This window comes from Paenibacillus sp. PvP094 (genome assembly GCF_040546835.1).
Taxonomy (GTDB): domain Bacteria; phylum Bacillota; class Bacilli; order Paenibacillales; family Paenibacillaceae; genus Paenibacillus; species Paenibacillus illinoisensis.
In genome coordinates, this window is sequence record NZ_JBEPOM010000001.1 from 519,044 (window position 1) to 749,729 (window position 230,686).

A 230,686-nucleotide genomic window follows, 5' to 3' on the forward strand; every position below is an offset into this window, starting at 1 on the left:
TATAGGAAGACCACCCCGTATCATTGGAACGGAAAACAAGGCTGGCATCTGCATTCATATCCTGGATTAACAGATCCGCTTCATATATAAAATCATCGGCCCGCGTGTCCGATAATACGGTCACATTCTCCTTCTCTTCGGAAATCAAATGAAGTCCTTCATTTGTATCTTCCAAATCGCCTTTACCATGCAATGTCCAACCGGACAAATTCGTTGCTGCCCTGGACACGTCCATTTTCATCGGAACCGCCTCCGTATGTTGAGTTTGAGATTCTGGACTCTTGGATGATGCCGCACCCTGCTGAATCGTAACCTTATCCCTATGGGAAGGTGTTGAATATGCTTCTACAGAAGTGGAACCAAGGACACAGGATAACAGGACGCAGCCAATGGACCTTAAAATGAATCTCATGAACATCCCTCATTTCTCTGCGTGATATAGAAAAAAAGAAAGGACAGTGCATTCCCTTAAACAACTGAATCAGTCTTTTAAGCGATTTGCTCCGTCCTTTCCCGAACGATTACAATGATACCGATGAATCAGTCTTGACTTGGTTAAGTGCTTCAATGCCTAAGGCAAGTGCACCGTATAAACCCGCGTGTTGTCCCAATCCTGGTGCAACAATATATTGGTCGATGTGCTGCAGCAATTCAGGCATGTTCACATAACCATGGAGATTGTGTACAACCTGTTTCCGAATCATGGGAAACAGATGCATTTGCTGCATGACTCCACCGCCCAAAATGATCTTCTGTGGTGAATGCAGCAGGATGGACGTCGTAATCGATTCGGCAATATAAAAGGATTCGATCTCCCATGCCAGGTGGTCCGTCGGTAGCTCGCTGCCGGGTCTCTGCCAGCGGGCTTCGATGGCTGGCCCTGCAGCCAGTCCCTCCAGGCAATCCCCATGATACTTGCATAAGCCGGCAAAGTGATCCTGCGGATGCCGCCTCGTTCGGATGTGTCCACCCTCTGGATGCAGCAATCCGTGTATTCTTTTTCCTCCAGCAATAAGTCCAACGCCAACACCTGTGCCAATCGTATAATACACACAGTTGTCCAAGCCCTGCGCAGCTCCCCATGTGACTTCCCCCAGAGCAGCAGCATTCACATCCGTATCCCACCCGAAGGGAACAGGGAATTCACGCTTCAAGATTCCCACCACATTGCAGTTTTCCCATTCGGACTTCGGAGTTGTGGTAATGTAACCATAAGTAGGGCTATCCGGCTTCAGATCGATCGGACCAAAGGAACCAATGCCGATAGCCACTACCCCTTTATCTCTGAAATAGTCACTCACCTTGGCGAGTGTAGTCTCGGGATGTTCCGTCGGAAAACTGCACCATTCCTCCATTTGTCCTTGTTCGTTGCCTATTCCGCATACAAACTTCGTTCCGCCCGCTTCAATGGCACCTATACGCATCTACCTGCCCTCCTTCTCTTTATTTCTCATGGGCTTCCACCTTAACGGGAGACAATTCGTAGATATGAAGAGCAGAGAAGACCATGTCTTCCTGATCGGCATCAACCGTAATTCGCGCAGCATCTACATCCGGATAGATCAGGTCAGTAATAACGGCCTGACCGTTACTCGCAAATACCTCAACCGAAGAAGAATCCACATAGATACGCAAATGTTGAACCCCGCCCTGAACACTTGCTGTGTGACGTCCCAGGAAATGTTCATGGAAATCAACGATGCCTGATCGACTGCGATCAACGTACACCTCACGCTGATTCGCGTCTACACCAACGAGCGTTTGATGACTGGCGCTGCTTCTCAAGGTAAATTGAACGGATTGCTCCGATTCCCATTGCGCATCGACTTCATAGCTCACCAGCTGCAGCGTGCTAAGATGTTTCCTCGCCTCTTGGACAGAAACGTTGTGCAGGGTCAATATCGGTTTCCGGGCTTGCTCCATCTCACGGGCCGGACGCTGAACCAATGTGACTTTACCGTCTATCGTTTCCAAAGTAAGCTCCCGAGCAATCGTCATCGCGCCACGATAACCTTCGGTTGGCGTTTGGTTGGCATACATCCAGTTGCTCATCCAGCCCATAAACAGGCGTCTGCCGTCTTCAGCCGGAATGTCGGACCAACTGACTCCTGCGTAGTTGTCCCGGCCATGGTCAAGCCAGCGAACGGTGCGGGAAGCTTCATCCGGAACAAACGTCGACCCATCAAAATCTCCGATAAAGTACTGCGTTCGCGAGCCTTCCTTGAACGCAGGATCTGCACCGATACTGACAAGCATGACCCATTTTTCATGCCCATGGTCCCCATCCACCGTCAGCGGGAAGAGATCAGGACATTCCCACACGCCGTCATGTGAACCGATGCCTGTGCCGAATTCACTGCCGAGTGTCCAATCTTTCAGATTGGGAGAACGGTACAAGCATACCGTCTGACCACAGGCAATGATCATCACCCATTCCTTGCTCTGCTCATGCCAGAACACCTTGGGATCACGGAAATCGACATAAGACTCATGCTCCAATACCGGATTCCCCTCATATTTGTTCCACGTGCGGCCATTGTCCTTGCTGTACGCAATGCTCTGCCGCTGAATTGGTTGATCGTTCGGCACTTCCAGATGATGCGTGAATATCGCCACCAGTCCTGGTTCCTCATCAAAGAAGCCGGAAGTATTATTCCAATCCACTACAGCACTTCCTGAAAAGATCATGCCGTGTTCATCCGGCGCCATAGCCACAGGAAGCTCTTCCCAGGTGAACAGATCCTTCGTCACGGCGTGCCCCCAATGCATCGGTCCCCATGTTGTGCCAAACGGATGATGCTGATAGAACAAGTGATACTCCCCTTTGAAAAATACCATGCCATTGGGATCATTCATCCACTTCTCGTTCGGCGAGAAATGATAAGCACCTCGGTAATCGGTTGTTGAAATCGTAGACATGTAGGTTCTCTCCTTTGAAATACATAGTTTTTTTATTTCGTATTGCGGTCATATCCCGCTTGTTTAATTTGAAGCCATTCCTGCAGTCCAAGACGATCCAGCTCTTTCAGATAGGCATCCCATTCCTGCTCGATTTTCCCGTTTTGATACCATTCCGTGCGCATGCGCAGTACATAAGCGAACAGGTCGGTTTCAATGGTGGACAGTCGGTCGAGCTCATCAATGGAGAAAAATACGCTTGGATAGACGTTTTCCGCTTTCATATGTGGAACCATGACCCGATCCAGAAGCTCCATGCGCCATGCAGCATCTTCTGGTTTAGTCGTGTATTTGTCGTAGTAACTGTCGAGAATCGCCAGGGGTCCGGCAATGCTCGTTTTTTGTCTAAGTTCGACAGGCGCAGCCCCTTCTAATGGCAGATGCTTCAGCATACCCTTGGCTTCATCAAATTCAAAAATATTTTGCTGCGTTTCATCCCCGTACGTTCCCCAGTTGTTTTGGATCGATTGGAGCGGATCGTACAGCTGGTCTACCCACTTCGCTGTGGATTCCAGATTTTTATTGCTGCTCGTGATAACCATACGTCCTCTGTCGAGTCCGATCCCATTGGTTCTCGTAACATTTCTCTCTCCATCCGGACCGGCAAGCGGAGGCAAAACATCATATGTGTCATTCATTCCCGTAATGTTGGCCTTATCCCAAGTGAAATACATGCCGTACTTATGGTCCTTGCCTTTGGCCAGATACGTATTCCAGTCCTGCTGATAGGCTTCCACATCCACAAGACCTTCCTGGACAAGCTCATGAATATATTTCACTGCTTCCTTATAACCTTCATCCGCTGCCGTAAAGACGACCTTACCCTCGTTTGTTACCACGGTATGGTCCCAGTTCTCCCCAAGTCCGAATGCGGCAAAGAGAAAAGTCAGATCTTCTCCGCCCGGCTTGTTAATGAACGACAACGGAATTTCATCCGCTTTTCCATTTCCATTGGGATCTTGCGTTTTGAAGGCGATTAGCACTTCCTTCAATTCCTCGGTCGTCGTCGGCATTTTCAGTCCGAGTTTATTCAGCCATTCCACATTGATCCAAGGCAGATTATCCACCGCTTGTATCCGCTGCTTGCCGCTTCCCAGTTCCTCGATCCATGGGAAAGAGTAAATATGTCCATCCGGTGCCGTGATCATGCTCTTGTATTCCGGAGCTTCCTCCAGCACCTTTTGTAGATTGGGCATGTATTGTTCGATCAAGTCTTCGAGCGGAATGATGGCCCCGTCCTTGGCCAGTTTCAGGAGATCATAATCTCCGTAACCTGCGTCAAAAATGGCATCGGGTAAATCCCCGCTGGCTACCGCCAGATTTCTTTTTTCGGCAAACACATCACTCGTGTAGTTCTTCCAGTTGATATGCACATTGGTCTTTTCCTCAAGTCGCTTGTTAATCAGTTTCTCGTTCGGATCGGCCGGAGCCAGCGGCGAGCTCTGTGTGATAAAATTCAGTGTCACTTTCCCGTCGGGAGACTGGGCTTCACTGGCTGCGCCGCCGCCCCCTCCTCCACCACAGGCTGTGAGCAGAAGTACAGCAGACAACATGGAAAGGGATACCGATGTAATGCCTCTTTTGGACTTTTTCACTTTTTTCATGACGTGACCTCCACTTTATATTGTTGGATCTGGCTTAAGATATCTCAGGCTGTTCACTATTTGAGTGAACCTACCATGACACCCTTTTCGAAGTACTTTTGAAAGAACGGATACATGATAATCAGCGGTAGACTTGAAATGACGATGGCAGAATACTTAATCATCTCGGATAACCGTTTGAGCTCCGCCATGGCAAGCTGATCACTGATCATGCCCGGTGCAGCCTGGTTCTGGATCAGAATGGAACGCAGAACGAGCTGTAAGGGATGAAGATTGGGATTATCCAAATAAATCATGGCATCAAAATAAGAATTCCACTGCCCAACGAACGCGTACAACGCAAGGACAAAAATGATCGGTTTGGATAGCGGAATGACAATCTGAAAGAAAATCTTCATATCGGAAGCACCGTCCACGTTCGCAGCTTCTTTCAGTTCCCTCGGTACACCTTTGAAAAAAGTTCTGGAGAGAATGATGTTCCACACGTTAACCGCTCCGGGAATGATGATCGCCCATATGGTATCCAGCATGCCGAGATTACGCACAAGCAGATAAGTCGGAATGAGGCCGCCACCGAAGAACATCGTAATGATAAACAGAACCATGAAAAATCCTCTTCCCGCCAGCCTTTCCTCAGACAAGGCATAACCTGCACAGATGGAAACCGCCACGGTCACAAAGGCAAACGAAACCGAGTATAGCACTGCATTCGCGAAGCCTCGAATCATGGCCGGATTGGACAGAATCATCTGATAACCATCCAGACTCCAGTCGGATACATTGAAGGACAGTCCCTGATTAAGCAGTACGGTTGGATCCATAAAGGAAGCGATAACAATATAAATGAGAGGAACGACCACAACCAGTACAGCACAGGTGAGAAAGATGGCGTTCAGTGCGAGGATCAGACGATCCAGCCCCGTCGGTTTGATAGTCATGAGTGATACTCCTTTCTAATAAAGGCCTTCGCCTTCGTTTAATTTCTTCACAATCAGATTCACGGTAACGAGCAGGATGACGTTAATGACAGAGTTAAACAATCCTACGGCCGCAGAATAGGCGTAATCGCCGGACTGCAATCCGACCTTGTAAACATAGGTGGCAATAATCTCGGATGACGGCAAGTTCATGGATGTTTGCATCAGGTATGCCTTTTCGAATCCGATGGACATAATTCCCCCAGCTGCAAGGATAAACACAATGGCCATAATCGGACGAATGGTCGGAAGGTCGATGTGGCGAATACGCTGAAGGAGGTTTGCTCCGTCCAGATTGGCTGCATTGTGAAGCTCAGGATCAACATTGGCTAGAGCTGCAACGTAAATGATCGAGGCCCAGCCTGCTCCGGTCCAAATATCGGACAAGATGTAGATCCAGCGGAAATATTCAGGTTCGGACATAAACATGATCGGCTGTCCAGTAATCCATGTGGCCAATTGGTTCACTGGCCCTGTTGGGGATAAGAAAATGAACAGCATGCCCACAACAACGACAACCGATATGAAATTGGGTGCATACAGAAACAATTGAATATTCTTTTTCACTCCAGCTTTGCGTACCTGATTCAGCATGAGTGCCAGCAAAATCGGCACCGGGAAACTGAATATCAATCCAAAAAAGCTGAGCTTAAGCGTATTCATGAATATGATGTCGAAATTGGGAGAAGCCAAAAACTTCTCGAAATGTTTCAATCCTACCCAATCGCTGCCCATAATCCCCTTGATCGGACTGAAATCTTTGAATGCGATGATGGCTCCATACATCGGAATGTATTTGAAGATCAGTGTCAGGATTAGAGCTGGCGCAAGCAATACATACAGGAAATAATTCTTTTTGAGCTGCTGTAACGGATGAAAAATGGAACTCCTCTCTTTGAGGCCTTTCCCCATCCTCTTATTGGTGTTTACTGTGTTATCCAACACACGACCCCCGTTCATTATTAAAGTTTACAATTGCTCATAGTAAGGGCTTTCAATATTTACAATTGCTTATTTGATATTTTACAATTTATCAGGATGAGTATCATTTAGTCAATACAAAATGTGAAAAATAGTTGTGCATTTGCTTCAATTTTTTATGCATAACTCTTTTCTAATTGTACGTTTAACGGAATAAATATCCAAAAAATCCCGTAATATAACGTATTTCATCCTATAACAAAAGATTCTGCATTGGCTATGTACGGTGTAAACTTAAATGACGAATAAATTAAGAATGCGAAGTTCGAAATTGACAAAATAAATTATTAATTGTGCATTTGTAAATTTACAATTGCTATTTACTTCGATATATTATACATTTGACTTAGAAAACACTTGGGACGATCAATTGACCAATAGAGGTGAGGCACGACATGGCAAAAGAGAAAGTTACGATACAGGATATCGCAGATGCTTTGGGTATCTCCCGAAATACGGCTTCCAAAGCTCTAAATGATAGCGGAAACATTCCGGAAGAAACACGGAGTCGGGTAATTAAGAAAGCCATCGAGTTAAGATATAAACAATTTGCTTATATGGAAAGTGAGCATGTTCTTAGCAGAACGCCGGGCAATATCGCCCTGTTAACAGAGAACCTGCCTAATACGTCTCATTTTGGATCGCTGCTAATTAGCGGTTTGGAGAAAAGAATTAGTGCCGAGGGCTATAATCTGTCCATTCATATCGTTCGTGAAGTTGATGAAGAAGCCCTTACCCTACCTAACAATTTTGATATTTCCAAAGTGGACGGCATCATCTGCATCGAGTTATTCAACCTGGAATATACCCGCCTCATCACAGAGCTCGGAATTCCTACGGTCTTTATCGATTGTGCAGCCAACATCTGTTATCCGGATTTTCATGCTGATCTGCTTCTTATGGAGAATGAACATAGCACTTATCAGTTAACCAAAAAATTAATTGATAGCGGCTACAAAAGTATCGGATTCGCAGGAGATTACAATCACTGTAAAAGCTTCAACGAACGATGGACCGGATATCACCGGGCGATGTTGGAATCGGGATTGCAGGTCGATCTATCCCACTGCATTACAGAAAATGATAAGCTGTTCTTCTCCAAACCTGGTTGGATAAGGGAGCGAGTAGCTGCACTGGAGTCGTTCCCCTCCGCATATGTGTGTGCCAATGACTTCATTGCGGTGGATCTAATCAGAGCTTTTAAATTAAGAGAGGTAACGGTTCCACAGGATATTGTGGTATGTGGATTCGATAACGCACCTGAATCAAAGATTATTGAACCTCCGTTAACGACGGTTCATATTTACAGCAGCGAGATGGGAATTAAGGCTGCCGAAATGCTGTTATCCCGAATCGACAACCCCGAACAGCCTTATCAGGTCTCGCATATTATGACTGCACCCATTATCAGGGAGTCGACACCTGGAATCATGCCAGCCGAGCCGACTCTTGTAAAAAAATAAAATGGAGAAATATACCCTAGTCGAGTTGAAATGCGCCTGATGGTGTTCTCTGAGCAAGTCGTTGAATACAAAAAAAGAAGTGGATACCCTACAGATGGGTGATCCACTTCTTTATATGTTCTAACTTACTTCGCTATTAAACTACATGCCAAATCGCTGCAAATGATGGTCCAAGGCGTTTATAGATTCCTTTCCTCATACGATGGATTTCTATGAATTCAATATCTTCCTTATTCAAATGCAAAAATATCCTTTGCAATGATTCTCACACTTCTGTTGAGCATTCATTCAAATTTATCTTGTTCCATTGATATGCTGGGAAAAGACTCCTTTAAATAACATGCGAGTTGCATTTGCAGAAGATGTTCATGATTGGCAAACGATATATTCAATATCTCCTCTATTTTGCTTAAACGCTGATACATCGTATTAATATGAATGTGAAGCTTGTTCGCAGCACGACTCGCCGACATTCCGGATTTCATGTAAACAGCCAGCGTTTCCTCCAGGTTAGAAGCTTGTCCGCGTAACACTTTCAGGGGCCTGAATACCTCTGATATAAAATCTTCAAGCTCATTAATGGGCTGTTGAATGAATAGTCGGTTGACTCCAATATCCGTATAACTAATGATGCTGGCTTCGCTTCGATTCTTTTGGTAAATTAGTGCTTTTTCCGCCTCCTGATAGCTTAGGTTAATAGCATCTATGCCGGTTCTCGCAGAACCCATCCCCCCAAACAGTTCGGTTTTACTTGCCAAACACCATCTGTTAATACGTTCTCTTAGTTTTCCTTGGATTTCAACTACATCACCCTGTCGGGGCACATTCATCAATAAAGTGACTCTATTGTCGTCCCCAAAAGCAAGAAGGAGAATACTTGAGGTTAGTGCATCACGCAGTAAGGAAACCAGCTGCACGGTTAATATGTTAACTGCGTAAAGATTCTTAGATGCTGTAAATTCCAAAAGGGCGACCATTAACGATGTATCGAAACTCAAGCCCATTTGTTGGAGTTTGCTCCTGTAGGTGTTCGTATTAAATTCATGCTTGAGCTCGTTGAAGAACTGAAGTGATTTATTAAAATTGGATTCTACCATGGATTGCTTACGCATCAGCTCTAAGGCCAAAACGGAAACACCCTGCTCCAGCGCAACCAACTGGATAGGGGCGAGCCCTTTCGTTCCAGGCACAATTAGATAACCCAAACATTGGTGCGACGATACAACAGGATACAGATACTGAATATGATCATTGTGACTCTTCTCTCTACGCGTTATATAATCCGTTGTACCGCAGGAATGAAACAATTCCTGGAGCTGCTCAATAGTCCAGCCTACCTTCTCCTTTCCATCCTTAGGGGTCCACTGATTATCAATAAAATCAACTAAAATAACACCCTCACCCGTAATGCGCGACAGTTCCCGCACGATAACGGATATACCTTTGTTCTGTAGAAAGTGATGCATCAGTGCTGCATGAATTTCGTCACGTTTCTTCAACAGTTCGTACTGATGTCTCAAATCCTCATAGAGTTTGACATTGCTCATTACGATGGATACCTGGTTAGCGAAACTCTGCAGGAGCTTCAGATCGAAGTCTGTGAAAAGAGGAATCTGACCCTTTTGGTAAACGATTAGGACACATTCTACTTGCCCGTTAATTAAGATGGGAACGGAGATGATTGAACGAATATCACTGAAATTAAATGACTCATGTAGGTATTGCTTGTTCATGGGTGTCATTGTACTCGTATCACTAAGAACGATGGACCACGAATTATATAATCTAGAGGTCCCCCTCAAGAACGTATTGCCGACAATGCCTTCACCGGGCTTGATTCTCATTTTGACAATTTCTTTACCCATCTCGCCAGTCCTGGCTTCGGATACCAGTTGCCCAAGATACCGATCATATCTCCACAAAACGCCTACACAATCATAAGGGATAACAGATAGTGCGCTTTGCAAGATGCGGCCAATCAATACGTTCCAGTTCAGTTGCTGCGTCACATCCTGAATACTATTCATCATTTGGTCCATAGCCCGCTTATATTTGGAAGCAATATATTCTGTATAACAAGGGTAGCACATAGAGACTAACTGCAGCATTTCCTGCCGAGAAACGATTAATGGCTTATAGATTCGCAAGGCCACACACACATCTTCCTCATATGGAAGAAATACTAACACAGACTTCTTTGATTCTTGAATACACATCGGTTCAGTTAGCCTAACATTGTTATTATAAATCGGAGCCAAACCATGTGTATTCCCCCTTGAATCTATTAGCTCCCATTTCGACCAATTCCCACTTATCCATACCTCACACTCACAACCCTCTAGGATAGCACTGGAGGACGCATTCAATACACTGAACAAATTCAGTACCCCCTTAGTCAATGTAGCTTTTAACACTATTTCAATAAAACAAACACAAAAATCCACATTGAGGTAGAAATATCACTCTTGTATCATAAATTTATTAACAGTGTCATTACACTATATGAGAAAGAAGGTAACACGTTGAACAAGCTGATGCAAGAGAAAAAGTACAGGTATGTCATTTTAGCATTATTGTTTGTTGGCTGGTGTCTGGGTAACTTGGACCGATTCGCAATTAACTATGCCATTGTTGCCATAGGGCAAGATATGGGGTTCAGTGCTTCCAGTCAAGGGATTATTCTCAGCAGCTTTTTTCTGGGATATGCGCTTATGCAGATCCCTGGAGGAAAATTGGCTGACCGGTTCGGCTACCGCAAAGTAATTTTGATCGCAGTATTCTCATGGTCAGTATTCACCTTTTTTACCGGCAGTGCCTGGTCCCTACTCTCTCTAGTTGTATTCCGGTTTTTATTCGGAATTGGTGAAGGGAGCTTTTACCCTTCGGGTTCAAAAGCTATTGCTGTAAACTTTCCTGTCACTCAAAGAGCCCGGGCAATGTCTATCATGTTGTCTGCAGCCAAATTCATGGGCATCATTACGCCTGTACTTGCCGGAATTGCCCTTGTGACGATTGGTTGGCGCAGCTTCTTTTACATCACTGGTGCAGTTGGAATCCTCGTAACCGTCCTGATGTTTTTCTTCTTGAAAGAGCCTGGCCAGACCCCCTCTCACAATGCCCCAGGTGCTGCTGCTGCCCCTAAACCCAAAGCTTCATTAAAGACGATTATTCGCATGCCTATGATTTGGAATCTGTTCATCTGCAACTTTTGTATTTATGCCATCAACTGGGGATTAAAGTCGTGGATGCCAACGTATATGGTTCAAGTCAGAGGATTAGAGATCGTAGAGATGGGAATGATCGCCACAATTCCAGCGATTGTCGGTATCGTCTCAATGCTTGTGAGTGGATATATCATTGATCGCATTCCTGCAGGAAAAGACCGGTTATTTGCATTCGTATTTGCTATCCTCGTTGCTATATTCCTGTATTTCATGAGCACAGCAAGCAGTGTTGCCTTATTTATTACGCATGTGTCCATCGTAACCGTCCTCGCAGGTTACATTGCTATGTTAGTCATGACCAAACCTCTTAAAACGTTACCCACCTCCATCATTGCTACCGCAAACGGATTTATCAATACAGGAGCTCAGCTGGCAGGATTTATTACCCCCATGCTCATCGGATTTATCGTTGACGCTAGCGGAGGCTCGTTTACTATAGCCTTTGGTACGCTTGTCATTTTTGCAGTTATCTGTGCAATTACTCTTTTGTTTACCAAGACGAATACTTCATCAAAATTGGAAGAAGCCAACATACCAACACCAACAACAACAATGTGAACATCGACATTAAACAAAAACTAATATAAAGGTGTGATTCGTAATGGATATTAATTTATTTGTATCAAATTCCGTGGAAGAAAAAAGTGAACTTTACACATCTCTTAGCGACCAGATCTGGTCTTTCGCTGAAATCGGCTTTAATGAAAATCAATCTTCGGCGGTCCTTATGAACGCTCTAAAGTCTGAAGGGTTCTCTATTCAAAGCGGAATCGCAGGACTCACTACAGGATTTATGGCATCCTTCGGTTCAGGTAACCCGGTTATCGCCTTCCTTGGCGAATTTGACGCCTTGGCCGAACTGAGCCAAGAAGCTGGGGTTTTTGGACACAGTCCTGTTATTGAGGGGGAGAATGGACATGGCTGTGGTCATAACCTTCTCGGTGTTGGCTCTTTGGCGGCAGCCGTAGCAGTGAAAGAGTATCTTCAAAGTCATCCTGAAGTGAAAGGAACTGTTCATTATTTTGGCTGTCCAGCGGAGGAAAGCGGTTATGGAAAAGCTTTTTTGGTTCGGGAGGGATATTTCAGAGATGTCGATGCCGCACTATCCTGGCACCCACATATCTTAAATGTGGTTCCACACGGAAGCACGAATGCAGTCGTACACGCAACGTTTAATTTTAAAGGAATCAGTGCACATGCTGGTGCATTCCCCCATCTGGGACGAAGCGCGCTGGATGCGGTAGAACTCATGAACGTTGGAGCTAACTACATGCGCGAGCACATGGTAGACCAGGCCAGGCTTCATTATGCCATTACCAACGCCGGAGGGATTTCACCCAATGTCGTACAGGCAGAAGCTGAGGTCACCTATCTGGTTCGAGCACCTCAAATCACACAGGTACAAGAACTTTTTAATAGACTGGTCCGCATTGCTGAAGGTGCTGCGCTAATGACAGGGACACAAATGGAATACGTATTTGAAGGCGCATGCGCCAATATCATTCCCAATAATACACTTGAATCTCTAATGCATCAAAATTTATCCGCATTGGGAGTACCCAAATATAACGAAGAGGAAATTAGCATGGCCAAGTCGTTTTATCAATGTATACCGGAACAAACCAAAAAAGAATCCACTTACCTGGTCGGCCCACAACTCGGAAGCATATTGGCTGAACGGCCACTTGCAGGGTTCATTGTCCCCTATTCCGGCGAAAACTTGAGATTCACCACTTCATCAACGGATGTTGGGGATGTAAGCTGGAATGTTCCTACTGCACAATGTCTGATCTCCACTTTGGCTTTCGGAACTCCAAAGCATACGTGGCTAACCGTCGCACAAGGCAAAACAAGTTATGCACATAAAGGAATGCTGCTTGCCGCAAAAACAATGGCATCCACCGCCATTGAAGCCATGCTAAATCCCTCAATCATTGAAAAGGCAAAAAGTGAGCTCAAGGAAAGACTCCGTGGAGAAAAATACATCTGTCTCGTTCCAACTGATGTACACCCTCCTGCGAAGTAAATACTCACCAATACACCATATCAGATCAATTCCACAGTCGTTTAGCCAACCTGCCCGTCAGTTTAATAAAAGCAGCCAATCATATGGATTGGCTGCTTTCTTGTTCTTATTGCTAACATTATCACGTTCGTTTAATCCTACTGAATATTCATCTTCTGTTTTTCCGTTGGAATTTTAGCCTTACTACTGCTTCGTTCTTTATTAAACAGTACGATGGCCAAAAGTAAAGCTGTGCCGACAGCGGCAAACCCCAACCAGTTCAGATACAGGACAGACGTACTTCGAATGACGAGACCACCTACAGCAGATCCCAGTGCAAAACCGAATTGAATGAAAGACGTATTTACGCTAAGAGCAATGTCCGGATTTCGAGGCGCTAGAGTAACTAAGTATAGCTGCTGGGCTGAGGAGATACTCCATGTTGATAGCATAAAGCTTCTTGGTAATATTGAGTTCAGAATCTATTCGACATATTTAAGAATAAGCTGGTATATTGCTATCGAAAACCCCAAAATGCTTGCTTTCATTTTAGCTGGATGATTTCTTTTACTGCCAAATAAATAAAGGAACATCATTATAAATCCTATTGGAATCCATAGCTGAAAGGAACCTTTTGCTGTATAACTAGAGTAAATTGGAGTAATGGTAGTACTGAATAAAAAGTAAAAGAATACCGTAAAACGTCTTGTTTCTAATTGTTTGCTCCACCTTACTAATAAGAAAATAATAACTACTACGATAATCGTGATGTGTACAGGGGGAATAAGTATCGTAACGTTTCCAAATGTTAAATCCATTTTTGCGTTGCCCTCCTTTTTTCACCTACTCATGCTCATCTTTCATTGCTTTCAGCATCTAAATCATGAAGCATCCATTATATCAGAATTAGAACCATTTATTGTATAATATTAGGAAGAAAATATTCATATCACCATTAAATTATAATTAAAGCATACATGGTAAAAATGACAAAAGCAGCCGATCGTGATGATCTGCTGCTTTTGTCGTATAAAAGGCGCTATCCTTTTTTAGCGATCACTATTATTGTGCTTTTCAATAACTCTATTTTACACAATGAAAAATAAAAGATCGACTTTCAGAATTTGCGTATTTAAATTCCCAATCCCCATATGTTTCAATTTTAGAAAAACTGGCTTGTTTCAGTGACTCATCCAATTCTTCTTGCTTTCGGAATCGTATCTGCATTTTTTCATGAACGAGGACTTCATTTGTTTTTGTATTTTTCACAGTTTCATAGAACGTATAAACATCTTGCTCAAACCCCTCATATTCTGTATAGATTTCAAGAGGGTCTCCACTTAGCCTGTCTTTAGCTACATCAGGACTCATATCCTTCTCCCACTCTTCCCACACTTTTACCAGAGGATTTCTTGTATCAAAAATAAAGTGACCGCCAACTTTAAGGGATCGGAATACGTCTGAGATCACTTGTTTCCAACTATCATCTGTAAGAAATACCTGTGCAACATTGGCTGTCATAATAACCGCGTCATACGTATTGGTTTGTAAGTTGGAGCTGTCTCCTACAATCCAATTCACATGTCCTGAATCATCCTTACTTCTCGCCAGTTTAATCGCTTCTTCATGGGGATCAATAGCTGTGATTGTATATCCGTTTTGAGCAAGATGTGTAGTCCACCTTCCTGTTCCACAGCCTAAGTCAGCTATAGACTCCACTTTCAATCTCTTTAGCAATGCAAGGAAAAATTCATCATCTTTTCCCCAAAGGTTAATCTGGTCATATACTAATGGAATCATAAATGTTGTTTCCCACTTTCTATATCGTTTTGTGCGATGAATCTGGATATTACATAAGTATAAACGGATATTCCTGAAAGGGTTCATTTTATCTGCCCGTTAGACGAATGAAAGCAACCCATCACCACGAATACACCCAAACATTAGTAGAATCGTCACGTTGACTTATCTATATTTCCTCATTATAATTCGGACATCGAGAGCCATGCCAAAAATTGCTGGCCACGGTTGCCAATACCATGTCGGTTCAGAATGTTCGCTTTCGAAGTATGAATCTTGTCTATAAACAAACTCAAAAGTGAAAGATGTGAATGAACGATGAGTAAACAGAAGTTGTACTACGGGAAAGATATCGAAGTCATGTTTGATTCTGAGGTATGCATTCATTCCGGTATTTGCGTAAAGGGCCTCCCTGCTGTGTTTGATTTGAGCAAACGTCCTTGGGTTAATCCCGATGGCGATACTTCAGAGGCCATTGCCCGGCATATTGACACATGTCCAAGCGGAGCACTCACGTATAAACGTCTGGACGATGAATATTCAACAAGGAAAGAGGGATGAACATGCATCATGTAGAACATGAACCTGCTAATAAAAGATTTACTATTCAAGATAATGGCGACATTGCTGCGGTAATGACGTATGTAATCTCAAGTCCGGAGCTGTACATTATTGATCACACGTTGGTTGAAAATGCTTACCGGGGACAAGGGCTTGGCGACAAGCTGCTCAAAGCTATGGTGGAATACGCGCGGGAAAACGGTATTAAGATTTTACCTTTGTGCCCGTTTGCCAAGGGACGTTTCGACCGCATCCCTGATTACGCGGATGTTCTCAATTCATAACCATTGAATGATGACCATATTAAGAGAAAAGAGCCTGAGAGTACGAGACCTCTTCGTCCCTCTCAGGTTCTTTTGCATGAACTGCTCCTGTCATTTTGGTGGGCATCTTCATGAAAGTAATGTTCAAATTGACTTAGATATTTTCCTTTATCCAAGAACGCAACTTGTCAGCATAGAAAGAGCGCTCTTCTGGATCGGACTGTGAACCCTTCGACAGATAAAGTTGATCATTCATATATCTAGGGTAAACATGGAGATGATAATGCCACACGTCTTGATTGCCGGCTGGTTCATTATGCTGCCTTGTAGATATCCCATCACATCCATATGTACTTTTCATCGCAATTGCTGTAATCTGAGCCGCGCGGTGAATCTCAACGGCATAGTACCCCAAATGCAGCAAAATGGACATTCGTATCCTTCGGGCTTGTGTGAAAATACTGCTGTCATCTCTATTTCCCAACCCTTCTCCTATTTTTCCAATCAACTATTTTAACATATCAATAACAATAAACCTTCGTCACCAGAACCCGTTTAGACAGGATGTACATTTTGGATTTTACAAGATGCTACTTGGGCCTTTTACTGCCTCATGCTATGGTTCCTGTGATCACTGAGCTCTTCACGATCAGCCTCTTCCATCTTACGAATATATCGCTTCAATTCCTCTTTGTGTGCCTCTAACTCTGCTAGACGGATGGATGCCCCGTTAAGAAATGATTGCATTTTATACCCCAATGTAGTCGCAGCATTACCGCTCCAATCTTGCTGCAAGCGGTCATGAATAGAATTCATTTTCTGCTCCTGTTGCCTCAAGCGCTCCTGTAGCTGCTCGCACTGTGCAACAGCTCTTTGTAGATCCGCCAAGGATACGGATATTCTCCCCATGGTGCCTTCCTCCTGTTATTTAAACTCGTCTGCCTGCAGAAAATCCTCACGTTTGCGTTCGATGTATTCGGCGATCTCACCAATTGACTCTTGGTACCAGCGGTTGATCCTTTGGAGTGTTGCCGTCGCGTTATACGCAATCGGCGTGAATGATTGACTCTCACTTGTGGAGATATGTGTCTGGAACATCTGGATAGAAGCCTGGGCATCATTCGTGAATCCGCTCAGGCTGAGGCGCATTTCCCTTGCTGCTTGTGCCAACTCTTCTGGTGTTAATTGAATTTTCACTCCATCTGCTTGTGTGTTGACCGCAACTGCAACTAATGGTGCTACGACACCGTTGACAATGCTCGATAAGGATGCAAGTGCTTCTTGATGAGCCGTCCAGCGCGGCGATATGCTGATCTCATCGCCTGTCGCACGATTAATCAGTGGGCCGACGAGATTTCCATTTTTATCGAACTGATATTGATTCATCGAATGGTATCCTTTGCCTTCATCTTTGGAAAAGGAATCGAAAAACCGATAGATATTGCCTACCTGAAACTTGTCCAGATTAATTGTAAACGGGAAATCAAATAATTTAACCGGCGCGTTTGCTCCTAGAGAGCGAATAGGTACCGTTAGTTGATATTGATACTTCCAGTTCTGATACATAGCATTAGCCGAATCGAAATCCTGACCTCTGTAAAAGGTGCTACCTACGTGCCTGTCATACTCAACAATTCCACCCGCACCAACAGAGTCGTTGGGATCGACGACATTCACCACTTTACCATCGTAATGCCCCTCATTAACTTTTGCCAAACTCACGTCATCTAGAAGGTTAGTCACGCTCGGTGCGCTGTATGTCATGGCCGACAGGTCCTGACGTGCGGGCACATATTGCGCCAATCCGCCACCAAGCGAATGTCCTGTCAATGAAATGCTAGCATCAGGGTACATCTGACTCACTTTCTCGTACAGTACTTCCGCTTGGTGAAACTGGTTGTTCTCCCACTCAATGTCGTCCTTAATCGCTTCAATAAAGCTTTTTTTGAATATGTTGTGATGGTCTGGATCCGTTACCGCATCCTCTAACCGGCGTGTTCGGCCGCCAAGAACGTCAAATACGTCTGTCTCGTAATCAACTCCAATATCAAACCAATGTCCATCCGGCTCAGTTCCTCGGTAACCGATGACGATTTGATCGGTTTGTTCGTTTTGAAACACCAAGGCGTCAAACCCTGAAACTTTGTTATGTAACTCGGCACCGTCAGGCTCAACCACTTTCCAATGATCCAATTCCGGGAGGACGTATCCCTCCGAAATGTCTTGATATGCAAGCTTGGAAAACTTCATGTACATCTCATCTGAAATGTAGGTTTTCAAAAAAATATACCCCCTATATTTACTCTCAAACTTAAAATATAGTAATATACCCATATCATGATAGATATAAGGAGTGGACACTATACTAAAAAGTAAGTCTCTGAACATATTTATTATTGTTTGTTTTGTCCTAATCATGGGAGGTTGTAGCTTCATGTCTGATTCTCGAGAAGATACTCAAGCCATTAACAAGGCTATGAATGCAGGAAAAACGTATTTTAAAGAAAAATATGACCTCAACGTTGAATTTACACGCCACAAGTTTAATCCGCCCGATCTCGGTACGGACGTTGGGCTTTATGGACATTTGACAGAAGATCCAGATACCGAGGTGTTCCTCCTTATTAATTATGATACGCTCGAAGTCGTTACTGTGGGTGTCCCCGAAGAACTGATTAAAAAATAGGAGATAACTGAGCCTTTTTCTGAGGCTCTTTTCTTATATTTAGCCAATTTTTATTTTTCGGGACGCCACCTTGCTACCTTTTCCGTAATGAGGAACTACACTCCAAAAAGACCTCCTTCTTTTTTCCAAAGAAGTAGAATTTATTATAGTCCATACATTTCTACCAAAGAAGTTAAACATCCAAAAACAGGAATATAGTCACCCTTCTCATCCCAAATAAATACGACTCAATGAATGGATATAGGCTGTTGTTACCAGAAGAGGATAGTTGAATTTTCATCATTATACTGGAGTGGATTTGGCGTTTAACACACGTTTACCGTTAATCTAGCTACTATATTTTCTCTTTAGTACATTTACATACTTCAGTCAATTCCATTCCAATAATTTTTGCAACTGTCCATCTATTTTCCTCTTTTGTGGCAATACGGGTTATTTTCAAATCATGTTTTATCTTAGTCTTTGCAACAAATGTTTCATTGTATTATTTTACTTTCCCACTCAAGCAAATTTTTTTATCCATATGTTCACTCCATTTAAAATTAATATGTAATATTTTATCACGCTGAGCTACGTTACCCGTTACTTTTATGACTTTTCACTACTCAGCATGGCTTCAAGTATTTTTATACCTGTAAAGTCTATCATCGTTCTCTATCTTCACCCCAGCCAAAATAACGGTTTGAATCTCCAATCCACATCGGTAGATGACTTTTTTGCAGGGTAGAGGCTATCGGATTATTATCATTTAGATTAGCCCGGACAAATAAACTCAAATCGCTAACAGATGACTTAATCCCCCCGGCTCCTTCATGTATAGAAAGATCCCAATGAGGGAATCTTTTCCCTGTTGAAGCATGTCCATTTAAAAACCTGCCATCCTGTTCCGAATTAAGTATAACGGCTGTCTCATTCATCTGTAATGGACTTGTTATGTATTTTTTTAACAGCTCATCATACTTGCTTCCTGACACCTTACATAGAATGTTTCCCATTATAGCCACACCGATATTGGAGTATCCAAACGAATCAATGCTATCCGTGTAATCAGCAGTAGATAAAAAAGCAGCTAAATCTTGCTCGGTATACATGGAATAAGGATTCGATCTATTTTTAGCCAGATTGTGGTTTGCTGCCAATGCAGGTAATCCAGAGGTATGGGTAGCAAGGTTTTTCAAGCTAATCTTATACAAATAATCGTTTTTAACGTTTGGCACAAACTTACCAACCATGTCATCCGGGGAAAGCAGTTTTTCCCTTTCCATTTCTAATAAGAGTATGGATGTAAAAACTTCGTTATGGAGCCGATTTCAAACAACATGTGCTCAGGAGGGACCACACTTTTCTTTCTATTATTACTAATCGATAAGTATTCAATATCACCCTCTCTAACAATACCGATCGCAAGCTGTAAATGTTTCTTATCTTTCGTATACTCTGAAACCAAGTTATGTAAATCCTTCATGTAAAAGTTACTCCTTTTAGGTTGTATACTTACATAAATACTCAGTTGTTGAAACCACGCTAATCAACCTCCTTTGGAGGCTGAATTATGTATTCGTTTCCATTAGCATTATATTCCTGCCCATGAAATGAATAAAAGCAGACGAGCATATTGGTCGGCTGCTTTCTTAGTTTTATAGAACTAACGTTTCCGTTAGGTTAACAAAGTAACTATGTCGAAGTTTGAAAAAATTTCAATCCTTCAAGGTCTGATTAGCTTGACTAAAAATAAAATGATCATTAGGATTCCAAACGTGTAGATGATCAGCGCAGTATCCACGTAACCACAATACGCCGTTAATCCGTCTAAGATAAAACCCTTTTGGAAAATCTTCGTCTTCAGCTAGTATCTCCGATGCTATTGTGATCGAGCCTATTGGAGCTCTATGTTGCTGTGTAGGATTTCCCGTGTTACCTTCAGGCTGATCTAGGTACGCTAGTCTTAGGTGAGGTCCCAGCTCTAGCGGGCACAATTCCAAATCTAATTCACTTGCCCTTTCAAAGATCTGACTCGTAGTGGCTCCATCTGGAAAACCAAGTTTTCCAACGGTTAGTTCTACGGTCTGCAGACTGTACTTCGTATCAGAAGTTGTAAATTTATCATCGGTTATTAGCTTTTCTCCCAATTCATTCATCAAAATAGAATTTTGTTGCAGCTTCTGGATAAGTTGTGTTTTCGTAAGCCCGCCTACCTCTACTATCCTCATATTCACCTCACAATTGGGATATATCTCATTTTCAATACACACTCGTAATCACTCCTAACAATTTGGTTAGGCTTAAACCGATTTATTAGACTGAATTTTATATTCTAGAAAACAACATACATTTCCTTGTTCAACTAAATTCCGTTTGTTAAACGACTCTTATAGTTCTTTTGAAATTGAAAATTGTAAATTTAGGTAATCGGAATATATTTATCTCCCCGACTCGGACATGAATTTGTACCGATACGACAAGAAAGCCGCTAAATTAGCGACTTTGTATGGTACTATAAGTCCTCTTCTGTCAACAAAAAAAACCGTTACATCATCATTTCATAGAGTAACGATTTTTAGGTTGGTCTACGATAATGAACTGCATTGTTGCCCTTATGAATTTCTCTGAGAGTTTCATCAATGAGACTTCTCTTTCTATCACAAGCGTTCATTAATTTTGATCAGCATTTCCTTTAAGGTTTGCTTTTCCTCCTCGGTAAGAACTTGAACGATATCTTCCTCCACTCTTTGGAACGAATCTTGAAAGTCTTCAATCAGTTCAATTGACTTGGGCAAGACATATATATTTTTTTGTCGTTCATTATTGGCGGGAATTCTGCGCTCGATATACCCTTTTTGCTCTAGACCCTGAAGCATGCTAGTAATGCTAGCCCCACGTAAATGGAACCGATCTGCAAGGTCCTTTTGAATAATATGATTATCTTGGTTCTGATAAATATAGTCGATTACTTTCCCTTGTTGAGCGTTTAATCCCAGCTCTTTTATACTTTCGTCTGCTCTCTTCTTTAACTTAAGACCAATAATCTGGAACAAATCCAGATAAGGTGTATCCTTTGGGGATTTCATAATTGTCCTCCCTACCATTGTTAGGAATCTAATTGTAAGTAATCAAACTATACTGTGATCCCATATTCTTGTCAAATTAAAATTAGTTTGTTGACAGTTAGAAAACTAACAGTTAACATTCTAATTGTTAAACAACAAACATTTGGAGGGACTCACATGGAGAAGGTCATTCAAGATAATGTGTTAGAACAATTTATAGCGATTATAAATGTACGTATCTTTGATGGAGATCAATTGATAACACCTAGACATATTGTCATTAAGGGAGAGTCCATTATATCAGTGGGAGGAGACATTCCTTCCGATGCAACGATTATTGATGGAGAGAATGCCACTCTGATGCCTGGTCTTATTGATGCACATGTGCACACCTCAATCGGCGGACTAAGAGATGCCATAAAATTCGGCGTGACAACAGAACTTGAAATGAACGGCGATTTTACCCAAAGAGGGCGCGAAATTCAGTTAAAAAATCTGAATGACATCGCAGACGTCCGCTCTGCTGGTACAGCGATCACTGCTCCTGGTGGACACCCAGATGAATTGCTGCCAGGTGGAGATGAAATTCCAGAATTCATATTAAAAGAATTAGAGAAGTTATCGGAGGAAGACCGAGAAGCAATGTTGGCCGCATATGCTCACGATCATGAAGAGATACCGCAGGTTACAACGTTGAATGAAGCGATTAGACATGTGCACACCCAAGTAGAGAATGGTGCTGACTATATTAAGATCATGATTGAAGAAGGAACCGTCATGGGTGCACCTGGCCTGCCTGTACTAAGCGATGAGATTCTAAGAACAGCTGTAAAAGAAGCCCACAAGTTTGATAAGTTGGTCATCGCCCACGTTTTGACGGCTCATTCATCGCAAGAAGCCATCAATTTAGGAGTCGACGGTTTAGGTCACTTGTTTATCGACAGACCCGAGAATACGTCCGAGTTAGTGAAATCCATAGCAGATGCAAACGCTTTTGTAACGCCGTGCTTGGTGTTGAACTCATCGATCCTCGGAAATCCGGCTTCGGAATTGGCAAATGATCCGCGTGTTCATTCTAAATTAAGTCCGGATTGGATCGATATTTTAAACTCCAGTTTTAATACGTTCCCGCAAGGCAATATGGAGAATAGCTTCAAGAATGTGATGGATCTTCACCATGCCGGTGTTGATATTCTTGTAGGGACAGATGTCGCCCCGGTTCCCGTTCCCAACCTTGGTGGTCTTGCACATGGAGCCAGTGTCCATCATGAAATGCAATTGCTGGTAAAGGCGGGGTTCAGTCCGGTGGAAGCCCTTCAGTCAGCTACTGCAAAACCAGCCCGCTGCTTTGGTCTTCACGATCGTGGCCGTATTATTGAAGGTGCGCGAGCTGATATTATTCTCGTAGACGGTGATCCTACCACTAATATTTCAGATACCCTGTCAATCAAATTTGTGTGGGTTAAAGGTATTCAACAACTATGTGAATGAGTCTTGGCATCTCCACATATTGTCGTCAAAACGATTGCATACTCCATTAACGAACCACACAATACCTCTGTAAACGTTCATATATACCATGACCTCCTTCGACAAATAAGTGAATGAAGAGGATGGTTTTCCGTTTTCTATTGTTTACTATGCTTTGTATCAACAGTAATTGCGATCGGATTCCAGAGAATGATTTAAGATACTCTGCCCTTTAGCTTAACGTAAAGGCAGCCGGCGAATTAGCCGGCTGCCTACTTAAATTATAGCTCTATGTTTTAATCTAGAATTACGATAATATATGTTCCACGTTTTAATCGAGATGAACCCCTTCCACCTCTCCGACTAACAAATACACCCATTTATTCAGGAAGGCCCTGGAACGTGTTCCCACGTGTCAGTACCTGGCTCTGATCTGCCCAGCGGATCTGAATCGAACGGGAAGTGAACAGATCAGGTCCGTCTGAGACTTGAAAATGCAGATGCGCCTCACTGGAGTTACCGGAATTACCAAGCTGCCCGATGAGATCTCCCTGCTTGACTTTATCCCCCGTTTTTACGGCTGCACTCCCTTCCTTGAGATGTGCAGTGACGCTGTATTCCCCATTTCCATGATCGATGACGACAACATTCCCTGCCGGCTCTTCAGCATTCATCACGCCTGGCGTGTTATCCGGAATATCATTTTTGACTTCAACAACCGTCCCATCTGCTGCTGCATAGAGCGGCTCACCAAAAGCATAATAGTTTTCATTCACAGCGGCCTCCCCTTGATAACTTGAATCTTCCTTCGTGCGAATTATGTCCACTGCGTAACGCTGCGATTCATGCGCATAATGATAATTGGACATCACATCATTTCCTCCCCAGAACACGAACCATTCCCCCTTCATAGGAAACTGAAATTCGGTCTTGGTAAATGCCTTGTCCGTCTCCTCATACGTTTCAAGTGGCTGGATCAACAGCCCGTCAATCTGATGATCCTCGGCAAAATAGGCTTGTATTCCTCTGGTCCCCGTCTGATCCTTCCAGGAATGCTCCATCAGGTTGTTCATTTTGACTTTCGTAACCTGTTCCCAGGAAGTGACCCCCTCCGTGAAGCTGTCCACAGACGTCTTAAACTCTTCCAGCGATATCGTGTCCTGAAGTTCCGGGCTCATTTGATTGTAAATGTCCTCCTTCGAACCGTTCATCAATGTATCTATGAAATGTTCAGGCGTAATCATCGCGTCCTCCGTTGCTGAGTTCGTCTCTTCCTTATTGGTGTTTTCTGCTGCCGGTGCATCACTAGATGCCTGTTCTGCTGATGGCCGTTCCCTCTGGTCAGATGATTCTGTAGTGCCGCAGGCTGACAAGAGCACACACGCACCAAGTGCTGCGGCAAGCAGCTTCCAGCTCTTATGACTTCTCCGTAAGTCTTTTTGCACATCATAACCTGCTTTCATCCGTTCCTTTTGAATGAACATTTTGGCCCGCCGCTTGCTTCCCATATGAATTCTATTCACTTCCCTACACCCCTTCTGTAGAACAATATCTTCCCAATCCAGTGTACAAAACCAATCTTATCCTCCGTCTAACCTCCTCTTACGTCTATCATAACTTTGAGGCAGGCTGCTGCTTCATAATTAAGATTCTGTTAAGGTTACAAACACGCTCCACGGCCCTTATGAATGGTATGATAGATTAGATAGACCAACGCAGATGAACATAAGGAACCACTAATATATACATAAAAATCAGGAGGATCTCTTACGTCATGGATAACGTTTCAATCCTGCTTGTTGATGATGAACAGGCGATTTTACATATGTTAAAAACGGTTCTGCTCAAGGAGCAATTCGTGGATATTGACACGGTAACCACAGGTGAAGATGCTATTGCTGCATGTGAGAACAAGACCTATCACTGTATCGTGCTGGACGTCATGCTGCCAGGCAGAAGCGGGCTGGAAATTTGTCCTTTTCTGCGCCAATTGACCGATGCACCGATTCTCTTTTTAACCGCCAAAACAACCGATTATGACAAGTTGACCGGCTTCGCGGTTGGGGGAGACGATTATGTTGTTAAACCATTTAATCCACTTGAAGTGGTCGCACGGATGAAATCACTGCTGAAGCGGTATTTGCCCAGACAGACAGAATCAGGCAGGCTGCTTCCGAATTATGACGCAAATCCGTCACCCCCTTCCCCGCAGAAAGGGATATATGATTACGGACGCTTTCAGTTGAACGAGCACGCCGGTGAACTCAGGGTCGAAGGTCAGCTCGTAGGGTGTCCGGCTCTGGTGTATCAGCTGCTGCTCTTTTTCTGCAAACATCCCAATCGAATCTTCACCAAATCCGAATTGTATGAGCGGGTATGGGATTCGGAGGCCATCCGTGATGACAACACCGTCATGGTTCATATTCACCGAATTCGTGAGCGTATTGAAGCCGATCCCTCCAGCCCTGAACTGCTGGTGAATGTCCGTGGTTTGGGATATAAGCTCGTTCAGCCCGAGGCGGAGCTCCGAAGATGAGCATACGCCGCAGATTGATGACACGATTCATTGGCCTGCTTGCGGGTGCTGTAATTCTGATCCTGGTTCTCGGTGGAAGTATCGCATATTGGGTCATCCAACAGTTGAATGAAGCCAGCCTTGTTGACGATTTTGCCTCTGTCGGGCTCGAACAGCTGATCAGTACCGCAGAGATTTTGCCGGACGGTACCGTTCAATATGATCCCGCGCTGCTAAAGCGTGTGGAGGAGAACAACGGCTGGCTTCAGGTTCTCGATGAGCAAGGCCGTGTGGTGGATGCCTTTCACACCCCTTCCGATGTCCCGAATCACTATAAACCCGGACAACTTCTATCCTATTGGGAGGGGAAAAAGCCCTTTCCCTACCAGCTCTATCTGCTCATTCGGGAAAGAAAGGGGATCAACTTCACCCTGCTGTACGGGGAGAGCAATCAGGCGGTAACGATTTTGGATCAAATCTACACCGATGGAAGTTATGCCAACGGCAAGCTTGTACTGCCCTCCGAGCAGCAGGACATCCTTCGCTCGGCGGACGCCTATCTTGAGATTTTGGATGAGCAGGGACATATCCTTACTTCTTTCAACAAACCTGCACTTGGCACACCTGACAGCTACAGCATTCAGGACCTGATTCTGCGCACACGATACCCCACCAGGTACGGAATAACCACGGTAACTATCTATGATGAACAGGATCAATTAACCTGGATGCTGAGTGTTCCTCTTGCGAGCAGTCCGGCTGGCATGAACGAGAATCCCTTCGGTTTTATTTTTGGTCCTGCCCTGGCTGCACTTCTGGTATCCATCATCATCCTGCTTGTGCTGCTTGCATTCTGGTATGCCAATCGCTTCGGTTATCCCATGCTGCATATGCTTCAATGGCTGCAGCGGCTTGAACGTGGACACTACGAAGAGCCGGCTGGCACCCGGGGCAAGCCACGCAGCCAGAAGCGTAACGGGAAATGGCGTCAAAAATATCGGGTATATGCGGAAGTGCTGCACTCTATCCAGTCGTTGTCGAGCACACTTAAACGTGATGAAGAACTCCGCAGACAGACCGACTCTCTGCGCGAGGAGTGGATTGCTGGGATAACTCATGATCTGAAGACACCCCTGTCCTCCATCCAGGGATATGCGCACATGCTGGAAGCTGAGAAATACAACTGGACCTCCGAAGAAATACGGGAATTTGCAGGCATCATGCTGGATAAATCCATGTACATGGACCGGTTGGTGAACGACCTGTCCATGACATACCGGCTGCGCAGCGGTGGATACCAACCCCCTATTGAACAAACAGACGTAAATGCGCTACTTCAGGATCTTGTACATCGTGCCGAGCGTAACCCGGCTTATGGAGAAGGCCGTATTACATTCCAACCTGCCACAGTCGCGGTGCAGGGTTATGTACATATCCCGTCCTTCGAACGAATTGTCGATAATCTCACCGCCAATGCCCTGCTGCACAATCCACCACAGACGAAGCTGACCGTTCGTGTTGAGCCAGGTGAGCAGGCCGGCGACTTCCTCATTCAATTTGCCGATGATGGCCGCGGAATGGATCAGGAGACGGTATGGAGGCTGTTCGAACGATACTATCGCGGCACGGATACGGCGACATCCGATGTCGGATCAGGCCTCGGCATGGCGGTAACCAAAGGGCTGATTGAGGCCATGAAAGGCCGAATCGAGGTTCAATCCCATCCGGACCAGGGAACCACCATACGTTTGATATGGGATCGTCATTCGAATGAAGCGAAATAAAACTCCGCTTGACCTTTTGATTTTCAGTCTATATAATCGACACTCAATAACACCTGTTCCAATATATTGATATGGATCTCAAGTTCATTTCAATCCAAATGAACTGACAATAACTTTGCATATTGGCGATGACCAGAGACATGATTTCGTTTGCGTGCTGCCCAGAGAGAGAAGGGATTGGTGAAACCTTCTTCAGCGAACGGAGCGGAATTACCCCTCTGCAGCCGTGGCCTCGAACCTCAGCTTGGCGGACTTTCGATGAAAGTTTCGTCCGGTTGTCAGTAGTGTTCACCGCCTGATCCCCGATAACGGATCCCAATGAGGGTTATGATCTTTCCTGTTTTGCGGCGGCTGGCCGATGCAGGGGATATTCATAACCAAATTAGGGTGGAACCACGAGCTGAGCGCACTCGTCCCTTTTCCGGGACGGGTGTTTTTTTGCGCTTCCATTTCAAACATTGGAGAGTGGTTTGCATGAGTAATCAACAAGGTAACCCTATTGAGATTCGCCTTCAAGGTGGAGCAGTTCGTTCGTACGAGGCAGGCATAAGTGTCGGAGAAGTCGCTTCGTCCATCAGTACTAGCTTGGGTAAACAGGCCATCGGAGGCATTGTGGACGGTGTTAACGTTGATCTGAACATGAAGCTTGAACAGGACTGTGAACTCGTCATTGTTACACTGGACAGCGAGGAAGGACTGTATCGTTATCGTCATACTACTGCGCATGTCCTCGCCCAGGCACTCAAGCGTATCTACGGTGCGGAACAAGTCAAACTGGGGATTGGCCCCGTCATTGAAGATGGCTTTTATTACGATGTGGATCTGGAACATGCCTTGTCCATCAGTGATCTGGTTGCCATTGAGCGGGAAATGAACAAGATTGTACAGGAGAATGAGAAGATCAGCCGGCGGGTGGTTAGCCGTGAGGAAGCCCTTCTGTTGTTCGAAGAGATTCAGGATCCGTATAAACTTGAACTGATCCATGATTTGCCGCAGGATGCGGAGCTTTCAATCTATGATCAAGGGGAATTTTTTGATCTGTGCCGGGGCCCACATCTTCCGTCCACTGGCCGGATCAAAGCCTTCAAGCTGCTGAATGTGGCAGGGGCTTACTGGCGGGGCGATTCGAACAACAAAATGCTGCAGCGTATCTACGGCACTGCCTTTCCAAGCAAAGCCCAGCTGGACGATCACCTGCACATGCTGGAGGAAGCCAAGAAGCGGGATCATCGCAAGCTGGGCAAAGAGCTGGGGCTGTTCATGTTCTCGGAGGAAGCGCCAGGGATGCCCTTCTATCTCCCGAAAGGCATGACAATCCGTACAGAGCTGGAGCAATTCTCACGCGAGCTGCAGCTGCAGGAAGGGTATCAGGAGGTTCGAACTCCGCTGATGATGAACAATCGTCTGTGGGAGCAATCAGGGCATTGGGAGCACTATAAGGACAATATGTATTTCTCAGAAGTGGATGACGCTACGTTTGCACTGAAGCCGATGAACTGCCCTGGGCATATGCTGATTTTCAAAAATAGTCTTCATTCCTATCGCGAGCTTCCCATTCGCATGATGGAATTCGGCCAGGTTCACCGTCATGAATTCTCGGGTGCACTGAACGGCATGATGCGGGTACGGACATTTTGTCAGGATGATGCCCATCTCTATGTCATGCCGGAACAGATTGAGGAAGAGATCAACCAGGCGATATCCCTGATCGGACGCATGTACGATATTTTTGGTTTTGAATACACAATTGAGCTATCCACTCGTCCCGAAGACTCCATGGGGTCGGAAGAGCTATGGGATCAGGCGGAACGCGCACTGCAAAATGTACTGGATCGGCGCGGCGTGAAATACCGCATCAATGAAGGAGACGGAGCCTTTTATGGGCCGAAGATTGACTTCCATATTCTCGATGCGCTGAAGCGCAGCTGGCAGTGCGGAACAATTCAGCTTGATTTTCAAATGCCGGAGAAATTCGACCTCACTTATGTTGGCGAGGACAGCCTGAAACACCGTCCGGTCGTGATCCATCGTGCCATTTATGGCTCCATTGATCGCTTCATTGGTATTCTGACTGAGCATTATGCGGGTGCGTTTCCACTATGGCTCGCTCCGGTTCAGGTGAAGCTGCTCCCGGTATCCGATCACTATGCGGATTATGCGCTGCAGGTACAGAGTCAATTGCGAGCAGCAGGCATTCGGGTTGAAACGGATCTGCGCAGCGAGAAGCTAGGGTACAAAATTCGTGAAGCTCAGATGGAAAAAGTGCCTTACTCGCTCGTACTCGGGGAAAATGAGAAAAACGCCCTGTCTGCCTCTGTCCGCGCATACGGTCAGGGAGATCAAGGCGTTCAGAGCATTGAAGCATTCATCCAGGAAGTACAGCAAGCTGTGCAAGCAAAAGCCTAAAATGTCTATCTTAGCGAGTTAACGCAGATGATATAAACAGATGAGTGTACTATGATCACCTTTGATCATTTACTGAGGTGAAGACTGGTCCTGCACCTCAGCCTAGGCTCATCACAATTTTTCATCAGGCTTCAGCCCAACCTGCTGTTCGCTCCATGTCCAGAAACGTTCAGTTACCGCATCATCGACGGCATGTGCTTTGAGCTTCTGCTCTTTCTTTTGATAAAAGTAGCGTCCTGTTATTTCTGCTACTTCCGGGCTGGTGGCCAAATAAATCGCCGTTTGTGCCCCCTCCTCGGGAGACAGGAAAAAGGGAAGCTTGCCGATAAAGGCCATGATACGTGTACCAAAACCGGTATTACGATCCACGCCGATGCTTGTTCCAACTGCACCCGGATGCAGACAATTCACCGTGACTCGGCTATTTGCCACTTTGCGGGACAGCGCACGGGTGAACAGTACGTTGGCCAGCTTGGACTGGGCATAGCTCTTAATCGGGTTATAGCCCTTCAGCAGATGCGGATCGTCGAAGTGAATCTTGCCTGCTTTGTACGCACCGGAAGAAACATTCACGACTCGTCCCTGCTCTGCAGCCTGCAAAGGCTGGATCAGGAGCAATGTGAGCAGAAAATGTCCCAGATGGTTAATGCCGATGCTCTGCTCAAAACCATCCGAGGTCTCCTGTCTTTTCAGCATAACCACGCCGGCATTATTCACCAGCACGTCAAGCGTACTGTAGCGTTCGCGGAAGGAGCGGGCAAAATGGCGGATGCTCTGGGTGGAACCCAGATCACACAGCATTAGCTCAATCGCAGTAGAGCCTGACTCACGCAGGGCCTCTTGCAGAGCCTGCTGTCCGCGCTTCTCGCTGCGGCAGGCCATAATCACCCTATAGCCTTGCCTTGCAAGTTGAATGGCGGTTGCGAGCCCCATGCCGGAATTAGCTCCGGTTACAATGGCTGTTTTCATGGACATCGGATACTTCCCTTCTGAACCTAGGTTCAATTATTGGATGAACGGAACAGCATCCTGTCTCCCACGGAAAAGAGGCACTCCGAGTAACAATATGAGATAATGAAGTTATCACATCTTGGTTTCCATGGGAGGACAGGTATGCTGACCAAAGACGATTTTAAAAAAATCAAAAAAGAAGCAAAGCTTGAAATCGAGGTACTGGAACAAGAGTATCATCATATGGGACAGGCACTCGATTCACCGCAATGGGATCAACGCAAACATCGAAGATATGCATCCCTTGTCATTGAATGCTGCTCCATTCTTGAACACATGTTAAAACAGCTATATCAGAGCATCTATCAAAAAAAGTTTAATTCGACCGAGCTGATGAAAACTCCTGCTTACCGTGCACGGTCCAATATGGAGATCATACAGGCTGAATTAAATAAACAACAGATCGCCCTGAAACCTGGGAAAGAAAACATGGAACAGGCTCTTAGTCAGGTCTTCCAGGCGAGGAACAAGCTCATTCATGAGAACTTCTCCTTTGACTCCATCGTCAAAGAAGGCATGCAGGCTGAACAAACCTTTGAAGCGATGCTGGATACGATCCAGAAGTACAGAAAACACTTAAAATATCTTCGTCCAGAATAAACGCAAACTATAACATCCAAAAAGGAGGTGGACCGGACTCGATCCGGAAACCTATGAATAATCAGACAACAGATTTAACTGTGCTGCATCTCCATATTCCCACGCCTTCGGGAGACAACCCGATATACCCCGTCATGCTGCGCGATGAGGACGGCATCACCCTCGTGGACACCGGCATGATCGGCCAATTCGAGGGTTTGGAGTCTGCACTGGAGCAGGAAGGCGTACAGCTGGCTGATATCAAACGCATCATATTGACACATCAGGACATTGACCATATCGGTAACCTAGGTGCCCTTTTGGATGCGATACCTGGACTTGAGGTCTGGGCACATGCGGATGAGATTCCCTATATTAAAGGTGAAAAGCCATTGATCAAGTTCACGCCTGAACGAAGAGCCATGCTTCCCGCACCTGTGCTTACCCAGGCCGATCAGCTTCTCTCCCAGCTGCCTGAGATCGAGATCAGCAGAGTATTGGAAGATGGGGACATGCTGCCGCTTCAAGGCGGAATTCAGGTCATCCATACACCTGGACATACCCCGGGGCATATCTGCCTGTACTTCCGTGAATCGGAATTCCTGCTGGCTGCCGACGAACTGCGTGTCGTGGATGATGAACTGGTCGGACCTGCACCGCCTGCAACACCGGACATGCCTGAAGCGCTGAGAAGTTTGAAAAGACTGACCGGCCTGAAACTGAACAAAGTGCTCTGTTACCATGGCGGCGAATACACAAATGAACCAAGCGCGCATATCGCCAAACTTGCAGAAAGCACGGATTAATTGGCAGTATCCATCTGCTATGTGCTTCCCTATATAAAGCAATCAAGGGGCTGTCCCAAAGTCATGAACTTGGCGGGACGCCCCTTTTTCTATTTTAACGAACAGGAACCGGGTTCTATTAGAAGCATGCTTGAGCTCCGATACTAGTAATGGAACCCGGATGCAGGAGCTCAATTCTCCGGTGTTAGCACAATGATGTGGTCGTCCCCATCCCTCGGAGTTCCTCTTCCGTCCCGATTGTTCGTCAGAATGTACAACTTCCCGTCTTCTCCGGCAGTCACGTTACGAATGCGTCCCCACTCATCTTCAAAAATGGGCTCCACCTTCTCCACTTGTGTACCATCCTCGGACAGGGTAATATGCAGCAATTGCTCGCCTCTCAGGTTAGCCGCAAGCAGTGAACCCGCCCACGGTCCTTCCTCTATAAAAGCAATACCCGATGGTGCCCATGTATCGTCACCACTATGAGTGAGCGGAGCCCGGTAGGTACCATTGTCATCCTCATCGCCTTCAACTTCAGGCCAGCCATAGTTCTCCCCTGCTTCAATCCGGTTAATCTCATCGTAGTTACGCTGACCGTGCTCGGTAGCATAGAGGTACTTATTATCCGGATTCCATGCAAGACCCTGGGCATTCCGGTGTCCCATGCTGTATACAGGGGAATTCGGCCCCGGGTTATCTGCAGGGATCGATCCATCGAGACCAATCCGCAATATTTTGCCACCCAAGCTGTTCTGGTCCTGTGCGAGTTCCGGTTCATAACGCTCACCGGTTGTAATGTAGAGCATGTTGTCCGGACCAATCTTGATGCGGCCACCATTATGATTCGTCCCGCCAGGGATGTTACCAAGCAACTCCTTGTCGATCACGGCTTGAACTCCATTCACCTTCAAGCGCAATACCCGATTTGCGATCTCGTCCCCTTCAAGGTAGGAATGGTAGGCGTAGAGATAACCGTTATTCTCAAAGTCCGGATCTGCAGCCAGACCGAGCAAGCCCCCTTCTCCCTCTTCATTGAACGGAGCCTCAAACGCAATAAGTGGTTCGGTTTGCAATTCTCCATCCTTAATGACCCGTATCGTTCCAGGACGCTCCGTAACAAACATTCGTCCGTCTGGCACGCTTACCAATTCCCATGGTGCGTTCAGTCCAGTGGCCAGGACCGAAGCCTGATACGGGATAACCGCATTCTCCTGTGTTCCTTCTTCCCCGGTACTCGCCTTGTCATTGCCTCCATTTGCTCTCTCTCCCTGACCTGTGCCTTGACCTTGAGACACCTGCTGCGATTCTGTGGAAGGATCGCTTGAAGCACAGGCCGTCAGCAGTGCCATACTTAACAGCGAAGCGTATAGTGGAACACTTACTCGGTTATTCATCATCTCATCTCCTTCTATTGAATTGAGTGTAGTTGAATCTGCCAAATGCCGCTGCGATATGTTCAAGGATAATTATTCTCCGTATCTGTCCTCTATCTCTGTCCTCAATCGGTATCTCTACCGGTATCTGTATTTGTAGCGTTATTTGTACCGTTAGCGGTCAACCATCCTCATGGTCGTTTCGCCCTGTATTTACCCCTCTCTCCGTTCGCCTAAACGGGAATTTAACCACAATAAATGAAGCTTCTCCATCACTTCCCTTTGGCATTTTTCAATATTCTTCTATAATAGAAGGATAGAAAGAACTGAAAGGTGGAGCTATACACATATGAACCAAAGCCCTTTATCCCGTCTGGAAGCTGATCTGTCTGCACAAGGATTGGACGCCATGCTGATTACAGATCCGAAACATATCTACTATTTAACTGGTTTTGCAAGCAACCCGCATGAACGTTTTCTCGGTCTTGTTCTCGCTCGTGGCGAGGAACCTTTACTGATTGTGCCTGCCCTGGACGCTGAAGCTGCTGCAGCTGCCTCCTCGGTAACCCATATCGCAACTCATACCGATACCGATAATCCCTATGCATTATTCGAACGTTATCAGGGACGCCTCGGCCGGATGGGCCTTGAAAAAGAATACGTCACCGTTGCGCGTTACGAGCAGCTGACCGCTGCCCTTGGTGCAGTCAACTTCGAGGATGTCGGTCCTCTGCTCCGTACACTGCGCGTCAAGAAGACACCGGACGAAGTAGCCCGCATCCGCCATGCCATTCATCTTATTGAAGAAACCCTGCGCCTGGGACTGTCCCATGTACGCACAGGCGTAACTGAGATTGAATTGGTCGCTGAAATGGAATATCAGATGAAGAAACTGGGTGCAGATGGTCCCTCCTTCGATACCATGGTGCTTACCGGACCCAAGACAGGCCTGCCGCATGGTACAACCGGGTGAACGCAAGCTGCAGCATGGCGACTTGCTGATGTTTGATATGGGCGTATACGCTGCAGGGTATGCATCTGATATTACGCGTACATTTGCTTTTGGTGACATTTCTCCTGAACTGAAAACAATCTACAATACCGTGCTTGCCGCAAACGAAGCTGCCATTCTTGCAGTTAAGCCAGGCGTAGCCTGTGCCGATATCGACCGTGCAGCACGTCAGGTGACGGAAGATGCCGGATACGGCGAACGATTTATGCACCGTGTTGGACACGGTCTGGGAATTGATGTGCACGAGTATCCTTCCCTGCATGGACAGAATATGGATCTTCTGCAGGAAGGCACCGTATTCACGATTGAACCAGGCATCTATACCCCTGCAGGCGGAGTACGAATTGAGGACGATGTTCTTGTCACAGATACCGGAGTTGAAGTGCTGACTTCCTATCCAAAAGAACTGCAGATCCTGACAGACTAACCTTTAAGATTTACAATTAAAAATAACCCGCGAAACCATATCCATATGGCTTGCGGGTTATTCTCATTATAAGACTTGTTACGTTGCTAACAACCATACTCGAATGAATATGGATGTAGACGAGATCGGATTAGACTTCATCCTTGATTTTAAAATTACGCGCTGCGTATATAAACGGCGTACCCACCGCGGTCAACACGAATTTGATAATGTACGTTGTCAGGAAGATTTCGAGCCAGACGTCCCATGGATAGATAAATGCAAATGCAATCGTACAGAACACCAACGTATCCACAAAGGAACTGACGATCGAGCTGCCGTTGGTACGAATCCACAACTGATTGCGCCCAGGTGCAACCTTGCGCAGCATACTGAACAATCGCACATCCAGGAACTGGCTAATGAAGTACGCTGTCAAACTTCCGAGTGCCAGACGCGGCAGCAGTCCGAACAAGGTTTCCATCGACTCTTGCGCAAAGTCCGTCGGTGCCGGTTCGAAGAAGATGACCATCTGCATCAGTACTGTCGTCATGATTAGCGTGAAGAATCCGAACCATACGGCCTTCCGCGCTTCACCCGATCCATACTTCTCATTGAGAAGGTCACTGGTCAGGTACATGCTGACATACATCGTATTGCCAAGCGTCAGTACAATTCCCATAATATCTATCGTTTTAGTCACCTGAATGTTGGCTATAACCGTAGCGACACCAATCCAGGCATACAGACCCTTTTTACCGAACAGACGGTAACACAACAGGAAAAAACCATACGTTACGAGAACAAAAAGTGCTCCCCAACCCAAATTAAACATAAATACATACACTGCCTTCCTAGTTTTGATTACGCGGGATGGTTACGAACCGCGGTCTGGCCTGGGGCCAAAACATGAATACTCTATCACATTTCCTATCCATTGAACAGCACTAAATAAAGACAATCTGCGATAATGTAAAAAAAGCCGCCCTACGGGTAACCCGTAGAACGGCTGATTTTGGCTTACTGCTGCGCATAAGCCATCCAAGTTATGGAGGCCGGATTATACTTGAACAGCGGAATCCAGATCACGGCTTTGATCATTGAATGTATCCTGATCATTCTCTTTCAGGATTTTACTGGATACGAGACCAGCGGTCATCGAATCGTTCACGTTCAGTGCCGTACGACCCATGTCGATCAGCGGCTCAACCGAGATCAGCAAGCCTGCGAGTGCAACTGGCAGATTCATCGTGGACAATACGATCAGGGAAGCGAAGGTTGCCCCGCCGCCTACACCGGCTACGCCGAATGAACTGATCACGACAACCAGGATCAGCGTAATGATGAAGTCCCAGCTCATCGGGTCGATACCGACCGTAGGAGCAATCATCACCGCCAGCATGGCCGGATAGATCCCGGCGCAGCCGTTTTGACCAATGGTAGCCCCGAAGCTTGCCGAGAGATTCGCAATACCTTCGGATACGCCCAATTTCTTCGTCTGTGTCTCCACGTTAAGCGGGATTGCAGCTGCACTTGAACGGGATGTGAAGGCAAATACCAGGGTTGGCAGAACCTTTTTCACATACGTCAACGGATTGAAGCCGAACAGCGCGATAATAATCAGGTGGATGATAAACATCACAATCAAGGCAACGTAGGAAGCAATGACGAATTTGATGAGTTTCAGGATTTCATCCGGATTCGTGGTGGCCGTTACTTTCGTAATGAGCGCTAGAATCCCGTATGGAGTCAGCCTGAGCACCAGCGTTACGATCCGCATGACTACTGCATATACCGCATTCACCATGCCTCGGAACGTTTCCGCCTGCTGTGGTTTCTTGCGATCCAGTCCAAGTACTGCCACACCGATAAATGCCGAGAAGATAACAACAGCAAGAGTAGATGTGCGGCGTTCACCGGTCATATCTGCAAATGGATTGGAAGGAATGAATTCCAGAACCTGCTGCGGAATCGTTTGATCCTGTACATCAACAAGACGTTCCTCCATCTTCTGCCCCTGCGCGAGCTCTCTGTCCCCGCCTTCAATTTCAATGGAAGTAAGGTTGAAGCTCAGACTTGTTACGATACTTACACTTGCCGCAATAGCCGTCGTAATGAGCAGAATCGCAATGATCGAGAAGCTCATTTTACCGAGGTTTTGCTTGCCTTTCAAATTCATGATGGCCGAAATAATGGAAACCATGATGAGAGGAATCACGACCATCTGCAGCAATTTAACATATCCTGAACCGACAAGATTAAACCAGTCAACAGACTTGGTAACAATGTCAGAATTAGACGAGTATATCAGTTGAAGAATGACGCCATACACAACCCCGATTCCCAAACCCGCGAATACACGCTTGGTAAAGGAAATATGTTTCTTTTGCATCCAATACAGGACGCCTAGAAGAACGAGCATAATCACTACGTTCAGAATGACTAGAAAAGTATCCATCTTGTAAATCCTCCTCAGAATGTGCATACCGATTGAACGGTTTTTTTCTATTCGCTTTATGCGACATTGAACAATATATCATATATCAAACTATTCTGGTAGGTATTAATTGATATTATGTAATATGCATGTAATACATTCAAGAATTTCTGAAAAAAATTCACCGTTTAATGAAAATTCTTCTATTCAACCCCCGGTTAATTTTGTAATATAGGTATATCCGCTTATTCCCAAGTTTTCTCAACGTGAAAATTAGGCCTTTTTTCGTTGGTATATAGTCTTACGATACGGAAAAGCGACAAATGTTAATGAACATGACGTGAAAGGATGATCCTATGTTTCGTAATCGTACGGTTGCCGGCAAAATTAGAGGCACGCTGTTCCTCGTTCTACTGGTCGCTTCCCTGTTGTTTAGTATCAGTTTCTATGCTGTATCCATGAATATTATGCAGAGCTATGTGCTTCCACAGTTCGACAAGGTCCTGAACACGTCCATCCAGGATATATATAAGAACGTCTCCTCCTCCAAGATTTTGCAGGTGCAGAGTGGCGGTGCGGGTTCTGAAGGTGCCGCTCTGACGGTTGAATCCTATCTAGCTGAAAAAGCAAAAGAACATAACTTGGATGCATCCTACGTTGTATCCATCCAGGAAGGCAAAGCAACGGTTGTCATTGCTAACGCAGCCTCAGAAATGAAAGCCGGAGATGAAATCAGCGTGCAATCCGCGATGAATACGGCAGTAGAAAGCAAAGAAATGGTTATCAGTGACGTTTATTCCGATTCCTTCGGCGTACATAAAGCAGCCTTTATTCCGATTGCGGGCAGCAATATGATCATGGCAGTAAGTATGGATGCCCAGTTCATTCAGGATAAAAACGTTCAGATCTTCTGGTTATGCCTGGGTATCACAGCACTCGTCTTCGTGCTCGGTTGGCTGATCTCAGCCAGCATGATCAAAAGAGTAACCAAACCAATCATCCAGCTCGTACAACACAGCAAACAGATTTCTCAAGGTGACCTGACCGCCCAGCTGCAAATCAAGGGCAAAGATGAAATTGCTCAGCTCGCCGCAAGCTTCCAAACGATGACCCACAATTTGAAGGAAATGATCAGCCGTGCACTGTCTACCTCCAATGAAGTGGTTCAAGGCTCCGATGATCTGTTAAGACGGGTGGAGTCCATGTCCGGTATGGTCAAAAACTCCAGCCGCTCTGCGGAAGACGCGGAGAAAGGCAGTGTGACCATTGCTTCAAGCGCTGCCGAGAATGCGAGAGCCATGGAAGAAATTACGCAGGGCATCATGCATATTGCCTCTTCTGCTGCTGAAGTATCGGAGCAGATTGGTGAAGCTGCAAATGAAGCCGTCAACGGTAACCGTCTCGCACAGGATGCTGTGCAGCAAATGGAACGTGTCGGCCAGACGGCAAACGAGTCACTGCGTTACGTGGAGACGATGAATGAACGTTCCGTAGCGATCGGCACGATTGTTACATCCATTTTTGAAATTACGAAACAGATCAACATGTTATCCCTTAATGCTTCCATTGAAGCAGCACGTGCCGGAGAGCATGGCCGGGGATTCGCTGTCGTAGCAGGTGAAGTCCGCAAGCTGGCGGAACAGTCCAAAACAGCCACGGAGGAAATCGCCGATTATCTCGGAACCATTCGGGAGGATGCGGAACGTTCGGTGAGTGCCATGAACCGGGTAACCCAGGAAATCGGGTCTGGTACCCATGTCGTTCAACAAGCGGGAACGGCCTTCCAGCAGCTGAACGAACTGATCCAGAACGTCAACCTGACCATCCAGAACGTCTCTGCTTCCACAGAGGAAGTCTCCGCAGGCGCAGAGGAAGTTAGTGCATCTGTTGAAGAGACAGCACAGATTACATCCAGATCACGCGAGAGCATGCAGCAGATTGCTTCTACCGCCGAGCATCAGCTCAGTGAGATGGATTCCCACTCGGGTACGGTTCGTCATCTGCATGAACAGGCCATGGAACTTCAGTCTGCGATGAAGAAATTCAAAATTAACTAAAATAACAATCCAGGTATAACATTAAACCATCATTCCCTTACGTGAACCACAATTAAACCACAGACATGCAAATACCCCCATGTGTAACAGCAGCCCGTTTCCGGGTACTTCCAATACACATGGGGGTGTTTTTTATTAATAGAAGGTTATAAATGGCTGATCATACACCAGCTTGCTATTCAATCATTAACGTTTGAAGCGGGATCTCGGTACTGGATTCCCATAATTTCGTATACACGTTTCATGTCCAGGGCTGAGCGCAGAGATTCCGCTACCCGGTCGAACTCCATCTCCTTGCGTTCATGAGCACTATAGGTTTCCTGAAGCGGAGCGAGTCCTTTCCCTTGCCGAAGGCCGTTAAGCCAGGAGCGGCGGAACTGGTCACTTTCAAACAAACCATGCAAGTACGTTCCCCATACTTTGCCATCCGGGCTTCCCCAGCCTTCCTGAAAAGACTGACCACCTGGATGAACAATCTCAAACAGCCCACTCACTTGCTTCGCATCATGGCACTCGGTCACGCCCATATGAATCTCGTACCCATTCACAGGCATGGAATCAACTGAATCTTGATCCCCATATAGACGAATCGGATGCCGCTGCAGTACACGCCCTGAAGCTCTAACGGTCTGTTTATGTTCCAGAAAAGTGGTCGACAGCGGTAGCCATCCCAGACCCCGTGCCTCCTGGATCTGATTAGCTTCCACTGCAAACGGATCTTTTAAATGCTGGCCCAGCATCTGATATCCACCGCATATGCCCACAAGCTGTACATGATCACGTTCAGTCCGACTCGCGATAGCTTGCTCGAGACCCGATTCTCTCAGGAATGCCAGATCACCAATCGTATCCTTCGTACCGGGAAGCAAAATGGCATCCGGCTGGCCCAGTTCTTCCGGGGAAGTCACATACCGTACATTAACATCCGGTTCACGGGACAGCGAGTCAAAGTCCGTAAAGTTGGAAATGCGCGGGTAACGAATAACGGCAAGATCCAGCTCCCGTTCCCCTGATTTGCCATGACGCATGGAGTCCAGCACCACGGAATCCTCAGCTTCAATCTTTATATCTCTTATGTAAGGCAGTACGCCCAATACCGGAATGCCCGTCCGCTCTTCGAGCCAGTCGAGTCCGGGCTGCAGCAGGGACAGATCCCCCCGGAATTTGTTAATGATAAATCCTTTTACACGCTGGACCTCATGCGGCTCCAACAGCTCAAGTGTACCTACAATGGAAGCAAACACGCCTCCGCGATCAATGTCCGAGATCAGAATGACTGGCGAATCCGCCCAGCCTGCCAGATTCATATTGACAATGTCCCGATCCTTCAAGTTAATCTCGGCCGGACTGCCTGCGCCTTCCATCAGTACAATATCATAGGTTTCGCGCAGCCGATTCAGCGCATCCATGACTGTCTGCTTCGCTTCCGGCAGGAAATGCTGACGATAATCCGAAGCACTCATCTGGGCAAAAGGTACACCGTGCACCACGATCTGCGAGTGCATATCCCGCACGGGCTTGATCAATATCGGGTTCATATCCGTTGTTGCTTCAATACCGCAAGCTTCTGCCTGCGCTCCCTGGGCTCTGCCAATCTCCTTGCCATCTTCGGTTACATAGGAGTTGAGCGCCATGTTTTGTGATTTAAACGGGGCAGGTCTGAAGCCATCCTGCTTGAATATCCGGCATAATGCCGTTGTAATAACACTCTTCCCCACATCCGATGCCGTACCTTGCAGCATCAATACCGCCGCTTGTCCTACAGGGGTATTCTGCACGTTCCAATCACCTCAGCTCTCCGCGTTATGCTCCACATTACTCATTTCCGTTCGTTCCCTATATCAAAAATAATCCCTGCAGCAGACTTAACACCGTCAACAGAGCGGCTTCCAGCAGCTCATTCATCGCACCATATGTATCTCCAGTAAGTCCGCCTAACCTCTCACTGATGCGTCCGGCAACGAACTTGCCGATAAGATATGCCGCCAGTGGTACCAAAATGGCAGCTGCAATAGGATATAGCCACCAAGGTAATGTCCCAAGGCCCCTATCCATCGCCAGCATTTCTACCATGCTGCTGCCAGGCTGAAAGATCCACACCGCGGCAAGTGTAATGACAGCCGCCAGGATGGTTAGTCCAACCGTAGCGCTTCGTGCCCTCTGGACTTCCTTCCGTTCCCCAAGGCCCTTGAACAGGACAGCAAGTCCATCGTCTCCCCTGGCATTCGGCCAAGCCGAAATGGCATACACCATGAACCAGCGGCTCCAGATCATGGGCAGAATCAGCAGCGCTCCATACAGCCAGTTTCCATGTGCGATAAAATCAGCAATTAAGGCTGCTTTCATCATGAGCAGCAGTACGCAGGCAATCACGCCCATGGCTCCAACGCGGCTGTCTTTCATAATTTCCAGCATTCGCTCACGGGTACGATAGCTGAGCAGGCCATCCGCTGTGTCCATCCAGCCATCCAGATGGAGTCCCCCCGTAAGCCATACCCAAAGGGTCAGGGTCAATACAGCCGCTGGGAACGATGGCAGCAGTGCACCTGTAAGCGCGCCACCAATCCAGACACTTAAACCAATGGCCGCACCGACCAGCGGATAATACACTACGCTTTCCCGCAGCAGTGGCGGAACGAAGTCAATCTGCATTTTCACGGGGAAACGGGACAAAAATTGAAAAGCGGCCGCAGCCGCATGTTTTTGATCCAGTCTGTTTACATACTCCGCACCCTGAGCCGGCCCCTCGTTTACCTGATTCAGGTGGTCTTCACTGGTCATTTCCTCACGATTATGCTGGATGTTGTTACCGTCATGGCTCATAAGCGATACTCCTTGCTCTTCAGCTCCATAGCAATCCCTACCGTTACCAGAAATACTTCGCGGCAGATGGCAGCGACCCGCTGATTTAATATGCCCGCCAAATCCCGATATCTTCTGCCAAGCGCATACTCCGGTACGATGCCGTCCCCCACTTCATTCGTAACCAGGACTAGCAGCCCGGGATAGGACTCGATAGCGGTTACCAGCGCATTCATATGATCCAGAACAACCTGCTCAGGCTCTTGCTCATGGGTAAGCAGGACGTTGGTCAACCAGAGCGTCAGGCAATCCACCAAAATGGTCGGAGCTGACGTTCCTGTATGCGATTCTCCCATTTTTGTGATGAGTTCTGGCAATGCCAAGGGTTCCTCCACGGTATGCCACAGGTACCCCACTTCATCCCGCTGATTCTGATGCAGACGTATCCGTTCACGCATCTCGTCATCATACGCCTGTGCGGTTGCGACATACCAGGCCTCGGAGGAACGCTGCATGCAGAGACGCTCGGCGAAGGAGCTTTTGCCGCTCCTTGCCCCGCCCGTTACAAGTACGCTCATGGAGATACCTCTCCCCGAACTGGCGAAGCAGCTGTCGATGACTCATCCGCGCGCTCATTCTCATTCGAGCTTCCCGATACACCAGCGCTTGCAAATGTGGCCATCTCATTCAGAATACGGCAAGCCGCATCGATTAGATGAAGACTGAGCACACCACCTGTTCCCTCACCCAGCCGCATGTCCAGATCCAGCATCGGTTTGAGGGCAAGTTCGTGCAGAAGCGCAGCATGTCCACTTTCATGCGATGTATGCGAAGCAATCATATATTCCACACTGACCGGGGCAAGCTGTCTCGCAATCAGTGCCGCTGCAGTGGAGATAAACCCATCCACCACAACAGGACAGCCATGAGCTGCCGCTGCGAGGATGACACCTGTCAGTCCGGCAATTTCCAATCCGCCCACTTTGCCAAGCACATCCAGGGCATCGTCTGCATCCGGTGCATTCACACTAAGCGCCCGGCTGACTACAGCAGCTTTGCGCTGTAAACCTGCGTCATCCATCCCTGTTCCCCGACCAACCGCAGATGCGGGTGCTGTTCCGGTTAAAGCACACATGACTGCGGCACTCGCTGTAGTATTTCCGATACCCATTTCACCGGTGACAAATAATTGAGTTCCCTTGGCGACTTCAGCAGCCACAACCTCGGCTCCGGCAAGAATCGCCTGGATCGCTTCATCACGGCTCATGGCTGGACCCTGCGCCATGTTGGCTGTACCTTTGCGTACTTTGCGGGAGACCAGGTCCGGGTGTTCCAGATCGGCATTCACGCCAATGTCCACACAGATGACATCTGCCCCTGCATGGCGCGCCAGAACGTTGACGGCCGCTCCTCCTGCCAAAAAATTATGAACCATCTGCGGCGTTACCTCTGCCGGGAACGCACTGATTCCTTCGGCAACGACGCCGTGATCGGCAGCCATAACAATGACGGCCCTGCGATCCAGACAAGGCCGAGCCTCGCCGGTTATCCCCGCAAGTCGAATAACCAGCTGTTCCAGTTTGCCCAGACTGCCGGGCGGTTTCGTTAATGAATCCACATGTGCCGAGGCTTCTGCCGCCACTTCTTCATTAGGACCCACGATCCGATCGATTAACTGTTCCAACGTCTGTTCATTATTCATACCGCCAGCACTTCCTTCATCAAAATATAGGGTCGCCCCGCTTTTCGTTCACTCGTGTTCTCGCCGCAGCAACAATTGCGGCAATCCAGTATCGGGATGATTCACCATGGCCGGGTTCACCCGGAAGATATCCCGAATGTTCTCTTCCGTCATCAGCGAATGTGGTGTTCCACTGCTTACGCACATGCCCTCGCGCAGAGCGAGAATCTGATCGCAGAATTGCGCAGCGAGGTTCAGATCGTGCAGCACAGCGACAATGGTAATCTTGTTTTTTTGCCGCCAGGAAGATAATAGCTCCATGAATTGCAATTGATATCGGATATCAAGAAATGTGGTTGGCTCATCCAGCAATAACAATTTGGGCTCCTGGGCCATGACTTTGGCGAGCGCCACCCGCTGCCTCTGCCCTCCACTGAGTGCATCGAGCGGCCTGTCGGCCATTTCGGTTAGACCCAGTTCTTCCAATACCCGGTCCACCACGGCCGCTCCATCCGCCGATTCCCTGCCTAACCAATTCTGATAAGGATAACGTCCCATCTCCACCACATCTCGGACAGGATACGAGATGGCAGGCAGGCCATCTTGCTGCAGCACCGCAATCATGCGTGACAGGTCTTTGCGAGTGTATGAGGTAATCTCCCGCCCTGCAATCTGAATGCTGCCTGCACCAGGCTGTTCGGTTCCTGCAATGAGCTGGAGCAGCGTTGATTTTCCGCTTCCGTTTGGACCAACGACACCCCACCATTCGCCTTCTGTGACACGCCAGTCCACGTTATGCAGTGCCCGGTGCTCTCCATACATTTTGCCTGCCCTCGCAACTTCAATCAGCGGATCGTTTGGGGTAACGCTTGTACCCATGTTTGTACTCATGCTTGTACTCATGGCATCACCCCTTTTCGCAGCTTTTTATTCCGATGCAGCAGATACGCGAAGAAAGGAGCTCCGACAAAGGCCGTCACCACACCAAGCGGAATTTCGGTCGGTGCCAGCAGGGAGCGTGCAATCGTATCGGCCCATACCATGAAGATGGCTCCGCCAATCGCGGACAAGGGAACCAGCAAACGATAGTCAGGCCCAACAATCAGCCGAAGAATATGCGGGATAACAAGACCTACGAATCCAATGACACCCGAAACCGAGACAGCCCCGGCGGTAAGCAGTGTTCCTACGGCAAGGACGGATAGCTTCAACCCATCCACCTGGACACCGATATGTGCAGCCTGCCGTTCCCCCAGTGCAAGCACATTCAAGGAACGGGCACGGCTCCAGAGGAAAATCAGACCCAGTATAAAATACGGGAAAAGGATGGCCGTATACGACCACCCACGCAGAGCCAGACTTCCCATCGTCCAGTATATAATTTCGTTAATCGTCTGTTTCGACATGGTCGACAGGAAGGAGACCACCGCTCCCAGAAAACTTTGCATCACCACGCCAGCCAGAATCAGGCTGTGTGTCGGTATTTTGCGCCCTTCACGAGCCAGGGCGAGTACAAACCATAATGTGAGCACGCCCGTCAGAAACGCAACGAGCGGCAAGGTCCAGATTCCGATCAGTGCATACTGCAATCCGAAGAAGATCAGAAAAGCAGCGCCCACCGATGCGCCAGACGATACGCCAAGCGTAAACGGATCTGCCAGCGGGTTACGAAGAACCCCCTGGAAGCCCGCTCCGGCGATGGCCAGCGATGCACCCACGAGTACAGCAAGCAGCACCCGCGGGAACCTGACCTTCCATATAATTTGCTCAGCTGCCGTACTCCAGTCGGGCGTGATCCAGTCTCCGATCCATGGCATGTGATGAAGCAGAATGCCTGCAATGTCACGGACAGGCAGAGCCACTGAACCGATGCCCGTACAGATCAGCACAGTCAGCACAAGCAGCAGAATTCCGGCTGTTCCGTACACTGCCAGCTTTTTACTCATTGGAACAGGTCAGGATAGATCGCTTTGGCAACAGCTTTCAAACCTTCCGTTACACGTGGGCCCGGACGGCTCAGCAGGTTGGCATCCAGGCCAATGACTGCATCGTTTTTCACCGCCGTAATTTGATCCCAGCCGCTGCGCTCTTTGATGATCTGATCCAGTGTTTTGGAGTTCTCATCAATAACATCATTGGCGTACAGAATGACATCCGGATTGGAAGCAATAATGTTCTCTTCGTTAATTTCATTCCAGCCCACGAGGTCGGAAGCAACGTTGATTCCACCGGCTACCGTGATCAGTTCATCCATGAATTCACCTTTACCCACAGTCCAGCCCGGGGAGAATTCAACATATACCTTTTTCTGATCTTCCGACTTCACAGCCTTAACCGCTTCGGTTACGTCCGCCACGTCCTGTTTCATTTTCGTGATGAGCTCCTGTGCCTGCTCCTGATGATCCGTGATTTTCCCGAACGTTTCGATGTTGTTCATGACATCGTCTATCGATTTCGGATCCGTTTTGAAAATGGTGATACCCAGTTCGCGCAGCTTGGTCACAGCTTCTTCGCTCATGGAGATCCCTGTAAATACGATGTCTGCTTCAGCTGCGATGATTGATTCTTCATTGGGCTTCGACACACCACCCATTTTCGGTTTGGTTGTTGCAGCTTCCGGATAATCGTCATAGTCGGATACCCCTACGATCTGCTCATCCAATCCAAGGGCGAACAATGACTCGGTTTCTGCCGGAGACACGGATACAATTTTGGCTGGCGCTTTCTCAAACGTGAAGGATTCACCTGTCGCATCAGTTACCGTAAGTGGATATTGTGTTTTGAGATCCGTCTGCTCCTGGCCTTGGGATTGCTCCTGTGCCGGCTGCTGCGTAGACGTACCTGTTCCCTCGCTCGTTGTTGCGTTTCCACATCCGGCCAAAGCCAGTGTAAGCATCGCTGCTGTCAGCAGGGACGCCATGCCTTTCCAATTCTTGATGTTCATTCTGTTCATTCTCCCCTTCTCAATGTTCTCTCTTAAGTAGTGCTCCTGACCATTCCCCCTGAATTTGTGTTCCTAAATAAAATGACCCTAGAAAACCACACTAGGCCACTACGATTGCAGTACCATCTTCCGATCGCTGTTATCCCCAGATTTTTTTGATTCTCTCTTATAAACGTGAAAATCCGGGGATAAAGGCGAGCGCTACGCTTCTTCAGATTGGTTCTGCACTCTTCGTTACGTGTGAATATTTCAGTTCATCCTATATGAACAAAAAAATCCCCGATCCTTACGTCAGGATCAGGGATGACGTCTCGCATATGGCGATCTGCACATCTACAGCGTACCCGCTGTTCATGCACATAGAATTGCCCGAAACGCTGTCCTTTCCTCGAAGGAACACCGGTTTGTACGTCCAGGGCAGGTAACCTGACTTACAGGACTGCTCGTCCTGATTTACAGTGGCGGGACCGTGCCGGATTCACACCGGCTTCCCTATTTCACCCATTGTGCCGTTCATCGTTTGCATTAACTCGATGAGTTCTTCTTGCTCACACAAGGGACCCGTGGTCGCTGATATTGTAACCATTCAAGTGAGCATGCCCTATCCATCAGCGCTTAAGCGCATAACGAGATATGTATTCATGCTGAAGTCACACTTCTGTTGTGATTATAGGTTATATTGCACATCCTTACAACCCGATTCACGGAAAAGACACCCTGCTTGAAACCCAGCTATTTCCGCTTTTTTCAAGCCGAACCTTAATTGCTTGCCCCGGAATGACCTGTGTATCCCAGAATCCCAGTTCCGGTATGAGACGTGACATGGCATACCGAATGACACCGCCATGGGTAACTATGGCAATCGCAGGAACATGATTTTCTTCGGAATGTTCCTCTGACGAACCGGACACAAGGCACTCCTTTACGAAGGAGTCGATCCTCGCAGCAAATGCCTGCCAAGGCTCGCCGCCCGGTGGCGTCACATCCTGCGGTGCATCAATCCAATTCCGGTAGAGCGGATTGTCCTTGAGCTCATTGTAAGTCATCCCTTCCCATTGCCCAAAATCAATCTCACGCAAACGCGGATCATACTGTACTTGTCCTGCTTGTACCGGAGCAATTCGTTCCACGGTCTGCCGGCAGCGCAGCAGATCACTGCAATACAGCGCATCCCATGTGATCCCGCGAATGGACTGGAGAAGCGGCGCCAGTTCCCGCTCTGCATCCGGCAGGAGACCGATATCGGTATGTCCGAGGTATCTCTTTTCCACATTCCAAGAAGTTGTCCCATGACGGATAAACACGATCTCCCGCGTTCCAGTTCCACGCTTCCCGGATTCTACTTCCATAACAGCGCACCTCCTGCTGTCCAGATACTGAAACTTACCAACCAGCATAACAGCACAAAAGCTCCCGCCGACCAGAACATCAAACGCGTGGTCCGCACGATATCCTCTGCTTCCATCAGCCGTGTCTGATCGCCCATATAGGCTCGAAAAGAAGCCACGCCATGGTAGACGTTATGCCCGCCAAGCCTGATACCCAGCGCTCCTGCAACGGCCGACTCCGGGAATCCGCTGTTCGGGCTGGGGTGCAATCTGGCATCCCGGCGAACCATGCGTGCAGCACCTTTTGCGCTCAATCTCATGAACCATGCACCCGTAATGAGCAGCAAGGCGGTAAGCCGCGCCGGAATCCAGTTCGCCCAATCATCGAGACGAGCAGAGGCCCAGCCGAGATGCAAATATTTTTCATTTTTATAACCAACCATGGAATCCAGCGTATTGACGGCCCGATAGGCCATCGCAAGCGGAGCACCGCCAATCAGGGCATAGAACAGCGGTGAAACGATGGCATCGACGATGTTTTCCGCTACAGTCTCCACGGTTCCCCGTACCACTTCCGATTCATCCAGATGCGCTGTATCCCGCCCCACGATCATGCCAAGTGAACGTCTAGCCGCAGGCCAATCCCTTTCTCTCAGATGACGATACACTTCCATGCCTGCATCCTTCAGTCCTTTGGAAGCAATGGTGGTGGCAATCAGTATCACTTCAGCGATAACGGCAATCACCGGGTGAACAAGTCCAAGGATGTATAACACTCCCCAAGTAAGCACCAATGAACCACCCGCAATGACTATCGGAAAAAGCAGCCCTGCCCGCTTAAGCCCCTGATCGCTGCTCACTCGTTTTCTGATGGTCCGCTCCAGTGCAGAAATTCCTTTCCCCATGCCGATCACCGGGTGGGGGATCCAGCGTGGATCTCCAATGAGGCGATCCAGTATGTATGCTGCTAAAATAATCCATGCCCCTGTCATTCCTGCCCATATGGGCCAGTCCGCCCACTTACTCAGAGATATCATCGCTTGCTATTCCTCTCTTTCCACGCCTGTCCAGCTTGCAAACTTTCGGTAACGGCATCATAGACGACACGCCCAATTCCTGCCCCAATTACTGTGGCTGTACCTGCGTAAGAGATCAGTGGTTTTCCCTCCATCTGACTCGTGGCCAGCACAATGGCATCCGTCGTCGTTCCCGTTGCAATCAGTCCATTTTCCGCATCCATTACACCGCAATCCGAGAGCGCTGCCGTTTTGGCTTCCACTGCTGTCTGAATGGCATTGACCATGGCTCCGGGCGTCATGCGGCCGTTGATCCATAACATGATATTAATTGTACCGGGAGTGTAGGGTGACTCTGCTGCTTTTCCCTCTGGGCTAGTTATGTTCCCTGCAGCATCAAACACGGTTCTTGCGGAGCCTGCCCTGGCAGCATTGGATACACCTGCTGTCGTACAGCACAAGATCCCTGCTTCATCGCCTACAACTTCCTGAACCGATGTGTGAGCAAGCTTAACCGCTGTCAGCAATCCGGCACATGCTGTTGTGCGTTCCTCCCAGCCTCTCAGGAAGTCTGCAATATCGCGCGGTGGGTCGTCACAACGATAATGCTTGTCTACATAAATATTGAATATGCGATCCAGCTCGATCATCCCCCCGCCGTACACGGCACTCGAAATGGCGTTTACCCGGTTAGGGATCGATGCTCGAATATGGCGTTCATGTGCGCTGATGGTTAACCCGGGCCATGCAGAAGAAGTATATTCATTTTGCTCTGCATTTGCATGGGTAAAGTACTGCAAGAATGGCAATGCCATTACTCCGCCCCCCCGACCGTTGGCACCGGATTCGTTTGTCCGCTCACACTTCTCATTTCGTTCACCAGACGAAGATTCGACTTCGCGTCCTTCACTGCCAGTCGGATATGTCTTTCCCCAAGTCCAGGGTACATGGCACAGCTTCGGATCAGAATTCCCCGTTCCCCCAGAGCCGCTTGTATGGTTGTCGCTGTCCATGGCCGCGGCACACGTGCCAGCAAGAAGTTCGCTTCCCCGCGTGTCACTTCGCATCCACAGGCTTCCAGGCCGGATGCCAGTTTCTCTCGTTCAAGCGCCACCTGTTTCAACGTCTCCCGTTCAAAAGCTTCCCCGCTGCTTAGACAGGCTTCTCCCGCAATCAGTGCCAGTCCGTTGACACTCCAGGTTACCTGTTTCTCCGTCATGGCACGAATCAGATCCGGGTGTGCAATCGCATAGCCAAGCCGAAGACCCGGAATGGCATAAAATTTGGTCATCGAGCGAATGATGATCACCTGTGGGTAATCCTGTAATCGGGAAGCCAGGGATTGTCGCTGCGTTTCAGGAATGAAATCCATAAATGCCTCATCAATCACCAGGACAGTATCTGTCTTCTCGGCATGACGGGCCAGCCGCTGCAATACTTCAACCGGATACTGTACTCCATTGGGATTGTTCGGCTGTCCAAGAAACAGCAAGTCCACCTGTTCCATCAGCCTCTCGATATCTTCGGGAGCTGCTCGCCATTCGAGCTCCTCCTGCCCCAGAACATAATGCATTTCTGCCCCAAATTGCTTGGATAATGAACGATACTCCGAGAACCCCGGTTCCACTGTGCCCACCTTCCGGGGAGAGAGTCCGAGCAGGATCAGAGCCATGCTTTCCGCAGCTCCATTCCCTATAGATATATATTCCTCTGACAGGCCAAGGCGCTCACCAAGCAAGGATTTGAATGTCCGATGTGCAGGATCAGGATAACGAAGTATCGCCCGCATCCCTTGCTCCAACGCCTTCAGAACATCCTTGGGCGGACCCAGAGGGTTAATGTTTGCACTAAAATCAAGGAAATCCTCAGGACTCCCGCCAAATCTTGACGCAGCTGTCTCCACGTCACCACCATGTCCAAAAACTTCAATGATACCGCTCATTTTTGTCCGTCATCCTTTCTGCATGTCATTTTTATTATGGATGGCGTAACTGTCACGGGTCAATCCTGATTTGCCTAAACCATCCATTCCCTGCTTCAATTCCTTTGTGTCCAATCGACAATTCGATTACAATAGAAGAGGAATTTTGATTCGCAGGCGCAACACTACATAAGGGATCATCGTCCCTCACATACATTAATGGAGGAATGACCATGCTGTTTGTTGATAACCAGGGCATTACAGATCCTTCTGTAAACCTCGCGATTGAGGAGTACATTTTGAAGCATCTGCCGATGGATGACAGCTATCTGCTGTTTTACATTAACCGCCCTTCCATCATTATTGGAAAACACCAGAATACCATCGAAGAGATCAACATCGAATATGTTCAGGATAACGGTGTACAGGTTGTACGTCGTCTCTCCGGAGGCGGCGCAGTCTACCATGATTTGGGCAACCTCAATTTCAGTTTTATTACCAAGGATGACGGACAATCCTTCCACAACTTCCGCAAGTTCACCCAGCCTGTCGTGGAAGCTCTGCAGGAGCTTGGTGTGAATGCCGAGCTGACCGGACGCAACGATCTGCAAGTCGGGGAAAAGAAAATCTCGGGTAATGCCCAGTTCTCCACCCGCGGACGCATGTTCAGTCACGGAACGCTCATGTTTGACCTTAATCTGGATCATGTTCAGGCATCCCTGAATGTTAATCCCGAGAAATTCAAATCCAAGAGCACCAAATCCGTACGCAGCCGGGTCGCCAACATTCGGGATCTGATTGACAGCAACCTGACCATCGAACAATTCCGGGACGAGCTGTTACGCCACATCTTCCGTATGGAGCCGCAGGATGTTCCCCAATATGAACTCACGGAGAAGGATTGGGACAAGATCAAGGAAATCTCTGCTGAGCGTTACAGCAACTGGGACTGGAACTATGGATTGTCTCCGGAGAGCAATGTGAAGCATACCCGCAAATTCCCTGTCGGCATTATCGATCTGCGCATGAACATCAAGGATGGACGAATCGAGGATATCAAAATCTTCGGTGACTTCTTCGGTGTAGGCGATGTGGCGGATATCGAAGATATGCTGCGCGGCAAGCGTTATGAGGAATCCGAGGTACGTACGGAACTTGAGGGCCTTGATGTGAAACATTACTTCGGTAACCTGGAGCTGGAGGACTTTATTGGCCTCGTTTTCCTTGAAGAATAGATTTAGATGTAAGTATAGTTTTAGAACGAATTCCTTTATTACACTTTAACGGAAAAAGCAGAATCAATCTGGAGAAGCAAAGCGTTCGCCTTTATCCCTGGATTTTCCCCTTTACATAAGGGACTCAAAGAAATCTAGGGATAACAGTGATCGAAAGATGATTCTGCGTTTGGAGTGATCTGGTGTAATTATGGATCCATTCGTTCGTGATTATAGATACAGATAAAAGGAGAGAAACTCAAATGGCTTACAAACTGATGGCAATTGACATCGATGATACCCTCATCAACGACAACAAGGAAGTAACCCCTGCAACACAAACGGCATTGGAGCAAGCGGTTGCTCATGGTGTGGTCGTTACCCTGGCAACAGGACGTGCCTATGCTTCTGCACAAGCACTTGCTCGCCAAACGGGATTAAACGTGCCAATCATTACGTATCAAGGCGCTTTGGTCAAAAACCTGCTGGACGAGAAAGTACTCTATGAGCGCTATGTACCGCAAGACGCTTCCCGCAAATTGTACGACTACTGCCTGGAGAACAATCTCCATCTTCAAACGTACATTGATGACAAGCTGTATGCTCGCGAAGAGAACGACAAACTGCGTGATTATGCGAAGCTGAATGGTACCCAGTACCATATCGAGCCGGACTTCATCAAAGTTATTGAACAACAAACACCAAAATTGCTTATCATCGATGAGCCAGACTATCTGGATAAAGTGGCCGTTGACCTGCGTGAATTGCTTGGACCAGAAGTCCATATCACCAAGTCCAAACCATACTTCCTCGAGATCATGCATCGCGAAGGTACCAAAGGCCATGCCCTTACATTCCTGGCGGATCACTTTGGTCACCAATTGAGTGAATGCATTGCGATCGGTGATTCCTGGAATGACCATGAAATGCTGGAGGTTGCCGGCCTTGGCGTGGCTATGGGCAATGCGATCCCTGCTCTCAAAGAGCTGGCAGATTACATTACGGCAAGCAACAACGAAGACGGCGTGAAGCAGGTCATTGAGAAATTTGTTTTGAACGCGGAGTAATACGATAACGCTAAGCATACGGTAAAATAAAACAGCCCTGGGCAGCGAATAAACTCGCTGAACCAGAGGCTGTTTTTGTTTTGGTTGTATCACCGGATTGGATAGCGATCCACCCAGGCAGCAAGGAGCGAGAGAGTAAATGCCGAACAGATCGTTGCGTAAAATTTGATCATGCTACGCTCCCCTTTGACCTGCTTTTATCGATCTTGGCCGTCATATGAACCTCGTATGTTGCTTCCGTACTGCTCATCAAACTCACGGTCACGTTCCCTGATCTCCTGCATCATTTTCCCTTTGGAAAAGTAACCCATGAGAACCGTCAGCAGGAGTACGAGCCCTGTAACAAACAAAAGCAGAGCCATAACGAATCCAACCCAACCACCCGTTTCGGACAAAGCTTCAAAATAATGCCCCCACGTGCTGGTCCAGACCGTTACGGATGGAAAATGCATAATGGTCGCAATATGAATAATGCCATAAAGGATAATTCCCGCGAACAGAAATATTGCACCGAGTCTTTGTTTGTTCAACATAATTCCTCACCTCATTCCTTGTAAAAAAGGCAATACCTATTTTACCACAGGTTTGGAAGTTTGCACCAAGGAATTGGCTCGTTTACCTCTCTTCAGCCAGCTCATCACGTTCTCATTCATTGCCAGCAAGCCGCATACAACAAGCACCACACCAATCCAGGTGATCCAGCTTACATGTTCACCGTAGACAACCGCTCCAAGACCGACCGCAATCGGAGGAGAAATGTACAGCCAAGTTGCCGGGAACAGCGGGTTGGTACGTGACATGATCCAGTAGAACAGGCTATGCCCTACCATTGAACCAATCACCGTCAAGTAGATCAGGGACAGGATCGCCGGAGCCCCGTCAAGTCCAGACGTGCTCCACGATTCCGTCACCGCCGAGAGCCCGGATAACAGCAAGCCTCCATACATCATCTGCACGGCGTTAATCGCTACGGGACTTGCTTCCTTGAACTGGTTGATCACCTTCTTGGAGTACAGTGCGCCTGCCGAATAGCATACTTCTCCCACAAGTACGGCGATACACCCCCATAACCACAGTGAACTCCCGCCAATGGATACACCGGGTAAAACGACAAGCACAACGCCCCCAAAACCGATCAGGCAGCCTGCAATCATGCGCGCAGAGGTTTTCTGCCGCAGCAAAGCAGTCTGCATTACCATAATCATCAACGGCCCGGTAGCTGATAAAATAGCCCCAACCCCTGAGCTGACATATTGCTCTGCCCAATATAAAGTGGCAAACGTACCAAAAGTCAGCCCTGCTCCGGTCAGTAGCATTTCTTTTCTCCACAGCAGGGACAGACTTACCTTCCCTTTCATCCACATCCATGTAAACATCAATGCACCTGCAATGATAAAACGTAATCCGGCCGATAGAAAAGGCGGCATGCCTGCCTCGACCCCAATTTTAATCGCCAGGAACGTTGTTCCAAAAATAAGACACATTACTGTAAATGCTGCTGCAACCATGCTAGCCCCTCCTTTATCTGTTCTCCATCATATAGCACTGTCTACAGAACAGAATGACGAAAACAGAACAGAATCCGCTCATTTCCTGTTACAATAGAGTCCAAAAGGAGCGTGAGTCGGGTGGGCAAAGCCATGTTGATGACAGATAACAGCCTTAAACTATATGAACAGGTGGTTCATTATCTCGTGGTGCGTATTGAGGCGGGAGAGTGGGCCGAACATGAAAAGCTCCCTTCGGTGCGAAGCCTGTCCGAGCAGCTCGGTGTACATCGGCTTACGGTGTTCAAAGCCTATCAGGAACTGAAGGAACGCGGAAATGTGTACGTTAAGGACAAGTCCGGTTATTATGTCAGCCCTGCTGATCCTTCGCCTGTAGCGGACCAGGCAGATGACCCTGCTGTATCTGCCTGGCTACACTGGGACTCACTCGCGCGCGTGCAATCTCTTGAAGCGGAATATCAATTTTCCAAGTCACTGATTGATCCCGCCCTGCTGCCCAACCGTTACTGGGGGGAACTCATGCGGGATTTGCTGGATCAGTATCCCCGGCTGCTCGGCACATATTCAACCATTCAGGGTGATGTGGAGCTGCGTAGTGCGCTGGCAAGCCATCTGACACTGAAAGAACGATTTTATATCTCAACAGAAGAAGTACTTATTACCACAGGAGCGCAGCAGGCCATTGATCTGATCTCCCGAAGTCTGGTCAGACCGGGGGACCGTGTCCTGATGGAAAGGCCGACCTACGGCCCTGCCATGGAAATTTTCCGCAAACAGGGTGCACGCCTGATCTTCACGGATATACACCCGGCGGGTTATGATCTGGAACAGATTGAGCATCTGATGAAGACGGAGAAGCCCCGCGTATTTTACATGACGCCAACCTTTCAGAATCCGACCGGCATGAATATCCCAACCGAACAGCGGAAACAGCTTCCCGAACTTGCCGAACAATATGGATGTTTTCTCGTTGAAGATGACAGCACGTACGATATTTATTTTAAGGAGAAGCCTCCTGTGCCAATTTTTACGTACGATACGACAGGACATACGCTCTACATTCGCAGCTACAGCAAATATGTCGCGCCGGGTCTGCGTATTGCGGCAATAATGTGCCGTCCCCGGTTTATGCCAGGACTGCAGGCGGTGAAAGCATTGGCTGATAACGGAACTCCCCTTCTGAACCAGAAGCTGTTTCTCCGTTACTTTCAATCTCCGCGCATGCATCAGCACCTGTCGAAGCTGCGCACTGCCATACAATTACGGATGGAAGTCATGGAAAAATGTCTGCAAGAAACAGATTGGAATTGGACCCGGCCTGAGGGCGGACTCAACATCTGGGCGGAGCTTCCGGAAGGCATCGATACAGGACGGTTGCTTCACCAGTGCATGGAACATTCCGTCGCCTTTGTCCCCGGAACAGTATTTGATCCTTCTGATGCTTCTGCCAGTCGCAAGCTGCGTTTGTCCTTCTCCTATACACACGAACAGCAGATTCGCGAAGGGATGAACCGACTCATGGAACTTGTTAAAAGGATGAATTAGCTCCCGTATGTTTCCACTGATTAACTGACATCCACAATGGAATTACAGTGGAATTACAGAAAATGAATCAAAGAGAAGAGCCCGGAAGATCATATGACCTTCCAGGCTCTTTAGATATTTTAAGGTGTAAATTGTACGGCTACTTGCTTAATCCGTTCTGGATATTACTTTATCCACCAGGCCATATTCCACCGCTTCCGCTGCGGTCAGGAAATAATCGCGATCCGAATCTTTCTCAATGCGCTCCAGCGGTTGCCCTGTATGGTTCGCTAACAGCTCGTTGAGCCGCTGACGGTGCTGAATGATCCGATTGGCATGAATCAGCATATCCGATGCCTGCCCGCGCGTACCCCCATGGGGTTGATGGATCATAATCTCACTGTTCGGCAGAGCGAGCCGTTTTCCTTTGGTTCCCCCTACCAGCAGAATCGTACCGAAACTCGCGGCCATGCCAGTGCAGATCGTTGAAATATCCGGCTTCACAAATTGCATCGTGTCATAGATTGAAAATCCGGCTGTAACAGATCCACCCGGACTGTTGATGTACATCTGGATATCCTTTTCGGGGTCCTCTGCGGTCAGAAACAGAAGCTGGGCCACAATGGCATTTGCCATCTGATCCTCAATCTCCCCGGACACCATAATGATTCGATCTTTCAGCAAACGTGAATAAATATCATAGCTCCGCTCACCGCGGGTTGTCTGTTCAACTACATAAGGTACATGGTTCATGCCTGTCGCCTCCCGGTTTACGCAACCATAAGCCCGGTGTATCCTCCTCCATACATCATTGAAGTCATGCCGGAATTGGAATACCCACACATCATTGGCTGCGTTGATGAAGACGGCAAAGACTGCTGCAGAATCGTTCCTGCCACGGCCACCGGATCATCCGTACGGTTCAGGCACAGATCAATCAGACGCGCCGCATCTCCACTGCGAAAAGCCATCAAATAGCTTCGCAGCTGCTCTGCGCTCACTGAATCTTCATCTGCGCCACTCGCTTCTTCGCCTTCTGTTTCCAGGCGGCTTCGTCTGACGCGTTCCAGAGCAGATCTGGCGCGATTCAGCGCGGCTTTGACCGCTCCTTCCGATGTATCCAGCATCTCCGCAGTCTCTGCCGTCGTGTAACCCATTAAGTCACGTAATACATATATCGCTCGCTGCCATGGCGGCAGCTCATGGACAAGGATCTGAACAGCAGACTCGATCTCTTCGAATCGCTCCTCTTCCGCACATTCTTGCATAAATGGTTTTAGGCTATCCAATTTACAAGCGAGCTTCTCTCGCTTCCGTATGACGTCAATCCATGTGTTGCGCGCAATCCGGATCAGATAGGCTTCCCAGTTCATCTCTTGCTTTGTACCACAGGACTGCATAGCCGAAGAAGCCAGCATTTTCACGCAGGTATCCTGAACCAGATCCTCGGCCTCCCAGGTTGAACCAGTCAGAGACAGACAATATGCGTAGAGACTGCTCATCAGATCTGGCAGCATACTTTCCATCATCTGTCCCACGCTGTATTCAGCTTGATGACCAGTCTGGGTATATGGTTTGAATGGGTTACGATGATCATGTGGTCTGTTGATTCTGCAATCCACGGACTTCACAAAGGCCATGTTTGGGGCCCCCCTTTGTTGGTTCCTGATTGATCTTGCTTCATGTCATGCTTTTCGATGACTTGCTCTTATGGTCTTACACTATGTAAACGAAGAACCTCCGGTAAAGGATACGCTCTTCTGTATTTATTTTTTTATATGCCAACTAGGTTCTAACTTAAACGCTGCCCAAAGGTACCTTCATGCCTGTAGCTGCCAGCGTAATACCTGGATTCAAACCGTAGTTTTGCTGTACATCCACGTCATGAGACATATGGGTAAAATAGGTGCGCCCCGGTTTCAGTTCCCGCAGCAGTTCCTGCGCCTCACGCATATCGTATACGGAACGTGTGGAGAATTCCGCAAGCTCATGGACAAAGCTCGTTCCGAGCACCAGCAGATCCAGCCCGTGCAGCGGCTTCTTCTCTGCTTCCTTCAGATCGATGGCATCCGAACAATACGCCCAGCTGTACCCTTCCCGCTCAAGCCGATACGCGTAGGAATAACCGTTTTTACCATGGCAGACCTTCCAAGAGTGCACGTTCCAACCGCCAAGCTGGATATCATCATCCGTTTCCAGAAAGTTCATGTGCCGGCTTAGCCAAGGAAATTGCCCCTGAATGGTTGTGATTACTTCGCGCGGTGCGTACAAGCTGCCCTTAACCCCCAGCCAGCGGCAGGCATCCGCCCATTCCGGCAAACCTCCAATATGGTCAAAATGCGCATGTGTCACCAATAATGTATGAACCATACGCAATCCCTGATCCTCCATCTGTGATCTCCAGTCTGGTCCGCAGTCAATCATAAACGGTTCGGCTGCGCCATCTGAATGGATCAGAACAGAAGAACGTTTACGCTGGTTGATCCCGGTCAGGCGGGCCTCCGTGCAGACTGCGCAATCACAGTATACACGCGGTACGCCCATGGCATCCCCGGTTCCCAGAAATGTTAGCTGATTCAATACCGTGATCCCCTCTCTAACCGATGCTGTACTTTATAAGAAGTTCTGTTTCCTAAATTGTATATCCTTGCCCCCTGCTTTTGCAAAAAAAAAGCTCTCCCTATGCAGTTCTAATCCTGCACTAGGGAAAGCCAGTTCTCTGACTACATGTAGTCAGCGTATGTAACTTCTACTTGTCCCCTTGTCGCCTAGACCAAGGCACGCAATTTCAAGGTCAATTCCTGACCCTCGGGCACATCTCTCGAATCCGTAATGACCCAATTTGATGCAAGGCGCTTCGCCATCACTTCTGCCTGCTCCGGCTTCAACTTCAGACCGGTTACTACGCCCTCACCAACCGTGAAATCACGCTCCGGCTGCAAACCAAATGCCTTCTCGATCCAGATACCCAGACCGCCCCGGGTATTAAATGTCATCCGGTAGCCCTCTTGAACGGCTGCCACCAAATTTTCACCATGCTCATCTGCATACGAGATAAAGTCATCATACCTGTAGTGCTCTTCGGAAACCGCATCAAAAGCAGCCACGTCCTTGGCCTTGATAGCCTGTAGTATTTGGTCCTCAGGCATGCCTTTGCCACGGGCCTGTTCCAGGCGAATGGCCGTACTTTGGGATAATTTGATCTCTGTACTCATCATCTCTCACCTTCCTGTTTATCCATTCGGATGCTAGAATTATAACCCAATTATATCCTGTCCCGATATCCGGATACAAAGTGTCCCGGCGACACTTCCATCCATTCTGGTTCTTCATCCCCGCGACGTGCTGATGGGTCCGTGTCCCCGCTATAGATGGGTGGCATCTCGTTGCGAACGCTTGGATCCGGAACGGGTATTGCGGCCAACAAGGCTTGGGTATACGGATGTACCGGATTGCGGTACAATTCTTCGGTTGGAGCCACCTCAACCAATTTCCCTCGGTACATTACCCCGATCCGGTTGGAGATGTGACGTACCATCGACAAGTCATGCGCAATGAACAAATAGGTCAGACCCATCTCTGCCTGCAGGTCTTCAAGCATGTTGACCACCTGTGCCTGAACGGATACATCCAGCGCAGACAACGGCTCATCACACAGTATAAACTCCGGATTGACCGACAGAGCCCGAGCAATGCTGATCCGCTGACGTTGTCCACCGCTGAACTCATGCGGATAACGTTCGGCATGTTCCGGCTTCAAGCCTACGCGGTTCATCAGGTCATACGCTCTCCCCTTCATTTCTGCTTTCGAACCATAGTTATGAATCTCCATTGGTTCACTGATGATCTGCAAGACATTCATGCCTGGATTCAGGGAAGAATACGGGTCCTGAAAAATCGTCTGCATCCGCTTGCGAAACGGCTTCAGCTGTCTCTCATTCATCTTGGCAACGTCCTGTCCGCCAAACAGAATACTTCCATCCGTCACATCGTAGAGTCTTACGATGCTGCGTCCAGTTGTTGATTTGCCGCAGCCGGACTCACCCACGAGTCCGAACGTCTCCCCCTTATGAATATGGAAGCTAACGTTATCGACAGCCTTAACGACTTCCTGGCCCTTGTTTCTTCCACGCACGGGGAAATATTTTTTCAGTCCACGCACGTCCAGCAGCACTTCACGCTGATCTGTTATTGCACTCATTTCTCCACCTCCTCTGTACGTGTTCCGAGTTGTGCCTGGTGTTGGTCTCGAGCTTCGTCATTCAGCAGCCAACATAATGCGCGATGGCCCGGTGCTGTTTCAGTATACTCAGGCATCTGCTTGCAGACTTCCATCGCATGTGGACAACGTTCCATAAACGGACATCCCGTTGGCGGGTGCAGCAGGTTCGGCGGTGTGCCTTCAATCGTGGCGAGCCGTTGTCGCCCCCCTTCTTCACCCGGCTTCGGAATGGAACGTAGCAGTCCCTGCGTATAGGGGTGCTGGGGATGGGCAAATATGCGTTCCACCGGCCCTTCTTCCATAATCAATCCACCATACATCACGATCACTCGTGTACAGACCTGCGCGACGACACCAAGGTCATGCGTAATCATTAAAATAGATGTCTGTGTGGATTCCTTCAGCTCCTGCATCAGCTGCAAAATTTGCGCCTGGATCGTCACATCAAGTGCCGTCGTTGGTTCATCGGCAATGAGCAGCTCGGGCTTGCAGGATAAAGCCATGGCAATCATCACACGTTGGCGCATCCCGCCGCTGAATTCATGCGGATATTGGTCGATGCGTTCCTCTGGTGAAGGAATACCTACCTGGCGCAGCAGCTCGATGGCTTCCTTGCGAGCCGCGGACTTGTCCATTTTCCGGTGACGGCGAATAACTTCAATCATCTGTTTGCCCACACGGACTACAGGATTAAGCGAGGTCATCGGATCCTGAAATATCATGGAGATCCGGTTGCCCCGAATTTTGCGCATCTCACTGTCCGATTTGTTCAGCAGATCTTCTCCTCGAAACAAAATCTGTCCATCCGTAATCCGCCCCGGCGACTGGATGAGCCTGATCAGTGAACGGGCTGTTACACTTTTGCCGCTGCCCGATTCACCAACGAGTCCAACTACTTCGCCCTCATTTAGGGTAAAGCTTACCCCCCGTACGGATTGCACCTCTCCTTCACGGGTGGCAAAGGACGTTTTCAGTTCTTTGACCGATAATAAATCTGTCATTGTTGTATTCACCCCGCTGTGTAAGTTCAACCAAAGAATATTACACTAACCACTCCTAAGACAGAACAACCTTCCGATCGCTGTTATCCCCAGATTTTTTTGGTCCCCTTCTCGAAAAGGGAAAATCCAGTGATAGCGTATGCTTCCGGTGTAGCTTTCCTTCGGAAAGCTTCTAGGCGAACACTTCGTTTCTTCAGGTTATTTCTGTCTTCTCCGTTCTCGTGTAAAATGCTTAGTTAACCTATATTTTGTTAATATTATCTATTTTTTGTTTGCTTTAGGTTCAAAGGCTACACGGAATACATCACCCAGAAAGTTGAAGGATAGTACTGTCAGCAAAATGAATAATCCAGGGAAAATGGCCATATACGGCGCTTCACTGATGAAGCCCTGTGCATCATTCAGCATGCTGCCCCAGGAGGAATTCGGCTGTTTGACTCCCAAGCCGAGAAAGCTCAGGGACGATTCCATAAGAATAGCTCCAGCAATATTAATGGTTGCGGCTACGATAATGGTCGGCATAATGTTGGGGATGATGTGTTTCATAATGATGCGGAAGGGCTTCTGCCCCGATACCCGCGCATACAGAACATACTCCCGCTGCTTCACCGACATGGCTTCCGCCCTCACAATCCGGGCAATGTTCATCCAGCTTAACACCCCAATAATGACGATAATCGTGCCAATTCCCGGTTTGAGGTATGCGTTCAGGATCAACATTAGGAAGAATGACGGAATGGACATCAGTACGTCCACAATACGCATCAACGTGTTATCCACCCAGCCTCCAAAATAACCACTCACCGTGCCGACGAGTGTACCGACAATAACTGCGATGGCCATAGACAAGAAACCTACCGCAAGAGAAACACGGCCTCCGTACAGCGCACGAGCCAAATAATCTCGTCCATAATCATCCGTCCCGAACCAGTGATCCGCACTCGGCTGCTGCAATCGCTCCATGACCACGATCTCATTGGGATCATGCGGGGATAAAAACGCAAACAGGGATGCGAGCACAAATATGCCCAATATAATGACAGCCGCAATGCCCAGTTTCTGATGCCTGAACTGCGTCCGTAAGTTACGCCAGCGCATTGAATTCATGTTGTCTCACCCCGTTGTCTTAATTCGTGGATCTACCACGCCATATAGAATATCGGCTACCAGGTTACCGACCACCAGCAGCACAGAGGAAATCATCGTAATGCCCATAATAATCGGATAATCCAGACCATGCACGGCTGAGATTCCCAGTGAACCCATCCCTGGCCACGAGAATACAGATTCCGTAATAAACGCTCCGGCAATCAGCTCCGGCAAAGACATCCCGAGAATGGTAATGACCGGAAGCAGTACATTTTTGAGCACATGGCGAAGCAGTACCGTCCCTCGGGTAGCTCCATAAGCATACTGAATCTGAACGTAGTCCTCTTCCAGCTGACTGATCGTATTTGAGCGAATATAACGCATGTACACCGACACATTCATAAAGGTCAGTACGGTACATGGCAGAATACCGTGTTTGATAATATCCCACGCCGAATCGACTCCGACGGTCCGCATGCCCATGCTGGGCAGCCAGTGAAGCTGTACGGCGAAGAAATAAATCAGCATCATGCCGAACCAGAAGCTCGGAATGGAAATTCCAATGTAGGAAAGAAGACTGAGACCACGATCAAACAAACTGTTCTGGCGCGAACCCGCAATCATGCTCAGCGGAATCGAAATAAGTAATGATAATAATAGCGACGCTCCCATCAATCCAAACGTAGCGGGAAGACGTTCAACAATTAATTCGGCAACCGGGCGGTGATTGACCAGTGAATAGCCGAGGTCACCTGTCAGAACATTTTTGAGCCACACCACGTATTGCACATACATGGGCTGGTCCAGTCCAAGATTTTGCCGAATACGTTCCACATCCTCTGCTCCCATATTGGGAGTAACAAAGGAAAGCACCGGATCGCCCGGCGCCAGCTTGATCAAGGTAAAGGAAACGATGGAGATAACAAACAAAAGCGGGATCGCCTGTACGATCCTTCGGACAATATAGTTATTCACACGGGCACCTCCGAATCAACGCCGGCCTCGCGGCCGGCGTTATTGGCTTGTTACTTATTTTTTATAGATTTTGGACAGGTCTTCCAGCATAACTACCGGTTTCGGATTGGCATCCTCAACACCGCCGTACGTATTGTCCACTGCTACCACAGCTTTTGTGTATGCAATTGGATACACGGTCATTTCGTTTGCTACGGTTTGTTGAATTTGTTTGTACAGCTCTCCACGTTTTGCTTCATCAATCTCAACCGCTGCATCACTCCACAGCTTGTCGAAATCAGCGTTTTTGTAGTGGGAGTAGTTATATGCTGCATCGCTCAGGAAGAGGGATTTGTAAGCATCCGGCTCATAACCCATGATGTATCCGCCAAAGGACAGTTCAAAGTCTGTATTGTTCATATCCAACGTACGGTTACCGTAAGCTGTTCCGTCCATCGGCAGCAATTCCACTTCAATACCCACATCTTTCAGCTTTTGCTGAATGTACAAGGCTTGGCTTGTTTGTGGTTTGTTTGTATTTGTGTAAGCCAGGCGCAATTTCAGATTGCTTACGCCTGCATCGGCCAGCAGCTGCTTGGCTTTCTCGAGGTTGTAGTCATACTTCTCCACATCGTCGGTTTGATACAGCGTGTCCGGTGTCAAAATTGACGCAGCCGGTTCAGCAAAATCAGCCGAGGAATACGAAGCTGTGATCAATTCATTTTTATCCAAAGCATAAGCAATCGCTTGACGCACTTCTTTCTTTTGCATGGAAGGTACGTTCAGGTTGAACACCATGTACTGCAGGCGGCCTTCCGGATAAGTCAGCATGTTGAATTTGCCTGTATCATTCAATTTGTTGTAATCCTGTGTATCGACCATACGCATTTGAATCTCGCCATTTTGCAGAGCCAGGTTCGCTGCATTCGGGTCTTTGGCTACACGGTAAGTCACGCTATCCAAGTGAGCTTTGCCTGCAAAGTAATCGTCAAAACGTTCCAGTGTCACATATTCACCTGGGCGGTATTCCTTGAATTTGAACGGACCGGAACCAATCGGGTTGTTGTTTTTGTCGCTTTTCTCAATATCCGCTTCGCCTTCAAAAATGTGTTTCGGGATTGGGGAGAAGGAAACCAGTGCGCCTTCAAAAGCTGCTGATACTTCCGGCAGTTGGAATTCCACGGTGAGATCGTCCACTTTCGTTACTTTCACCGGTTTGCCATCAAAAACATATTGGCTGCGAGACGAGCTATGCTGCTTCTCATCGAGAATGCTGTCCATGGTAAACACGATATCATCCGCCGTCAGCGGCTGTCCGTCATGCCATTTCAGTCCATCCTTAAGCTTCAATGTATACGTCAGGTGATCATCCGAGAAGCTGTCGCTTTCGGCGAGCACATATGTCTTTTTGCCATCATTCACGTTAAATAGTGGAGCATATAAGGACTGGTCAATCGTCAACGTTACACGGTCTCCCGCGTAGATCGGATTCATCACTTTGGGATCATCCTGTACTGCAATAATAATGCTTCCGCCATCCTTCGGCTGTCCATTATCCGTCGAAGCAGTACTTCCCTCGTTATTAGAAGAAGTATTTGCTCCATCACCACTGCTGCCGCATGCACTCATGATTGCAACAACCAGAACCAGCATCAATGACAGCCACATTTTTTTAGATTTCATTATGATATTTCCCCTCGCTGTAATTTATCTTCTGTTAGCTAGTATAGCAAGGATTCGACAAAAAGCAATGACTTTTTCCAACTTAACCTATCGGATTTTATTTAAATCGCTTTATTGTCCAACAATGCAAAAAACCTCCAATTCGCTGACTCCAGCAAATCGAAGGTCTTTGTTTGTAGTTCTTTTATAGTCCTGCCAGTACCTGATACCAGACTCCGCGTTTGGAATATAGCGTACTGCGTACTTCGTCCCAGCCACCAAGGTAATGGATATCAAACAGACCTTCAGGTGTTGGAAACGAGGATTCAGTCTCGGCAAATACATTCGGATCTACCGAACGAAAACCATGCTTGGCAAATATCCGCTGAGCCTCCGGAGTTCGCAGGTAGTCCACAAAGGCCTCTGCCAACTCCCGATTCCCATGTTTATCCGCATATTTATCCACCACTACCGCCGGATTTTCAATCAGAATGGTATTTTTCGGTACAACGATATCGTATTTAACACCCTGGGCTATTCGGGCAAGCAATTCATTCTCATAAGTCACGATGACATCGCCGACGCCATATTCAAAGGCTGCCATGGAAGATCGGCCGCTCTTATCCAGCGACTCGACATTTTCATGCACCTTCTCCAGAAACGCTTTGGCAGCGGCAGGGTCCTTCTGGCCCTTTTCTTCCGACATCTTCAGCCCAGCCCCGTAGATAGCATTGATATCCCACTGGGCTCCGCCTGACGTTTTGGGATTGGGGTACAGCACCTTCACTCCCGGCTTGGTCAAATCCTCAAAATCACGAATTCCAAGTGGATTGCCATCCCTTGTTCCAAGAACAACAATCGAACGTGTAATCATGCCATCATTCGGCGTTTGTTTCCAATCGGAGGTCACGAGGTCGGCTTTGACCAGTTTATCGATGTCACTTTCCATGGCGAGCAGTGCCACATCGGCCTCGAATCCGCCAACAATGGCCCTTGCTTGGGTACCTGAGGCTTCATAGGACTCCTGGAAATTGACCGTCTGTCCGGTTTTTGCTTTCCATTCCTCCTTGAACTTGGGCAGCAGCTCTCCGACAGCATCCTTGGCTACACTGTATGCACCAATGACAAGCGTATTGGATTGTTCAGCTGCAGAGGGTTCGTTCTGTTCGCCTTCCGCTTCCTGATTGCTGCAGCCTACGGTCATGCAGACGAGCAGAAGCATAAGGGCAGCGTATAAGGGGGTTCTTTTCTTCTTCATCGTCTGCATGGGGCAGCCTCTCTTTCGAGTGCATTTTAGATCATGACCGGCATTGGATCTTCCTTCAAACGATTCTCGACAACCCAGCTATCCGTATCATTAAACAGATAAGCCCGGTGTACAAGCACACGAATCTGTTGACCAATCTCCAGTGTCGTTTTCTCAAGTGAACGATAGGTGATCAGCTTGTGGCCCTGTACCTCGACTTCCACCATCCACTCACTACCGCGGAAGTGAAGATGCTTCACCGTGCCCTTTTCTGTAGCTGACAGCATGGAGAATTCGTTTTTCAGACCAATCTCGATATACTCAGGTCTGATTAAGGCACGCGTATGATCTCCTTCTACCGCATGTTCGAAGCCTTTAAGCTGCGAGGCATCCTCCACAACGGTAGATTCACCAATAAAGGTTGCCACAAATGGAGTCTGCGGATTTTTGTAGATATCCCACGGTGTGCCTTTTTGCTCTAAACGGCCTTGGCTGATAATCATGATCTCATCTGCAACTTCGATCGCTTCATCCTGGTCATGTGTTACAAATATCGAGGTAATGCCGACACGCTCAATCAGCTCTCTCAACCATGAACGCAGCTCTTGGCGAATCTTGGCATCGATGGCGGCAAAAGGCTCATCCAGCAGCAGCAGCTGCGGCTCAGGAGCCAAAGCTCTGGCAAATGCGACACGCTGACGCTGTCCACCGGACAGTTGATGCGGATAACGCTGTTCAAAACCTTTTAGCCCGGTCAGCTCAACAAGTTCCATGACCCGATCGCGAATCTGTGCTTTGGGTGTCTTTTTGACCTTAAGTCCAAAAGCGATATTATCAAAAACCGTCATGTGTTTAAACAAGGCATAGTTCTGAAAAACGAACCCGATTCCCCGCTCCTGCGGAGGCAGATGATTCACAACCTTGCCGTGAAAGCGAATCTCTCCGGAGTCCGGGTTTTCCAGACCGGCGAGCATGCGCAGAATAGACGTTTTGCCTCCTCCACTGGGCCCTAGCAGACCGATCAGATGGCCTTTGGCAATATCGAACGAGACATCTTTTACCGCATGAAATTGACCGAAATGTTTGTTCAGATCACGGACTTCCACATGCATATCAATGCACTTCCTTTCGCTTCTTGGCCCATTCCATCATGAGCAGCAGCCCAACGGAGAAGGTAACCAGTACCAATGCCACACCATTTGCGGCAGAGACATTAAAATTCTCAACATCCTGATAAACAAGCGTTGTTGCCGTCTGCGTTTTGTTCATAATATTGCCCGACACCACCAGCACTGCACCGAACTCTCCAAGCGATCGTGCAACGGTAAGTACAAGCCCGTATACGACAGCCCAGCGGATGGAAGGCCAGGTGACACTCCAGAACGTTCTCCACCCATACGCGCCAAGCGTTGAAGCCGCCTCTTCCTGCTGCGAACCGAGTTCCTGCAGGACCGGCATGACCTCCCTGACCATCAGCGGGAATGTGACAAACAGCGTTGCAATGACCATACCCGGGAAGGCGTAGACTACATTGAAGCCGATTCCTTCAAAAAAGCCACCCATAATGCTGTTCGGCCCGAGCAGCAATACAATCATCAATCCGCCAATGACGGGGGACACCGCATAAGGCAGGTCTACAATGCTGTTCAGCAATCCTTTGATGCGATCACTAAGCCATCCGGCGCGAACGAGGTAAATGGCCATCATAATGCCAAACAATGTATTTAACAGCGTGACGACCAGAACCACAAGTCCGGTCATCATCAAGGCATGCAGCGCCTCAGGGCGCATCAGCCCATCCAGGAAGCCTCCTGCACCGTCTTCAAATGCTCCTAGCAAAATGCGTCCCAAAGGAATTATCAGAAGCACAATAAATACCGCAAATGTCAGTCCGATTAATAGCCGTCTCATCGTCTTCTCCCCCGCATCTGCACCAGATTAATCAGCCAGAGGATCAGGAAAGAGAGCGTGAGGAGCAGCACGGATACAGCAGCTGCACCCGTAGGATTGTCACTTTCAATCTCGCCGTAAATAAATACGGAAGCCGTCAGTGTTCTGCCCGGGATGTTACCCGCCACCAGCACAACTGCTCCAAACTCTGCAAGTGCTCTGGAGAAAGCAAGCATACCACCGCTAATCATGCCTGGAGCCATAGAAGGCAGAATGACCTGCCTGAACGTACGCGCTTTCGATGCACCCATGGTATAGGAGGCCTCTTCCTCCGAAGGGTCGATCTCCTCCAGCAGCGGCTGCACCGCACGAATCACGAATGGAAACGTAACAAAGGTCATCGCAATGACGATCGCAGGCTGATGAAACACGATTTCAATTCCCATGGTTTCAGCCAGCTTGCCTACAGCACTGACCGGTCCAAGCAGCAGCATAATCATTAATCCACCAACTGCAGTAGGAAGTGCAAAGGGCAGATCTACGAGACTGTTGAGAAACGATCTCCCAAAGAAACGATAACGCGTGAGTACCCAGGCAATCATGGTACCCAGTACCACGTTAATTAGTGTGGCGACAACAGCCAGTCGAACGGTCAGCAATACGGCTTTCCACGCGATTGGATCCATGATGCTCTCGGCGAAATTGCTCCATCCTTCAGAGAAGGAATTGACGTACACACCAATAATCGGAAGCACGATGAGTACAATAAAATATAGCAATACAGTACTGCGGAATCCCCAAGTCCATCCCTTGTGACGAAGAACGGTGTTCATTGCTGCATTCCCTCCCAGCCTCCGGCTCCATATCCGGTCGGCAGTCTCCCTGCTTTGGTACATTCATTTTTCTAAGTTGGATTATATCACTTTAACATTATTCCCATTAGTCTACTTGGTTTTTTTGCTTATCTGATACTTTACCAGTTTGCAGTGCTAACCGTCAATGTTTTTATTGTATATCATTTGGGCGATTAGCAGATGATTTGTTAACCATTTTGCCCGTGAATTGTGGTTTGTTTGAATTGGAGTGGTTAAGGTACAATCTAGAAGAGAATTTACGAGGATAAGGAGTGCTGCCAGATGTTATATACGAAAAAAATATCGACTTCCAGACGGGATGAAATCAAGGATATTACAAGAGAAGTAGAGCAGGTTGTCCGTAATAGCGGTGTACAAAACGGAACTGTACTTGTCTATTGTCCCCATACCACAGCAGGTATTGCCATTAATGAAAATGCCGACCCGGATGTTAAACATGATGTGCTGCTTCGTCTGGACGAGGTGTATCCTTGGGAACATCCCCAATATCGACATGCTGAGGGGAATACCGCTTCCCACCTGAAATCAATCACAACCGGTCCATCTCAAACGGTAATTATTCATGAAGGCCGATTATTACTCGGCAGATGGCAGGGGATTTATTTCAGCGAATTCGACGGCCCTCGTGAGCGGGAATATTTTATCAAGATCATGGAAGGCTAATTCAGCCAAACGCAAACAGGCGGACAACCCTGATTTAGGGCTACGATCCGCCTGTCTTGGTCTTTCGCGCTAGAAAACTTTCGCGAGACAACGTTATAAAGAATTAATGTTATGACAATTCACCGCCCTGAAGTATAGGAGTGCGACAATAGCGCCTTTTATAGGACGCCAGGCTGGTGTTATAGATTGCGGCACAGTACTTTGACATGAGATAATGCCGATGATTCAATCTCAGCAAACGTTACACGATCCTGAATATAATACGATATAAATCCGTGCATGGACAAAAACAGTGTGCGCGGCACACATTGGATATCCTCATCCGTACAGCCTTCCTCGTTCATGTACTGCCTGACAATGGAAGCAAACAATTCGAAGCATCTTCCCTGCTCCGTACGACAATAGGATAACAGCTCCTCATCCCGAATCATGAACATAATCTCGTATTGATACGGATTCTCCAGACCAAAACGAATGAATTCGAGCATGATATGCTCTACCTTGCTCATACCGCCCACGACTGGCCTGACCATGGCTTGCAGCAGCAAATGTCCCAGATGATTGAAATCTTCTACCACAATGGCATAGAACAATTCTGCCTTTTCCTTGAAATGATAATACAGCGACCCATGACTATAGCCCAGATGCTGGCCGATGCTTCGCATCGAAATGGCGCGGTATCCTTTGGTAATAAAAAGATGTCTCGCCGCCTCCAGGATCCGCTCCCTCGACAACTCTTGTTCGACTGCTCTTCTAGCCATATATTTTATTCCCCTTCAATAAAATAAAGCCGCTGTCCCTCCGTGATCCGGGATTGCCCTTGCGTCAAATCCGTGATCCAGGCGATAAATGCCTCGGTTTCACTATCCGGCGGAAGACAAGTCAACGTAACCTTATCGGTGAATCCAGTTTCACCCGTACGGACTTCCCGGCTTCTTAATTCATTTTCCACTTTTCCCAGCCACGTATAATCCAGTTCCACAAACACTTCACGATGAAGCACTTTGGTTATGGCCTCTCCAGCTTCAATAGCTGCTACAGCGCCATCCGTATATGCACGGATTAAACCGCCAGCCCCAAGCATGATTCCCCCAAAATACCGTGTAACCACAATAGCCACATTTTTCAGTTGCTGATTTTTGATGACTTCAAGAATGGGTTTCCCAGCAGTTCCGCTTGGTTCCCCGTCATCGGATTGCTTCTGGATCTCATCTCTTTCCCCTATCATGTAAGCGGAACAGTTATGAGTGGCATTCCAGTGTTTCTTCTTGATTTCATCAATAAAAGCAACTGCCTCTTCTTCCGTTGTAACTGGCATAATATGACCGATGAAACGCGACTTCTTGATGACAATTTCCAGATTGCCCGGTCCTCGGACCGTGCGATAACGTTCAAGCATTTCAATCCAACTTTCTGATTTAATCCATTTTACAAGAAAGCAGTTCCCCGCGCGGACGCGGATGAACTGCCTTGGTTTAAACATCCGGGATCACTGCATTTTACCTCACAATGAAACCCGGGTGTCATTACACATGCCTTATTTAACTATATGAGTCAAACCATGAATTATTCAGAAAGTCTCGCTTCAAGCGCTGCTTTCTCTTCTTCAAAGCCTGGTTTGCCCAGCAATGCGAACATATTTTTCTTGTAAGCTTCTACTCCTGGTTGGTCAAACGGGTTGACGCCCAGCAGATATCCGCTGATGCCGCATGCTTTTTCAAAGAAGTATACCAGATATCCGAAAGAATATGGAGACATATCCGGAATATTCACAATCAGGTTTGGAACTTGGCCATCTGTATGTGCAAGCAGCGTGCCTTGGAACGCTTTTTTGTTGACGAAGTCCATTGTTTTGCCTTCAAGGAAGTTCAGACCATCGAGATCATCCGGATCGGCTTCGATCGAAATATGCTCGGATACTTCAGCTACCTGAATGACGGTTTCGAAAATGTTCCGGCTTCCTTCCTGGATGAATTGACCCATGGAGTGCAAGTCCGTGGAGAAATCAACAGATGCAGGATAGATTCCTTTGTAATCTTTACCTTCACTCTCTCCGTAAAGCTGTTTCCACCACTCGGATACAAAGTGCAGGGATGGCTCGTAGTTTACGAGGATTTCTGTTCCTTTACCTTTGCGGTACAGTGCGTTACGAACAGCAGCATATTGATATGCTTCATTCTCAGCTACATTCGGGTTGCTGTATTCTTTGGATGCGTCAGCTGCACCTTGCATCATTTCTTCGATGTTAATGCCAGCTGTAGCAATTGGCAGCAAGCCTACTGCTGTCAGTACCGAGTAACGTCCACCTACATCATCCGGAATAACGAAAGACTCGTAATCTTCTTCGTTCGCCAGTTTTTTCAGTGCGCCGCGCTCTTTATCTGTTGTAGCATAGATACGTTTGCGTGCTTCTTCTTTACCGTATTTTTTCTCCAGTGCTGCACGGAAGATACGGAAAGCAATGGCTGGCTCGGTTGTCGTACCGGATTTGGAGATAACGTTCACGGAGAAGTCTTTGCCTTCAACCAGATCCAGCAAATGAGTTACATAGGTGGAGCTGATATTGTTTCCTGCGAAATAGATTTCAGGCGTTTTGCGTTTATCTTTTGGCAGGTTGTTATAGAAAGAGTGTGTCAGCATCTCAATCGCTGCGCGTGCACCCAGGTATGAACCACCGATACCGATAACAATCAGTACTTCGGAATCACTTTGGATTTTGGCAGCCGCTTTTTGAATGCGGGAGAATTCTTCCTTGTCATAAGCGGTTGGCAGGTCAATCCAGCCCAGGTAATCGGATCCGGTTCCTGTTCCGTTGTGGAGCTGCTCGTGAGCCAGACGAATCGGTTCAGCGAAATAGTCGACTTCATGCTGGTTTACAAATTGCAAGGCAGTGCTGTAATCAAACTTCACTTTTTTTGCCATGATCTAAAAACCTCCTGATATCGGTAGCTTATTTTTCCGTTTTCCATTCAAACAACTTAGCATAAGGATACTTCAAATCCACGGGGCTGACAAGCTTGCAGCTTGAACTTTGTCACTTCAAATTCAAGAAGCAAAAAGGGTAAACCAAACCCGCTGATTGCGGGTTTTGGCTACCCTTCTTGTATTATTCCGCCGGGTACGAGCAGCAGTAGTCGGTAACGCTGCGTATCTCCAGTTTGAATTTGGATTCGGCAGGCACGTGGAACGTAGCTTGACCTTGAATCTCTTGCCAATCTTCTTCTCCGGGAAGCAGTACTCTCAGATCGCCGGACAGAATCTCCATGATTTCACGGGAATCTGTACCGAACTCATAGCTGCCTGGGAGCATGATGCCCAGAGTCACTTTGCTGCCATCCCCCAAAATAACCGTTCTGCTGGTTACCTGGCCATCATAATAAATGTTGGCCTCTTTTACTACACTGACTTGATCAAACTGTGACATGCGTACCCGCTCCCCCTGAAGTTAATGAAAACAAAAGGCAAAACAGATCAGGATGAATTCTCATCCTTACTCTGCCGGAAATAACTTTGCTGCTACGAACCGAACAAATGAGTTTGTTCGATTCGTAGCAGCATTTATCAAGCTATTACAGCAATGCTTTTACGCGGCTAACCACGTTATCAACTGTGAAGCCATACTCTTCGATAACACGGTCGCCAGGCGCGGAAGCACCGAATGTGCTGATTCCGAGAATGTCGCCTTGATCTCCAACATATTTCTCCCAGCCCATTGGATAAGCCATTTCAATGGCCAAACGAGCTTTTACATCTGGAAGCAAGACGGATTCTTTGTAAGCTTTGTCCTGTTTCTCGAACAGATCCCAGCTCGGCATGCTGATTACACGAACTTGGATACCTTGTTCAGCCAGTGCAGCTTGAGCTTTGACAGCCAGTTGCACTTCGGAACCTGTAGCGATGATTTGTGCTACAGCTTTGCCGTCTTTTGCATCGGAAACAACATAAGCGCCGCGTTTAACGTTCTCACGGGAACCTTCTACTGTTCCTTCCAGGATCGGCAGGTTTTGACGAGTGAGTACGAGTGCAACCGGGTTGCTCTTGTTCTCAAGCGCATAAGCCCATGCAGCAGATGTCTCATTACCGTCAGCCGGACGAATAACCGTCAGGTTAGGAATGATACGCAGGGACGCGAGTTGCTCAATTGGTTCGTGTGTAGGACCATCTTCACCAACAGCGATACTGTCGTGAGTCAGGACGTATGTCACAGGCAGACCCATCAGGGAAGCCAGACGAACAGCCGGACGCAGGTAGTCAGTGAACACGAAGAATGTACCACCGAATACTTTCACACCACTGTGCAGTGCCATACCGTTCATTGCACCAGCCATACCGAATTCACGGATACCGAAGTAGATATTGCGGCCAGAGTAATCTTCTGGAGCAAAGTTTGCAATGTTGTTCAGGTGTGTCATTGTGGAGCTTTCCAAGTCAGCAGATCCACCAGTCAGATGAGGCACGTTATGCGCCAAACCGTTCAGTGCGTTACCGGAAGCAACACGAGTGGAAAGAGCTTTGTCTGTTGCAGCATATTTAGGCAGATCGCGGTCCCAACCTTCTGGAAGGTCACCGTTGATTGCTGTTTCGAACTGAGCTGCCAGCTCAGGGAATGCTTTTTTGTACTCGGCGAATTTCTCGTCCCAAGCTTTGTTTGCGGAGATACCACGATCTTTGACTTGAGCAAAGTGATCGCGAACTTCAGCTGGTACGTGGAAATCTTCCTCGTAAACCCATTTGTAAAATTCTTTGGTCAGTTTCGCTTCGTCAGCACCCAGTGGGGAACCGTGAGTACCGCCGTGGCCGCCTTTACCTTGTTTGTTCGGGCTACCATAACCGATAACAGTTTTCACTTCGATCAGTGTAGGACGCAGTGTATCTGCTTGTCCTTCCTGAATTGCTTTTTCGATTGCAGGCAGATCGTTACCATCTTCTACGCGCAGCACTTGCCAGCCATAAGCTTCGAAGCGTTTTGCGATGCTTTCGGAAGAAGACAGGTTCAACTCACCATCAAGCGTGATGTCGTTGGAGTCGAACAACATGATCAGTTTACCCAGGTGCAGACGTCCGGCAAGGGAAGCTGCTTCGTGGGATACGCCTTCCATGAGGTCACCGTCACCACAGATTGCGTAAGTGTAGTGGTCGATAACGTTGAATTTATCCTTGTTGTATGTCGCGCCCAGTTGTGCTTCAGCCATAGCCATACCTACAGCCATTGCAATACCTTGACCCAGTGGGCCAGTCGTAGCGTCAACACCTGCAGTATGTCCGAATTCCGGGTGACCCGGAGTTTTGCTTCCCCATTGGCGGAATTGTTTCAATTCTTCCATAGGAAGATCGTAGCCGCTCAGGTGCAGCAAGCTGTACAGCAACATGGAACCATGTCCTGCAGACAGCACAAAACGGTCCCGGTTAACCCAAGTTGGGTGGTCCGGGTTATGTGTCATCGTTTTTGCAAAAAGTTGGTACCCCATTGGAGCGGAGCCCATAGGCATTCCCGGGTGTCCCGATTTTGCTTTCTCGATTGCATCAATTGCCAGAGTACGTACAGTTGTAATCGACAGGTTGTCGATTGTGTTGTTCTCATCCTTTTGAATCGCTTCGTTCTTGTCAGTCATGGTTTGTCCTCCTCATGTCTTTAGATAAGTCGGGTGCGCAAGCGAATCCCTCTCATCATACAAGCAAACCGTATATAACAATAAGTGAATCCGCTTGAATGTTTCATTTTGACTTATTCACTTTTGTATTGTATCACTTGGCGTGAAGCTTTTCCATAACCTTCTTTTAGAAGTTCCGGAAAATTCGGTTGTTTGTGGGTGAGGCGGGTTTATTCCGGCGCAGAATAAAAGGTGTTGGGTAGAGCATCTAAGCCCATGTCCGGCTTGGCAAGCCTCGCTAATCCATCGGATGAAGTATAACCTTTAACCGGAAAACCATACACTTTTTACAGTCCTAAGTTTTTTTCATAGGGTATCATTCATGTTTCTGATTCGAAATCCCTAGGGCTGTGTTACTCTCAGAAAGAAAGGAGGCTTGCCGCATGCCAGGACCACATATACAGCCAAAGTCGTCAAATTATCCATTACCCTGGATTGCAGGGACGTTAACAGGCATCATCACCGGTTTATTTCTTGGTTTTTTCCTTAAAGTGGTTCAGGCTTACACGGGTGAAAAGGTGTATACCCTGCTGCTGAATGTTGATTTTGTGCCCTGGCTTCCGCCCATTTTGCCTGAATGGTTCGAATTTACGCTTCATCTTCTTGTTTCTGTAATCATCGGCCTCTTCTACTTCTGGTGGATTCAACGTTCCGATTTCCCCTTGGTTAAAGGCGTTTTGCTCGGTGCATTCTCTTCCCTGCTGTACATTCCGCTCTCTCTGTTATCTGTACGAGTTCCAGGCTTAACGGATTTCAAGGCCATATCGCTTTGGATCATCGGACACCTTCTATTTGGTATTTTCCTTGGCGTCTGCGGACGGATATGGAAACGACAAAAAGGCGATTCCCATTCAGCTCACAAATAGGAAGTCGCCTTTCTTATCAAGGCCGATTCATATGGTCCCGAATCAACCTTGCACAGTATTAAAGCATCAAGCTAAAATACAACGGTTTTGTTTTCGTGAACCAGAATCCGGTCTTCAACATGCCATTTCACCGCACGTGCAAGTACAACGCGCTCAATGGTACGTCCGATCCGTTTCAATTCGGTCACGTCATCTCCATGGCTTACACGCTGAACGTCCTGCTCGATAATCGGCCCGCCGTCCAGTTCTTCGGTCACATAATGTGCTGTTGCTCCGATAATTTTAACACCACGATTGTACGCCTGTGCATACGGTTTGCCACCCACAAATGCCGGAAGGAAGGAATGGTGGATATTAATAATCCGGTTGCGGTAATGTTCGATGAACATTGGAGAGATAATCTGCATATAACGCGCAAGAATAATGACATCAATATCGTTACCGATGACGTCCAGCTGGCGCTGCTCTGCTTCTTTTTTCGTATCAGCCGTTACCGGTATATGATGATAAGGAATGCCGAATGATTCCACATAATCCTTCATATCCAAATGATTGCTTACCACGAGAGCAATATCAGCATCAAGGTCTCCGGCCTGCCATTGCCACAGCAATTCAACCAGACAGTGATCTTCCTTGGATACAAAGATAGCGAGTTTCTTCTTGCGGCTTACCGCAGAGAGAGACCATTCCATCTTGAAGCGCTCCGCCACTTCCGCAAAATCAGCTTCCAGCTTGGCGAGACTCGCTGTCAGTTCCGGAAGATCGAATTCAATACGCATGAAAAACATGCCGCCAGCCGGGTCCATGGTGTACTGGTCAGACTGAACGATGTTTGCACCATGCTGGTGCAGGAAATGTGATACGGCAGCTACAATTCCTGGACCATCCGGACAGGAAATAAGCATCCGCGCCCGATCGGCGCGGTTTTTGGAATCAGGACGTGCTTGTTTTGCATGAATCTCCATCGGGCTATTCTTCCTCCTTCAATTAAGCCGTGACCAGCAGTTCTTTTCCTGCAAGCCAGGCGATCAAACGATGATTCAGTTGCTCTTCATTCAAATGCGGGAACAACGCTGCTTCCGCTACCAGATCATACAATCGCTCCAGCGGTTCACGCGGATCAGCCTTTTTGGCTTTTGCATCATTCTTGAGCAGCGTCCAAACGTCAAGAATATAGGAACGCGAGTCAATCTCTTTCCCTTGGAAGAAGTGCTGCAGCTGCTCCACCTCTGTCAGGAATTCCGGACCAAACCGGCCACTCACATCTCCACGAAGCAATGCAATTTCCACCTCGTACATTGGGCGTTGTGTCTTGGCTTCCTTCCCGATCCAAGGTGTCTCCAGAATAAATGGACGTCCTTGAAGCGCCTCGTGATGAACGATACGGTTAATCGCTTCAAAACCAATCCAGCCGGAACCAATCGGTGTATGACGGTCCTTACGTGCACCTACAGCATTCTTACTATCATTAATATGCATTACGGTAATGCGGTCAAGCCCTACCGTGCGATCAAACTGCTCAAGCACACCATCCAGATCATTCACGATATCATAGCCTGCATCATGAATATGGCATGTATCCATACATACAGCAAGACGTTCGTTGTGCGTAACCTTCTCCATGATCTGTGCGATCTCTTCGAAGCTTCGACCCATTTCGGTCCCTTTTCCAGCCATTGTTTCTAGAGCAATCTTTACATCGGTCTCTTTGACACCGTCGAGCACTTCATTAAGCCCCTCGGCAATTCGTCCAATACCATAATGAGCATCCTTATCCGTAAAGGCGCCGGGATGCAGCACAATATTTTTGACACCAATGGCATGCGTGCGGCGAATTTCTTCCTGAAGGAAGCTTACAGCCAGTTCATACGTGTTTTCTTTGTAGGAACCAAGGTTAATAATGTATGGCGCATGGACAACAATATCTTCCATCCCGCCCTCTTGCATGGCAAGCTTGCCTTCCTCGATATACATGGACTCAATAGGCTTGCGGCGCGTATTCTGCGGTGCACCCGTATATATCATAAACGAACTGGAACCGTACGAGGACGCTTCCTTCGTTGCACTCAATAATCCCTTGTCCGAAAAGGACACGTGGGAGCCGATTTTCAGCATCATTGATCCCCCTTTTTCTGAATTATCCCTTATTCTAACGCGATTATCGAAATAAATCTAGAAATGCGCTATAATTCGGGTTACAGGCTATTTTTTACAGCTAATTTGGAACATGGTGGGCGGAATCCGTCTTTCCGTGAAAATCAATGAACCGAGGTGACTCCGCAATGATTTTCGGCTCCTACGCTATGACGTTAGTCAGCAGTTCCCCCAGCAATTGGTTTATGAATACGATCGCATTCTGGACATTTCTTTTGCTTGGCAGCATGTGTATCGGTGGATTTTTTATGATGCGCAAGTTTTTGAAAGTGCTCCCAAAAGCGGACGGCAAATCCAAACTGGATTGGCAAAATTATTGGGTCGAAACAAGCCGCCACTTGTGGACGGATGAGGCCAAGGCTTTTCTGGATCAACTCGTAGAGCCTGTGCCCGGTCCGTTTCGCGATATAGCCAAACATTCAATTGCAGCAGAGATTGGTAAAATTGCTGTTGAAAACAAGGCAACCGAGGTGTCTCGAGATCACTGCATCAAAGGATACATTATAGCCACACCGAAGCGTGATAATAAGTTTTTAGTCAAATTTTTGGAGAAAAACCAAATTGATTACTCGCCTTATAAACATCTGATGAATAAATAAAAGAAGTTTCCATTGTGGACGGAATCGCATACTCATCTCCAACACACAAGCTCCATCAGGTAAGTCATTCGCAGACAGGCATTGCTTACCGCCGGGGCTGTTTGTTGATCCGCCATATATGAAATTCACAATACAGGAGGGCTGAAGCATGAAAATTGCCATATGTGGAGGAACAGGATTTGTGGGAAGTGCACTCGTAGATTACTGGCTGCAAGCAGGTCATCAGGTTCAGATTATCACGCGCAGACTGCCTGATCTTCATGATCCCGGTGAACGCCTTACATATATATCATGGGAACAGCTTGAAGAAAGACCTCATCTACTGGAAGGTTTGGATGCCCTGGTGAACCTTGCCGGGGAAACGCTGAATCAGCGCTGGACGACCAAGGCCAAGCTGGAAATTGTGGAATCGAGAGTAACGACAGTATCCAAGGTAGCCCGGCTGCTGTCTAAACTTGAACATAAACCGGAAGTTGTCGTGCAGGCATCCGCCATGGCTATTTACGGAACCTCTCTGTCGGAGACATTTGATGAAAGTTCCCCGCAAAAATCAATGAACTTTCCGTCCCGGGTTGCCGAACAATGGGAGATTGCTGCAGATGCAATCCAAGATGTGAGACTTGTCAAAATTCGTGTCAGCCTCGTACTTGGTCATAAAAGAGGAGCCTTTCCGTTAATGAAGCTGCCATATATGCTTGGCGTAGGCGGCAAAATTGGCAGTGGCAAACAGTGGACGACCTGGATACACATATTGGATATTGTAAGGCTTATTGATTTTACGATACATAATAAGGAAATCTCGGGTCCGGTGAACGCATCCGCTCCGAACCCCGTGACCAATGACGAGTTTGGACGCACAGTTAGCAAGGTCTATCATCGTCCTCACTGGTTCCCGGTCCCCGGTTTCCTGATTAAAGCAGTGGTCGGAGAACTCTCTGTTGTATTGCTCCAGGGGCAGCGTGTCATTCCGCAGAAGGCTCTGGATTACGGGTTCCAATTCACATTCCCAACCTTAACCGATGCGCTGGAAGATTTGAAGCATCGCGGATTATCCGACTGAACGGTAGGTATAGACGGATTCTGCCAGCATAAAGGTATCCCCGTCTTCCAGTGGATATTCTTTATAGGGTGCAAGAGGCTTACCCTGCAGTAAGGTGCCATTCACAGAACCCAGATCCTTAATGACATAGCCCGATTTGTTCCTGCTCAATTCCACATGAGCACGGGACACACCGGTTGTTGAATCCACCCATTGAACCATCTCTGCCGATCGGCCGATAACAAAAGAGGCTCCCTGCACATCCATCCGCTCATTCCGGTTACTTGCCCCTAATCGGCGTTCCAGATAAAAGGATGGCGTTACTGGATCGGCGCCCTTTGCTGCTTCCCCAGTCATACTTTGCAGATTTACTGTTGCCTCCGTTCCAGATTCAGTCCGAATCAGCTCAGACGTTGGAGCAGTAATATGATCGAACTGCTGTTGGATCATGATTGATGATTCTGGTTCTGATTCTGGTTCGGTATGTAATCGTTGAAAGCGCGAATTCAGAGTTGTACTGGCAATACTGGCATACCCCGGTGCAGGTGGGTCATTGTTAGTCTTCCACTCTGATTGGTTCCAGCGCCAGCTCTCTTGATATAATTCCTCTGCTTCCTCTTCATTTTTAGTTCGCTTATGACCTAAATTAAGAAATGAAGCTTGATCAATCCTTCTGAGACCTGCCGCTTTGGTTATGCCGAATTTCCCTTTGCTAATCCAGGCCCAGCCTGCAACCGCAAGTAAGGCGACACTTAGAACGATGGATATTATCATAGGTGTCTGCCCGGGCTGCTCCATATAAGCGAATCTCCATACCAGGGCTATACCGACCATGCAAATAAGAATAATATACGTCACTTTCGACGTTCCAGTCTTTTGCTCCATTTCCATGTTCTCATCAAATGTAATTTCGTTAGATTTGTTCACCACTGGATCGGTCCTGTCTGCAAAAGGAGATGAGCCTTCTCTAGAAGGACGTGTGCTCAGGAAGTTTGGACTTAACTTGTTACTGTTCGACCCTTCCTGTTCCAATACTTGATCCAGCTGTTGACGAGAATTGGAGTACGTATCAGGCCGCATTTTGTCTTGGTCATGCTTCGATCGGGCATGTTGTCTATGTAAACGTGGCAATTGTGCAAACTCAGGTTCAGATTCAACATAAGCAGAACGTTCGTTCACAGTCCCATTCTCCCTAGGTTCGTTGACACGGGAAGACAAAAATGTTGAGCTACCGTGCCCTGCTTGTTCATCCGCGTAGAGTTCCAGTAACAATTCCCGCAGCTGTCCAACATCCCACCGTTCGTTATCACATAGCTGCAGAACCCGCTGAATGCCTTCACCTTGCAACTCCTGCACATGAGCCATCAGCCGGATGACCAGTTCACGGAATTGCGCCGGAGTCGGATCCACAACCACAGAATCCTGAATCGGTACATAAACCATGCCCAGCTCACCTTGTTCCAGTGAACCTTTTACAAATATGCTCTCTTCCTGCAGCATCAGCTTACGGGGTTCGAGCATGTATTGACGGCATTCCGTGAACGTGTCTGCGAGTTGAAACAATAGACCGTACAGCACACGCAGTTTAATTTTGCCTGCCTTTAGGAACTGGGATAACATTTTATACCCGGAAATATCATATTGAAGAGTAACGTTGCGATCCATCTCACGAATGTGGAGCGGAAGCAGGCGTGGAATATCATTGGCGGACATCATCCCCGTCTGTACACGGCTTAATTCGTCCATCCGTAATCCTTCGGCTTTTTCCAGAACCATAAATGCTCCGCCGTTCCGTATAAAATCTTTCGTTAATCCATACATGCCAATCCTCTCTTTCCGGTGTAAATTCAACTTCTACTTTCTTTTCTTGTATCAATCTATGAAATCATATAAACATAGGCACTGATAAAGCCTGGCAATACAGCCAGCATGAACGGGAACTTGAGCGTTTTCTCCTTGCTGACCAGTTTGAGTGAACCGAGCATGAAAAAGCCTGCAAGCCCACCGGCCATGTTACGAATCCGTTTGGCTGAATCCCTTCGGAACAACAGAATAATTAAGCCAATTGCCCCGGCATATAGAACGGAATACACAACAACGTGAATTCCAAAAGAAATACCCGTCCATGCTCCAATCCCGCCAAACAGTTTTACATCTCCAGCTCCTACTGCTCCGATCGCGTACATCACCAACAAAATGCCAAAACAGGCTGCGAACCCCGCGGCAGAGAAGATCAAGCCTTCCCATCCATCCCATATCCCATGGGCCAGCACACCTAGAACGGTTACAGGCAAGGTCAGCAGATTCGGAATTTTCATGGACCGCACATCGGTTACAAAGGCAGTCACCACGTATAGGCCACAGGCTGCAATGAACCATTCCACCCCCATCACTCCTCTATCCATATCACTATTTTCTCGATGCTACATTAAACTCAGTTGTTGTCTTACTGCCATCCGCTGTTTCCACTACAAATGTCCAGGTCCCTTCCGTCGTTCGAGTACCTACAAACCAGTTCCACTCAATCACGCCATTCTCATCCGCTGTAGCCCAGCCAATATGTTTCGCTGTACTTTCTCCCGACTTATAAAATATCGTCAGGTTTGCAGTGGCCCCTGGTTCCACCTGAACCTTGATTGTTGCATTATTCCCTATGTAAGCAGGCTCTGGCTTGGATAACACGGTTATTGAACCTGCAGCGTCTCCATCGCCCTCATTACTATTAGAACCTTCTCCCGTATCTCCAATCCATACGCGCTCAGCGGCAGCAGCCTGAATCCGTAATGGTTTGCCGAGGAAAGGCACTTTAATCGGCAGTTCGTAACTGAGCTCCAGCCTGAAATACGGATTTGTTTTGTTCTTGAGATCCGGCACAGATATCCCGTTAACATGTATACGCTCCATATCCAGCAATTCCGGATCTATAAAAGGTTGGAGCAAGGGTTTTACAGCTGGATCAAGTACAGTCTCCATAACCGAAGTCTTAATCTCCTGCAAAGGTTGATCCCCACTGGCTGCAGCCGCACGCACCCAATTGCTTAGCGGATCCGGCAGAGCCGAGGCATACTCTTCAGCCCATTCCGTTAAAGACAACTCTGGTATGCCCCAGCCGCTTCCCTTCTCTCCACCACCAGCGGAATCCGATGGAGTGAAGACAAGCGAAACTGGATAGATCTTGGTGGAGAGCTGCTTTACGGCTTCACCCGCTGTACTTTGCAGGGCTGTCGAGATCAGTGTCATTTGTACGATGTAGACAAGGAACATGACAAAGAACAGAAACACAGGCAGAACGAGCGAAGCTTCCAATACGATGCTTCCCTGTTCCTTTTTTGAGGAGCTTGCCTGCTCCGGCAGAGATTTCAATTGTTCCATTTTGCGCAACCGTGATAATCGAAGCAGCCATCGCGCATATTCTTTTTGGTCTAGCTCCTGCTTCTCCATAATCCCTCCACCTGAAAAGGTACGGCTTGATTCAATAGGAATAATCCGTCCTCCGGTCTATGAATAATCGCCCATCTTCAACCTGGTCTGCATTCCCCATAACTGCACCTATACTTTTGATCACCCCTGGCAAAAACCATAACTTTACACTGCTGCGTATGTTCCCTGATGCATACGTTTGTTTTTCATCGGGATTAACGCCCGTATTCAGCCGAATCAATGCCAGCATTCTGGACATTTTACGTTCATTGTTACTGTGCATTAAAAGGAATAGTCTTAGATGGTCCCTGTATGTAAGCTTAACCTTGATATATTTGGACAACTCCACACTGCCCTCTTTGGAGAGCTTCACCATATCCGCTATGGCGTGAGTAATACCGTATAAAATTGCAGCCGATAACACCAGAAGGGGATTACCTAGTTTACTGTTCTCAATTAATCCTTCTGCGGTTCGAATCGCCAAACGCATACCAAATATTTCCGCATATGCAGCCGCAATGTTGCCTGAAGAATTGTGAAACCCGTAAATGATATATTCCAGCTCCTGATTCTCCAGTTTGAAGACCTCACTCGAATCCCCGCTCCCCTCAGTCCAATCGAGCAGCTGTCCAAAATCCATCGAATTGAAATAAGCGAGTGCATATTCATTCTGGAATAATTCATCCCCTAGACTATCCAGCAGGCCAGACATCCCGCCAAATAAACTGTCCATTCCATTCATGGCCTCACCGCCTGAATCGTAAGGATCGCCTGCAATTTCCGCCTTTTTGGCCTCCTCCCGGCTAGCCTGGTTAAATGCAATGTTGGCATTATAATATTGCTCCAACTGCTTGAATGCTTCCGTTGATCCGGAATGTCCATTTTCGATCTGTGACAATATGCGCTTTATGTCCTTTAATTTTGCCTTGGACTCCTTGTCGTTGGCCTTGCGCTGCGCATCAGATCCCCGACCTTCCTCAAGCAGCTGTTTGCTCTGAAGAATGACATTGGAGGCACCACTTCGTACATAAGAGTCCATGTATCGTTCTGTGACCTGACTTGCCTGTCTCACAGCAGGCTTAACAGGCACACCGCTCTGACCCGTCACATTGCGAAGCTGTGTATTCAGCTCAAGGCTGTCTTTTCTAACCTGATTAAAGTCTGAGGTTTGGGAGCGGATATGTTCTTTTAACTTATCAAACAATGAATCGGCTCTCACCAACTCAGAGGCAAGTGAACGTGTATCTTTGGCTTCGCTGCCTGATCCGGTAGATGGTGGACTCTGCCCAGGGAGGTTTGAATTCCCGACTTTTTCATAACTCGCATTCTGGGAACGGTTCTCCCCTTCAGCGATAACCCGCTTCATTTCCTCATTAAGATTACGCGCTTCATCAATTAGAGTCTGGGCTGTCTCGAGCTTCATCTGATGCGCCTGTTGTGCCGGCTGCAGAACCATACTTATACCGGTAACCACATTACCAACACCTGTCCGGTAACGAGCCAGCTCAAGGATATACTGCTGCTGGTTGAATGGTAGTCCTTCGTCTGCTTGTTTCTTGCTTAGATAATCCGTATAACGTGCTGCGATCTCGGCAGCAGTCTCCGGCGTTTCTTCCATCATTTCATCGTAAATGGCAGGTGAGGGAGGGCTCATGATCAGAGCAGGGAGATCTTTCAATGTATTGGCTGAATCGGTCTGATTGGCTATCGCCTCATCCAGCAAATCCTCACGCTTGTCATATAGCTTCTGCAATTTCTTGAGCAAGTCTACGGTATGCGCGGCTTCTTTCATTTCCTCTGACATTGGCTTGAAGCGATTGACCACCTCTAACGTAAAGTCAACCGGAGCCCGATATTTCATGTCCTCCTGAATCTGGCGATTGAAGATATCATACCTGCCCAATTCCCGCTCCATGCTCAGGGTGCTTGTATCCCACTGTATATCCAGAATGGGGAATCCATCCTTCACAGCCGATGGCTTCACACTATCATTCAGTACCTTGGCCATAATGGCTTCACCACTGCTGTCTCCATAACCAAACAACCCATATTCCCGGAGTGACGTGTCGTATGCAGACATTACCGATCTTAATGCTGCATGAGCCATGCGTTCTGATTGAACTTTGAAGGCTGCTATCCGGGCATAATCAATGAATACGGCGACAAACATATAGATTCCCGCCAGGATTAAGATCAAGAACAGGGTCACAGCACCTGATTCACCGTCTTTTTTTCTGAACAGCGCTGCTCTCCTCCTCTCTCTACTTTTTGGTTTTTCCAAAATGCTGCAGGACCTGTCCTGCTTCAGCTGCTGTACCGGTTGCCTCGCCGCCTTTCCCTTTGAATTTGGCAGCATAATAACGGACCAGATCCACCGTTCGGATAAATTCCGCCGGCTCGACAACCGCTGATGAACCTTGCGTCAGAACACGGTCACCCGAATCAAACAAAAAAGAAGGAAGAGGCAAAGAAATAACCTGCTCCAGCTTGGTCGTAACTTTTCGCTGTATCAAGGAGTTCTGATACTCGATCGTTCCACGCATCCCACCTGGCATGTTCTGAACGGCTTGGGATAGCTTCTGTTCAGTCAGACTCCCGCCTTCACTAGCAGGCACGGGAACACTAATCTGGTTATCCGCGCCAGCCCAGCCAAACAGAGCTCCGAGCAATCGGTCATCCGTTAATCTCCAGTAGAGATTGTCATGCTCACCTGCCGCTACTTCACCTGTCATGGCCTGCTTGTGACTGTTATCCCAACTGTAGGCGGCTCGTTCCGATGCTGCATAGGCATGCTGGTTCAAAAAGGTTTTTTGATACATGTACATCGTGAAAAACAGAATTAGCACGAGAATAAACAGCACGACCGGGAAGACCAGGGAAGCCTCGATCGTGAAGCTTCCATCTTCCCTTTTGAATCGTTTACTCAAAGAATTCATCACTCTTTTTGCTAACTTGACCAAGTAAACGAGTTACCAAGGTTTTAATTTGATCTTTGAAAATCAAGGCAATAATAATGATGACGCCAATAATCAGAATTAGCTCCAGCGTACCCAGACCGTCCTCTTCGTTCCAAAATGTACTTGCTTTGCTTTTCAATATCTCCTGCATTTCCATTCCTCCTACATATTCATCATCATAAAAGCAGGTGCTCCGATCATAACCACAATCGTAAAAAAGATCAGAACCATCGGAAACACCAGTTTGGAAGATGCCTGTTCTCCCTTCGCCCGACTGACAGCCTTGCGTTTCTCCCACAACACATGGGACAGATCCCGCAGCGCGAGTACAAAGTCACCTCCCCCACGGCGGAAATTCAGCAGGACTGTCGTCGTAAAAATCGTAACTTCCTGCACACCACAGCGGCGGCTGAACTGTTCAAACGACTGTTGAAAAGAGTATCCATTATTCCAATCACCGACCGTCTTCCGCAGCTCGTTGTAGAGTGGATGGTCTCGCTCTCCCTGACTTGCAACACAGTGAACGATAGCCCTTTGTACGGTTTCCCCTGCCCCTACAAGCAGGACAATCCGGTTTAACAGCTCGGGCAGCTCCATAAGAATATCCTGGTCTCTTCGCTGTACCTTGGTATGAAGATCTTTATAGAGTGCAAAAGGCAGTGCAACCGCGAGGGCAAGCCCGCCTAACAGACCTCCATTTCCGATATCGCCAACGAGTGATAACAGACAGCCCACAAGTAGCATCAGCCAGGCATACGTCAGCATTTCAGCACTATAAAGCATCGTTTTCTCTCCGCTGTGCTGTATGCCGTGCATTTTCTGGACGGCATGCTGCATGCGGTACATCAGCACAGGCAATCTTCGGCCTACCTCATATCTGTCCAGTAAAAACAGAAAGGGTCCATGCAGTTTTTTCAGACGTAAGCCTTCCATATGAAGTTTGCGCAGATGGCGGTAGGTATGTCCTCGCGTTCGATCCAGCACCAGCCAGCCTGCTCCGAGCACCCCTCCGAATATAACGGGAAGCAGCATCGAATCAGCTCCTTATACTTTGATATCCATAATGCGTGTAATCCACAGATAACAGCAGGCGAGCACTACCAAAGCCACGCTGGAGATCAGATATCCCATACCGCTATACAGTGGTTCCATGAAATCCTTGGCCGTCAAATTCAAAAAAATAAGAAAAATAAAAGGCGCGGCAAACATTGCCTTGGACTCAAACCTTTTCTGTGCCACAGCGACCATGATATCCTGCTGGATGTCCAGCTTCTCGCCAATCACAGCAGAGGTTCGGCGAACCACCTCGACCAGGTCTCCACCCGTCCGCTTGCACGTGATGAATACATCTGCGAAATTCGTTATATCCTCGATGCCAGCCCGGTCAGAAAAGTCCTGCAGCGCCTCCTCAATCGGTTGACCATATTCCATTCTTGTCCGCAAAATAGTGAACTCCCGAATGAGATCGGTATCCGCTTCAGGATTGAGCATTCGCAGATCTTCTACCGATTCCTTAAATCCATTTTCCACGGATTTCCCCGCAGCCAGTGCGGAGGATAACGCGTATAACGCTTGTTTAAAATGTAAACTCAGTGTCATTCTTCTTCGTTCCAGCAGTACCTTTGTCCAGTGCTTTGGCACCCATATGCATCCCGCAGCCAAGATCACCCCTGCCAGCCAGTGGTGATAGAACAAAATACCGACACCGAAAAATAGCAGTCCACTAATCAACATGCAGACGGTTCGTTGTCTACCGGATAGCGTGTATACGGTATAATCCGTTAACACCTGCCTGGACTCACCCAACCTAATCACCTTCTAACCGCTTCAATTTACCTTGTTATCCGAATCTTCTAATTCCTTGTGGTACCGACCTATGTATTCACTCAGCCACTCTCCAAGCCCGGCCATTTGGATTTTCTCAATCCGCTTCAACTTTCCGACCTGTACCAACCCTCCAATGATCTTGCCTTCCCTTTCATCCCGCTCCTGGAAACGAAAGAGCGGATTCAGCAGTACCTCCCCGTCCTTCATGCCAATGACTTCACTGATTTCCGTCACTCGCCTTGAACGGTCTCTCAGCCGTGATAGATGAACGAAGATATCAATTGCTGAGCTGATCTGCTGCCGCACAACCGAAATAGGAAGCTCTGCCCCGCTGAGTACCATTGTCTCCAATCTGCTGATCATGTCCGAGATGTTATTGGCATGCCCTGTAGATAACGAACCGTCATGACCGGTATTCATGGCCTGCAGCATATCAAGCGCCTCTGCCCCACGCACCTCTCCGATTACAATCCGGTTGGGTCTCATCCGTAGTGAAGACTTGATCAGATCCCGGATGGAGATTTCACCCTTGCCCTCGGTATTGGCGTTCCGCGTCTCCAGCGACACCAGATTCGGCACCGTGACAATCTGCAGCTCGGCGGAATCTTCAATCGTAATAATCCGTTCATCCGGAGGAATAAACTGTGATAATGCATTCAGAAAGGTCGTTTTCCCTGACCCGGTCCCGCCCCCGATGAAGATATTGAATTTGCTGCGCACCAACTGCTGCAGCAGCTCTGCCGCTTCCTCATGCAAGGCACCTTTTCCAATCAGGTCCGGCATGGTCATCGGTTCACTTGGGAACTTCCGAATCGTCATGGTGGGACCTTTTAGCGCAATCGGCGGCAGCACAATATTGACCCGCGAACCGTCCTTGAGCCGCGCATCCACAATGGGAGAAGACTCATTCACGATCCGGTTCACCCCAGAGACGATCATCTGGATAATATCCTCCAGCCGTTCTCTGGATTCGAATTCGAGCTGAATTTGGCTAACTTCCCCTTCCTGCTCGACAAAGATCTCCCGGTGACTATTAATCATAATCTCCGTAATGTCAGGATGATCCACCAGGGGTTGAAGAATGTCCAACCCGCGAAACGAATCAAACAGCCTCTGCACCAGCGCATGTCTTTCTCCAGATGTCAGGTCATCCAGTTCCGGATCAGATAACACCTTGCGCTCAATCCCCTGCCACAGTTCCTTGTCCCCGGCTGAAGACGTTAAGTCAAGGCCTGCCCTGACTTCGCGGCGCATGTTCTGAAATTGTTCTTCCCGGTCCAAAACTCTATGGGATGCATCACTCATCATGCCCACCCCTCTCCCTTATGGAGGCGCCCCGTCTGCTTCAGATCATCCTCTCCGTCCTGTACAAGCATGGCACACAGCTTTTTTACCTCACGCTGAAATATGGGAGAGCTTAGCAGTACTTCCTCCTGGTGAAGCTGCTTCCAGGAAGGGATATACGGCAGCACTGCATCCAGCTTCAGCTCAGGTCGTGGAACGGCATTGACTATGCTGTCTCGGTATTTGTTTACCACAAAGCGGGCACGATCCAGTACACGTTCAACCAAGTCAGGCTCAGTCCGCTCAGCATGCGCCAGCCATTGGCCCCAGCGGTGCATGGCAGACAGGTCATCTTCAACCAGCCATACCAAGTCATCTGCCGCTTTCAAAATGCCTCGACTGCGTTCGTCCCAACCGGAGTCTCCATCCAGAATCAGCACGTCATATTGCCCGGAAGTAGACAAATAATGAACGAGCCCCGTCGTATCTTCACACGACATCTGCAGCAGTTCCTTCCGGTTGGATAATGGCCAGAACACGTCTGCCTTCAGTCCATCATGACGAAGCACGTAACCATCTATTCCCTTGGAGGGAGCCTGCGTAGTCACCTGCCCGTGCTTGCCCGATTCCTTCCTCCCGACCTTGAGATCATACAGCAGTCGGGACAGCCCGGTTTCGGCATCCGGAACACGCTGTACACTTCGGGATAATCCCTTCTCCAGGAATGGCAGCACGCTATCCAGCGTCTCCAGATTAAGATAGAGCACGGCGTAGCCTGCCAGTCCGAGCTGCTTTGCCATATGCAGTGCCACTGCTGTCTTGCCGCTTCCTCCCGAAGCTGACACCACTCCAAGGGAAAGGGTTTGCTGTCCTGGACGGTGCACCTTTTTGCGACGAGGCTGCCGACTTGTATTCAGAACGGTATCCAACAATGCAGGCAGAGGTTGATATTTCATTAAGCGCTTATCTTCCGCCACCTCCTCATGACCTTCACTGAGAAGCAACCAAGGCACACCCGGACCTTCACCCATACTTTCCAGCCAGGGATTCAGAAACTCAGGTTCTGCAATAACCAGATCTGGAAGTTCCTTTCCTTCATGTTCATGCATATACTCCTGAAACGATTCCCACTGTGAAAAGGCGGTAAATCGCATTGCTGCACCAAATGAACTCCCCTGAACAAAATCAAGCCAGGCACTGACATATTCCTTGTCTTTTGAAGCAAGTACCGCCTTCAGCACGATCAATTTCTCCTCCCTCCCTGTAGAAAAGCACAAAAAAACACCGACCATGATCCGCATGTATTATGCAAGATTATGGACGGTGCTTCCGTCACGTGCTATGAATGTATGGATAATATAGCATACAATTTCTGGACGAGCAAGAGATTTATATAATTAACAATCTGATGCTTCCATTCTTATGATTGATAAGGTGCATCAAATTCAATAATGTTACGATCCGGGTCAAGAATGAAGATCTGTGCGAATCCTGCAACACTATCCGGTCTTGCTTCATACTCAATCCCCTGCTTTTCCAGCCAGGCTATCGTTTCGTTGTGACTTTTCACCCAGATGGCAAAGTGACCATCCGTCGTATCAATTCCCGCCTCACGCAGTGTATGTCCTTCCGGATGCTGGAGCAGATGCAGCTGCTGACTGCCAATCGCATACCATGTGCCTGTAGAGCGGAAAGGCGGACGTTCAATTTCCTGCATACCTAGCAGTCCGGTATAAAATTGTTTGGCAACATCCAGATCACGCACTGCCAGGCTAACATGATGTATATGAGCATATTCAATCATCGCGTAATTCTCCTTCCAAGTCATATGATATTAATAGAAAAAGTTAATCGCTTACACGACTATACTATACCTTTGTGCTTCCTGACCAGTTGTAGAAAAGAGAAAAACACCTTCGATCCAAGCAGGTAACCTCTCTGGGTTCACACAAACTTGAATCAAAGATGTTTTCAAATAGAACCACGTTGCATGGATTCAAAAAGGGATGTTTTTGCTTGTAGCAAGCTTGATCTCTCCCTACTTCGCGCTGTCCAATGCTTCCTGTGGAATCTCAATCTCTTCTACCTGGTTATGGTTGGAGAAGGTGCTGGTCATCTTCATGTCCATGGTCATTTTCTGGCCTTCCTGCTCCATCTCCATCACCATATTCACGTCGGTACCAACCGGAAGATACGTCTCCTTGTTCACCATATATTTCATTTGCATACTTGTAATATTCATCTGTTCAAGCATCGCTTGTGTCTGGGCGTCCGTTCCATTCTGCTCCATGACGGATTGAGCCAATTCCTTCACGTTATCACCCGATACGTCTGCAGTAATGACATAATTGTCGCCCTCTTCGGTGATCTTGGTATCTTCCGCAATTTTATTGAATTGGTCCAATTCTTCTTCGGGGTTCAGGCTTGATTGCATTTGCTCAATCAGCTGCTTCGTTTGATCATCAGGAATTTTAACCCATTGATCTCCCACCTGCGAATAGATGGCATCGGAAGTAATGTACTGCTTCACGTTTTGTGCTTCCTGCCCGGACATTTCCATGTTCATCTCTTGATAGATCATCATTGGATCCTTGATGATATCCATCTTCATTGTTGTTTTTACCTGCTGATCCTGTGACTGTTCGCCAGCCTCCAGCTTCAAATTCTGATCAATGGTTGCATCGCTCGAGAAGCTTTTCATTTCCTTGGCTGCTTCATTCGTTTTGGTAATCAATTCTTCCAGTGTAGGGATCTGTGTTTCCTGCTCTGCAGGTGTATTCCCCTCGTTTGTCGCTTCGTTGCCAGCCGGCGGCGTTGCAGTGCTGTTATCCGCATCGTCACCGCATGCTGTCAGGCTTACTGCTAATAATGCCCCGATAATGAATGTCGTCCACTTCTTCAACTGTTTGTCCTCCCAAAATAGATGTGATCCGTATTCATTACCCAAATGTTTCCTTTATTAATCATGTTTGTGGTACATGCGTTGCTCTAGTACGATTTACAAAAACCGATTCTTGATCTCAGGTGTCGGCAGCATACACGCTTCGTCCTTGCCAAACCACCGGTAACGATTACGGGCTACCCAGTTATACACGGCATTTCGAATGAATTTGGGCACAATAATAAAGACATATAATAATGGATACGGAAATTTCAGACCTTTGGCCAGCCGCAGTGCAGCTGTCGAACGTGTATAGTAACGGCCCTCTTCGATAAGTACAAACGTATCCATGCTGTCTGTAGAAAGATTTCCTTTCTTCAGCAAGTCCTTGGCTACATCAGATTGGAGCGATGCAAAATGATATTTCCCTTCCGGATCACGTTTGATAATCCATTTGGTTAATCCTTGGCAAAAGTGACAAACCCCGTCCACGAGTACAATTGGGTGTCCCTCATGCTCATTCGCTCGAATTGATGTCATAATTGAAGCCTCCTCATTTATGCTGTTAGATTAACTTACCCACTTTTCACCTTCACGTTCGGCTATCCCCAGAATTTATACGACTCAAAGGAATAGAATAGAAAAAGAGCGCAGGCTCTAAAGCCTACGCTCGTATCTGTTTGGACAATTACTCAGCAATTGCCTTTTCCATCCACTGATCTTCAATCATTTGTTGATGCAGATCTCCTGCCCACTGGTCCATGCATTTGCAAATGAAATCTTTGCGGCATACGGGACAAGGCGTTTTCTGCAGACGGCTGATCGCTGTCATCTTCCATTCCGGAGATTTGGAGTAGAATACACGGCATTGCGTGCCATCTACCAGCTTCATTGTAAATTCATACAATCCGTCTTTTTCGTTTTTACTAGCTACTTGTAATTCTGCAATACTTGGTCTATAAGACATGGATATCACCTGTCAATTCAAATTTGTTTCCTGCATATTCCCTGCATGACACTTCTCAGTACTAAGTCATATTAAAGAAATTTTAGTTCGATGTCAACTCAGGGAGCACGAACCTCCCAGCTTATTTTGGATTGATTCCATACCCACCAAGTTATGCCACACTATCCGCCGAACAAAATATCCAATATCGTGCCTACCTGACCCTGCTTTTTGCCTTTTAGTACATCGGGGTCGAATACTTCCACATAACCACATGAGGAACAGGCTACGAACAAATAGTGATTATGCTGAATGTCGAACATTTTGCTAAGACCAGCCCCGGACATGGATACTTCCTTGATGTTGCAATCCGTTCCCCGGCATTTCGTACATACAAACCTTCGCTCAATCATCTCTTCAATACTCATTTGCATTCCCCCTTTTTCAGATGCCTGGCATGAAGCAAGAGTATAATTATGTAAAAGAGTACGCGATTTGACCTGCAATCTCCTGCATGTCTTATGATTTTAAATACAAAACCCTGCCGTTAGCCAGCAGGGCTTGTACCAAACAACAGGTATCCAGGATAGCCTGCTTCATTTATTTCTCCCTTTACTTCAGCGAGATTCGGTTTATACCACGTTCAGTACGACATCAATATTCCCGCGAGTCGCTTTGGAATAAGGGCAAAAATCATGAGCTTTGCGAGCCAGATCCTCGGCCTGACTATGATCCACACCCGGCATGCTTACATCCAGCCGGACCGACAACTGGAATCCGTCATCCGCAGGGTCTTTTCCAATGGATACATTACTCGTTACAGTCACATCTTCCAGTTTAACGCCGGCTTTACGTGCCACGTTGGCAAGAGCACTTTCGTAACATGCACCGTATCCTGCTGCAAAGAGCTGCTCAGGGTTCGTACCTTCACCGCCGGATCCACCCAGCTCTTTTGGCATTTTCAGATCATGTTTAAGGACTCCATCCGATGAAGTTACCGAACCTGTACGTCCACCTTTGACTGTCGCAGTTGCTGTATATAAAGCTTCCATTAGAATCTCTCCTTTTACATCAATATTTTTGCTGCCTACAATTCAATTTAAACTTCTGGCTTAATTTGAAACGGATTTGGGTTACTTAATCAGCTTTTGCATCTTTGTCATTTTCATGCATCATCCCGCCATCCGCATAACGCCATTTATGATATAAAGGTAAATTTTCTGAATTTGGGTAATACACTAAGGGCCTGATCCCTCTCCACTCATTTTGTCCATCTACATAAAAGTTGCACTAGACAAAAATTATTGAATGAGTACAATGTAAGTAACAACATATATTTTCAGACATATAAAAGTGAATAACCCAGGTCTTCATCATACGGAGCATCAATACGATTATTATAAAAAGTCAGGTGAACATTTATGAGTAAAAAAAATCCATTCAGCTCTCCTTCGGCTGAGCAATTAGCCGCAGCAGGCATGGCTCCCTCCCTCGGGGAAGCACACGGCTCCATGAAGGTTCCGAAGAACGCCGCCTGGTGGAAAAAATTCCTCGCCTTTGTCGGCCCAGGTTATCTGGTCGCTGTCGGCTATATGGACCCGGGTAACTGGGCAACAGATATTGCCGGAGGTTCCCAGTTCGGTTACACGCTATTATCCGTTATTTTAATCTCAAACCTGATGGCCGTCGTATTACAGTCACTTGCAGGCAAGCTTGGTATTGTAACTGGACGGGATCTGGCCCAAGCTTGCCGCGAACGGTTCAGTATGCCGGTTGTCATTATGCTCTGGGCTCTGTGCGAACTGGCCATTGCCGCAACAGATCTGGCTGAGGTTATCGGTTCAGCCATTGCACTGAAGCTTCTGTTCAACATCCCGATGTTATACGGCGTCATTATTACGGCTGTGGATGTTCTGATTATCCTTTTGCTGCAAAATAAAGGCTTCCGCGCTCTGGAAACACTAGTCATCGTGCTGATGGCAACCATCGCCCTCTGCTTCGGGATTGACCTGTTTCTTGCCAAACCGGACATGGGCGGGGTACTCACAGGCTTTGTACCAAGTGCCGAGATACTACAGAATCCTGCGATGCTATATATTGCCATCGGAATCATTGGAGCAACGGTTATGCCGCACAATCTATACTTGCATTCGTCCATCGTGCAGACCCGGCAGATCGAACAGACAACTCAGGGGAAAAGAGAAGCAATCCGTTACTCCACCATGGATTCAACGATCGCTTTGACCCTGGCCCTGTTTATCAACGCCGCCATACTCATTGTGTCAGCCGCTGTATTTCACAGTGCAGGCATGACGCAGGTCGCTGAGATTGCAGATGCTTATCACTTGCTTACACCTCTGCTGGGCACAACCATTGCAAGTATTCTGTTTGGTGTCGCTCTGCTGGCCTCAGGTCAGAATTCTACGCTTACAGGCACACTGTCTGGGCAGATTGTCATGGAAGGTTTCCTGAACATTCGGATTCCGGCTTGGCTTCGCCGGCTCGTGACCCGATTAATTGCAATCATCCCTGCCGTTATTGTGACGGCTATCGCCGGCGAACACGGAACGGAAGAACTACTGATTTTGAGCCAGGTGATTCTATCCTTGCAGCTGCCTTTTGCCGTCATTCCACTTGTGATGTTTACGAGTGACAAGAAAAGCATGGGCGCATTCGCCAACAAACTGTGGCTCAAAGTCATCTCTTGGATCATCGCTGCCGTAATTGTGGTTCTGAACGTCTATCTGATCTTCCAGACCATCATGCTGTTTTAATCTATATATGCGCTAAAACCGTTTCCCTCTTACTATAGATTTATAAAAAAAAGGCTGATCCCTCATCAAGAATATACTTGAAGGGATCAGCCTTTTAGCTTTGCCGTGCACTTGCCTTGTCCTTTATTTAATGACGCGAAAGTCATCTTTTTTTAATTTTATCCACTAACCCTCAGAAGGCACAAGCAGTGGAATAAGCTGCTCCAAGGCTTCGATGGTCCAGTCTGCACGCTCTTGGCCCTCAAGCTCAGGCTGAAATCGTCCATAGCCCTGCAAAATCCGAATCGTTCGCATCCCCAGCTTCTTGGCAGGAATGATATCGTTATCAATCCGATCCCCAATCATGACTGCTTCCTGGGGTTCACATCCCGCCTGCTTCAAAGCCACCGCATAGAGTTCCGGATCCGGCTTCGATACGCCTTCTTCTGCCGAGCAAGCCAGTACATCCACGTACCTCCGCAGACCGTAGCTCTCCAGGCGCCCCTCTGTCCCTGGACTCTGATTGGCGATGATCCCGATTCGATAATGGTGTGACAATTCCTTCAACACCGCTTCAGCAGAAGCGAAGGGCTTCTCCAGTTCCTTCCGGAACTTCAACTTCTCCTGGATCTGCTCCCTATGACGTTCATCGCTGATTAGCGTTCGAATGGCTACCCTCATGGGCCACTGCTCATAATTTCGATAACAGGAGGCAAATATCTCTCGCACTTCCTCTATTTTCACCGGATATCCAAGCAAGCAGGCTTCTTTTACAAACTGCCCTATAATATCATCTACCGGCTCCCATTCGTCCACCAGCGTATCTCCTACATCAAAGAACAACCATTTTAACCCCCGTACATCCGGCACGCCTATTCCTCCTTGTTAGCCATGAACGCAATCTCTAAATCAGCAATGTACATTAATGCTCAAATAAAAAAGAAGACCCACCATCATGCATGAGTCTCCTCAGAATTCCGTTTTTCCACAAGTTCAATTATAACAGGCACCTTACACCGGATCAATCGGCAGCTATCACATTAACCATTAAGCAAGAAGCCCACTTCTCCATTAAGAGAATACACAATGCGGTCAGCTCCCATCCCTCGGTAAATGCCTTTGGGGTGACTCTGTTCTGTAATCACACATAGTGATTTGGAGGTCCAGGAACGGCAGATCTGCAGATAGCGACAGGTCAGGTTCAAACTATTCTCGAAGATAAAAACGTTGCCTACGCTCGACTGCGGTAGAAACCACTTCTGAGCTTCAGCTGTATTCATGCGAATGACGTTCTCCACTCCGATTCTGCGGAGCTTCCGTTCTTCCCCTGCACTGTTGGTCAGAACGGCAAACGGCATTTTTTTGTACATCAACAGCTTGATAAACTTGCGGCCTGCTTCATTCGGTGCTGTTACTAAAATCATCTCATTATCCATCATTCGTTCCTCCCTTGGCGTGAAAAGACAACAAAAAAGAAGCGTGGGGGACCAAGGCCTCCCGAACGCTTCTTGAATAACCCATGACGAAAACGCCATGAATATGCGTACGGCTTGTTGCCTCTCCCTTTAACGCTTACGAGGTTAGCTGACGGATTCGGGCGCGAGAGTCGCCCTATTTCCGGCTTGCACCGAAAAATTCACCCCATGGATTAGCTGCAATGACAGCCAATCCGATTGGTTCCCCCGTTTCCCACCCATGAATGAATGGAAACTCAGCGATTAAAACATCGTTCCTGTTTCATGTATTGACCAGAGCGATATTATCGTTTGTTTCGTTGTTCATGTTAAGTTTAATTGAATTAGAAATTACGATATGAATCATACACCCGCGACATGTTAGTGTAAAGTCCGGTCAGATCACCGAATGGACGAATTTAAGGCATTACATATCAATGATATCGCTTACAACCGATCCATTCTCCATCCATCTCTGTGAATCTCGCTAATTCTCGTCCTTATGAAAAACGGTTGTAATTTTAGATATCTGTAAGTAAACATAGGAATTTATTTAATTAGTTTTGCATTATCTAATTGTAAGCAATATAATATAACTATAGAAATCATTAACCCATTATACGATATGGAGGCGACTGATCATGTCCGTTTATGACTACAAAGTCAATACCCTTCGGGGCCAGGAAGTCGAGATGTCCGATTATCGCAACAAGGTGCTGCTAATTGTAAATACGGCGAGCAAATGTGGTCTGACCCCGCAATTTGAAGGCTTACAGGAACTCTATAACAAATTCAAAGACCGGCAGTTTGAAGTACTGGGCTTCCCAAGTAACCAATTCGCTCAGGAAAAAGGATCTTCCGACGATATTGCTGAGTTCTGCCAGATGAATTACGGTGTAAGCTTTCCTATGTTTGAGAAAATTGATGTTAATGGTTCAAGCGCTCACCCTCTATTCCAGCACCTGACAACAGAGGCACCGGGACTGCTCGGATCCAAAGCCATCAAGTGGAACTTCACCAAATTCCTTGTTGATCAGAACGGACGGGTCGTGAAGCGTTATGCTCCAAAAACGACTCCTGACCAAATTGAGGCTGATATTGAGAAACTGCTGAAATAGATCAACATGGAGAGGCCACAATCAACATGGAACCACAGAAAGTCCGGTTCTGTGTGAATGGCCTTTTTTTATGTTTATCCAAACGCAAAGAAGAGGTTTTCCATATTCGGAAAACCTCTTCTTGTCGTACAATATGATGCGGTCGAGAGGACTCGAACCTCCACGGGCATACGCCCACTACCCCCTCAAGATAGCGTGTCTGCCATTCCACCACGACCGCATGTCGTAAATAATCGGCAACAAAATTGATTATACAGGATCTCAATATAAAAGTAAAGCACTTTTATTAAAACTACTTTGCACCTGTGTTTTTTCTCCAAATATCGGTTTTTATCGTCATGATCTTTTAACTGCTGCATACATTAAATTTCAATTCTTTTATACATCTTCATTTTTAATTTTAGCTCTTCACAATAAACATATCATATACCTAACATAATTTTCGGACTTCTAACTTTTATCAATCATATTATGTAACGTTATAATATAATTGAAACTTAAAATAAGAAATCATTGACAAAATACGGATGTTTATGTGATTATATATATCATATAATTCGGATTTTAAACATAAAAGGATTCAGAAATCAATATTAATGTTATATAACATAACATTTCACGAACATAGGAGGCGAAAGACCGTGAACCGTGGGAATAAGCTGCTCGATTATGTCAAACTGCTTGATTCCTCCATTCATGTCGGAGGTTTTACCCATTCATTTGGTATGGATGTACACATTGCTGAAGGCAGCATCCGAAATGCCGATGATCTGGAATCCTTCATGCGCTGTCAGCTGCATCCCAGTATCGTTCGACTTGAGGGCATGGCGATTAAAGGTATCTACAGCGCAACGGATCATAATGACACATGGCGAACAGCTCTCATTGACAAGTTGGTTCACGTTCAGCGGACTCCTTCTGATCAAAGGGAGCAAGCCGCTGCCATGGGCAAAAGACTGATCAAGCTGGCCCGGGCTCTCCACCCCTGGATAGAATTCAGCCAGCTCGAACACACCCTTGCCAAATACGAGTCTGTAGGCTGCCTCTCTACTGTTCACGCCTGGATCAACCACTACCTCGATATCCCCGTCGAGGAAGCGGTAATGGGTTACTTGCACTCAGCCATGAATGCATGCATAACCGAAGCTTCCAAAGTCCTCCCCATGCATAACGAAACAACCCAGGAACTGCTGGTTCGCCTGGCCGCAGACCTGGAGCATGAATGGAATACCGTTAGCGCCTCCGCTGCGGATGGACCGGCACAGCCAACCTCAATGTCCATGAAATCGTTGTTCCCCAGCTTCCACATGCTTGGCGCAGGGCTGCATGCTTATCGCGCCTAATCTTACCGCCTCCAAGCTCCCCTCATATTTCCCCAAACGAAAAAGCACGCAGCAACCTCCTTGCTGACGTGCTTTTTCACGTATGCCTATAGAACATCACGTTATTACGTCATTATTTAATATAAATACACTATTTTTCATCGTTTATAATTGTTACATGACGTAAATACGTATATAATGTAATGAACAGCTCGCATCTCCCTCTATTATACACAGCCGAAGGCGGGTTGAAATACTTCTATGAGGGGTGAACCCTTTTGAACAAAAAGAAACCCGTGACTCCGTTCGGATGGGCCATTAAACGCCGCTTAACGGAGCTACAGATGGACCAGAAAACGTTCTGCGAGAAGCACGACATCCCGCCGTATCGTTTATCCAATCTCATCCATGGCACACGAAAAGCCACCCGTTTCCGAAACCAGGTGGCAGACATTTTGCAAATTTCGGATGAACTACGATGACACCGCCATTACCTTGCCGTCCCGATCTTTTAACTGATTGCCAAGGAGGGCCTATTCATGAGCTTCTTTACAACTGACCTTGAAAGGTTATCCTTTCAATCCCTACGTCATCAACTCATCATCGTCGACCGCGACTGGAGAATCCGCAGCTGCAATACCGCATGGCAGAACGGACTCGGGCGATTGCATCTCTCGAAATATAAAAAAACTGACGCCCACCGATCTTCTTGCGAAACGTTTCATTATCTTCAGCTGCTGCAGATATGGGCAGCCCAGGAAGAGGAAACGGAGAATTCATCGATTATTCAGAAGTTAGAGAAGATTCAACATCCCTTTGTTCACTGCCATACATATGACATATCTGTACAGTCTGCGAACCTGGACCTTCGATGGTTCAAGCTGGAGCTTACCCCCTTGAATCAGACGGATCCTCCTTCTCCGATGGGACTAGCTTTGATCTCGCATACAGACATTACGGAACAGAAGCGAATTGAACAGCAATTGAAGCTTGCTCTATCCGAAGTGCGGACACTACGCGGCTTGCTTCCCATTTGCGCCGTCTGCAAACAGATTAAGGACGAGCAGGACGTCTGGAATTCAGTCGAAGGTTATTTGGAGAGACATACCCACGCAGAATTTACACACGACATCTGTCCGGACTGCATCCGCAGACTATACCCGAAGTACTCCAACATTTTGGATAAACGCTCCTGAGCAAAGCAAAAAAAAGCAAAAAAATAACCACCTCTCCTATACGGACAGGTGGTGTTCAAATTGAGACATATCCAATTCCTCCGGTGATCCCTGCAGCGCAATTGCTCCCTTGTCCATGACATAGATAAAATCCGCAGCCCCACGTACAAAATCAATGCTCTGCTCGACGAGCAGCACCGAAATGTCGCCCTTCGCCTTGATTTGCAGAATGACCTGCCGAATATCCTCGACAATGGAAGGTTGTATACCTTCTGTCGGTTCATCCAACAACAATAGTCCGGGCCTTGAGGCAAGCGCTCGTGCGAAGGCAAGCTGCTGCTGCTGGCCACCACTCAGATCACCGCCCTGTCGTCCATACATGGTCGCAAGGACCGGAAACATCGCGAGCACATCTTCAGGAAACGTCTTCACCCCAGGCGCAGATGTCTCCAGACCGAGCAGCAGATTTTCCTTTACCGTAAGCTGAGGGAAAATCTCACGACCCTGAGGAACATATCCAATGCCTGCCTTGGCACGTTTGGCAGGTTCCAAAGCGGATATATCCTGCCCTTTCCAGTGGATGGCCCCCTTCCTCGTTTTGAGCAGGCCCATCAACGTTTTCATCAGCGTCGTTTTGCCGACACCATTCCGGCCCATTAGGCAGACCACCTGTCCAGGCAGGACATCCAGATTAACACCACGCAGCACATTGCTTTCCCCGTAGCCGGATTCAATTCGTTGCAGCGACAGCATGGTCATCTCTCCTTTTTCCCAAGTAGACTTCGGCCACCCTAGGATCTTCCTGCACCTCAGCCATGGTACCTTCCTTCAACAGCTTCCCTTCATGCATCACGGTCACTTTCGCCGCGTACTCACGGACAAACTCCATATCATGCTCCACAACCACGACCGAACGTTCACGCGCTATCCCCTGTAACAACCTGCCTGTTTTATGCGTTTCCTCGTCCGTCATCCCGGCAACCGGTTCGTCCAGCAGCAATACGCGCGGTTCCTGAAGCAGCAGCATGCCAATTTCCAGCCACTGCTTCTCGCCGTGAGAAAGCGCTCCTGCTCGTGTATACACGCGGTCTTGCAGTCCAATTTGCTCTATGACCTGTTCCATTGCCGTGTTGATTTTCCCAAACCGCGGAATACCAAGAGTCCGAAGAGGTGAACGCTGATTTTCCGCCGCCAAGGCCAAATTCTCCTGTACGGTAAGGCCTCCGAAGATGGACGGAGCCTGGAACTTGCGTCCTACACCCTTCCGGACGATCTGATGCTCCTTCAGACGTGTCAGCTCTGTGCCATCTTCCAGCCGCACCGTGCCGGAGAGGGGTTTGGTTTTTCCGCAAATGACATCCAGCATTGTCGTTTTCCCCGCACCATTGGGGCCAATCAGAAAATGCAAATCATGCTCATGCAGTTTCAGGTTCATGCCATTAACTGCAACGAAACCACCAAAAGCTACGGTAATACTCTCAGCCATCAATACAGGTGAAGCTTCAGTAGACTTCAGGTTTTTCCTTACTGACAGGGACATGCACAACCTCTCCTCTCCGCTTCAGCAATCGAACGACATTTCGATAGACTCCAACGAGCCCGTGAGGCATGAACAACACCACCGTTACAAACAGCCCGCCGAGAACAAACAACCAGCCTTCAGGGTAGGCCTCACTTATCCCGGTTTTGGCCGCATTCAGAACCACTGCCCCGATCACAGCCCCAATCAACGTGCCGCGACCACCCAATGCAACCCACAACACCATTTCGATGGATGGAACAATCCCCATCATGGACGGCGAGATAATCCCGACCTGAAGAACAAACAGCATACCCGCTATTCCTGCAAGAGCCCCGGAAAGGGCAAACGTCAACGTTTTATAACCCGCCGGATCATAACCAAGGAAACGCACCCGGTTTTCTCCATCCCGCGAAGCTTCAAGCACTTGGCCAAACCGACTATTCACCATTCTTCTGCAGAGCAGGTACGTGAGTACCAAAATGGCAAGTGTAATATAGTAGAGCACAATTGTTGTTCCTGCAGAATGCAGCGTGAAACCAAAAATGGAGTTATAACCGGTTATACCATTAGTCCCTCCGGTCCACTCCTGTTTGCCGATAAACAGGGTAACCGTGATTAACACAAGAGCTTGCGTTAAAATCGTAAAATACACACCGGTAATCCGGTTACGAAACGTAAACCACCCCAGTACAAATGCCAGCAAAGCTGGAAGGGCAATACCCAGAATTAACGCCACTGGAAATGAACGAAATGGTTCCCAAAACCACGGAAGACCTGACAAGCCGCTCCACCCCATGAAATCAGGCAGGGATGTGCCGCTCGCCTGCAGTTTCAGATACATGGCCATGGCGTAACCACCAAGACCAAAGAACACCCCATGCCCCAGACTCAGAACCCCGCCGTAGCCCCAGATCAGATCCAGTCCGATGGCCAGAATAGCCAGCGCCAGGAACTTAGCGAGCAAGCTAAGCCGAAACTCGGTAGAGATTAGCGGAGCAAGACACATCAGGATGAGTACGACCGCCCAGATGATTCTCGTTTTTAAACTGCCTGACTTCAGAAGTGCTGACATCATATAACCCCCTTCTTCGTGTTAGTCGAGACTGCGGGTTCGCATGGCAACCAGCCCCCGCGGCTTCCATTGCAGAAAAGCAACGATACATACGAACACCAGCACTTTGCCGATGGAGGCAGATGTGTAGGTTTCAAACAACGTATTAAACATGCCAATCCCGAGCGCTCCGCATACCGTTCCTACCAGTTTGCCAACCCCGCCAAGAACGACAACCATAAATGCATCTACAATATAATAGGTTCCCAGCGAAGGCCCAATCGGCCCAATGAGCGTCAGAGCACAACCCGCGATACCCGCGATTCCTGAACCAATGGCAAAGGTCATGCCATCTACCCGTCTGGTGGAAATCCCGAGACAGCCCGCCATGCTCCGATTCTGCATAACAGCGCGCATCCGTCGTCCGGAAGAAGTGCGGTATATGTACAGATACATACACAGTAGAACAACCGCGACAAGTGCGATGATAAAAATCCGTTTATACGGAAATACGATACCGTCAGAGATCGCAAGACCGCCATTAAGCCAAGACGGACTGGATACACCTACATTCGGCGCCCCGAAAATGGTACGCGCCAGCTGCTGCAGCATCATTCCAACTCCCCATGTAGCCAGCAAACTGTCCAGGGGTCTACCGTATAAATGCCGGATCAAAATCACTTCAAGCAGCCAGCCGATAAGTGCCGCTACACCAAACGCGATCGGCAATGCCACGATAAAATAAACTTCGAACCACGCTGCCGGAGCATATGAAATGAACAGATTTTGAGTCACATACGTTGCATATGCACCAATCATAATCAGCTCACCGTGAGCCATGTTGATGACATTCATGAGACCAAACGTTACTGCGAGCCCCAGCGCAATCAATAACAGGATCGAGCTGATGCTAAGGCCATTGAACATTTGCAAAACAAACATATCCATCCCGATCACCCTTTCACATGCTTAAAGCCTCTTTCCGATTCAAACACATCACCAAGACTACGCATCAACGCTTTATCGTAATATTGTATGAGGGTGCGCTGTCCCACCCTCATCCGTAATCTCAGAAGTTTGGACATGAAGGACTTGCTTATTGATTGCTTAGAGAAGCTCCCCATTCGTAGGTTTTCAAATAAGGATCAGGCTTGACAGGAGAACCGGAGTTCCACAATTCCTTAAATTGACCATCTTCCTGCACTTCTCCGATCCGGACGGTTTTGTAAATATGCTGATTCTCTCCGTCCACGGTTACTTTCCCCTCGGGAGCATCAAATTCCAATCCTTTTGCCGCTTCTCTGACCTTCTCTACATCGGTTGATCCCGCTTTTTCAACAGCTGCCTTCCAGAGGTACACTGCTACGTAACCCGCCTCAATCGGGTCAGCCGTCACCCGGTCAGCACCATATTTTTCTTTATATTTCTCAACAAATGTCTTGTTCTCTGGAGTATCTGTTGTCTGATAATAGTTCCAAGAAGCCAGGTGCCCTTTCAGCACATCTGCTCCAATGCCCCGAATTTCCTCTTCCGCCACACTGACCGACAGCGTCGTCATCTGTTCCGAGGTGATGCCAGCATCCTTCAGCTGCTTGAAAAAGGCTACATTACTGTCCCCGTTAAGCGTGTTATACACCACATCCGGCTTCGCAGCTTTGATTTTGCTTATAATTGTACTGTAATCGGTATGGCCCAGCGGTGTGTACTCCTCGCCAACCACTTCTCCGCCTTCAGCTGCCAATTGAGCCTTGATCACCTGATTGGCCGTTTTCGGGAAAACATAGTCCGAACCAAGGAGATAAAATGTTTTGCCCCTATTCTCTAGCAACCAGGTTACGGAAGGAACAATTTGTTGGTTCGTTGTTGCACCTGTATAAAAAATGTTGGGAGATGACTCCAGTCCTTCATACTGCACCGGATAAAATAAAAGCCCTTTATTCTGCTCGAACACTGGGAGCATCGCCTTTCGACTCGCCGAGGTCCATCCGCCAAAAACAGCGGCGACCTTATCCTGCTGAAGCAGCTTTCCGGCCTTTTCCGCAAAAGTCGGCCAATCCGAGGCCCCATCTTCAATGACAGGCTCAATCTGTTTGCCAAGGACACCACCAGCTGCATTGATCTCTTCAATCGCAAGCATCTCTGCATCCTTGACAGATACCTCGCTTATTGCCATCGTGCCACTCAAGGAATGAAGAATGCCTACCTTGATCGTCTCATCGGACGCAGCGACTTCCCCTGTTCCACCGGAATTCGAAGTTTCAGGTGGCGTTCCACCTTCCACACATCCCGTCAAAGCAATGACCGTCCCAAGCAAAATCCCCCATAATCTGACCGACCTCTTCTTCAATAGCCTACACTCCCTTTTTTTAGTCTATTGACGAACATTAAGGTCATTTAACTCCGAAATGTTCGTTGATCCAAATTATGGAGGCTCCAACTCTTCATGTCAATAATGCTTACATAATTTTATTTTACGCCTACTCGTTTCATGCATGCTGCTAATATGTTTCAAACCTTATTGACAAAGGGTCACCCTGTGTGAGTATATTTAACATATAATATGATTCATGAAGATATATACTTTTATGGGAAAGGTCGGATGGCCCTTGCACTGGACGGAGCAGGAAAAAGAAAAACTGCTGATTACCGTAGCCGCCAATCTCGCCCGCGAACGCAGAGGACGCGGATTGAAGCTAAATGTTCCCGAAGCCATCGCTTTGTTAACCTCCGAGCTCATGGAACGAGCGCGGGATGGAATGAGCGTAGCGGATTTGATGAGATATGGCGGTACAATCCTTACACGGGATGATTGTATGGAGGGAGTCCCCGACATGATTCCCGAGGTACAGGTGGAAGCTACATTCCCTGACGGGACCAAGTTGGTTACCGTGCATGAACCCATACGCTGAGAAAGGCAGGAGAATGCCATGATTCCAGGCGAATATCGATTGAAACCGGATGAGATTGTCTGTCATCCCGATCGCCAAACGATACGATTAATTGTCTTGAACCGCGGTGATCGCCCCGTGCAGGTCGGTTCTCATGTTCACTTCTATGAAGTAAATGCCGCTCTGGACTTCGACCGCACCGCAGCGTTCGGACATCGTTTGCACATCCCTGCGGGCACCGCCGTTCGTTTCGAACCCGGGGAAGAAAAGCCGGTTGAACTCACCACTTTTGGCGGCAAACGGCAGATTTATGGATTTAACGGATTAACGGAAGGATCGGCAGATCAGCCTCCAGACCCGCAGAAGCTCGAAGCCTTCCTGAAGGCTTTCTCCCCCACGCCATCACAGGATGGAGGAGATTCAGCATGAAACGCATGTCTCGTGAACAATATGCTTCCATGTTCGGTCCAACAACCGGGGATACCGTAAGACTGGCAGATACGGAGCTCTGGGCAGAGATTGAGCATGATTACGCTGTATACGGGGATGAGAGCAAATTCGGAGGCGGAAAAGTCATCCGGGACGGCATGGGCCAGTCCGCAACCGCTCTTCGCAGCCACGGTACGCCGGATACTGTCATTACGAACGCCATCATTATCGATCATTGGGGTATTGTAAAAGCAGATATTGGCATCCGCGACGGAATCATCTGTGCGATTGGCAAATCCGGTAATCCGGATACGATGGACGGGGTCGATCCACTCCTTGTGATTGGCGCTTCCACCGAGATCATCGCCGGCGAAGGCATGATTGTCACTGCAGGCGGAATCGATACTCACATTCATTTCATTTGTCCTCAGCAGATTCAAACTGCCCTGTCTTCCGGAGTAACTACCATGATCGGCGGAGGTACAGGACCAGCGACAGGCACCAAAGCAACCACCTGCACACCTGGAGCCTGGCATATTCATCGCATGCTGGAGTCCGCTGAAGCCTTTCCTATGAATATTGGTTATCTGGGTAAGGGCAATAGTTCAACCACCGCTCCACTCATTGAACAGATCGAAGCTGGTGTCATCGGCTTGAAATTGCACGAGGATTGGGGGACAACCCCAAGTGCCATTGACGCGTGCCTGACTGCTGCCGGAGAGCATGATATTCAGGTGGCCATTCATACCGATACCCTGAATGAGACTGGTTTTCTGGAGAATACACTTGCCGCCATTAACGGCCGCACGATTCACACGTATCATACGGAGGGCGCAGGTGGCGGACACGCACCAGACATTATCCGTGCCGCCGGTGAATCGTATGTGATTCCCTCTTCAACCAACCCCACGCGTCCTTATACGCGAAATACAGTTGAAGAACATCTCGATATGTTGATGGTATGCCATCATTTGGATCCGGCAATTCCGGAGGATGTCGCTTTTGCCGATTCCCGGATTCGCCCAGAGACCATTGCAGCAGAAGACATTCTGCATGATCTCGGTGTGTTCAGCATTATCAGCTCCGACTCCCAGGCCATGGGCCGGGTAGGCGAAGTCATTATCCGCACCTGGCAGACTGCAGACAAAATGAAAAAACAGCGCGGCAAGCTGGAATTGAAATCTGATTCCCCTTCCGACAATGACCGCATCAAAAGATATGTCGCCAAATATACGATCAATCCTGCCATCGCTCATGGCATCAGCCATATCGTCGGTTCTGTGGAAGTGGGCAAGCTAGCGGATCTGATCGTCTGGAATCCAGCCTATTTTGGGGTCAAGCCCGAAATGGTGATCAAAGGCGGTATGATCACCTTCGCTCAGATGGGTGATCCGAACGCCTCCATCCCGACGCCTCAGCCCGTGTTCGGCAGACCGATGTTCGGGTCATACGGTGGAGCTATCGCGAAAGGGTCCATTACTTTCGTATCCCAAGCTGCTGCTGATGCAGGCATCAAGGAGACACTCGGATTAAACAAACGCGTGGAACCTGTCAAAGGCTGCCGCTCGGTGAGCAAAAAGGATATGATCCACAACGATGTGACACCTCACATTGAAGTGGACCCTGAGACGTACGAGGTTCGAGCCGATGGGATACTGCTTACCTGCGAACCTGCGGATGAGCTGCCAATGGCGCAGCGCTACTTCATGTTTTGACATCTTGTGATAAAGGCGAGCGTTTCACTTCTTCAGGTTCGTACTGCCCTCTTCGTTATCGTGTAAAATCATGTCCAACCTGTATTCTTAAATTATTTTCAGTTTAGATTTTGGTTGGAAGGGAAACAAGACAGAAGCAAAGAAAGGACGCTTGGCATGATGCAAAGTGGTACGAAGCTGCTTCGATATGTTCAGCTGCTCGACTCGGCCCTGCCCATCGGCGGGTTCTCCCACTCTTTCGGTCTGGAAGCATATACGCATGACGGCACCATTCGAACAATCACCGAACTCGAACAATTCATTCGCAGCCAGCTTCATTCCAGCCTGATTCGGCTCGATGGACTTGCTATCAAAGGCGTTTACCAAGCAATGGAGGAACAAGACTCGGCTCTACTCGCTCTCTATGATAAGCGGGTACACGCCCAGCGAACCCCCCGGGAGATCAGGGAAAGCGGCCATAAGATGGGGAAGCGACTGCTGAAACTTGCCCGTTCTCTCTATCCTTGGATGGACTTCTCGCTTATTGATGAAGCTGTGCAGGCGCATGGTGCCTATTGCGGGATCACGACCATTCACGGATATATCAATTATCAGTTGGAAATCGGACTGGACGAAGCGGTCACCGGTCATTTGTATACCTCAGTTAATGCATACGTAAACAGTGCGCTGCGCCTCCTGCCGATCGGGCAAACCGAGGCACAGATGCTCATTCAGAAACTGCTCGATGATATCGACTCCGAATGGATTCGAATTCGGGATGACGACCCCGAAGATATGCACAGTTTCAGTATTGCCCAGGAAATCTACGCCATGCGGCACGAAAGCTTGCCTGCCCGGCTGTTCATGTCATAATAACCCTATTTATAAGCTAAGACGTACTTTTAAAATAAGCCGATAATCCAAGGAGGAATTTGTTATGTGTGGAGGAGCTAATCATACGCATCATCCGGAGTGGGAACGTAAGGCATTTGATCGCAGCAGACCAATGCGAATTGGTATTGGGGGTCCGGTAGGCTCCGGCAAAACTGCCCTTGTGGAGAAGCTGTCGAAGGCGCTGCGTACTCGCTATAGTCTGGCCGTCATCACGAACGATATTTATACCAAGGAAGATGCCGAAATCCTGCTGCGCCAGAACGCGCTTGCACCTGAACGCATTATTGGCGTGGAGACAGGCGGATGCCCGCACACAGCTATTCGTGAAGATGCCTCAATGAATTTTGAAGCCGTAGACGAATTGGTTGAGCGTTTTCCTGATCTGCAATTAATCTTCATTGAAAGCGGCGGCGATAACCTCTCTGCGGCATTCAGTCCGGAACTTGCCGATGTGTTCATCTACATCATTGACGTTGCCCAAGGGGAAAAACTGCCTCGCAAAGGCGGCCCAGGTATTACCCGCTCAGACCTGCTGCTGATCAACAAAACAGACCTTGCACCTTATGTTGGCGCAAGTTTGCAGGTGATGAAGAATGATACAGAGCGGGTACGCGAAGGTCGCCCATATGTGATGTCGAATCTCATGAGCGGTGAAGGTGTATCCGAGATCATTCACTGGCTTGAGCACCAATACATGGATGACGATGCTGCCGCTGCGCATCTCCATTCACACAGCCATGACCACGGCTCAGCCCACAGCCATTAATTCATCTTCCGTATCGAAAGGAGCCGAAACGAAGTTGGGCATTCGTGCTGAAGGAGCGGTGATACGACGCAGCGAGCTTCGAGCCACATTTGCCCTTCAAGAGGGACGTACCATCATGACGGATCGTTATTATAGCGCACCTCTCCGGTTAAGTCGCTCCTTTCGCCCACCGGGGAACAGCAATGGGTTATGCCTTTACACGTCTGACGTCTCTCCCGGTGTTCTTAACGGCGATCATTATCATTCCGAGTGGCATTTGGGCGAAGGCACCCATGTGATGTTGAGCAGTACATCAGCGACACGACTTCATCCTACGCCTTCACTTCCCTCGTCGGTCAACCATCACTTCCAGATCAGGAAAGGCGCTGTGCTTGAATACTTCCCGGAATGCGTGATCCCATTCAAAGGCAGTTCTTCTTCGCTTACCGCCACCTTCCAGCTGGAGGAACAGGCCATTCTTGCTTATGCAGATGTCTGGTCAGCCGGACGTATTCACCGGGGTGAGGCTTTTGAGTTCAGCAAGTATCGAAATTCAACCGAAATATGGCAAGGTAATCAGCTGGCTGTGTGGGACCGATTCGGAATGGAACCCGGACGCGATGATCCGCAAAAATCAGCTGCATTGCTGGATTTCACCCATACTGCGGCCCTGTGGATGATCGCTCCTGGGCTGGGGACAGCGGAACTGGAAAGCATCAGGTCTGCACTGCCTCCGGATGGTAGAATGCTCTCTGGTGCAAGCCTGCTCGCGAGTGGAGGGATCGGCGTCCGTTTGCTCGGCATGGCAGCCTGGGAACTTCAGGAACAATGCCTGCACATTTGGAACACCATTCGACCGCAGCTGTTAGGCAACGAAAATCTTGCGTTCCGCAAATAAACTGCACATCATAATTTCATGAAGCCAAAGATGAAGACGACTACAATCATCTAACATGATTACAAAAAAACCTCTGACCATTTCCGGAAAGCATCCGGGTTGGTTCAGAGGTTTTGCATTAGATCGATTCATCCGTTTCGGATTTATCATCTTCCTTATATCGAAAGTCAGCAGCATTTCTGCTTTCCTTGGACTTGCGATAACGGGTAAATTCAATATATTCGCTGATAAAAGACTGCTCTTCGGTCGATAATTCACTCTCCTGGCAATCCAATTGCCGCAACACGCCAAAAAAATAATCCTCCCGTTTTTCCCGTACCATCGCTTCCTTGGATGGACGTCCAATCATGAGCCAGTCCAGACTCACATCAAAAAACGCAGCGATCTCAATCAGTTTATTCGTGCTTGGAATTGACTTTCCACGTTTCCAATCACCCAGATTCCCGGTGCTGATCTTCAGTTGTTGACAGAATGCTTTCTTTGTCATCCCTCGCTCGGCAATCAGGTGTTCAATTCGCTCATATATCGACTGCATACAGGACCGCCTTCCAACCATAATATCTAAAATCCATATCTTGCACCATAACGTAATTCTCCGGCAACATTATATAGACAATTATACCACAACAGATATTAATCCTCAGCCCTTCTTCATCCATGAGCAGTTTTCACATAGATATATGAAAAAAATAGAAATAGACTCTCATGGATATCCACGAGAGTCTATTTCCTAACTTTTACATGTAATGCGGTCGAGAGGACTCGAACCTCCACGGGTATACACCCACTACCCCCTCAAGATAGCGTGTCTGCCATTCCACCACGACCGCATATTCAATTGTATAAATGGTGAGCCATGAAGGGCTCGAACCTTCGACACCCTGATTAAAAGTCAGGTGCTCTACCAACTGAGCTAATGGCTCTTGCTGTAACTTCACCGATGTGCCATATCATCTCTTGTTTTAAGAACAATGACTTGCGAGGTTTCCTTATTAAAAAGGTGGTGAAGATATGACCCGTAGGGGATTCGAACCCCTGTTACCTCCGTGAAAGGGAGGTGTCTTAACCCCTTGACCAACGGGCCTTATTAACAAGTTGTCTTTCTTGGCGACAAGAATGAGTATACCACACTACATAAAAATAGTGCAACACTTTTTTTACTTTTTATCTAACGCTTTTTTTAAAGATCATTTTTCAAGATAATAAGCTCGTTTAACTGGTGTATACCATCTGAGAGATCGGAATTTCATATCAATGTCATCAGAATCCTTACATCCTGTTAAAATAATATCAAAACACTTATAAAAACTTATGTTCACTTAAAATATTGCAAACTAAATTGCAAATACTTATAATTAGGTTATCAGTATCATGGTCACTCATTAGCAAGGAGGCGGCATGCTTGTTTCAGGAAGAACGAATGCAGCTCATTATCGAACACCTTCGCAAACATAACCGGATCTCGGCAGACGAGATCGTTGCCCTTTTTGACGTCTCGCGGGACACGGCTCGAAGAGATCTGATTAAGCTGGAAGAACAGGACGCCATTATCCGAACACGGGGCGGCGCCATCCTCCCCTCTCCTCCCCGTGAATATATCTCATACAAGGATCGCCTGCTCCATGTTTCAGAAGAAAAAAGAGCTATAGGCAAACTCGCTGCCGCCATGGTCCGCCAAGGCGAAAACATCATTCTGGATTCTTCCACGACGGTGCAGGCTTGTGCTGAGCATCTGAATGGAAAATCATGTACAGTCATCACCAATTCCATTCATTCCGCAGATCTTCTCTCCAATCACTCGGCTGTCCATATTCGTTTACTTGGCGGCAAAGTCGACAAGGAACAACGTTATGTTTACGGCGCATCTGTGATCGAAACACTCTCCCATTATTACGTGGATAAAGCCTTTATCGGTATTGGCGGGATTACGATGGATGGATTCAGCGCTTCCGAAGAAGAAGGCAAGATTAAGCAAAAAATGATGCAGGCGGCCAAAGAGGTCTTGGTGCTCGCAGATCATTCCAAATTTGATAAACGTTACGGGTACCGTTTTGCCGACTGGTCACTGATTGATGTACTGATTACCGACCAATGGCCATCAGACGAATGGCGTAACTTTTTGAATGAACAACAGGTTGAGATTCTCATTCCTGAACCAACAGAAGATAAGGAGTTGTAAGGTGATGAAATTATTTGCTACGGATTTGGATGGAACACTTCTAAACAGAGACAGCCAGATTAGCCCAGAAAATGCAGCAGCCATTCACCGGGCCCAGCAAGAAGGGTTGAAAGTTACGATTGCAACGGGTCGCGTCTATTCGGACGTTGTCGGCATTTGCCAAGAAGGCGGGATTAACACTCCAGTCATTGGGTCCAATGGAGCCACGATTCATGATGCTGACGGGAACCGTTTATATCATCTTCCGCTTGAACGTGAGACAGCAGCATCTGTCATGCAGTGGCTCGAAGATCATGAGTGCTATTATGAAGCTTCCACTCAGCAGGGAATATACGCCCCAATCAGCAGCCATGATACGATGCTTGCCGAGATGGACCGAATCCTGGGTACAAGTCCTGGTGAGGACGTTGAGCGCCTGATTCGCGCTGTTAAGAAGCATTATGACAAGAAAGACTACCATCGCGTACAATCCCACCAGGAGATTCCTGCAGAAGCTTACATTTACAACATTATGGCTTTCTCACTCGACCCGGATCAATTGCAGAAAGGAAGAGCCCACTTTGCCTCCAGATCCGATGTCGCGATGGTGGTATCCTCCGAGCACAACTTCGAGATGCAGCATCCCGATGTGTCCAAAGGTAATGCTCTTACTAAACTGGCTGCCCATCTCAATGTCTCCATGGAAGATACGGCAGCTATCGGCGACAATTTCAATGATGTTTCCATGTTGAAAATGGCAGGACTCGGCATCGCCATGGGCAATGGTGAACCGGAGATTCAAGCCCTTGCCAAGGCTATAACATTAACCAATGTAGAACATGGTGTCGCCCATGCCATTCACTCTGTACTGGACGGCAAACCGATCTCCCGGCCCGAAATCGTTGCTGAAGGCGGTCAATAAATTCGGTCCTGTCAGGAAATCACACGATCTCTCACTTCAACTCGACGGATCTCACATGCGGCACGTCCTGCAGCAGTACAATCAACTGTTCTCCCCGGAAGGACCCGGGCATCTGAACGGTGAATTCAAGCACAGTCTCCTGAGCCGAGCCTGTGCTTGTTTGTTGTTCCGTCCTGAATCCGATGACCGAAATCTTCTCCTGCCCCAGCAGTGCCAATATGGCTTTCAGGCTGTCTGCTTCCTGCTCCAGGCGAATGGTTAACGTTTCTGTTCTTGCGGAAATTAGCCAGCGTGTCGGCCGATGCAGCAGCATCTGTGCGAGCACGATCAGCAGGGTTACACCTGCTCCCGTCCAGTAGAGTCCAGCACCCACTGCCAGTCCCATACCTGCCGTTGCCCAGATGCCAGCGGCTGTCGTCAATCCCCGGACGGTATGGCGCTGCATAAAGATCATTCCGGCCCCAATAAACCCTACACCGCTAACCACCTGTGCTGCAATCCGGGAAGGATCAAGCGACAGATTAGCCCAGCCTGCCTGATCCTGAAATCCATACTTTGAGACAATCATCATTAACGCTGCACCAACAGCGACCACAAAATGAGTGCGTATTCCCGCTTCTTTCATCCGGTTTTTGCGTTCATACCCGATAAGGACCCCGCAGATCCCTGCTATGAGAACTCGCATCAAATATTCCATTTCCATTCTCAAGCCACCTCTCTTATGTCAGCATTTTGCAGATAGATCACCACTTACTGGATTGATGCAATACGCTTATGTATATGCTTACATGTATCCTTCTTTACTATTTACCCATTCCCTGTTCAATAAATAATCCATACAGCAACTTCCTTCTATTTCAGTTGGCACAAAAAAAGAGACCTATAAGGCCTCCACTTTACTTTCCTGTATAACCCTCTTATAAAGATAGTCTGTTTCTATCCTTTCTGTTTATACCGATCCCTATTCAGCGCGGAAGTTCTCCCCTTGTCGCTCTCCTAATCCGTAATAATGGCGGAAATTATAGATTAAAGGGTTCCACTTTGCCGGATTAATTTTATTCAGTCCAGATATAAGCTTCTTATGTGCATGTACCTCCAGCGATTTCACTTCGACTACGGCCATAAAAGGCGTATGCTCCGGCGTGCGGATATGCTGTACAGATGCCTCAATCTGAAGCGGACACTCGGCTATTCTCTGAGGTTTAACCCGAAGCGAATCCTGAGTGGTTAACCCGGCTACTTCAAATTTCTCCGAACAAAATTGATAACCCATCTGTCTTTTCTCCTCAGGAACTGGATATGTACCCGTATAACGCCCCAGAGATTCGACAGCTCTCCACATGGACGCATCCGGCAAATTCACGACACATTCAGGATGTCTTTTTAAGTTCTCATAGGCTTTTCCCTGGATACCCAAACCAAGAACAAGACAATCCCCCAACGCCCAGGAAGAGGACAATGGCGACAGGTTCGTTGACCCATCCTCGTTCAAGGTGCTCAAGAGAAGTACGGGTGTGCCATAGTATAAAATGCTTGGGTTAATCGTCTCATGCTGGTCCGTTACTACCTCCTCAGCAGATCGTTTACTCGCGTTTTCGAAATTCATTGGTTTGCTCCATCTCCTGTCTCACATACTTGGCCCCTCAATACAAGTTTGAACTCTGCGGTGGCCTGTCCCAATTGTAATACGCCAACAGTTCAAGTATCATCGAAGTATGAATGCATATCCAAATATATCTGTTATCGCGTCATTGATTGCCGATCCGAGTCGCGCTGTCTTTCTCGAAGCACTACTGGGTGGACAGGCCCTGCCTGCAGGCGAGCTTGCCTATATGGCTGGTGTAACACCCCAGACTGCGAGTAACCACCTTGCTAAACTTGTGGACGGCGGGCTGCTAGTTGTAGAACGACAAGGACGGCATCGCTACTTCCGATTGGCTGGCCAGGAGATTGCCTTTCTGATAGAAACGATGGGCAGTATCGCCCCTCCTGTTCAGGTGAGATCGCTCAAACAGTCTAATCAGCTCCAGCATCTTAGCTTTGCTCGTACCTGTTACGGACATCTTGCTGGTAAGCTTGGGATTGCATTGTGCGATGCATTGTTGCGGGAGGAATATCTACTGGAGCCGGAAGCAGATCAGGCCAAGGATTATCACATTACGGAGAAAGGAAGACAATGGTTTACATCATTCGGAATTGATCTTCAGGTTAAACCGGGATCAAGACGTGCCATTGCCCGCAAATGTCTGGACTGGAGCGAGCGGCGTCACCACATATCCGGACTGCTGGGCGAACAATTGGAACGCAGACTTTCGCAGCTCGAGTGGACCCGGAAGAAGCCTGGCAGCCGCTCTGTTGAAGTTACCGATGCTGGCAAGAAGGGTTTATACGAGGTTTTGGGAATCTCGCTGTAGGCAGGTTGCATTGCAGATCTCATCCAAGAAAGATCTACACCAAAAAATCCCCTTCACAACAAACCGATCAACGGTTCATGTAAAGGGGATTCTATTCGTGTATTCAATACGGAGAGAGAGGGATACTCTCACTTCGTTCGAGACTGCGACGTATCGCTATCGAAGAGTATGCTCCGACGAACCTTTAGGGTTCTAATCTCTTTGCGGAGAAGTATAATCAAAACGGAGAGAGAGGGATTCGAACCCTCGCACCGCTTACGCAGTCTAACCCCTTAGCAGAGGGTCCCCTTATAGCCACTTGGGTATCTCTCCAAGAAATGGCTCCCCGAACAGGACTCGAACCTGTGACAACTCGATTAACAGTCGAGTGCTCTACCAACTGAGCTATCAGGGAATAATCTCGAATAAACATAATTTATCATGATTAATAAGCCAAGTCAACATCTTAACTATACTTTCTTGCTAACTGTAAAAAAGGGAGAAAATACAGCTCATACAGGTATATTGCATCCCCTCTTCAAGCCGGTTATATCCATTCGGATGAACACTACTCGTTAGAGATGGTTTGAAGAGCCAGCTTGCCGGCACATCGGCCGCATCTGTATTTTTTGGGATCCATTTTTCGTTTACGCAGATATTCCGTTCCACAGCTCTTGCATACCAGCTTGTACCGATAAGGCTGCGGCTTCCTGCCCTTGCCATCCGGAAGGGACTGACAGAACCTCGAACCGCCTACCTTTTGCAGAAGAGCCTTGAATTCCGGGTCCCTGTGGCGATAGCCGCGGCCGCGAATATGCAGATGGTAGTGGCACAATTCGTGCTTTATAATTTTTTCGACCTCATCCCGCCCGTATGCTTCAAGCTGATGTGGATTAATCTCAATTCGGTGACTCTTCAGCATGTATCGGCCTCCGGTTGTCGTCAGACGTCGATTAAACAAGGCCTCGTGGGTAAACGGAACCCCGAAATGATCCAGAGATACCTGCTCAATCCACTGCTGCAGCTCAGCATTATCCACCCGGTTCCCCCTCCTTTCTCACCCCTTGGACCGTTCCATTTTCCGGTATAATACTTGAATTTTAACCGTTTCGTAGGCTACACTGTCAAGTAGAAAGTATGAGGGGAGATTATTACACGTTATGCCTAAAATGCGTTATGTCATCCTGCAGCAGGAACAGCAATTAGAGTTTGTTGAAATGCCCGCTGATTACGCATATCAACTCAGTGCACTCAACCTGCGTCTGCACAAAGAGATTGATAAACTTACTGCAGCGGATGTACCTGTACTGCCCTGGGCCATCGCTGAATGTGACGACCTTGATCTTCTGAACGAGCAGCTCAGTATCACCGGAGGGCTGGATTACATCAATGCGCTTGAGCATAGTTTCGCCAAACTGCGCGAGACGCATTATCCCTTGATTTCTTTACTCACCGAAATTCGAGCCCTTCAAGCCCAGCTGGAACAATGGTACGAAGAAGAAATGGAAACACTCTGATTCATTTATCGTTTTCTAAAAGTGCACATCCTAACCTGTAAGCGCATTTCCGTAACCGGATTTGCGCTTTTTATTTTATCTGAATCGACAGGTCGGTTGACAAGCCAGACACTGTTTTTTACACGTTCCGCGCGGCTTAATCCGCACAGTCCAGGCTATTGCCACATATGCTAACGTACAGATGAATTATGCAAGAGGAGGAGATCCCTTTGCCTCAATGGCTTTGCAATCAACTGATGCGTGCATTTCACAAGAAAGACAGCAGACAGATCAAGCTGCTGAACGAATGCTGGTTCTTTTACCGGAATAAACCTGCTAATGGCACACCGCGCAGCGCGGATCGTGAACTCTAGAATCTAACCACACTCTTCATGTATACAGCCCATTCTCTCTTCCTACATTAACTCATTCGAAGAATATGGAACGGTCGACACCCCCATTCGAGCCGACAACAAACAGCCTTCCCGCAACTGGGAAGGCTGTTCTCGGATCTTGGGACTAGGAAGTCTGCTTCGAAGCAGGCTTTTTCATGGTCAGGCCGACCCGGCCCTTTTTGGTATCCACATTCATCACCCATACCGTTACATTATCACCGACAGAAACAACATCCATCGGATGCTTGACGTAACCATTGCTCAGCTGTGAAATATGGACAAGTCCATCACTCTTGATCCCGATATCGACGAAGGCACCAAAATCAATTACGTTGCGAACGGTACCTTGGAGTTCCATGCCTTCAACCAGATCCTCAATTTTAAGGACATCCGTACGGAAAATAGGCAGTGGCATTTCTTCCCGAGGATCACGTCCCGGGCGCTGTAAGCTGTCGAGAATGTCGCGCAGTGTAGGCACACCCACGTCCAGTTTCACTGCCAGTTGTTCAGGCTGCTGTTCGGATAGGAGCACAGACAACTCCTTGCTGCCCAACTTGTCCAGCTCCACCTGAAGTTCTTTGAACAACTGATCGACGACCTTGTAGGATTCCGGGTGAATCGGTGTACGATCCAGCGGATTCTCACCTTCACCAATGCGCATGAAACCTACGCATTGTTCATAGGTTTTAGCACCCAGACGCGGTACCTTCTGCAGTTGACGACGGTTCGTAAAGCGTCCGTTTTCCTCGCGGTACTTCACAATGTTTTTGGCAATCGTCGCATTCACGCCGGCCACATAGGACAGCAACGATGGCGAAGCCGTATTCACATCCACGCCTACATGGTTAACCGCAGATTCCACGACCGCTTTCAGACTTTCCTCCAGAATCTTTTGAGAAACGTCATGCTGGTATTGCCCTACACCAATGGCCTTTGGATCAATTTTCACCAGTTCAGCCAGTGGATCCTGTACACGACGGGCAATGGAAGCTGCACTGCGTTCGGCTACGTCCAGATCAGGGAATTCCTCCTGCGCCAGCTTGGAAGCGGAATACACACTTGCTCCTGCTTCATTAACGATGAGGTACACAAGGCTCTCATCGCCATTTTCCTGAATGATCTCGGCTACAAACTGTTCCGTTTCACGGGAAGCTGTACCATTACCGATAACGATCAGTCCGATGTCATACTGCTTGATCATCCGGTGGAATACCTCGGCTGCTTCGCGCTTTTTGTTGTGAGGTGGCGTCGGGTACGTAACAGCGACTTCCAGCAGTTTGCCCGTATCATCCACTACAGCCAGTTTGCAGCCCGTACGATAAGCAGGGTCGACACCGAGCACACGTTTGCCATGAATCGGCGGCTGAAGCAGCAGGTTACGCAGATTGGCGGAAAACACGGAGATTGCCTGGGTCTCTCCCTTTTCCGTCAGTTCTGCCCGGACTTCGCGCTCAATTGAAGGTGCAATCAGACGTTTGTAGGCATCTTCAATGACAGCGCGCAATACATCCTGCACTGCAGATGCACCCTTGATGATCTGACCTTCCATATGACGATGGGCCGGTTCAGGCGGAACCTCCAGACCTACTTTCAGAATGCTCTCGCGCTCCCCGCGGTTAATGGCGAGAATCCGGTGCGGAGGCATCTTTTTGGCCAATTCACGATAATCATAGTAGTTCTCATAGACCGATTCCTGCTCCGCATCCTTCGCTTCCGAAGTCAACATGCCATGATCCAGCGTATAGCGACGAATCCACGCACGAATGGCAGCATCATCAGCGATGTTCTCGGCAAGAATGTCTTTGGCTCCCTGAAGGGCTGCTTCTGCATCGTCCACTCCAAGCTCTGCATTGATGTAACGCGCAGCTTCTTCGAGCACATTCCCCTGTTTCGGTTGACTCCAGATCCATACAGCTAAGGGTTCAAGACCTTTTTCCTTGGCTACGCTGGCACGCGTTTTGCGCTTCTGGCGATAAGGACGATACAGATCCTCGACCTCCTGCAGCTTCACAGCCTGGGTAATGGACTTTTTCAGTTCTCCCGTCAATTTACCTTGTTCTTCTATAATACGGATGACTTCCACTTTGCGATCCTCAAGGTTACGCAGATATACGAGACGTTCCTCAATCAGTCGCAGCTGGTTCTCATCCAGCTCCCCAGTCATTTCTTTACGGTAGCGGGCGATAAATGGAATCGTATTGCCTTCTTCCAGAAGCTCTGACGTCGTGCGCACCTGCTTCAAGGCCAGTGACAGTTCCTTGGCTACCTGTTTGATGATTCTTTCCTGGCGTTCCGCCTTTATTGTTTCTTCATTGGGTTCCAGAACCGTTCCCTGTTCAGACAAATAAATCCCTCTTTCCTTCCTGAATCGTTTCAGATTAAGCATGTTCAGGGCAGCTATGCTGCTGTAATCACAGTATCGAATCTGCACTCATGCAGATTGCTCTTCCCTATATTATCACAAAATTCCGTTCAGTTTTCCAGCATTCCTACCGGTTACAAGTTCTTACAGTGAAGTTTAAGGTTCATCGCTTCGCGTAACTCATAAGAAAAGACCGAAAAACGTCACCCCGACGTATTCCGGTCTTCCCCGAAAAGCACTGCATTAAACGCAGGATTACCTATACCCGTTCGAAACGGAACATCTCGCTCAAATAATCTCCTGTGGCACGACCTACGGAAATTCCGCCATACATCAATGCATCGCCCGTGTACGTCTCGGTGCTGCCCTTCAGGCGGTAATCGGCGTCAGGATCCAATCCTTTCAGCTTCAGACGTTGGAGAGGAGCATTGGGCTCGGACAACACACGGAAATAAAATACAACCGCTTCGCTTCCATCTGGTGCGATAAACATCCATGCCGTTTCGTTACCCTCAAACGGACTGAGCAGACGACGGAACGTGCCATACTGAATGGTGCCCCGAATCTCCTTGTACAGCTCCACTTGAGCCTTCACAATGGCATTCTCTTCCTCTGTGAAACGTGTCAGGTCAAGCTCGTAGCCGAAGTTGCCCGACATGGCAACATGCCCGCGGATCTCCAGCGATGTAATGCGGTTAACCTGATGATTCGGTACGGCCGAGATATGCGATCCCATGGAACTTACCGGATACACGAGACTTGTCCCGTATTGAATGCGCAAACGGGATACAGCATCCGTGTTGTCGCTTGTCCACGTTTGCGGCATATAATACAGCATACCTGGATCAAAACGACCGCCACCACCAGAACAGCTTTCAAACAAAATATTAGGGAAAGAAGACGTAATCCGTTCCATCACCTCATACAATCCAAGCATATAGCGGTGAGCTGTCTCACGCTGTCTATCCGCAGGCAGCTGCGCAGAGCCGATCTCCGTCATATTCCGGTTCATGTCCCATTTCACATACGAAATCGGCGCAGATCCCAATACGTCGCTCAGCATACGTACAATTTCATCCCGAACGTCTTGGCGGGAGAAATCCAGCACCAACTGCTGTCTGCCCTCTGTCCGGCGACGGTCAGGTACATGCAGGCACCAGTCCGGATGCTTGCGATACAATTCACTATCCGGCGAGATCATCTCTGGCTCGAACCACAATCCAAACTGCATGTCGAGTGCAGTTACCCGGTTCGCCAGGTCATCCAGACCTTGAGGCAGCTTGTTCTTGTCCACAATCCAGTCACCCAGCGAGGAGTTGTCACTGTCACGATGTCCGAACCAGCCGTCATCCAATACAAACAGCTCGATGCCGAGCTGCTTCCCTGCACGCGCAATCTGTTCAATCTTGTCTGCATTAAAACCAAAATACGTCGCTTCCCAGTTGTTCACCAATACAGGACGCTCTGCATTGCGGAATTTGCCGCGAGCAAGTCGTTCGCGATAAAGTTCGTGATAAGACTGGGACATGCCGTCCAGTCCTGCATCCGAATAGACCATGACCGTCTCAGGTGTTTGGAAAGCTTCTCCGGATTCCAGCTTCCAGCTGAACTCAAACGGGTTAATACCGAGAGATACACGCGTGGTGTGGAACTGATCCACTTCTGCTTGCGCTGTGAAACTTCCGCTGTATACGAGACTGAAGCCGTACACTTCTCCCTGATCTTCATCCGTACCTGGCGTCATCAACGCGATAAACGGGTTTTGTTGATGGCTGCTTGAACCACGGCGGCTTTCCACGCCCTGCAAGCCAGAAGCCAGTGGGCGACGAACAATATCGCGTTCCCGCGTCCATGCACCTGACAGCTGCAGCAGTTCATAATCAGCATGCGGGAAATCTACAGATGTGCTTAGTGCACGAGCCACATTCACCGAGGTAGCGCTCTCATTAATGATACGCATCGAGCGCGTAATTGCATTAAAGGACGAATAGGCTGTGTAGGAGAGCTCGATGCGGACTCCTGCCACGCGATCCTCCATTTCAATTACGAGCGTATCAGCTTCATCTGCAGCTTCTACATAAGTCGCTGGCAACCCTTGAAGAGCAGGTTTGCCTTTCTCCAACCGATGACCAACATACGTGAATTCCGAGACACTTGAACCATTCTCCAGTTGAAGCTGTACGGCCGGGTTACGGAAATCACTTGTTCCATAAACAGGCAGCTCCAATGGAAGTGTATCAAATGAGATCGTCCGGTCCTCAGGTACCGGATTCGGGCTGAAGGAAGCGCGTTCTGTCCGAACATGGAGCCAGCTCAGATCTGAATTGCGTAATTTTTTGCCATAATACAGATGTACCAAATATCCCGAAGGAAGCACCTGGAATACGTAACTTGCCTTGCGAGTTTGTAAATGAAATTGTAGTTTCTCTTCATGGATATAAATGCTCATATGTCTCCTCCACCTCTATATACATCTTTGACGTAAACGGTTTCTCAGGTTCCATTATAGCGAAAAGCACGCCAATGTTCTACGCTTTCATTTTTGTTCAGACAAAAGAGCGTACTGCAGCCCTTGGGCCGCGATACGCTCCTCTGAAATGTTGTCTGCAATTGTGTGTTCCCCGCAAGGAACATCCCGCTACGGGCGGATTACTGGCAGCCCAAACCCGGTGCCAAGCAACCTAAAAATCGATCAAACCCAGACTGATCTGCAACGCCTCATTGACCAATTTCATGGTCTCCTCGTCCAGATGGGTAATCTTGTCAGTTAGTCTTTGTTTGTCAATCGTCCGTATTTGTTCGAGCAAAATCACAGAGTCCCGGTCAAAGCCATGAGCCGCAGCATCAATCTCGACATGCGTCGGCAGCTTTGCCTTCTGAATCTGGGCGGTAATAGCCGCCACGATACACGTTGGACTGAACCGGTTACCGATGTCATTCTGGATGACCAGCACCGGCCTGACTCCACCTTGCTCCGAACCGACAACGGGAGAAAGATCCGCAAAAAAAACGTCACCGCGTTTTACGATCAATGTCTACACCCCGCTAACTAAGCGGTCCAGAGTGCTGTCCGCATCTTCCTCCGCGTGAAAGGCCTCGGATGCCATGGTCAGATTAATTTTTGCCATCTCCATGTACCCGCGCTGCATGGACTCACGGATGTAACGTTTCTTCCGTTCGGTCAAATACAGCTTCATGGCCTGCCTAATCAATTCGCTGCGGTTGGAATTCTCCAGCGCTACGATGCCATCCACTTCCTGCAGGAGATGATCAGGCAAACTGATCATAATCCGCTTGGTGTTCTGCAAGTTGGCCACCTATCTTCCACCCCCACAAACCTTTCGCCATTGTGAACCAGTATTACGTTTTTCCAGAACTTTTATACAAAGGAATATATATGCCCCGAGTATATCAAGTATGCTGTACTCCATTATAAACATGGGGGGCAATATTCGTACAGACCAAACATCTCTTTTCAGGATTTTTCATCCTCGTCAATATAACAACATTCGAGATGCTCCGACACTTTTCCTTCCGTTCCGAAAAAAAGTTTATTGGTAATAGCGTCCAGTTGACCTGTCAGGATGTCAAAAGAGGATTAACCTTGGCGACTTCGACACCGTTCCGGAAATAGATTCGCGGAATCCGATGAGCCATCATGCAGATCACCTCATAGGCAATCGTATCAAGCTGGGAGGCCACTTCATCTGCGGTAATCACACCATCAGATTGGTGACCGATGAGGACAACCTCTTCGCCGGCTTGAATTTCTTCCGCCTCTTCAGCGAAAGATTGCAGCGACACCATACACTGATCCATGCAGATCGTACCGACGACGGGAACGCGGCGGCCACGTACAAGCACTTGAGCTTTACCTGTCAGCATTCTTGAAAATCCGTCTGCATAGCCGATAGGCAGGGTCGCAATTCGTTCGTTCCCTTGTGTCACATAACGGGTTCCGTAGCTGACCCCCCAATGAGGCGGCAGCGTTTTGACCAGAACCGCTTTCGTCTTCAGTGTCAATACCGGGACCAGTTTCACTACCTGATGATTCACCTCGGCGGAAGGGTACAACCCATACAGACTGATACCCACTCGCACCATATTGTAGGATAATTCCGGTGTATCAATGGCAGCTGCACTGTTCGCCGTATGTATAATCGGGATGACACATCCCTGATCCCGCAGCGCTTCAACCACGCTTTGAAACCGTCGATACTGCTCCAGTGTATAGGTCTTGTCTTCTTCATCCGCCTTGGCATAATGAGTGAACATGCCTTCGAGCAGGACCTGATCCATTGCTGCTGCTTCCTGGATGAAAGCAATAGCTTCATCGCCGGGCAGCAGACCCAGGCGTCCCATACCACTATCAATTTTGATGTGAACCTTCAATTGGTTCTGAGACGATCCTGTATCCAGATCACGAATCGCTTCAAGCACTTCCCTGCTGAACAGCGTTATGGTCACATCTTGTTCCCTGGCTATAGCAATACCCTCAGGCGGTGTATAACCCAATACCAAGATCGGAGCCTTGATTCCGTTTTGTCGCAGTTCAAGCGCTTCGTCCAGAAAAGCGACACTCAGATAATCCACTCCGATTCGTTCCAGTTCTCTGGCCGTCTCCACAGCTCCATGTCCATAAGCGTTCGCCTTGACACAAGCTAGAAACTTCATGCCTTGCGGCAGAACCGCGCGGAAAGCGTCTACGTTGCTACTCAAATGATCCAAGTTGATCTCCGCTTGGGTCGGCCGATATTGTCCTTGCACGTTCTGTCACCTTCTCTAGTCATCTTAATCCGGCTCACATATCAGACTCCATCGTAATGCTCAAGCATGTGACTGTCAAATGAGCAGAAGAACGGCGACTCAAAAAGTGTGCCCAGCATAATGTCGAGGCCGGAAGCGGATGAAGAAACAGGCTGATAAGCGATACGGACATGAGTCCAAAATGCAGCCTCACGCCATTTCTCTCTGCCTATACCGATTACTTACCCGGTTCATCCCGCATATAAGCGTGTTTTGTATTTATTGGGTCAACCTGCCCATTTCACTGTTCATTTCTCAAGCAATACCCATTACGAAACGTCCTGCTTTTCCTCTCCATCATATGCTGCGGCAACCTAACTGTGTACATCAAAAAGCACCGGAGAACAAGTCCCCGATGCTCCTTAGCATTCCTAATGCCCTAACGACTATACCTATTACATCATTTACCTGACTGCTCCTGCATCGATGTTGCAATCTGAACCATTTCACTCTCCGGCAGATCCGCGCTCGTGATTCTGTATTCAATTCCATCGGTCATCCATGTTAACGTCTGTAATGCGTCTCCACTAATCATTCCCAAAGTGAATCCAAGATCCACTACGCGAGATGGTGCTAGTGATACAGCTCTATCCTGCGGTCTGGCTTCGAAAATCGTATAATTATACGTTCCTTCGTAGCGAAGCATAACCGAGTAATCGCCGGATTCCTCCACAATTTGATCATCCTTCAGCTTGACGCCTTCCGGAGCGTATGTCGGTTCGATCACACCAAAGCTGCCGGCTCCTTCCGGTTCAGTCATGGTAGGCTCCTCTGTGCCTGGTTCACCACTCGCCGGGTCCTGAGCTCCCTGTTGTTCTGGGTTCTCGCTCACACCGGTTTGTCCATCAGTGACCCCTTCAGCAGAACCTGTAGTCGGTTCTTGACCTGGAGCAGTCTCGGAGCTTGCTGGCTCCTTGGTGCCATTTTCTCCTGCCTGCTCGGTCGGATTCGTTGTGTCTGTTCCACTATTTCCTTCTGTGCCTGCTGTCATGTTGCGCTGCATATCAAAAGCATCTTTGCCGAATTCGGCACCGAACTTGAAGCTGTCAAATTTAACATCTACGACGACGTTTGCATTGGAGTCTGAGACCTCCACCTGTTTGGGTGCATAATCACTTTTGTTCAGCCAAATCTTCTGTCTGACCAGTGCGTGCGTATTATAATTGGCAGCTACATCAAATACGTAGCTCTCCTTCTCATCTGCGAACTGACGTGTTGTATCACCTGTGATGCTGCGAATCAGTGTCTCATAGAGATAAACTTGACCCTGGTTATCCGGCCAGTTGCTTTGGAACCGGAAGCTTTTGTTCTGGCTTGGCGTCAGGACGAATACGCCCTCATCGTTCCGGAGTACAATCTGGGTGACATCCTTTTTGGCATTGGTAAGCGCAATTCGATAATATGAAGGCTTCTGATGCCACACCTCGACCTTATACTGCTGCGGCGTATCTCCGGTATGCAGTGTCATCACACCTGCTCCCTGGTAACTCTCCATCTCTCCTACGACTTCGTTCAGATCTTTGACCACGGCTGCCGCATCCTTCTTCCCGCAGGCGGCAAGTAAGGCCGATAAGACCAATACCATGGCAAGCATCCATGATATTCGGCGCATGACATCATCCCCTTTAGCACAATGTTTTCACTTCAGGATTGTGCGTACAGCAGAACCCCTACTTGATTAGTACATGTCTATGAGGGACTTGTTCGATTTATGCGGACTGGTTTGACAAGCTTTCTATTCCCTTGTTAGGACAAGTGATTTCAGGTAAATCAGTCTCGGGTCCGATGTTAACTTTATCCAGAAAAGGCATAGTTGATAAGGAACAACTTCTTAATTGACAGCTACATACGAGTTTTTATTTCTTGGTTTGAACTCACTTCTTATTTTTATTGGAGGGATAATAATGACTATCACAAAACATCGCTCATTACTGGACGGACTGGATGAATTTGTAGCTGAACAGCTGCAAACCTGGAAGGGTGTTGGCGCCGCGGTCGCTGTAATTCACAAGAATGAGGTCATTTGGCAAAAAGGCTATGGGTATCGCGACCTGGAATCCAAACTCGAAGTAACACCAAGCACTCTCTTTGCCATCGGGTCCAGTACAAAAGCTTTTACGGCAACAACTGCTGCCCTGTTAGTCGATCAGGAACTGCTGAACTGGGATACGCCTGTTAAAGCGTATATGGATGATTTTAAAATGTTCGACCCTGTCGCTACGGAACGCCTGACCATTCGTGATATGCTATGTCATCGCTCTGGACTCCCGAGGCATGAAATGGTATGGTACAACTCTTCACGAACCAGGGAAGAGCTCGTAGATGCTATACAGTATCTTGAGCCGAATGAGGATTTCAGAAATAAGTGGCAATATCAAAACCTGATGTACATGACTGCGGGCTTTCTCGTCGGAAAGCTGAAGGAAACAACCTGGGAGAGCTTCGTTCAGGATCATCTGTTTGACCCGCTGGGGATGAAGTCCAGTCTGTTCTCCGTGGATCAAATGCAGCTCCAGCCTGATTTTGCTGTTCCTTATATGGAGAAAGACGGCGAAAATGTACGAATTCCTTATCGAAACATCGATGCAATCGGTCCGGCAGGCTCCATGAATAGCAATCTGGAAGACATGATAGCCTGGTTACGCTTGCAATTGAATCAGGGGCAGCATGATGGACAGCAGCTCATCTCCAAGGAACAAATGGAAGCATTGCACAGTCCGCAAATGCCATGTGATTCTCCGTTTCATGGTCCAGAGATGCCTGTCAGCACTTACGGACTGGGTTGGTTCATCGAACCTTATCGCGGCCATCAGCTGATCCATCATGGCGGTGCCATTGATGGCTTTAGTTCACAGGTTGCCTTTCTACCAGAGGAAGAGATCGGGATCGTAGTGCTCTGCAATACCCATGGAAGCATAATCCCCTATACCATTACATTTAACATCATGGACCGTTTGCTAGAAAAGGAACCTGTGGATTGGAGCCAAAAGATGGCCAAATTGATGAGTGGTGAGGAATCAGCGGAATCTGCAGTTACGGATACGCCTGAAACGTTGGATCCCGCGGCAACACCAGTGGTGGATAACGAAGAGGAACAAACAGAGGATGCGAAAGCAGTGTCCCTTGACCGACCTGTACTCACCTACGCAGGTATCTATCAGCATGCCGGGTACGGAGAGATGTCCATCCAACTGAAAGATGACGGTTTACAAGCGATATTCCAAAACATTGAAATGCCGATGGAATACTCGGGGAATGACACCTTTTCCGTTTTGCTTGTTTTATTTGGTCTGAAAGTCACATTTACTTTCCAGGTAGATCAAGAGAATAACGCCCGTTCCATTTCCATTCCGTTTTTGATGGAGCCGGGTACGAAACCTATTGAGTTTATCAAGAAAAGCGCAGAATAACTGCTCACTACAAGGCTCATCCCGCTGTGTAATACTTACCACAGCGGGATGTAAGCCGGATAACTTGCTTCCTTATGATCAGCGTCCGGTTTACGTTTCACCCACAAACGGCGTAGATCAGGCATCCCATACCCCACCACATTGTAATCACGAAGTGAGGCATGATGAGCATGCTCCTCCTTGAAACGATATGTGGGCAGCAGCAGCGCCTCCTCGATCAGCTTGGCCTCTACCCCCAGCAGTGCTGCCATTCGTTCGCCACCTTCCCGAATTCCTACGATGCGCCTACATTCCTTGTCTAACTCCTTTTTCCGATCATCATCCATGGCAACCAGAAACAATGTATTCTGAAAGGTAAACATGATGAACAGGCTCAGCATGACATGATCATCGAACACTTCCCCCGTATACACGAGATCACATGACCTGAATTCATCATGGTACACCGCACTAACGGGATCACCTGGAACGATATCGATATGCAGTCCGATCCGTTCACAACGTTGTACGAACCAGAGCATGTCCGTCTCCATTTTCTGCCCATCCTCTACCCATAACCGCAGCGTCTGGCCCGCGTAGCTGCTTCGCTTAAGCAGTTCTTCCGCTAAGGCCAATGAGGAATCTGTGATGAAATCCTGTGTCCTCATTCGTTTCTCTCGTATAGGCAAGCTGCCCATCCCTACTTCCCTCGTATCCCCATCATTATCCCGAACCAGGCTGTATGCAGGCTGATTACGCGTATCCCGGAACGCATCCATCATCTCCTGTTGATTCAACAGCTGCTGTACAGCCTGGCGGAAATACACATCCTGCTGTGGACCTTGTTTTCGCATATTAAACGTCATATATACTCCGCCCTGAACTTCATGCTGTACCGCATGAGGCGCTCCATCCGGGAACAAATCCTGCTTGATCACCGACTCTACGAGTGCGGACTGCGGGAGCTGCCACACCTCAACTCGATCAATGTAGGCACGTCCTCTGAAATAGGAAGGAAACACATCCAAAACGAGCAGTCTGGGGTGATTCTTCGTTAAACGATAAGGTCCTGTTCCAACAGGATGCATCCGGTCGAACTCCACATCCCGAGGCAAAATCGACGCACACATGCTGCTCATCAGATCCGGGAACATGAAGTTTGAGCTATATAACGTAAAACGTACCGTCAGCTCATCAAATGTCTCGATCTTCGCAATGGTGCCAAACAGCGGCCGGCAGGGATTGCCGGTATCCTCAAGGATCCGTTCAAATGTGAACTTCACATCCTCTGCATCCAGTATTCGGCCATGATGAAATAGAACACCTTTGTGCAGATAAAATGTCCATTCTGTTCCTTCAAGGTTGCTCTCCCATGCCACGGCAAGACTAGGCTCACAGATGCGACGCTCAGCATTATAGCGTACCAGGCGATCAAATACCTCTGCGACAATGCCCACTTCTCCCCACATGGCAGCCCGGGTAGGATCCAAGGTCTCAAACGGAAAGTTCTGTGGGATCCGCAGGATATCCATCCTTCCCATGGTACCCTGGTCTGAACGAAGACCAAACTGTTCCTGCAAACCCTGCATTAACATTTCCCGTAACGAAAAAGGCAGACTCGCGGCCAGCTGATAGGCTTCTTCGAGCCTGTTGCCCTGCAGCAGGCGATCAAAACGTTCACGTGCTACATCAAGCAGCGGTGCCTGAAAGACCAGCAAGGACTTCTTCCCTCTACCACGCCTCGGGCTCCAATGAATCCAATCGTTATCCATAAACTTGTTCATAATCAAATTCATGTTACGCATCGTGCAGCACAAATGCTGTGCCAGCTCTCCAATCGTCGTTGGCCATTCTTCATCATCATGAACGTTAGGGAACGCCATACGCAATTGAATATAATGGTCAGCTACTTCCACAACTTCCCCTGCCTTCCCACTCTGCTAAAATACGAAATCCACTCATCCGCTTCTACAGTTTTTCTTCAGGTTTTCCTCCATTATACTCAGTAACATCCACATGACAAAGCGGGAAGGAAGAAATGCAACCGATGAAATATGCTGATTTGCACCGCAACATTAAAATTCGTATCATCACTGACTTTTTTACAGACTTGACCCAGAAATCAATCATTCCGTTCATGGCAATTTACCTGAGTGTCCAGATGGGAGCTGGCTGGGCAGGTGTGCTGCTTACAGTCAACATTGTATCTTCCATGATCGCTGGTCTGGGCGCAGGATATTGGTCGGATCGGATTGGACGCAAAAAAATGATGGTCATCGCTCAATGTGTGCAAGTATTCGCCTTGTTTTGGCTGGCTGCGGCGAATTCGCCTTGGCTGAACTCGGTAGAACTGACTTGCATCATGTTTTTTCTTAGCAGTCTAAGCTCCGGTATCACTGTTCCAATCGCAGGTGCGATGATCGTGGACGTAAGCAGTGAACATGAACGACATTATGTATATGGATTACAGTATTGGACGACCAATGTAGCCATTACATTTGGCGCACTGATGGGCGGATTGTTATTCGACTCCTTCCGATTCATTCTGTTCAGTCTGGTGTGCATGGAGAGCTTGGTAACCTTGTTCATTCTGTTGTTTTTCATTCAGGAAACCATGGAAAGAACAGCAAAAACGGGCTCGGTTCAGACCATCGCGCCAGTCAGAAGAAATATGCTAAATACCTATGGAAGTGTACTCAAGGACAGAAAGTTCATGGTCTTCTTCACCGCCTCGGTTATGGCCGTCTCTCTCGAATTCCAACTGGATAAATATATTGCTGTCCGTCTGAAAAGTGAGTTCAGTGCCCAGCTATTCCAATGGAACATTTCGGGTCTGCAGATGTTCAGTCTAATCTTGGCGATTAACACGGTACTGGTTGCCTTGATTGCTATCCCATTCTCCAAATGGATGGCACGGTTCCAATCCAGATCCATCATGACGGTTGGCATGTGTCTCTACACCGCCGGATTCGCTGTACTTGCATTTAGCAACTGGGCCTTACTCCTAATCGGCTCTGCCGTCCTGCTGACGATTGGCGAATTGATGTATTCTCCAGTTCGTCAGGTGCTTCTTGCCGGGATGATCCCCGATTCGGATCGAGCAGCATATATGGCTGCAGATGGCATGAGTTATAATGTCGCTGCCCTGCTGGGCAGTTTGGGGCTAATGATCGGAGCATTGCTGCCTTCATATGCCATGGCCAGCCTGTATGTCATCATCGGGGCCTTTGCTCTTGTATTTTTCCGCCAATCACTCAGGCCGTCAGCCGAACCGAGCGAGTCCCTGCGATGTGCAGACGCCTCATAAGCTCCTCACCGTTAGGAAACCTTTCTAGTTTCGTAATCTAACTAATCATGAAACCTATCGAGCCAATTGGAAGTAATACACAGTGAACAGGCTTTATTGCCAAAATTTGAGCAAGGGAGTGTTTACATGCATTTATCCAATCGAAGGAGCCGCTTCAGAGTCACCTCGCTAACGGGTGCATTCATGGCTTTCGTTCTGTCGCTAAGTCTCTGGGCACCAGCGGTTCATGCGGAAACCTCATCACCTCAGGTCAATGAGAAAGGACAAACCAAGGCTCTAACCTCTGAATCAGCGGAGGCATTTCTGGACACGTTTTTTGATTCGGCTGAAGCCAAGGCACAATATATCGGTGCTTCCGTTGTTGTCGTCAAGGATGGCAAAGTCCTGGCAGAGAAAGGCTACGGCTATGCAGATCAGGAGAGCAAGACGCCTGTCGATCCGAAGAGTACGGCTTTTCGCGTAGCCTCGGTCTCCAAAACATTTACGGCAGCAGCCGTCATGCAATTGGTGGAGCAGGGGAAGGTAGATCTGCAAGCCGATTTTCAAACGTATGTGAAGGGACTTGAGTTTGATAACCCTTTTGACAAACCTGTCACTGTGGAAAACCTGCTTACACACACTACCGGATTCGAGATTCGTGATCCACAGCAGGAAGATATTCACGCCGACTTCGACAAAACAGTCTCCATGGAGGACTATGCACAGCAGCACATGCCTCCTGTCGTCAGAGAGCCTGGCAGTGCCTATATGTACGACAACTTCTCGTATCTTCTGCTTGGCATGATTGTGGAGAATGTCAGCGGTGAACCATTTGAGACGTACATGCAGCAGCACATTTTCAAACCACTCGGTATGGATAACAGCAGTTTCGTGTTGAACGACAAGTTCAAGGATCAGCTCGCGACAGCGTATGATGCGGTACATAATCCGCTCGATCTGTACACCCTCTCTCCAACACCGATGCCTCAAGGAGGCATGTTGTCAACGGCCGAGGATATCGGGAACTTCATGATCGCTTTCCTGAATGATGGTGTGAAAGACAACGAGCGTATACTGAAGGAAACCACCGTCAAAAGCATGGAGCAGTATCGCTCTTCCATTCATCCGGTACTCCCGGACACAACGTATGGATTTGAAGCAGCATTTCAGCTGCCTGGTGCCGGAAGCAGCCCCGCAATTATTACCAAGGCAGGCGACCTGATCGGTTTCAGCTCTTATCTCTTCCTTATTCCGGAGCAAAATACAGGCGTCTTTCTTACGTACAATCAGGCGGGAGCTCTTCGTAATCTGTTCTACCTGGCTTTCATCCAGACCTTCTTCCCGCAATATGCGGAGCCGGTCGTAATCAAGGACTTTACGCCTCAATACACCAATGAACTGCAGCGCTTCGCCGGACTCTATGCTGACCTAAGACTTAGCACGATTGTCAGTTCTCTCAAAAACGGTGGCACAGAACCCGGTAAATTGAGCATTTCAGATGCCTTCCTGGGCCCACGTACCCTGATTCAGGTTGATGAGAATCTGTTCAAGGATGAGTTAACGGGTCAATTCACAGCCTTTAAGGAACAAGCAGATGGAACAATCTATATGAAAGAGCCCTACCTCAATCCGCTGGGATATGAGAAAAAAGGGCAGAAGCCTCAGGGATTCCGGGACGTTCGTCCGGATAGTCCTTATGCCGAGGCCATCTATGGATTACAGTCGCTCGGTCATTATGACAACGATGCAACCGAAGCATTCCAGCCCAAGTTGGCCGTTACACGTGCGGAATTCATAGAGAATGTACTGAAAATGAGCGGTCTCAAACCAAGCCAAACAACACCGCCTGCGGATAGCGATTGGACCAGTCACCCTGCAGCAGGCTACATCCAGCTCGGTTATGAAGTCGGCATGATCACGGGTGCGGATTCCAAACAATTCAAGCCGGATCAAGTCATTACCCGTCAGGAAGCCATGGTCATGATCTGGAGATCGCTGCAGCTGCAGTATCCAAATGAGCTGTTCCAGGATGTGAAGCTTGCCGGACATGCGGATGAGTGGGCTGTACCCGCAATCCAGATGATGGTTAAACTCGGCATTCATGGTCCGGAAGTGAAGGTACTGAAGGATGGTTCTGTGGATGTTCTTGCCCGCAAACCGCTTATTCGTCAAGAAGAGGCTGCCATTATGTATCAATTGTTTACTCAACCAACGGATAAGATTGTAGCTGAACTTATGGCTCAACAGCCTCAACCAGAAGCCTCCAATGTGGATGAGGCTGATGAGGATCAGCCTTCATCTGCCAATCCGGAGGAAACACCTTAAATGACCAAAGTGTAGTAACTTAATTCCAGACACGTCCAACAGGCTTGTTCGGAAGGAGGATAACCTTCTTCGAACAAGCCTGTTTTTTTTACCCTGTTATGTTACACGTTGGCGAGCAACGAAGAGACATGATGATTGCCATTCCGTTGATCGTATTTCTCAGCAGCCGCCTTAGCATAACCCTCAAAATAATCAGCCAATGCGCCCAAGTCTCCAGGGTCTCCTTCATACGGGAAAGAAGCAGGAAGGCGCAATCGGTACCCTGGCGATTCCTCTGCCCAGCGGCGCAGCAGCTGAGCTGCTCTGGCGTAGAACATCATTTTGGCAAAAGGATCTTCATGATGGGCGGCCAGTACCAGACTTTCTTCCAACACATCAATGCCCTTCGACGGGTTGGTTCGTGCCAGATAATCCATTTGTTCTGCGAAGCTCTGTACAAAATCATTTTGGCCCTTGATCATCCGGTAACCCTTCTGCTGATGCTTGTTCGCTTCCTCAATCCGTCCAAGACGATATAGCGGCATCAGGACTTCGGATAACGTCAGGTGCGGAATTTCAGCGCAGCTCATACGACCCTTCAAGATCGGCTTGGCCGCCTCCAGAACCTGCTCATCATCTCCCATTAGAATCCAGTAACGCATGATTTCATCCTGTTCGCAAGCTTCACAATCACTCATAAAGTCACGGTCCATTATTTTGAACTTGGCATAACTGCTTCCTGCTTCTTCCAGGTCACCAAGATCCATGAATATGCGGAAACGGTAATACCAGTATGAACGCTCACTGTAGCCAAAGGATTTGAAACGTCGCCCAAAGTCCTCCAGCAGCTCCATCATCTTATCGCGAGAGACCTCGGGGAAACTGGAGAGTTCGCCCAGGATCCATTTGTACGACCACATTAATGTCTCTTCGTCATAGCGCTCAGGCTGCTGATCAAACTTGCCGAGCTGCCAGGAAAAAGCGATAAGTGCTTTCATGGGATATCCACAGAACGTGGCTGTTTCCACAATCTCGGATCGAGCTTCGTATGACTCTTCCTCCATGCCATTTACGTCGGCCACTCGGGCTGCTTCTTCAAGCATACCCAGTTTCGCTGTACCGTTAGGCAAGCCATAGGCCTCGTCCATCAATTCCTCGAAATCCATCTCTGTATTCATCAGACATCCCCCTTACGATCCGTATTTGCGCGTAAACCCCAATCAATAAAACGAACGATGCCTTGATTCAGCACCTCAAGCTCCTGCCGGTTCATGGCATAGTGGCCCATCATCAGCGCATTCACATAGAGCATCTCAATGGCGATCGGCGTCATTTGGGGATCTGGTGTCGTTAACACGCGCTGAATGATTGGATTATTTACATTCAGATACAAGGTGGAGTAGCCAGCAGAGCTGATGCCAGCCGATAATGAACCAAGCACGGAAGAGAACAGTTCTGTACTCTCCTCACTAGCCTTTTCCAATGCACGAAGCGTAGAAGATTCCTGCGATAGCGTGAACAGTACAGGCAGGTCTTCCGGTTTGAACCCCTTCACCTCGGCACGGCAGCGAAAGCGCTGAAGTGCCGAATCCGCCAGACGCAGCGCATCATAATAATCATTGCGCTGGGCTGGAGGAACATCCGTAAAGCTAAGCGAAACCTGATCCGGCTGCAGTCGCTCTGTATGCACATTTTGTACCGCAAGTGGCAGTGTCGCCATCAATTCGTTGTCATAGATGTATCCGCCATTAATAACGAGCAGGGATTGGGCAGACGCGACATGGTGAATCTGGCGATACTCATCCACCGTCGCTGTGAAGTATAACGTCTCTCCTTCAGCCATTAACTCCCCCAGCTCCCGGTGGCCCCGTGTGCTCTCAAATGGCAGCCAGCGATATATCATTGCGTAAAAATCCTGATCCTGCACAGCCAGTGCCTTCATGGAGAGTGCATGCAGACGTATGAGCTTCTTCAGGCGCTCTGTCTGGTTCTCCGCCATATCGGACAGTCCTTGACGAAGGGCATCGCCAAGTTCGGAGCGTACTTCCTCCAGCTTTTCATTTTCATAAAAATGTTCACGCGAAGCAGTTGGTTGAAGCTCATCGGTCCAGATCAGACATTTCACAAAGAAGGCCCAATCCGGCAAAATATTCTCTGCCTTCTCCGAGATCAGCATCCGCTTCAAATACACCCGGTGAGAACGCTTGGCATTCAGATTGACGGCATGTGGGAGCACAAATGCAATCCCTCCGGTACGCCCGGAAGCTGTCGTCAGTGGGATGAAATCTTCAAATGTCTCTCCAAGCAGGCGCCCACCAAATGCAAGCACCTCCGCTTTGCGCCCTTTGGCAAGTTCCGGCTGCGTAAGCCACACAGGCGAATCGGCATTGACGATGTCCTGTACACCTTCGCTCTGAAGCGTCACGGGATAAGGTAACAAGGCCCCATAATAGAACAAAGCTTCCTTCACATATTCCGGTTCAAAATAATGGGCGGCATCCGGCGTACAGCGCAAATATACTTTGGTCCCCGGGGATAACTGGGTCTCAAGCTGGCGAATGGTATAGGTTCCATCCGGCTTGCCGCGCCATTCCATTGAAGGTCCTCCCTTCGCGGATTGGGTCAGCATAACGATCTCATTGCTCACCATGAAGCAGGACAACAGCCCGATCCCGAATCGTCCGATAAAAGAAGTCTCTCCATCTAGTAAGGCTTGCTGCCCACGCTTCGAGGATTGTCCGATCATCGCCAGAAATTCGTGAATATCGGCTTCGGTTAAACCGATGCCGTTATCCTCCACCATCATCGTTAACTGCTCACCTGTGCCTGTCAGCTCTACGCGTACTTCGCCTTGAAACCCGGGCTCTGCCTCACTTCGTGCTGTAATGGCATCGGTCGCGTTCTGCATCAGCTCACGCAAGAAAACTTTGGGACTGCTATAGAGATGATTCGATAAAATCTGAATCATGCCACTCAGATTGACCTGAAAACGATACTCATTGGATGCTGCCATTGTTTGCTCACCTTCCTCTGGTCCAACACAACAGAACTTCAACTTCATATGTGCACATACAATGTGTTAGACGAATTATAAAATAACAAATATGTAACTCTAAGACATCGGCATTTCACACCTGAAAATGCCAAACGACCACGCCAAGCCGGCCCTGGTGGTAACCAAGACCGGCGTTAGATGAATATTCAGGCATACATCATATGTATAAGGCCTTCCCTTTTATTACCTCATTATGGATGGCAATGAAACGGGATATTGCATCCTTTTTACCACAATACAATGAACAAGAGAATGAGAAAACAAACCTGAGACCCGATTTTTTCGGACTTTAGGGCGTAAATGCCCTTTTCTCCGTGGGACTTTGGACCGAATAATATTTTTTACAATCCATTTGAACGATATTGTCCTGCTAGACGTATCATCTTCAAATAGAGAACGGATGGTGAAGGCATATGATTGAAGTTCGTAGCATATCCAAACAATTTGTGGAGCACCAGGCCCTGCGTGATGTAAGCTTCACGATTGAACAAGGCAGCGTTACCGGATTAATTGGCCCCAACGGCTCGGGCAAAACAACCCTGATCCGCATTATGAACGGTGTCCTTGGGGCAACAAGCGGATCCGTAACGATTAACGGATTGGACCCCTCCAACCATGCAGAGAAGGTACTGGCCATGTGCGGCACACTCACGGAACAAAGTGGACTGTATGAAAATATGAGCGGACGCGACAATCTCGTTTTCTTCGCAGATGCCTTTGGTGTACAGCAGCAATCCAAACGAATTGACGAGCTGGTAGAGCTGTTCGAATTACAGGAGTATCAGCACCGCAAAGTGGGCACCTACAGCACAGGCATGAAGAAACGGCTCGGCCTTGCCCGAGTTCTGCTTCATCGCCCGTCCATTCTATTTCTGGATGAGCCGACAAATGGTCTGGACCCCGATGGGATTCAGATGGTACTCCGGATCATTCGCCGGATGAACCGTGAGGAGAACATGACCATTCTGGTCTCTTCGCACGTCCTGTCCCAACTCTCAGCCGTATGTGATCGATATATTTTCATGGAAAAGGGAAGCAAGGTTGAAGAAGGCTCGGAGCAGGAGATTATACATCGTTATCTCACTGCGCCACGGCTTGAGGTAGAGGCCGTCCTGGCTGATGGATGGAGTGCGGCTGCTGAGTTTAATCCGGAGATCCTCTCGGCGGACAAGGCGATTTTCCAGCTCCAGTCCCGTGAGGAAATCCCCATGCTGCTCAAACATTTAACCACGAACGGACAAGTCTATCAGGCTCGCCTAATCGGCAGTGATCTGGAAAGCATCTATTTTGCCATCAGGGAGGCACACCATCATGAATAATCGTCAAGCGATAAAAGCACTGGTACGTAAAGATATTCGGGCCATCACAGCCAGCATTCAGCTATGGCTCCCCATGCTTATCGTTCCGCTCATTATCGGGGTTACCATGCCCGCCATACTCATATGGGTGGCTTCCCGAGTTGAACTTCGTTCCATTGGAAATCTCGGATTCCTGCTCGACAGTCTCGATATATTAAGCAGCTCAGGACAGATTCCGGAACTGGCCTCCATGGCTACAGACAACCATCGCATTGTCTATTATCTGGCCTTATACATGTTCGCACCGCTGTTTCTGATCATTCCGGTGATGGCCTCAAGCATTCTGACAGCGAACAGCTTCGCGGGGGAGAAGGAACGCAAGACGCTCGAAGGACTTCTCTTCACACCCATCAGCATGGATACCCTGTTTAAAGGCAAAGTACTGGCTGCTCTTATACCTTCCATAATACTGTCCTGGATTACCTTTCTCATCTATGGGATCATTGCCAATATTCTGATGTACCCCATGTTCGGAGCCGTGATGTTCCCGAACTGGAATTGGATCATTCTTGTGCTTTGGGTGGTTCCGTCATGCAGTCTTATGGTTATCCTGCTCAATGTATTGATCTCGGCCAAAGTTCGTGGATTTCAGGAAGCTTATCAGCTGGGAGGACTTATCGTTATTCCTCTGCTTGCACTAATTGCTGGTCAGGCAAGTGGAATGCTGCTTATCAGGCCGGTATTGCTGCTGCTGATTGGAGCTGCACTTCTGCTCATCAGCCTGGTCCTGCTTCGTCTGGTTTCCCTCTGGAATAGTCGCCAGCAGCTGGCTGAGAGTCAGATCTGATCATGATGACACCAAGAGTGTATCCATTCAGATGGCGGCAGGATTGAGAAAACAAAAACGACAGGTTATGATAGGGAGACATGTACTTGGGGACGACCGCAGAGAGGAATGGAACGACTGATGGAATACAGTCTGCTTCAGAAAATGAAATATGCACAGCAATTAACGGCACAGGAGAAGCATATTGTGGACCACATTCTGAACAATCCTGAAGTTGTTTTTGAATCTACGGCTCATGAACTGGCTCAAGCCACCTATACAAGCTCATCAACCATTGTCCGTTTATGCAAAAAGCTGGGTACCCAAGGGTACCCAGACTTTCAATTAAAGCTTGCCCTCGATTATCAGCGTGCTGCTGCCACGCTTCCACCTGCGAATCATCCCTTTACCGAACTGGAGGATGTACGTTCCGCAATGGATTCCGTACCTTACCTTTATCAGCAGGCATTGGAGGAAACACGCCGTCTGCTGAACGTTTCTGTGTTGCAGCGAATCGCAAATTGGGTGAAGGAATCCGGCCGGATTGATATCTACGGCAGTGATATGAACTACTATCTTGCACAGCAGGCCTGCACCAAGTGGAATGAACTGGGCATCTCCGCTATCGCGCACAACAGTCCGAATATGCATTATCTGAACACGATGAACCCTAATGTATCCACACTTTCCTTCGTCATTTCACATACCGGGGAGAATCAGTCGATGGTTGATGTCGCCAAAATTCTGAATGGGAAAAACATGAACGTCATTGCGATCACAGGTAATAACCATTCCAGCTTGTCCAGACAATCTACCGAAACCCTGCTCAGCCATGGCTACAATGAACAAATGAGGCTTTCCAAAATGTCCTCCATGGTTTCTGTACTTTATCTCTTCGATATCTTGTACATGAGCAGCATTCGTGACAGCTATTAAACCCGATCAGCAGCAAAGACAATCCCCGCATCCTTGCGCGCTTCGGCCAATATGTTCATCACAGATTGACTGTGGCTCAGGAGCTCATAACATTTCGTGTAATCCTTATTGATATAAATATTTCTAAAGGCTTCCCATTCGTAATAAAGCCAGTTTGACTGTGCCTGCACGTTGATGATCTCCAAGGGCTCCTGCCCAATCTGGACCTTGATTTCCTGACACCCGTTAGCTCCTCCCACAACTTGAATATATCCCTTCTCCCCCTGGATCAGGACAAAATTCATGCTGCTAGTATCTTTGCATCCCACACACTCCGCAATAAACTCGGGATACTTCAGAACCACTACCCCTGATGTATCAATTCCATTGACGTGTCGGTTAGCCGTATAGGATACGGTTTCCGGGCTGCCAAACATTTTCATGACAAAATGAAGGTTGTATATGTTGATATCCATCAGCGCACCACCAGAGAATTCGGGGTTAAATACATTTGGTGTCTCCCCGGCAAGCAGCTGATTGTATCTACTCGAGTACTGGCTATAATTGCACTGAATGAACCGGATATTCCCCAGTTTGGACAGCTGTTCCTCCACCTTGTTGTAGTTAGGGAGATGGATGTTTGAGATCGCCTCAAACAGAAACAGATTTTTTTCCCGGGCCAGTTTAATCAGCGCTTGGGCTTCCCATGCCGTTGATGTGAATGGTTTCTCACAGACGACATGTTTGCCATGCTGAAGCGCCTGATAGGCCTGCTCATAATGCATGCTGTTGGGTGATGCGATGTAAATAAAGTCCACATTCGGGTCAGTATAGAGTTCGTTCAGATTCGTGTAGATGGTCTGCACTCCATATTTGTCTGCAAGCGGCTCTGCTGTTTCCCTTTTCCGGGAGTAAATGGCTGTACATTTCACTCCATCCACTTCGTTAATTGCCGATAAAATGGCATCCACAATAGATCCTGTCCCAATCGTAGCTATATTCATCGTTGTTTCGCTCCTCTTCTTTATATCCAATCATCTGGCCTTTTTCGCGGCTTCGACTCCATCATGCAAAATATCCAGTACATATAAAACCTCATGATCCTTGACGGGCTTCTCACCGTGATGACGGATAGCCTCAAGCAATTTCTCATATAAAATGCCATAGTCCGTCACTTCAGATGGTACGTTCTCCATATGGGACTCCCCTTTCTCGTCCACATAACTCAAAGTTCCCCAATTCGTTTCGGGTTCAATGTCATAGGATACCGATGTTGGTCCGGCTCCATTCTTCGATTGATGACCACTGCTGTACTTCACAAAACTGCCCCGGTCTCCGTGTATGATAAATTTCGGATGTTCGATCTTGACAAGCAGGCTGCACTTAATGGTCGCTTTCATCTGGCCGTACCGGAAATCAATATCGATATAGTCATCCGATTCCCCAGGCGCCACCAGACTTCGGACATCATAATCAATCCGGTCTGCTTCACCGTATAACGATATTAACTGATCAATGGTATGCACCGCCAAACCATGCAGCAACCCAAACCCTTTGCGACTGTACTGCGGATGAAAATAATCATAGTGGGACTGGATCTCCACAATATTGCCCAGCTTGCCGCTCTCGATCACTTTTTTCAAAGTAAGAAAGTCGCCATCATACCTGCGGTTCTGGTTCGCCATCGCGATAAGATGTTTACGTTCCGCCAGTTCAAAAATCTCCTTGGCTTCAGCCGAAGTTGAGGCAAACGGCTTCTCGACCAAAACATGTTTGCCATGTTCCAATGCCAATTTGGCGTATTCAACATGACTGTCCACATGAGTCGCAACAACAATCAGTTCGATATCTGGATCATACAGTATATCGTTAAGGACTGTAGTAAACGTAATTTCAGGGTAGTAGCCCTCTCGCTCCGTGTCCCCCAGCCGGTCTTCCTCACGTCGGTAGATTGTCTTCACCTGGATCTGCTCTCTTCTCTCCAGATAAGGCAGATGATAATTTACTACCGCATTTCCAAATCCAATAATAGCGATCTTCAACATATGAAATCACTCCTCTACTTTGGTTAAGCGCAATGTTATCATGCAGCAGACTCGTGGTGAATGCTTTGGAAAAGGAATGGCAGCAACATTCGAAAATGGATTCAAGGCTTGGGATAGCGTGAAATTCAATTTCAAACTGCGGGCATCAGGCAGCTGAGATATAACAATTTTTCCCTAGTTTACCGATATAATTTAAGAAACGAACTACATACATATGGATGAAGGGTGTCGATGGAGACATGAGCAAATGGTTTACAGGCATGCAGCGCAAGATCAGTACTTTTCTGTTGTTTACACTGATCACTGCAGCAATATTGGGCGGAGGTAATGCAGCACAGGCAGCTTCCCTCAATCAATCTACTGTGTATTACGATTCGGACGGTGTATTGTACAAAGTATCCAGAGATGGCAGCAATACGACAGAAGTTTTACTTGATTTTCAGGGTGTGGACCTTGTAGCGGCAGGTTCTCACCTCTTCTACACTTCAACTGAAACTTCCACAACACTGCTTCGGGTCCCCAATGACGGATCGCGCGATACCGCCGAGACGTTTGCAACCGACGTTCTGCGTTACGATACGGATAACGGATTCATATATTACATGGATGCGAAAGGTTCAATCTATCGTGCGAGTGGTGATGGTGAGCCAACTTCCGTTAAAAAGATCGCGGACAAAGCAGATACGGATTTCCCGCTGCTCGCCGTCATTAAGGGCCGCGTTTATTACAACGCCCTCGTTAACGGCAATACCTGGATCGTCTCCAAAGCTACAAATGGCAGCGGAACTGTACAACGGATTGCTGAAGGCGCAGTGGAAAGCACTTATTTTATGAATTCGGCAAAAAACAAACTGCAACTGATGGTTAACACCAATCCTTATGAAACCTACTACTCCACCAATGCTGTGGTCATGTACACCGTGAACTACAGTACAGGCAAGGCAAGTGCTGTGAATCCAAAAGCCAAGCTGGACGTAAATGCAGTATATTCCGGGGGCTGGAGCAGTTCGTTTTACGTGTATAACAAAGGAATCAGCCTGGACAGCAGCAAGGATTACAACTACGCAACAGGCAAAGCTTTTGCCCTTACAACTTCAGGCAAGACATTCCAGCTTCATAGCAAAAGCATCCGAGAAGTAAGTGCACTTGGCACAGACAAGGCAGTTATCATTGATGCAGACAAAAAAGCGTACGCAAAAACCGTATCTGGCAGCAAGGTCACCAAAACGACCAATCTAAATTTGACTAACGTCAATTACGTTGGGGATCAGCTGTCCAATGGCACAGCAACACTTGCCTACATTTCTGGCGACAATGGCCTCTACGCTGTAAGTTCGACACTCAAAGTAACCAAACTGGTCGGGTATGAATGGGATACCTTCCATTTCAGAGATGACGTACCAGGCATCTTCTACATTAATGCGAAAGACCTCTATCGTTTGTATCATATCCAGGCGAATGGATCAGGTAATAAAGTGTTAAGTGAAGTATTCCTGGACGACATTCTGTTGGTAACACCAAACTAAATTTCTTATTAAATAAAGAGGATTACCTTGCAGCCCTGCGGCTCCCGGTATCCTCTTTTTTATATGTTCACAACTATTTTTGAAAAACGTCTTCCATATGAGAATGATAATTGTTATCATTAAAAAAATGAGACAAAAGGATGGTCCGTATGAATGAACAGCTTCCCTTCATTTCTGAAACGTCAACTCTACCACTCCTCTCTTCCATGTGCCGTGTACGCTGTGGGGAGAATTTCCGTGTGCATGGCAAGACGGTTTCCCGGCCTATGCTGTGTCTTGTTTTGCAAGGAGAAGGTGTCCTGGTTCTTAATGATCAATTACATAAAGCCCGCGCCCATCAACTATTTGTACTGGAAAAGGGGACCACGATTGAGGCTGCCTCCCGCTCCGGTATTACGGAATGCATTCTCCTATCGATGAACACAGTCCAGTTGAAGCAAGTGCGTGGTGAATGGAAGATGACTTCTAATCCCTGCCTCCCCTTCCAATGGTCAACGGGTCCTATGCCTGTTCGTCATGAGCAGCAGATGGTCGCGCGCATGGAACAATTATATACAGCCTATCAGGGCGTTCAGCAGGAGCATTTTATTAATATACACACTCAGCTCCACGAGTTGTTGCAGTACATTTCTGAGAATCGTCTAGAAGCCAATCATGAGAAGGTTGACCCTGCCCTGGAGCGAAGCATTATGTATATGCACCGATTCATGGGTGAAGGCATAAGTATGGACCAGCTGGCCAAGATCGCCGGCCTGACTCCGAGCTCATACTCCCGCAGCTTCAAGAAGGCCAAGGACATGTCACCAACAGATTACCTGAATCGACTGCGGATTGAAGAAGCCAAACAACAATTGCAGCAGGATCGATGTTCAATTAAAGAGGTCGCTGAATCTGTAGGTTATGGCAATGAGTATTATTTTAATCGCAAATTTAAACAGGCTGTCGGTATCTCACCCAGTATATATATGAAGAGAGAACAATTACGAGTAGCAACGGCTTCCGTTCTGGGCCTGGAACATAACTTGTCTTCCCTGGGGCTAGAAGCGATTGCGACGCTAAACGGATTCACAGATCAGGAACTGAGCGAGAACGAACACCAGCATAAGCTCACATTGCAATTCAACAAGCTTCGCCAATCGAAGCCTGATCTGATTATTGCCGACACACACCATGAACCCTATCACGATAAACTGAAAAGTATTGCGCCAACCGTCCTCCTTGAGCCTGTCCAGGACTGGAAACAAATTCATTCCCGTATTGCCGAGCTGGTTGGACGGGAAAAACAAGCCTTGGATCATTTCAAACAGCTTGAATTTAGAACGCTGGATGTGGGCAAACGTCTGCAACAGTTTTTTGACCATGAACGGGTTACACTTGTAGAGGTTAAGCCTCCAATGATTCGGCTGCAGGGTACGATCAATCATCCCCTGAGTCATTTGTTGTATACCGAATTGGGGCTGCAACCTGCACAGATTGCTCCGCCAGAACACCAGTGGGTCGATTACCCTGCTGAACGCATCCCTTTGCTGGATACGGATCACTTGTTCATCCATCGTCTCTCCATGCATCCTGCCAGCGAAAAATTGCTGCGGCGGTTAAAACAGACGTCTTCATGGAATCGTTCGCCTGCTGTACTTGGTGGCAATGTACATGATATTTCAAGTTGGCTAATGATGAGCTGGACACCTTCGGGACGTCACCGGATTATGGATGAACTTATACACATCGCAGAGCAGCATGCGGCCCTCTCTCATGCCGGACTGATCGGGCAATTCTAATTAATTTGGAACCAAACCTGATTTTTTTCTTCATTATAAATACACAGCAAAAAGGCGCCTCCAAATAGGAGAGCGCCTTTTGGGTTCTGCTTAAGAGTTATCTTGAATCTCTTCCCGCGGAACCAGCTTATAGATTTCTTCATCTTCCATGGTGTCGATCAGTCGGTCCAACCATTTGTAATATGCTTCCGCTTGCAACACTTTATTTTTGTCTACCTTTAGAATGTGAAGAAGTTCGGCATCTGCTTGCTCGTCCAGGTCTTTAATCAAACGATTCAGCTCCTCAACGGACTTGCGCAGCACCTGAAGGTTACTCTCCACCGCTTTTCTCCATTTAATTGCAAAATAATCCGTAAACGTCTGATGCCAGTCATACTCCACTTCATATAGGTCTTTCCGAGAGCCCTTGCTCCATACCTTATTTACCATCTTCAGATCCAGCAGTGTACGTACGCCGGTACTCATGCTCGTTTTGCTCATTTCCATTTCCCGGCCCATATCGTCAAGGGTCATTGGTTTGTCTGCAAAAAAAAGCAATCCATATAAGTGTCCCGTGGACAGCGTAACGCCGTATAGATCCATATTACGTCCGATAGCTTCAATGACGCGTTTACGGATTCTAAGAACGGTTGCCTGCTGTTCTTCTTGTAAATGGTCCAAGCCCATGCTTGCAACCTCCATTCTGAACATTCCCAGTCTTGGCACAAATAATTGCAACCATACAAGATCCTGCTTACATGGGAAAGCATCCGGCCGGACATCCTATATGCCAGAGGGCTTTCGTTCACCCAATGTATGAAAAATGGAACCTTACCAGGTTGCATCTGCCTACGACTATCTTTAACCAAAAAACAGCTTAAATTAGCTCATTGTCTATTGTAGGAAAAGCAATATCAAATGTAAAGCCGCCTCATTAGGCAGAATAAGGAGTAAAACAGAGCATTCGGACGGAAAACTTTGTACAGTTTTTACTGTACAAACATTATGTACTGTTTATTCAGTTGATATACTGGTTAAGTATTGATACAATACAAAACGTTACCCAGAAAGACGGGAAGCGAAGCAACAATTACCGGATTTCGTGGCTGGGCGCACAAGTGTATGGGCTTGTGGATGCTGAAAGCCGTTCGAAGTGCACAACACATCAGAAGGGGTGAAAACATGACCATACTTGAAGTAAAAAATGTAAGTAAACTGTTTGGCCCCCAAACCGAGCAAGGTCTGCAATTACTGGAGCAAGGTTGGGGAAAAGAAAAGTTGGCCAAAGAAAAACAGATAACGGTTGGTGTCAACCGGGTCAACATGGAAATTAAGCAAGGTGAGATTTTTGTCATCATGGGACTTTCAGGAAGTGGTAAATCCACACTGGTTCGAATGTTCAATCGACTGATTGAACCAACATCCGGTGAAATTCTCGTTCATGGCAAGGATCTACGTAAAATGAACAAAGAACAATTGCGCGAAGTACGCCGGAAAACAATCAGCATGGTATTCCAAAAATTTGCGTTGTTCCCGCACCGTACCGTTCTTGATAATGTGGAGTATGGACTTGAAGTCCAAAAGGTGGACAAAGCTGTTCGACGAGAAAAAGCGAAAACCTCACTTGAACTGGTCGGTCTCAAAGGCTGGGAAGATAAGATGCCAGATGAACTGAGTGGTGGTATGCAGCAGCGTGTCGGCTTGGCTCGTGCGCTTGCCAATGACCCGGAAGTACTTTTAATGGATGAAGCGTTCAGTGCACTAGATCCACTGATCCGCCGGGATATGCAGGATGAACTGATTGAGCTTCAGGATAAAATGAAAAAGACGATTATTTTCATTACCCATGACTTGGACGAAGCGCTGCGCATCGGTGATCGTATTGCCCTCATGAAGGACGGCGCTGTCGTGCAGATCGGTACTCCGGAAGAAATTATGATTCAACCGGCCAACTCTTATGTGGCCCGCTTCGTCGAAGACGTGGATTTGTCCAAAGTCCTCACCGCATCACATGTTATGAGGCGCCCTGAAACAATTACGCTTGACCGTGGTCCTCGTGTTGCCCTCGAATTAATGCGCGAACGTGGTATTTCCAACCTGTTTGTCATTGACCGTTCGAAAAAATTGCTTGGTGTCATTACAGCAGAAGATGCGACCCGTGCGATGCGTGAAAATAAAGTATTGAATGACATTCTGATCACGGACGGGCCGACTGTGGCGCCTGAGACCCTGATTCATGAATTGTTCGAAATGGTAAGTTCAGCCCATGTGCCTCTCGCGGTTGTTGGTGAGAATGGCCGTCTGCAAGGTGTTATCGTCCGCGGTGCCCTGCTGGGTGCGCTTAGCGGTGAAGTTGCAGTAAAGGAGGAACTTGTGAATGATTCCCAAAATACCACTAGCATCGTGGATTGAATCCATCGTTGACTGGATGAGTTCCTCGCTCTCCGGATTGTTTAATGTAATCTCTGTTGTTATTCAGGAAGTAGTCGGATTCTTCTCCGGGTTGTTCATGCTCCCGCATCCGCTCCTGTTCATTGCGATACTGGGTGTTCTAGCGTTTCTCGTGGGTCGCCTCCCATTGACACTATTTACGGTTATCGGATTCTTGCTCGTGGATAACTTGGGATACTGGTCCCAATCTATGGACACACTCGGTCTGGTTATTACATCTGGATTGATCTCCATCCTGATTGGTGTTCCAGTCGGAATCTGGCTGGCATACAGCAAAACTGCAGCACGGATTATTACACCGCTGCTTGACTTCATGCAGACAATGCCTGCATTTGTCTACTTGCTGCCAGCCGTAACCTTCTTTAGTCTCGGTGTCGTTCCAGGTGTTATCGCATCAGTTATCTTCGCGATTCCGCCAACCATTCGCCTGACTCATCTGGGGATCAAACAGGTTTCCGGCGAACTGGTTGAAGCTGCTGATGCGTTTGGTTCAACATCCATGCAAAAGCTGTTCAAGGTACAGCTTCCACTCGCCTTGCCTACCGTGATGTCGGGGATCAACCAAACGATTATGCTGTCGCTGTCCATGGTTGTCATTGCATCCATGATCGGTGCACAGGGTATTGGTGCGGAAGTATATCGTGCGGTAACACAGCTTCAAATTGGTAAAGGTTTCGAAGCAGGTCTCGCTGTTGTGGTACTCGCGATTGTACTCGACCGTTTCACGCAAAATCTGTTTATGCCTGGTCGGAAAAAGACCTCTCGTGTATCTTCTAAACAGAAAGCTTGGATTACCGCAGCAGCTACACTTGTAGTGCTGGTTGCCGGTTTCTCCCAATACTTCACGGGCGGGACTACTTCTGCCGGCGGTAACAACACAGCAGCCAATGCTGTAGGTGAAGAAGTCAATTACCAGATCATTGGTATTGACCCAGGTGCAGGGATCATGAAATCTGCTGCCAAAGCGATCGAAGACTATAAACTGACTGACTGGACTCTTATTGAAGGCTCTGGTGCAGCCATGACGGCTACGCTGGACAAAGCGATCAAAAATGAGGAACCAATCATTATTACAGGTTGGACACCGCACTGGATGTTCAACAAATATGATCTGAAATATCTGGAAGACCCTGAGAAATCCTTCGGTGATGCGGAAGAAATTCATACCATCGCCCGTAAAGGTCTGAAAGAAGATCACCCTGTTGCTTACGAATTCCTGTCCCGTTTCCAATGGACGTCGGATCAAATGGGTGAAATGATGACTGCTATTCAGGATGGCACATCCCCGGAAGAAGCAGCTAAAGCATATGCTGAGAAACATGCGGATCAGATTGCTGAGTGGACCAAAGGTCTGACTCCAGTGAACGGTGATGCATTCAAACTTAGCTATGTGGCTTGGGATTCCGAAATCGCAAGTACCAACCTGCTGAAATATGTGATGGAAAACAAACTGGGTTATAAAGTTAATGCTCTGCAAGTAGAAGCCGGACCGATGTGGACGGGTGTTGCCTCAGGCGACGTAGATGCTTCTCCAGCAGCTTGGCTGCCACTCACGCACGCTGACTACTGGGAACGTTACAAAGACCAGGTGGATGATCTCGGAGCCAACATGACAGGTGTACGTACCGGTCTCGTGGTTCCTTCATACATGACGGACGTGAATTCGATTGAAGATCTGGAAACCGGTGCTGCTTCCTCCGCGCCAACGGCGAATGCCAATGTAGGTGATGAAGTGAACCATCAGATCATCGGTATCGATCCAGGTGCAGGCATTATGAGATCCACAGCAAGTGCCATTGAGAAATACGGTCTGTCCAACTGGAAACTGGTTGAAGGTTCAGGAGCCGCAATGACAGCTACGCTGGATAAAGCTGTTAAGAATAAGGAACCGGTTATCGTTACTGGCTGGACACCACATTGGATGTTCAACGCATACGACCTGAAATACCTGGAGGATCCGGAAGGTGTCTACGGTGAAGCCGAACAGATTCATACGATTGCCCGTAAAGGGTTAAAGGAAGACAAACCTGTCGCTTATGAATTCCTGGATCGCTTCTCTTGGACAACTGAAGAGATGGGTGAAATGATGATCGCTATTCAAAATGGAGAAGACGCTCAGCAAGCTGCTGCTGCTTATGCAGAGAAGCATAGTGACCAAGTGTCTGAGTGGACCAAAGGTCTGACTCCAGTGAATGGCGAATCCATCAAACTAAGTTATGTGGCCTGGGACTCCGAAATTGCAAGTACCAACTTGCTGGAGTATGTTCTGAAGGAAAAACTCGGTTACAATGTAACTTCCCTTCAAGTTGAAATCGGTCCAATGTGGACGGGCATCGCCAACGGTGATGTAGATGCTACGCCAGCCGCATGGTTGCCACTTACTTCATCAGATTATTACAACAAGTATAAGGATCAGATCGATGATCTGGGTCCGAATATGGACGGTGCCAAAACAGGTCTGGTTGTACCAGCCTACATGGACATCAATTCCATTAACGATTTAAAAGATAATTAAACCAGATCGAGTTGAATCAACCTCAATTTGGAAAAAAGACCACCGAATTTTTCGGTGGTCTTTTTAAATGCAGCTTTTTTCTGGAATTCGAGCAAACTGTTTTCGTTAAGGCTAGATCTCATTTGAGATGTACTTCTAATGGAGCTATGTAGGTATACTTTGAACTGAACTACTACCTTATCCGATAAGTAACAATAACACACCAATTGTAATGAGTACTATACCCAAAATGCCATAGACTACCCTTGCTGCCTGTCGTCCAATCGTTTTCACGAAAAGTCCTGCCTGAAAGGTACTCATGAACCAATCCCAATTTTTCATACCGCCCAACATGCTGAAAATCCCCGCGATTATGGCAACCAATGCGAGCAAGATCGGTTGATCCTCCATATCATCACCCCTTCCAATATAATCCTGTTTACTATACTCGCTGATGGCGAAAATGAACAGTAATTAAATAGTAAAAAACGGCTTGCATATTATGATCTGCAAGCCGTTTAATCAAGTGCTAGAAGTTAAACTCTTTTGTGATTTGTAGGGATTTGAACAAACCTGACCTGACTTGTTCTGCTTGCGATGCATCATTTCTTTAATACAGATTCTAGTTTAGCTCACTTGCCGACATCAGCAGCGTCACCACTTCTGCACGGGTTGCATTCGCAAGCGGATTAAACCTGTTATTGCCTGTGCCCTTAATCAATCCGGCTTCATAAGCTGCTGCAATGTACGGAACTGCCCATGCCGGAACTTGATTTGCATCTGTGAAGCTTAACGTTGCATTGGATTCGATCGGAAGTCCCAGCGCTCTTACCAGCATGACTGTCATTTCCACACGTGATACTTTGCCTGATGCACGGAATGTCTCATCCGTATATCCGCTGATAATGCCTTGCTCAACCGCCTGAGCTATAAACGATTGTGCCCACGCCGGGATTTGTTCAGCATCCTTGAACGTTACCGCCTTGCTGCTGGCTGGAAGCTCGAATGCTCTTGCAAGCATTACTACAAATTCAGCACGTGTAGCCGAAGCATTAGGACGGAAATTACCGTCTGCATATCCGTTCACAATTCCCCGGGAAATGGCCTGCTCGATTGCAGCTGCTGCCCAGTGATTACCGATATCCTTCAGAATGACGCCCGGGTTCGGTGTTGGCGTTCCGCCATTTCCATTACCCGGAACTGATGGCGTTGTTGGTGTCGTTGGAGTGGTCGGATTGGTTGGCGTTACCGGTGTTGTTGGTGTCGTTGTGCCTCCACCACTATTGCCACTGCCCGGATTGCTGCCATTGTTGCCACCGCCATTCCCAGGATTGCTTCCATTTCCGTCACCTGGAAGCGGAGATCCTTTCAGATCCGTACTGCGTCCTTCTGTTGTCTGATTGACTACACCCACTCGATCCAGATGCTCATGGAAGACCTCATAGTCTACCAGGTTGAGTTCGTAGAATCGGTTGGCATCCTTCGCTACTCTCATGGAGCGGTAGAAGTCTCCCCCATTCGCCATAAAGGAGTTCGTTGCCACGATGTAATATCCGTTTGGATCGATATCCGTGTACGTACCATCCGCATTTTTGATTTGCACTTTCACTACGCGTTGACCTTCTTGCGTCACGGTATTGGTCGCAGAATCAATTTTCTCGCCCGGTTTGGTGGAATCATAGTAGAAGCGCATGCCCGATACTTGTGGGAAGCGTCCCTCTCCCGTCTCCACACCACTCACACCATTTTCGAGTGCAGCTGTAATTTCCTTACCTGTCATTTTCAGTGCAGACAGATTGTTACCGAATGGCATAACGGTGAGCAGATCGCCCAACGTAATGTCACCTTTCTGGAACGATGCCCGGATACCGCCGCCGTTTTGGATGGCCACATATCCCTTCACATCGTTTTCCTTAACGATGGATTTCACTTTTTCCAGCATACCATCTGTCATCAGGTTACCCAGGTTGGTTTCCTGCTTACGCACGTTACCACGTTCTCCATCGAGGAATACGTTCGTTTTGCCGATGACTTCTTTCTTGAAATCTTCCAGCAGTGGTGCATATTCTGCCAGCTTTTCTTTTGCTGCCGGGTCATCTTTGTATACATAGTTACCTGTTGAATCTTTCGCATCGAGGCTCAGCAATTTGCCGTTCCACGTTTTCAACACACCCTCTGCATCGAACGTGACATCCAGTTGGCCCAGGGACACATCATATTCTCCCGTTTGGACAACCAGAATCGGTTCAGCATGAGCTTCGACCACAACTGGCTCGCTTAGAATCGTATGGGAGTGACCACCCACTACAATGTCGATGCCTTCCACGGCTTCTGCCAGCTTCAGGTCTTCCGAGTACCCCAGATGGGTCAATGCAATAATTTTGTTAATGCCTTCTTGCTCGAGCATGGCAACTGTCGCTTGTGCACTTGCAATGTAGTTTTCAAATTTCAGATCATCTCCCGGTGAGGACAGGGATACGGTATCTGTAGTCGTTAAGCCGAAGATTCCAACCTTCTCGTCGTCCACTTCCGTAATGATAGCAGGATAGATCTCAGCATTCTCAGCTGGTTGTCCGATGGTACCTTTGTATAAGCTGCCCAGGTTAGTATCCTTCGTAAAGTCGATATTGGCACTTACGAATGGGAACTCTGCTTTCTCAATGAATTCCTTGAGCACGCCTGTGCCTTTATCGAACTCATGGTTACCAAAGGTCATTGCGTCGTATCCGATCATGTTCATGAATTCCAGATCCGCTTGACCATTGAAGAGATTGAAATACAAGGTTCCAGAAAATACGTCCCCTGCATCCAGCACCAAGGTGTTATCGTTGCGTGTTTCTTTGATAGCTGTTACCCGGCGCGGAATGTTATCCAAGTGCGCATGCGTGTCGTTGGTGTGCAATACACGAAGGTTGAGGTCGCCCTCTTCTTCACTGCTGCCAATGCTCAATTGTGCAAGCAGTGGATCATGGTCACTGACGCGTCCATCAGCTGTTTCAAAATCCGCATTCACATGCACCACTTCAATGGCTGCCGTTTCAGACAGATTTTTGCTCACCAAAATGTGGTCCAGTGTTTGTGAATTACCGTCATAGATGTAGGAATAGCGTTTATTTTCTGGCAGCTTATTCACCAGATTGTCCAGTTCATTGCCTTCGATAATATTCAAAGTCTTGGAGAACTGGAAGTCATTAAAATCCCCAAGAACAGCTACATTTACGTCAGGATCTTTATCTAAGAGTTCTTTCACAAAACCATTCACTGCCGCTGCCTGTCTGGCACGCTGAATTTCACTGCTTCGTGTCGCAGGCTGAATACTACCGTAAGGCTTCAGATCGCCACCTTTGGAATTCAGATGATTCGCAATCACGACTACTCGTTCTCCATTAAATTCGAACTCAGCTGCAAGAGGTTTACGTGAGCTGTCAAATGCATCGTTTGTTGGATCAATACGCCCTGGATTCAGGGACAGCGTTCCATCCGATTCCACCCCAATTGCTGTTGTAGCATCTCCCTTAGTTCCTTGTTTCAAGGAGACACGCGCCTCGTTGTACAGGAAGCCTACACGAATGTTGGCACCCGGAGCCCCGCCATCCAGATTGTTTACCGGAGCAATATCCGTGTACTTATAAGTAGGACCACCATTACTAGCAATTGCATCAATTAAAGTCTGGAAGCTCGCATCCGCAGCAGTTGTTCCGCTGTCGGTTGCTCCATCGTTATCCTGTACTTCCATGATGCCAATAATATCCGGATTCTTGAGGTTGTTGACCACAATACCACCGATTTTCACTGCTCTTGCAGCATCCTTCTGACTGAAATTCTCCACGTTGAAGGTTGCAATTGTCAGTTTATCATCAGCTTGCTCAATTACCGTTGTTGCCTGTTTAAGGTCACTCGAAATAATTGCCGGCAAATCCCCTTCCGGAGCTACCTTATAATTGCCATTAGCGTAAGTCATCACACCTTTGACCGAATCCGCGAGCTTGTCCCCTGTTTTAACGGCCTGAGATGGCTTTTTATTGATAAACAGCCGCTGTGGATTCAGGGAGCTCTCGAATGGTTCGGCCCCATCTCCTGTCAGAATGACGCCTCCTGCAGGCGTTTGTAACGGATTGTTTTCACCATTATCTACTACGACTGCCAGTCCTGGTTCACTGGAATACGGACCGATAATCGTGGCTTGATCAAGCTGTACTCTCATGCCTTCCAAACTCTCGTAAAAGTCGATTGCATCCACATCGGGATTAAACTCACCAAACTGATCGGAATCAATTACGTTAGGGATCATTCGGCCATTCTTCCCAAGGACAACAGGTTCAGGCAGCGTCTGATTTTCACCTTCAATCGTAATCGTTGTAGCCACAATTTCGGTTGTCGCCAGTTCGGTCGTTGCTGTCGCATATTCCTTCACTTGACCGGATACGCTGACTTTGTTGCCTACCGCCATGCCATGAGTGGATTTATAAATAAGGATACCCTCAGATGTTTTGATGTCGTCATCTTCCATGCCAGGAATCTCCTGCATATAGAAAGAACTTGCATTGACAACATGAGTCACGATTCCTTCAACATTTTGGACAGCCAGACCATCATACAGGGAGTTATGAGATGCTCCTTGAATATTGTGGATTCTCAGGTTGTCCAGCTCCTGAAGAACGGTGTACGCAAAGCTATATACATCACTTGTGTTTCCGCCTGATACGGCAATCGCTTTAACAGTCGTATCTTCGTCTACTGTGATCGGGCCACTATAGAGTGTAGATGTTTGGGTTGGTTCTGTTCCATCAACCGTGTAATAAATTTCCGCTCCTGCTGTTGGTGAGGATAAGGTCACGGTTGACCCTTTGACAATACCACCGGACGGAGCACTGGCTGTTACGGAGAGCAGATTTTCGACAACATCTGCTGCTGTACGTGGAATGAGCTCAAGGCCATAGCTTGTGTGATACGTCATGACGCCTGTCACTTTTTCGTATGTTTTGCCTGCTGCCAGTGCCGTTGGACTATTCTTCGCATAGATCGTGATCTCTGCACCATCGGCATCTGTCGCATAGAAGGTAGAACTGCTGCTTCTTGTCACTGTGACTTCATTCACTTCGACAAGCATCCCCTCAAAAATACCGCCTGCACCCGTGCCTCCGCCCTCAGCCGGCATGAAGTCTTTGGATGTCAGAGTGATCGGTGCTGGAATTTCTTGATTCTTGTCCAGAATTTTGATATAACCGCCTGGGAACCCGGCCTTGTCTTTCTCTATCTGAAGCAAACCGTTATAAATAGTGAGTGGGCCATACGCTTCAATACGGTCTCCCGGCTCTACTGTGGAATCCGTTCCTCGAACGACGATCCCTGCATTCTCATCCTGGACGTACAGATTGGCCATGCCTCCAGACTCTTCCCGGTAGGTCACAATCCCTTGAACGGTAACCGGGGTGTTCTCCGATTGGTTCCTGGCACTGGAGATGGAGATTGGCGTATTATCCACGATCGCATAATCGAAATTGGTAACATCACTATTTTCTAGACCGTCTTTTGCTGCATAGGTTTCAATATAAGTTGCATCATTTACTGTAATGGGAACGGTGTATGGGAGATAATCAGTGTCATCATTTTGCTTGTAGTAGACTGCGGCACCAACTGTGGTTGTTGCAAGAGTAACCTTTGTTCCAGCTGGAACCATACCAGAGGAGGGATTAGCGGTGACGTTTGCCACCTTGGTTTCAGGCGTCTCATCAATCAGTTGGAAGGTGGTGGAAGAGGTGCTTTTAATTCCATTAACCGTAAAATAGGTTTCAAGTGAAGCGCTATTGATACGAACTTTGGAATGATACAAGGCAGTATTACTTTGTAAACCAAAAGTGCTACGAGGAGCATTGGTTGGGACTTGAACTGGCATCATTTTGCTTAAATCCGTTTCATCAGGGCGATCTGCCAATGCAAAATTAGTGTCTGAAGTAAACGGAGGACTTAACTGGATAGAAGACCCACTGTTGTAGTAACCAACAACATACCCCTCAACAGTTGCTATTGATTTGTCAGAATTTTTAGCCTGTGCCTGGGCAACTGTCAATGGCTCGTCCGCAGCAGCTGCCTTGCTGTTAAATAACCCAGCCGGAATAGCCCCTGTGATCAGCAGCACCATGGCTAAGAATAATCTGAGCCAACTCCTTATTTGCTTACTATGCATCCTTTTCCTACCCCCATGTTTCGAATTTGCAATCATTTGTTCAAAGAGCTTGTACATTGGTTCAAATATAAGATAACTGAACTCCTTTATGATGTAAACCATATTCTTGTCGTTTGATATAAATTAGTACATATACTTTACACAGTTTTAATAAATAGTGTTTTAAAATCAATTATAGGACCACGTTTTAATGAAAAACGTGACTTTATGACTCTAAATAATCATTAAACCATGCGCATTTGACTATTTTAAGTTAGGTATTATTACATACAGTTTCAATCAAATATTTTTCTCGACATAAACTGATACCATTTAAATTTAAAAAGAAGTGTTTACCCGAATCTTGATCATGCTTTTAGACACAGCAAAACGATGCGACGTTCCATCAAGAGCGCCGCATACGCTGTGTTGTTATATAAAACTTCGATACTGTACCTAACGGATGATCCCGTTCGATTACTACACTTTTTCTTATTTCTTCACGGTACTGTTATACTGGGCAATCTTGTCTGTAATTTGTTTCGCAGCTGCATCGAGTGCTTCTTGCGGTGTACCTTGTCCGTTCAGTACTGTCTCAATCGCTCCTTCGACAAGTTGTCGAGCCTCCGGGAATACGCCCATTACAGCCCCGGATGTTGCTGTCGAATCAGCAGAAGCGTGCAATTGGTCGACTGCTGTCTGGAATTGCGGGTACTTCGCCATATTATCCTTTAATACTTGCTGTTCGTAGGCTGCTGTCGTAATTGGGAAGTATCCTGTCGCAACACTCCAATTGGCTTGTACTTCAGGTGTCGCCAAGTACTTGATGAATTCCCAAGCAGCCTGCTGCTGTGCTTCCGATTTGTTGTTCATGATATACAAGCTTGCGCCACCTACAACCACGCCGCCTTCTTTGGCATCTGCCGGACGAGGCAGGAAGCCTGTCCCCAGTTCAAACTTGCCACCAGCACCTTCTACAATTTTGCGTAATCCAGCAGTAGAATCCAGTGTCATACCGATTTGCTCTGCGGTAAATGCCGCCGTTGTATCATCTGTGCTGCGCCCCAGATTGGAGAGAGTCTTCTCATCAATCATCTTTTTCCACCATGTCAGCGTCTTCACACCCGCTTCGGAATTCAAGAGAGATTCCGTCGCAGCACCATCTCTTCCGTTACCATTGTTTACATAATCTGCATTCTGGTTGGCGAAGAACTGCTCCATGAACCAGCCGTAGATCGCCATGGATGCACCCGGCTTGCCGTCTTTCGCCAGCGCTTTGGCTGCTTGTTCAAACTCTTCATAAGTCTTCGGCGGATTCTCTGGATCAAGACCTGCTGCCTTAAACATATCCTTGTTGTAGTACAGAATCGGGTTCGAGGTGTTGAAAGGCATGGCGTTCAGTTTGCCATCAATCGTGTAATAACGGATGATATTCGGCTCCAGTTGGGACAGGTCGAACTTGTCTTTGTCGATAAAATTCTGTACTGGTGTGATCATGCCCGAATCAATCATAAACTTGCTGCCAATCTCGTATACCTGGATGATGTCCGGGCCGCTGTCCGATCCCATGGATGCTTTCAGCTTGTTTAGACTCTCATCGTATTTCCCTTGATAGATTGCTTTTACCTGAATATCCGGATGGCTTGCATTAAAATCGGAAGCGAGCTGGTTAATGGCTTTCTCCCCTGCTCCGGACATGGAATGCCACCACGTCAGTTGAGTGGGTTCAGCAGATGCGGCATCCGCTTGAGCTCCACTTACCGGACTGCTTGTCTCTGTTTTGCCGCCGCAGGCGGATATCACCAACATGAGTGCAGCCAACATCAATGCAAATGTGCCTCTTTTTTTCAAACGCATAATCTCTCTCCTTTTTTTGTGGCTCATTTCAAAAATCAATCTTGGGAATTCTGCAAGGTGGCCGTTGCGGTCACGAATCGTTCTTCTGATTGCTGTTATCCCCGGATTCTTTTATTCCACTCTTTATAGGGTTAATCCGGTGCTAAACGCAAACGCTTCGCTTCTTCAGAATCGACTTCGTCCCCTCCACTACTTTCGCAGTTTCTCAATAAATGATCTTAAGAGTGCGCCTTATTTACTCGCTCCTTGGTATCAAAACCCGCCAACCTGAATTCACAACATATTTACTTAACTAACCCTTCAGTGCGCCTGCAGCCATACCGCGGACAAGCTGTTTCAACCCGAAAACAAGCAGCAACAATGACGGCAGGATAACTAGCGCCGTTCCGGCAAATACCAGGTTCCACGCCGTGGATTCCTGGAACTCCAGCATCGAAATTCCGATCTGTACCGTTCTCATCTCTGGAGTGTTGGTTACAAGCAGTGGCCAGAGATACGAATTGTACATATTCAGGAATGAATAGATCGCCAGCGTTCCTAATGCAGGACGGGACAGCGGCAGAACATGCGATACAAAATAGCGGATATGTCCGCATCCATCAATCTTCGCCGCCTCAAACAGCTCCTTCGGCAGCTGCATGAAGAATTGCCTTAGCAAAAATGTGCCGAATGCCGTGGCCAGAAATGGTACGGTGAGCCCTTGGTAACTATCCAGCCACCCCCAACTGCGGATGGTCAGATAATTGGGAATCATGGTGACTTCCCACGGGATCATCATCGTTGCGACGAACATGCTGAAGATGATGTTCTTCCCTTTAAACTGCATTTTGGCAAAAGCATAAGCTGCCATACTCGCTGTTATCAGCTGTCCAAGCATCGTCAGACCCGCAACAAGGAATGTATTTCCGATGAACGAGCCAATTGGTACGATATCGAATACCTCGGTGAAGTTGGATAAATCGATCGACTGCGGAATGATATGCGGCGGATAGGCGCTGGCATCCTCAGGCGTCATGACAGCCATGAAAAAGGTGTACAGCACCGGATACAGCACTAGCGCCGCACAGATGGTAAGCAATATATACAATAGCGATTTCGTCCACGGTGTCTTCATTGGTAATGCACTTTCCTTTCCACCCACTTGAACTGAATCAGGGTTAGCAGCATAATGACCGCGAAGAGGATGAGTGCCTGCGCACTTCCCGTTCCGAAGCGGAAATTCACGAAGGCTTCCTGATAGATGGAATAGACGAATACATTGGTACTATCCATTGGGCCCCCACGGGTTAATATGTTAATCTGTCCAAACGACTGAAAGGCTCCGATAACCGAAACGACTGTGACAAAAAACAGCGTTGGTGAAAGCAGTGGCATGGAGATTTTGCGAAACGTAACCAGAGGTCCTGCACCATCAATCTTCGCACTTTCATAGATCTCATCCGGGATGCCCTGCAATCCGCTGGACAAGATAATGTAATTGAATCCAAGATTCATCCAGATTGTCATGATGGAAATGGAGACTAGCGCCCAATCCGGACTGGTCAGCCAGGGGATTGGATCGACGCCCACCTTGCTAAGCAAATAATTCAACATGCCCAGAGTCGGGTGGAACAGGAACTTCCAAATGACGGCCGATGAACCAACCGATAATACAACAGGCAGAGAGAACACAAACTGGAACAAGCGCATGCCCTTGAAACGGTTGTGAGTCAGTGCGGCCAGAATCAGGGCAGCCAGTATACCGGTTGGTACCGTGAACAGGACAAACAGCAGCGTTACTTTCATGCCCTGCAAAAACAGCCCCGACTGAAACACGGCCTTGAAGTTGTCCAGTCCCACGTAAGCCGCGATTTGGCCGGTTGGATCAGTGGAGTGCAAGCTCAGATAAACAGACTTGAACATCGGGTAAAACAGAAACACTGCAAACAAAAGCAGCGATGGTGCCAGGAAACCATAGGCCAGCAGATTTTCCCGCATCCGCTGTACTCGCAGCGAAGCTGTCCGGCGCTCTTTGGTATCGGATACGCGCCGTCTGGCGGCGGGCAAGCTGATCCGGTTATCAAGCTCACTCATCGGATTTCTTCCCCCTTGGTCTACGCATTAGGTGTGTGAATGGTACTTAAGTTTCATCAACACCACGTTATCTAGTGTAAAAGTCGAATGTCACAGCAGAATTCACTCAGAATCAACTTCACGTTAATCGTGGACAAGGGACTTTACCATATGAGCGAGCATTCAGATAGACAGGTTGGAGGCTTATAAACGAACGAAAAAACCGCAGCAATCCCCATTCCGGGATATTGCTGCAGTTCATTGTGTAAACGAAATATTAACGAGGATGCCGTAATATCCTCATCCTTTTTTTACAATAATCTACAATATGTCCAAATGAACTTGTTGATTAGTGAAGATCATCGGCTAATCGCGATAACATGGAAAAGGCTAAGTAATCGGTAGAAATCAGATAAGTCGCCACTGCCAAATAGGCAGTGGCACAGCAATCTATCGATTAAGATGATACGGTACCGTCGTCACAATCACGTCTTTATAATTAATCAGATAAGCCCGGATCATGAAGCTGGTCTGGTTATGCAGGACATTTTGCCACCAATGCTTGGTGATGAACTGCGGAATCAAAATCGTGATGTGGTCGGTCTCAGCCGTTTTCCACTCCACGGTATCGATGAATTTCTTCAGCGGGCCCATAATGCTGCGGTATCTCGATTTGATAACAACCAGTCGCACACCCGGGTTCCATTCCTCCCACTTCTGCTCCATCTTGCGGATGGACTCATCATCGAATCCGATATACAAGGCCACCACATGATCCGACATCGTCTGCGCATAACTGATCGTGTTCATGACCACCCGCGTAATACCAGCTACCGGAATGACAATCGTATTGCCTTTTTGCGCTGGCTTATCAAGCTTAATATCAATGCGCAGCTCATCTGCAATGTTGCAGTAATGGCGGTGAATACGCATGAAGACATATACAACGAGTGGCAAAAAGATAAAGATGACCCACGTTTGCGTGAACTTGGTGAAAATAAAGATCAATGTGATCGACAGTGTGGTCAGCATACCGATCGTATTCACCAGCAGCTTCATCTGCCAGCCGGACGGTTTAACCTTGATCCAGCGAATCATCATGCCTAGCTGCGACAGGGTGAATGGGATAAACACACCCACCGCGTAGAGCGGGATCAGGCTTTCCGTATTTCCTTTGAATCCAACAACAAGCAAGGCGGACATGACACTCAGGAAAATAATACCGTTCGAGAAGCCCAGCCGGTCTCCCCTAACCATAAACATATGAGGCATATATTTGTCCTTGGCCATCATGAAGGACAGCAGCGGGAATGCGGAATACGCCGTATTCGCTGCCAGGAACAAGATTAGTGCCGTCACACCTTGAATGATAAAATACATCCAGCCTCTGCCGAAGGTTGCTTCGGCAATCTGTGAAATCACCGTAGCATGGGGATCCGGCTTCACTCCGTAACCGAAGGCGAGCAAGGTGATCCCGATAAACATAACCCCGAGAATGCATCCCATGAGCATCAGCGTGCCAGCTGCATTTTTCTCAGCAGGCTGCTTGAAATTTGGAATGGCGTTACTGACGGCCTCCACACCGGTCAGAGCGGAACAGCCGGAGCTGAATGCCTTCAGCAGCAGAAATATACTCACATGAGACAGACTTGTTCCGAATTCAGGCGCGGCTGCTTCCATGCCGCCTGTCAGAAACTTAATGCCGCCCGATATAATCAAAACCGCAATTGAAAAGATAAACAGGTAGATCGGAATGGCCAGTACGGAAGCCGATTCCGTAACCCCCCGCAAATTCATAATCGTCAAAAAAACAATCATTATTAATGCAATCACTACGCTGTAATCATGAAGTACCGGAAAAGCCGATGTGATGGCATCTGTCCCTGCAGATGAACTTACAGCAACCGTTAAAATATAATCGACCAGCAGTGATCCTCCAGCAATCAGACTGGATGTTGTCCCCAGATTATCCTTGGCTACGATATACGCACCGCCACCTGTAGGATAAGCAAATATCGTCTGACGGTAGGAAAAAATTAAAATGACGAGTAATCCGAGTACGGCGATGGAAATGGGCACAGAATACCACAAGGCGGCAAATCCGGCCGCTACGAGCACCAGCAAAATCTGTTCCGTTCCATAGGCTACAGAGGATAGCGCATCGGAGGACAGGATGGCGAGTGCCTTCCATTTCCCCAACTTTTCTGCATCCAGTTCAGCCGATTTCATCGGTCTGCCGATTAAGATTCTCTTCATTTTGCCAAGCATGATCATTACTTCCTTCCATCTCTCATCTGTGAAGCATTGTTATTATGCAAAATCCAAAGCTCCCTGACAATACGTCATTTCACCCGAAAATCGCCAGCGTGTGATAATGCATCCTACGATTCAATAATGGATAACAAAGCAGTTCTTTATCAGTGTTTTGAACTTTTTTGAACCAAAATGACGTTTGTTAGCCGAAAAATAAGAAATGGCCCTCGGTTCATAGAACCAAAGACCAATCATTTTTAGAAGGTAAATGCATGTATTTATGAAGTTACTTTGTACCGTAAAGGCTCAGCAGCGAATCTTGGGCATTAACCTCTCCCTCTGCTTTAACCAGCTGCACTTGCTGGTAATTAGCAGAGTTCGTCACAATAATCGGCGTTACCGTAGCATATCCGGCAGCCTTGATCTGGGCAATATCGAACTCTAGCAGCAGATCTCCAGCATTCACCCGATCGCCTTCCTTGATATGCGAGACAAAATGCTGCCCATCCAATTTGACGGTGTCCACACCAACATGAACTAATATTTCCGCACCACTGTCGGATACGACAGCCAGTGCGTGTTTTTTCTTGAAGGCCACAGTAACCGTACCATCAAACGGAGCTACCACTCTTCCTACACTTGGCTCAATGGCAATTCCCTGCCCCATAGCACCGGACGAAAAAGCCGGGTCCGGAACCTCCGTCAGATTAACGATTTTGCCCTGGATCGGACTGAGCACCAGTTGGTCTGCTGCCTGCGTCGAGGGTTCCAATTGAGCGGCTTTCTCGGCTGTAGCGCCTTTGTCCTCTTCTTCACTCACCGGATCTTCGAAGCCCATAATATACGTTAATACGGCCGATACGATAAAGGAAACAACAATTCCGATAATTAATCCCGGAAAACCTTGACCACCCGGGCCGTAGAAGATCGGCAGGGTTAGCAACCCCGGCGCACCAGATGCGAAAGCTTGCGTCCCCGCTTGCCCGATAATCGCGCCTCCGATCGCACCTCCGATAAGACCTGCGATAAATGGGCGTTTCAGCGGAAGCGTAACCCCATAGATCGCCGGTTCAGTGATCCCGAACAAAGCCGTTAACGTGGAGGACCCTGCAAGGGTTTTCAGCTTTTTGTTCTTCGTTTTAAGCATGACTCCAAATGCAGCTCCCGTCTGAGCGAATACTGAAGCTGTTGCAGCAGGCTTAATGCCATCACGGCCGTGAACCGCGACATTGTTGATGAAGATTGGCACCAGGCCCCAGTGCACCCCGAAAATGACGAACAGTTGCCAGCCTGCACCCATAACGGCTCCCGCAAGCAAAGGACTGAAACCAAATGCGGCAACCAGAGCTGATGCGATGGCATTACCTACGTATACACCGAATGGTCCAAATGCAATTAGCGTCAGCGGAACCATGATGACCAAGAGCAGCAGCGGCGTAATGAAGTTTTTGACACTCTGGTGGATCACTTTACTGAACCATTTCTCCAACAAACTCATCACGATAACCGATATGATGATGGGAATAACAGTCGATGAATAACTCATCATAATTACTGGAATGCCAAAGAAATCAGTTTGTGTACCTTCATTTTTCAGCGTAATAATGGTCGGATATATTAATGCGCCCGCAATGGTCAGCGCAACGAAAACATTCCCTTGAAATTTCCGCGCAGTTGTAACCGCTAACAGCATCGGCAGGAAGTAAAACAGACTATCTGCAGCAGCATAAAGGATAATATAGGTTGTGTCCGTTGTTTCAAGCCAGCCTGCATTGCTGGCGATCAGCAGAAGTCCCTTCAAAATCCCTGCTCCCGCCATGACACCCAAAAGTGGAGCAAAAATGCTTGAAATCACGTCGATAATGCCACCAAGACCTTTGACGGATTTACCCGTTTTTTCCTTGGGTGAGGAATCATCCAAAATGTTGCTCACTTTTCCGATAGCACTGTATACCTCGGGTACCGTATTGCCAACGACAACCTGGAACTGTCCACCGTTCTCCTTTACGGCAATGATACCATCCAATTTTTCCAACTTGCTCTTGTCGGCTTTGGCGTCGTCTTTTAATACAAACCGCAAGCGTGTTGCGCAATGCACCAGAGAAACGACATTTTTCTCCCCACCGACCAGCTGAACGATATCTTTGGCCAGCTTTTCATGACTCATATTCTGCACCCCCATGTTTATTGACGACAGGTCTTTGATTTTTTGCACGCAAAAAACCTAAGCCTTGAAGAAAGGTGCACAAACGATGCATCCTTTTCATGGCTTAGGTTTTGCCTGCATAACCAGTAACAATCCCAGTTAAATCATATGTTCTTCCTGTTAATCACATAATATAATTATAAAACCATTTTTGTCAACATTTATTTATTAACGATTAACCACTCTTTCAATATGCACCGTCAGATACAGTTTTTCCTCGTTCGTCAGGTCGTGATCGTATTCCTTTTTGACAAACATTTGGATTTTTTCCGTGCAGGCCGCTGCTTCTTGATGCTTCTCTTTAATCATGTCGTAGATATGGTCATAGTTGTTGTTATAATGCGTTCCATTTAATACTCGCTGCGAGAAGAACTTCAGATGGGTGATGAACCGAAAATAGCTAAGGGATTCCTCGTCAAATTCCATCTTGAAATGATATTTCGCAATGTTGATGATTTGCTGAATGAATTTGGTCATGTTCATCGTGGTCACAACTTCTTCATTCATTTCTGCATTCACAATATGCAGCGCGATGAAGGCAGCCTCATCTTCGGGAAGTTCGTATCCAAGCCTGGATTTGATCTGTTCCAGCGTGTTCAATCCTAGAATAAATTCAGACTTATAGAGCTGTTTAATCTCCCATAACATCACATTTTTAATATCGACACCCTCGCGATAGCGTTCGATTGCAAAATGAATATGATCCGTCAAGGACACGTAAATATTTTCATTCAGGCTTCTCCCCATGTTATCCTTAGCGTGGGTGATGACCTCCTCGACAATTTCGATCAGTTCGATCGGAACTTCACGCAGCAGCATTTTGAAATTATCAGAAGTCTGCTTATTCTTAAGGGCAAATACCTTCTGGATGCGGGTCTCGTCTACTTTATCTCCCGGTTTCTTCTTGAAGGCAATTCCTCGTCCCATCACGACAAGCTCAGCCCCGTCTGTCTGATATGTGCTGATTACATTGTTGTTAATGACCTTGGCTATTTTCACTTCCATCCCCCATTCACGATCCACTCGTAACCACAACCTATCGCGTTTTGGAGATGCAAAAAAAACCTGAAGCATGACAAAACGGAAAAACGTCCTGAAACGTTATTCTCGGAAGACGGACAGCTTTTTTGCCTAAGGCAATTAACACCCTTGAGAGCGTAACTACCCGATACGAACGGCAAATAAACCGACGCCTAATTTTGCATGCTTAGGTTTTGCCTACATTATATGTAGTAACAATCCCAAAACGATATAATTGCGTAAAGTATATCGCGAACTTACAGATATGTCAACGCTTTCACAGAAACCCTGTTACTCAGAAGATCCACCCGCCGAGGTGAACCTTCCGAATGAACAAGCTGTTGTATTACGCCTCCAAATCCGTACCTCCGGATGCAATTACTTTCTTATACCAATGAAAACTTTTTTTCTTGATTCGCTTCAAATCACCATGTCCTGTGTTGTCGCGATCTACATAAATATAACCGTAGCGCTTTTTCATCTCGCCGGACGATGCGCTCACGATATCGATTGGCCCCCAGCTAGTGTAACCGATAATTTCAACGCCATCCTGCAGTGCTTCACCCATCTCGGCAACATGCCGCTTCAGGTAATCAATGCGATAGTCATCGTGAATTTCTCCGTTTGGCTCAACTTCGTCGTTGGCCCCAAGACCATTTTCGACCACAAAGAGTGGTTTTTGATAGCGATCATGCAGTTGATTGGCCGTTATGCGGAATCCCTTCGGATCGATCGTCCATCCCCAATCGGATTTCTCCAAATAAGGATTGGCGACTGATCCGAATACATTACCGCTGGTCATGTTCTTGATCACTTCCGGATCAGTACTTGTTGTTCGGCTGGAATAATAGCTAAATCCGATATAATCTACGGTATGATCTCTCAGAATGTCCGCATCCCCCGGTTCCATCACGATGTTCAGACCATGATCCTTAAAGAAGCGTTTCGCATAGCCGGGATATGCCCCCCGCGACTGCACGTCGATGAAGAAGTAAGACTCCCGGTCCTTCTCCATACCCTGGAACACATCGTCTGGATTGCAGGTATACGGATAGAAGCTGCCCGCTGCAAGCATACAGCCAATCATGGCCCCAGGAATGATCTCATGGCAGGCCTTAACGGCTAATGCGCTTGCGATCAGCTGATGATGAGCTGCTTGATACTGAATTTCTTTTATATTATCCCCTTCCTTGAAAGCCAAGCCGGCACCCAGAAACGGCAAATGCAACAGCATGTTGATTTCGTTGAATGTCATCCAGTATTTAACCTTATCCTTGTAACGCGTAAATACGGTTTTGGCATAGGTTTCGAACAAATTCACCAGCTTGCGGTTTCTCCAGCTCCCGTACTTCTCAATCAGGTTGACTGGTACATCGAAGTGGGCAAGTGTTACAACCGGTTCAATTCCGTGCTTCAGCATTTCATCAAAAAGATTATCGTAAAACCGCAGCCCAGCTTCGTTTGCCGCCGACTCTTCCCCACTCGGAAAAATGCGTGCCCATGCAATGGAAACCCGGAGTGCCTTGAATCCCATTTCAGCAAATAGCGCGATATCCTCCGGATAACGGTGGTAAAAATCAATTGCTTCATGTGAAGGATAAAATTCTCCGTCCTGTGGCTTAAATCCCGGTACGTTCCCCTTCATGATGCTTCTGCGATTCTCTCCGGAAGGCAGGAGGTCCACGATGCTTAGTCCTTTGCCATCCTCCAGGTAAGCCCCTTCGGCCTGATTGGCGGCAATGGCACCACCCCACAAAAAGTTTTCAGGAAATTTGAAATTGCTCATAACGAACTCTCCTTTCAGCTGCATTAAGTAATGTACAACCACCTCTCCGATTCAGGGCAACAAAAAAACCCGAACCAGCCTGTCTACACACGTAGCGTAAACAAGCCAGCTCAGGTTATGCCCATATCGGTAACATTCCCAGAATGCATTATGCGGTTTTATAGAACTTTACCAAGATTTAGGACGGTTGTCAATTGCATTAATTTAGATGTTCTCCTAATACTTTTCTCTCCAATTAGAAGGTTCTTAGGTATTTCTTGAGAGCGGTCCTTTCCATGTGCATCGCAATCTCTCCTGGTCTATTCACTAATTTTTGTTGAATTCAGTATACCTGCACGCGGGGTAACACCGAAGGCTCGAGCCAACGTGGTCAGCTGTTCGTCCGTAATTCGCTGCTGAATCTCATGGCCCGCAACCAACATGTAAACCTGAGCTGCTTTCTCAATCGTCTCAATGAGACCGAAGGCCTCATCGATGGTTGTTCCTGTCCCGAAGATCCCGTGCTGTGGCCAGATGACCGCATGAACTTCCTTCATTTTCTCCGCCGTCTCACGGCCGATTTCATTCGATCCAGGTACCATCCACGGGATGATGCCAACGCCGTCCGGGAAAACGACCACACATTCCGTACACATCTGCCATAGGGTTTTCGTAAATTTCACTTCATCCAGTTCATGGATAAACGTCATCGCCAGCACGTTAGTGGCATGGTTATGCATGACCACCCGGTGGTCCGGGTCCACCTTCAGACGCTCAATATGGCTCATAAAATGCGTAGGTAGCTCACTCGTTGGATTCGCCCCGTTCTTCAATCCCCAGAGGACTTCCAGTTCTGCTCCATCATTCGAGACACGCAGCAAGCCCAGATTGCTCTCCGGATCCGCAAGTACATTTTTGAAATATTTGCCCGATGCGGTTACGATCACATATTTGCCTGCCAGTTCATGTACCGAAAAAGCGGGTTTAATCCGCCTTATAACCTGATGGACATCAATGTATCTTGCCACTTCTTCTTCTTCCAGCAGATAACTGACATTCCCTCCGTTGCGCTCACCCCAACCATTTTTCCACATATGCTGCGTAATCTCTGCCATCTCACGGATAAAGGGAATATTCCATCCCGGTGCTTGTGTCGCTTCGTTTCTAAGGGTCACGTTCATGATCATTCTCTCCTTATTTGGAAAATGTCGATCGATACGATTCACGTACATAGTAAGTTCCTTTTTTCACATTCATTATACCTTTGTTTATCTTTACCAGTCAATAAAAAAACCACATTTAATCTTTATTTATTTTTGTTTATATTTGATTTGGCCTATTATAAAACCACAACAAAAAAATACCCTGCCGGATTCCGGCAGGGCTAGTCACACATCTATCTAACACGAGAAGGGGTTTACAAGAAATATCTTACCCCCTCTACCTTAATAGAAGCTGAAAATCGCATAAAAAAACAATGAAAAACGAACAACGCGGTATAGGTACAACTACTTCATGTCTGATTCCGACAATAAGTAAGACGGATGCATCTTGCCTGTCGGCTCGTAAAATTCATCTTTCTTATAAGTAAACCCCAGCTTCTGCAGCAGCCGTTTGGATACGCCATTCTCTGGATGATGTCCTGCGAAGAGTGCCTGAACACCCAATTGCTCAAATGCATAGCGGATAACAGCCTTCCCCGCTTCAAGTGCATACCCTTTCCCCCAGTGATCTCTGGTCAGGTGAACACCGAATTCATAGATTTTCTCCTCTGGTGCATAAGGACGTAATCCGCAGCACCCTACGAACACACCTGTTTCCTTATCAAAAAGCGGCCAGTACTGCACCTCCATCTCCCGCTGCCGTTCCATTTCCTGCGCGAGTCTGGCTTCGATCTCATCCTCGCTCATAAAACCCTTGCTGCTAATCCACTTTGTCACCTCGGGATCCCCCCAAAGTGCAGAAGCCAAGGGTCGGTCCTCCTCGCTCCAGATGGAGAATTGAAGACGTTCCGTTTCCAGAAATGTTTCTCTGCTCTTCAAGCCTGTTTTATTGGTTTGGTCCATATTCCTACCCCTCCTGCTTCTATGCATGCTTCTACAAATGACTCTACTATAAATTACTCGTATAGCTCCCCTCATAAACAGAAGGATGTAATATTAGAAATACCAGGCTGTGACTCTATTCATACATCCATCTAAATTATCTCATCATAAATAAGAAAAGCCCCTGTCGACATATTGTCCGACAAGGGCTTATCAAAGCATGCTGCGTTCATTAGAAATCAGATGTTGCGATTTGGATCGTACCGGTCGAAGCACCTGCAACCGTAGTTAACAAGGCAGCAACGAGCAGCAAATGAACCGACAACGTGAGGCTGTTACCTGCAGGAATCGTATACGTGATCACGGGTGCATTGACACGAGTTACAACCAGGTCTACCGGAGCAGGTCCAAAGTTGTTGACCGTGATGCTGGCATTAGTACCTCCAAACAGATTTTCGTAATACGATTTCCCTACGCCAGCAGCCAAGTTGTAAAACTGTTGTGGTAAAAGGATGGCCATTGAAATCACCTCCTTTTGCTTTGATACGGTATTCTATGTTTGAAATCTAGCATTGTAACGGTAAATTGACCGTGGAACTACGTCCATTTTGATAGAATTCATAGTTTATATAGGCCACTAACACAAAAAAAGCCCTAAAGGAATCGACACAAGATGTGTCTGCCTTCAGGGCCTCATTACTATGCGTATAACATGAAAAAGTTTAACTCATGTCCTTGTTGCTTAAGATAGTTGTACAACTGGGAACGATGATGGAACACATGGGTTACCGTCTCAATTTGCCATTTCACCTGTACATGCCCATGTTCCATATAAAATGCTGTGGTGGATCGATTCAACAGATCTTCTTCACTCAGTGATACGATGTACGCTTTATATGTTTCAAAATTGCGCCACAGGGCCGCTTCCAGCTGTTCAATATCCTCAATACCAGATAGACTATTTTCTATTGTTCCAACTTCAGCTTCACTTTTCTCCTGCATGATGGCAAGGTCAGATGCCGTAATCTGGATCCAGTGGTGAACCAGCTCCACCAGTGAACGCATGTTTTCCTGAGGGCGATAAGCCCAGTCTTCCGGACGAATCAGGCGAATCAGAGAAGCTCCGGTCCGTACACCTGTCTCCAACTCATCCAACAGATGATCCCGAATTTGCATTGTTCCATTCATAGGTTAAGTCCCCTTTATTTTAAATTCTACATGTCCAGTATATACTATAGCTCGTCTGATCTATTGTACAATTCGGACAACATCCGGCGATGCTCGCTCGCAGCGGTCAGCGGGGGTTCTCCATATAACTTGCGAAATTGCCGAATCAGATGGGCCTGATCGAAGAATCCATGATTTTGAGCCAGTGCCGACCAGTCCATACGGTGCCCTTGATGGATATCTCTCAGAACACAGTGAAATCGAACCACCTCGCTAAACCGTTTAGGGCTGATCCCCACCCATTCACCGAACTTGCGATGCAGCTGCCGCTCACTGACAACCTCACAGCTGGCCAGCTCTTTCACGCTCATCTGCCCACCATGAACAAAGATCCGGTGCATGGCATTCTTCATCAAATCTTTCTCATATGTACTTCCATCCCCAGATAATAGGCACAAATACGTCTCCATGACTTGCACCCTCTCTTCAAAATGCTTGGTCCCAGCCATTCGCTCGCGAAGCTCGTCGATGTTAGCTGGCCAGCATTCCTCCAAGGGGATGCGCCGGTCCGTGAAGGATTCCAGCGGCAAACCGTGAAAGTGACGTGCCCCACCGGGAAAAAATCGAACACCAAAGGTGTAATCAGCAGGCTGGTTGACCTCTACACTCACTGGAATAGCAAACGGCTCTGTATAATTGCCACAGTAGGCAAAAGAATGCAGCTGAAGAACAGCATCATATGTTATCAGGATATCCGTACAACCATCAGGTAATACTCTGCCGGGCACACTCTCTAAAGGATTGTAACCAGCATAAGAAGTAGTCCCCGATTCCCAGAAGCAAGCGATATAGGCTGTCATCGGATGAGACGGTGGTTGTTCTATGTAATAGGTGTGTAAATTGGTCCCATTCATCTGGATTGGCCTGAACAACGGGTGCAGCCTGGCATCCACCGAAAACTCCCCTCCAAACATAAGGATAAATATTTCATTCACTCTATTATTTCTCTATCATATCATCTCAAGGATAATTTAGGAAAAAAATGCCCTATCAGAGGACAATCCGATAGGGCCATTCACACATCTATTTAACACGAGAAGGGGCTTACAAGATTGATATTACCTTCACTACCTTAAATGAATCTGAAATTGAGATGAAAGGTATATCAAATTTTAGATGACTCTTGGGAGAGCCTCCCATCCTTATGTTATAGAACGAAACCAAGAGACCTCAAAAGAAGTCAGAAGAAACCTGTTTACATACGACGATCTCGATCCCGGACCCTCTCCGACAGGGAAAGATTGTCCTCCATTGTAAAGTGAAGATGTTTGGCACGCTTACCAGCCAAATTATCCAATCACTCTTCTTTGAACCAGTGATAAGAACCTGCAGGGTTGCAGTTGAACCATATCTTGGCCGCATCAATAGAACAACGAGCTGTTGCCTGGTCGATAAACGACTTAGGCATAAGAGAAACCTCGTCGACGAACATCTCTGCTAGCGTGATACCTTGAATCAGATCCTGTGAGCGTTCGTCCTTACCCCGAAGAGGAAAAACTGATTGCTTGTAAGCCCGAGAAACTGTCAAGATGTTGTCAGTCTTATTGTTATGCACACATGGTACCCACGACTGGCAGGCAAAATTGAATCCACTCCGCTTCGCAGTCTTCAGCACTCGTAACACTTACCAGTTCTTCCGGGTAACCATACTGCTAGGCAAAGCTCTATGATCTCGTTGCCAGACCTACCATACACCTCCGCGTCTGCTGTACTTTTGGCTCCCCGTTTGAGTGCCTTCCTTCAGGTCAGTTAATGTTATAAGCAACCGCATTGCGCTAATGATCGTTGCCCTTCTGTTTAATTCACTTCATGATCCAAGAATCTCAGCTCCCTATATTAAATTTCATATTCACTTTTAATTTCCAGAGACTTTCCTATTAATCCGAAGAGTTACCACATTGCGGAAGAATCTATCGAATTGCCACATAATATATACCAAAACTTATTGGGGGTATGTTTTATGGCGAGACTGCTAGATGCTAGAACCTCTCAAAATGCGAGCTATGGTAATACAATCTCAATCCCCTTACCAGCCAATACTCCAGTTGCAATCGGGGAGGTGGGTCTAGATGTAACTGACGCAGATGGAAACATACGCGTACAATTATCAGGTATAGCGGAGCTCGCCTTTCCTACGACTCCACCATTTGACTCCGTGATTTCATTTTCCATTGCAAGAGGTACTGATTCCCTTGTTGCCTACGCCCTGTATTCAGTCAGTGTCTCAGAAGCAAACCCGAACGCTGTACAAGTCGTCACCATTAATGCATCTGATTTTGATGTGCCACTACCACCATCTAATGAATTGGTTTATACCTTATATCTTTTTTGCACAACAGATGCGACTCGGATAGGTATGGAGAGTTTTAATGCTGTTGCATACTCGGATTAAGCTACTGAACTGGCCGGACGTTAGCCCGACGCTATTCGCAATCTCGCGCCATGTGACTCCTTGGTCCCGCTTCTGTTCAAAGAGATTAGGGAAATCAATTGGCATGTCGAGGAAGGAAGGACGCTCAGTGATGATGTACTGTTCAAGAGCATCTTTGTCGATTTTACCCGAAGCCCCTTCCGAATCTCCTGCAGGTTGAGTTTGTTCGCCTTCCTCCTGATCTGCAGCTGCTTCCTGCTCCCTGCTCCCCTTCTGTTTCCTCAGAGGTGAAATCCATTTTCTTCGATTCAGACTGGCTTTGGCTGTCATCTTTCATCCATTCCGAAATATCATCACCGTAGGGATCGTTCGTTCAGTAACGTAATCTTCAGAAGGATGTTGGGCAGACGCTTTTGTGTCGTCCTCATACGTTTTTTTAGACATCAACTTCCGTTTGGGCAGCTTCTCCGGCTTGCTCAGCTGTGTTTTCCGTTTGCCTCCTGCTGCTCAGGCAGCTTGCGTTCCCCGTCAAACAGCCCTTTCCGCCATCCAAGTATGCACTACCGTCTGTAGGAGTTCTTGAGATTGAGCGACCCAATATCTAGTCACCGGATACCGGATACTTCAAATAAATCAGCAAAAATATTGATCTCATTATCTTCAATGGGACGTTTACCGGATTCAATTCTCGAGAAGACGCTATTGCTCATACCAATTCGTTCTGTAAACACCAGCTGACTTAGTCCTCGTTCCTCACGCAAGTTCTTTTAAAGAGCAACAACCTATCTCTTTGCAGGAAATATAATTTTTTCGTGATTAAATAAAAAAAGGCTCCCTATTGGGAGCCTTTAAACTACTGGTTTTACAAGGTTTTTACACCTTTACTTACATCATTCCGCCCATTCCACCCATGCCGCCCATATCAGGAGCGCCAGCAGCGCCTGCAGGTTCTGGCTTATCAGCGATAACCGCTTCAGTAGTCAAGAACATTGCTGCTACGGAAGCTGCGTTTTGCAGCGCATAGCGAGTTACTTTCGCAGGGTCAACGATACCTGCTTCGATCATGTTTACCCATTCGCCAGTAGCAGCGTTGAAGCCTACGCCGACTTGCTCTTTTTTCAGACGTTCCACGATGACAGAACCTTCTTCGCCAGCATTAGCAGCGATCGTACGGATTGGTGCTTCCAGTGCTTTCAGCACGATGTTAACACCTGTTTGCTCGTCACCGGACAGTGCTACACCAGCAACCGCTTGATATACGTTCAGGAGCGCAGTACCACCACCGGATACGATACCTTCTTCAACCGCAGCGCGAGTTGCGTTCAGGGCATCTTCGATACGCAGTTTGCGTTCTTTCAATTCTGTTTCAGTAGCCGCACCGACTTTGATTACCGCTACGCCGCCGGACAATTTAGCCAGACGCTCTTGCAGTTTCTCTTTGTCGAACTCGGAAGTTGTTTCTTCCAGTTGTGTACGGATTTGGCTAACACGTGCATCGATATCGGATTTGTTACCAGCACCGTCAACGATGATTGTGTTTTCTTTGGTTACACGGATTTGACGAGCTGTACCCAGTTGTTCCACAACAGCGGATTTCAGGTCCAGACCCAGTTCTTCCGTGATCACTTGGCCACCAGTGAGGGCAGCGATATCTTGCAGCATTGCTTTACGACGGTCACCAAAGCCAGGAGCTTTAACAGCTACAGCGTTGAATGTACCACGCAGTTTGTTCACAACCAGCATCGCCAGTGCTTCGCCTTCGATATCTTCAGCGATCAATACGAGTGGTTTACCTTGTTGTACGATTTTCTCAAGCAATGGCAGGATGTCCTGTGTGCTGGAGATTTTTTTGTCTGTGATCAGGATGTACGGGTTGTCCAGAACAGCTTCCATTTTGTCCGTATCTGTGATCATGTATGGAGAGATGTAACCGCGGTCGAATTGCATACCTTCAACCACTTCCAGCTCCGTTGCGAATCCACGGGATTCTTCAACAGTGATTACGCCGTCTTTGCCCACTTTTTCCATAGCTTCAGCGATCAGTTCGCCTACTTCTTCGTCAGCTGCAGAGATAGCTGCAACTTGTGCGATGGATTGTTTAGTTTCAACTGGTTTGGAGATGGATTGCAGTTCAGCAACAGCCGCTTTAACTGCTTTGTCGATCCCTTTGCGGATACCGATTGGGCTAGCGCCTGCAGTTACGTTTTTCAGACCTTCTGTGATCAGTGCTTGAGCAAGTACTGTCGCTGTTGTAGTACCGTCACCAGCAACATCGTTTGTTTTGGTTGCTACTTCTTTAACCAGTTGTGCACCCATGTTCTCGAATGCATCTTCCAGTTCGATTTCTTTAGCGATGGTTACACCGTCATTCGTGATGAGCGGGCTTCCGAATTTTTTCTCCAAAACCACGTTACGGCCTTTAGGACCGAGCGTTACTTTTACTGCGTTAGCCAATGCATCCACACCGCGAAGCATGGAGCGACGAGCGTCTTCACTAAATTTAATGTCTTTAGCCATGGTAAGAAAACCTCCCTAGTATATTGTAAAATGATCTTGCTATATGGTTCGGTTAACCGATTAAATTTGAATTAGTCGAGAATCGCGTGGATATCGCTCTCTTTCATAATCAAATATTCTTTACCTTCGAATTTGATTTCTGTTCCGGCATATTTGGAGAAGATTACGCGATCTCCTTCTTTCACTTCCAGAGCTACACGTACGCCGTCTTTCAGTGCACCCGCTCCAACGGCAATAATTTTGCCCTCTTGCGGTTTTTCTTTAGCAGAGTCCGGAAGTACGATCCCGAAAGAAGTTGTTTGCTCTTGCTCCAGTGGTTCTACCAATACGCGTTCACCTAAAGGTCTGATCATGAAAAATAGCCTCCTTTTGAAATTATATAACGTTGCATTGTAGGTTGTAGCCATATGTATTAGCACTCGACAGTGTTTAGTGCTAACAACCAACTTTATGATACTCAACTTGAAGCATGATTTCAAGTCCTTTTGAAGAATTCATGCGAGAATTTACGCTGCATTAACATCAGGACATCAAAACAGCGTGTTCAGCACCGCACCTCTTGTTGCGTAACCCTGTTACCGAGTCACCAATTAGCTGTAACCGAATCACTAAACAGCCCTTCACCATTGTATCCATAGCTGGACAAAATATGCCTGCCTGTCCCAGAACGTAGATCTCTCCGCAATTCATTGTACTGGGCATAGTCTAATTGAAAGCTGCAAGAACAAGAGCACAGGAAGGTTCACTTAACCTGCGCTCTGCTCATTGTTGGCACGCACATATCTGGCCTCTGCCGCTTCATCGGCCGCAAGCTGCTTGCGGTATACGATGGCAGACAGAAACACACTGATCTCATATAACAGGAGTAACGGAATCATAACAAGCAGATCGGATATGAAATCCGGCGGCGTCACAACAACTGCGATGAAGATCAGGACAAAATAGGCCACCCTCCGCATCTTTCGCAGACGGATTGGATTCAATATCCGAAGCCCTGTCAGAAACATGATGAGCAGCGGAAGCTCGAATAACAGCGATACCGGCAGCACAATTCCAAACAGGAAACTGAAATACTGTTTCATTCCATAAGTCTCCACAAGCCCCATCTTCTCCGTAATCGTGGAAGTGAAAGCGAGTGCCATCGGAAATACAACATAGTACGCAAAGGCCAGTCCAACGAGAAATAACAAAAATACATAAGGTACATACTTCAGTGTCGCTTTCCGTTCACGAGGCCGCAAGCCTGGACTTACAAACTTCCAGATCTGAAATACCGTAAAGGGCAGCGTAATAATCAATGAAAACAGACCGGCAATCTTCATATAGATCCCTATTCCATCCCAGAAGGAGAAGGCATGCAGCACAAACCCCTGAGCCGATTCCGCCTTCGTCAAATAGCGGTACACCGGATCTGCCACGAAGAATCCTGCCACCAGGCCCAGCACAAAAACGCTTAACACATAGATCAGCCGCTTGCGCAGCTCACTCAAATGTTCCGTAATGGTCATTTCTTCATTCTGCTGCGTCATTCCTGCCCTCCATTATTGCCAGCTTAAAATACAAAACCCTTCCGGCAGGAAGGGATTTCTCATTCATTGCCGTCAGGTTACTCCGGCAGACGCTTGTCTACAGGCTTGGGAGCGGTCTCAGGCTCACTATCCACTGCCAGCGGCTTGGATTTCTCCTGCTCTTTGCGATTGGACGAATCATCCTCAGAGATGATTTCACGTGCGCCCTCTTTGAATTCACGGAAAGTACGTCCAACAGCACGTCCCAGTTCCGGGAGCTTGTTAGGTCCAAACAACAATAAAGCGATCACGGCCAGCAAAATAAAACCTGTTGGTCCAATGGAACTAAACATTGATATTCCTCCTCGTCTCAAGCTTCGAAGATGCGTACACTTGGCCATACACTCATAGATGGATCTGCTGTAATTTACAATTAAGCCCATCATACCACAGATGTAACCACTTACATAACCCGCAAAATCAACTAAGGAGTATAAAAGAAACGATTTTTAACTCTACATCTTTCCGGGGTGATTGCCGTTATTGCTTAAATTGCCCTGTAACCATCAGGAGCGCTTCGGGAAGCTGATCCATAATCGCAGCCAGATGCTCATGCACACCCTTCGGTGTACCCGGCAAATTGACAATCAGCGTACGTCCACGAATCCCGCACACGCCCCGGAACAGCATGGCGGAACGATTTTTGCTCATAACGCTGTATCTCATCGCTTCTGCCATTCCCGGAACTTCACGTTCAATGACCCGACGCGTGGCTTCCGGTGTAATATCACGAATCGCCAGCTCCGTACCTCCGGTTGTTAGTACAAGGTCGGCATGAAAATAGTCTGTCATCTCAATCAAGGCCGCAATAATCTCATCGGGTTCATCCGGAACGATGCGGTATTCCACGATCTCCCCACCCAGTTCCTCTTCCACTAGCTCCCGGATTACTTGTGCACTCGTATCCTCACGTTCCCCGCGGGCCCCTTTGTCGCTGGCTGTCAGGATTGCTGTTCTCCACACCATAAAGATCACCCTTCTCCTCTATGAAAATAAATGTCCCTTATCGGTTGAAATCACCGTTTTTGCCACCACTTTTGGATTGCAGCATCGTTGGTCCGATAATCATGTCTTTTTGCAATGCTTTGCACATGTCATAGATCGTCAGTGCCGCTGCTGAAGCCGCCGTGAGCGCCTCCATCTCGACACCGGTTTTGCCTTCTGTTTTGACCGTGACCTGAATCGACAATTCGTCCAGTCCATTGTCCTCAAAACGAATATCCACACCATTCAGTGCCAGTGGATGGCACATCGGAATCCAGTCTGACGTTTTCTTGGCGCCTTGGATTCCCGCGATTTGAGCCACGGCGAGCACATCGCCCTTCCCGATCCGTCCCTCCCGAATGGCTTCCAGTGTGGAGGGGTTCATCGTTACTTTGGATACGGCCACTGCCGTACGCACAGTTACTTCCTTGCCCGAAATATCCACCATACGGGCACGTCCCTGCTCGTTAAAATGTGTCAGCTTGCCTTCGCTCGAATCCGATCCATTCCTTGCATTGGAGTTCAATACCATCACAACCCTTTATTCGATATGTAGTATACCTTCGGTTGTCATCAACAGATCCATACGCAGATCAAACGGGTCCATCGGAATGTCATCCTGCAGTTGTCCCGGCAAGACGAGTGCAGCGAGAAGCGGCCTTTTCCCTGCCTTGAAGCATTCTTCTTCAAGCTGCTCGGCAAATCGGTCATAATAACCGCCACCATAACCAATTCGTCCGCCATGAAGATCATATCCGAGGCCGGGTACAATGACGAGATCAATATTCGGCCATTCCTCACGCTGAAGCACCTCGCAGGTGTCTTTGGGCTCCGGGATCCACCATACGCCAGGCTCAATATCGTGCTCTCCGACCACCCGCCTTAATTCCATACGGGCTGGATTCGCCAGTACTTTCGGTGCGAACATCCTGTCGCCGTGCTTCCAACCATCCTCAAACAGAAAGGCCGTCGACGCTTCGCTTCTATAAGACAAGTAGCTGAAAATCGTCAACCTCTGCTTGTCCTGCCGAAGCCGCTGCAGCTCCTGTTTAGCCACAAGGCTAACTTCACTCATGGCATGCTGCCAAATTGCCTCATCCATCAGATCACGACTCTTCATCAGTCTGGAACGAAGCTGGCTTTTGGGTTCTGTCCGGTCCTGCATGTTCCTGAATAACCTCCTGTTGATGTGGAAGGTAGTAAAAAAGCGTCAATTCAAAACAATTATATGTTAAGACCAGTTGTCGTCTCGTTGAAAAAATTAAAATGAGTGATTTTCTGCAAAATCCTCATATATTCACATGTCTTCTTTCAGTTTATCATTAGTTGAGCAAAAAGACTACACGCCGGGGCGCTCGTTATCGGTGCATTTGATCTGTATTTCATGTAAACTGGAATGTAGTTGAGTAATCAAGAACTGGACCTATGGAGGAACTTAATTATATGCTGCTGCAAGTATCCGGAATTATTAAACGTTATGGTGTCGATCCGATTCTGGACGGCGTGAACTTACAAATATTAGAACGTGAACGCATCGGACTCGTGGGCGTGAACGGTGCGGGGAAATCCACTTTGCTCAAAATCATTGCGGGCGAAATGTCCTATGACGGCGGACAGATTTTCAAATCCAAAGAGACAACCCTGGGTTATCTCGCCCAGAACAGTGGTCTGCAATCCGACCGCTCCATCTGGGAGGAGATGATGCATGTCTTCTCTCACCTGACCCAGGCTGAGGCTGAACTGCGGAAGATGGAACAGGATATTGCCGATCCAGCCCAGATGGAGGACGAGAAAAAGTATGCGGACCTGCTTGAACGCTACGCCCAGCGTTCGGATTGGTTCAAGGACCACGGCGGTTATGCGATGGAAACGCGCATTCGCAGCGTCCTGCACGGAATGGGCTTTGGCGAGTTTTCACCAGATACTCCGATTGCTACCTTAAGCGGCGGACAAAAGACACGTCTTGCACTTGCCCGCATCCTGCTTCAGGCACCTGACCTGCTCATGCTGGACGAGCCTACCAACTATCTGGATATTCCGACCCTGACGTGGCTGGAAGATTATCTAAGAGGTTATTCAGGGGCACTGCTCGTTGTATCCCATGACCGGTATTTCCTTGATCGGCTGGTGACCACCATTGTGGAGATCGAACGGCACCGCTCCAAAAAGTACACAGGGAACTACAGCCGTTATATGGAGCTTAAGGCTGCCGAGTATGAGAGTCAGATGAAACAGTACGAGAAACAGCAGGATGAGATCGCCAAGATGGAGGACTTTGTACAGAAAAATATTGTACGTGCATCCACGACAAAGCGTGCTCAGAGCCGCCGTAAAGCGCTGGACAAGATGGAACGTTTGGACAAGCCGATGGGTGACTTGAAAAAAGCTCATTTTTCTTTTGAGACAGCCGTCATGTCGGGTAAGGAAGTGCTTCGTGTGGACGATCTTTCCGTCGCTTACGATGAAGCTTCGCCATTATTTCGCAATGTCTCATTCGATCTTAGACGCGGGGAAACGGTAGCGCTGATCGGACCGAACGGGATCGGGAAATCCACGATGCTGAAATGCCTCACCGGAAGCCTGCGCCCGGTAAGCGGCCAGATCCAGTGGGGAACCAAGGTGCAGATCGGCTATTATGATCAGGAGCAAACGGGGCTAAACCCCAACAATACGGTTCTGGAGGAACTTTGGAGCGCATATCCCGGCATGGAGGAAGCACGAATTCGCACCGTGCTTGGCAACTTCTTGTTCAGCGGAGATGATGTACTCAAAAAGATCTCCTCGCTGAGTGGCGGTGAGAAGGCTCGTGTCTCCCTCTCCAAGCTCATGCTCAAGGAAGCCAACATGCTGATTCTCGATGAGCCTACCAACCATCTCGACCTTTTCGCCAAAGAAGTGCTGGAAGCAGCGCTCATGGATTATGAGGGCACACTGCTGTTCATCTCTCATGACCGATATTTCCTCAACAAAATGGCTGAACGTATCGTGGAGCTGCATCCTGGAGGAACCGAGCATTACCTCGGAAACTATGATGACTATATTGAGAAGAAGCAGGAGCTTGAGGACATCGCACGCGAAGCTGAAGAAGCAGCTCTCTCTTCCTCTAAGCGGTCTGTGAAACCAGATCAGGAACCAACTGAGAAATCTGGAGCCGCTTCATTCGAAGCTGACAAGCAGGCCAAGCGTGAGGAGCGTAACCGGCAGCGGAAACAGGAAGCAATCGAACAGCAGATTGCCCAACTGGAAACGGAAATTACGGAGCTTGAATCCCAGATGGCCCTTCCAGAGGTATATCAGGATTACATGAAGCTGCAGGAACTTCAGGGAGACGCGGAAGCACGGAAGCACCAGCTGGCCAAAGCGTATGAAGATTGGGAAATCCTCGCGCTTGAGTCTTGATTTCACACCTCGTCTGCATCCGTATTGGGCTCATGTGCAAGTTCAGTTAGTAAAAACAGAAATAGTAAAAGCCGACTCCTTCACCGGATCGGCTTTTTTGTTGTTTTTGCTTTAATATGAATCACTTCAGAAATTAATTTAGAGATTTTGCATTTGTCAAATTTACTCGAATGGTGAAAAATATTTTTACTCTACTCCATTTCATGTTTATCCACAGAAAAGCAAGATAGCAAGCAGTTTAATGAAGTTAATTATACAGCGGTAGAATCGCATTTTTGAACAAAAACCATATTTATCCACCAAGTTATCCACGTTATCCACAAGTTTGTGGATACAATGGGTGTATACTATCCCCTAAACCCTTTTAGTTTCGAAAACATTGCTGGATTGACTTTGGTTCAGTTACCCACAAATTATCCTGAATATGTGGATAACTATAATCACACCTTGACAGATCGCTTTTTACTTATATAGATTATCTCGCATAATCAGACAAAAGCAGACCTTCAGAACTAAGGTCTGCTTTTCAATTTCTGATACGTCACTTCACTCTTTACCTTGCTTATTCAACCTTTTCTATACGTGTACAGACTTGTCGTTTTCCGTTGACTCTGCCTTAAGTCCCGCAGCGTTACATGCTGCCACATAGGCAAGACCTGCTGCCATAACAATATCATTGTGCGTAGCCGTTCCTCTGAATTCCCGTCCTGCACGCTCCACCGCAACAGCGGCCTCTGCTGTCGCCTCTTCTCCTCCGCTCAGCGCATGGATTTCCATATCCACGAAGCTGATATCATCGGAAATGCTCTGACCGATCGCACGAATGGCTGCTTCTACCGGTCCGCTGCCAACGGCAGAATATGTCTGTTCACCCGCACCTGTCCGGATCCGAACGGCTGCCATCCGGTCTGTCATGCTGCCTGCCGTTACCTGCAGTTCAACCAGCTCATAATCCTGCGCAGGAATGTTCATCGTTTGGCTGACCATTTGCAGCAGCTGATCGTCACTGACCACTTTTTGCTTGTCGGCCGTTTCCTTGAACACTTCGTACAATTGTTCCATTTGCTGCTCATCCGGTTCGAAACCGTACTTGCGAACACGATCTTTCAGAGCGTGACGACCCGAATGTTTCCCCAGAATGATCATGCTGCGCGGAATACCCAATGCTTCAGGATCCATGATTTCATAGGTGTTCCGATTCTTCAGCAGTCCATCCTGGTGAATTCCCGATTCATGCTGGAACGCATTGCGTCCGACCACCGGCTTGTTATAAGCAATCGGGAAGTGCATGGCCCGGCTGATCTGGCGGGACGTCTCGTATAGCTGATTCAATTGGATATTCGTTGTGGCACCAATGGCATCTCCTCGTGTCTCCAGTGCCATGATCAGCTCCTCCAATGCACAGTTACCTGTACGCTCACCAATTCCGTTGATCGTTACTTCAATCTGGGAAGCCCCGTTCGCGATCGCAGCCAAACTGTTGGCCACTGCAAGTCCCAGATCATTATGACAGTGGGCGCTATACCGTACTTGATCGCCACCTCTGGCCCCCTCGCGGACACGGCGGAACATCTCTCCGTATTCATGCGGCAGCGCGTAACCGACGGTATCCGGCAGATTGATAATGCTGGCCCCAGCTTCAATAGCTACCTCAATCATTTCGATCAGGTCATCCATCTTGGTCCGGGCTGCATCCATCGCCGTGAATTCCACAATGTCGGTAAACTGACGTGCATAGGACACCATCTCCCGTGCAGTAGCGACAACCTCACTGCGCGGACGACGCAATTGGTGCTCAATATGGATATCCGACGAAGAGATGAACAGGTGAATCCGGCGTCGTGCAGCATCAGCTGTTGCTTTCACTGCAGCATCTATGTCTCCTTTGACCGCACGGGCAAATCCGCAAATTTCCACATTTTGCAGTTGTCTGGATATCGCCTGAACCGCCGCGAACTCACCTGGGCTGGAGATCGGGAATCCAGGCTCAATGACGTCAATCCCAAGCGCAGCCAGCTGGTGAGCCAGCTCAATTTTTTGCTCCGGCTGCAGACTGGCTCCAGGTGCCTGTTCTCCATCACGCAGTGTGGTATCAAAAATCTCAATTTTCCGCTTGTTCATTTCCATTGTCATTATACTCCGCCTCCATCAATTTCAATGTATGTGTATTCCATGATAAACATTATCTATGCTGGTTTTTTCTCTCCTGAGTGCACGTCGACTTGCACTCCTGAATTCATTACCTGCTCACCATTCTTAAACGATGCTCTTCCACACCCACCCATTTGCTGCCGGCAGCAAAACAAATAACCCGCCATCTCATCTAAGAGACGGCGGGTTATATCCCCTCCGCGGTACCACTCTTGCTTGACGATTCCGGCTTGCGCCAGACATCATCCACCTCGTCTCCAGGCTCACCATCACTGCGCTGTCCATAGCGCTGCTTGATGGATCAATCTGGAGAAACACCTTATAACGGTGGTCAGCCGTTGCTGTGTACACAGGATTTCCTGTTTCCACAGCTCCGTTCCCGGGCGAGATTCAAACGATTCCAGCCACTGCGTCGCACCACCCCGCAGCTCTCTGAGCGCTTCATCGTTTTACTGCTCCCGTTCATTACATTTATCGTATGTAGTAACCCTTTTGTTCAATCAAAAAAGCCTGCCATCTCTCGCAATAATGCAAGAGACGACAGGCTGTAGCCATCGCGGTACCACTCTTGTTGACTTTCCATGCTCCCAAGGCAGCTACCGTATGCGTCCATACGGATCTATTTCCTCTAGGATGAAAAATCCCCTTTGTTATTGCCGAGTTCTTACCTGACATTCAGGTCATCTGCACAGCAACGGCCCAATCACGGAGGCAATCCGTAACGATGTACTTTCTCATGACCTGTTCGGCCTTCGGATCCTCCCAAGGAGTTTCCGTGTTCCATCGTTCCGCTTCCAGGCGAGTTTCAGGTTTCCTTCGACTGCGTTGCACCACCCCGCAGCTCTCTAAGACCCGGATTAACCTTAATATTCCTGTTCATTGCGTTTTCGGTTCAGGACTTCAATATCCTGTTTAAATTTGTAACTAATATACATTCTTCACATGCTGCTGTCAACTCTATAATTCAAATGTCCGGCTACACAGTCTGAACAGACCATGCCTCCAAGGATAATCCCGGATCTGCCTTGGCATCAAATTCCGAGATTTCACCCCGCTGCCATTTCAAATACGCGGCCGCTCCGATCATGGCTGCATTATCCGTGCAGTACTCCATCGGCGGAATCAGTAATTCAAGCCCTTCCTTGGCACATCGCTCCTGCAGAGCCGAGCGTAAACCGCGGTTAGCCGCAACGCCTCCGCACAGCAGCAGCTGGCGTGATCCGTATTCACGAACGGCCCGCACAGCTTTCTCCACCAATACTTCAACCACTGCTTCCTGGAATCCGCGTGCAACAGCAGACGGTTCCAGCGTTTCTCCACGCATTTTGGCCTGATTGAGGGCGTTCAGCACAGCAGATTTCAATCCACTGAGACTAAAATCATAAGAACCCGCTTCCAGCCACACCCGAGGTAAGGGCACAACCTGTTCTGCTTCAGACGCCATCCGGTCCACATGAGGGCCCCCCGGATATGGGCACCCCAAGGCACGTGCTACCTTGTCATAAGCCTCACCTACGGCATCATCCCGCGTACGGCCAATCAGTTTGAACTTACCCTCGGATTCCATATGCACTAGCTCCGTATGTCCACCAGACACAACCAAAGCCATCGCAGGATATTGCAATTCATGTGTAAGCCGGTTGGCATAGATATGGCCAGCAATATGATGCGTGCCAATCAGCGGTTTGCCCAGAGCCATGGCAAGCGTTTTGGCCGCAACGATACCTACCAGCAATGCACCCACCAGACCAGGTCCCTGCGTTACGGCGATTGCGCTCAGGTCTCTTGGACGGATACCGGATTGTTCAATCGCCTGTTCCATCATCAAGGTAATCACTTCAACATGCTTACGTGAAGCAACCTCAGGCACAACTCCACCAAATGCCTTATGTGTCTCAATCTGACTCGAGATCAGGTTGGACAATACTTCCTTTCCATCCTTGACCACGGCAACCGATGTTTCATCACAGCTGGTCTCCACCGCCAATATATAGGATGGAGTTGATTGTTGTTTATCACTCAGTTCGTTCATGAATCCGTTACGCTTCCTTCCTCTTCGCCGCTCCGGCCAGCAGGCGGCAAATTCGCCCACATAATCATCGCATCCTCCTGATTGTCGGAGTAATAGCCTTTGCGAAGACCTGCCGATTCAAACCCTTTTTTCTCATACAAACGCTGGGCAACCAGGTTCGATACCCTGACTTCCAGTGTCATTCGCTCCATGCCGAGATATGCTGCTGTCTTCATAAGCTCATCCAGTAGCTTCTCCCCCAGCTTGCGACCCCGGTAAGCCTGTCTTACCGCAATGTTGGTAATATGAGCCTCGTCCATAATGGTCCACATCCCGGCATATCCAATAGCCCTGCCGTCCAGTTCCATGACCATATATTTGGCAAAATGATTATTTGTTAATTCGTTTCGAAACGCTTCTTCCGTCCAGGGCATCGTAAATGCCTCATGTTCAATAACCATGACATCCGGAATATCATTCAATGTCATGAGTCTGAACTGAAGTGCTGCATCCTGTATGCTGCTTTCCTTATCGTCCATCCGCTCGCCACCCTTCTTTCAGCCTTTGCGCAGTAGATTGGCTTCCGCTTCGGCCAGCTGGGTGTAGTTGGGCACCAGCGCGTGCACATCATCGCGCTGCCCTGCAAGCAGCGCTTCGGCGCCAAGGCGCCCGATCCAGCGGCCTTCCAGCTCATAGGGAACGAGCTGGAGCGCCGTATCTGCAGGGCAGCGAAGCTCAGCCGCTGCTGCCGCATGCGGGCCCGTCTCGCCGACAATCCAGACGGCTGCGGGCCGCTCTTCCGGCGCCGCCTCCGCCATGCGGGCGGCGAGGGCTTCCAGCCATCCGTCCATCAGGCGGATGGCATCTGGCGCGAGCCGCCGGGGCGCATCGCTCCCGGCGGAGGCAAACAGCGCGGTGTAGGCCTGGCCGCGCCGCGCATCCACAAGCGGAACGATCCAGTGGACTGGGGCGGCACCTGTGCCGCCATGGTCCGCGGATGGCGTTCCGCCAGCCCCTGCTGCGGCAGGTTCATCTGCCGCAGCTTCAGCCTTGGCCGCGAGGCCGCGATGCCAGCCGCCCCAGGCCATCGCCTGCAGGCTGGACACCCCGGCAACGGGGATGTCCCATGCCCAGGCGAGTGTCTTCGCCGCTGTTACCGCAATGCGGATACCTGTGTATGAGCCTGGGCCGATGCCTACGGCAATGCCGTTCAGCTGACCAGGTGCAGTGCCGCTGGCTGCCAGCAGCTGCTCCATTACAGGCACGACGTGCACGGAGTGATTCCGTTCGGCACGTTCATTTCGCTCCTCCAGCAAGGCGTGATCTTCCATCACCGAGGCAGCCATCACCGCAGTGGACGTATCCAACGCCAAAAACCGCTGACGCGGCTTTTTTTGTAAATCTTCCATCATCATTTGACTCCATTCTGTCTGAACTGCCGGCACATGGCGGCATAAGTTTCACCGTACCCATCCAGCGTAATCGTGCGATCCTCCGGACCGGTTGTTTCGATCTGTACATGCAAATGGTCTTCCGGCAGCAGTTCGGGAATGATACTGGACCACTCCACCAGACTGACTCCGGCTCCATAGAAGTATTCATCCAGTCCAAGCTCGTCCGCTTCTTCCAGTGAAATACGATACACATCCATGTGATATAAAGGCAGACGCCCTTCATATTCCTTAATCAGCGTAAACGTGGGGCTGTTCACCACTTCACGTATACCCAGATGCCAGGCAAACTTTTGTGAAAATGCTGTTTTGCCCGCACCCAAATCACCGTCGAGTGCAATGACCATTCCGGCCGTTGCCTGTTCAGCAAGTGCGGATGCAAGCGCTTCTGTATCTGCAATGCCATGGGATTGATACACCCACTGCTCATGCGTCTTATTCACTATACGCCCCACCTTTGGCGGTCAACCGCCTGAGTTCACTTTGAACCTTATTATATCGGTCCCTTTCTTCCCCCGCAAGCATCGGGGATGCGAGGCAAAAGAGGAACTTACCCTTCACAAACTCAAATAAACCGGCACCTGACGGCACCGGCCTTACCTGGACATCCTTGCGCTTATTCTCTACTCCTCCAGGCGATCCACACGAACCGTCTGTGTATTACCCGGATTGCTGCCTACTTGAACGGTTGCCATTCCATTAGCCTCATCCACATGTTCGATCCAGACCGGATCCCCCTCAAGTGTCACGGCAATGGTATCTTTCGAATCGTAAATTGCCTTGGCGCGTTTCACATCCATCATCTTATTCATACTCTCCTTCCGGATCATCATGTGGTTCACGAATCATCGTGTCCGTCGTACTCTCACCAATAAACCCGTTATCCTCCGTAACCTGACCTCCACCTAACCCTTCATTCACCATCCGGTCAATGTCGAGCATGAAGGACTCCCGATCAAGTGGCAACTTTTCGGAAGTCACCGCTTCCCAGTTCACCGCTGCAGCTGGCGTGTAAAATTCTTCAGCATCCTCTGCCCCGGCAATGGGATATGGAGAAAAGGTACGTTTGTGCGCTTCTTCTTCATCCCTAGTGTTCTTCATTTCGGCACCTCCCAGCTTGTTCGATGTCATACACTTCCTGACTCACATGCTTAAGACTCAATACCTTGTTCAAGCATGTTTCTGTTATCATCCCCCAGTCAGCCCGAACCATACGAATTCATCCTGTAAGCGATTATCCAGACACGGAAATGCCCATACTACATAATAAAAAAAGGTATCCCGGAAAGGAGCCGACTCATGCATACGGTCTGGAAAGGTGCAATTAGCTTCGGTCTCGTGCATGTCCCTGTCAAAATGTTCTCGGCTACCGAAGACAAAGACATCTCCATGCGATATATCCATAAGGTCTGCGGCAGCCCGCTCGCTTATGTACGCCAATGTCCTTCCTGTGAGGTGGACGTGAAGTGGGAAGAAATCACCAAGGGTTATGAATACGAAAAAGGAAAATTTGTCCTGTTCGAAAAAGATGAGCTGGAGGCACTGAATGATTCGGCCAGCAAAACCATTACCATCCTGGATTTTGTGGATTTGACGGAGATCGATCCCATCTATTTTCAAAAAACCTATTACCTCTCTCCCGATCAGGCCGGCGGTAACGCTTATCAGCTGCTGATGACAGCCATGCGGGATACAGGCAAAATCGGCATCGCCAAGGTCTCCATTCGTTCCAAAAGCAGCCTCGCTGCCATTCGGGTTCTGGAGGATTGTCTCTCCATGGAAACCATTTTCTATCCGGATGAGATTCGTCCGGTCTCACAAGTACCAAACTTGCCAGAAGTTCAAAATGTCAATGATAAGGAATTGACGATGGCAAAGCTGCTGATCGATCAACTGTCCACGCCTTTTGAACCCGGCAAATATACAGACGATTACCGCAATAAACTGCTGGATCTCATCAATCACAAAGTCGCGGGTGAAGAGATCAAGATTGCGCCGGCTAAACCGGAAGCAAATGTCATGGATCTGATGGCAGCCCTTCAAGCCAGCATTGAGGCAGTCAAGCCCATCCCTGCAGACCCGGGAACAACGACAGCCAAACCCAAAAAACGCGCTCCCAAAAAGACAGCTGTGCAAGCCGTGGTCGGAGGCGATACCGAAGCAGCTCCAGCCAAAAAGAAAAGAGCCGCTTCCAAGCCCAAATCATAACGAACAAAATCTTTACGATATGACCCATCCGGCTCCGTTAGCCGGATTTTTATTTTTTTATAAGCCCTCATGTCCTAGTTTAGGTTTGCTCGAAACGTGAAAATACAATTGACGAAAGAAGATTTATATTTTATATTAACTTATGAAAAGTAACTTATTTATCATTATAAAGTTTATCCTATAGGATCCAAAGCGAGAATGATCTAACGTACCTATACTTGTTAACGCAATTTAGATGAGATGATCTTAAACTTTTTTTTATATGAGGAGGAAATGATGATGACTACCCCATACCAGATCCCTGCAACGACTCACTTAGGTGAAGTAAGCCTGCGAATAAGCAACCTGGAGCGCTCCATTCAATTTTACACCGAGGTGGTTGGACTTCGTTTATTAGAACGCCAGGATAAGGTCGCAACGATGACCGCCGACGGCAAAACGTCGCTGCTGCGCCTGGAAGAACTGACAGATGCGGTGACATTGCCTGTTCGCTCTCACGCGGGCTTGTACCATTTTGCCATTCTGCTGCCTGATCGCAAGTCCCTCGGGCTTGCACTCCGCAACCTCGCCGCTTCCGGCATTGAAATCGGCCAAGGAGATCACCTGGTGAGTGAGGCCTTTTATATTTCCGATCCGGATCAAAACGGCATTGAAATCTACGCTGACCGTCCGCGTGATACCTGGAGACGTGATACTGACAACAACTACATCATGGCGAGCGATCCGGTGGATGTACAGAGCTTGTTCGATATCTCGGAGAATGAGCCATGGCATGGCCTGCCGGCCGGAACCGTTATTGGTCATGTACACTTTCATGTACGCAGCCTGGAGGAATCCCGTCGTTTCTACACGGGTGTGCTCGGCTTTGACGTCGTTGGCAATTTTGCAGGCATGTCAGCCTTGTTTGTTTCGGCAGGTGGATATCACCACCATATCGGCCTGAATATCTGGGCAGGCACAGGCGCTCCTGCGAATCCGAACCAGGCTACGGGAATCGACTACTTTACCATCGTATACGCCGGACAAGAACAACTGCAGCAAGCGCTGGAACAATTGCGCACGCAAGGTGCCACACTTGAAGAACTGGGCGGTCAATGGTTTACCATTGATCCGCAGAATATCCGTATACGGCTGGTTACAGCAGAATAATCGGGTTACTCCATCATTTTTTGATCTTCCGTTTCATACCGAGGAAGCTCGGACAGTGTACATCTCTTAATCCTTTGATTTAGAGATGATGCCCTCGTCCGGGCTTTATTTATTATAAATATGGTGAATTTGGCGCATCCTAACCTAATATCCAGCTCGATCGATGAAGGAGAACCCACATGGTTGAAAAGGGACGTCTGACTGTAAGGCAGCTTGCCGCCTTAATGTTCCTCTGCACAATTGGTGAACAAATACTTGTATTTCCGGCCATGATCACCTCATTCGCCCACGAAGATGCTTGGATATCCGCTTTACTCGGTGTCGCCGGGGGTATGGGGATTCTGTTCATTTTTTTGGTCGCCTATAAGCTTCACCCCAAACTCAATCTGATCGAAAATGCTCTTCGAACATTGGGACCTTGGATCGGGGCCTTGTTCAGTTGTTTTTATTTGTTTTACTTTTTGATAAGCACATCGACATTTGTCAGAGAAATCGGGGATTTCATGTCTACCCAGATTTTGAGCGAATCACCGCTCTTGGTTGTGCATCTGCTCTTTGTCTTCTCCCTCGTATGGGGACTCATATGCGGACTGGAGTGTATAGCCAGGAGTGCAGAGCTCTTTCTTCCCTTGATCGTATTTTTTCTGGTTATTCTGACGGTTTGTCTGCTGCCTCACTTGAAGCTGGACAACATCCAGCCTGTTCTTGCCCATGGCTTGGTCGATCCATTTCGAGGCTTTATCGCTGTGCTGACTTATCCTTATTGCGAGTTGTGCATCTTCCTGATGCTATTTCCCTATGCCAAGAAGGAGCCACATTGGGAGAAGGATATTCTTCTGACAGGACTTATTGGTGGCCTGATGCTTACACTGACGCTGACCATTTGTCTGCTCGTCATGGGGCCATTCATGACGCAGCATCACTGGTTCGCCTCATTTCAGCTGTCGCAAAAGATAAATATAGGCAATTTTCTGCAGCGGATTGAAGCCTTTATGGCATCCGTCTGGATTATCGCCGTTTATTTCAAAAGCATTCTGTTCTTCTACAGCTTTATCCTGGGGGTTACGAACCTGTTCCGACTTTCCAGCTACCGTAAGCTTATCCTGCCTGCAGCCTTTTTGATTTTGGCCATGTCCATTCTGATCGCTCCGGATGAGGTCTTTTATCTCAAAGTCATTATCCCTTATTGGATCGACTGGGATCTTACGTGCGGCATCGCACTTCCTGTGCTGCTTATTTTGGTACATAAATTGAAGTCTCTTGCTTCAAAACGAGAAGGCTATAACAGGTAAGCACTTCTGATTACGTTTGCTCAATAATGCCACCCGAAAGGAGCCCTGCACATGTTTAAGCCTCTGATCCCCTTTGAACCTATATCCCGGGATAAGATTCCAAACGGACCTAACTGGATTGCCCAGGTGAAATGGGATGGCGTTCGCATGCTTGCGTACGAGGATGGCAATGAACTCCGATTAATTAACCGTAGACTGCACGACCGGACAGTTCAGTATCCAGAACTGGTCTCTGACCGCAATCTGTGCAGCGTCCCCTCCTACATTCTGGATGGCGAAGTGATTGCGCTTGACCCTGAAACGGGAAAACCTTCTTTTTACCATGTGCTGCGCCGGGACCGCATGAGCAAACCAGACGGGATCGCCCAAGCCGTGTACCGGATTCCAGTGACTTATATGGTTTTCGATATTTTGTACTGTGATGGAAAATGGGTCACCGATCAACCACTTGCAGAACGCCAGCGTCTGCTGCATCGTGTCCTCAACCCGGGCTCACACGTTCAGGAGGTGACCAATACCTCCGATGCGGCTTCTCTGCTCACCGTTATGAGACAGCATCAGATGGAGGGGATTGTCTGTAAAGACCTGACAAGTACCTACGGTATCAATGGCAAGGATCAGCGCTGGCAAAAGGTTAAAATCATGCATGATCTATATGCCATGATTGGCGGGGTTACCTACCGGAGCGGCGTCGTTAACGCCATTGCGGTTGGTGTATATGATGGGCCTCATTTTGTCTATATTGGTCATGTCGGCACAGGTAAACTGAACTCAGCCAGCTGGCGTAAACTGACCGAGGAAGTCGAACCGTTGATTCAAGAGGAGCGGCCGTTCCATAACGTGCCCGAACGAAGCTCCGAAACGACATGGATCAAGCCCCAGATCGGAGTCAAAGTGCAATTCATGGAACTGACCCAGCATCGCACCCTACGCCATCCGAGTATACAAGCATTCGCGGAAGTATCTCGGGAAGACTGTCTTGCCAGCCAACTCATGAATGGAGTGTAGTAAGCGCGCGTGATATTGGCTTAGATCTATATCATGAAAGGAGGCGTCCATATGCCCCGTACGATCAAAGGTACCATTACCATCGAAGGAATAGAGCTTACTGTAACCAATCCGGATAAACTGCTGTGGCCTGAAGCAGGAGTAACAAAAGCCATCTATTTGCAGAAGCTTGCCGCTATTGCTCCCTTTCTGCTGACGTACACCAGGAACCGCCTCCTGACAACCATCCGATATCCGCATGGTGCAGGCGGTGAATTTTTTTATCAAAAAAATGCTCCTGAACCCATTCCTGATTTCGTACGTACCGAGATCCACGAAGGCATCCGCTATATCGTCATGGACGGTCTTCCGGAGCTGCTGTGGCTCGGGAATCTGGCCGCCCTGGAGTTCCATCCCTCCTTACATGCTGTAGGCAGCCATCTCCCATGTGAATGGATGATTGATCTCGACCCCTCTCTTGAAGAGGAGCCGCGTATTATGCAGGCTGCTTTAATAGTAGGTGAAACGCTGACTTCCCTTGGCCTCCGTTCTGTACCCAAAACTTCAGGTGCCACAGGCATACAGATCATCGTTCCCATCCGTCAGGGCGTCACCTTTGATGAGCTGCGGGATATTGGTCATTTTGTCGGCAAGTATGTCACTCAGAAGCATCCGGACCTGTTCACACTGGAACGGCTCAAAAAAGACCGGGGCGATCGCATTTATTTTGACTACCTGCAGCATTATGGCGGCAAAACCCTCGCAGCTCCGTACACACCGCGAGCCAAACCCGGAGGTACCGTATCCACCCCGCTTACGTGGGATGAAGTTCGGAACAATGTGTCGGTTAAGGATTATCACTTGATGAATATTGTGGAACGGCTGCAGCAGGTAGGTGATCTCATTGCCAGTGTTGAGCCGCAGCCAGTGGAATTAATTACGCAGCATCTCAAAAAGAAATAGCCGGCATCCCTCAAACCAAGGGCGCCGGCTATTTTTTTCATTTGTTATTATAAGCTTCTTACATCGGATAAGACTCGCTAATGGATACCTTTTTTCTTGAAACGTCCGCCCTTCACGTCATGAATGTTACCGATTGCCACAAAGGCATGCGGGTCCCAATCTTCCACGATAGACTTCAGCTTCGCTTCTTCCAGACGAGTAATGACCACAAAGATAATCTTTTTCTCATCTCCACTGAATCCGCCTTCCCCATCCAGGAAAGTAACCCCACGACCAAGGCGGTCTGTCAGTGCTGAACCGATATCCCGGTATTTCTCACTGATAATCCATACCGATTTGGACTGATCCAGACCTTCGTTGACGATATCAATCATCTTCATTGCAATATAATAGGCGATCATGGAATACAGGGCATTCGGCCAACCGAATACAAATCCTGCGCCTGCGAAAATAAACACGTTAATGAACAAAACGATCTGCCCGACCGACAGCGGTGATTTCTCACTAAGCAGGATGGCCACAATCTCCGTACCATCAAGCGATCCCCCGGACCGGATAACGAGACCCACACCGACCCCCAGGATTAATCCGCCGAAGACAGCTCCGAGCAGCGGTTCACCAGGCGTCAATGCAGGAACATGGTGCAATAATGACGTTCCGATGGACATGACAACGATACCGAGCAATGTGGACAGCGCAAACGTTTTACCAATTTGTTTGTAACCCAAAATCAGGAACGGCAAGTTGAGCAAGGTCAGGAAAATCCCCAGCGGCAGATGCGTGAGCTCTGACACCATAATCGAGATCCCCGTAATCCCACCATCAATTACACCATTGGGCACGAGAAATATTTCAAGTGATACGGCCATCAGTGCGGCACCAATCAAAATCATTACAATACGTTGCAGGAGCTTCAGCGTAAATACCGAGCTTTTTACACTCCGATCCGGCTTCGATGTTATTTCTTTAACCGTTACATTGGACATGGTATCCCCCCCGTTTGATCAATATGTGAATCAATTTCATAAATCATTTAAATACCAACGGGGAAGCTACATATAGTAGAAAACGATCTCGCTTATCTCTATACGCACCCTTCTGTATAAGCATCTAAAGGCTATATGAAATGGATTCAAATATGTCTTAATTCAGGTGTACACTTCGAAAAGAGAGCAAAAGGGAGCCTGTTTCCCGCAGACTCCCCTCCTTCGCCAAGACATGATTTATATATTTATTATATCATAAAAGATCAAATTTGAGCAAAATAGTTAGCAAAAAGAAGATAAATTCAAAAAAAGTGAATTTATCTTCAGAAATCGAACCTAAAACGGCTAAAGCAGCGGAGAAAGCATGCGAGAAAGCATTTCCGCCCCTTTTTGTCTTCTCGAACGCCCTTGAAAGACTTCCAGATCAATTTTGCTGCATTCCTGCAGATCCCGTTCAAAATCTTCAATAAGCCGATTCATTGAGGAGGACTCAAACAAGACAGCGGTCAACTCAAAGTTGCAGAAAAAACTGCGCATATCCATGTTGGCTGTCCCCACGGTTGCAAGAAGCTCATCCACAATCATGACTTTGGCATGTACAAACCCTTTTCGATATTGATAAAACTCCACTCCTGCACGAAGTAATTCCTCAACGTACGAGAGTGAGGCTAAATGGACAAGCAGGGAATCAGACTGATACGGAATGATGATTTTAACATCCACCCCGCTTACGGCTGCCGTCTTAAGCGCTTCATACAGAGCAGGGTCCGGGATGAAGTAAGGACTCGTGATATAAATCCGGTTACAGGCCACCGAAATGGCTCCAAAACACATTTCCTGAATCGCATCCCACTCCTGGTCGGGACCGCTGGCAAGAATTTGAATGCGTTCTTCACCGCTGCATATGTGGGGCGGGAACAATTCGGTTAAATGAGGTTCGGAAATCTGCTCTCCAGAAGCAAGCTTCCAGTCATTAAGAAATGTATTCTGTAGGAAATAAACAGCATCTCCCTCAATCTGCACATGGGTATCCCGCCAAAATCCAATATTCGGATACTGCCCAAGATAATCATCGCCCACGTTAATCCCGCCCACGAATCCTACCTTGCCATCCACAACGACAATCTTACGGTGGTTGCGATAGTTCACCCTGCGATCAATCGTAGCGATCAATGGTGGAAGAAAGAAGTGAAACTCCACTCCCGCTTCCTTCAGCTTGCGGATAAAGCTCCAGCTCATTTTATGACTGCCCAGACCATCACAAATAAATCGAACTCGAACCCCTTCTTGTGCCTTGCGGATCATCAATTCCTGAAATTGGGTACTTATGACATCATCACGAAAAATATAAAATTCCACGTGTAAATGATGTTTCGCCTTTTCCATTTCATGCAGCATCGCAGCAAATGCCTCTTCTCCGTTCGTCAATACTTTGCTGTGGTTACAACCGGTTATGGGGCTCTCCGACAGATGAGACAATAAATTGAACAACCGCTGCTGGTGTTTAAAACGATTATCCGGCATTTGCGATGCATCTTCTACGATATGAGCTTGGTCCCAGATTGTCTCCCTAATTTCCCGAAAGATTCTCGAACCGGCCTTACGGACCTTCTTTCGTTTGTTGTAATCTTGTGCTACAAAGTAATACACAACAAACCCAACGAGTGGGACACAAAATAAAATAAACAGCCAAGCTACTGCTTTTGCCGGATTACGAAATTCCAGCAACAAAATCGTGGCTGCCTGAAAAATAAACACAATCAATATGATGACCAGCCAAAACATCAGGCTTCCCCCTCGGTGACAATCTTCTCTTTCTCTCTCACTTCATCAGTTTTGACGATAAAGGATATAGCTAATCATAGATACCCAATGTTAGGTCCATTCGTAACGTTCGCATAGATAAAACTTTACATACACAAACTACCCTTAGGCTTTTTTGCCCTCCGTTTCCTCAGAAATGGTTGTCTATTCTGACTGTGTTTGCATCTACATATTCATCATTGCGTCTGAGAAACCGCGTCACAGCGCCGTTTTGGGCAATTGCCCTTCCATAGTCTTCCTCTTCAACTCCCCTGAAGGTGGTCTTCTGGCGTTAAATTCGATATAATATTCGTTAAAAACTTATTACCTAAAGGAGAAGAGTAGTGAATGGACAGTGAGAGGTATGCGTTAAATTTAGTATTGGTTGCGATTTTGATAGGATTTTCAGCATTTTTCGTTGCGGTGGAATTCGCCCTGGTACGAATTCGTCCAAGCCGGATTGATCAAATGATTGCAGAAGGAAACAAGCGTGCTCTAGCTGTCAAACAGGCTGTCGCCAACCTGGATGGATATCTGTCCGCATGTCAGCTCGGGATTACCATTACATCCCTCGGTCTTGGATGGCTTGGTGAACCGACGGTAGAGAAAATTCTCCACCCTGTGTTTGAAAGTTTAAGTATGCCTGAGGCGCTCTCATCATTCTTATCGTTTGTTATTGCCTTTGTTGCCATTACATACTTGCATGTTGTGGTTGGTGAACTTGCTCCCAAAACGATTGCAATCCGCAAAGCTGAAACGGTTGCTCTGCTGACGTCTACACCTATCATCTGGTTTAACCGAATTATGTATCCTTTTATCTGGCTGTTGAACGGCTCGGCGAATCAACTGGTCAAATTGTTTGGAATCAAGCCTGCGTCCGAGCATGAAGAGGCGCATTCAGAAGAAGAACTGCAAATTATCATTAATGAAAGCTTCGAAAGCGGCAAAATTAATCAGGCGGAGTTCGGTTATGTCAGCCGGATCTTTGCTTTTGATGAGATGCTCGCCAAAGAAATCATGGTACCCCGGACCGATATGGTCTGCCTTTATGTCAATAAAACAAATGAAGAAAACCTGGAAATTATCCGGGAAGAGCAGTACACCCGATTCCCGGTTGTGAATGAGAGCAAGGACGATATCATTGGTATCATCAATACCAAACAGTTCTTCCTGGAGCTCTACGGAAACGACGAACCTGTCGATCTGTCTTCCCTGATTCAGCCTGTATCGGCTGTTCACGAAACAACTCCGGTTAAGGATCTGCTCAAGAAAATGCAAAAGGATGGCGTACATATCGCCGTACTTGTCGACGAATATGGCGGAACTTCCGGAATTGTAACCATTGAGGATGTGCTTGAGCAGATTGTTGGTGAGATCCGCGACGAGTTCGACGCAGACGAAGTGGAGGATATCCAGGTCATCAATGAGAACTATGTCATTATGGATGGCAAGGTTTCCTTATCAAAGGTGAACGACATGTTTATGTCCAGTCTGGATGCAGATGAGTGGGACACCATTGGCGGATGGCTCTACAGCCATCGTCCAGAGATGAACGAGCAGGATGAGTATGAGTTCGAAAACCTGACGTTTGTGCTACTGGAAAAAGACAAAAACCGTTTCTACAAGGTGGCTGTTGTACCTAAAGAACCACTCGTCATGTCCGATTATACCGATGAAGACGAGAAAGAGGCCTAATTAAGCTAAATAAAGCAACTCCATAGATAATAAGAAGAGCACTTACCTACATCGGTAAGTGCTCTTCTTATATTTTCCGTTCAATATGTCACTTCCCCATGTTATCACTCAACGTTTAATACCCACTTCGCAATATCATCGATAATGGCTTTGGAGACATTAGATGGCTCAGCGTACTCTTGACCAATCGAAAGTCCATCATAGCTGGATAACAGATGATTTACCTTTGGATAGCTATTGTACGTTACATTGGAATGACCTTGAAGAGCCGTTTTCCAATTCTGGAATTGATCCATAGACACCTGCACGTCATTCTCGCCTTGTATAATAAGCATCGGTGTACTTTGTGTTCTAGCCAGTTCCGCAGGCACATAATCTCTCTGCTCAAACCACCAATAAGCAGGTTGAAGTGGGAACGCCTCAGGAAGATGATCTACAGAATATTGAGGATCTTTAACGATCGCAGCAACATTTTTATAAAAATCAGCTTGTTCCTTAATGATCTTCGTGTCTAAACCAAGCTGCTTCATCCGATCTACCAATTCGTCCTGCTGCTCGGTAAGCACATCCACAAAGCTACTACTTGGTGCAGCAAGTAGGATGCTTCCTGCAATATCATGTTGTTTATCCTCAGCAATGATTAACGGCATTGCAAACCCGCCTTGGCTATGTCCAGCTACAAAAATCGCTGTAGAATCAATATGTGCATTCTTTTTAAGTAATTCTACTGCATCGGTTACCTGATCTACGCTTTCTTGTTTTAATGTGAATTTTGGCTGTGAAGCAACCTTATAGGTATACTCATATGTGACCTTATCGTATCTTAATACAGCAACTCCCTGTGAAGCTAAACCTACCGCAAGATCGCGAAATGGCTTTGCCCCACCAATGGCAGCATCTTGATTGCTAGCCCCTGAGCCGTGTACCAGAATGACGACCGGGAAAGGTCCCTCTCCCTTGGGCAAGGTTAATGTCCCTGGTAAAGCTAGATCATCCTGACCAACCGTAATCTTTTGTTCTGTATACGCAGATGGATCGTCGTAACTTGGTTTTTGATATACATTTGGAGTAGCCGCCGCAACATACAAGTCATCCACCAGTCCGTTATGATTCATTCTGACCGTAATATTTAAACGAGTAAGCTCTGTTTCAAAAGTATAGGTAACATTGCGATGCACTGTGTTATTTTCCACATGTTTAGCTATGGCTTTACTTGTAATTTTGCCATTTTGTCCTTCTAATGCTGACCATAGCTGACTCAATAACGCGGGTGACAACACTCCACTCACAGAGGTATGAACATACTTGGCAGCCTCCTTGCCATCCCCTTCACTTATAAGTGAAATGAATATATCCTCAGGTGCTGCCTTCAGTGCCTCGGTAAGAAATCCCCCATCCATAAAGGTAACCCCTTTCGTTAACTGAACAGGATGGTCTAAGGGAATGACTTGCCCATTCACCATCGCCTGTTTCTCCCCTACCTTAACTACAATCGTAAGCTCATTTTTTCGTATTGTAATTTGTCCTGTGTTTTGTTGCCAAGATACCTCTGCCCCATTCTTTGCTGCAATCTCACGAACAGGAACTAGATTTTCATGATCAACGGGTTTCTCAGCAGCTGCTGAGATGGATGTTACCGGCAGGATAAGGCATACGAAAGTAAGAGAACATAATAGCTTTTTCCAATTGTTCATCGTAATAACTCCTCCTAATCATTTATATGATATGCATAGATCTATGAGCCTTTATTGGCTCAGAACTCTGCTTATAACAACAATAGCAATGATAAGTAACAACAGGACCCAAGATAGTGGACGAGCGAAGTTAATCGTCCAGCCTATTCCATAACGTTTTTCTACGGTAAAAGAGGGATCACTCGCATTGAAGTAAATAAAACCCAGCTTCCAATGCTTATCATCATTCACAGGCTGCTCCTTAGAGCGTTCGCTACCCTCTTGATGATTTCGAATTTCACCACCGCCTTGTCTGCCTGTGAGAGACAGCAATACAGCGCCCAACACGATCACCACAGGGACGATGAAGCTGATAGCAGTTAACAAGACCAGATTGGAGACGAACATATTAATCTGAATGAATGCAAATAATATAGTAAGTAGAAGCCCTGTTATTATCGTAAATAGAGACCATTTACGGCGGAATTGAATATGTTTAGCAACAAATTGGGCAGGATCAGTCGTGGTAAGCTGCTGTTTGCTTGTTTTAATACTCCAGTTCACCAGCATCATGAGTGCAATGATTCCTAGCTGTACCAGATTAATAGCCAGTACCGAAAGGTAGGTTTTAGGCACACTGGAGGTGACATTGCCCTGAAGATCATATTTCATTGGAATGACGTTAGGTAGTGCATCATAATTCAGGATCGAAATGATCGCAACGGCTGCAATAACAGCCATATGAATGAGAAACCAGTAGTTGGAGTACGTGAGCTTATTTTGGCGGAAGGTGGTATCAATTTTAACCCGTTGAGGAGCTTCTGCAGTTGGAAGTGTTCCCTTTAACTTTTTCATCTTGAAATGAAAAATTAGATGTAGTGCTACCCAGTACACAATAAACATCATGGTGCAAATACCGATGATTATTGCAGTAGACTCTTCATTAGCAGATCGGAGTAAATAAAGGCAGACAAGTATAACCATCCCGTTTCCGATCAGACTTACTGCAGCAAACGTTTTACGTAACTTACGTAAGATGGGGGTGTAGTAATTATATTCGCTTACCGTAACCCCAAAGCTAATGGTTTCTCTTGTTATATAAGGTGTAAAGGAGAAAAGTAAGGCTAATGGAGCAAAGATTAAGACGACAGATAAAATACTAAATAGTTGCATACATAACACACTCCCTTATTCGTTTATTCCTTGTTGTGCCCCATTTTTACATCATCATAGATTTGATCTAATGCCGCAGATAATTCCTCTTTGGTCATTCCTCGACATATCGCTTCGGCAATAATCGGTCTTAATTCACCTTGCTGCTTTTTCAAAAAATCATCCGTTAGACCAGGCATTCCATCAGGGTTTACTACAACTCCCTTTTGTCTGTGAATTAGTATGTACCCATCTTGCTTGAGTAGTGTATAAGCCTTATTGACCGTATGAAGGTTAACACCAATATCTGCTGCCAAATTCCGAACTGAAGGTAGCGCCTCACCTAGCTGCAGCTCACCACTAGCAATGCCTTCGATAATTTGATAAACCAGTTGAGAATAAATGGGAAGCTCGGACTGCATGTCAAGTTGAATAATCAAGAGTTCACCTTCTTCTTTGTTGTCTGTTATATATCAAGTATAACAGATATAACATAAAGGGGCAATGCGCATGGAAATAAAGCCGCATATCAATGGCAGGGGCAGGCTTACCTAACCCTTCACCATTGATATGCGGCTTATCTTCATGAGCTTAGTCTTATGTCACTGTTGAGCAAATATGAGTGGAGGCACATGACCGTGTTGTATTTTACATTCCATTCAAAGTTCAGTCTTATCTTCGACAATCCGATAATGGATTTTGCGAACTATAATTTTCAGGATCATATATAGCGGAATAACGATGATCATACCCAAAATGTTCCACAAGTCGGCACCCACGAGCAACAGAATAACCGTTGTCAGCGGATGAATATCCAGCTGCTTGCCATATACATAGGGAGATACCAGGTTATCTTGAATCTGCTGGGCAACGACAATAATGATCAGCGACCAGATCGCCATCGACGGAGATTCAATAAAGGCCACAATCACGACAGGTATCGCTGCCAATATGGCACCCACATAAGGAATAAAGTTCAATATGATGGAAGCTACCGTCAGCAATAACGCATATGGCAAACCAAGGATGAGAAAACCAATGTACATCAGGATCCCGAGTGCAACATTGACAATAACTCGCCCAACAATAAAATTGCTCAGCGCTTCATCAATTTCGTGAACGGTCTCTTCTCCGTCCTTCCGATAACGTCTCGGCAAAAGCAGGGTGAGATTGATGCCAAACTTGCTGCCTTCCTTAAGCATGTAATACAGCATAATTGGAAAAGTGGCCAAAATGATGACCAGATTGGATACAACCGAGAACAGGCCGGACAGATAATCACTTACCTGTGTAATTCCCTGTGTCAGGAATTCGGAAAATCTTGAAACAAGATCCGAGTCCTCCGGCAAGTATTTGGACAGGAATCCGCTTCTCTCCAATTCGTTTAGCTGTGCACTAAGTGAGGCTATCAAAGCTGGCGTATTTTCAATAAAGTTCCACAGTTGCTCACGAAGTGACGGCCATATGAGCACGCTAAACCCGGCAATCAGCAGGGCAATCACAACATAAATAATCAGAACAGATAGGGCCCTTTTCAACCGATGTCGTTCCATGAAATCAACAAGCGGCCGAAGCAAATAATAGAAAAAGCCCGCGATTAACAGCGGAATAATAATGATATGTATTAGTGATGTTAACGGGCGAAAAATAAAATTCACCTTATCTCCCAAATACACAATGAGCAGCAGCAAAATAATGGCTGTGCAAATTCGGTAGAACTTGTTGTTTATCAAGAAATCGATCCCCTCCATACACTGCTCTGCCAGCACTGGGCTATAATCTGATATGCCTTCTTCAGTCACCTGATTATATGTACCCTTAAATGCAAGTATTGCCACATTGCATGTCAGTTAACGTGAAGAGCCTTACTCTTGCCGATGAAAAATGAGCAAAAAAAAGAAGCAGGCGGTTAGCCTGCCACATCTCTTTTGCTGAATACAACCCACGAAACAACCATAAAAATCACATAGTACACGGCGAGTACGGCAACCGAGAAGCCAAGGGTCATTCCCGCGTTCCCCCCGCCGAACAATCCGAGGTCCATTCCCGAATTCATATACCGGCTGAGATCCATGTTATTAAATAGTACATATTTGGCCCAGTCATAGCGAGCCGGATTGAAGATCAAGGCAAAGATACTCTGGGTAAACATGATAAACAGTGACAGGCCAATGGCCAGTGCTCCCGAACGAAACACGGAGGAGACCATAAAGGCAATGGCCAGCGTAATAAACAGATCAACATACAGGTATGCCCATAACGTAAAGGCATACGATGCCGAGGTTACGCCTCCAGCTGCACTTCCATCATGGGAGAACAGAACATAGGACATTCCCGTTGCGAGCAAGAGAATGAGCACTGTACTGAGCAGACTGAATCCCAGAACCGTAATGTATTTTGAAGCCAGAATTTTGCTGCGTGACCACGGACGAATAAGCAGCAATTTAATTGTGCCCCATGTGAATTCACCAGCTACCGCTTCAGCCGCAATGACCACACAGAAGATGGTATTCAGGAAGAATACGATCTGAACCGTCGTTATTGCCGCTTCCCAGAAGTATACGTCACCGCCTCCCATGCCTTCTCTCAACAGGACCGGAAGCAGCAGCGAAATTAAAGCCAAAAATGAAAGCATAATCCAGGTACGGGGACGCCGGAAGATTTTCATATTTTCATTCAACAACAGATTTCCAAAGTTAGGCAATACCTCCGCCCCCAGTCACTTGTAAAAATTGATCTTCGAGTGTATGTGTTACGTTGCGGATACCGTATACCTGAATACCTTCACTTACCAGTCTGGCATTGAAATCCGGAATCTGGTCACGCGACAGGCGCACCACAAGCATGTTGCCTTGAACAGTCGCATCCTGAATAAGTTCTGAGGCACGCTGTGTATCATTTACCTCAAAGGCCACTTCCGCGAGTGCATCTGCTCCAGCTTCAGCTTTGAGGTTTCTCACGTCAATCAACTTACCATTCTGGATAATGGCGACCGTATCACACATGAGTTCCATCTCTGACAACAGGTGACTGGACACAAAGACCGTAATGCCTTCTTCTCGGGTGAGCTGACGAAGATAATCCCGTAGTTCCCGAATCCCTTGCGGATCAAGGCCGTTGGTTGGCTCATCCAGCACAAGCAGCTTCGGCTTATGTAATATGGCCTGGGCGACACCAAGACGCTGACGCATGCCCAGAGAATAGGTTTTCACCTTATCATGAATTCGGGCGGTAAGCCCCACACGCTCAATGGTTTCCGCAATGCGTTCCTTGGTAATCCCTGGCGACATACGGGCAAAATGGACGAGATTCTGATATCCGGTGAGAAATTTGTACATTTCCGGATTCTCTACAATGGCACCTACCTGGGCCACCGCCTGCTCAAATTCATTTTTGATACTATGTCCCGAGATGAAAATATCTCCCTTACTAATGGACATAAGTCCAACCATCATCCGGATCGTTGTTGTTTTCCCGGCACCATTAGGCCCTAAAAAACCAAAAACCTGCCCCGGAGAAATATCCAGAGTCAGGTCGCTGACCAACGATCGGGAAGATATGATTTTACTGACGCCCTGAAGTCGGACGACCGGCTCCTGCTGCATGCAATTCCCTCCCTCATCGACAGGCTAATAAATCATGCCCGCCTCTCATATGAACATAGTGTATCATAATCTTTGGTATAATGTCCCGTAAACTGGGTGTTCTCTTTACGCTTCATATGGATCTGACACGCTCCACAGCATCCAAGCGGCATCTCACTCCGGTAAAATCCGGTGCGAAATACGTGATTGCCTCCATAGCCCTCTTCCTTTAATTCGACAGAGCCTCTACCAACCGACACAATCATCCCACAACTGACACAGTAAAAGCGGCTCGTTTCGATCACAGAAATTCCTTCCCCTCAACAAGGAGCAATGTAGTCCCTGTTATTTGTCGTTAGAAGCTGAATTTTGATACATTTTGTATCTACCTCGTAATTTACTTGACCCCGGGACTATTGTCAAGCCCTTTCAGGCTTTGAAATGGAGTAAAACACAAAAAAAGCTCTATAAATGCGACAAAAGTCTCGCATTTATAGAGCTTAGATTAGGAACAATGATACAATATGATGCAAAGTATAGGTGTATATTAAACTGCCAACCCACATCATGGGGATCACTCGCTGCCCTCACTTGAATGCTGTTCATCGCCCTTGCCAGGGTAATACCAGAGCAGTGTCCACTCCTGTCCATCCTGCACGACGTAACAGGTCTGTACAATGTCCAATTGCCCAAAGGTACTTCTGTACTTCATGGTTATTCCGACCTTGTATGCCTCGGGAAACGGCTTTACGCCATCCATCACCGTTACATCAAATTCCCGCTCGGGCTTTCCCATCTCAAACTCAAAGGTTTCCACGCCAAAATGCTGCATGAAGATATGAGCCCTGGACTGCAAATAAGCACTTTTGGAGAAACGCTCTTTCATCAATGGGTGAAACAGCTCCCATGAGCTGCCGAAATCGCCCGCCTGCTCATACTTGTAAAACTCTTCAACCACCGAAGCAGCGTCGTCCGGCGCATCTGCACGAAAGAGATATGGGATCGTTCTGCCTATTAACCATAGCAGCAACAGCACAAGTGCGATGAATCCGATCTTTTTGAACAAGGCATTTCGATTGCGTCTGCGCAGCATGTTCGTCCCTCCTGTCCTACTCCATTCTTATGATGAATAGCAGGAAAGTAGAAGCTGGAGGAACAAGAGCATTTCCTGGGAAATCCCTTTGTTTAAGATCATCCTCAAGAACTCGAATATCGGCGAGACCTTAATTTACAGATCACTGTCTTCGTCATTACATATATTGCAATTCCGAAGAAGCCTCCCATCAGATCCACACCGATATCACGTATCGAACTTGTTCGATTGGGGCTGAACTGCTGTATATATTCATCGATCGAGGCTATTATAGCCACCACAACCAGCGAAGCAGCGATAGAGGTCACCATTCGCATTTTCCTGTATCGCAGTCCACCGTAGACAAGTACTGCGAGCACAGCATAGACAAACAAGTGTGCACTCTTGCGAAAGATAAACTCGGCAAAATCATACGGTCTCTGTCTCAATGAATAGTCATTCTCTCCGTAAGTGAAGTGTACATCAGGCAAGGCGAATCCGATTTTGACGTTTTCGGACAATTGATGCAGCCAAGGCTGAATGGTCTGCTGTTGGTATGATTGTTTGGACATGGACCAAATCACCAAAATCCAAACTGCAACCAGCAACAAGGATAAGATAAAACCGTATAATCTCCGTTTGCGTCCGTGTCTCCTTTTTCTGGAGCCCTCCTCCATCCGTATTGTCATCACCACTTTCGTTGCCCAATCCAAAACCTTTATTTCTGCAAATTCTCCTGAATTATTCCATGAATGCGATCCCGTTCCTGTTGTTCCACAATGTAATAGTAAATACCATTGATTTTTTCGCCCTTGCCCTTGATTTCCACTGTATCAATATGTTCAAGATCACTGCGGTAATCCAGAATGAGTTCCTTCATTTCATCAAACGTCAGATCCGTCCTAACGTGTGTCCCGAGCTCATCCAGCATATTTTGAAGGTTGAGTACACTGGAGAACTGCATTGTATTTTTCATCATTTGCTTCAATACTTCACGCTGTCTTCCATTACGACCTAAGTCTCCTTGGGGATCATCATACCGCATTCTTGAAAAACCAAGCGCAGCCACACCATCCAGATGAATATTTCCCTGTTCATAACGTCGGCCGTCGTAATCGAACGCAAACGGATTATTTACGTCCACACCGCCGACCAAATCAATGATTTTCGCAAAGCCTTCCATGTCCACCTTCATGTAATAGTGAATAGGGGCATCCAGAAACTGTTCCACGGTTTTCACCGACATGTCTACACCGCCGAAGGCATAAGCATGATTGATTTTGTCTTCTGTGTTGTGGCCTACAATCTCGGTTCGTGTATCCCTCGGAATATTAAACATAAGCACTTGTTTTTTGCCAGGATTCACACTTAATACGATCATAGTATCCGAGCGCCCTGGATCGTTCGGGCGTTCATCCACCCCGAGAATAAGAGCATTGAAGGGCTCTTTACTATTAATATCAACAGGCAGCCCGCCTCTACTGTCCGATATGGACACGGGCTGAGCTGGATCACGCGGCTCATAGATCTGATCAGCCGTAGATTTGACGGATTGGTATAGATACGTCGCATACCCAAACACTGCAATGACGAAAATGGAAACCACCCAGATCGAAATTTTCATCCACTTTTTCATGGTATTTCCTCACTCACGTTATGATGATCTTCCGTTTAGATGATTGCTGCCGCTTTGCCTTCAGCGTGGTTAAGCCCAGGACGACCTATAGAATAATACTGGAATCCGGAGGCTTTAATCTGTTCCTTGTTGTACACGTTACGTCCGTCAATCATGATCGCTTCATTCATCATGCTTGCAAGCTCCTTCAGATTCATTTGGGAGAACTCCTTCCACTCGGTCAGCACGCAAAGGGCATCGGCTCCTTTGGCCGCATGAAGGGGGTTTTCTTCCCAAACAATCGAGGCGGCATCAACTTCTCTGCGGAAGTTAGTTGTGGCAATCGGATCATACGCCTTAACAACAGCCCCGGCCTCTGTCAAATACCTAATTATATCAATAGCTGGTGCGTCCCTGACATCATCTGTATCAGGCTTAAAAGCAAGACCCCAGATAGCAATGGTTCTACCACTAAGGGTTCCAAAAATTTCCTCAAGCTTGCGAATCACATTGAAACGTTGATCCTGATTCACCTGAACTACGGATTTCAATAATCTGAAATCATAATCCACTTGACCTGCAATCTGAATCAGTGCCTGTGTATCTTTCGGGAAACAGGAACCACCGTAGCCAATGCCAGCTTTCAGGAATGAAGAACCAATCCGTTTATCATATCCCATGCCTTCCGCTACACGTGTAACATCTGCGCCAACCTTCTCACATATATTCGAGATTTCGTTAATAAATGATATTTTCGTTGCGAGGAATGCATTGGACGCGTACTTAATCATCTCTGCCGACCGAATGTCCGTAATGATCAAGTTTTCGGTTAATGGGCGGTGAAGTTTCTTGAGCGCCTGAATCGCTCGTTCACTGTCCGTACCAATCACGATACGATCCGGGTTCAGTGTATCCTTAACAGCCGAACCTTCCCGTAAAAATTCAGGTACCGAAGCCACATCAAATGGTTGAGTGGAGATACTCTGGATGAGCTCTCTTACGCGATCATTAGTGCCCACAGGCACTGTGCTCTTGGTCACAACAATTTTATAGCTCTCCAGATGGGTACCAATCTCGATTGCCACTTGCTCAACAAATCCCAGATTGGCCTCGCCGTTTGGCAAAGAGGGGGTTCCGACTGCGATAAAAATAATATCGGATTCACGAATAGCCTCTGCGATATCGGACGTGAAGGATAATTTGCCTGCCCGTTTGTTGGCAACCATGAGTTCCTGGAGTCCAGGCTCGTAAATGGGTACTTCCCCTGCGTTCAGCATTTCAACCTTGTCCTGATTGTTATCTACACAGATGACCCGATTGCCGAGTTCAGAAAAGCAGACTCCCGATACAAGACCTACATACCCTGTTCCAATTACCGCAATATTCATCTTGTTTTCCCCCAGTTCACACAATTTTGGATGATGTCCGCCCATTCCATTTCAATTCTTACAATGTCCTCTTCGATCAACTCGCTACCCATCTGAACTTCAATAATTTCAAGTTCCGTGGTAGCTCTTACACTATGTTTTCCGCCAGATGGGATTGAAATGGTATCGCCCTGATGAATCTGTTGTAAATCACCATCCAGAATAAACTCACCCTGCCCGGAAACAACCGTCCAAACTTCGTTTCGTTTCAGATGATATTGATAGGACAGATTTTTATCGGCTTCAATAATAATGCGTTTCGTTAATACCTCTTCGCCCTTGGAATTCCGTGTATAATCGAGCACTCTATAGCAGCCCCAGCGACGTTCTTCATACATAGGGCGTTCCGCACTATCTTTCAAGACTTCTTTGATCTGTGGACTTGCCTCTTTCTCGCTGACCAGAATACCATCCGGACTTGTAGCCACAATTACATTAGAAACGCCCAGTACGCATACCGGGATGTTCAATTCGTTGACCAGATGTGTATTTAATGAGCTGTCTGTAACAACTCCCTTGCCCACAATGTTAGTGCTCATCTCATCCGTCAGCGTATTCCACGTCCCCAAGTCTTTCCAGTATCCATCGTAAGGTGTAACGACAATCTGAGATGCTTTTTCCACGACTTGATAGTCGAAACTGATTTTCTCCAGTCTGCCATATTGCTTAAGCATCTCTTCATACTGGATGGGCAGCTCAAGCTCGATCAGCAGATTAATCAGATAATTAAGCTTGAACGCAAAAACCCCGCAATTCCAAAGGGCAGATTGCTCGATCATCTCTGCCGCTTCAGCCTCGCGAGGTTTTTCTTGAAAACGGGATACCTTGGCGTACTCTATTGGTTCATCCCATGGTTGCCATTCGTTGTGCTGGCACAATATAACCATACTTTTCAGAAGGGTGCGTAGGCTGTACGCCAATCAAAGCCAATTCAGCACCCGAAATTTCTAACACCTGTTCTAGCTCGGTAACCTTGTAAAAGAAAGATTCCTCCACATATGGGTCCACCGGAAGTATAGCTACCGTTTCATTCAGCCCTACCCCTTGCACCGAATAGAGATATACAGCCGTCAGAGCAATAGCCGGGAAGGTATCCCTGCGTTCTGGCTCAACAACCAGATCCACTTCTTCTCCCAGTTGACTGCGTAAAATTTCCACTTGAGGTTTACTCGTAGCAATCGTCGCCAGTTCACTCAATCCCGTTTGCTGCAGCTGCCGCCATACACGCTGTACCATTGATTCCGATTGCCCTTGCGGCCCTTCTAGCACCTTGAGGAACTGCTTCGAACGTGTATCATTGGATAAGGGCCACAACCTTTTGCCTGATCCTCCGGAAAGAAGCACGATTCGCAATATGATCACTCCACTCTATATTTTTCAAAAAACGGATGCTCCTTGAAATGGATGTGCAGGCTAAACAGACACGGTTGACTCCATATAATTATGATCGATCTTTGGACTTTTCTTAGCAGAAGATAAATCCAATGTTGCTGTGTTGACCTGGTGGGTCCATATTCGATAATATCCGGAGTTTTTACCGTATGAATTATCGATTAGAAGATTGGGCTTCGCCATCAAACAGGACAAGATATGTCCATGCAATCTCGAAGAATGAATCATCTCATATTCACTGAAACAACGAATTGCTTTGTTGACCAAATAATCACTGTAATTCATCCAGATCTTCTGAAGCAGCCGTCTGCCTCTTCCTTTCCGAAGTCCAAGCCCTAGCCAATACACCAGTTTGCGCTCGTAGCGATTATACAGAGTAGGCCAATCCAGAAAATCCCCTTGCTGATCTGCAGCCATATGAGAAGGTTCTGCCGCTTTTTCGATATCTGTTCTATAAAAATTCAATCGTTCTTTGCGCGGAGAGCTATTTCTCTCGATCGGCCACAATTGATGTGCCATATCTGGTATCAATGAAACGTGGCACCCTTTAAAGTTCTCCGTTGCGATCTGATAAGAGGGTTCATCTCGTACAAACAGATGAAGATCGGAATGTTGGCTGAATACTTCAGCCGTTTTTCGCAGAGTTTTTTCTTCCTTGAAGAAGATCGTTTGAGGAAGAATAATGATCCGATGCTCGGGATATTTTCGTATTATGTTTTCTCTGAGACGTTGATGGGCTTCGTATAAATCACCGAAATTCCCACCCCCATGAAGCACAATAATATGGTCTTTCGGGATTACCGTTTGTTCATTGAAATCGTGAACACTGTAACGTTCAGCAACTTTTATTCGATAGTCTTTGAAAAAGGCTTCCGTCCCTTTCATAATCAACAGATCGCCGCAATTGCTATGCACAGGATAATCAATATAGTAGATTTTGGACTCAGGAGGCATGATCTCCAATATCTGCTCAAGCTTCTTCTTCAACTCATCCATGCGATGAGTCCTTTGCAAGTTTGGCATCTTTTCCGGCTCCTTTGAGTATATTTTTCTCTCTTAAGCGATCCTTCAGAAATGAAATATCTGCTCGGTCATAGAGCATTTTGCGAATCGGCATTTTAAAAATGACAGATATGGATATGAGCGACATCAGAATGCGTACAAATGAGCCCAGTAACAGGGCGAGGCCAATCCCAAACAGTCCTAACAACGGAGTTAACACAAAAAATAAGGTAATCGTCACACCAAGTGCAATAACCTGACGTAAAACAATTACCCCTGGTCGACCCAGTGCATTAAAAGCCGAAGCCAGAATCCATGATCCCCCGCCTACAATGCATTCAAGAGAAAGCAGATAAAAGGTGCTGCTCGCCTGGAGAAATTCAGGTCCAAATAGTAAGCCAATAAAAAAACGACCAATCAGCATACTGGGTATGATGATGATCGTCATAAGAACCATACTGATTCGAAAAGCTCTTCCTACGAGTGTCAGTACTTTCTCCTGTTCCATTCCTGCAACTTTGGGAAAGATCACATTTGTAATTGCCATCTGTACTACATTGAACATGCGGGACAGTGCATAAACCACAGAATATAATCCAAAATCCATCGGTGTTAAAAGCGCCAAAATAATAATTTTGTCGAACTGGTTATACAACGTGCCTAACAACTCTACTCCATACACTCGAATGCCGTAACTAAACAGGTGAATGCAGGTTTTGAATTGAGCGACTAATTGATTAATCGAACCGAAAATCTGTTGCCGCATCATGAACATGTAACCAAGCAGAACCAGAATATTGGCTGCAAAACTGATCATGATGGCTTTCTCCACAGTTAATAACCCTGCAGCCCATAATGCAACAAGTCCAAACAAATTAAAAAGAGGTGCAAGCAGTCGCGACAGATTATAAATATGAAACTTTTCCGTACCTTGAGCTGATGCCGCCAGCACTCCCATAAGTAATAGAACAGGGACCATGGAGACCGTATACCAGCGTGCAATGGTAACTACGGATTCAGAGTATCCTGAGAGCCATAAGGGAATACCAAACCAGCTGATTATGCCGGCAATTAAACTAATGGGAAGCTGAACGGCAAAACTCATGCTGATGTATGTCGGCAATTGATCACTGTGTTTTTTAACATTGTAGATGAGTGAAGTCGGCAACCCGAGAGCTGCAAGTCCTGATATAAATGCAGGCCAGAACAGCACGGCCGCAAGCTCGCCTTTGCCGGTAGCCCCAAACATGCGGGCTGTCACAATGGACGTGAGTGTTGTAACACCCATAATAAGAATATTGGCAAAACTCGTCATAAGAATGTTTTGAATCATGCTGTAGTCACGTCTGTTTTTGGCAACGGCCATACTCATTAGGCGTTCAATCCTCTGCCATTACGGAAGGAACCGACAATTGTTCCGTTCCGGTATGATATTTTCACAAGTTGGCTCATGACTTTCTGAACATTATTCATGCACAGGAGAATAAGTAAACCAGCCTGTGCGATTCGTGCAACATGTTTGAATAACCCCCAACTGCTCTTGTTATACCTTGTGGCATCACTAATTCCCTGCCAATACATTCTCCTTAACAACCAGCGCTTGTTAAGCCGGCTTTTGGAGATTTTATGTTGAACAGAACCGTATGGCGTGTAATATATCTTGTATTTTTCCCGAATTCGGCTGATCAGTTCACTCTCTTCGCTTGAGAGCAAGTTGTTTCCCACTCGGCCCAGGTCTTCTCGAAAAGGTTCAATGTTGTCGAATACACTCTTCCGGAAAGAAACATTCGCACCAAAAGGGAAGTATGGAGGCTTCATCTCCACAATATGATCAGAGAAGTCCATCAGCGTATACAGCCCGATGATTTCTTCCGGAATCCAGTCCGGCTTCCCCCCTTCCCATATCGGGTCAATTTTACCCCCAACACAACCTATCGCTGCATCGCGCTCAAATACATTGATGACTTCTTGAATCCAGCAAGAGGAGGCTAATGCGTCGTCATCAAGAAATAGAATAAACTCCCCTTTTGCCTCTCTTATCGCACGATTTCGGGCGTAAGATAATCCCAACTGGCTTTCCATTATATATCGCACTTGCGTCGGCCACAGCGATTCATGAAATAATTCTTTGGTGTTATCTCTGGAATTATTATCAATAACCAAAACTTCAAATTCAAAACTGCAGCTCTCTTGTGCCAAAACGCTTTGGACCGCTTCAACCGTATCCTTAGCTCTATTGTGCGTACATATGGCTACTGAAGCTTTCATAATTCCACCTCTATACTTTGTTTTCTTTTAAGTCCCGTAGTGATACTTCCGGTTTTGTTCAGATAATCCTCATAGCTTTCTATATATTTAAGGGACATCTTCCTCCAGTCATTTAAAAGGGCAACTTTTCTAGAAGACTGCCCCATCTCTGCCAAATGCCTTGGATCTTGAATGAGATCATTCAGAACATTAGCCAACTTTGTTATATCGTTTGGATCATCAAGCACAACTCCAGGTGGCACATTTCCATTGGCCCCTTCTATGATTTCGGTTACGCCCGATTCTTCCGTGATGACAACTGGTATCCCCGAAGCAAGAGCTTCCAATACAACCAAGCTACAGGCCTCATAACGGGAAGGAAAAATGAAGAGATCCACATTGCGCATGATATGTCCCATGTCCTTTCGATATCCCAAGAAATGAACCCGATCCTCAATTTCCAAATCTTTTGCCATTTGAGGGTAGATACTCCCTTGAGTGGAGCCAGCGACAACAAGTGATAATTGTGGGACCGATACCATTGACTTCAATACCGTATCGAGGTTCTTACGCGGATTGCCAATGTCACCTGCAAACAGACCTACAATCTGGTTTGATCCAAGATCCATTTTCGTCTTGTTAGCCGGTTCACTGGGATAGAATTCACGCACATCTACTCCATTATTAATAACCTGCACTTTATCTTGATGAATACCAAGCTTAACCAATTCCTTTTTCACCTTCTCAGAGACAGCAATGATTTTCCCACTTGTGCGAAAAGCGTGCCGTTCAAGATAGGCATTTATTAACGTATACATACCGAAGTACCAACGTTTAAGTGAACGATGAACACGGAAACTATGTACCGGGGATTTGATCCATGTACTATGAACAAAATGGACCGCATTAAAATCCCCTTTAGCCCAGGTGATAAAACCATTGACCATCACAAGATCGACCCGTTTTTCCTTCCTCAGCTTTCGAATATGAGCTGCACTCTCAAATGCAAATATCTGGTAGCGTAACAACTGCGGCAACTTCAGGGATGGAAATACTTTGATCCATGTGGCGTTTTTATTCTCAAGCAACTCGGGGTCAACTTCGTTGGAAATCATTATGACTTCATGACCCTGTTTCAGAGATTCTACTACAACCTCGTAGTTGACTCTGCCTTGGCCTTCTCCTTTAACCACCCTGTGGGTAACGATACATATTCTCATCCTTAATCCTCCTAAGTTACGAGATGAAGATTGTGGATTTAATTAGGCTAGTTGTTTCAGCAACTGTCCTCGGTGTGACCACAGACAATGATTAACAACCCACTCATAACCGTTATCTCCCATGGTCTTTGCCAATCCTTCGTCCATTAATAACTCTTGAATCCGATCTGCGATCTCCTTCTCGTTCAAAGGATCAACAAGATAGCCTGTTATCCGATCCTTTACTGCATCAGGAATTCCGCCACTATTACCGGCAATGACGGGCAATCTGTAATAATTGGCTTCAAGGAACACGATGCCAAAGCCCTCAACATCACCCTTCTCCTTAATATCACGGCTGGGCATAATGAATATATCCGAGCATTCATATAACTGATGAAGCTCCTGATCAGTTATGCCACCAGTAAAGACAACTATCGAATCTAGACCATACATGTTGACAAGGCGTTCTAATTCACCTCGATAAGGACCATCACCACATATCAGATATTTAAGATTCGGGATATGTTTCATGACTTGGCGGATTGCTTTGAGTGTGACATCATGCCCTTTGCGCTCCACCAGACGAGAGACGGTAATCATCACTTTCTTACCATGCAGATCATACTTGTCTCGAACATCTTCCACGGATTCGACTGCACCACTTAACTTACTCACATTCAGACCCGGAGGGATGATCACGATCTGATGTTCATGTATTCCCAGTTCTATCAACCTGGATTTGGTATACTGACTATTCGCTATCACCTTGTCAGACCGTTTAAGAATCATCATTAAGAGTGGAAATAGCCTGCTGTTTACCATACCCATAACATCGAGACCGTGTACGTAGGGGAAATATTTCACTCCAAAGAATGCTTTCATGAACGGCCCGGCAATCCCTACCGGGAACACATTAACAAAGTGAATCTCACTCGTGTTTCTACGCCATTTCAGAATAATAAGCTGCAGAATTAAGATAACTTGAGATAGGATTAGCAGAACTTTGTTGGAGTTCCAGTATATTCGCTTCCGAATGATCTCAAAGTCAGCTTTCCGGTCAAACTGATTCGATTCCACCGTATCTTTGATTTTATTGGTTAGAACCGTAACCTCTTCTGAAGGAATCTGAGAGATAAGCCCATAGGCATAATCATGAATTCCTCCTTTTTCTGGCGGAAAATCAATTGCGACAAAAACTTTAGTCATGCGATTTATCTCCCTTGAAAGGCCATATGGGTTCAATTTTACACTGTGCTCATAATGATATTTACCGTGTCTTTTGCACATTTGTTCCAGGAAAATAGACCTGAATGATGTTTGCCTTTATACGACAATTGCTGGCTTAAATCTGGATCTGATGTAATTTCAATTAACCGTGAAGCAGCTTCTTTGGGATGGTTAGGATCAAAGTACAGAACTGCATCCCCGCATACTTCAGGAATGGAAGCACGAGAAGATACAATGACTGGACATCCTGTTGCCATTGCTTCCAGCGGTGGCAAACCGAAACCTTCATATAAAGATGGGAAAATAAAACCGGCAGCTTCTTCATATAGTGCCTTTAGTTCTTCATCCGTAACATAGCCCACCCAATTCACTGCATCCGATTCAGTCCATGCTTGTTCACCAAAAACCTTGCTGTTTTTGGACCCGACAATAACTACGTTCAGATGATGAGCTTCAATCTCGGGCAATACATCAAAAATCAAATTAAAATTTTTATAAGGATTCATTGTACTGACAGCCAAAATATACGGAGACTTAATCCCATATTTTTCCTTTGTGCCTGCTGCAGCCTTTTTCCGATGAATATGATCGATGCCCAGATGAGTGACAGCCAGCTTATGCTCTGCTATTTTACAGTGCTGCATGAGCTCTCCCTTGGAAAAGTGGGATACCGTGATGATTTTTTTTGAGGTTTTGCCCAGACGAACCATCAGGAATTTGTACCAGGAGCGGAATGCAAATGAAAATGCGTTTGGATAATTGAAAACGGCAGCATCATGAATGGTTACGATCTGATTCTTGTTAAAAGCCGGCCCTGTGTTACATAGATTAATCAAGAGACCATTCTTCGCGTGAAAAGGCAGCTCCAGCTGTTCCCACAAGTGTCCCTTTAGTTTACCGACCACTTTGTGACGAACATGCTTGAAATCTGGCTGGGTAACTATGTTGGAGGGTGACAATAAACAAAACTCGTACTGGGAAGAATCGATTTCTCCCTTTTCAATCATTGCATCTATTTCTTTTACAAGTTCCAGTGCATATCGCTGTACTCCAGTAATCGTTTGGGTAAGAAACCGGGCATTAATATATATTTTAGTCATGTACATCTCCAGCTCTCTTAGAAAGTTCAAAATGACCCGATACAGAGGCTCCTTGGGCCACATGGCCTGCATAGGCATGGTGATAGAGATTCACAATCTCCTCGTTCATTCGTTCCGCGTGAAACTTATTCTTATACAAGACATATCCCGCTTCACCCATCTTCTTCAACTCATCCTTGTTAAGGTTTTTGAGAATGTGCAGCAGTTCATGAGAATGTTCGATGTCAAATAAATATCCGCTATCTCCGTGCTCAACCAGTTCTGGCAGAGCTCCGCGCCGGCTTGCAATAACGGGTTTTCGATTCTTCATGGCCTCTACAGCGACCAGTCCAAACCCTTCCCAGCGAGAGGGCATGATTACTGCATCACACTGTTGATAATAGCGATCAATATCTGCATTGTTTACCCAACCCAAACGGATAACATTGTCCGGAAAGCTCCATTCATTCTGTTCCAGCACACTATCCCCAATAACATATAAACGGAGATAACGCTGTAATTCAGGATTTTCATTTAATATTTGTAACAGCAGGTCCAACCCTTTCTGCCGATCATATCTGCCTACAAACAATAACTGAACCATTTCAGAATCACGATCTAATTCGCTTATTGAATTCACACCATTATCTTCACGTTCACGTACACCGTTATACACCAACTTGGACTTTGAGGCGGGTAAACCCAATTTTATGGAACTTTCCAGCTCGTGCTTAGAGATATTAATTATTACATCTGTTCTATAGGCCATAATCCTCTCGATGAACGCATATCCCTTCTTGTACAACGGCTTCGTATCCATAAGAAAAGCCCATCCATGAGAACAATAAAAGATGCTGGCTTTTTTGGGCTGAATAAAAAATAAGCTCCTTGCAAGCAATCCTGCAAATGAGCTGTGTATGTGAATAACATCCGGTTGTAATTTGCGAATGGTCTGATGAATTTGCCACATCGCCGATAGAAAATGCTTGGGATGACGCTTGTATTTGTATTGCAAAATATGATCTGACTCCAAATCAAAACTTGTTGCGCTATTATAAGCACTCATTAGCAGATACACGTCAAAATGTTGCCTCTGATATGCAACAACTTCGTTAAGATAGGTCGCCATCCCCCCAACAACGTACTCTCCAATATGCAAAACCTTCAATGCGCTCACCCCACTTTCTGTGGCTTATCATATTCATGATGAGAACCTATAAGAGCCATACCGATGACAATCCAGAAAAAAATATTCGCTGGAAACATTTCAAGTACATTTGTAGTTAAGCTTGAAGCCGCAATCCCGGCGAGTAGTGCGGTAGCCATCTGTGGCAAACAAATTTTATCAGAAGATGGTAGCATATCCATTTTACGAATAAGCGCCACAGCAAGCATGGTAAACAAGACAACAAAGTATATTAATCCTATCCATCCTGTCTGTTCATAAAAGGAAAAGTATTGATTATCCACGGCAAAGTTATTTGAGTTCAACCCGATCATGTGCGTTCGCCGACTAGCAGCACCAACAGATCCAATACCGTTACCTACCACCCCGTGCATGGACAACGGAGATGTTAATCTGCTTCCCCAGCTATTGAATCGATCAAGCAAGGAAGCGACGGACAGCAGATTATAAGAATCCAACAAGCGGGTACCAACAAATACACCAATGGGCAACAACATAAACGTGATACCAAGTATCAATGTGTTCTTTTTGTTGTACTTTCGGATTTTCAGAATAAACATAAAAATTTGATATACGATCCACAGCACCAAAGCCGACCGAATGGTCGACAGTAACAGGAAGCCAATCGTCAAGAGTTGGATACTTATTCGAAACAGGTTGTATTTAACAGCTGCTTTCATGCGCTCTGCAATTAGACCCGTAATTACTAAGGTATAGGCATAACCATCAGGTGAATAGGTAATGGAAGATAGCCGAGGTACACCTTCCAGATAGTTCTTGATATTTACACCATAAACAAACCCCATCGTTATTAACTTCTCTATGCCTAATGAATACTGAATTAACCATCCTACAATCAACAAAATGAAAACAATAAAGATCGTTCTGGCAAATGCGTAGAATCCGCCGTATTTAGCGAATAACATACCTGCGAACATCATCATCAAAGGTAAGAATGTTATCTTCAGACCATAAATGAGCGTAACCACACTCGAACCCATGAACAGATTCAAAGAGCCCAGCGCTATGACTGAGCCCATCACAAACAAGAACGGATTTAGAAAGGAGGTTTGTTCTCGATACATTTTGCTCAGTGCAAAAAGAGAAACCAAGATCATACCTACATCTTTCAACGTTCTAATCACGATATTATCCACGTAAATGGATACCAAACCATAAATGGATAAATACACGATCAAAATATGCATGGAAACCAAAAATAGCGAGGATGGGGCATCCGATCTCACCTGAACGAGTGGATGAGATCTGGCATTCAGGGATATCATTTGCATGTTAACCTCCACGCCTGATTAGCTTTTCATAAATATCACTATGTTCTTTAAGAAGGTAATCTTCATTAAAGGACTGGCAGTGCTCGAAGCATTGATTCTTCAACCGTTGTTTCGCTGACTCAGACAGATTGTAATAATGCAGAATGGACTTCGTAATTTCTTCTACACTGTGGGGGGCAAACGAGAATTGTTTGGCATCCAGTAGAATTTCTGGCATCCCTCCCACCCTCGAAGCATAAATAGGTGTGCCCACTTGATAAGATTCAATAACTACTCTGCCAAATGGCTCATTCCAAGTGGAAGGGACAATAGTCAGGTCCATATCCCTCATCTTCAGGGGAATTTGTGATTTATCCAACTTTCCCATAAATTTAATTCTTGGGTCTGATTCGGATATTTCCTTTAACTCCCCCACCATTGGACCATCCCCAAAAATGAACAGTTTACCTACAATTTGCTCATTTAGTTTTTTTACCGCTTCAATTAAATATTGAACACCCTTCACTTCCGTCAGTTGCCCAAAATATCCAATTTCCAGAGGCTGATCATGATGTACCTGTTTACTGGCATACAGATTCTGTACCTCTTCATTGTTCTCGACAATATTATGAATCACATGTTTGGAAGAACGCTCAAATAACCCCAGACCTGTATGAGTTCTAAGGATATGTCCTGATATGCCTATGACTGCCGAGATCATCCGACTATATCTTTTGGAAATTTGTCTATATATTTTGGAGTATGCCTCGATCTTAATGGGTTCAATCAGTGAGAAATCCCGCAACGTATGCACCACAGGAATATTAAGTTCATAAGCTGCCTTCCAGATCGCCAGACTTAGGCCCGGAATGTTCTGAGTATGAATTACTGAGGGCTTAGTCTGCAAAAGATATTGTTTTATATGCTGATACTGCTTCCTATTAAAAATATCCTGAACTCGCCATAGCACTTTATCTGGAGCGGATACTTGTTTGGTTGAATCTCCGATCCAATACCGATTGTTAAATGGTAATCGTAATATCTCAATCCCGTTAATCGTATCTGTAGTCACTTCGCCATCCTTATGACTGCCAACAGTCATGACTTTCACGTGATAACTGGGACTCAGCGTCTGTGCAAGGATCTGTGTTGATATCTCTGCCCCGCCAATGACATGCGGAGGATACAAACTGTGGGCAATCAATATTTTATGCACTCATCTCATCTCACTTTGATTAGCTTCATGGAGTTTCCTGCAATGTGGCACGAACATTTTCAATCGTTAACTTCAGTCCTGTTTCCAGTGATATTTCCGGCTCCCATCCGAGCACGGTACGCGCCTTATCAATGACAGGACGACGAACTTTGGGATCATCCTGAGGCAAAGGCTGGAACACCAGCTTACTGTCGGATTGGGCCAACTTTTTTACCAAATACGCCACTTCAAGGACAGTGTACTCCGTCGGGTTGCCGATATTAATAATCTCTCCATTCGCCTCTTCGGTTTCCATCATTTTTTGCAGACCACGAATATTGTCATCCACATAGCAGAACGAACGGGTTTGAGAGCCATCCCCATAAACGGTGATGTCCTGTCCAGTCAGTGCCTGGGTCACAAAATTAGAGATGACACGGCCATCATCATTCCGCAAACCGGATGAATACGTATTAAATATTCGCGCTACTTTAACGGGAACTCTGTGTTTCGTGTAGTATTCATAACAAAAAACTTCGCCCAAACGTTTGGCCTCATCGTAACAGGCTCTCGGTCCCCATGTGTTTACATTCCCTCGATAACTCTCAGGCTGTGGATGCACTTCAGGATCCCCATAAGCTTCACTTGTACTTGAAAATAGAAACTTCGCTCCCTTGGTTCGGGCCAGCTCAAGCATGTGATAGGTGCCCTGCGTGTTCACCCATATGGTACCGATTGAATCCGCTTGATAAAATTTGGGTGAAGCTGGCGACGCAAGATGGTACACCTCATCCACAGGCTGATCAATCAGAAACTCGAGTGAAGCCGCCAAAGTGACATCAGCTTCTTGAAAGTGAAAAAGGTGGCTGTTCGCCACCTCTTCCAGGTTACTGGACACGCCTGTCGACAGATTATCAATTCCTGTAACCTGATGACCTTGATGAATTAAAGATTTGACCAGGTGGGATCCCAAAAAGCCGGCTGCCCCCGTCACTACAATATGTTTCAATACGTTCACGCTCCGTCCGTCAAAATGTATTGCTTTTAATCATTACCATGGCCGTTCTGAAGATAATTTTAATGTCTAACTGTAGCGAGACGTTGGAGATATAATGGAAATCATATTGCAGATTGTGATGGATGGGCTCTTTGCGAGCTTCACTCACCTGCCATAACCCGGTAATACCTGGTTTTACCAGAAAACGTCTGCGCTCCAAATCGGTGTAGCTTTCTTCTACAATTCGCTTCATTTCAGGTCTAGGACCCACAAAGCTCATATCACCCTTGATAATGTTAAGCAATTGTGGCAGCTCATCCAGACTCGTCTTGCGAAGCAAGCGACCCAGACGGGTGATTCTGGGATCATGACTTGTTGTTGGAGATAAGCCATATTTCGGTGCGTCCGTACGCATCGTTCTAAATTTATAAATATTAAACTTGATTCCGTTTTTTCCGTAACGCTCCTGTTTAAAGATTACAGGTCCTTTGGAATCGAGTTTGATCATTACCGCAATGACAAGCATGATCGGAGATGTGAGCAGTAATAGGAAAGCAGCTACAAAGAAATCGATGAGCGGCTTCATAACGTCGGCGTACCCGCCTACACGTTGGGAGTATGGCTGTTCAAGCAGTTTCCCATGGGCTTCCTTGGCAATGGCCTCTCCGCCGCTTCCATAGTATTCTGGTCCCGAGAGATTCACAGACCATCCCCTCCTGCAACAAGCACTTGGTTCAATTTTTCCTTCATTAGGATCTCTTCAATCGCCATTAAGACAGGTGCACGCAGCTCATTATTTTTCAACGCAAAGTCTAGCGTAGTCAGGATATATCCTAGTTTCTCACCCACGTCGAACCGGGAACCTTCGAAATCATACGCGCTGATGCCTTCATCGTGATTAAGCATTTGCAGAGCATCGGTAAGCTGAATTTCACCACCAGCTCCCACATTTTGCTCTTCCAGATACTCGAATACCTTAGGCGTCAAAATGTATCGACCCATGATTGCGAGATTGGAAGGAGCAGAACCGAGTGGCGGTTTCTCTACCATACTATTTACTGATGAAAGTCTTCCATCCGTATGCAGTGGATCAATAATTCCATAGCGATAGGTTTCACTTGGACTTACCGTTTTCACACCAAGCACCGACTGGTTAACCTTCTCGTATTGTTGAATCAACTGCTTCGTGCACGGTACTTCTGATACGACAATGTCATCGCCAAGCAACACGGCAAAGGGCTCATTGCCGATAAAATTCCGGGCACACCAAACTGCATGCCCCAGTCCCAGGGCTTCCTTCTGCCTTATGTAGTGAATATCAACGTTGGAGGATTTCCGGACTTCTTCCAGCAAACCCAGCTTGCCTTTCTCCAGCAGATTGTGCTCCAATTCAAACGCACTATCGAAATGATCCTCAATTGCACGCTTCCCTTTGCCAGTTACAATAATAATATCTTCAATACCGGAAGCTACCGCTTCCTCCACAATGTATTGAATCGTCGGTTTGTCTACGATAGGGAGCATCTCTTTAGGCATTGCCTTTGTAGCGGGTAAAAATCGGGTCCCCAAACCTGCTGCGGGAATGATTGCTTTCCTCACTTTAGTCATAAATACCACCCTATCCTTCTTATTTTTATGGTTTAAAAGTATGAGTTGAACCACTTAAATCCATGAAACCTTGAAATAAATTGATGCAATTCTTACTTTCAATTTCATAAAGGGGCATTCAACCCAACCTCACGTCACACCCTTGACGATTAACGTCTAAGGTACACTACCCACAGTGTGACCGAGTGCCTACCTTGATAAAGGTATAGTAGACATGACCTGACAGTGCTATTTGGGATTTATAACGAAAGCCACTTAAACATTCTCGACATAGTCAGCATTCCGATTTTTCGGTACCTGTACATTGTTCAGAACTGCTCCGAGAATCCGAGCATTTACATGTTCGAGATGTGCCTTTGCCTTTTTGACCAAGTCTTTCTTTACCTTGCCTGCACTTACGACAAGAAGGACACCATCGCACAATGAACTGATAATCAATGCATCCGTCACTGCCAGAACAGGCGGAGTATCAAATAGAATGACATCGTATTCTTCCTTTAGACTCTCCAGCAGGGCTGTCATTTTACGGGAACCCAGCATCTCGGAAGGGTTGGGCGGAATCGGACCTGAAGAGAGAACATGCAGTCCTTCCACATCCGTTTCTCTCAATACTTCCGTCACTTTATATTGACTCGACAATACACTGGTCAGCCCTACATGGTTGGGCACATTAAACATGCGGTGCACGGCAGGTTTGCGCAGGTCCGTATCCATAAGCAGAACCTTTTTCCCTTCCTGTGCATAGGTCACGGCCAAATTCCCAATCGTTGTGGTTTTACCTTCACCCGACAAAGCCGAAGCAATCATGATCGTTTGAATCTGACTATCAATGGATGAAAATTGGATGTTGGTTCTCAGCTTACGATAAGCCTCAGATGAACTGGACTTGGGATTAGCCATTGTAACTAGGCTTCCTTTATCATTGGTTAACCGTGGCATACTGGCCGTCACCTACCTGTTTTTGAGATGTTGTCTGTTTGGAGCTGCGAGCTTCTTCCTTTTTGATTTTGGATATGACAGCGAGTGCTGGAATTCCCAGCTCTTTCTCCAATTCATCTTCGGTTTTCAACGTATCATCCAAGTATTCCAAGAGGAATACAAAACCTACTGCCAGCAGAAGTCCTACGAGAAAGCTGATCAGGATATTAACGGTTGGATTTACATTGATGGGTCTGGACGATTCCGTGGGTTTGGCTTCACTTAGAATGGTTACATTATCCACTTTCATAATTACGGGGATTTGGGATTCAAACACTTTGGCAACGGCGTTAACTGTTTTGGCCGCTTTTTCCGAAGACAAGCCGGTAGCGGTTAAACTCATAACCTGGGATTCATTCGCTGTGGTTACCGAGATGTTTTGTGCCAGTTGATTGCCGTTCATGCCTAGATCGGGGTATGTAGCAGCTACTTTGTCGAGGATTGCTGAAGATTTGATGATTTCCATATACGAGTTAATCACTTTAATGTTGGTTTGAATGGACCCAATATCCAGACTGGGAACACCCTCTGCGTTATATGCCTGATTGACGATCAATTTTGCGTTCGCTTCATAAATGGGGACGGTAAAAAAATAATTTTTGACACCTGCTCCAATGCAAGCAACAGCAACAAAGGCTACGATGATCCAAATTCGCTTGCGTAAAATTTGCATGTACTCTTTCAGTTCCACCTTGTATTCCTCCCATTCAATTCGGCGATTATGAAGACATTCTATCGATCTGACTGCTTACCAGAACAACAACCTGCGTTTGAGAACCATTGGTTTTTCTTGCTCTATGTCTATACTTTGGTTGTTCCATAACGACCAAGCATTATTTTTTAAGCGTGCAACCAGTTCTTTGCCAAACCTGCGGCCTAGCTGCTCATATGCAGCATTCATAGCAAATGAACGAATATGAATGTCATGAGCGTCTGATGAAATGAAATGAAACGGGTTTTCTTTGCAAAAATGAAAACACCATTTCTGAACTTTTCGTCCGAAAAGTCCTATGATGGACTGTGCCGTGAGCTGAATCAGTGCGCCCTGATGAATGTATTCAACCAATAGCCCAGGATTTTTCTGGATTGAGTGATTCCTTTCGGGATGAGCAATGATAGGTACGATACCGGCTACTTTAAGTTCATGAAGTATTCCGGTGAACTGCGAGGGAATATAGCCAAAGGGCAATTCCAGCAACATGTAACGACTCCCGGCAAGTGTGCAGCATTTGCCTGCGTGTAAGTCTCGAATCAGAGCTTCGTGAACCCTGATCTCCTGTCCGGGGCGGATCTCCAAGCGAATGTTGCGTTTGCGAAGCTCTGCACGAAGCAGTTCCACGGCCTGATTGACCACAATCGGTTCATTATTGTAATGCCCGTTCAGGTGATGCGGAGTTGCAATGATCGAGGTAACTCCCGAGGCTGCCGCCTTCTGGGCCATGTCGATGGACTGTTCCATGTGAACCGGACCATCATCAAGACCTGATAAAATGTGGCAGTGTATTTCAACCATATCCAAACTTCCTCAATGTATGATCCCCCTCGCCCTTTTATTCATCGCGCAAAATGCTTTTGGTGTTAAAGAACTAATGCATAACGCTATGAAATATAGTAAAATGGCGTTAAGTACATGCTTGTTCAGAAAATGTTTAGAATTTGTGATGCTTCATATGGTAAAATCGATGTAATGATAGGTTTTCTGCAGGTCCGGTTGTTCTGCTGCCTTTTCATAGGCAAATCGGGATACCGTAGGAAACTGCACGTCACGAAGCATCTGATTTAACTGTCCAGTTATATATAGTGTCTGCTCTTGCTGAATATGCAGGCTTGAATGATACAATGTAAGTTCGCCGAAGGGCTGTTTCCATTGCAAGCTGGCCTGAAGCCTTAAACATACTTGGCGATCTTCTACATCCAAACCGATCAACATCATTGACGATACCGGTAAAACCAGGTCACTCAGGAAAGTAATCGCTTTTGTATCCATCCCAAGCAAGAGAACGGGACGTCGTTTGCGGTCTACTGTCTTACCCTGAAACTCCTGAATGTACATATGGACATTTAATTCTAGATCGGCCCATTCCTGAATCACTGAATTCATCGTTTCATTCCTTTAGAATGGATTAACCTCCAAGTGTTGCCATTATTCCTTCTCACAGGTATATTGCATAGACAATTTGGAGACACTTAAATTATTCCAAATGATACATTTTGTAACTTCCATACGTCCAATTTACGATACAAATTGTATCATGTCAAGCAGTATTTGGACATGGTTCTTTTGATTTACGACAATATGAGATGTCCTTAGACAGACCTATTTGAGATATAGGTCTGTCCAAGCGTCATCATTTTGCAGGAAAGCTGCCCTGATCAAAAAATAGCTCAGGATTGGTTTAATATATTTGACATGGCGTTCAGGGGGAAAAGCGTATGAACTACGGAAATCGCATTGCTGAATTAAGGGAACAGCGGGGACTTACTCAAGAAGAACTTGCGAGCTCCATTCATATTACCAGGGCCGCTCTCTCCCATTATGAGAAGAATCGACGCAAACCGGACTTTGAAGTATTAACCAGGCTTGCTGATATTTTTAATGTATCCATTGATTATCTCATTGGGCGTACGAAGCAGAGCGATGTGGTTATGGATGAGGATGTTCGGGAATTTGTGGACTCGCTTGAATTATCAGATAAGGAAGTGTTGGATCGCTTCGACCTGATGATCGATGGCAAACCCTTAACAGAAGAAGAGGCACGTCGTTTTATTGCTTTTGTCCGAATGGAACGCAGCATGGATTAACTCCAACAAAGGAAGACCCAGTCCCGAGTAGTCATCTCTTCGGTTCCTGGGTTTTTTTGCGTCTTAACTCCCTCCAATACATATTTGTGTATGATCCTGGTTATTAGTGCTCATTGTTGACGGAGGATATGAACTCGTTCCAACGCTCCGGGTCGATTCCGCATTGCAGTAAAACCTTCATGATGTCCATCTCGGTTGCTTCCACTTGTTTACCTGTCGGCTTAAGTTCGCCCCTGTTTGGATTCTTCATATTCATTCCGCTAACCTCTCTTATCTATATATACTTTCCCTGCACTCCAAAACTAGCCTTATTATACTTGAGAAAGTTCCTCAATGTTGTCGTCTCATGGCGATAGCGTTTTTGGTACGGGTTCTAATTTTGTCGAAACACAAATAGGAGCTTTACAGCGCCTCATCGGCAGCCATAAAGCTCCATTAATTCTTCATACAACTCATTCACGCAATTCTGTTAAAAGAGGGACTTAACCTCCCGCACGTGCAAGCTCACGCATATTGGCTTCAAATGCAGCCAGCAAAGCTTCCTCTCCCGTCAAGCCTGTCGCCTGAACACGTTCGATCTGCTCTGTCATCCGTTTGAAGTCTTTCGGAATAACCCGAACGAACTGGTTCACAGAATCCTGCCAGTTATCCAGAATACGCTCACCTGCAGCACTGCCTGTATAAGCCACATGACGTTGAATCATGCCGCGCAGGTCTGCACTTTCCGATACATCTTCAATCCGCTCCAAAAGAACCATTTCCAGGTTACAACGCTGCAGGAATGTGCCTTCCGGATCATATACGTAAGCAATACCTCCGGACATCCCGGCTGCAAAGTTACGACCTGTATCGCCCAGAACGACGACACGTCCGCCGGTCATATATTCACAACCGTGGTCACCCACACCCTCGACAACGACTTTTGCACCCGAATTCCGTACGGCAAACCGCTCACCTGCAATCCCGCGAATATAAGCTTCACCACTGGTTGCTCCATACAGAGCCGTGTTACCAATAATGATATTATCCTCGGCATTGAACGTTGCTTTTGGAGAAGGCATAACAATCAGTTTACCTCCGGATAACCCTTTACCAACGTAGTCATTGGAATCCCCTTCAACGGTCAGGGTCATCCCTTTAGGTACAAAGGCCCCGAAGCTTTGTCCGGCAGAACCGACAAACTTGAATTGAACGGTGTCTTCAGGTAGTCCAGCAAGACCATATTTCCGTGTAATCTCACTACCCAGAATCGTACCTACTGCCCGGTTAACGTTAGTAATCGGAAGAACAGCCTCAACAGGTTGCCCAGATTCGATCGCAGGTTGAGCCAACGTCAGCAGCTGCTGCATGTCGAGCGTCTCTTCCAATTGATGATTCTGGTGCTGTGTACGATAACGTGCAGAACCTTCCGGCATCTCAGGTACATGCAGCAGCACAGACAGATCCACACCTTTTTTCTTCCAATGATCTACTGCCTGAACCGTTTCAAGACAGTCTGTACGTCCAACCATTTCCTGAATGGTACGGAAACCAAGCTCAGCCATAATTTCGCGTACATCTTCAGCGACAAAACGCATGAAGTTAACAACGTGAGCCGGATCACCCATATAATTTTTGCGCAGCTCCGGATTTTGCGTTGCCACACCTACCGGACATGTATCCATCTGACAAACACGCATCATGATACATCCCAGTGCCACGAGTGGTGCTGTGGAGAAACCATACTCCTCCGCTCCAAGCAAGGCAGCGATCGCAAGGTCGCGACCATTCAGCATTTTACCGTCCGTTTCCAGAACAACACGATCACGCAGATTGTTCAGCATCAGCGTTTGATGTGTTTCGGCAAGACCAAGCTCCCAAGGCATACCCGCGTGACGGATCGAGCCTTGTGGAGATGCACCCGTACCGCCGTCGTATCCACTTACGAGGATAATATCAGCACGACCTTTGGCTACACCTGCAGCAATGGTACCTACGCCGACTTCGGAAACCAGCTTCACGTTGATTTCCGCACGTGGATTTGCGTTTTTCAGGTCATAGATCAACTCAGCCAAATCCTCGATAGAGTAAATGTCGTGATGCGGCGGCGGAGAGATCAGACCCACGCCAGGCGTTGAACCACGAACTTCAGCAACCCACGGATATACTTTACGTCCTGGCAGCTGTCCACCTTCACCCGGTTTTGCACCTTGTGCCATTTTGATCTGGATCTCGTCAGCATTCACGAGATAGTTAGACGTAACACCGAAACGTCCGGACGCTACCTGTTTAATGGCACTGCGCCGTGAATCACCGTTGCTATCTTTAATGAAGCGAGCCGGATCCTCCCCGCCTTCACCTGTGTTTGATTTACCACCGACACGGTTCATGGCGATCGCCAAATCCTCGTGTG

208 protein-coding genes, 6 tRNA genes, 2 pseudogenes, 2 riboswitches and 2 other annotated features (2 of these 220 cut by a window edge) are annotated in these 230,686 nt (G+C 47.3%); of the genes and pseudogenes, 55 read left to right on the top strand and 161 right to left on the bottom strand.

Going from position 1 to position 230,686, the window contains the following annotated elements:
- The 6 genes from ABIC22_RS02600 to ABIC22_RS02625 all read right to left on the bottom strand — a co-directional run.
- Positions 1 to 412, bottom strand: the 5' end (the start) of a protein-coding gene (locus tag ABIC22_RS02600; RefSeq protein WP_354477979.1) for a GH32 C-terminal domain-containing protein. The gene continues 3,428 nt to the left of window position 1, outside the view; 412 of the gene's 3,840 nt are visible here — the first part of the coding sequence; it begins with the start codon at positions 410 to 412; the stop codon falls past the left edge of the window.
- A 109-nt stretch (positions 413 to 521) separates the two neighbouring features.
- Positions 522 to 1,424, bottom strand: a complete 903-nt coding sequence (locus ABIC22_RS02605) for an ROK family protein (protein ID WP_354477982.1) — start codon at positions 1,422 to 1,424, stop codon at positions 522 to 524.
- 19 nt (positions 1,425 to 1,443) lie between these two features.
- The gene (locus ABIC22_RS02610; RefSeq protein WP_354477985.1) at positions 1,444 to 2,919 is read right to left on the bottom strand and encodes a glycoside hydrolase family 32 protein; all 1,476 of its coding nucleotides are present in this window, start codon (positions 2,917 to 2,919) and stop codon (positions 1,444 to 1,446) included.
- Positions 2,920 to 2,951: 32 nt separating this feature from the next.
- Complete coding sequence (locus tag ABIC22_RS02615; protein ID WP_354477988.1) at positions 2,952 to 4,562, bottom strand: ABC transporter substrate-binding protein; 1,611 nt, start codon at positions 4,560 to 4,562, stop codon at positions 2,952 to 2,954.
- Positions 4,563 to 4,618: 56 nt separating this feature from the next.
- Positions 4,619 to 5,500 (bottom strand): carbohydrate ABC transporter permease, encoded by an 882-nt coding sequence (locus ABIC22_RS02620; RefSeq protein WP_095289251.1) that lies wholly within the window; start codon positions 5,498 to 5,500, stop codon positions 4,619 to 4,621.
- A 15-nt stretch (positions 5,501 to 5,515) separates the two neighbouring features.
- On the bottom strand, positions 5,516 to 6,451 hold the full coding sequence (locus ABIC22_RS02625; RefSeq protein ID WP_174818704.1) for an ABC transporter permease: 936 nt from the start codon (positions 6,449 to 6,451) through the stop codon (positions 5,516 to 5,518).
- A gap of 464 nt (positions 6,452 to 6,915) precedes the next feature.
- Here ABIC22_RS02625 and ABIC22_RS02630 point away from each other — a divergent pair, with 464 nt between their 5' ends.
- On the top strand, positions 6,916 to 7,983 hold the full coding sequence (locus ABIC22_RS02630; protein WP_354477991.1) for a LacI family DNA-binding transcriptional regulator: 1,068 nt from the start codon (positions 6,916 to 6,918) through the stop codon (positions 7,981 to 7,983).
- Between the two features lie 284 nt (positions 7,984 to 8,267).
- Here the strand turns inward: ABIC22_RS02630 and ABIC22_RS02635 are convergent, their stop codons facing one another.
- On the bottom strand, positions 8,268 to 10,241 hold the full coding sequence (locus ABIC22_RS02635; protein WP_354477994.1) for a helix-turn-helix domain-containing protein: 1,974 nt from the start codon (positions 10,239 to 10,241) through the stop codon (positions 8,268 to 8,270).
- Positions 10,242 to 10,448: 207 nt separating this feature from the next.
- Here ABIC22_RS02635 and ABIC22_RS02640 point away from each other — a divergent pair, with 207 nt between their 5' ends.
- Together ABIC22_RS02640 and ABIC22_RS02645 are read left to right on the top strand one after the other, a co-directional pair.
- On the top strand, positions 10,449 to 11,765 hold the full coding sequence (locus ABIC22_RS02640) for an MFS transporter (protein WP_354477997.1): 1,317 nt from the start codon (positions 10,449 to 10,451) through the stop codon (positions 11,763 to 11,765).
- A 43-nt stretch (positions 11,766 to 11,808) separates the two neighbouring features.
- Positions 11,809 to 13,233, top strand: a complete 1,425-nt coding sequence (locus ABIC22_RS02645; RefSeq protein WP_127538267.1) for a M20 family metallopeptidase — start codon at positions 11,809 to 11,811, stop codon at positions 13,231 to 13,233.
- Between the two features lie 137 nt (positions 13,234 to 13,370).
- Here the strand turns inward: ABIC22_RS02645 and ABIC22_RS02650 are convergent.
- The 3 genes and pseudogenes from ABIC22_RS02650 to ABIC22_RS02660 form a co-directional block, all read right to left on the bottom strand.
- Positions 13,371 to 13,667, bottom strand: a pseudogene (locus tag ABIC22_RS02650) (MFS transporter); the annotation flags it as partial.
- 27 nt (positions 13,668 to 13,694) lie between these two features.
- Positions 13,695 to 14,030: a hypothetical protein gene (locus ABIC22_RS02655; RefSeq protein ID WP_354478000.1), complete on the bottom strand. Its 336-nt coding sequence runs from the start codon at positions 14,028 to 14,030 to the stop codon at positions 13,695 to 13,697.
- A 265-nt stretch (positions 14,031 to 14,295) separates the two neighbouring features.
- Positions 14,296 to 15,012 carry a class I SAM-dependent methyltransferase gene (locus ABIC22_RS02660; RefSeq protein WP_127538265.1) on the bottom strand — a complete coding sequence of 239 codons (717 nt, stop codon included), beginning with the start codon at positions 15,010 to 15,012 and terminating at the stop codon, positions 14,296 to 14,298.
- A 318-nt stretch (positions 15,013 to 15,330) separates the two neighbouring features.
- On the opposite strand from ABIC22_RS02660, the gene ABIC22_RS02665 reads away from it, so the two are divergent.
- Entirely contained in the window at positions 15,331 to 15,573 is a 243-nt protein-coding gene (locus tag ABIC22_RS02665; RefSeq protein WP_095289244.1) for a (4Fe-4S)-binding protein, read from the top strand.
- Between the two features lie 2 nt (positions 15,574 to 15,575).
- Positions 15,576 to 15,857 (top strand): GNAT family N-acetyltransferase, encoded by a 282-nt coding sequence (locus ABIC22_RS02670; protein ID WP_354478004.1) that lies wholly within the window; start codon positions 15,576 to 15,578, stop codon positions 15,855 to 15,857.
- Positions 15,858 to 16,439: 582 nt separating this feature from the next.
- Here the strand turns inward: ABIC22_RS02670 and ABIC22_RS02675 are convergent.
- Together ABIC22_RS02675 and ABIC22_RS02680 are read right to left on the bottom strand one after the other, a co-directional pair.
- A complete protein-coding gene (locus tag ABIC22_RS02675; RefSeq protein WP_354478007.1) occupies positions 16,440 to 16,745 on the bottom strand; it encodes a WXG100 family type VII secretion target in 306 nt (101 codons plus the stop codon).
- A gap of 15 nt (positions 16,746 to 16,760) precedes the next feature.
- Positions 16,761 to 18,116, bottom strand: a complete 1,356-nt coding sequence (locus tag ABIC22_RS02680; protein WP_354478010.1) for a lipase family protein — start codon at positions 18,114 to 18,116, stop codon at positions 16,761 to 16,763.
- Positions 18,117 to 18,270: 154 nt separating this feature from the next.
- Here ABIC22_RS02680 and ABIC22_RS02685 point away from each other — a divergent pair, with 154 nt between their 5' ends.
- Positions 18,271 to 18,522 carry a hypothetical protein gene (locus tag ABIC22_RS02685; RefSeq protein ID WP_354478012.1) on the top strand — a complete coding sequence of 84 codons (252 nt, stop codon included), beginning with the start codon at positions 18,271 to 18,273 and terminating at the stop codon, positions 18,520 to 18,522.
- 644 nt (positions 18,523 to 19,166) lie between these two features.
- Here ABIC22_RS02685 and ABIC22_RS02690 read toward each other — a convergent pair.
- From ABIC22_RS02690 to ABIC22_RS02705, 4 genes are all read right to left on the bottom strand, one after another.
- Complete coding sequence (locus ABIC22_RS02690; protein ID WP_354478015.1) at positions 19,167 to 19,787, bottom strand: serine hydrolase domain-containing protein; 621 nt, start codon at positions 19,785 to 19,787, stop codon at positions 19,167 to 19,169.
- A gap of 2 nt (positions 19,788 to 19,789) precedes the next feature.
- Positions 19,790 to 19,987, bottom strand: a complete 198-nt coding sequence (locus ABIC22_RS02695) for a hypothetical protein (protein ID WP_354478018.1) — start codon at positions 19,985 to 19,987, stop codon at positions 19,790 to 19,792.
- Positions 19,988 to 20,219: 232 nt separating this feature from the next.
- Complete coding sequence (locus tag ABIC22_RS02700; RefSeq protein WP_354485823.1) at positions 20,220 to 20,732, bottom strand: helicase; 513 nt, start codon at positions 20,730 to 20,732, stop codon at positions 20,220 to 20,222.
- 429 nt (positions 20,733 to 21,161) lie between these two features.
- Complete coding sequence (locus ABIC22_RS02705) at positions 21,162 to 21,590, bottom strand: MarR family winged helix-turn-helix transcriptional regulator (RefSeq protein WP_127538262.1); 429 nt, start codon at positions 21,588 to 21,590, stop codon at positions 21,162 to 21,164.
- Between the two features lie 156 nt (positions 21,591 to 21,746).
- Here ABIC22_RS02705 and ABIC22_RS02710 point away from each other — a divergent pair, with 156 nt between their 5' ends.
- A complete protein-coding gene (locus ABIC22_RS02710) occupies positions 21,747 to 23,060 on the top strand; it encodes an amidohydrolase family protein (protein WP_354478021.1) in 1,314 nt (437 codons plus the stop codon).
- Positions 23,061 to 23,419: 359 nt separating this feature from the next.
- Here the strand turns inward: ABIC22_RS02710 and ABIC22_RS02715 are convergent, their stop codons facing one another.
- A complete protein-coding gene (locus ABIC22_RS02715) occupies positions 23,420 to 24,562 on the bottom strand; it encodes a M23 family metallopeptidase (RefSeq protein WP_354478024.1) in 1,143 nt (380 codons plus the stop codon).
- Positions 24,563 to 24,813: 251 nt separating this feature from the next.
- Here ABIC22_RS02715 and ABIC22_RS02720 point away from each other — a divergent pair, with 251 nt between their 5' ends.
- The 3 genes from ABIC22_RS02720 (at position 24,814) to thrS (ending at position 29,744) form a co-directional block, all read left to right on the top strand.
- Positions 24,814 to 25,575, top strand: coding sequence for a response regulator transcription factor (locus tag ABIC22_RS02720; protein WP_354478027.1), 762 nt, complete (start codon positions 24,814 to 24,816; stop codon positions 25,573 to 25,575).
- Positions 25,572 to 27,338: a sensor histidine kinase gene (locus ABIC22_RS02725; protein WP_354478030.1), complete on the top strand. Its 1,767-nt coding sequence runs from the start codon at positions 25,572 to 25,574 to the stop codon at positions 27,336 to 27,338. Before ABIC22_RS02720 ends, ABIC22_RS02725 begins: the two co-directional genes overlap by 4 nt.
- Before the next feature lie 474 nt (positions 27,339 to 27,812).
- Entirely contained in the window at positions 27,813 to 29,744 is a 1,932-nt protein-coding gene (gene thrS, locus ABIC22_RS02730) for a threonine--tRNA ligase (RefSeq protein WP_354478033.1), read from the top strand.
- Between the two features lie 111 nt (positions 29,745 to 29,855).
- On the opposite strand, the gene ABIC22_RS02735 is transcribed toward thrS, so the two are convergent.
- Complete coding sequence (locus ABIC22_RS02735) at positions 29,856 to 30,719, bottom strand: SDR family oxidoreductase (RefSeq protein WP_354478036.1); 864 nt, start codon at positions 30,717 to 30,719, stop codon at positions 29,856 to 29,858.
- Positions 30,720 to 30,857: 138 nt separating this feature from the next.
- Here ABIC22_RS02735 and ABIC22_RS02740 point away from each other — a divergent pair, with 138 nt between their 5' ends.
- Together ABIC22_RS02740 and ABIC22_RS02745 are read left to right on the top strand one after the other, a co-directional pair.
- Complete coding sequence (locus ABIC22_RS02740; RefSeq protein WP_354478039.1) at positions 30,858 to 31,355, top strand: hypothetical protein; 498 nt, start codon at positions 30,858 to 30,860, stop codon at positions 31,353 to 31,355.
- A gap of 53 nt (positions 31,356 to 31,408) precedes the next feature.
- Entirely contained in the window at positions 31,409 to 32,140 is a 732-nt protein-coding gene (locus ABIC22_RS02745; RefSeq protein ID WP_354478042.1) for an MBL fold metallo-hydrolase, read from the top strand.
- A 170-nt stretch (positions 32,141 to 32,310) separates the two neighbouring features.
- Here the strand turns inward: ABIC22_RS02745 and ABIC22_RS02750 are convergent, their stop codons facing one another.
- Positions 32,311 to 33,516, bottom strand: coding sequence for a PQQ-dependent sugar dehydrogenase (locus ABIC22_RS02750; RefSeq protein ID WP_354478045.1), 1,206 nt, complete (start codon positions 33,514 to 33,516; stop codon positions 32,311 to 32,313).
- 328 nt (positions 33,517 to 33,844) lie between these two features.
- Here ABIC22_RS02750 and ABIC22_RS02755 point away from each other — a divergent pair.
- A pseudogene (locus tag ABIC22_RS02755) lies at positions 33,845 to 34,934 on the top strand (M24 family metallopeptidase).
- 130 nt (positions 34,935 to 35,064) lie between these two features.
- Here the strand turns inward: ABIC22_RS02755 and ABIC22_RS02760 are convergent.
- Together ABIC22_RS02760 and ABIC22_RS02765 are read right to left on the bottom strand one after the other, a co-directional pair.
- Positions 35,065 to 35,748 (bottom strand): queuosine precursor transporter, encoded by a 684-nt coding sequence (locus tag ABIC22_RS02760; protein ID WP_127538252.1) that lies wholly within the window; start codon positions 35,746 to 35,748, stop codon positions 35,065 to 35,067.
- 225 nt (positions 35,749 to 35,973) lie between these two features.
- Positions 35,974 to 37,371, bottom strand: coding sequence for an L-cystine transporter (locus ABIC22_RS02765; RefSeq protein WP_354478048.1), 1,398 nt, complete (start codon positions 37,369 to 37,371; stop codon positions 35,974 to 35,976).
- Positions 37,372 to 37,706: 335 nt separating this feature from the next.
- On the opposite strand from ABIC22_RS02765, the gene ABIC22_RS02770 reads away from it, so the two are divergent.
- A complete protein-coding gene (locus ABIC22_RS02770) occupies positions 37,707 to 39,407 on the top strand; it encodes a methyl-accepting chemotaxis protein (protein WP_354478051.1) in 1,701 nt (566 codons plus the stop codon).
- Between the two features lie 179 nt (positions 39,408 to 39,586).
- On the opposite strand, the gene ABIC22_RS02775 is transcribed toward ABIC22_RS02770, so the two are convergent.
- The 11 genes from ABIC22_RS02775 to cobD form a co-directional block, all read right to left on the bottom strand.
- On the bottom strand, positions 39,587 to 41,149 hold the full coding sequence (locus tag ABIC22_RS02775) for a cobyric acid synthase (protein ID WP_354485825.1): 1,563 nt from the start codon (positions 41,147 to 41,149) through the stop codon (positions 39,587 to 39,589).
- A 94-nt stretch (positions 41,150 to 41,243) separates the two neighbouring features.
- Complete coding sequence (locus tag ABIC22_RS02780; RefSeq protein ID WP_354478054.1) at positions 41,244 to 42,230, bottom strand: adenosylcobinamide-GDP ribazoletransferase; 987 nt, start codon at positions 42,228 to 42,230, stop codon at positions 41,244 to 41,246.
- Positions 42,227 to 42,787: a bifunctional adenosylcobinamide kinase/adenosylcobinamide-phosphate guanylyltransferase gene (gene cobU / locus ABIC22_RS02785; RefSeq protein ID WP_127538249.1), complete on the bottom strand. Its 561-nt coding sequence runs from the start codon at positions 42,785 to 42,787 to the stop codon at positions 42,227 to 42,229. The genes ABIC22_RS02780 and cobU overlap by 4 nt, the downstream gene beginning before the upstream one ends.
- On the bottom strand, positions 42,784 to 43,911 hold the full coding sequence (gene cobT, locus ABIC22_RS02790) for a nicotinate-nucleotide--dimethylbenzimidazole phosphoribosyltransferase (RefSeq protein WP_354478057.1): 1,128 nt from the start codon (positions 43,909 to 43,911) through the stop codon (positions 42,784 to 42,786). The genes cobU and cobT overlap by 4 nt, the downstream gene beginning before the upstream one ends.
- A gap of 48 nt (positions 43,912 to 43,959) precedes the next feature.
- Positions 43,960 to 44,793 carry an ABC transporter ATP-binding protein gene (locus ABIC22_RS02795; RefSeq protein WP_354478060.1) on the bottom strand — a complete coding sequence of 278 codons (834 nt, stop codon included), beginning with the start codon at positions 44,791 to 44,793 and terminating at the stop codon, positions 43,960 to 43,962.
- The gene (locus tag ABIC22_RS02800) at positions 44,790 to 45,836 is read right to left on the bottom strand and encodes a FecCD family ABC transporter permease (protein WP_095360590.1); all 1,047 of its coding nucleotides are present in this window, start codon (positions 45,834 to 45,836) and stop codon (positions 44,790 to 44,792) included. The genes ABIC22_RS02795 and ABIC22_RS02800 overlap by 4 nt, the downstream gene beginning before the upstream one ends.
- Positions 45,833 to 46,834 carry an ABC transporter substrate-binding protein gene (locus tag ABIC22_RS02805; RefSeq protein ID WP_430198560.1) on the bottom strand — a complete coding sequence of 334 codons (1,002 nt, stop codon included), beginning with the start codon at positions 46,832 to 46,834 and terminating at the stop codon, positions 45,833 to 45,835. Before ABIC22_RS02805 ends, ABIC22_RS02800 begins: the two co-directional genes overlap by 4 nt.
- Before the next feature lie 400 nt (positions 46,835 to 47,234).
- A riboswitch (cobalamin riboswitch) is annotated at positions 47,235 to 47,363 on the bottom strand.
- Between the two features lie 172 nt (positions 47,364 to 47,535).
- A complete protein-coding gene (locus ABIC22_RS02810; protein ID WP_354478066.1) occupies positions 47,536 to 48,183 on the bottom strand; it encodes a histidine phosphatase family protein in 648 nt (215 codons plus the stop codon).
- Positions 48,174 to 49,154 carry an adenosylcobinamide-phosphate synthase CbiB gene (cbiB, locus tag ABIC22_RS02815; protein WP_354485827.1) on the bottom strand — a complete coding sequence of 327 codons (981 nt, stop codon included), beginning with the start codon at positions 49,152 to 49,154 and terminating at the stop codon, positions 48,174 to 48,176. Before cbiB ends, ABIC22_RS02810 begins: the two co-directional genes overlap by 10 nt.
- Positions 49,155 to 49,195: 41 nt before the next feature.
- Complete coding sequence (locus ABIC22_RS02820) at positions 49,196 to 49,993, bottom strand: adenosylcobinamide amidohydrolase (RefSeq protein WP_354478068.1); 798 nt, start codon at positions 49,991 to 49,993, stop codon at positions 49,196 to 49,198.
- Complete coding sequence (cobD, locus tag ABIC22_RS02825; RefSeq protein WP_483312575.1) at positions 49,993 to 51,111, bottom strand: threonine-phosphate decarboxylase CobD; 1,119 nt, start codon at positions 51,109 to 51,111, stop codon at positions 49,993 to 49,995. Before cobD ends, ABIC22_RS02820 begins: the two co-directional genes overlap by 1 nt.
- Before the next feature lie 221 nt (positions 51,112 to 51,332).
- On the opposite strand from cobD, the gene lplA reads away from it, so the two are divergent.
- Positions 51,333 to 52,334: a lipoate--protein ligase gene (gene lplA / locus ABIC22_RS02830; protein WP_354478074.1), complete on the top strand. Its 1,002-nt coding sequence runs from the start codon at positions 51,333 to 51,335 to the stop codon at positions 52,332 to 52,334.
- 242 nt (positions 52,335 to 52,576) lie between these two features.
- Positions 52,577 to 53,380, top strand: coding sequence for a Cof-type HAD-IIB family hydrolase (locus ABIC22_RS02835; RefSeq protein WP_095289219.1), 804 nt, complete (start codon positions 52,577 to 52,579; stop codon positions 53,378 to 53,380).
- Positions 53,381 to 53,577: 197 nt separating this feature from the next.
- On the opposite strand, the gene ABIC22_RS02840 is transcribed toward ABIC22_RS02835, so the two are convergent.
- Together ABIC22_RS02840 and ABIC22_RS02845 are read right to left on the bottom strand one after the other, a co-directional pair.
- Positions 53,578 to 53,913, bottom strand: coding sequence for a hypothetical protein (locus ABIC22_RS02840; RefSeq protein WP_354478078.1), 336 nt, complete (start codon positions 53,911 to 53,913; stop codon positions 53,578 to 53,580).
- A 36-nt stretch (positions 53,914 to 53,949) separates the two neighbouring features.
- Positions 53,950 to 54,888 carry a DMT family transporter gene (locus tag ABIC22_RS02845; RefSeq protein WP_354478081.1) on the bottom strand — a complete coding sequence of 313 codons (939 nt, stop codon included), beginning with the start codon at positions 54,886 to 54,888 and terminating at the stop codon, positions 53,950 to 53,952.
- Between the two features lie 120 nt (positions 54,889 to 55,008).
- Here ABIC22_RS02845 and ABIC22_RS02850 point away from each other — a divergent pair, with 120 nt between their 5' ends.
- Positions 55,009 to 56,433 carry an aminotransferase-like domain-containing protein gene (locus ABIC22_RS02850; RefSeq protein WP_354478083.1) on the top strand — a complete coding sequence of 475 codons (1,425 nt, stop codon included), beginning with the start codon at positions 55,009 to 55,011 and terminating at the stop codon, positions 56,431 to 56,433.
- Positions 56,434 to 56,580: 147 nt separating this feature from the next.
- Here the strand turns inward: ABIC22_RS02850 and clpP are convergent, their stop codons facing one another.
- The 13 genes from clpP to cysT form a co-directional block, all read right to left on the bottom strand.
- Positions 56,581 to 57,165: an ATP-dependent Clp endopeptidase proteolytic subunit ClpP gene (gene clpP, locus ABIC22_RS02855; RefSeq protein WP_127538239.1), complete on the bottom strand. Its 585-nt coding sequence runs from the start codon at positions 57,163 to 57,165 to the stop codon at positions 56,581 to 56,583.
- Positions 57,166 to 57,182: 17 nt separating this feature from the next.
- The gene (locus ABIC22_RS02860; protein WP_127538238.1) at positions 57,183 to 58,052 is read right to left on the bottom strand and encodes an RNA polymerase sigma factor; all 870 of its coding nucleotides are present in this window, start codon (positions 58,050 to 58,052) and stop codon (positions 57,183 to 57,185) included.
- Positions 58,053 to 58,209: 157 nt separating this feature from the next.
- On the bottom strand, positions 58,210 to 58,992 hold the full coding sequence (locus ABIC22_RS02865) for an MBL fold metallo-hydrolase (RefSeq protein ID WP_354478087.1): 783 nt from the start codon (positions 58,990 to 58,992) through the stop codon (positions 58,210 to 58,212).
- A gap of 188 nt (positions 58,993 to 59,180) precedes the next feature.
- Entirely contained in the window at positions 59,181 to 59,630 is a 450-nt protein-coding gene (locus ABIC22_RS02870; RefSeq protein ID WP_354478090.1) for a hypothetical protein, read from the bottom strand.
- Positions 59,631 to 59,677: 47 nt separating this feature from the next.
- Entirely contained in the window at positions 59,678 to 60,613 is a 936-nt protein-coding gene (locus ABIC22_RS02875; protein WP_153977383.1) for an ABC transporter ATP-binding protein, read from the bottom strand.
- A complete protein-coding gene (locus ABIC22_RS02880; RefSeq protein ID WP_354478093.1) occupies positions 60,610 to 61,635 on the bottom strand; it encodes an ABC transporter ATP-binding protein in 1,026 nt (341 codons plus the stop codon). Before ABIC22_RS02880 ends, ABIC22_RS02875 begins: the two co-directional genes overlap by 4 nt.
- A 261-nt stretch (positions 61,636 to 61,896) precedes the next feature.
- The gene (locus ABIC22_RS02885) at positions 61,897 to 62,742 is read right to left on the bottom strand and encodes an ABC transporter permease (RefSeq protein ID WP_127538233.1); all 846 of its coding nucleotides are present in this window, start codon (positions 62,740 to 62,742) and stop codon (positions 61,897 to 61,899) included.
- 6 nt (positions 62,743 to 62,748) lie between these two features.
- On the bottom strand, positions 62,749 to 63,699 hold the full coding sequence (locus ABIC22_RS02890) for an ABC transporter permease (protein WP_127538232.1): 951 nt from the start codon (positions 63,697 to 63,699) through the stop codon (positions 62,749 to 62,751).
- Positions 63,700 to 63,753: 54 nt separating this feature from the next.
- A complete protein-coding gene (locus ABIC22_RS02895) occupies positions 63,754 to 65,361 on the bottom strand; it encodes an ABC transporter substrate-binding protein (RefSeq protein ID WP_354478098.1) in 1,608 nt (535 codons plus the stop codon).
- Positions 65,362 to 65,545: 184 nt separating this feature from the next.
- The gene (locus tag ABIC22_RS02900) at positions 65,546 to 66,607 is read right to left on the bottom strand and encodes a sulfate ABC transporter substrate-binding protein (RefSeq protein ID WP_354478101.1); all 1,062 of its coding nucleotides are present in this window, start codon (positions 66,605 to 66,607) and stop codon (positions 65,546 to 65,548) included.
- A 26-nt stretch (positions 66,608 to 66,633) separates the two neighbouring features.
- The gene (locus ABIC22_RS02905; RefSeq protein WP_095289209.1) at positions 66,634 to 67,698 is read right to left on the bottom strand and encodes a sulfate/molybdate ABC transporter ATP-binding protein; all 1,065 of its coding nucleotides are present in this window, start codon (positions 67,696 to 67,698) and stop codon (positions 66,634 to 66,636) included.
- A gap of 1 nt (position 67,699) precedes the next feature.
- The gene (locus tag ABIC22_RS02910) at positions 67,700 to 68,497 is read right to left on the bottom strand and encodes a sulfate ABC transporter permease subunit (protein WP_127538228.1); all 798 of its coding nucleotides are present in this window, start codon (positions 68,495 to 68,497) and stop codon (positions 67,700 to 67,702) included.
- Positions 68,494 to 69,309 carry a sulfate ABC transporter permease subunit CysT gene (gene cysT / locus ABIC22_RS02915; protein ID WP_127538227.1) on the bottom strand — a complete coding sequence of 272 codons (816 nt, stop codon included), beginning with the start codon at positions 69,307 to 69,309 and terminating at the stop codon, positions 68,494 to 68,496. Before cysT ends, ABIC22_RS02910 begins: the two co-directional genes overlap by 4 nt.
- A gap of 303 nt (positions 69,310 to 69,612) precedes the next feature.
- Here cysT and ABIC22_RS02920 point away from each other — a divergent pair, with 303 nt between their 5' ends.
- Positions 69,613 to 70,014, top strand: a complete 402-nt coding sequence (locus ABIC22_RS02920) for a secondary thiamine-phosphate synthase enzyme YjbQ (protein ID WP_153977375.1) — start codon at positions 69,613 to 69,615, stop codon at positions 70,012 to 70,014.
- Positions 70,015 to 70,193: 179 nt separating this feature from the next.
- Here ABIC22_RS02920 and ABIC22_RS02925 read toward each other — a convergent pair whose 3' ends face one another.
- From ABIC22_RS02925 to tkt, 5 genes are all read right to left on the bottom strand, one after another.
- Positions 70,194 to 70,775, bottom strand: coding sequence for a TetR/AcrR family transcriptional regulator (locus ABIC22_RS02925; protein ID WP_095289205.1), 582 nt, complete (start codon positions 70,773 to 70,775; stop codon positions 70,194 to 70,196).
- A 5-nt stretch (positions 70,776 to 70,780) separates the two neighbouring features.
- Complete coding sequence (locus tag ABIC22_RS02930) at positions 70,781 to 71,413, bottom strand: YigZ family protein (RefSeq protein WP_095289361.1); 633 nt, start codon at positions 71,411 to 71,413, stop codon at positions 70,781 to 70,783.
- Positions 71,414 to 71,580: 167 nt separating this feature from the next.
- On the bottom strand, positions 71,581 to 72,936 hold the full coding sequence (locus ABIC22_RS02935; RefSeq protein ID WP_354478108.1) for a glucose-6-phosphate isomerase: 1,356 nt from the start codon (positions 72,934 to 72,936) through the stop codon (positions 71,581 to 71,583).
- Between the two features lie 184 nt (positions 72,937 to 73,120).
- Positions 73,121 to 73,438: a pyrimidine/purine nucleoside phosphorylase gene (gene ppnP / locus ABIC22_RS02940; protein WP_095289203.1), complete on the bottom strand. Its 318-nt coding sequence runs from the start codon at positions 73,436 to 73,438 to the stop codon at positions 73,121 to 73,123.
- A 145-nt stretch (positions 73,439 to 73,583) separates the two neighbouring features.
- Entirely contained in the window at positions 73,584 to 75,626 is a 2,043-nt protein-coding gene (gene tkt, locus ABIC22_RS02945) for a transketolase (RefSeq protein WP_127538225.1), read from the bottom strand.
- A gap of 422 nt (positions 75,627 to 76,048) precedes the next feature.
- Between tkt and ABIC22_RS02950 the strand changes: the two genes are divergently transcribed.
- Positions 76,049 to 76,531 (top strand): hypothetical protein, encoded by a 483-nt coding sequence (locus tag ABIC22_RS02950; protein ID WP_127538224.1) that lies wholly within the window; start codon positions 76,049 to 76,051, stop codon positions 76,529 to 76,531.
- A 71-nt stretch (positions 76,532 to 76,602) separates the two neighbouring features.
- Here the strand turns inward: ABIC22_RS02950 and purU are convergent, their stop codons facing one another.
- Together purU and ABIC22_RS02960 are read right to left on the bottom strand one after the other, a co-directional pair.
- On the bottom strand, positions 76,603 to 77,496 hold the full coding sequence (gene purU, locus ABIC22_RS02955) for a formyltetrahydrofolate deformylase (protein ID WP_127538223.1): 894 nt from the start codon (positions 77,494 to 77,496) through the stop codon (positions 76,603 to 76,605).
- A gap of 22 nt (positions 77,497 to 77,518) precedes the next feature.
- Entirely contained in the window at positions 77,519 to 78,646 is a 1,128-nt protein-coding gene (locus ABIC22_RS02960; RefSeq protein WP_110821347.1) for a deoxyribonuclease IV, read from the bottom strand.
- 167 nt (positions 78,647 to 78,813) lie between these two features.
- Here ABIC22_RS02960 and ABIC22_RS02965 point away from each other — a divergent pair, with 167 nt between their 5' ends.
- Positions 78,814 to 79,284, top strand: a complete 471-nt coding sequence (locus ABIC22_RS02965; protein ID WP_095360610.1) for a DUF2621 domain-containing protein — start codon at positions 78,814 to 78,816, stop codon at positions 79,282 to 79,284.
- A gap of 148 nt (positions 79,285 to 79,432) precedes the next feature.
- Positions 79,433 to 80,344, top strand: a complete 912-nt coding sequence (locus ABIC22_RS02970; protein ID WP_354478113.1) for a TIGR01777 family oxidoreductase — start codon at positions 79,433 to 79,435, stop codon at positions 80,342 to 80,344.
- Here the strand turns inward: ABIC22_RS02970 and ABIC22_RS02975 are convergent.
- From ABIC22_RS02975 to ABIC22_RS03050, 16 genes are all read right to left on the bottom strand, one after another.
- Complete coding sequence (locus tag ABIC22_RS02975) at positions 80,333 to 82,144, bottom strand: DUF6382 and FHA domain-containing protein (protein WP_354478115.1); 1,812 nt, start codon at positions 82,142 to 82,144, stop codon at positions 80,333 to 80,335. The two genes, ABIC22_RS02970 and ABIC22_RS02975, sit on opposite strands and share 12 nt — an antisense overlap.
- A 56-nt stretch (positions 82,145 to 82,200) precedes the next feature.
- Entirely contained in the window at positions 82,201 to 82,713 is a 513-nt protein-coding gene (locus tag ABIC22_RS02980; RefSeq protein ID WP_127538303.1) for an A24 family peptidase, read from the bottom strand.
- A gap of 19 nt (positions 82,714 to 82,732) precedes the next feature.
- The gene (locus tag ABIC22_RS02985) at positions 82,733 to 83,764 is read right to left on the bottom strand and encodes a TadE/TadG family type IV pilus assembly protein (protein WP_354478118.1); all 1,032 of its coding nucleotides are present in this window, start codon (positions 83,762 to 83,764) and stop codon (positions 82,733 to 82,735) included.
- 31 nt (positions 83,765 to 83,795) lie between these two features.
- A complete protein-coding gene (locus tag ABIC22_RS02990) occupies positions 83,796 to 86,024 on the bottom strand; it encodes a hypothetical protein (RefSeq protein ID WP_354478121.1) in 2,229 nt (742 codons plus the stop codon).
- The gene (locus ABIC22_RS02995) at positions 86,005 to 86,679 is read right to left on the bottom strand and encodes a TadE/TadG family type IV pilus assembly protein (RefSeq protein WP_127538218.1); all 675 of its coding nucleotides are present in this window, start codon (positions 86,677 to 86,679) and stop codon (positions 86,005 to 86,007) included. The genes ABIC22_RS02990 and ABIC22_RS02995 overlap by 20 nt, the downstream gene beginning before the upstream one ends.
- Complete coding sequence (locus ABIC22_RS03000; RefSeq protein ID WP_095289191.1) at positions 86,663 to 86,851, bottom strand: Flp1 family type IVb pilin; 189 nt, start codon at positions 86,849 to 86,851, stop codon at positions 86,663 to 86,665. Before ABIC22_RS03000 ends, ABIC22_RS02995 begins: the two co-directional genes overlap by 17 nt.
- Positions 86,852 to 86,862: 11 nt before the next feature.
- Positions 86,863 to 87,732, bottom strand: a complete 870-nt coding sequence (locus tag ABIC22_RS03005) for a type II secretion system F family protein (protein ID WP_354478125.1) — start codon at positions 87,730 to 87,732, stop codon at positions 86,863 to 86,865.
- Between the two features lie 12 nt (positions 87,733 to 87,744).
- Positions 87,745 to 88,506, bottom strand: coding sequence for a type II secretion system F family protein (locus ABIC22_RS03010; protein WP_127538216.1), 762 nt, complete (start codon positions 88,504 to 88,506; stop codon positions 87,745 to 87,747).
- 21 nt (positions 88,507 to 88,527) lie between these two features.
- Positions 88,528 to 89,832: a TadA family conjugal transfer-associated ATPase gene (locus ABIC22_RS03015; protein ID WP_127538302.1), complete on the bottom strand. Its 1,305-nt coding sequence runs from the start codon at positions 89,830 to 89,832 to the stop codon at positions 88,528 to 88,530.
- Positions 89,832 to 91,052 carry a nucleotide-binding protein gene (locus ABIC22_RS03020; protein ID WP_354478128.1) on the bottom strand — a complete coding sequence of 407 codons (1,221 nt, stop codon included), beginning with the start codon at positions 91,050 to 91,052 and terminating at the stop codon, positions 89,832 to 89,834. Before ABIC22_RS03020 ends, ABIC22_RS03015 begins: the two co-directional genes overlap by 1 nt.
- A 179-nt stretch (positions 91,053 to 91,231) precedes the next feature.
- Positions 91,232 to 91,615 carry a VOC family protein gene (locus ABIC22_RS03025; RefSeq protein WP_127538214.1) on the bottom strand — a complete coding sequence of 128 codons (384 nt, stop codon included), beginning with the start codon at positions 91,613 to 91,615 and terminating at the stop codon, positions 91,232 to 91,234.
- A gap of 234 nt (positions 91,616 to 91,849) precedes the next feature.
- On the bottom strand, positions 91,850 to 92,713 hold the full coding sequence (locus tag ABIC22_RS03030; RefSeq protein ID WP_354478131.1) for a DUF6612 family protein: 864 nt from the start codon (positions 92,711 to 92,713) through the stop codon (positions 91,850 to 91,852).
- A 96-nt stretch (positions 92,714 to 92,809) separates the two neighbouring features.
- Complete coding sequence (locus ABIC22_RS03035) at positions 92,810 to 93,232, bottom strand: thiol-disulfide oxidoreductase DCC family protein (protein WP_354478134.1); 423 nt, start codon at positions 93,230 to 93,232, stop codon at positions 92,810 to 92,812.
- 148 nt (positions 93,233 to 93,380) lie between these two features.
- Complete coding sequence (locus tag ABIC22_RS03040; RefSeq protein WP_154892567.1) at positions 93,381 to 93,659, bottom strand: hypothetical protein; 279 nt, start codon at positions 93,657 to 93,659, stop codon at positions 93,381 to 93,383.
- A 161-nt stretch (positions 93,660 to 93,820) separates the two neighbouring features.
- Positions 93,821 to 94,066: a zinc ribbon domain-containing protein gene (locus tag ABIC22_RS03045; RefSeq protein WP_024629326.1), complete on the bottom strand. Its 246-nt coding sequence runs from the start codon at positions 94,064 to 94,066 to the stop codon at positions 93,821 to 93,823.
- A gap of 204 nt (positions 94,067 to 94,270) precedes the next feature.
- Positions 94,271 to 94,690 carry an organic hydroperoxide resistance protein gene (locus ABIC22_RS03050; protein ID WP_095289181.1) on the bottom strand — a complete coding sequence of 140 codons (420 nt, stop codon included), beginning with the start codon at positions 94,688 to 94,690 and terminating at the stop codon, positions 94,271 to 94,273.
- 426 nt (positions 94,691 to 95,116) lie between these two features.
- Between ABIC22_RS03050 and ABIC22_RS03055 the strand changes: the two genes are divergently transcribed.
- Complete coding sequence (locus ABIC22_RS03055; RefSeq protein WP_127538301.1) at positions 95,117 to 96,412, top strand: Nramp family divalent metal transporter; 1,296 nt, start codon at positions 95,117 to 95,119, stop codon at positions 96,410 to 96,412.
- 165 nt (positions 96,413 to 96,577) lie between these two features.
- Here ABIC22_RS03055 and ABIC22_RS03060 read toward each other — a convergent pair whose 3' ends face one another.
- Positions 96,578 to 97,261, bottom strand: a complete 684-nt coding sequence (locus tag ABIC22_RS03060) for an HAD family hydrolase (protein ID WP_354478139.1) — start codon at positions 97,259 to 97,261, stop codon at positions 96,578 to 96,580.
- A gap of 170 nt (positions 97,262 to 97,431) precedes the next feature.
- Positions 97,432 to 97,830 (bottom strand): hypothetical protein, encoded by a 399-nt coding sequence (locus ABIC22_RS03065; RefSeq protein ID WP_246311052.1) that lies wholly within the window; start codon positions 97,828 to 97,830, stop codon positions 97,432 to 97,434.
- A 115-nt stretch (positions 97,831 to 97,945) separates the two neighbouring features.
- Positions 97,946 to 98,118: riboswitch (cyclic di-AMP (ydaO/yuaA leader) on the bottom strand.
- A 368-nt stretch (positions 98,119 to 98,486) separates the two neighbouring features.
- On the opposite strand from ABIC22_RS03065, the gene ABIC22_RS03070 reads away from it, so the two are divergent.
- On the top strand, positions 98,487 to 98,963 hold the full coding sequence (locus ABIC22_RS03070) for a glutathione peroxidase (protein ID WP_095289177.1): 477 nt from the start codon (positions 98,487 to 98,489) through the stop codon (positions 98,961 to 98,963).
- A gap of 137 nt (positions 98,964 to 99,100) precedes the next feature.
- Here the strand turns inward: ABIC22_RS03070 and ABIC22_RS03075 are convergent.
- A tRNA-Leu gene (locus ABIC22_RS03075) sits at positions 99,101 to 99,183 on the bottom strand.
- Between the two features lie 421 nt (positions 99,184 to 99,604).
- On the opposite strand from ABIC22_RS03075, the gene ABIC22_RS03080 reads away from it, so the two are divergent.
- From ABIC22_RS03080 to ABIC22_RS03090, 3 genes are all read left to right on the top strand, one after another.
- The gene (locus tag ABIC22_RS03080) at positions 99,605 to 100,306 is read left to right on the top strand and encodes an urease accessory protein UreF (RefSeq protein WP_164764244.1); all 702 of its coding nucleotides are present in this window, start codon (positions 99,605 to 99,607) and stop codon (positions 100,304 to 100,306) included.
- Positions 100,307 to 100,563: 257 nt separating this feature from the next.
- Positions 100,564 to 100,767 (top strand): Rha family transcriptional regulator, encoded by a 204-nt coding sequence (locus tag ABIC22_RS03085; RefSeq protein WP_095289174.1) that lies wholly within the window; start codon positions 100,564 to 100,566, stop codon positions 100,765 to 100,767.
- A gap of 57 nt (positions 100,768 to 100,824) precedes the next feature.
- Positions 100,825 to 101,481 (top strand): nitrogen regulation protein NR(II), encoded by a 657-nt coding sequence (locus ABIC22_RS03090; protein WP_354478145.1) that lies wholly within the window; start codon positions 100,825 to 100,827, stop codon positions 101,479 to 101,481.
- Positions 101,482 to 101,517: 36 nt separating this feature from the next.
- On the opposite strand, the gene urtE is transcribed toward ABIC22_RS03090, so the two are convergent.
- From urtE to urtA, 5 genes are all read right to left on the bottom strand, one after another.
- Entirely contained in the window at positions 101,518 to 102,213 is a 696-nt protein-coding gene (gene urtE, locus ABIC22_RS03095; RefSeq protein ID WP_095289171.1) for an urea ABC transporter ATP-binding subunit UrtE, read from the bottom strand.
- Positions 102,191 to 103,000 (bottom strand): urea ABC transporter ATP-binding protein UrtD, encoded by an 810-nt coding sequence (urtD, locus tag ABIC22_RS03100; protein ID WP_154892571.1) that lies wholly within the window; start codon positions 102,998 to 103,000, stop codon positions 102,191 to 102,193. Before urtD ends, urtE begins: the two co-directional genes overlap by 23 nt.
- On the bottom strand, positions 102,963 to 104,054 hold the full coding sequence (gene urtC / locus ABIC22_RS03105) for an urea ABC transporter permease subunit UrtC (RefSeq protein ID WP_390583582.1): 1,092 nt from the start codon (positions 104,052 to 104,054) through the stop codon (positions 102,963 to 102,965). Before urtC ends, urtD begins: the two co-directional genes overlap by 38 nt.
- Before the next feature lie 21 nt (positions 104,055 to 104,075).
- Complete coding sequence (gene urtB / locus ABIC22_RS03110; protein WP_095289165.1) at positions 104,076 to 104,981, bottom strand: urea ABC transporter permease subunit UrtB; 906 nt, start codon at positions 104,979 to 104,981, stop codon at positions 104,076 to 104,078.
- Between the two features lie 148 nt (positions 104,982 to 105,129).
- Positions 105,130 to 106,380, bottom strand: coding sequence for an urea ABC transporter substrate-binding protein (gene urtA / locus ABIC22_RS03115; RefSeq protein WP_154892573.1), 1,251 nt, complete (start codon positions 106,378 to 106,380; stop codon positions 105,130 to 105,132).
- 238 nt (positions 106,381 to 106,618) lie between these two features.
- Between urtA and ABIC22_RS03120 the strand changes: the two genes are divergently transcribed.
- The 6 genes from ABIC22_RS03120 (at position 106,619) to ABIC22_RS03145 (ending at position 111,581) form a co-directional block, all read left to right on the top strand.
- Entirely contained in the window at positions 106,619 to 106,942 is a 324-nt protein-coding gene (locus ABIC22_RS03120) for an urease subunit gamma (protein WP_371859961.1), read from the top strand.
- 18 nt (positions 106,943 to 106,960) lie between these two features.
- Entirely contained in the window at positions 106,961 to 107,350 is a 390-nt protein-coding gene (locus ABIC22_RS03125; protein ID WP_354478150.1) for an urease subunit beta, read from the top strand.
- Positions 107,347 to 109,065 (top strand): urease subunit alpha, encoded by a 1,719-nt coding sequence (gene ureC, locus ABIC22_RS03130; protein WP_354478153.1) that lies wholly within the window; start codon positions 107,347 to 107,349, stop codon positions 109,063 to 109,065. Before ABIC22_RS03125 ends, ureC begins: the two co-directional genes overlap by 4 nt.
- Positions 109,066 to 109,221: 156 nt before the next feature.
- Positions 109,222 to 109,917 (top strand): urease accessory protein UreF, encoded by a 696-nt coding sequence (locus ABIC22_RS03135; protein ID WP_127538202.1) that lies wholly within the window; start codon positions 109,222 to 109,224, stop codon positions 109,915 to 109,917.
- Between the two features lie 64 nt (positions 109,918 to 109,981).
- On the top strand, positions 109,982 to 110,704 hold the full coding sequence (gene ureG / locus ABIC22_RS03140; protein WP_127538201.1) for an urease accessory protein UreG: 723 nt from the start codon (positions 109,982 to 109,984) through the stop codon (positions 110,702 to 110,704).
- The gene (locus tag ABIC22_RS03145) at positions 110,595 to 111,581 is read left to right on the top strand and encodes an urease accessory protein UreD (protein ID WP_354478158.1); all 987 of its coding nucleotides are present in this window, start codon (positions 110,595 to 110,597) and stop codon (positions 111,579 to 111,581) included. The genes ureG and ABIC22_RS03145 overlap by 110 nt, the downstream gene beginning before the upstream one ends.
- A gap of 118 nt (positions 111,582 to 111,699) precedes the next feature.
- On the opposite strand, the gene ABIC22_RS03150 is transcribed toward ABIC22_RS03145, so the two are convergent.
- The 4 genes from ABIC22_RS03150 to ABIC22_RS03165 all read right to left on the bottom strand — a co-directional run bounded on the left by ABIC22_RS03150 (position 111,700) and on the right by ABIC22_RS03165 (position 112,665).
- Positions 111,700 to 112,116, bottom strand: coding sequence for a helix-turn-helix domain-containing protein (locus tag ABIC22_RS03150; RefSeq protein WP_154892578.1), 417 nt, complete (start codon positions 112,114 to 112,116; stop codon positions 111,700 to 111,702).
- Between the two features lie 212 nt (positions 112,117 to 112,328).
- Positions 112,329 to 112,411, bottom strand: a tRNA-Leu gene (locus ABIC22_RS03155).
- Between the two features lie 17 nt (positions 112,412 to 112,428).
- A tRNA-Lys gene (locus ABIC22_RS03160) sits at positions 112,429 to 112,504 on the bottom strand.
- Positions 112,505 to 112,593: 89 nt separating this feature from the next.
- A tRNA-Glu gene (locus ABIC22_RS03165) sits at positions 112,594 to 112,665 on the bottom strand.
- Between the two features lie 318 nt (positions 112,666 to 112,983).
- Here ABIC22_RS03165 and ABIC22_RS03170 point away from each other — a divergent pair.
- Positions 112,984 to 113,760, top strand: a complete 777-nt coding sequence (locus ABIC22_RS03170; RefSeq protein ID WP_354478161.1) for a DeoR/GlpR family DNA-binding transcription regulator — start codon at positions 112,984 to 112,986, stop codon at positions 113,758 to 113,760.
- Between the two features lie 4 nt (positions 113,761 to 113,764).
- Positions 113,765 to 114,661: a Cof-type HAD-IIB family hydrolase gene (locus tag ABIC22_RS03175; protein WP_354478163.1), complete on the top strand. Its 897-nt coding sequence runs from the start codon at positions 113,765 to 113,767 to the stop codon at positions 114,659 to 114,661.
- Between the two features lie 31 nt (positions 114,662 to 114,692).
- On the opposite strand, the gene ABIC22_RS03180 is transcribed toward ABIC22_RS03175, so the two are convergent.
- Positions 114,693 to 115,364: an MgtC/SapB family protein gene (locus ABIC22_RS03180; RefSeq protein WP_354478166.1), complete on the bottom strand. Its 672-nt coding sequence runs from the start codon at positions 115,362 to 115,364 to the stop codon at positions 114,693 to 114,695.
- A 258-nt stretch (positions 115,365 to 115,622) separates the two neighbouring features.
- Positions 115,623 to 116,267 carry a flavin reductase family protein gene (locus ABIC22_RS03185; RefSeq protein WP_154892581.1) on the bottom strand — a complete coding sequence of 215 codons (645 nt, stop codon included), beginning with the start codon at positions 116,265 to 116,267 and terminating at the stop codon, positions 115,623 to 115,625.
- 109 nt (positions 116,268 to 116,376) lie between these two features.
- On the opposite strand from ABIC22_RS03185, the gene ABIC22_RS03190 reads away from it, so the two are divergent.
- Positions 116,377 to 117,075 carry an ArsR/SmtB family transcription factor gene (locus ABIC22_RS03190; RefSeq protein WP_127538196.1) on the top strand — a complete coding sequence of 233 codons (699 nt, stop codon included), beginning with the start codon at positions 116,377 to 116,379 and terminating at the stop codon, positions 117,073 to 117,075.
- A 223-nt stretch (positions 117,076 to 117,298) separates the two neighbouring features.
- Here ABIC22_RS03190 and ABIC22_RS03195 read toward each other — a convergent pair.
- The 3 genes from ABIC22_RS03195 to ABIC22_RS03205 all read right to left on the bottom strand — a co-directional run bounded on the left by ABIC22_RS03195 (position 117,299) and on the right by ABIC22_RS03205 (position 118,093).
- Positions 117,299 to 117,387, bottom strand: a tRNA-Ser gene (locus ABIC22_RS03195).
- Positions 117,388 to 117,393: 6 nt separating this feature from the next.
- Positions 117,394 to 117,469, bottom strand: a tRNA-Asn gene (locus ABIC22_RS03200).
- 153 nt (positions 117,470 to 117,622) lie between these two features.
- Entirely contained in the window at positions 117,623 to 118,093 is a 471-nt protein-coding gene (locus tag ABIC22_RS03205) for a SprT family protein (protein ID WP_354478170.1), read from the bottom strand.
- 121 nt (positions 118,094 to 118,214) lie between these two features.
- Here ABIC22_RS03205 and ABIC22_RS03210 point away from each other — a divergent pair, with 121 nt between their 5' ends.
- Positions 118,215 to 118,571, top strand: a complete 357-nt coding sequence (locus ABIC22_RS03210) for a hydrolase/acyltransferase (RefSeq protein ID WP_154892582.1) — start codon at positions 118,215 to 118,217, stop codon at positions 118,569 to 118,571.
- A gap of 209 nt (positions 118,572 to 118,780) precedes the next feature.
- Entirely contained in the window at positions 118,781 to 118,924 is a 144-nt protein-coding gene (cmpA, locus tag ABIC22_RS03215; RefSeq protein ID WP_095289070.1) for a cortex morphogenetic protein CmpA, read from the top strand.
- 145 nt (positions 118,925 to 119,069) lie between these two features.
- Here the strand turns inward: cmpA and ABIC22_RS03220 are convergent, their stop codons facing one another.
- From ABIC22_RS03220 to ABIC22_RS03245, 6 genes are all read right to left on the bottom strand, one after another.
- On the bottom strand, positions 119,070 to 121,289 hold the full coding sequence (locus ABIC22_RS03220; RefSeq protein WP_127538194.1) for a Tex family protein: 2,220 nt from the start codon (positions 121,287 to 121,289) through the stop codon (positions 119,070 to 119,072).
- Between the two features lie 277 nt (positions 121,290 to 121,566).
- Positions 121,567 to 123,756 (bottom strand): alpha-galactosidase, encoded by a 2,190-nt coding sequence (locus tag ABIC22_RS03225; protein WP_354478175.1) that lies wholly within the window; start codon positions 123,754 to 123,756, stop codon positions 121,567 to 121,569.
- 232 nt (positions 123,757 to 123,988) lie between these two features.
- Positions 123,989 to 124,339, bottom strand: a complete 351-nt coding sequence (locus ABIC22_RS03230; RefSeq protein ID WP_024630714.1) for a type II toxin-antitoxin system PemK/MazF family toxin — start codon at positions 124,337 to 124,339, stop codon at positions 123,989 to 123,991.
- A 3-nt stretch (positions 124,340 to 124,342) separates the two neighbouring features.
- Positions 124,343 to 124,624 carry a CopG family ribbon-helix-helix protein gene (locus tag ABIC22_RS03235; RefSeq protein ID WP_056699650.1) on the bottom strand — a complete coding sequence of 94 codons (282 nt, stop codon included), beginning with the start codon at positions 124,622 to 124,624 and terminating at the stop codon, positions 124,343 to 124,345.
- Between the two features lie 262 nt (positions 124,625 to 124,886).
- Positions 124,887 to 126,074 carry an alanine racemase gene (gene alr, locus ABIC22_RS03240; RefSeq protein ID WP_354478179.1) on the bottom strand — a complete coding sequence of 396 codons (1,188 nt, stop codon included), beginning with the start codon at positions 126,072 to 126,074 and terminating at the stop codon, positions 124,887 to 124,889.
- Positions 126,075 to 126,513: 439 nt separating this feature from the next.
- On the bottom strand, positions 126,514 to 127,725 hold the full coding sequence (locus ABIC22_RS03245) for an outer membrane lipoprotein-sorting protein (protein WP_354478182.1): 1,212 nt from the start codon (positions 127,723 to 127,725) through the stop codon (positions 126,514 to 126,516).
- A 292-nt stretch (positions 127,726 to 128,017) separates the two neighbouring features.
- Between ABIC22_RS03245 and ABIC22_RS03250 the strand changes: the two genes are divergently transcribed.
- Entirely contained in the window at positions 128,018 to 129,523 is a 1,506-nt protein-coding gene (locus tag ABIC22_RS03250) for a serine hydrolase (protein ID WP_354478185.1), read from the top strand.
- A gap of 35 nt (positions 129,524 to 129,558) precedes the next feature.
- On the opposite strand, the gene ABIC22_RS03255 is transcribed toward ABIC22_RS03250, so the two are convergent.
- On the bottom strand, positions 129,559 to 131,418 hold the full coding sequence (locus tag ABIC22_RS03255; protein WP_354478188.1) for an ABC transporter substrate-binding protein: 1,860 nt from the start codon (positions 131,416 to 131,418) through the stop codon (positions 129,559 to 129,561).
- A 131-nt stretch (positions 131,419 to 131,549) separates the two neighbouring features.
- On the opposite strand from ABIC22_RS03255, the gene ABIC22_RS03260 reads away from it, so the two are divergent.
- Together ABIC22_RS03260 and ABIC22_RS03265 are read left to right on the top strand one after the other, a co-directional pair.
- Positions 131,550 to 132,809 (top strand): MDR family MFS transporter, encoded by a 1,260-nt coding sequence (locus ABIC22_RS03260; RefSeq protein ID WP_354478191.1) that lies wholly within the window; start codon positions 131,550 to 131,552, stop codon positions 132,807 to 132,809.
- Positions 132,810 to 132,935: 126 nt separating this feature from the next.
- On the top strand, positions 132,936 to 135,113 hold the full coding sequence (locus tag ABIC22_RS03265) for a serine hydrolase domain-containing protein (protein WP_354478193.1): 2,178 nt from the start codon (positions 132,936 to 132,938) through the stop codon (positions 135,111 to 135,113).
- Positions 135,114 to 135,214: 101 nt separating this feature from the next.
- Here the strand turns inward: ABIC22_RS03265 and ABIC22_RS03270 are convergent, their stop codons facing one another.
- The gene (locus ABIC22_RS03270) at positions 135,215 to 136,270 is read right to left on the bottom strand and encodes a hypothetical protein (protein ID WP_354478196.1); all 1,056 of its coding nucleotides are present in this window, start codon (positions 136,268 to 136,270) and stop codon (positions 135,215 to 135,217) included.
- The gene (locus tag ABIC22_RS03275; protein WP_354478198.1) at positions 136,270 to 138,105 is read right to left on the bottom strand and encodes an HSP90 family protein; all 1,836 of its coding nucleotides are present in this window, start codon (positions 138,103 to 138,105) and stop codon (positions 136,270 to 136,272) included. The genes ABIC22_RS03270 and ABIC22_RS03275 overlap by 1 nt, the downstream gene beginning before the upstream one ends.
- Positions 138,106 to 138,560: 455 nt before the next feature.
- Here ABIC22_RS03275 and ABIC22_RS03280 point away from each other — a divergent pair, with 455 nt between their 5' ends.
- The 3 genes from ABIC22_RS03280 (at position 138,561) to ABIC22_RS03290 (ending at position 141,207) form a co-directional block, all read left to right on the top strand.
- Entirely contained in the window at positions 138,561 to 139,466 is a 906-nt protein-coding gene (locus tag ABIC22_RS03280; RefSeq protein WP_127538184.1) for an ABC transporter ATP-binding protein, read from the top strand.
- Positions 139,459 to 140,292, top strand: a complete 834-nt coding sequence (locus ABIC22_RS03285; protein WP_354478201.1) for an ABC transporter permease subunit — start codon at positions 139,459 to 139,461, stop codon at positions 140,290 to 140,292. Before ABIC22_RS03280 ends, ABIC22_RS03285 begins: the two co-directional genes overlap by 8 nt.
- Before the next feature lie 108 nt (positions 140,293 to 140,400).
- Complete coding sequence (locus ABIC22_RS03290) at positions 140,401 to 141,207, top strand: MurR/RpiR family transcriptional regulator (RefSeq protein WP_354478204.1); 807 nt, start codon at positions 140,401 to 140,403, stop codon at positions 141,205 to 141,207.
- Here ABIC22_RS03290 and ABIC22_RS03295 read toward each other — a convergent pair.
- Together ABIC22_RS03295 and ABIC22_RS03300 are read right to left on the bottom strand one after the other, a co-directional pair.
- A complete protein-coding gene (locus ABIC22_RS03295) occupies positions 141,204 to 142,190 on the bottom strand; it encodes a Gfo/Idh/MocA family protein (RefSeq protein ID WP_354478207.1) in 987 nt (328 codons plus the stop codon). The two genes, ABIC22_RS03290 and ABIC22_RS03295, sit on opposite strands and share 4 nt — an antisense overlap.
- 30 nt (positions 142,191 to 142,220) lie before the next feature.
- Positions 142,221 to 143,231 (bottom strand): Gfo/Idh/MocA family oxidoreductase, encoded by a 1,011-nt coding sequence (locus ABIC22_RS03300; protein ID WP_354478210.1) that lies wholly within the window; start codon positions 143,229 to 143,231, stop codon positions 142,221 to 142,223.
- A gap of 239 nt (positions 143,232 to 143,470) precedes the next feature.
- Here ABIC22_RS03300 and ABIC22_RS03305 point away from each other — a divergent pair, with 239 nt between their 5' ends.
- Both ABIC22_RS03305 and ABIC22_RS03310 read left to right on the top strand, forming a co-directional pair.
- A complete protein-coding gene (locus ABIC22_RS03305) occupies positions 143,471 to 144,757 on the top strand; it encodes a DUF5050 domain-containing protein (RefSeq protein WP_354478213.1) in 1,287 nt (428 codons plus the stop codon).
- A 149-nt stretch (positions 144,758 to 144,906) separates the two neighbouring features.
- Positions 144,907 to 146,535 (top strand): helix-turn-helix domain-containing protein, encoded by a 1,629-nt coding sequence (locus tag ABIC22_RS03310; RefSeq protein WP_354478215.1) that lies wholly within the window; start codon positions 144,907 to 144,909, stop codon positions 146,533 to 146,535.
- Between the two features lie 90 nt (positions 146,536 to 146,625).
- On the opposite strand, the gene ABIC22_RS03315 is transcribed toward ABIC22_RS03310, so the two are convergent.
- Positions 146,626 to 147,201: a GbsR/MarR family transcriptional regulator gene (locus ABIC22_RS03315; protein WP_095289047.1), complete on the bottom strand. Its 576-nt coding sequence runs from the start codon at positions 147,199 to 147,201 to the stop codon at positions 146,626 to 146,628.
- A gap of 495 nt (positions 147,202 to 147,696) precedes the next feature.
- Between ABIC22_RS03315 and ABIC22_RS03320 the strand changes: the two genes are divergently transcribed.
- Complete coding sequence (locus ABIC22_RS03320; RefSeq protein WP_127538178.1) at positions 147,697 to 148,926, top strand: quaternary amine ABC transporter ATP-binding protein; 1,230 nt, start codon at positions 147,697 to 147,699, stop codon at positions 148,924 to 148,926.
- Positions 148,892 to 151,480, top strand: coding sequence for a glycine betaine ABC transporter substrate-binding protein (locus ABIC22_RS03325; RefSeq protein ID WP_354478219.1), 2,589 nt, complete (start codon positions 148,892 to 148,894; stop codon positions 151,478 to 151,480). Before ABIC22_RS03320 ends, ABIC22_RS03325 begins: the two co-directional genes overlap by 35 nt.
- A 177-nt stretch (positions 151,481 to 151,657) precedes the next feature.
- On the opposite strand, the gene ABIC22_RS03330 is transcribed toward ABIC22_RS03325, so the two are convergent.
- The 23 genes from ABIC22_RS03330 to ABIC22_RS03440 all read right to left on the bottom strand — a co-directional run bounded on the left by ABIC22_RS03330 (position 151,658) and on the right by ABIC22_RS03440 (position 180,655).
- On the bottom strand, positions 151,658 to 151,870 hold the full coding sequence (locus ABIC22_RS03330) for an immunity 17 family protein (protein ID WP_127538176.1): 213 nt from the start codon (positions 151,868 to 151,870) through the stop codon (positions 151,658 to 151,660).
- Between the two features lie 211 nt (positions 151,871 to 152,081).
- Complete coding sequence (locus ABIC22_RS03335) at positions 152,082 to 157,646, bottom strand: S-layer homology domain-containing protein (RefSeq protein ID WP_354478222.1); 5,565 nt, start codon at positions 157,644 to 157,646, stop codon at positions 152,082 to 152,084.
- 471 nt (positions 157,647 to 158,117) lie between these two features.
- Positions 158,118 to 159,482, bottom strand: coding sequence for an ABC transporter substrate-binding protein (locus tag ABIC22_RS03340; protein WP_354478225.1), 1,365 nt, complete (start codon positions 159,480 to 159,482; stop codon positions 158,118 to 158,120).
- 292 nt (positions 159,483 to 159,774) lie between these two features.
- Positions 159,775 to 160,596 (bottom strand): carbohydrate ABC transporter permease, encoded by an 822-nt coding sequence (locus ABIC22_RS03345; RefSeq protein ID WP_193723053.1) that lies wholly within the window; start codon positions 160,594 to 160,596, stop codon positions 159,775 to 159,777.
- Positions 160,593 to 161,555, bottom strand: coding sequence for a carbohydrate ABC transporter permease (locus ABIC22_RS03350; protein WP_354478229.1), 963 nt, complete (start codon positions 161,553 to 161,555; stop codon positions 160,593 to 160,595). Before ABIC22_RS03350 ends, ABIC22_RS03345 begins: the two co-directional genes overlap by 4 nt.
- A 429-nt stretch (positions 161,556 to 161,984) precedes the next feature.
- A complete protein-coding gene (locus ABIC22_RS03355) occupies positions 161,985 to 163,802 on the bottom strand; it encodes an APC family permease (protein WP_127538171.1) in 1,818 nt (605 codons plus the stop codon).
- A 271-nt stretch (positions 163,803 to 164,073) separates the two neighbouring features.
- Positions 164,074 to 165,954 (bottom strand): beta-glucoside-specific PTS transporter subunit IIABC, encoded by a 1,881-nt coding sequence (locus tag ABIC22_RS03360; protein WP_354478233.1) that lies wholly within the window; start codon positions 165,952 to 165,954, stop codon positions 164,074 to 164,076.
- A 207-nt stretch (positions 165,955 to 166,161) separates the two neighbouring features.
- Positions 166,162 to 166,992: a BglG family transcription antiterminator LicT gene (gene licT / locus ABIC22_RS03365; protein ID WP_127538299.1), complete on the bottom strand. Its 831-nt coding sequence runs from the start codon at positions 166,990 to 166,992 to the stop codon at positions 166,162 to 166,164.
- Between the two features lie 367 nt (positions 166,993 to 167,359).
- Positions 167,360 to 168,799, bottom strand: a complete 1,440-nt coding sequence (locus ABIC22_RS03370) for a 6-phospho-beta-glucosidase (RefSeq protein ID WP_354478236.1) — start codon at positions 168,797 to 168,799, stop codon at positions 167,360 to 167,362.
- Positions 168,800 to 169,098: 299 nt separating this feature from the next.
- Positions 169,099 to 169,959: a rhamnulose-1-phosphate aldolase gene (gene rhaD, locus ABIC22_RS03375; RefSeq protein ID WP_354478239.1), complete on the bottom strand. Its 861-nt coding sequence runs from the start codon at positions 169,957 to 169,959 to the stop codon at positions 169,099 to 169,101.
- A gap of 327 nt (positions 169,960 to 170,286) precedes the next feature.
- Entirely contained in the window at positions 170,287 to 170,844 is a 558-nt protein-coding gene (locus tag ABIC22_RS03380) for a GNAT family N-acetyltransferase (RefSeq protein WP_354478242.1), read from the bottom strand.
- A gap of 211 nt (positions 170,845 to 171,055) precedes the next feature.
- Positions 171,056 to 171,343: a hypothetical protein gene (locus ABIC22_RS03385; protein ID WP_095360666.1), complete on the bottom strand. Its 288-nt coding sequence runs from the start codon at positions 171,341 to 171,343 to the stop codon at positions 171,056 to 171,058.
- Between the two features lie 179 nt (positions 171,344 to 171,522).
- Positions 171,523 to 172,011 (bottom strand): DinB family protein, encoded by a 489-nt coding sequence (locus tag ABIC22_RS03390; protein WP_127538165.1) that lies wholly within the window; start codon positions 172,009 to 172,011, stop codon positions 171,523 to 171,525.
- A 44-nt stretch (positions 172,012 to 172,055) separates the two neighbouring features.
- Complete coding sequence (locus tag ABIC22_RS03395) at positions 172,056 to 172,943, bottom strand: DUF6597 domain-containing transcriptional factor (RefSeq protein WP_354478246.1); 888 nt, start codon at positions 172,941 to 172,943, stop codon at positions 172,056 to 172,058.
- A 1,424-nt stretch (positions 172,944 to 174,367) separates the two neighbouring features.
- Positions 174,368 to 174,751 carry a hypothetical protein gene (locus ABIC22_RS03400; protein ID WP_354478249.1) on the bottom strand — a complete coding sequence of 128 codons (384 nt, stop codon included), beginning with the start codon at positions 174,749 to 174,751 and terminating at the stop codon, positions 174,368 to 174,370.
- A gap of 275 nt (positions 174,752 to 175,026) precedes the next feature.
- Entirely contained in the window at positions 175,027 to 175,182 is a 156-nt protein-coding gene (locus tag ABIC22_RS03405) for a helix-turn-helix domain-containing protein (protein ID WP_354478252.1), read from the bottom strand.
- Positions 175,183 to 175,306: 124 nt separating this feature from the next.
- Positions 175,307 to 176,938: a chaperonin GroEL gene (gene groL / locus ABIC22_RS03410; protein WP_127538159.1), complete on the bottom strand. Its 1,632-nt coding sequence runs from the start codon at positions 176,936 to 176,938 to the stop codon at positions 175,307 to 175,309.
- 71 nt (positions 176,939 to 177,009) lie between these two features.
- Complete coding sequence (gene groES, locus ABIC22_RS03415) at positions 177,010 to 177,291, bottom strand: co-chaperone GroES (RefSeq protein ID WP_090918205.1); 282 nt, start codon at positions 177,289 to 177,291, stop codon at positions 177,010 to 177,012.
- 393 nt (positions 177,292 to 177,684) lie between these two features.
- Positions 177,685 to 178,467: a twin-arginine translocase subunit TatC gene (gene tatC, locus ABIC22_RS03420; RefSeq protein ID WP_110821396.1), complete on the bottom strand. Its 783-nt coding sequence runs from the start codon at positions 178,465 to 178,467 to the stop codon at positions 177,685 to 177,687.
- A 77-nt stretch (positions 178,468 to 178,544) separates the two neighbouring features.
- Positions 178,545 to 178,799, bottom strand: coding sequence for a twin-arginine translocase TatA/TatE family subunit (tatA, locus tag ABIC22_RS03425; protein WP_127538158.1), 255 nt, complete (start codon positions 178,797 to 178,799; stop codon positions 178,545 to 178,547).
- A gap of 187 nt (positions 178,800 to 178,986) precedes the next feature.
- Complete coding sequence (locus ABIC22_RS03430) at positions 178,987 to 179,472, bottom strand: MogA/MoaB family molybdenum cofactor biosynthesis protein (protein WP_095289023.1); 486 nt, start codon at positions 179,470 to 179,472, stop codon at positions 178,987 to 178,989.
- A gap of 37 nt (positions 179,473 to 179,509) precedes the next feature.
- Positions 179,510 to 180,016, bottom strand: coding sequence for a cyclic pyranopterin monophosphate synthase MoaC (moaC, locus tag ABIC22_RS03435; RefSeq protein WP_303621385.1), 507 nt, complete (start codon positions 180,014 to 180,016; stop codon positions 179,510 to 179,512).
- A 15-nt stretch (positions 180,017 to 180,031) separates the two neighbouring features.
- Entirely contained in the window at positions 180,032 to 180,655 is a 624-nt protein-coding gene (locus tag ABIC22_RS03440; protein ID WP_354478259.1) for a 5-formyltetrahydrofolate cyclo-ligase, read from the bottom strand.
- A gap of 278 nt (positions 180,656 to 180,933) precedes the next feature.
- Between ABIC22_RS03440 and ABIC22_RS03445 the strand changes: the two genes are divergently transcribed.
- Complete coding sequence (locus tag ABIC22_RS03445) at positions 180,934 to 182,889, top strand: ABC-F family ATP-binding cassette domain-containing protein (RefSeq protein WP_127538156.1); 1,956 nt, start codon at positions 180,934 to 180,936, stop codon at positions 182,887 to 182,889.
- 576 nt (positions 182,890 to 183,465) lie between these two features.
- Here ABIC22_RS03445 and ABIC22_RS03450 read toward each other — a convergent pair.
- The 7 genes from ABIC22_RS03450 to ABIC22_RS03480 form a co-directional block, all read right to left on the bottom strand.
- The gene (locus ABIC22_RS03450) at positions 183,466 to 185,022 is read right to left on the bottom strand and encodes a 2-isopropylmalate synthase (protein WP_354478263.1); all 1,557 of its coding nucleotides are present in this window, start codon (positions 185,020 to 185,022) and stop codon (positions 183,466 to 183,468) included.
- 190 nt (positions 185,023 to 185,212) lie between these two features.
- Positions 185,213 to 185,515, bottom strand: a binding site (T-box leader).
- A gap of 55 nt (positions 185,516 to 185,570) precedes the next feature.
- Positions 185,571 to 185,929, bottom strand: a binding site (T-box leader).
- Positions 185,930 to 186,016: 87 nt separating this feature from the next.
- Positions 186,017 to 187,072 carry a tRNA (adenosine(37)-N6)-threonylcarbamoyltransferase complex transferase subunit TsaD gene (gene tsaD / locus ABIC22_RS03455; RefSeq protein ID WP_354478266.1) on the bottom strand — a complete coding sequence of 352 codons (1,056 nt, stop codon included), beginning with the start codon at positions 187,070 to 187,072 and terminating at the stop codon, positions 186,017 to 186,019.
- Complete coding sequence (gene rimI / locus ABIC22_RS03460) at positions 187,069 to 187,590, bottom strand: ribosomal protein S18-alanine N-acetyltransferase (protein WP_336781105.1); 522 nt, start codon at positions 187,588 to 187,590, stop codon at positions 187,069 to 187,071. The genes tsaD and rimI overlap by 4 nt, the downstream gene beginning before the upstream one ends.
- A gap of 18 nt (positions 187,591 to 187,608) precedes the next feature.
- On the bottom strand, positions 187,609 to 188,460 hold the full coding sequence (gene tsaB, locus ABIC22_RS03465; protein WP_354485831.1) for a tRNA (adenosine(37)-N6)-threonylcarbamoyltransferase complex dimerization subunit type 1 TsaB: 852 nt from the start codon (positions 188,458 to 188,460) through the stop codon (positions 187,609 to 187,611).
- A gap of 2 nt (positions 188,461 to 188,462) precedes the next feature.
- The gene (gene tsaE / locus ABIC22_RS03470; RefSeq protein ID WP_154892624.1) at positions 188,463 to 188,945 is read right to left on the bottom strand and encodes a tRNA (adenosine(37)-N6)-threonylcarbamoyltransferase complex ATPase subunit type 1 TsaE; all 483 of its coding nucleotides are present in this window, start codon (positions 188,943 to 188,945) and stop codon (positions 188,463 to 188,465) included.
- Between the two features lie 180 nt (positions 188,946 to 189,125).
- Positions 189,126 to 189,302 (bottom strand): H-type small acid-soluble spore protein, encoded by a 177-nt coding sequence (locus tag ABIC22_RS03475; protein ID WP_127538296.1) that lies wholly within the window; start codon positions 189,300 to 189,302, stop codon positions 189,126 to 189,128.
- 4 nt (positions 189,303 to 189,306) lie between these two features.
- Positions 189,307 to 189,603, bottom strand: a complete 297-nt coding sequence (locus ABIC22_RS03480) for a hypothetical protein (RefSeq protein ID WP_354478270.1) — start codon at positions 189,601 to 189,603, stop codon at positions 189,307 to 189,309.
- 198 nt (positions 189,604 to 189,801) lie between these two features.
- Here ABIC22_RS03480 and ku point away from each other — a divergent pair, with 198 nt between their 5' ends.
- The 5 genes from ku (at position 189,802) to ligD (ending at position 195,101) form a co-directional block, all read left to right on the top strand.
- On the top strand, positions 189,802 to 190,710 hold the full coding sequence (gene ku / locus ABIC22_RS03485; RefSeq protein WP_127538150.1) for a non-homologous end joining protein Ku: 909 nt from the start codon (positions 189,802 to 189,804) through the stop codon (positions 190,708 to 190,710).
- A 279-nt stretch (positions 190,711 to 190,989) separates the two neighbouring features.
- Positions 190,990 to 191,859, top strand: coding sequence for a VOC family protein (locus tag ABIC22_RS03490; RefSeq protein ID WP_354478273.1), 870 nt, complete (start codon positions 190,990 to 190,992; stop codon positions 191,857 to 191,859).
- Between the two features lie 179 nt (positions 191,860 to 192,038).
- Complete coding sequence (locus ABIC22_RS03495) at positions 192,039 to 193,151, top strand: GerAB/ArcD/ProY family transporter (RefSeq protein WP_354478276.1); 1,113 nt, start codon at positions 192,039 to 192,041, stop codon at positions 193,149 to 193,151.
- Positions 193,152 to 193,202: 51 nt separating this feature from the next.
- Positions 193,203 to 194,159 (top strand): ATP-dependent DNA ligase, encoded by a 957-nt coding sequence (locus ABIC22_RS03500; RefSeq protein ID WP_354478279.1) that lies wholly within the window; start codon positions 193,203 to 193,205, stop codon positions 194,157 to 194,159.
- Between the two features lie 51 nt (positions 194,160 to 194,210).
- Positions 194,211 to 195,101: a non-homologous end-joining DNA ligase gene (ligD, locus tag ABIC22_RS03505; protein ID WP_095289012.1), complete on the top strand. Its 891-nt coding sequence runs from the start codon at positions 194,211 to 194,213 to the stop codon at positions 195,099 to 195,101.
- Positions 195,102 to 195,178: 77 nt separating this feature from the next.
- Here ligD and ABIC22_RS03510 read toward each other — a convergent pair whose 3' ends face one another.
- Together ABIC22_RS03510 and cls are read right to left on the bottom strand one after the other, a co-directional pair.
- Entirely contained in the window at positions 195,179 to 196,087 is a 909-nt protein-coding gene (locus tag ABIC22_RS03510) for a YitT family protein (protein WP_127538146.1), read from the bottom strand.
- A 345-nt stretch (positions 196,088 to 196,432) separates the two neighbouring features.
- The gene (cls, locus tag ABIC22_RS03515) at positions 196,433 to 197,872 is read right to left on the bottom strand and encodes a cardiolipin synthase (protein ID WP_354478282.1); all 1,440 of its coding nucleotides are present in this window, start codon (positions 197,870 to 197,872) and stop codon (positions 196,433 to 196,435) included.
- 366 nt (positions 197,873 to 198,238) lie between these two features.
- Between cls and ABIC22_RS03520 the strand changes: the two genes are divergently transcribed.
- On the top strand, positions 198,239 to 199,585 hold the full coding sequence (locus ABIC22_RS03520; protein ID WP_354478285.1) for a hemolysin family protein: 1,347 nt from the start codon (positions 198,239 to 198,241) through the stop codon (positions 199,583 to 199,585).
- A 104-nt stretch (positions 199,586 to 199,689) separates the two neighbouring features.
- Here the strand turns inward: ABIC22_RS03520 and ABIC22_RS03525 are convergent, their stop codons facing one another.
- From ABIC22_RS03525 to ABIC22_RS03655, 28 genes are all read right to left on the bottom strand, one after another.
- Complete coding sequence (locus tag ABIC22_RS03525; RefSeq protein WP_354478288.1) at positions 199,690 to 201,279, bottom strand: alpha/beta hydrolase family protein; 1,590 nt, start codon at positions 201,277 to 201,279, stop codon at positions 199,690 to 199,692.
- A gap of 51 nt (positions 201,280 to 201,330) precedes the next feature.
- Positions 201,331 to 202,431, bottom strand: coding sequence for a DUF1648 domain-containing protein (locus ABIC22_RS03530; protein WP_354478291.1), 1,101 nt, complete (start codon positions 202,429 to 202,431; stop codon positions 201,331 to 201,333).
- A 23-nt stretch (positions 202,432 to 202,454) separates the two neighbouring features.
- Complete coding sequence (locus ABIC22_RS03535; protein WP_354478294.1) at positions 202,455 to 202,850, bottom strand: GntR family transcriptional regulator; 396 nt, start codon at positions 202,848 to 202,850, stop codon at positions 202,455 to 202,457.
- 219 nt (positions 202,851 to 203,069) lie between these two features.
- Positions 203,070 to 204,143, bottom strand: a complete 1,074-nt coding sequence (locus ABIC22_RS03540; protein WP_354478297.1) for an AI-2E family transporter — start codon at positions 204,141 to 204,143, stop codon at positions 203,070 to 203,072.
- A gap of 176 nt (positions 204,144 to 204,319) precedes the next feature.
- On the bottom strand, positions 204,320 to 205,114 hold the full coding sequence (locus tag ABIC22_RS03545) for an ABC transporter permease (RefSeq protein WP_095289004.1): 795 nt from the start codon (positions 205,112 to 205,114) through the stop codon (positions 204,320 to 204,322).
- The gene (locus tag ABIC22_RS03550; RefSeq protein ID WP_154892635.1) at positions 205,107 to 206,015 is read right to left on the bottom strand and encodes an ABC transporter ATP-binding protein; all 909 of its coding nucleotides are present in this window, start codon (positions 206,013 to 206,015) and stop codon (positions 205,107 to 205,109) included. The genes ABIC22_RS03545 and ABIC22_RS03550 overlap by 8 nt, the downstream gene beginning before the upstream one ends.
- 553 nt (positions 206,016 to 206,568) lie before the next feature.
- Positions 206,569 to 207,087 (bottom strand): hypothetical protein, encoded by a 519-nt coding sequence (locus ABIC22_RS03555; protein ID WP_354478301.1) that lies wholly within the window; start codon positions 207,085 to 207,087, stop codon positions 206,569 to 206,571.
- Between the two features lie 104 nt (positions 207,088 to 207,191).
- Positions 207,192 to 207,755 (bottom strand): VanZ family protein, encoded by a 564-nt coding sequence (locus ABIC22_RS03560; protein WP_354485833.1) that lies wholly within the window; start codon positions 207,753 to 207,755, stop codon positions 207,192 to 207,194.
- Between the two features lie 29 nt (positions 207,756 to 207,784).
- Positions 207,785 to 208,702, bottom strand: a complete 918-nt coding sequence (locus ABIC22_RS03565; protein WP_127538134.1) for an LCP family glycopolymer transferase — start codon at positions 208,700 to 208,702, stop codon at positions 207,785 to 207,787.
- A gap of 35 nt (positions 208,703 to 208,737) precedes the next feature.
- Positions 208,738 to 210,069, bottom strand: coding sequence for a UDP-glucose dehydrogenase family protein (locus tag ABIC22_RS03570; protein WP_354478305.1), 1,332 nt, complete (start codon positions 210,067 to 210,069; stop codon positions 208,738 to 208,740).
- Complete coding sequence (locus ABIC22_RS03575; protein WP_483312525.1) at positions 210,066 to 210,986, bottom strand: cupin domain-containing protein; 921 nt, start codon at positions 210,984 to 210,986, stop codon at positions 210,066 to 210,068. Before ABIC22_RS03575 ends, ABIC22_RS03570 begins: the two co-directional genes overlap by 4 nt.
- Positions 210,952 to 211,452 carry a sugar phosphate nucleotidyltransferase gene (locus tag ABIC22_RS30130; protein ID WP_483312576.1) on the bottom strand — a complete coding sequence of 167 codons (501 nt, stop codon included), beginning with the start codon at positions 211,450 to 211,452 and terminating at the stop codon, positions 210,952 to 210,954. The genes ABIC22_RS03575 and ABIC22_RS30130 overlap by 35 nt, the downstream gene beginning before the upstream one ends.
- Positions 211,453 to 211,521: 69 nt before the next feature.
- Positions 211,522 to 212,523, bottom strand: coding sequence for a polysaccharide pyruvyl transferase family protein (locus tag ABIC22_RS03580; RefSeq protein ID WP_354478308.1), 1,002 nt, complete (start codon positions 212,521 to 212,523; stop codon positions 211,522 to 211,524).
- Entirely contained in the window at positions 212,489 to 213,874 is a 1,386-nt protein-coding gene (locus ABIC22_RS03585; RefSeq protein WP_354478311.1) for an oligosaccharide flippase family protein, read from the bottom strand. Before ABIC22_RS03585 ends, ABIC22_RS03580 begins: the two co-directional genes overlap by 35 nt.
- The gene (locus ABIC22_RS03590) at positions 213,874 to 214,770 is read right to left on the bottom strand and encodes a glycosyltransferase (RefSeq protein WP_354478314.1); all 897 of its coding nucleotides are present in this window, start codon (positions 214,768 to 214,770) and stop codon (positions 213,874 to 213,876) included. The genes ABIC22_RS03585 and ABIC22_RS03590 overlap by 1 nt, the downstream gene beginning before the upstream one ends.
- Entirely contained in the window at positions 214,767 to 215,969 is a 1,203-nt protein-coding gene (locus tag ABIC22_RS03595) for a glycosyltransferase family 4 protein (RefSeq protein ID WP_354478317.1), read from the bottom strand. Before ABIC22_RS03595 ends, ABIC22_RS03590 begins: the two co-directional genes overlap by 4 nt.
- A 42-nt stretch (positions 215,970 to 216,011) precedes the next feature.
- Positions 216,012 to 217,157 carry a glycosyltransferase family 4 protein gene (locus ABIC22_RS03600; RefSeq protein WP_354478320.1) on the bottom strand — a complete coding sequence of 382 codons (1,146 nt, stop codon included), beginning with the start codon at positions 217,155 to 217,157 and terminating at the stop codon, positions 216,012 to 216,014.
- Between the two features lie 38 nt (positions 217,158 to 217,195).
- Positions 217,196 to 218,278 (bottom strand): glycosyltransferase family 4 protein, encoded by a 1,083-nt coding sequence (locus tag ABIC22_RS03605; RefSeq protein WP_164764236.1) that lies wholly within the window; start codon positions 218,276 to 218,278, stop codon positions 217,196 to 217,198.
- Positions 218,271 to 219,425 carry a glycosyltransferase gene (locus ABIC22_RS03610; protein WP_354478323.1) on the bottom strand — a complete coding sequence of 385 codons (1,155 nt, stop codon included), beginning with the start codon at positions 219,423 to 219,425 and terminating at the stop codon, positions 218,271 to 218,273. Before ABIC22_RS03610 ends, ABIC22_RS03605 begins: the two co-directional genes overlap by 8 nt.
- A gap of 5 nt (positions 219,426 to 219,430) precedes the next feature.
- The gene (locus ABIC22_RS03615) at positions 219,431 to 220,735 is read right to left on the bottom strand and encodes an O-antigen ligase family protein (RefSeq protein ID WP_354478326.1); all 1,305 of its coding nucleotides are present in this window, start codon (positions 220,733 to 220,735) and stop codon (positions 219,431 to 219,433) included.
- 1 nt (position 220,736) lies between these two features.
- Positions 220,737 to 221,930 (bottom strand): glycosyltransferase family 4 protein, encoded by a 1,194-nt coding sequence (locus tag ABIC22_RS03620; RefSeq protein WP_354478329.1) that lies wholly within the window; start codon positions 221,928 to 221,930, stop codon positions 220,737 to 220,739.
- 25 nt (positions 221,931 to 221,955) lie between these two features.
- Complete coding sequence (locus tag ABIC22_RS03625; protein ID WP_127538124.1) at positions 221,956 to 222,918, bottom strand: UDP-glucuronic acid decarboxylase family protein; 963 nt, start codon at positions 222,916 to 222,918, stop codon at positions 221,956 to 221,958.
- A 19-nt stretch (positions 222,919 to 222,937) separates the two neighbouring features.
- A complete protein-coding gene (locus ABIC22_RS03630; protein ID WP_246058283.1) occupies positions 222,938 to 223,609 on the bottom strand; it encodes a sugar transferase in 672 nt (223 codons plus the stop codon).
- Positions 223,606 to 224,514 (bottom strand): UTP--glucose-1-phosphate uridylyltransferase GalU, encoded by a 909-nt coding sequence (gene galU / locus ABIC22_RS03635; protein WP_127538123.1) that lies wholly within the window; start codon positions 224,512 to 224,514, stop codon positions 223,606 to 223,608. The genes ABIC22_RS03630 and galU overlap by 4 nt, the downstream gene beginning before the upstream one ends.
- Before the next feature lie 255 nt (positions 224,515 to 224,769).
- Positions 224,770 to 225,453 carry a CpsD/CapB family tyrosine-protein kinase gene (locus ABIC22_RS03640; RefSeq protein ID WP_095360708.1) on the bottom strand — a complete coding sequence of 228 codons (684 nt, stop codon included), beginning with the start codon at positions 225,451 to 225,453 and terminating at the stop codon, positions 224,770 to 224,772.
- Entirely contained in the window at positions 225,434 to 226,183 is a 750-nt protein-coding gene (locus tag ABIC22_RS03645) for a YveK family protein (RefSeq protein WP_354478334.1), read from the bottom strand. The genes ABIC22_RS03640 and ABIC22_RS03645 overlap by 20 nt, the downstream gene beginning before the upstream one ends.
- Positions 226,184 to 226,240: 57 nt before the next feature.
- On the bottom strand, positions 226,241 to 227,005 hold the full coding sequence (locus ABIC22_RS03650) for a tyrosine-protein phosphatase (RefSeq protein ID WP_127538122.1): 765 nt from the start codon (positions 227,003 to 227,005) through the stop codon (positions 226,241 to 226,243).
- A 153-nt stretch (positions 227,006 to 227,158) separates the two neighbouring features.
- Positions 227,159 to 227,593 carry a hypothetical protein gene (locus tag ABIC22_RS03655; protein ID WP_127538121.1) on the bottom strand — a complete coding sequence of 145 codons (435 nt, stop codon included), beginning with the start codon at positions 227,591 to 227,593 and terminating at the stop codon, positions 227,159 to 227,161.
- A gap of 332 nt (positions 227,594 to 227,925) precedes the next feature.
- Here ABIC22_RS03655 and ABIC22_RS03660 point away from each other — a divergent pair, with 332 nt between their 5' ends.
- The gene (locus ABIC22_RS03660) at positions 227,926 to 228,294 is read left to right on the top strand and encodes a helix-turn-helix domain-containing protein (protein ID WP_095360712.1); all 369 of its coding nucleotides are present in this window, start codon (positions 227,926 to 227,928) and stop codon (positions 228,292 to 228,294) included.
- A gap of 103 nt (positions 228,295 to 228,397) precedes the next feature.
- Here the strand turns inward: ABIC22_RS03660 and ABIC22_RS03665 are convergent, their stop codons facing one another.
- Positions 228,398 to 228,550: a hypothetical protein gene (locus tag ABIC22_RS03665; RefSeq protein ID WP_153977277.1), complete on the bottom strand. Its 153-nt coding sequence runs from the start codon at positions 228,548 to 228,550 to the stop codon at positions 228,398 to 228,400.
- A gap of 226 nt (positions 228,551 to 228,776) precedes the next feature.
- A protein-coding gene (gltB, locus tag ABIC22_RS03670) for a glutamate synthase large subunit (RefSeq protein WP_354478338.1) crosses the window boundary here: on the bottom strand, positions 228,777 to 230,686 show its 3' portion. 2,689 nt of this gene lie beyond the right edge of the window; 1,910 of the gene's 4,599 nt are visible here — the last part of the coding sequence; its start codon lies off the right edge, out of view; the stop codon is at positions 228,777 to 228,779.

Bases quoted from the DNA above. Each gene is read 5' to 3' on its own strand.
- ABIC22_RS03035 (WP_354478134.1), bottom strand. From the start codon at position 93,232: ATGACATCAATTCGAGCGAATGAGCATGAGGGACACCCAATTGTACTC.
- ABIC22_RS03495 (WP_354478276.1), top strand. From the start codon at position 192,039: ATGGTTGAAAAGGGACGTCTGACTGTAAGGCAGCTTGCCGCCTTAATG.
- purU (WP_127538223.1), bottom strand. From the start codon at position 77,496: ATGGAGATTCATGCAAAACAAGCACGTCCTGATTCCAAAAACCGCGCC.
- ABIC22_RS02685 (WP_354478012.1), top strand. From the start codon at position 18,271: ATGTCTGATTCTCGAGAAGATACTCAAGCCATTAACAAGGCTATGAAT.
- ABIC22_RS02780 (WP_354478054.1), bottom strand. From the start codon at position 42,230: ATGAGCCATGACGGTAACAACATCCAGCATAATCGTGAGGAAATGACC.
- ABIC22_RS02910 (WP_127538228.1), bottom strand. From the start codon at position 68,497: ATGAGACGGCTATTAATCGGACTGACATTTGCGGTATTTATTGTGCTT.
- ABIC22_RS03310 (WP_354478215.1), top strand. From the start codon at position 144,907: ATGAATGAACAGCTTCCCTTCATTTCTGAAACGTCAACTCTACCACTC.
- ppnP (WP_095289203.1), bottom strand. From the start codon at position 73,438: ATGTCACAGTTTGATCAAGTCAGTGTAGTAAAAGAGGCCAACATTTAT.
- ABIC22_RS03440 (WP_354478259.1), bottom strand. From the start codon at position 180,655: ATGCAGGACCGGACAGAACCCAAAAGCCAGCTTCGTTCCAGACTGATG.
- ABIC22_RS02770 (WP_354478051.1), top strand. From the start codon at position 37,707: ATGTTTCGTAATCGTACGGTTGCCGGCAAAATTAGAGGCACGCTGTTC.
- ABIC22_RS02880 (WP_354478093.1), bottom strand. From the start codon at position 61,635: ATGACAGATTTATTATCGGTCAAAGAACTGAAAACGTCCTTTGCCACC.
- ABIC22_RS02920 (WP_153977375.1), top strand. From the start codon at position 69,613: ATGTTATATACGAAAAAAATATCGACTTCCAGACGGGATGAAATCAAG.
- ABIC22_RS03090 (WP_354478145.1), top strand. From the start codon at position 100,825: ATGAGCTTCTTTACAACTGACCTTGAAAGGTTATCCTTTCAATCCCTA.
- ABIC22_RS02720 (WP_354478027.1), top strand. From the start codon at position 24,814: ATGGATAACGTTTCAATCCTGCTTGTTGATGATGAACAGGCGATTTTA.
- ABIC22_RS03580 (WP_354478308.1), bottom strand. From the start codon at position 212,523: ATGCCAAACTTGCAAAGGACTCATCGCATGGATGAGTTGAAGAAGAAG.
- ABIC22_RS03640 (WP_095360708.1), bottom strand. From the start codon at position 225,453: ATGCCACGGTTAACCAATGATAAAGGAAGCCTAGTTACAATGGCTAAT.
- ABIC22_RS03390 (WP_127538165.1), bottom strand. From the start codon at position 172,011: ATGAATGGAACAATGCAAATTCGGGATCATCTGTTGGATGAGTTGGAG.
- ABIC22_RS02740 (WP_354478039.1), top strand. From the start codon at position 30,858: ATGCTGACCAAAGACGATTTTAAAAAAATCAAAAAAGAAGCAAAGCTT.
- ABIC22_RS02700 (WP_354485823.1), bottom strand. From the start codon at position 20,732: ATGAGGATAGTAGAGGTAGGCGGGCTTACGAAAACACAACTTATCCAG.
- cobU (WP_127538249.1), bottom strand. From the start codon at position 42,787: ATGAGCGTACTTGTAACGGGCGGGGCAAGGAGCGGCAAAAGCTCCTTC.
- ABIC22_RS03360 (WP_354478233.1), bottom strand. From the start codon at position 165,954: ATGAGTCATGAAAAGCTGGCCAAAGATATCGTTCAGCTGGTCGGTGGG.
- ABIC22_RS03450 (WP_354478263.1), bottom strand. From the start codon at position 185,022: ATGACAATGGAAATGAACAAGCGGAAAATTGAGATTTTTGATACCACA.
- ABIC22_RS03345 (WP_193723053.1), bottom strand. From the start codon at position 160,596: ATGAAGACACCGTGGACGAAATCGCTATTGTATATATTGCTTACCATC.
- ABIC22_RS03265 (WP_354478193.1), top strand. From the start codon at position 132,936: ATGCATTTATCCAATCGAAGGAGCCGCTTCAGAGTCACCTCGCTAACG.
- ABIC22_RS02995 (WP_127538218.1), bottom strand. From the start codon at position 86,679: ATGAATTCTTTGAGTAAACGATTCAAAAGGGAAGATGGAAGCTTCACG.
- ABIC22_RS03525 (WP_354478288.1), bottom strand. From the start codon at position 201,279: ATGAACAATTGGAAAAAGCTATTATGTTCTCTTACTTTCGTATGCCTT.
- ABIC22_RS02630 (WP_354477991.1), top strand. From the start codon at position 6,916: ATGGCAAAAGAGAAAGTTACGATACAGGATATCGCAGATGCTTTGGGT.
- ABIC22_RS03040 (WP_154892567.1), bottom strand. From the start codon at position 93,659: ATGTCTTATAGACCAAGTATTGCAGAATTACAAGTAGCTAGTAAAAAC.
- tsaB (WP_354485831.1), bottom strand. From the start codon at position 188,460: ATGGAAGATTTACAAAAAAAGCCGCGTCAGCGGTTTTTGGCGTTGGAT.
- ABIC22_RS02805 (WP_430198560.1), bottom strand. From the start codon at position 46,834: ATGAACATCAAGAATTGGAAAGGCATGGCGTCCCTGCTGACAGCAGCG.
- ABIC22_RS03565 (WP_127538134.1), bottom strand. From the start codon at position 208,702: ATGAAAAAGTGGATGAAAATTTCGATCTGGGTGGTTTCCATTTTCGTC.
- ABIC22_RS02970 (WP_354478113.1), top strand. From the start codon at position 79,433: ATGAAAATTGCCATATGTGGAGGAACAGGATTTGTGGGAAGTGCACTC.
- lplA (WP_354478074.1), top strand. From the start codon at position 51,333: ATGCTGTTTGTTGATAACCAGGGCATTACAGATCCTTCTGTAAACCTC.
- groES (WP_090918205.1), bottom strand. From the start codon at position 177,291: ATGATCAGACCTTTAGGTGAACGCGTATTGGTAGAACCACTGGAGCAA.
- ABIC22_RS03590 (WP_354478314.1), bottom strand. From the start codon at position 214,770: ATGAAAGCTTCAGTAGCCATATGTACGCACAATAGAGCTAAGGATACG.
- ABIC22_RS02610 (WP_354477985.1), bottom strand. From the start codon at position 2,919: ATGTCTACGATTTCAACAACCGATTACCGAGGTGCTTATCATTTCTCG.
- ABIC22_RS02950 (WP_127538224.1), top strand. From the start codon at position 76,049: ATGCCAGGACCACATATACAGCCAAAGTCGTCAAATTATCCATTACCC.
- ABIC22_RS03560 (WP_354485833.1), bottom strand. From the start codon at position 207,755: ATGACAATACGGATGGAGGAGGGCTCCAGAAAAAGGAGACACGGACGC.
- ABIC22_RS03125 (WP_354478150.1), top strand. From the start codon at position 106,961: ATGATTCCAGGCGAATATCGATTGAAACCGGATGAGATTGTCTGTCAT.
- ABIC22_RS03315 (WP_095289047.1), bottom strand. From the start codon at position 147,201: ATGGGCTTGGACCATTTACAAGAAGAACAGCAGGCAACCGTTCTTAGA.
- ABIC22_RS02660 (WP_127538265.1), bottom strand. From the start codon at position 15,012: ATGATTCCATTAGTATATGACCAGATTAACCTTTGGGGAAAAGATGAT.
- tkt (WP_127538225.1), bottom strand. From the start codon at position 75,626: ATGACTGACAAGAACGAAGCGATTCAAAAGGATGAGAACAACACAATC.
- ABIC22_RS02675 (WP_354478007.1), bottom strand. From the start codon at position 16,745: ATGGGGAGAATATCCGTATCCTTGGCGGATCTACAAAGAGCTGTTGCA.
- ABIC22_RS03500 (WP_354478279.1), top strand. From the start codon at position 193,203: ATGTTTAAGCCTCTGATCCCCTTTGAACCTATATCCCGGGATAAGATT.
- ABIC22_RS02705 (WP_127538262.1), bottom strand. From the start codon at position 21,590: ATGAAATCCCCAAAGGATACACCTTATCTGGATTTGTTCCAGATTATT.
- ABIC22_RS02925 (WP_095289205.1), bottom strand. From the start codon at position 70,775: ATGGCTAGAAGAGCAGTCGAACAAGAGTTGTCGAGGGAGCGGATCCTG.
- ABIC22_RS03275 (WP_354478198.1), bottom strand. From the start codon at position 138,105: ATGGCAGCATCCAATGAGTATCGTTTTCAGGTCAATCTGAGTGGCATG.
- ABIC22_RS02835 (WP_095289219.1), top strand. From the start codon at position 52,577: ATGGCTTACAAACTGATGGCAATTGACATCGATGATACCCTCATCAAC.
- ABIC22_RS03135 (WP_127538202.1), top strand. From the start codon at position 109,222: ATGATGCAAAGTGGTACGAAGCTGCTTCGATATGTTCAGCTGCTCGAC.
- ABIC22_RS03325 (WP_354478219.1), top strand. From the start codon at position 148,892: ATGATTCCCAAAATACCACTAGCATCGTGGATTGAATCCATCGTTGAC.
- ABIC22_RS03120 (WP_371859961.1), top strand. From the start codon at position 106,619: ATGGGAAAGGTCGGATGGCCCTTGCACTGGACGGAGCAGGAAAAAGAA.
- ABIC22_RS03000 (WP_095289191.1), bottom strand. From the start codon at position 86,851: ATGCAGGAGATATTGAAAAGCAAAGCAAGTACATTTTGGAACGAAGAG.
- ABIC22_RS03295 (WP_354478207.1), bottom strand. From the start codon at position 142,190: ATGAATATAGCTACGATTGGGACAGGATCTATTGTGGATGCCATTTTA.
- thrS (WP_354478033.1), top strand. From the start codon at position 27,813: ATGAGTAATCAACAAGGTAACCCTATTGAGATTCGCCTTCAAGGTGGA.
- ABIC22_RS03270 (WP_354478196.1), bottom strand. From the start codon at position 136,270: ATGAATACAGAGATGGATTTCGAGGAATTGATGGACGAGGCCTATGGC.
- ABIC22_RS03015 (WP_127538302.1), bottom strand. From the start codon at position 89,832: ATGAGTGATGCATCCCATAGAGTTTTGGACCGGGAAGAACAATTTCAG.
- ABIC22_RS03520 (WP_354478285.1), top strand. From the start codon at position 198,239: ATGGACAGTGAGAGGTATGCGTTAAATTTAGTATTGGTTGCGATTTTG.
- ABIC22_RS02670 (WP_354478004.1), top strand. From the start codon at position 15,576: ATGCATCATGTAGAACATGAACCTGCTAATAAAAGATTTACTATTCAA.
- ABIC22_RS03210 (WP_154892582.1), top strand. From the start codon at position 118,215: ATGCCTAAAATGCGTTATGTCATCCTGCAGCAGGAACAGCAATTAGAG.
- ABIC22_RS03355 (WP_127538171.1), bottom strand. From the start codon at position 163,802: ATGCTTGGCAAAATGAAGAGAATCTTAATCGGCAGACCGATGAAATCG.
- ABIC22_RS03595 (WP_354478317.1), bottom strand. From the start codon at position 215,969: ATGAGAATATGTATCGTTACCCACAGGGTGGTTAAAGGAGAAGGCCAA.
- ABIC22_RS02980 (WP_127538303.1), bottom strand. From the start codon at position 82,713: ATGGGGGTGGAATGGTTCATTGCAGCCTGTGGCCTATACGTGGTGACT.
- galU (WP_127538123.1), bottom strand. From the start codon at position 224,514: ATGACTAAAGTGAGGAAAGCAATCATTCCCGCAGCAGGTTTGGGGACC.
- ABIC22_RS02665 (WP_095289244.1), top strand. From the start codon at position 15,331: ATGAGTAAACAGAAGTTGTACTACGGGAAAGATATCGAAGTCATGTTT.
- ABIC22_RS03305 (WP_354478213.1), top strand. From the start codon at position 143,471: ATGAGCAAATGGTTTACAGGCATGCAGCGCAAGATCAGTACTTTTCTG.
- ABIC22_RS03605 (WP_164764236.1), bottom strand. From the start codon at position 218,278: ATGACTAAAATATATATTAATGCCCGGTTTCTTACCCAAACGATTACT.
- groL (WP_127538159.1), bottom strand. From the start codon at position 176,938: ATGGCTAAAGACATTAAATTTAGTGAAGACGCTCGTCGCTCCATGCTT.
- ABIC22_RS02605 (WP_354477982.1), bottom strand. From the start codon at position 1,424: ATGCGTATAGGTGCCATTGAAGCGGGCGGAACGAAGTTTGTATGCGGA.
- ABIC22_RS02760 (WP_127538252.1), bottom strand. From the start codon at position 35,748: ATGTTTAATTTGGGTTGGGGAGCACTTTTTGTTCTCGTAACGTATGGT.
- ABIC22_RS02795 (WP_354478060.1), bottom strand. From the start codon at position 44,793: ATGAGTACAAGCATGAGTACAAACATGGGTACAAGCGTTACCCCAAAC.
- ku (WP_127538150.1), top strand. From the start codon at position 189,802: ATGCATACGGTCTGGAAAGGTGCAATTAGCTTCGGTCTCGTGCATGTC.
- ABIC22_RS02895 (WP_354478098.1), bottom strand. From the start codon at position 65,361: ATGAAATCTAAAAAAATGTGGCTGTCATTGATGCTGGTTCTGGTTGTT.
- clpP (WP_127538239.1), bottom strand. From the start codon at position 57,165: ATGAACCATGTACCTTATGTAGTTGAACAGACAACCCGCGGTGAGCGG.
- ABIC22_RS03660 (WP_095360712.1), top strand. From the start codon at position 227,926: ATGAACTACGGAAATCGCATTGCTGAATTAAGGGAACAGCGGGGACTT.
- ABIC22_RS02695 (WP_354478018.1), bottom strand. From the start codon at position 19,987: ATGAAGGATTTACATAACTTGGTTTCAGAGTATACGAAAGATAAGAAA.
- ABIC22_RS03055 (WP_127538301.1), top strand. From the start codon at position 95,117: ATGGCTCCCTCCCTCGGGGAAGCACACGGCTCCATGAAGGTTCCGAAG.
- rhaD (WP_354478239.1), bottom strand. From the start codon at position 169,959: ATGAACGTGACCCTTAGAAACGAAGCGACACAAGCACCGGGATGGAAT.
- ABIC22_RS03065 (WP_246311052.1), bottom strand. From the start codon at position 97,830: ATGATGGATAATGAGATGATTTTAGTAACAGCACCGAATGAAGCAGGC.
- cobT (WP_354478057.1), bottom strand. From the start codon at position 43,911: ATGAATAATGAACAGACGTTGGAACAGTTAATCGATCGGATCGTGGGT.
- ABIC22_RS03300 (WP_354478210.1), bottom strand. From the start codon at position 143,231: ATGTTGAAGATCGCTATTATTGGATTTGGAAATGCGGTAGTAAATTAT.
- ABIC22_RS03290 (WP_354478204.1), top strand. From the start codon at position 140,401: ATGGAACGACTGATGGAATACAGTCTGCTTCAGAAAATGAAATATGCA.
- ABIC22_RS03005 (WP_354478125.1), bottom strand. From the start codon at position 87,732: ATGCTGCTTCCCGTTATATTCGGAGGGGTGCTCGGAGCAGGCTGGCTG.
- ABIC22_RS03320 (WP_127538178.1), top strand. From the start codon at position 147,697: ATGACCATACTTGAAGTAAAAAATGTAAGTAAACTGTTTGGCCCCCAA.
- rimI (WP_336781105.1), bottom strand. From the start codon at position 187,590: ATGGACGATAAGGAAAGCAGCATACAGGATGCAGCACTTCAGTTCAGA.
- ABIC22_RS02710 (WP_354478021.1), top strand. From the start codon at position 21,747: ATGGAGAAGGTCATTCAAGATAATGTGTTAGAACAATTTATAGCGATT.
- tatC (WP_110821396.1), bottom strand. From the start codon at position 178,467: ATGACGCAGCAGAATGAAGAAATGACCATTACGGAACATTTGAGTGAG.
- ABIC22_RS03665 (WP_153977277.1), bottom strand. From the start codon at position 228,550: ATGAATATGAAGAATCCAAACAGGGGCGAACTTAAGCCGACAGGTAAA.
- ABIC22_RS02870 (WP_354478090.1), bottom strand. From the start codon at position 59,630: ATGATGAGTACAGAGATCAAATTATCCCAAAGTACGGCCATTCGCCTG.
- ABIC22_RS03655 (WP_127538121.1), bottom strand. From the start codon at position 227,593: ATGAATTCAGTGATTCAGGAATGGGCCGATCTAGAATTAAATGTCCAT.
- ABIC22_RS02985 (WP_354478118.1), bottom strand. From the start codon at position 83,764: ATGGAGAAGCAGGAGCTAGACCAAAAAGAATATGCGCGATGGCTGCTT.
- ABIC22_RS03025 (WP_127538214.1), bottom strand. From the start codon at position 91,615: ATGATTGAATATGCTCATATACATCATGTTAGCCTGGCAGTGCGTGAT.
- ABIC22_RS03340 (WP_354478225.1), bottom strand. From the start codon at position 159,482: ATGCGTTTGAAAAAAAGAGGCACATTTGCATTGATGTTGGCTGCACTC.
- ABIC22_RS02860 (WP_127538238.1), bottom strand. From the start codon at position 58,052: ATGGCCTTTGTGAAGTCCGTGGATTGCAGAATCAACAGACCACATGAT.
- ABIC22_RS03480 (WP_354478270.1), bottom strand. From the start codon at position 189,603: ATGAAGAACACTAGGGATGAAGAAGAAGCGCACAAACGTACCTTTTCT.
- ABIC22_RS03260 (WP_354478191.1), top strand. From the start codon at position 131,550: ATGAAATATGCTGATTTGCACCGCAACATTAAAATTCGTATCATCACT.
- ABIC22_RS02875 (WP_153977383.1), bottom strand. From the start codon at position 60,613: ATGAGTGCAATAACAGATCAGCGTGAAGTGCTGCTGGACGTGCGTGGA.
- ABIC22_RS02935 (WP_354478108.1), bottom strand. From the start codon at position 72,936: ATGGCAAAAAAAGTGAAGTTTGATTACAGCACTGCCTTGCAATTTGTA.
- ABIC22_RS03370 (WP_354478236.1), bottom strand. From the start codon at position 168,799: ATGAGCAATTTCAAATTTCCTGAAAACTTTTTGTGGGGTGGTGCCATT.
- ABIC22_RS02905 (WP_095289209.1), bottom strand. From the start codon at position 67,698: ATGCATGTGGAAGTCCGTGATCTGAACAAACATTTCGGTCAATTTCAT.
- ABIC22_RS02975 (WP_354478115.1), bottom strand. From the start codon at position 82,144: ATGTATGGATTAACGAAAGATTTTATACGGAACGGCGGAGCATTTATG.
- ABIC22_RS02615 (WP_354477988.1), bottom strand. From the start codon at position 4,562: ATGAAAAAAGTGAAAAAGTCCAAAAGAGGCATTACATCGGTATCCCTT.
- ABIC22_RS02885 (WP_127538233.1), bottom strand. From the start codon at position 62,742: ATGAATTCAATGCGCTGGCGTAACTTACGGACGCAGTTCAGGCATCAG.
- ABIC22_RS03490 (WP_354478273.1), top strand. From the start codon at position 190,990: ATGACTACCCCATACCAGATCCCTGCAACGACTCACTTAGGTGAAGTA.
- ABIC22_RS03555 (WP_354478301.1), bottom strand. From the start codon at position 207,087: ATGCTGCGCAGACGCAATCGAAATGCCTTGTTCAAAAAGATCGGATTC.
- ABIC22_RS03150 (WP_154892578.1), bottom strand. From the start codon at position 112,116: ATGCAGTCGATATATGAGCGAATTGAACACCTGATTGCCGAGCGAGGG.
- ABIC22_RS03180 (WP_354478166.1), bottom strand. From the start codon at position 115,364: ATGGAAATGGAATATTTGATGCGAGTTCTCATAGCAGGGATCTGCGGG.
- ABIC22_RS03380 (WP_354478242.1), bottom strand. From the start codon at position 170,844: ATGGACCAAACCAATAAAACAGGCTTGAAGAGCAGAGAAACATTTCTG.
- ABIC22_RS03245 (WP_354478182.1), bottom strand. From the start codon at position 127,725: ATGCGCCGAATATCATGGATGCTTGCCATGGTATTGGTCTTATCGGCC.
- ureC (WP_354478153.1), top strand. From the start codon at position 107,347: ATGAAACGCATGTCTCGTGAACAATATGCTTCCATGTTCGGTCCAACA.
- urtB (WP_095289165.1), bottom strand. From the start codon at position 104,981: ATGGATATGTTTGTTTTGCAAATGTTCAATGGCCTTAGCATCAGCTCG.
- ABIC22_RS02775 (WP_354485825.1), bottom strand. From the start codon at position 41,149: ATGCTGCAAGGTACGGCATCGGATGTGGGGAAGAGTGTTATTACAACG.
- ABIC22_RS02965 (WP_095360610.1), top strand. From the start codon at position 78,814: ATGATTTTCGGCTCCTACGCTATGACGTTAGTCAGCAGTTCCCCCAGC.
- ABIC22_RS02725 (WP_354478030.1), top strand. From the start codon at position 25,572: ATGAGCATACGCCGCAGATTGATGACACGATTCATTGGCCTGCTTGCG.
- ABIC22_RS03585 (WP_354478311.1), bottom strand. From the start codon at position 213,874: ATGAGTATGGCCGTTGCCAAAAACAGACGTGACTACAGCATGATTCAA.
- ABIC22_RS03445 (WP_127538156.1), top strand. From the start codon at position 180,934: ATGCTGCTGCAAGTATCCGGAATTATTAAACGTTATGGTGTCGATCCG.
- ABIC22_RS03430 (WP_095289023.1), bottom strand. From the start codon at position 179,472: ATGGTGTGGAGAACAGCAATCCTGACAGCCAGCGACAAAGGGGCCCGC.
- ABIC22_RS03070 (WP_095289177.1), top strand. From the start codon at position 98,487: ATGTCCGTTTATGACTACAAAGTCAATACCCTTCGGGGCCAGGAAGTC.
- ABIC22_RS03350 (WP_354478229.1), bottom strand. From the start codon at position 161,555: ATGAGTGAGCTTGATAACCGGATCAGCTTGCCCGCCGCCAGACGGCGC.
- ABIC22_RS03250 (WP_354478185.1), top strand. From the start codon at position 128,018: ATGACTATCACAAAACATCGCTCATTACTGGACGGACTGGATGAATTT.
- ABIC22_RS03385 (WP_095360666.1), bottom strand. From the start codon at position 171,343: ATGGCCATCCTTTTACCACAACAGTTTTACAACTTGGCTGCTGGCGTA.
- ABIC22_RS02930 (WP_095289361.1), bottom strand. From the start codon at position 71,413: ATGCTTGAACGTTATCGCACGGTCCGAGGACCGGGCAATCTGGAAATT.
- ABIC22_RS02645 (WP_127538267.1), top strand. From the start codon at position 11,809: ATGGATATTAATTTATTTGTATCAAATTCCGTGGAAGAAAAAAGTGAA.
- ABIC22_RS03530 (WP_354478291.1), bottom strand. From the start codon at position 202,431: ATGCAACTATTTAGTATTTTATCTGTCGTCTTAATCTTTGCTCCATTA.
- ABIC22_RS03175 (WP_354478163.1), top strand. From the start codon at position 113,765: ATGAAATTATTTGCTACGGATTTGGATGGAACACTTCTAAACAGAGAC.
- ABIC22_RS03050 (WP_095289181.1), bottom strand. From the start codon at position 94,690: ATGGAAGCTTTATATACAGCAACTGCGACAGTCAAAGGTGGACGTACA.
- ABIC22_RS03510 (WP_127538146.1), bottom strand. From the start codon at position 196,087: ATGTCCAATGTAACGGTTAAAGAAATAACATCGAAGCCGGATCGGAGT.
- ureG (WP_127538201.1), top strand. From the start codon at position 109,982: ATGTGTGGAGGAGCTAATCATACGCATCATCCGGAGTGGGAACGTAAG.
- ABIC22_RS02765 (WP_354478048.1), bottom strand. From the start codon at position 37,371: ATGGATACTTTTCTAGTCATTCTGAACGTAGTGATTATGCTCGTTCTT.
- ABIC22_RS03280 (WP_127538184.1), top strand. From the start codon at position 138,561: ATGATTGAAGTTCGTAGCATATCCAAACAATTTGTGGAGCACCAGGCC.
- ABIC22_RS03045 (WP_024629326.1), bottom strand. From the start codon at position 94,066: ATGAGTATTGAAGAGATGATTGAGCGAAGGTTTGTATGTACGAAATGC.
- ABIC22_RS02655 (WP_354478000.1), bottom strand. From the start codon at position 14,030: ATGGATTTAACATTTGGAAACGTTACGATACTTATTCCCCCTGTACAC.
- ABIC22_RS03600 (WP_354478320.1), bottom strand. From the start codon at position 217,157: ATGACTAAAGTTTTTGTCGCAATTGATTTTCCGCCAGAAAAAGGAGGA.
- ABIC22_RS02840 (WP_354478078.1), bottom strand. From the start codon at position 53,913: ATGTTGAACAAACAAAGACTCGGTGCAATATTTCTGTTCGCGGGAATT.
- tsaD (WP_354478266.1), bottom strand. From the start codon at position 187,072: ATGAACGAACTGAGTGATAAACAACAATCAACTCCATCCTATATATTG.
- ABIC22_RS03475 (WP_127538296.1), bottom strand. From the start codon at position 189,302: ATGGATGTGAAACGCGCCAAGGCAATTTACGATTCGAAAGATACCATT.
- ABIC22_RS03330 (WP_127538176.1), bottom strand. From the start codon at position 151,870: ATGGAGGATCAACCGATCTTGCTCGCATTGGTTGCCATAATCGCGGGG.
- ABIC22_RS03570 (WP_354478305.1), bottom strand. From the start codon at position 210,069: ATGAATATTGCGGTAATTGGAACAGGGTATGTAGGTCTTGTATCGGGA.
- ABIC22_RS02625 (WP_174818704.1), bottom strand. From the start codon at position 6,451: ATGGGGAAAGGCCTCAAAGAGAGGAGTTCCATTTTTCATCCGTTACAG.
- ABIC22_RS02960 (WP_110821347.1), bottom strand. From the start codon at position 78,646: ATGCTGAAAATCGGCTCCCACGTGTCCTTTTCGGACAAGGGATTATTG.
- ABIC22_RS03225 (WP_354478175.1), bottom strand. From the start codon at position 123,756: ATGAGCATTTATATCCATGAAGAGAAACTACAATTTCATTTACAAACT.
- ABIC22_RS03550 (WP_154892635.1), bottom strand. From the start codon at position 206,015: ATGCAGCAGGAGCCGGTCGTCCGACTTCAGGGCGTCAGTAAAATCATA.
- cls (WP_354478282.1), bottom strand. From the start codon at position 197,872: ATGTTTTGGCTGGTCATCATATTGATTGTGTTTATTTTTCAGGCAGCC.
- ABIC22_RS03400 (WP_354478249.1), bottom strand. From the start codon at position 174,751: ATGACAGCCAAAGCCAGTCTGAATCGAAGAAAATGGATTTCACCTCTG.
- ABIC22_RS02900 (WP_354478101.1), bottom strand. From the start codon at position 66,607: ATGCAGACGATGAAGAAGAAAAGAACCCCCTTATACGCTGCCCTTATG.
- urtE (WP_095289171.1), bottom strand. From the start codon at position 102,213: ATGCTGTCGCTGCAACGAATTGAATCCGGCTACGGGGAAAGCAATGTG.
- ABIC22_RS02845 (WP_354478081.1), bottom strand. From the start codon at position 54,888: ATGGTTGCAGCAGCATTTACAGTAATGTGTCTTATTTTTGGAACAACG.
- ABIC22_RS03615 (WP_354478326.1), bottom strand. From the start codon at position 220,735: ATGCAAATGATATCCCTGAATGCCAGATCTCATCCACTCGTTCAGGTG.
- ABIC22_RS02745 (WP_354478042.1), top strand. From the start codon at position 31,409: ATGAATAATCAGACAACAGATTTAACTGTGCTGCATCTCCATATTCCC.
- ligD (WP_095289012.1), top strand. From the start codon at position 194,211: ATGCCCCGTACGATCAAAGGTACCATTACCATCGAAGGAATAGAGCTT.
- ABIC22_RS02735 (WP_354478036.1), bottom strand. From the start codon at position 30,719: ATGTCCATGAAAACAGCCATTGTAACCGGAGCTAATTCCGGCATGGGG.
- ABIC22_RS03335 (WP_354478222.1), bottom strand. From the start codon at position 157,646: ATGCATAGTAAGCAAATAAGGAGTTGGCTCAGATTATTCTTAGCCATG.
- ABIC22_RS02810 (WP_354478066.1), bottom strand. From the start codon at position 48,183: ATGGAAGTAGAATCCGGGAAGCGTGGAACTGGAACGCGGGAGATCGTG.
- ABIC22_RS02750 (WP_354478045.1), bottom strand. From the start codon at position 33,516: ATGAATAACCGAGTAAGTGTTCCACTATACGCTTCGCTGTTAAGTATG.
- ABIC22_RS02690 (WP_354478015.1), bottom strand. From the start codon at position 19,787: ATGGAAAGGGAAAAACTGCTTTCCCCGGATGACATGGTTGGTAAGTTT.
- ABIC22_RS03185 (WP_154892581.1), bottom strand. From the start codon at position 116,267: ATGAATTTCGAAAACGCGAGTAAACGATCTGCTGAGGAGGTAGTAACG.
- cysT (WP_127538227.1), bottom strand. From the start codon at position 69,309: ATGAACACCGTTCTTCGTCACAAGGGATGGACTTGGGGATTCCGCAGT.
- cbiB (WP_354485827.1), bottom strand. From the start codon at position 49,154: ATGACAGGGGCATGGATTATTTTAGCAGCATACATACTGGATCGCCTC.
- ABIC22_RS03190 (WP_127538196.1), top strand. From the start codon at position 116,377: ATGAATGCATATCCAAATATATCTGTTATCGCGTCATTGATTGCCGAT.
- ABIC22_RS03650 (WP_127538122.1), bottom strand. From the start codon at position 227,005: ATGGTTGAAATACACTGCCACATTTTATCAGGTCTTGATGATGGTCCG.
- ABIC22_RS02800 (WP_095360590.1), bottom strand. From the start codon at position 45,836: ATGAGTAAAAAGCTGGCAGTGTACGGAACAGCCGGAATTCTGCTGCTT.
- ABIC22_RS03285 (WP_354478201.1), top strand. From the start codon at position 139,459: ATGAATAATCGTCAAGCGATAAAAGCACTGGTACGTAAAGATATTCGG.
- ABIC22_RS02620 (WP_095289251.1), bottom strand. From the start codon at position 5,500: ATGACTATCAAACCGACGGGGCTGGATCGTCTGATCCTCGCACTGAAC.
- urtD (WP_154892571.1), bottom strand. From the start codon at position 103,000: ATGTCCCTGTCAGTAAGGAAAAACCTGAAGTCTACTGAAGCTTCACCT.
- ABIC22_RS02820 (WP_354478068.1), bottom strand. From the start codon at position 49,993: ATGGCATTGCCATTCTTGCAGTACTTTACCCATGCAAATGCAGAGCAA.
- tatA (WP_127538158.1), bottom strand. From the start codon at position 178,799: ATGTTTAGTTCCATTGGACCAACAGGTTTTATTTTGCTGGCCGTGATC.
- urtC (WP_390583582.1), bottom strand. From the start codon at position 104,054: ATGTCAGCACTTCTGAAGTCAGGCAGTTTAAAAACGAGAATCATCTGG.